General features: G+C 62.8%; 209 protein-coding genes, 2 tRNA genes, 1 pseudogene and 1 riboswitch (2 of these 213 cut by a window edge). Of the genes and pseudogenes, 99 read left to right on the top strand and 113 right to left on the bottom strand.

Going from position 1 to position 227,497, the window contains the following annotated elements; all coding sequences use genetic code 11:
* Window positions 1-622, top strand: the 3' portion of a protein-coding gene (locus BJN45_RS14840; protein ID WP_076096590.1) for an alpha/beta hydrolase. Its footprint begins 179 nt before the window's first position; only the last 622 of its 801 coding nucleotides appear in the window; the start codon falls outside the window, past its left edge; the stop codon is at window positions 620-622.
* Window positions 623-654: 32 nt separating this feature from the next.
* Here the strand turns inward: BJN45_RS14840 and BJN45_RS14835 are convergent, their stop codons facing one another.
* Window positions 655-1,203, bottom strand: coding sequence for a lipocalin family protein (locus BJN45_RS14835; RefSeq protein WP_083651336.1), 549 nt, complete (start codon window positions 1,201-1,203; stop codon window positions 655-657).
* A gap of 141 nt (window positions 1,204-1,344) precedes the next feature.
* Between BJN45_RS14835 and BJN45_RS14830 the strand changes: the two genes are divergently transcribed.
* The 3 genes from BJN45_RS14830 to BJN45_RS17795 all read left to right on the top strand — a co-directional run bounded on the left by BJN45_RS14830 (window position 1,345) and on the right by BJN45_RS17795 (window position 2,557).
* On the top strand, window positions 1,345-1,692 hold the full coding sequence (locus tag BJN45_RS14830) for a hypothetical protein (protein ID WP_076096586.1): 348 nt from the start codon (window positions 1,345-1,347) through the stop codon (window positions 1,690-1,692).
* Between the two features lie 131 nt (window positions 1,693-1,823).
* A complete protein-coding gene (locus BJN45_RS14825; protein ID WP_076096584.1) occupies window positions 1,824-2,372 on the top strand; it encodes a YkgJ family cysteine cluster protein in 549 nt (182 codons plus the stop codon).
* 41 nt (window positions 2,373-2,413) lie between these two features.
* Window positions 2,414-2,557: a hypothetical protein gene (locus BJN45_RS17795; RefSeq protein WP_170873104.1), complete on the top strand. Its 144-nt coding sequence runs from the start codon at window positions 2,414-2,416 to the stop codon at window positions 2,555-2,557.
* Here the strand turns inward: BJN45_RS17795 and BJN45_RS14820 are convergent.
* The 18 genes from BJN45_RS14820 to nosZ (BJN45_RS14735) form a co-directional block, all read right to left on the bottom strand.
* Window positions 2,546-4,921: a PAS domain-containing hybrid sensor histidine kinase/response regulator gene (locus BJN45_RS14820; RefSeq protein WP_076096582.1), complete on the bottom strand. Its 2,376-nt coding sequence runs from the start codon at window positions 4,919-4,921 to the stop codon at window positions 2,546-2,548. The genes BJN45_RS17795 and BJN45_RS14820 overlap by 12 nt on opposite strands.
* A 20-nt stretch (window positions 4,922-4,941) precedes the next feature.
* Window positions 4,942-7,191, bottom strand: coding sequence for a sensor domain-containing protein (locus BJN45_RS18190; RefSeq protein WP_076096580.1), 2,250 nt, complete (start codon window positions 7,189-7,191; stop codon window positions 4,942-4,944).
* Between the two features lie 94 nt (window positions 7,192-7,285).
* Entirely contained in the window at window positions 7,286-8,173 is an 888-nt protein-coding gene (locus BJN45_RS14810; protein WP_076096578.1) for a bile acid:sodium symporter family protein, read from the bottom strand.
* A gap of 39 nt (window positions 8,174-8,212) precedes the next feature.
* Window positions 8,213-8,707, bottom strand: coding sequence for a TlpA family protein disulfide reductase (locus BJN45_RS14805; RefSeq protein WP_240494589.1), 495 nt, complete (start codon window positions 8,705-8,707; stop codon window positions 8,213-8,215).
* Window positions 8,704-9,531 carry an ABC transporter permease gene (locus BJN45_RS14800; protein ID WP_076096576.1) on the bottom strand — a complete coding sequence of 276 codons (828 nt, stop codon included), beginning with the start codon at window positions 9,529-9,531 and terminating at the stop codon, window positions 8,704-8,706. The genes BJN45_RS14805 and BJN45_RS14800 overlap by 4 nt, the downstream gene beginning before the upstream one ends.
* A gap of 1 nt (window position 9,532) precedes the next feature.
* Entirely contained in the window at window positions 9,533-10,042 is a 510-nt protein-coding gene (locus BJN45_RS14795; RefSeq protein ID WP_076096574.1) for a nitrous oxide reductase accessory protein NosL, read from the bottom strand.
* Between the two features lies 1 nt (window position 10,043).
* Window positions 10,044-10,895: an ABC transporter ATP-binding protein gene (locus tag BJN45_RS14790; protein ID WP_076096572.1), complete on the bottom strand. Its 852-nt coding sequence runs from the start codon at window positions 10,893-10,895 to the stop codon at window positions 10,044-10,046.
* Between the two features lie 53 nt (window positions 10,896-10,948).
* Window positions 10,949-11,914, bottom strand: a complete 966-nt coding sequence (locus BJN45_RS14785; protein ID WP_076096570.1) for a NapH/MauN family ferredoxin-type protein — start codon at window positions 11,912-11,914, stop codon at window positions 10,949-10,951.
* Entirely contained in the window at window positions 11,911-12,771 is an 861-nt protein-coding gene (locus BJN45_RS14780; RefSeq protein WP_076096568.1) for a 4Fe-4S dicluster domain-containing protein, read from the bottom strand. The genes BJN45_RS14785 and BJN45_RS14780 overlap by 4 nt, the downstream gene beginning before the upstream one ends.
* Complete coding sequence (nosD, locus tag BJN45_RS14775) at window positions 12,768-14,126, bottom strand: nitrous oxide reductase family maturation protein NosD (RefSeq protein ID WP_240494588.1); 1,359 nt, start codon at window positions 14,124-14,126, stop codon at window positions 12,768-12,770. The genes BJN45_RS14780 and nosD (BJN45_RS14775) overlap by 4 nt, the downstream gene beginning before the upstream one ends.
* Before the next feature lie 4 nt (window positions 14,127-14,130).
* Window positions 14,131-15,111, bottom strand: coding sequence for a hypothetical protein (locus BJN45_RS14770; RefSeq protein ID WP_076096564.1), 981 nt, complete (start codon window positions 15,109-15,111; stop codon window positions 14,131-14,133).
* A 120-nt stretch (window positions 15,112-15,231) separates the two neighbouring features.
* Entirely contained in the window at window positions 15,232-15,963 is a 732-nt protein-coding gene (locus BJN45_RS14765) for a c-type cytochrome (RefSeq protein ID WP_076096561.1), read from the bottom strand.
* 32 nt (window positions 15,964-15,995) lie between these two features.
* Window positions 15,996-16,304 (bottom strand): c-type cytochrome, encoded by a 309-nt coding sequence (locus BJN45_RS14760; protein WP_076096558.1) that lies wholly within the window; start codon window positions 16,302-16,304, stop codon window positions 15,996-15,998.
* 78 nt (window positions 16,305-16,382) lie between these two features.
* A complete protein-coding gene (nosZ, locus tag BJN45_RS14755) occupies window positions 16,383-18,677 on the bottom strand; it encodes a Sec-dependent nitrous-oxide reductase (protein WP_076096556.1) in 2,295 nt (764 codons plus the stop codon).
* A 188-nt stretch (window positions 18,678-18,865) separates the two neighbouring features.
* A complete protein-coding gene (locus BJN45_RS14750; protein ID WP_076096554.1) occupies window positions 18,866-19,522 on the bottom strand; it encodes a response regulator in 657 nt (218 codons plus the stop codon).
* Window positions 19,519-20,673: an ATP-binding response regulator gene (locus BJN45_RS14745; RefSeq protein ID WP_083651334.1), complete on the bottom strand. Its 1,155-nt coding sequence runs from the start codon at window positions 20,671-20,673 to the stop codon at window positions 19,519-19,521. The genes BJN45_RS14750 and BJN45_RS14745 overlap by 4 nt, the downstream gene beginning before the upstream one ends.
* On the bottom strand, window positions 20,670-23,252 hold the full coding sequence (locus BJN45_RS14740; protein ID WP_240494587.1) for an ATP-binding protein: 2,583 nt from the start codon (window positions 23,250-23,252) through the stop codon (window positions 20,670-20,672). The genes BJN45_RS14745 and BJN45_RS14740 overlap by 4 nt, the downstream gene beginning before the upstream one ends.
* 78 nt (window positions 23,253-23,330) lie before the next feature.
* Window positions 23,331-25,628 carry a Sec-dependent nitrous-oxide reductase gene (gene nosZ / locus BJN45_RS14735; protein WP_240494586.1) on the bottom strand — a complete coding sequence of 766 codons (2,298 nt, stop codon included), beginning with the start codon at window positions 25,626-25,628 and terminating at the stop codon, window positions 23,331-23,333.
* Between the two features lie 422 nt (window positions 25,629-26,050).
* Here nosZ (BJN45_RS14735) and BJN45_RS14730 point away from each other — a divergent pair, with 422 nt between their 5' ends.
* The 13 genes from BJN45_RS14730 to BJN45_RS14670 all read left to right on the top strand — a co-directional run bounded on the left by BJN45_RS14730 (window position 26,051) and on the right by BJN45_RS14670 (window position 36,598).
* Window positions 26,051-26,656 (top strand): SCO family protein, encoded by a 606-nt coding sequence (locus BJN45_RS14730; RefSeq protein WP_076096550.1) that lies wholly within the window; start codon window positions 26,051-26,053, stop codon window positions 26,654-26,656.
* A complete protein-coding gene (locus tag BJN45_RS14725) occupies window positions 26,653-27,312 on the top strand; it encodes a hypothetical protein (protein WP_076096548.1) in 660 nt (219 codons plus the stop codon). The genes BJN45_RS14730 and BJN45_RS14725 overlap by 4 nt, the downstream gene beginning before the upstream one ends.
* Window positions 27,312-27,656, top strand: coding sequence for a hypothetical protein (locus tag BJN45_RS14720; RefSeq protein WP_139326363.1), 345 nt, complete (start codon window positions 27,312-27,314; stop codon window positions 27,654-27,656). Before BJN45_RS14725 ends, BJN45_RS14720 begins: the two co-directional genes overlap by 1 nt.
* Window positions 27,653-28,252, top strand: coding sequence for an SCO family protein (locus BJN45_RS14715; RefSeq protein WP_076096544.1), 600 nt, complete (start codon window positions 27,653-27,655; stop codon window positions 28,250-28,252). The genes BJN45_RS14720 and BJN45_RS14715 overlap by 4 nt, the downstream gene beginning before the upstream one ends.
* A 22-nt stretch (window positions 28,253-28,274) precedes the next feature.
* Window positions 28,275-28,907, top strand: coding sequence for a hypothetical protein (locus tag BJN45_RS14710; RefSeq protein WP_076096542.1), 633 nt, complete (start codon window positions 28,275-28,277; stop codon window positions 28,905-28,907).
* Window positions 28,908-29,010: 103 nt separating this feature from the next.
* A complete protein-coding gene (locus BJN45_RS14705) occupies window positions 29,011-29,436 on the top strand; it encodes a c-type cytochrome (RefSeq protein WP_076096540.1) in 426 nt (141 codons plus the stop codon).
* 45 nt (window positions 29,437-29,481) lie between these two features.
* On the top strand, window positions 29,482-30,861 hold the full coding sequence (locus tag BJN45_RS14700; RefSeq protein WP_076096538.1) for a cbb3-type cytochrome c oxidase subunit I: 1,380 nt from the start codon (window positions 29,482-29,484) through the stop codon (window positions 30,859-30,861).
* A 191-nt stretch (window positions 30,862-31,052) separates the two neighbouring features.
* On the top strand, window positions 31,053-33,674 hold the full coding sequence (locus BJN45_RS14695) for a PhnD/SsuA/transferrin family substrate-binding protein (protein ID WP_076096534.1): 2,622 nt from the start codon (window positions 31,053-31,055) through the stop codon (window positions 33,672-33,674).
* 52 nt (window positions 33,675-33,726) lie between these two features.
* Window positions 33,727-34,317, top strand: a complete 591-nt coding sequence (locus tag BJN45_RS14690; RefSeq protein ID WP_076096533.1) for a cytochrome c oxidase subunit 3 — start codon at window positions 33,727-33,729, stop codon at window positions 34,315-34,317.
* Window positions 34,304-34,600, top strand: a complete 297-nt coding sequence (locus tag BJN45_RS14685) for a cytochrome C oxidase subunit IV family protein (RefSeq protein ID WP_076096532.1) — start codon at window positions 34,304-34,306, stop codon at window positions 34,598-34,600. The genes BJN45_RS14690 and BJN45_RS14685 overlap by 14 nt, the downstream gene beginning before the upstream one ends.
* A complete protein-coding gene (locus BJN45_RS14680) occupies window positions 34,597-35,409 on the top strand; it encodes a CbbQ/NirQ/NorQ/GpvN family protein (RefSeq protein WP_076096530.1) in 813 nt (270 codons plus the stop codon). The genes BJN45_RS14685 and BJN45_RS14680 overlap by 4 nt, the downstream gene beginning before the upstream one ends.
* Before the next feature lie 13 nt (window positions 35,410-35,422).
* On the top strand, window positions 35,423-36,154 hold the full coding sequence (locus BJN45_RS14675; RefSeq protein WP_083651332.1) for a Crp/Fnr family transcriptional regulator: 732 nt from the start codon (window positions 35,423-35,425) through the stop codon (window positions 36,152-36,154).
* Between the two features lie 87 nt (window positions 36,155-36,241).
* Window positions 36,242-36,598, top strand: coding sequence for a DUF1304 domain-containing protein (locus BJN45_RS14670; protein ID WP_076096773.1), 357 nt, complete (start codon window positions 36,242-36,244; stop codon window positions 36,596-36,598).
* A gap of 64 nt (window positions 36,599-36,662) precedes the next feature.
* Here the strand turns inward: BJN45_RS14670 and cobA are convergent, their stop codons facing one another.
* The 10 genes from cobA to BJN45_RS14620 all read right to left on the bottom strand — a co-directional run bounded on the left by cobA (window position 36,663) and on the right by BJN45_RS14620 (window position 46,290).
* Window positions 36,663-37,499 (bottom strand): uroporphyrinogen-III C-methyltransferase, encoded by an 837-nt coding sequence (cobA, locus tag BJN45_RS14665; protein WP_240494585.1) that lies wholly within the window; start codon window positions 37,497-37,499, stop codon window positions 36,663-36,665.
* Between the two features lie 38 nt (window positions 37,500-37,537).
* A complete protein-coding gene (locus BJN45_RS14660) occupies window positions 37,538-39,106 on the bottom strand; it encodes a nitrite reductase (protein WP_076096526.1) in 1,569 nt (522 codons plus the stop codon).
* Window positions 39,107-39,111: 5 nt separating this feature from the next.
* Complete coding sequence (nirJ, locus tag BJN45_RS14655) at window positions 39,112-40,251, bottom strand: heme d1 biosynthesis radical SAM protein NirJ (RefSeq protein ID WP_076096524.1); 1,140 nt, start codon at window positions 40,249-40,251, stop codon at window positions 39,112-39,114.
* Between the two features lie 12 nt (window positions 40,252-40,263).
* Complete coding sequence (locus BJN45_RS14650) at window positions 40,264-40,737, bottom strand: siroheme decarboxylase subunit beta (protein WP_076096522.1); 474 nt, start codon at window positions 40,735-40,737, stop codon at window positions 40,264-40,266.
* Complete coding sequence (locus BJN45_RS14645; protein ID WP_088179088.1) at window positions 40,730-41,209, bottom strand: Lrp/AsnC family transcriptional regulator; 480 nt, start codon at window positions 41,207-41,209, stop codon at window positions 40,730-40,732. The genes BJN45_RS14650 and BJN45_RS14645 overlap by 8 nt, the downstream gene beginning before the upstream one ends.
* The gene (locus BJN45_RS14640) at window positions 41,202-42,167 is read right to left on the bottom strand and encodes a siroheme decarboxylase subunit beta (protein WP_076096517.1); all 966 of its coding nucleotides are present in this window, start codon (window positions 42,165-42,167) and stop codon (window positions 41,202-41,204) included. The genes BJN45_RS14645 and BJN45_RS14640 overlap by 8 nt, the downstream gene beginning before the upstream one ends.
* Window positions 42,168-43,334 (bottom strand): cytochrome D1 domain-containing protein, encoded by a 1,167-nt coding sequence (locus BJN45_RS14635; protein ID WP_076096515.1) that lies wholly within the window; start codon window positions 43,332-43,334, stop codon window positions 42,168-42,170. It lies immediately after the preceding gene.
* Window positions 43,335-43,342: 8 nt separating this feature from the next.
* On the bottom strand, window positions 43,343-43,624 hold the full coding sequence (locus BJN45_RS14630; RefSeq protein ID WP_076096513.1) for a c-type cytochrome: 282 nt from the start codon (window positions 43,622-43,624) through the stop codon (window positions 43,343-43,345).
* A 73-nt stretch (window positions 43,625-43,697) separates the two neighbouring features.
* A complete protein-coding gene (locus BJN45_RS14625) occupies window positions 43,698-44,510 on the bottom strand; it encodes an ethylbenzene dehydrogenase-related protein (protein ID WP_076096511.1) in 813 nt (270 codons plus the stop codon).
* A gap of 97 nt (window positions 44,511-44,607) precedes the next feature.
* Entirely contained in the window at window positions 44,608-46,290 is a 1,683-nt protein-coding gene (locus tag BJN45_RS14620; RefSeq protein WP_076096509.1) for a cytochrome D1 domain-containing protein, read from the bottom strand.
* A gap of 334 nt (window positions 46,291-46,624) precedes the next feature.
* Between BJN45_RS14620 and BJN45_RS14615 the strand changes: the two genes are divergently transcribed.
* From BJN45_RS14615 to BJN45_RS14595, 5 genes are all read left to right on the top strand, one after another.
* A complete protein-coding gene (locus tag BJN45_RS14615) occupies window positions 46,625-47,050 on the top strand; it encodes a c-type cytochrome (RefSeq protein ID WP_076096508.1) in 426 nt (141 codons plus the stop codon).
* A 45-nt stretch (window positions 47,051-47,095) separates the two neighbouring features.
* Window positions 47,096-48,475 carry a cbb3-type cytochrome c oxidase subunit I gene (locus BJN45_RS14610; RefSeq protein ID WP_076096506.1) on the top strand — a complete coding sequence of 460 codons (1,380 nt, stop codon included), beginning with the start codon at window positions 47,096-47,098 and terminating at the stop codon, window positions 48,473-48,475.
* Window positions 48,476-48,611: 136 nt separating this feature from the next.
* Window positions 48,612-49,016 carry a hypothetical protein gene (locus tag BJN45_RS14605; RefSeq protein ID WP_076096504.1) on the top strand — a complete coding sequence of 135 codons (405 nt, stop codon included), beginning with the start codon at window positions 48,612-48,614 and terminating at the stop codon, window positions 49,014-49,016.
* Entirely contained in the window at window positions 49,013-49,963 is a 951-nt protein-coding gene (locus BJN45_RS14600) for a 4Fe-4S binding protein (RefSeq protein ID WP_083651331.1), read from the top strand. The genes BJN45_RS14605 and BJN45_RS14600 overlap by 4 nt, the downstream gene beginning before the upstream one ends.
* 1 nt (window position 49,964) lies before the next feature.
* The gene (locus BJN45_RS14595; RefSeq protein WP_076096502.1) at window positions 49,965-51,818 is read left to right on the top strand and encodes a nitric oxide reductase activation protein NorD; all 1,854 of its coding nucleotides are present in this window, start codon (window positions 49,965-49,967) and stop codon (window positions 51,816-51,818) included.
* Window positions 51,819-51,945: 127 nt separating this feature from the next.
* Here the strand turns inward: BJN45_RS14595 and BJN45_RS14590 are convergent, their stop codons facing one another.
* Together BJN45_RS14590 and BJN45_RS14585 are read right to left on the bottom strand one after the other, a co-directional pair.
* Window positions 51,946-52,347: an FKBP-type peptidyl-prolyl cis-trans isomerase gene (locus BJN45_RS14590; RefSeq protein ID WP_076096769.1), complete on the bottom strand. Its 402-nt coding sequence runs from the start codon at window positions 52,345-52,347 to the stop codon at window positions 51,946-51,948.
* A gap of 214 nt (window positions 52,348-52,561) precedes the next feature.
* A tRNA-Ser gene (locus tag BJN45_RS14585) sits at window positions 52,562-52,649 on the bottom strand.
* A 27-nt stretch (window positions 52,650-52,676) separates the two neighbouring features.
* Here BJN45_RS14585 and mltF point away from each other — a divergent pair.
* A complete protein-coding gene (gene mltF, locus BJN45_RS14580; RefSeq protein WP_076096500.1) occupies window positions 52,677-54,080 on the top strand; it encodes a membrane-bound lytic murein transglycosylase MltF in 1,404 nt (467 codons plus the stop codon).
* Here the strand turns inward: mltF and serS are convergent.
* Window positions 54,070-55,350, bottom strand: coding sequence for a serine--tRNA ligase (gene serS / locus BJN45_RS14575; RefSeq protein WP_076096498.1), 1,281 nt, complete (start codon window positions 55,348-55,350; stop codon window positions 54,070-54,072). The two genes, mltF and serS, sit on opposite strands and share 11 nt — an antisense overlap.
* A gap of 147 nt (window positions 55,351-55,497) precedes the next feature.
* On the opposite strand from serS, the gene BJN45_RS14570 reads away from it, so the two are divergent.
* Entirely contained in the window at window positions 55,498-56,436 is a 939-nt protein-coding gene (locus BJN45_RS14570) for a M14 family zinc carboxypeptidase (protein ID WP_076096496.1), read from the top strand.
* A gap of 7 nt (window positions 56,437-56,443) precedes the next feature.
* On the opposite strand, the gene BJN45_RS14565 is transcribed toward BJN45_RS14570, so the two are convergent.
* A complete protein-coding gene (locus BJN45_RS14565) occupies window positions 56,444-57,757 on the bottom strand; it encodes a replication-associated recombination protein A (protein ID WP_076096494.1) in 1,314 nt (437 codons plus the stop codon).
* A 43-nt stretch (window positions 57,758-57,800) separates the two neighbouring features.
* Window positions 57,801-58,802, bottom strand: coding sequence for an integron integrase (locus tag BJN45_RS14560; protein WP_076096492.1), 1,002 nt, complete (start codon window positions 58,800-58,802; stop codon window positions 57,801-57,803).
* A gap of 143 nt (window positions 58,803-58,945) precedes the next feature.
* Between BJN45_RS14560 and BJN45_RS14555 the strand changes: the two genes are divergently transcribed.
* The 15 genes and pseudogenes from BJN45_RS14555 to BJN45_RS14490 all read left to right on the top strand — a co-directional run bounded on the left by BJN45_RS14555 (window position 58,946) and on the right by BJN45_RS14490 (window position 68,536).
* Window positions 58,946-59,671, top strand: a complete 726-nt coding sequence (locus tag BJN45_RS14555; RefSeq protein WP_076096490.1) for a hypothetical protein — start codon at window positions 58,946-58,948, stop codon at window positions 59,669-59,671.
* 785 nt (window positions 59,672-60,456) lie between these two features.
* The gene (locus BJN45_RS14545) at window positions 60,457-61,095 is read left to right on the top strand and encodes a hypothetical protein (protein WP_076096486.1); all 639 of its coding nucleotides are present in this window, start codon (window positions 60,457-60,459) and stop codon (window positions 61,093-61,095) included.
* Between the two features lie 75 nt (window positions 61,096-61,170).
* Window positions 61,171-61,614, top strand: a complete 444-nt coding sequence (locus tag BJN45_RS17695) for a hypothetical protein (protein WP_139326362.1) — start codon at window positions 61,171-61,173, stop codon at window positions 61,612-61,614.
* 468 nt (window positions 61,615-62,082) lie between these two features.
* Window positions 62,083-62,493: a hypothetical protein gene (locus BJN45_RS14540; RefSeq protein ID WP_139326361.1), complete on the top strand. Its 411-nt coding sequence runs from the start codon at window positions 62,083-62,085 to the stop codon at window positions 62,491-62,493.
* Window positions 62,494-62,579: 86 nt separating this feature from the next.
* Window positions 62,580-62,903 (top strand): hypothetical protein, encoded by a 324-nt coding sequence (locus BJN45_RS14535; RefSeq protein WP_139326360.1) that lies wholly within the window; start codon window positions 62,580-62,582, stop codon window positions 62,901-62,903.
* 90 nt (window positions 62,904-62,993) lie between these two features.
* The gene (locus BJN45_RS14530) at window positions 62,994-63,413 is read left to right on the top strand and encodes a hypothetical protein (RefSeq protein ID WP_139326359.1); all 420 of its coding nucleotides are present in this window, start codon (window positions 62,994-62,996) and stop codon (window positions 63,411-63,413) included.
* A 90-nt stretch (window positions 63,414-63,503) separates the two neighbouring features.
* The gene (locus tag BJN45_RS14525; protein WP_205750603.1) at window positions 63,504-64,094 is read left to right on the top strand and encodes a hypothetical protein; all 591 of its coding nucleotides are present in this window, start codon (window positions 63,504-63,506) and stop codon (window positions 64,092-64,094) included.
* 101 nt (window positions 64,095-64,195) lie between these two features.
* Window positions 64,196-64,558 (top strand): DUF1493 family protein, encoded by a 363-nt coding sequence (locus BJN45_RS14520; protein ID WP_076096478.1) that lies wholly within the window; start codon window positions 64,196-64,198, stop codon window positions 64,556-64,558.
* Window positions 64,559-64,616: 58 nt separating this feature from the next.
* Entirely contained in the window at window positions 64,617-65,309 is a 693-nt protein-coding gene (locus BJN45_RS14515) for a penicillin-insensitive murein endopeptidase (protein ID WP_076096476.1), read from the top strand.
* 66 nt (window positions 65,310-65,375) lie between these two features.
* The gene (locus BJN45_RS14510; RefSeq protein WP_076096474.1) at window positions 65,376-65,903 is read left to right on the top strand and encodes a ClbS/DfsB family four-helix bundle protein; all 528 of its coding nucleotides are present in this window, start codon (window positions 65,376-65,378) and stop codon (window positions 65,901-65,903) included.
* Window positions 65,848-67,074, top strand: a complete 1,227-nt coding sequence (locus BJN45_RS14505) for an IS256 family transposase (protein ID WP_076096472.1) — start codon at window positions 65,848-65,850, stop codon at window positions 67,072-67,074. Before BJN45_RS14510 ends, BJN45_RS14505 begins: the two co-directional genes overlap by 56 nt.
* Before the next feature lie 49 nt (window positions 67,075-67,123).
* Window positions 67,124-67,255, top strand: a pseudogene (locus BJN45_RS18275) (ClbS/DfsB family four-helix bundle protein); the annotation flags it as partial.
* 24 nt (window positions 67,256-67,279) lie between these two features.
* Window positions 67,280-67,786, top strand: coding sequence for a DUF7079 family protein (locus BJN45_RS17690; RefSeq protein ID WP_139326358.1), 507 nt, complete (start codon window positions 67,280-67,282; stop codon window positions 67,784-67,786).
* On the top strand, window positions 67,773-68,051 hold the full coding sequence (locus BJN45_RS14495; RefSeq protein WP_076096766.1) for a hypothetical protein: 279 nt from the start codon (window positions 67,773-67,775) through the stop codon (window positions 68,049-68,051). The genes BJN45_RS17690 and BJN45_RS14495 overlap by 14 nt, the downstream gene beginning before the upstream one ends.
* On the top strand, window positions 68,048-68,536 hold the full coding sequence (locus BJN45_RS14490) for a DUF3592 domain-containing protein (RefSeq protein ID WP_076096470.1): 489 nt from the start codon (window positions 68,048-68,050) through the stop codon (window positions 68,534-68,536). The genes BJN45_RS14495 and BJN45_RS14490 overlap by 4 nt, the downstream gene beginning before the upstream one ends.
* A 48-nt stretch (window positions 68,537-68,584) precedes the next feature.
* Here BJN45_RS14490 and BJN45_RS14485 read toward each other — a convergent pair whose 3' ends face one another.
* The 23 genes from BJN45_RS14485 to acnB all read right to left on the bottom strand — a co-directional run bounded on the left by BJN45_RS14485 (window position 68,585) and on the right by acnB (window position 99,642).
* Window positions 68,585-68,944, bottom strand: a complete 360-nt coding sequence (locus BJN45_RS14485) for a hypothetical protein (RefSeq protein WP_076096764.1) — start codon at window positions 68,942-68,944, stop codon at window positions 68,585-68,587.
* A gap of 109 nt (window positions 68,945-69,053) precedes the next feature.
* Window positions 69,054-69,875, bottom strand: coding sequence for a crotonase/enoyl-CoA hydratase family protein (locus BJN45_RS14480; RefSeq protein WP_076096762.1), 822 nt, complete (start codon window positions 69,873-69,875; stop codon window positions 69,054-69,056).
* A 73-nt stretch (window positions 69,876-69,948) separates the two neighbouring features.
* Window positions 69,949-71,748: an acyl-CoA dehydrogenase C-terminal domain-containing protein gene (locus BJN45_RS14475; protein WP_076096468.1), complete on the bottom strand. Its 1,800-nt coding sequence runs from the start codon at window positions 71,746-71,748 to the stop codon at window positions 69,949-69,951.
* Between the two features lie 22 nt (window positions 71,749-71,770).
* On the bottom strand, window positions 71,771-72,718 hold the full coding sequence (locus BJN45_RS14470) for an NAD(P)H-dependent flavin oxidoreductase (protein WP_076096466.1): 948 nt from the start codon (window positions 72,716-72,718) through the stop codon (window positions 71,771-71,773).
* 1 nt (window position 72,719) lies between these two features.
* Window positions 72,720-74,378: a long-chain-fatty-acid--CoA ligase gene (locus BJN45_RS14465; protein ID WP_076096464.1), complete on the bottom strand. Its 1,659-nt coding sequence runs from the start codon at window positions 74,376-74,378 to the stop codon at window positions 72,720-72,722.
* Window positions 74,356-74,886, bottom strand: a complete 531-nt coding sequence (locus BJN45_RS14460) for a DUF4442 domain-containing protein (RefSeq protein WP_076096462.1) — start codon at window positions 74,884-74,886, stop codon at window positions 74,356-74,358. Before BJN45_RS14460 ends, BJN45_RS14465 begins: the two co-directional genes overlap by 23 nt.
* Window positions 74,887-74,915: 29 nt before the next feature.
* On the bottom strand, window positions 74,916-76,115 hold the full coding sequence (locus BJN45_RS14455; RefSeq protein ID WP_076096460.1) for an acetyl-CoA C-acyltransferase: 1,200 nt from the start codon (window positions 76,113-76,115) through the stop codon (window positions 74,916-74,918).
* A gap of 22 nt (window positions 76,116-76,137) precedes the next feature.
* Window positions 76,138-78,537 carry a 3-hydroxyacyl-CoA dehydrogenase/enoyl-CoA hydratase family protein gene (locus BJN45_RS14450; protein WP_076096458.1) on the bottom strand — a complete coding sequence of 800 codons (2,400 nt, stop codon included), beginning with the start codon at window positions 78,535-78,537 and terminating at the stop codon, window positions 76,138-76,140.
* 103 nt (window positions 78,538-78,640) lie between these two features.
* Window positions 78,641-80,989 (bottom strand): efflux RND transporter permease subunit, encoded by a 2,349-nt coding sequence (locus tag BJN45_RS14445; protein ID WP_076096456.1) that lies wholly within the window; start codon window positions 80,987-80,989, stop codon window positions 78,641-78,643.
* On the bottom strand, window positions 80,986-81,945 hold the full coding sequence (locus tag BJN45_RS14440; protein WP_076096454.1) for a WD40/YVTN/BNR-like repeat-containing protein: 960 nt from the start codon (window positions 81,943-81,945) through the stop codon (window positions 80,986-80,988). The genes BJN45_RS14445 and BJN45_RS14440 overlap by 4 nt, the downstream gene beginning before the upstream one ends.
* A 78-nt stretch (window positions 81,946-82,023) precedes the next feature.
* On the bottom strand, window positions 82,024-83,385 hold the full coding sequence (locus BJN45_RS14435; protein ID WP_076096452.1) for a DUF1329 domain-containing protein: 1,362 nt from the start codon (window positions 83,383-83,385) through the stop codon (window positions 82,024-82,026).
* Window positions 83,386-83,416: 31 nt separating this feature from the next.
* Window positions 83,417-85,300, bottom strand: coding sequence for a DUF1302 domain-containing protein (locus tag BJN45_RS14430; protein WP_076096450.1), 1,884 nt, complete (start codon window positions 85,298-85,300; stop codon window positions 83,417-83,419).
* A 255-nt stretch (window positions 85,301-85,555) separates the two neighbouring features.
* Window positions 85,556-87,475, bottom strand: coding sequence for a 3-hydroxyacyl-CoA dehydrogenase NAD-binding domain-containing protein (locus BJN45_RS14425; RefSeq protein ID WP_076096448.1), 1,920 nt, complete (start codon window positions 87,473-87,475; stop codon window positions 85,556-85,558).
* 2 nt (window positions 87,476-87,477) lie between these two features.
* Entirely contained in the window at window positions 87,478-88,758 is a 1,281-nt protein-coding gene (locus BJN45_RS14420) for an acetyl-CoA C-acetyltransferase (RefSeq protein ID WP_076096446.1), read from the bottom strand.
* Window positions 88,758-91,112, bottom strand: coding sequence for an acyl-CoA dehydrogenase (locus BJN45_RS14415; RefSeq protein ID WP_076096444.1), 2,355 nt, complete (start codon window positions 91,110-91,112; stop codon window positions 88,758-88,760). Before BJN45_RS14415 ends, BJN45_RS14420 begins: the two co-directional genes overlap by 1 nt.
* A gap of 34 nt (window positions 91,113-91,146) precedes the next feature.
* Complete coding sequence (locus BJN45_RS14410) at window positions 91,147-91,833, bottom strand: TetR/AcrR family transcriptional regulator (protein ID WP_076096442.1); 687 nt, start codon at window positions 91,831-91,833, stop codon at window positions 91,147-91,149.
* A 93-nt stretch (window positions 91,834-91,926) separates the two neighbouring features.
* Window positions 91,927-94,170, bottom strand: coding sequence for a putative bifunctional diguanylate cyclase/phosphodiesterase (locus tag BJN45_RS14405; protein ID WP_076096440.1), 2,244 nt, complete (start codon window positions 94,168-94,170; stop codon window positions 91,927-91,929).
* A gap of 68 nt (window positions 94,171-94,238) precedes the next feature.
* Window positions 94,239-94,748 carry a dihydrofolate reductase gene (locus tag BJN45_RS14400; RefSeq protein ID WP_170873103.1) on the bottom strand — a complete coding sequence of 170 codons (510 nt, stop codon included), beginning with the start codon at window positions 94,746-94,748 and terminating at the stop codon, window positions 94,239-94,241.
* Window positions 94,745-95,128: a dihydroneopterin aldolase gene (locus BJN45_RS14395; RefSeq protein ID WP_076096436.1), complete on the bottom strand. Its 384-nt coding sequence runs from the start codon at window positions 95,126-95,128 to the stop codon at window positions 94,745-94,747. Before BJN45_RS14395 ends, BJN45_RS14400 begins: the two co-directional genes overlap by 4 nt.
* A gap of 106 nt (window positions 95,129-95,234) precedes the next feature.
* A complete protein-coding gene (locus tag BJN45_RS14390) occupies window positions 95,235-95,618 on the bottom strand; it encodes a hypothetical protein (RefSeq protein ID WP_139326357.1) in 384 nt (127 codons plus the stop codon).
* 43 nt (window positions 95,619-95,661) lie between these two features.
* Window positions 95,662-95,874, bottom strand: coding sequence for a hypothetical protein (locus tag BJN45_RS14385; RefSeq protein ID WP_076096432.1), 213 nt, complete (start codon window positions 95,872-95,874; stop codon window positions 95,662-95,664).
* Window positions 95,875-96,084: 210 nt separating this feature from the next.
* Window positions 96,085-96,825, bottom strand: coding sequence for a Crp/Fnr family transcriptional regulator (locus BJN45_RS14380; RefSeq protein WP_076096431.1), 741 nt, complete (start codon window positions 96,823-96,825; stop codon window positions 96,085-96,087).
* Between the two features lie 228 nt (window positions 96,826-97,053).
* The gene (acnB, locus tag BJN45_RS14375; RefSeq protein ID WP_076096429.1) at window positions 97,054-99,642 is read right to left on the bottom strand and encodes a bifunctional aconitate hydratase 2/2-methylisocitrate dehydratase; all 2,589 of its coding nucleotides are present in this window, start codon (window positions 99,640-99,642) and stop codon (window positions 97,054-97,056) included.
* Window positions 99,643-99,993: 351 nt separating this feature from the next.
* On the opposite strand from acnB, the gene tal reads away from it, so the two are divergent.
* A complete protein-coding gene (gene tal / locus BJN45_RS14370; protein ID WP_076096427.1) occupies window positions 99,994-101,031 on the top strand; it encodes a transaldolase in 1,038 nt (345 codons plus the stop codon).
* A 17-nt stretch (window positions 101,032-101,048) separates the two neighbouring features.
* Here tal and BJN45_RS14365 read toward each other — a convergent pair whose 3' ends face one another.
* The 4 genes from BJN45_RS14365 to BJN45_RS14350 form a co-directional block, all read right to left on the bottom strand.
* The gene (locus tag BJN45_RS14365; RefSeq protein ID WP_076096425.1) at window positions 101,049-101,894 is read right to left on the bottom strand and encodes an HDOD domain-containing protein; all 846 of its coding nucleotides are present in this window, start codon (window positions 101,892-101,894) and stop codon (window positions 101,049-101,051) included.
* An 80-nt stretch (window positions 101,895-101,974) separates the two neighbouring features.
* A complete protein-coding gene (locus BJN45_RS14360; RefSeq protein ID WP_076096423.1) occupies window positions 101,975-102,289 on the bottom strand; it encodes a YkgJ family cysteine cluster protein in 315 nt (104 codons plus the stop codon).
* Window positions 102,286-102,951, bottom strand: coding sequence for a tRNA (guanine(46)-N(7))-methyltransferase TrmB (gene trmB / locus BJN45_RS14355; protein WP_076096421.1), 666 nt, complete (start codon window positions 102,949-102,951; stop codon window positions 102,286-102,288). The genes BJN45_RS14360 and trmB overlap by 4 nt, the downstream gene beginning before the upstream one ends.
* Window positions 102,948-103,907, bottom strand: a complete 960-nt coding sequence (locus BJN45_RS14350; RefSeq protein WP_076096419.1) for a tRNA dihydrouridine synthase — start codon at window positions 103,905-103,907, stop codon at window positions 102,948-102,950. Before BJN45_RS14350 ends, trmB begins: the two co-directional genes overlap by 4 nt.
* A 51-nt stretch (window positions 103,908-103,958) precedes the next feature.
* Here BJN45_RS14350 and BJN45_RS14345 point away from each other — a divergent pair, with 51 nt between their 5' ends.
* The 3 genes from BJN45_RS14345 to BJN45_RS14335 all read left to right on the top strand — a co-directional run bounded on the left by BJN45_RS14345 (window position 103,959) and on the right by BJN45_RS14335 (window position 105,556).
* Complete coding sequence (locus BJN45_RS14345; RefSeq protein ID WP_076096417.1) at window positions 103,959-104,396, top strand: putative toxin-antitoxin system toxin component, PIN family; 438 nt, start codon at window positions 103,959-103,961, stop codon at window positions 104,394-104,396.
* Window positions 104,397-104,487: 91 nt separating this feature from the next.
* The gene (locus BJN45_RS14340; RefSeq protein ID WP_076096415.1) at window positions 104,488-104,982 is read left to right on the top strand and encodes a Dps family protein; all 495 of its coding nucleotides are present in this window, start codon (window positions 104,488-104,490) and stop codon (window positions 104,980-104,982) included.
* Window positions 104,983-105,070: 88 nt separating this feature from the next.
* Window positions 105,071-105,556 carry an acyl-CoA thioesterase gene (locus tag BJN45_RS14335; RefSeq protein WP_076096411.1) on the top strand — a complete coding sequence of 162 codons (486 nt, stop codon included), beginning with the start codon at window positions 105,071-105,073 and terminating at the stop codon, window positions 105,554-105,556.
* 21 nt (window positions 105,557-105,577) lie between these two features.
* Here the strand turns inward: BJN45_RS14335 and BJN45_RS14330 are convergent, their stop codons facing one another.
* Window positions 105,578-107,266: an inverse autotransporter beta domain-containing protein gene (locus tag BJN45_RS14330; protein WP_083651321.1), complete on the bottom strand. Its 1,689-nt coding sequence runs from the start codon at window positions 107,264-107,266 to the stop codon at window positions 105,578-105,580.
* Between the two features lie 145 nt (window positions 107,267-107,411).
* On the opposite strand from BJN45_RS14330, the gene BJN45_RS14325 reads away from it, so the two are divergent.
* Both BJN45_RS14325 and BJN45_RS14320 read left to right on the top strand, forming a co-directional pair.
* Complete coding sequence (locus BJN45_RS14325) at window positions 107,412-108,104, top strand: response regulator transcription factor (protein ID WP_076096407.1); 693 nt, start codon at window positions 107,412-107,414, stop codon at window positions 108,102-108,104.
* Entirely contained in the window at window positions 108,101-109,990 is a 1,890-nt protein-coding gene (locus BJN45_RS14320; RefSeq protein ID WP_076096405.1) for a sensor histidine kinase, read from the top strand. Before BJN45_RS14325 ends, BJN45_RS14320 begins: the two co-directional genes overlap by 4 nt.
* Window positions 109,991-110,055: 65 nt before the next feature.
* On the opposite strand, the gene yaaA is transcribed toward BJN45_RS14320, so the two are convergent.
* Window positions 110,056-110,829, bottom strand: coding sequence for a peroxide stress protein YaaA (gene yaaA / locus BJN45_RS14315; RefSeq protein WP_076096403.1), 774 nt, complete (start codon window positions 110,827-110,829; stop codon window positions 110,056-110,058).
* A 78-nt stretch (window positions 110,830-110,907) separates the two neighbouring features.
* On the opposite strand from yaaA, the gene BJN45_RS14310 reads away from it, so the two are divergent.
* The 7 genes from BJN45_RS14310 to bioD are packed head-to-tail and all read left to right on the top strand — an operon-like array spanning window position 110,908 to window position 117,073.
* Window positions 110,908-112,080, top strand: coding sequence for a DUF2863 family protein (locus BJN45_RS14310; protein WP_076096401.1), 1,173 nt, complete (start codon window positions 110,908-110,910; stop codon window positions 112,078-112,080).
* The gene (gene bioA / locus BJN45_RS14305; protein WP_076096399.1) at window positions 112,080-113,426 is read left to right on the top strand and encodes an adenosylmethionine--8-amino-7-oxononanoate transaminase; all 1,347 of its coding nucleotides are present in this window, start codon (window positions 112,080-112,082) and stop codon (window positions 113,424-113,426) included. Before BJN45_RS14310 ends, bioA begins: the two co-directional genes overlap by 1 nt.
* Window positions 113,423-113,773, top strand: coding sequence for a GlpM family protein (locus tag BJN45_RS14300; RefSeq protein ID WP_076096397.1), 351 nt, complete (start codon window positions 113,423-113,425; stop codon window positions 113,771-113,773). Before bioA ends, BJN45_RS14300 begins: the two co-directional genes overlap by 4 nt.
* A 7-nt stretch (window positions 113,774-113,780) precedes the next feature.
* A complete protein-coding gene (bioF, locus tag BJN45_RS14295; RefSeq protein ID WP_076096395.1) occupies window positions 113,781-114,947 on the top strand; it encodes an 8-amino-7-oxononanoate synthase in 1,167 nt (388 codons plus the stop codon).
* The gene (locus BJN45_RS14290) at window positions 114,944-115,657 is read left to right on the top strand and encodes an alpha/beta fold hydrolase (RefSeq protein WP_076096393.1); all 714 of its coding nucleotides are present in this window, start codon (window positions 114,944-114,946) and stop codon (window positions 115,655-115,657) included. Before bioF ends, BJN45_RS14290 begins: the two co-directional genes overlap by 4 nt.
* The gene (gene bioC, locus BJN45_RS14285; RefSeq protein WP_083651320.1) at window positions 115,650-116,414 is read left to right on the top strand and encodes a malonyl-ACP O-methyltransferase BioC; all 765 of its coding nucleotides are present in this window, start codon (window positions 115,650-115,652) and stop codon (window positions 116,412-116,414) included. Before BJN45_RS14290 ends, bioC begins: the two co-directional genes overlap by 8 nt.
* Window positions 116,411-117,073 (top strand): dethiobiotin synthase, encoded by a 663-nt coding sequence (gene bioD / locus BJN45_RS14280; protein WP_076096391.1) that lies wholly within the window; start codon window positions 116,411-116,413, stop codon window positions 117,071-117,073. Before bioC ends, bioD begins: the two co-directional genes overlap by 4 nt.
* Here the strand turns inward: bioD and BJN45_RS14275 are convergent.
* A complete protein-coding gene (locus BJN45_RS14275) occupies window positions 117,062-117,409 on the bottom strand; it encodes an Hpt domain-containing protein (RefSeq protein WP_076096390.1) in 348 nt (115 codons plus the stop codon). The genes bioD and BJN45_RS14275 overlap by 12 nt on opposite strands.
* Before the next feature lie 23 nt (window positions 117,410-117,432).
* Window positions 117,433-118,485 (bottom strand): HD domain-containing phosphohydrolase, encoded by a 1,053-nt coding sequence (locus BJN45_RS14270; RefSeq protein WP_076096388.1) that lies wholly within the window; start codon window positions 118,483-118,485, stop codon window positions 117,433-117,435.
* 49 nt (window positions 118,486-118,534) lie between these two features.
* Between BJN45_RS14270 and BJN45_RS14265 the strand changes: the two genes are divergently transcribed.
* From BJN45_RS14265 to nosD (BJN45_RS14230), 8 genes are all read left to right on the top strand, one after another.
* Entirely contained in the window at window positions 118,535-119,143 is a 609-nt protein-coding gene (locus tag BJN45_RS14265; protein ID WP_076096386.1) for a septation protein A, read from the top strand.
* Window positions 119,143-119,445: a YciI family protein gene (locus tag BJN45_RS14260; protein WP_076096758.1), complete on the top strand. Its 303-nt coding sequence runs from the start codon at window positions 119,143-119,145 to the stop codon at window positions 119,443-119,445. The genes BJN45_RS14265 and BJN45_RS14260 overlap by 1 nt, the downstream gene beginning before the upstream one ends.
* The gene (locus BJN45_RS14255) at window positions 119,445-119,711 is read left to right on the top strand and encodes a BolA family protein (RefSeq protein WP_076096384.1); all 267 of its coding nucleotides are present in this window, start codon (window positions 119,445-119,447) and stop codon (window positions 119,709-119,711) included. The genes BJN45_RS14260 and BJN45_RS14255 overlap by 1 nt, the downstream gene beginning before the upstream one ends.
* 31 nt (window positions 119,712-119,742) lie before the next feature.
* The gene (locus BJN45_RS14250; protein ID WP_076096382.1) at window positions 119,743-120,528 is read left to right on the top strand and encodes a peptidylprolyl isomerase; all 786 of its coding nucleotides are present in this window, start codon (window positions 119,743-119,745) and stop codon (window positions 120,526-120,528) included.
* 66 nt (window positions 120,529-120,594) lie between these two features.
* Window positions 120,595-122,436 (top strand): adenylate/guanylate cyclase domain-containing protein, encoded by a 1,842-nt coding sequence (locus BJN45_RS14245; protein ID WP_170873102.1) that lies wholly within the window; start codon window positions 120,595-120,597, stop codon window positions 122,434-122,436.
* On the top strand, window positions 122,433-122,933 hold the full coding sequence (locus BJN45_RS14240; RefSeq protein WP_076096378.1) for an SH3 domain-containing protein: 501 nt from the start codon (window positions 122,433-122,435) through the stop codon (window positions 122,931-122,933). The genes BJN45_RS14245 and BJN45_RS14240 overlap by 4 nt, the downstream gene beginning before the upstream one ends.
* A gap of 17 nt (window positions 122,934-122,950) precedes the next feature.
* Complete coding sequence (locus BJN45_RS14235) at window positions 122,951-123,829, top strand: M48 family metalloprotease (RefSeq protein WP_076096376.1); 879 nt, start codon at window positions 122,951-122,953, stop codon at window positions 123,827-123,829.
* Window positions 123,830-123,923: 94 nt separating this feature from the next.
* Entirely contained in the window at window positions 123,924-125,156 is a 1,233-nt protein-coding gene (nosD, locus tag BJN45_RS14230; protein ID WP_076096374.1) for a nitrous oxide reductase family maturation protein NosD, read from the top strand.
* Between the two features lies 1 nt (window position 125,157).
* Here nosD (BJN45_RS14230) and BJN45_RS14225 read toward each other — a convergent pair whose 3' ends face one another.
* Window positions 125,158-126,099: a CysB family HTH-type transcriptional regulator gene (locus BJN45_RS14225; protein ID WP_076096372.1), complete on the bottom strand. Its 942-nt coding sequence runs from the start codon at window positions 126,097-126,099 to the stop codon at window positions 125,158-125,160.
* A gap of 123 nt (window positions 126,100-126,222) precedes the next feature.
* Here BJN45_RS14225 and BJN45_RS14220 point away from each other — a divergent pair, with 123 nt between their 5' ends.
* Genes BJN45_RS14220 through BJN45_RS14210 form a run of 3 tightly spaced genes read left to right on the top strand, consistent with a single transcriptional unit; the run spans window position 126,223 to window position 129,150 of the window.
* Entirely contained in the window at window positions 126,223-127,914 is a 1,692-nt protein-coding gene (locus BJN45_RS14220; RefSeq protein ID WP_076096370.1) for a nitrite/sulfite reductase, read from the top strand.
* The gene (locus tag BJN45_RS14215; protein ID WP_076096368.1) at window positions 127,914-128,423 is read left to right on the top strand and encodes a DUF934 domain-containing protein; all 510 of its coding nucleotides are present in this window, start codon (window positions 127,914-127,916) and stop codon (window positions 128,421-128,423) included. The genes BJN45_RS14220 and BJN45_RS14215 overlap by 1 nt, the downstream gene beginning before the upstream one ends.
* Window positions 128,424-128,430: 7 nt before the next feature.
* Window positions 128,431-129,150, top strand: a complete 720-nt coding sequence (locus BJN45_RS14210) for a phosphoadenylyl-sulfate reductase (protein ID WP_170873101.1) — start codon at window positions 128,431-128,433, stop codon at window positions 129,148-129,150.
* A gap of 16 nt (window positions 129,151-129,166) precedes the next feature.
* Here the strand turns inward: BJN45_RS14210 and BJN45_RS14205 are convergent, their stop codons facing one another.
* From BJN45_RS14205 to gcvA, 10 genes are all read right to left on the bottom strand, one after another.
* Window positions 129,167-129,925 carry a metal ABC transporter permease gene (locus BJN45_RS14205; RefSeq protein WP_076096363.1) on the bottom strand — a complete coding sequence of 253 codons (759 nt, stop codon included), beginning with the start codon at window positions 129,923-129,925 and terminating at the stop codon, window positions 129,167-129,169.
* A complete protein-coding gene (locus BJN45_RS14200; protein ID WP_076096361.1) occupies window positions 129,915-130,496 on the bottom strand; it encodes an ATP-binding cassette domain-containing protein in 582 nt (193 codons plus the stop codon). Before BJN45_RS14200 ends, BJN45_RS14205 begins: the two co-directional genes overlap by 11 nt.
* Entirely contained in the window at window positions 130,493-131,389 is an 897-nt protein-coding gene (locus tag BJN45_RS14195; protein ID WP_076096359.1) for a metal ABC transporter substrate-binding protein, read from the bottom strand. Before BJN45_RS14195 ends, BJN45_RS14200 begins: the two co-directional genes overlap by 4 nt.
* A gap of 8 nt (window positions 131,390-131,397) precedes the next feature.
* On the bottom strand, window positions 131,398-132,804 hold the full coding sequence (locus tag BJN45_RS14190; RefSeq protein WP_240494584.1) for a TonB-dependent receptor: 1,407 nt from the start codon (window positions 132,802-132,804) through the stop codon (window positions 131,398-131,400).
* A 73-nt stretch (window positions 132,805-132,877) separates the two neighbouring features.
* The gene (locus BJN45_RS14185) at window positions 132,878-133,114 is read right to left on the bottom strand and encodes a hypothetical protein (RefSeq protein ID WP_076096357.1); all 237 of its coding nucleotides are present in this window, start codon (window positions 133,112-133,114) and stop codon (window positions 132,878-132,880) included.
* Between the two features lie 211 nt (window positions 133,115-133,325).
* The gene (cobN, locus tag BJN45_RS14180; RefSeq protein ID WP_083651318.1) at window positions 133,326-137,378 is read right to left on the bottom strand and encodes a cobaltochelatase subunit CobN; all 4,053 of its coding nucleotides are present in this window, start codon (window positions 137,376-137,378) and stop codon (window positions 133,326-133,328) included.
* Between the two features lie 5 nt (window positions 137,379-137,383).
* Window positions 137,384-137,710, bottom strand: a complete 327-nt coding sequence (locus tag BJN45_RS14175; RefSeq protein WP_076096355.1) for a DUF2149 domain-containing protein — start codon at window positions 137,708-137,710, stop codon at window positions 137,384-137,386.
* Complete coding sequence (locus BJN45_RS14170) at window positions 137,707-138,171, bottom strand: hypothetical protein (protein ID WP_076096353.1); 465 nt, start codon at window positions 138,169-138,171, stop codon at window positions 137,707-137,709. Before BJN45_RS14170 ends, BJN45_RS14175 begins: the two co-directional genes overlap by 4 nt.
* 12 nt (window positions 138,172-138,183) lie before the next feature.
* A complete protein-coding gene (locus BJN45_RS14165; RefSeq protein ID WP_170873100.1) occupies window positions 138,184-138,720 on the bottom strand; it encodes a ZrgA family zinc uptake protein in 537 nt (178 codons plus the stop codon).
* Window positions 138,721-138,788: 68 nt separating this feature from the next.
* A riboswitch (cobalamin riboswitch) is annotated at window positions 138,789-139,043 on the bottom strand.
* Between the two features lie 49 nt (window positions 139,044-139,092).
* On the bottom strand, window positions 139,093-140,034 hold the full coding sequence (gene gcvA / locus BJN45_RS14160) for a transcriptional regulator GcvA (protein ID WP_076096349.1): 942 nt from the start codon (window positions 140,032-140,034) through the stop codon (window positions 139,093-139,095).
* A gap of 288 nt (window positions 140,035-140,322) precedes the next feature.
* On the opposite strand from gcvA, the gene BJN45_RS14155 reads away from it, so the two are divergent.
* The 5 genes from BJN45_RS14155 to BJN45_RS14135 all read left to right on the top strand — a co-directional run bounded on the left by BJN45_RS14155 (window position 140,323) and on the right by BJN45_RS14135 (window position 149,223).
* Entirely contained in the window at window positions 140,323-141,843 is a 1,521-nt protein-coding gene (locus BJN45_RS14155; RefSeq protein ID WP_076096346.1) for an acetyl-CoA hydrolase/transferase family protein, read from the top strand.
* Between the two features lie 3 nt (window positions 141,844-141,846).
* Complete coding sequence (locus tag BJN45_RS14150) at window positions 141,847-142,758, top strand: bestrophin family protein (protein ID WP_076096344.1); 912 nt, start codon at window positions 141,847-141,849, stop codon at window positions 142,756-142,758.
* Window positions 142,759-142,886: 128 nt separating this feature from the next.
* Window positions 142,887-145,208 carry an acetate/propionate family kinase gene (locus BJN45_RS14145; RefSeq protein ID WP_076096342.1) on the top strand — a complete coding sequence of 774 codons (2,322 nt, stop codon included), beginning with the start codon at window positions 142,887-142,889 and terminating at the stop codon, window positions 145,206-145,208.
* 98 nt (window positions 145,209-145,306) lie between these two features.
* Complete coding sequence (locus tag BJN45_RS14140) at window positions 145,307-146,179, top strand: PhnD/SsuA/transferrin family substrate-binding protein (protein ID WP_083651317.1); 873 nt, start codon at window positions 145,307-145,309, stop codon at window positions 146,177-146,179.
* Between the two features lie 2 nt (window positions 146,180-146,181).
* On the top strand, window positions 146,182-149,223 hold the full coding sequence (locus BJN45_RS14135; protein ID WP_076096340.1) for an ATP-binding protein: 3,042 nt from the start codon (window positions 146,182-146,184) through the stop codon (window positions 149,221-149,223).
* Here BJN45_RS14135 and BJN45_RS14130 read toward each other — a convergent pair.
* Window positions 149,215-153,345 (bottom strand): CBS domain-containing protein, encoded by a 4,131-nt coding sequence (locus BJN45_RS14130; protein ID WP_076096337.1) that lies wholly within the window; start codon window positions 153,343-153,345, stop codon window positions 149,215-149,217. The two genes, BJN45_RS14135 and BJN45_RS14130, sit on opposite strands and share 9 nt — an antisense overlap.
* 316 nt (window positions 153,346-153,661) lie before the next feature.
* Between BJN45_RS14130 and BJN45_RS14125 the strand changes: the two genes are divergently transcribed.
* Genes BJN45_RS14125 through BJN45_RS14115 form a run of 3 tightly spaced genes read left to right on the top strand, consistent with a single transcriptional unit; the run spans window position 153,662 to window position 156,158 of the window.
* On the top strand, window positions 153,662-154,147 hold the full coding sequence (locus BJN45_RS14125; protein ID WP_076096334.1) for a hypothetical protein: 486 nt from the start codon (window positions 153,662-153,664) through the stop codon (window positions 154,145-154,147).
* Between the two features lie 43 nt (window positions 154,148-154,190).
* On the top strand, window positions 154,191-155,915 hold the full coding sequence (gene ycaO / locus BJN45_RS14120; protein ID WP_076096332.1) for a 30S ribosomal protein S12 methylthiotransferase accessory factor YcaO: 1,725 nt from the start codon (window positions 154,191-154,193) through the stop codon (window positions 155,913-155,915).
* 12 nt (window positions 155,916-155,927) lie between these two features.
* Window positions 155,928-156,158: a VF530 family DNA-binding protein gene (locus BJN45_RS14115; protein ID WP_076096330.1), complete on the top strand. Its 231-nt coding sequence runs from the start codon at window positions 155,928-155,930 to the stop codon at window positions 156,156-156,158.
* Here BJN45_RS14115 and BJN45_RS14110 read toward each other — a convergent pair.
* Window positions 156,155-157,408 carry an MFS transporter gene (locus BJN45_RS14110; protein WP_276205217.1) on the bottom strand — a complete coding sequence of 418 codons (1,254 nt, stop codon included), beginning with the start codon at window positions 157,406-157,408 and terminating at the stop codon, window positions 156,155-156,157. The genes BJN45_RS14115 and BJN45_RS14110 overlap by 4 nt on opposite strands.
* 46 nt (window positions 157,409-157,454) lie before the next feature.
* On the opposite strand from BJN45_RS14110, the gene trmA reads away from it, so the two are divergent.
* Complete coding sequence (trmA, locus tag BJN45_RS14105; protein WP_076096326.1) at window positions 157,455-158,543, top strand: tRNA (uridine(54)-C5)-methyltransferase TrmA; 1,089 nt, start codon at window positions 157,455-157,457, stop codon at window positions 158,541-158,543.
* Here trmA and trkA read toward each other — a convergent pair.
* From trkA to BJN45_RS14085, 4 genes are read right to left on the bottom strand one after another with little or no spacing between them, the layout of a single operon-like run.
* A complete protein-coding gene (trkA, locus tag BJN45_RS14100; RefSeq protein WP_076096324.1) occupies window positions 158,540-159,922 on the bottom strand; it encodes a Trk system potassium transporter TrkA in 1,383 nt (460 codons plus the stop codon). The genes trmA and trkA overlap by 4 nt on opposite strands.
* Before the next feature lie 16 nt (window positions 159,923-159,938).
* Window positions 159,939-161,393, bottom strand: a complete 1,455-nt coding sequence (locus tag BJN45_RS14095; protein WP_076096322.1) for a TrkH family potassium uptake protein — start codon at window positions 161,391-161,393, stop codon at window positions 159,939-159,941.
* Window positions 161,390-162,088: a response regulator gene (locus BJN45_RS14090; protein ID WP_076096320.1), complete on the bottom strand. Its 699-nt coding sequence runs from the start codon at window positions 162,086-162,088 to the stop codon at window positions 161,390-161,392. The genes BJN45_RS14095 and BJN45_RS14090 overlap by 4 nt, the downstream gene beginning before the upstream one ends.
* Window positions 162,085-163,581 (bottom strand): DUF4118 domain-containing protein, encoded by a 1,497-nt coding sequence (locus BJN45_RS14085; RefSeq protein ID WP_076096318.1) that lies wholly within the window; start codon window positions 163,579-163,581, stop codon window positions 162,085-162,087. Before BJN45_RS14085 ends, BJN45_RS14090 begins: the two co-directional genes overlap by 4 nt.
* A 122-nt stretch (window positions 163,582-163,703) precedes the next feature.
* On the opposite strand from BJN45_RS14085, the gene BJN45_RS14080 reads away from it, so the two are divergent.
* From BJN45_RS14080 to BJN45_RS14045, 8 genes are all read left to right on the top strand, one after another.
* On the top strand, window positions 163,704-166,583 hold the full coding sequence (locus tag BJN45_RS14080; protein ID WP_076096317.1) for a monovalent cation/H+ antiporter subunit A: 2,880 nt from the start codon (window positions 163,704-163,706) through the stop codon (window positions 166,581-166,583).
* Window position 166,584: 1 nt separating this feature from the next.
* Window positions 166,585-166,932, top strand: a complete 348-nt coding sequence (locus BJN45_RS14075; protein WP_076096315.1) for a Na+/H+ antiporter subunit C — start codon at window positions 166,585-166,587, stop codon at window positions 166,930-166,932.
* Complete coding sequence (locus BJN45_RS14070) at window positions 166,929-168,551, top strand: monovalent cation/H+ antiporter subunit D (protein ID WP_076096313.1); 1,623 nt, start codon at window positions 166,929-166,931, stop codon at window positions 168,549-168,551. Before BJN45_RS14075 ends, BJN45_RS14070 begins: the two co-directional genes overlap by 4 nt.
* Complete coding sequence (locus tag BJN45_RS14065) at window positions 168,548-169,027, top strand: Na+/H+ antiporter subunit E (protein ID WP_076096311.1); 480 nt, start codon at window positions 168,548-168,550, stop codon at window positions 169,025-169,027. The genes BJN45_RS14070 and BJN45_RS14065 overlap by 4 nt, the downstream gene beginning before the upstream one ends.
* Window positions 169,024-169,305: a K+/H+ antiporter subunit F gene (locus BJN45_RS14060; protein ID WP_076096309.1), complete on the top strand. Its 282-nt coding sequence runs from the start codon at window positions 169,024-169,026 to the stop codon at window positions 169,303-169,305. Before BJN45_RS14065 ends, BJN45_RS14060 begins: the two co-directional genes overlap by 4 nt.
* The gene (gene mnhG, locus BJN45_RS14055) at window positions 169,302-169,640 is read left to right on the top strand and encodes a monovalent cation/H(+) antiporter subunit G (RefSeq protein WP_076096307.1); all 339 of its coding nucleotides are present in this window, start codon (window positions 169,302-169,304) and stop codon (window positions 169,638-169,640) included. The genes BJN45_RS14060 and mnhG overlap by 4 nt, the downstream gene beginning before the upstream one ends.
* Window positions 169,637-170,518 (top strand): universal stress protein, encoded by an 882-nt coding sequence (locus BJN45_RS14050; RefSeq protein WP_076096305.1) that lies wholly within the window; start codon window positions 169,637-169,639, stop codon window positions 170,516-170,518. The genes mnhG and BJN45_RS14050 overlap by 4 nt, the downstream gene beginning before the upstream one ends.
* 101 nt (window positions 170,519-170,619) lie before the next feature.
* Complete coding sequence (locus tag BJN45_RS14045; protein WP_076096751.1) at window positions 170,620-172,269, top strand: methyl-accepting chemotaxis protein; 1,650 nt, start codon at window positions 170,620-170,622, stop codon at window positions 172,267-172,269.
* Between the two features lie 20 nt (window positions 172,270-172,289).
* Here the strand turns inward: BJN45_RS14045 and BJN45_RS14040 are convergent, their stop codons facing one another.
* Window positions 172,290-174,041, bottom strand: coding sequence for a potassium/proton antiporter (locus BJN45_RS14040; protein ID WP_076096303.1), 1,752 nt, complete (start codon window positions 174,039-174,041; stop codon window positions 172,290-172,292).
* A gap of 168 nt (window positions 174,042-174,209) precedes the next feature.
* On the opposite strand from BJN45_RS14040, the gene cysD reads away from it, so the two are divergent.
* From cysD to BJN45_RS14000, 8 genes are all read left to right on the top strand, one after another.
* Window positions 174,210-175,139, top strand: a complete 930-nt coding sequence (gene cysD / locus BJN45_RS14035; protein WP_076096301.1) for a sulfate adenylyltransferase subunit CysD — start codon at window positions 174,210-174,212, stop codon at window positions 175,137-175,139.
* The gene (gene cysN, locus BJN45_RS14030) at window positions 175,139-176,413 is read left to right on the top strand and encodes a sulfate adenylyltransferase subunit CysN (protein WP_076096299.1); all 1,275 of its coding nucleotides are present in this window, start codon (window positions 175,139-175,141) and stop codon (window positions 176,411-176,413) included. The genes cysD and cysN overlap by 1 nt, the downstream gene beginning before the upstream one ends.
* 153 nt (window positions 176,414-176,566) lie before the next feature.
* The gene (locus BJN45_RS14025; RefSeq protein WP_076096296.1) at window positions 176,567-177,358 is read left to right on the top strand and encodes a response regulator; all 792 of its coding nucleotides are present in this window, start codon (window positions 176,567-176,569) and stop codon (window positions 177,356-177,358) included.
* A 25-nt stretch (window positions 177,359-177,383) separates the two neighbouring features.
* Window positions 177,384-178,247 (top strand): HDOD domain-containing protein, encoded by an 864-nt coding sequence (locus BJN45_RS14020; RefSeq protein WP_083651313.1) that lies wholly within the window; start codon window positions 177,384-177,386, stop codon window positions 178,245-178,247.
* A gap of 100 nt (window positions 178,248-178,347) precedes the next feature.
* Window positions 178,348-179,151, top strand: a complete 804-nt coding sequence (locus BJN45_RS14015) for an ABC transporter substrate-binding protein (protein ID WP_076096747.1) — start codon at window positions 178,348-178,350, stop codon at window positions 179,149-179,151.
* Window positions 179,152-179,169: 18 nt separating this feature from the next.
* On the top strand, window positions 179,170-181,233 hold the full coding sequence (locus tag BJN45_RS14010) for an ATP-binding protein (protein WP_076096294.1): 2,064 nt from the start codon (window positions 179,170-179,172) through the stop codon (window positions 181,231-181,233).
* Window positions 181,234-181,256: 23 nt separating this feature from the next.
* Entirely contained in the window at window positions 181,257-186,938 is a 5,682-nt protein-coding gene (locus BJN45_RS14005) for an alpha-2-macroglobulin family protein (protein WP_083651311.1), read from the top strand.
* A 171-nt stretch (window positions 186,939-187,109) separates the two neighbouring features.
* Window positions 187,110-187,490, top strand: a complete 381-nt coding sequence (locus tag BJN45_RS14000; RefSeq protein ID WP_076096293.1) for a hypothetical protein — start codon at window positions 187,110-187,112, stop codon at window positions 187,488-187,490.
* Window positions 187,491-187,542: 52 nt separating this feature from the next.
* Here the strand turns inward: BJN45_RS14000 and BJN45_RS13995 are convergent, their stop codons facing one another.
* The 5 genes from BJN45_RS13995 to BJN45_RS13975 form a co-directional block, all read right to left on the bottom strand.
* Entirely contained in the window at window positions 187,543-188,391 is an 849-nt protein-coding gene (locus BJN45_RS13995) for an OmpA family protein (RefSeq protein WP_076096743.1), read from the bottom strand.
* A 44-nt stretch (window positions 188,392-188,435) separates the two neighbouring features.
* On the bottom strand, window positions 188,436-188,765 hold the full coding sequence (locus BJN45_RS13990; RefSeq protein ID WP_240494583.1) for a DUF4398 domain-containing protein: 330 nt from the start codon (window positions 188,763-188,765) through the stop codon (window positions 188,436-188,438).
* A gap of 177 nt (window positions 188,766-188,942) precedes the next feature.
* Window positions 188,943-189,326, bottom strand: a complete 384-nt coding sequence (locus BJN45_RS13985; protein ID WP_076096289.1) for a DUF302 domain-containing protein — start codon at window positions 189,324-189,326, stop codon at window positions 188,943-188,945.
* Between the two features lie 64 nt (window positions 189,327-189,390).
* Window positions 189,391-190,023 carry a glutathione S-transferase family protein gene (locus tag BJN45_RS13980; protein ID WP_076096288.1) on the bottom strand — a complete coding sequence of 211 codons (633 nt, stop codon included), beginning with the start codon at window positions 190,021-190,023 and terminating at the stop codon, window positions 189,391-189,393.
* Complete coding sequence (locus tag BJN45_RS13975) at window positions 190,020-190,343, bottom strand: thiosulfate sulfurtransferase GlpE (protein ID WP_076096286.1); 324 nt, start codon at window positions 190,341-190,343, stop codon at window positions 190,020-190,022. Before BJN45_RS13975 ends, BJN45_RS13980 begins: the two co-directional genes overlap by 4 nt.
* A gap of 170 nt (window positions 190,344-190,513) precedes the next feature.
* On the opposite strand from BJN45_RS13975, the gene BJN45_RS17900 reads away from it, so the two are divergent.
* Both BJN45_RS17900 and pbpC read left to right on the top strand, forming a co-directional pair.
* On the top strand, window positions 190,514-191,083 hold the full coding sequence (locus BJN45_RS17900; RefSeq protein ID WP_076096741.1) for a DUF1415 domain-containing protein: 570 nt from the start codon (window positions 190,514-190,516) through the stop codon (window positions 191,081-191,083).
* A 50-nt stretch (window positions 191,084-191,133) separates the two neighbouring features.
* Entirely contained in the window at window positions 191,134-193,266 is a 2,133-nt protein-coding gene (gene pbpC, locus BJN45_RS13965) for a penicillin-binding protein 1C (protein ID WP_240494582.1), read from the top strand.
* A 28-nt stretch (window positions 193,267-193,294) separates the two neighbouring features.
* On the opposite strand, the gene BJN45_RS13960 is transcribed toward pbpC, so the two are convergent.
* Window positions 193,295-193,720 (bottom strand): hypothetical protein, encoded by a 426-nt coding sequence (locus BJN45_RS13960; protein WP_139326356.1) that lies wholly within the window; start codon window positions 193,718-193,720, stop codon window positions 193,295-193,297.
* A 123-nt stretch (window positions 193,721-193,843) separates the two neighbouring features.
* Here BJN45_RS13960 and BJN45_RS13955 point away from each other — a divergent pair, with 123 nt between their 5' ends.
* From BJN45_RS13955 to rarD, 4 genes are read left to right on the top strand one after another with little or no spacing between them, the layout of a single operon-like run.
* Window positions 193,844-194,692: a PhnD/SsuA/transferrin family substrate-binding protein gene (locus BJN45_RS13955; RefSeq protein ID WP_076096284.1), complete on the top strand. Its 849-nt coding sequence runs from the start codon at window positions 193,844-193,846 to the stop codon at window positions 194,690-194,692.
* Entirely contained in the window at window positions 194,689-196,578 is a 1,890-nt protein-coding gene (locus BJN45_RS13950; RefSeq protein ID WP_076096282.1) for an ATP-binding protein, read from the top strand. The genes BJN45_RS13955 and BJN45_RS13950 overlap by 4 nt, the downstream gene beginning before the upstream one ends.
* Window positions 196,579-196,615: 37 nt before the next feature.
* Complete coding sequence (locus tag BJN45_RS13945) at window positions 196,616-197,308, top strand: DUF599 domain-containing protein (RefSeq protein ID WP_076096280.1); 693 nt, start codon at window positions 196,616-196,618, stop codon at window positions 197,306-197,308.
* Window positions 197,309-197,312: 4 nt separating this feature from the next.
* Complete coding sequence (gene rarD / locus BJN45_RS13940; RefSeq protein WP_076096278.1) at window positions 197,313-198,191, top strand: EamA family transporter RarD; 879 nt, start codon at window positions 197,313-197,315, stop codon at window positions 198,189-198,191.
* On the opposite strand, the gene BJN45_RS13935 is transcribed toward rarD, so the two are convergent.
* Window positions 198,188-198,802 carry a TetR family transcriptional regulator gene (locus BJN45_RS13935; RefSeq protein WP_076096275.1) on the bottom strand — a complete coding sequence of 205 codons (615 nt, stop codon included), beginning with the start codon at window positions 198,800-198,802 and terminating at the stop codon, window positions 198,188-198,190. The two genes, rarD and BJN45_RS13935, sit on opposite strands and share 4 nt — an antisense overlap.
* A gap of 134 nt (window positions 198,803-198,936) precedes the next feature.
* On the opposite strand from BJN45_RS13935, the gene BJN45_RS13930 reads away from it, so the two are divergent.
* From BJN45_RS13930 to BJN45_RS13920, 3 genes are read left to right on the top strand one after another with little or no spacing between them, the layout of a single operon-like run.
* Window positions 198,937-200,052, top strand: coding sequence for an efflux RND transporter periplasmic adaptor subunit (locus tag BJN45_RS13930; RefSeq protein WP_076096273.1), 1,116 nt, complete (start codon window positions 198,937-198,939; stop codon window positions 200,050-200,052).
* A 9-nt stretch (window positions 200,053-200,061) separates the two neighbouring features.
* Window positions 200,062-203,181 carry an efflux RND transporter permease subunit gene (locus BJN45_RS13925; RefSeq protein ID WP_076096271.1) on the top strand — a complete coding sequence of 1,040 codons (3,120 nt, stop codon included), beginning with the start codon at window positions 200,062-200,064 and terminating at the stop codon, window positions 203,179-203,181.
* Window positions 203,178-204,608, top strand: coding sequence for an efflux transporter outer membrane subunit (locus BJN45_RS13920; protein WP_076096269.1), 1,431 nt, complete (start codon window positions 203,178-203,180; stop codon window positions 204,606-204,608). The genes BJN45_RS13925 and BJN45_RS13920 overlap by 4 nt, the downstream gene beginning before the upstream one ends.
* A 3-nt stretch (window positions 204,609-204,611) precedes the next feature.
* On the opposite strand, the gene BJN45_RS13915 is transcribed toward BJN45_RS13920, so the two are convergent.
* The 4 genes from BJN45_RS13915 to rnr all read right to left on the bottom strand — a co-directional run bounded on the left by BJN45_RS13915 (window position 204,612) and on the right by rnr (window position 209,274).
* Window positions 204,612-205,514 (bottom strand): DMT family transporter, encoded by a 903-nt coding sequence (locus BJN45_RS13915; RefSeq protein ID WP_240494581.1) that lies wholly within the window; start codon window positions 205,512-205,514, stop codon window positions 204,612-204,614.
* A gap of 2 nt (window positions 205,515-205,516) precedes the next feature.
* Window positions 205,517-206,248, bottom strand: coding sequence for a 23S rRNA (guanosine(2251)-2'-O)-methyltransferase RlmB (gene rlmB / locus BJN45_RS13910; RefSeq protein WP_076096268.1), 732 nt, complete (start codon window positions 206,246-206,248; stop codon window positions 205,517-205,519).
* A 66-nt stretch (window positions 206,249-206,314) separates the two neighbouring features.
* Complete coding sequence (locus BJN45_RS13905) at window positions 206,315-206,875, bottom strand: bacteriohemerythrin (RefSeq protein ID WP_170873099.1); 561 nt, start codon at window positions 206,873-206,875, stop codon at window positions 206,315-206,317.
* A gap of 122 nt (window positions 206,876-206,997) precedes the next feature.
* Window positions 206,998-209,274, bottom strand: coding sequence for a ribonuclease R (gene rnr, locus BJN45_RS13900; protein WP_076096263.1), 2,277 nt, complete (start codon window positions 209,272-209,274; stop codon window positions 206,998-207,000).
* Between the two features lie 40 nt (window positions 209,275-209,314).
* Between rnr and BJN45_RS13895 the strand changes: the two genes are divergently transcribed.
* Together BJN45_RS13895 and BJN45_RS13890 are read left to right on the top strand one after the other, a co-directional pair.
* Window positions 209,315-209,399, top strand: a tRNA-Leu gene (locus tag BJN45_RS13895).
* 184 nt (window positions 209,400-209,583) lie between these two features.
* On the top strand, window positions 209,584-209,958 hold the full coding sequence (locus BJN45_RS13890; RefSeq protein ID WP_076096262.1) for a hypothetical protein: 375 nt from the start codon (window positions 209,584-209,586) through the stop codon (window positions 209,956-209,958).
* 48 nt (window positions 209,959-210,006) lie between these two features.
* Here the strand turns inward: BJN45_RS13890 and BJN45_RS13885 are convergent, their stop codons facing one another.
* From BJN45_RS13885 to BJN45_RS13795, 19 genes are all read right to left on the bottom strand, one after another.
* Window positions 210,007-211,314: an adenylosuccinate synthase gene (locus tag BJN45_RS13885; RefSeq protein WP_076096259.1), complete on the bottom strand. Its 1,308-nt coding sequence runs from the start codon at window positions 211,312-211,314 to the stop codon at window positions 210,007-210,009.
* Window positions 211,315-211,317: 3 nt separating this feature from the next.
* On the bottom strand, window positions 211,318-212,472 hold the full coding sequence (locus BJN45_RS13880; RefSeq protein WP_076096257.1) for an ATP phosphoribosyltransferase regulatory subunit: 1,155 nt from the start codon (window positions 212,470-212,472) through the stop codon (window positions 211,318-211,320).
* Window positions 212,469-212,654, bottom strand: a complete 186-nt coding sequence (locus BJN45_RS13875; protein ID WP_076096255.1) for a DUF2065 domain-containing protein — start codon at window positions 212,652-212,654, stop codon at window positions 212,469-212,471. Before BJN45_RS13875 ends, BJN45_RS13880 begins: the two co-directional genes overlap by 4 nt.
* A 10-nt stretch (window positions 212,655-212,664) precedes the next feature.
* Entirely contained in the window at window positions 212,665-213,534 is an 870-nt protein-coding gene (hflC, locus tag BJN45_RS13870) for a protease modulator HflC (RefSeq protein WP_076096253.1), read from the bottom strand.
* The gene (gene hflK / locus BJN45_RS13865; protein ID WP_076096251.1) at window positions 213,534-214,847 is read right to left on the bottom strand and encodes an FtsH protease activity modulator HflK; all 1,314 of its coding nucleotides are present in this window, start codon (window positions 214,845-214,847) and stop codon (window positions 213,534-213,536) included. Before hflK ends, hflC begins: the two co-directional genes overlap by 1 nt.
* 37 nt (window positions 214,848-214,884) lie before the next feature.
* Window positions 214,885-216,039, bottom strand: a complete 1,155-nt coding sequence (gene hflX / locus BJN45_RS13860) for a GTPase HflX (protein ID WP_076096250.1) — start codon at window positions 216,037-216,039, stop codon at window positions 214,885-214,887.
* 60 nt (window positions 216,040-216,099) lie between these two features.
* Window positions 216,100-216,336: an RNA chaperone Hfq gene (gene hfq, locus BJN45_RS13855; protein ID WP_011288708.1), complete on the bottom strand. Its 237-nt coding sequence runs from the start codon at window positions 216,334-216,336 to the stop codon at window positions 216,100-216,102.
* A gap of 88 nt (window positions 216,337-216,424) precedes the next feature.
* The gene (gene der, locus BJN45_RS13850; RefSeq protein WP_076096248.1) at window positions 216,425-217,756 is read right to left on the bottom strand and encodes a ribosome biogenesis GTPase Der; all 1,332 of its coding nucleotides are present in this window, start codon (window positions 217,754-217,756) and stop codon (window positions 216,425-216,427) included.
* Window positions 217,753-218,916 (bottom strand): outer membrane protein assembly factor BamB, encoded by a 1,164-nt coding sequence (bamB, locus tag BJN45_RS13845; protein ID WP_076096734.1) that lies wholly within the window; start codon window positions 218,914-218,916, stop codon window positions 217,753-217,755. The genes der and bamB overlap by 4 nt, the downstream gene beginning before the upstream one ends.
* On the bottom strand, window positions 218,916-219,557 hold the full coding sequence (locus tag BJN45_RS13840) for a YfgM family protein (protein ID WP_076096247.1): 642 nt from the start codon (window positions 219,555-219,557) through the stop codon (window positions 218,916-218,918). The genes bamB and BJN45_RS13840 overlap by 1 nt, the downstream gene beginning before the upstream one ends.
* 5 nt (window positions 219,558-219,562) lie before the next feature.
* On the bottom strand, window positions 219,563-220,852 hold the full coding sequence (gene hisS / locus BJN45_RS13835) for a histidine--tRNA ligase (protein ID WP_076096245.1): 1,290 nt from the start codon (window positions 220,850-220,852) through the stop codon (window positions 219,563-219,565).
* Window positions 220,849-222,078 carry a flavodoxin-dependent (E)-4-hydroxy-3-methylbut-2-enyl-diphosphate synthase gene (gene ispG, locus BJN45_RS13830; RefSeq protein ID WP_076096243.1) on the bottom strand — a complete coding sequence of 410 codons (1,230 nt, stop codon included), beginning with the start codon at window positions 222,076-222,078 and terminating at the stop codon, window positions 220,849-220,851. The genes hisS and ispG overlap by 4 nt, the downstream gene beginning before the upstream one ends.
* A gap of 3 nt (window positions 222,079-222,081) precedes the next feature.
* On the bottom strand, window positions 222,082-222,963 hold the full coding sequence (locus BJN45_RS13825; protein ID WP_076096242.1) for a helix-turn-helix domain-containing protein: 882 nt from the start codon (window positions 222,961-222,963) through the stop codon (window positions 222,082-222,084).
* Window positions 222,960-223,775 (bottom strand): type IV pilus biogenesis/stability protein PilW, encoded by an 816-nt coding sequence (gene pilW / locus BJN45_RS13820; RefSeq protein WP_240494580.1) that lies wholly within the window; start codon window positions 223,773-223,775, stop codon window positions 222,960-222,962. The genes BJN45_RS13825 and pilW overlap by 4 nt, the downstream gene beginning before the upstream one ends.
* Entirely contained in the window at window positions 223,772-224,863 is a 1,092-nt protein-coding gene (gene rlmN / locus BJN45_RS13815; protein ID WP_076096729.1) for a 23S rRNA (adenine(2503)-C(2))-methyltransferase RlmN, read from the bottom strand. The genes pilW and rlmN overlap by 4 nt, the downstream gene beginning before the upstream one ends.
* A gap of 54 nt (window positions 224,864-224,917) precedes the next feature.
* Window positions 224,918-225,346, bottom strand: coding sequence for a nucleoside-diphosphate kinase (gene ndk, locus BJN45_RS13810; protein WP_076096240.1), 429 nt, complete (start codon window positions 225,344-225,346; stop codon window positions 224,918-224,920).
* Between the two features lie 72 nt (window positions 225,347-225,418).
* Complete coding sequence (locus BJN45_RS13805) at window positions 225,419-226,093, bottom strand: hypothetical protein (RefSeq protein ID WP_076096238.1); 675 nt, start codon at window positions 226,091-226,093, stop codon at window positions 225,419-225,421.
* A 112-nt stretch (window positions 226,094-226,205) separates the two neighbouring features.
* The gene (locus BJN45_RS13800) at window positions 226,206-227,489 is read right to left on the bottom strand and encodes a TRAP transporter large permease (protein WP_076096237.1); all 1,284 of its coding nucleotides are present in this window, start codon (window positions 227,487-227,489) and stop codon (window positions 226,206-226,208) included.
* A 3-nt stretch (window positions 227,490-227,492) separates the two neighbouring features.
* Window positions 227,493-227,497 carry the 3' end of a TRAP transporter small permease gene (locus tag BJN45_RS13795; protein WP_076096235.1) on the bottom strand. Its footprint extends 712 nt past the window's final position, so 5 of the gene's 717 nt are visible here — the last part of the coding sequence; its start codon lies off the right edge, out of view — the gene reads right to left on this strand; its stop codon occupies window positions 227,493-227,495.

Below are 227,497 nucleotides of genomic sequence, written 5' to 3'. Positions count from 1 at the left end.
CCACCCGGCAGATCGGGCGCACCTCGACGATTTCGGCATCGACGATTACATCGCCGATCTGGCTGCTGCCGTCACCAGCCTGCCCGTGATGCCTGTGCTCATTGCCCATTCGATGGGTTGCCTCGTCAGCCAGCGTTTTCTCGAACAGGGAACGGCGCACGCCGTCGCCTTCCTGGCGCCGGTACCGCCCACCGGAACGGGGGGCACGGCCAGCCGCTTCGCGCTGACCATGCCGGATTTCTTTGCCGAGTTGCCTAATGCGGTCAACGGCACGGCCAGCGAAAAAACCATGCGCACGATGGCCCGTGTTTATTTTTCGCCAAGCATGGCGGCGGAAGAAACCATCCAGTACCTGCCGCTGATCCAGCCGGAATCAGAAAAGGCCGTGGCCGAAATGCTCACTGCGCCCTTTCGCATCGCCCGCAGCCGGGCGCGCATTCCGGCACTGGTCATGGGCGGCTCGGCCGACCAGGTGTTCCCGGCGTCGATGCTGTTCTTCACCGCTGCCTCGTGGCATGCCAGAACGCAGATCATCGACGGAGCCGGCCACATGCTGATGCTCGACCCGCAATGGCCGGACGCTGCCGGAAAATTGCTGGAATGGCTGGAAAGCCTGGCCTGACTGGCCAAATGATTTCCTTGGCCGTACCGGGATCATTCCCGAGGGTCGATCCGCTGGTGATCGACCCAGATCAGTTTTTCGGTGGCAAAGCCAAGCACCCGCGCCTGGCCGAGCAACTGCTCGCGGATATCGGCTGACAGCGTCTTGTCGCGGGCAAGAATCCACAAGTAGTCGCGATCCGGACCGGCCACAAGCGACCATCGATAGTTCTCCTGATCAAGCGCGATCACGTGATAGCCGCCATAGAATGGCCCGAAGAATGACACCTTCAGCGAGCCGGTATGCCGGTCGCCGACGAACAATGCGCGGCCAATGGCTTCCTTCCACGCTTGACGCCCGGTGTCGTAACCCCGATTGATGACCTTGACGCTACCGTCGTCGTCCAGTTGGTAGGTGGCATTGACGTCGCTCATGCCACGCTCGAACGAATGATCGAGCCGGGCAATTTCATACCACTGACCAAGGTAGCGATCGAGATCGAATGAGGTCACCGGGCGCAGACCTTCGGGAGGCGCCGTCGAACAACCGAGCAAGGTCACGGTGACCAGCAGAACGAGGATGATGGAGCGAAGCGAGGGCATGAGCGGGCTTTCGGGAAAATTCCGGCGAACAGGAGGCATGAAACGACTATTTATTTTGTCCTGGACAATTTAACAAATCAATCCTAATAATAAGCCAATGAACAAATTTTGTTCAGAACAAAGCAACCAGGAGATCACACCATGAATCTGTTCAATCGTTTGCCCGGTTTTCCCCGCACGCCAGCCGGCAAGGAGCGTGACGTTCTGCGTTTGCTCCCCCGGACCTTCCTGCTCGGCACGTTGCTGATCGCCATCCCGTCGCTGCTGGCACGGCTGATCGTCAGCCCGGATGACGCTCGGGTAATCACTACCACCGACATCTATGTCATCAGCCTGATCATCCTGCACTGGACGGTTTTGTTTACCGCAGGCATTGCCGCTTTCATCGTCATGATGATGAAAGGGCCGGCCTACGTCGCCGATGCCTATCCGCTGCTGGAGGCGGAGACACTGGATGCCTCGCCTGGATCGCCACGGCACGGCCGATGAACCGGTAAGGAAAACAACCCGGGCATTTCCGCATCACGATAATTCTGGCGTGATTCATGCCGCTGATCGTGATATTAATTGCCCATGATCTTGATTCCTCAAACCACCTTCCTTCACCCGGCTGTCCCGCAATGAGCTCCCGCAACACCCACCGTCGCCTCGATGACGAACTCGCGGCAGCCGCCGCCGCCTACCAGGCCAGCACCATCATCCCGCATTGCCCGCAATGCTCGAATTCCTGCTGCCGGCTTGATCCGCTGGTGCTTGAACTGGAGTGGAAGCAAGTCCGGACCCTGTGGCGGATCGAAGAAGCGCGGGCAGCCTTCGACCGGCGACTGGCCAGCGGCAACGGACCGCAGGAAATCCGGGCCGGCAACGGCCTTTACTACGCTCATGGTAAGCCCTGCCCCGCCTTCAACGAAGCAGGCGGCTCGTGCAGCGTCTACGGGGAACCGGTCAAACCAGCAGGCTGCTCGGACTTCCCGGTGTACGAGGATGGCGGCAGCATCGTCGCCGATCTGCGCTGCGAAGCCGTGGACCGCGAGGCCTTGGTGGCCTGGATCGGTCAGGCTGTCGGACAAGGGTTTCGCGTCGTCTCGCACGCCGACGAGGAATTCCCCTTCCTCGTCACACTGTCGCTCAAGAAAGCAAAGGTACGGGAAATTCGCAACCGGGCCTGACAGACCGCTTTCTTTAAAACATCAAGCCACAGGATTCACGAATGTTCTTTGTAATCATTTTCCTGAGCCTGGCCGCCTTGGGCAGCTATCTTTTCCCGGAATGGTCGTGGGCGATGATTCTGGGCGCTGCCTTCGCTTGCGTCGTTGCGCTGCGACTGGTGCTGTCGGTCACGTCAAAGGATTGATGCCCGGGAATCAGCGGCAGACAGCGCTTTCAGCAGTACCGAGTAAAAAATCTCGGGTTTGACAGGTTTGGCGATGAAGTCGACCATGCCGGCTTCCAGGCAGCGAACCCTGTCTTCGGCGAAGGCATTTGCCGTCATTGCCAGGATCGGGGTATCAGCTTGACGGTCAAGCCGGCGAATGTGCCGGGTTGCTTCGAGGCCGTCCATACGGGGCATCTGCATATCCATCAGGATCAGCGCGTAATCGTTGGTGGCAGCCTTTTCCACCGCCGCCATACCGTCTTCGGCGGTATCGGCAAGCAGGCCGGCATCCTCCAGCAGCAACAAGGTGATCTCGCAGTTGATCGGTTCATCCTCAGCCAGCAATACGCGGGCACCGCAGAACTTCCGTTTGATCGCATTGGCCGCGTCGTCCGCTGTCGCCGCCGGCATTTCCGTTTCGTCACCTACGCACCGACGCAGACGGGCGGAAAACCAGAAAGTGCTACCGATGCCTGGCGTACTGTCCACTCCGGCCTCACCGCCCATCATGCAAGCCAGCTTCCTGGCAATGGCGAGACCCAGGCCGGTGCCACCGTACAGACGGGTCGTCGTGTTGTCGGCTTGCTCGAACGCGGTAAAGAGCCGCTCAACGGCTTCCGGCGCGATGCCGATACCGGTATCGCGGACCGAGAAACGGAGAAGCACATTGTCATCGCCGTTTTCCAGCATTTCGACCTGCAGCACGACTTCGCCGTGCTCAGTGAATTTGATGGCATTCGACAAGTAATTGAGCAGCGTCTGCTGCAGCCGGGTTGGATCACCCAGCAGTCGTGCCGGTAACTGGCACAGTTCGGTGCGCAGTTTCAAACCCTTGGCGTCGGCACGATTCTGCATGATCGAGACGACGCCGCCGACCACGCCAGCAACGGAAACTCCGGTCTCCTCAAGCAGGTATTTGCCGGCTTCGATCTTCGATAGCTCGAGCACTGCATTGATGATTTCCAGAAGATGCTCGCCCGCCGACTCCAGCTTGCCCAACTGGTCGATCTGCAGGGGGGACAACCCGCCTTTGCGGATCAGGTGCGCCATGCCGGTGATGGCATTGAGTGGCGTCCGGATTTCATGACTCATGTTGGCCAGAAAGGCACTTTTTGAAAAGCTTGCGGCTTCGGCTGCATCCTTGGCCTTGCTCAGTTCCAGCGTGCGCTCTTCGACCAGCGTTTCGAGGTTATGCCGGTAGTGAGCCAGTTCCGCGTCGAGCTGCTTGCGTTCGGTAATATCCTGGATCGTCCCGAGCATCCAGCACGGCTGGCCGTCGTCATCAAAACGCAACTGACCGAGACCGAGCACCCAGCGCATTTCGCCATCCGAACGACGCAGGATGCGATATTCCTTGTTGAAGGGTTCGCGATTCTTCAGTACGTTGCTGGTGAAGTAGTCCTGCATCATCTGCCGGTCGTCGGGATGCACGGCTTCCAGCCAACCTTGCAGCGTGCGCGGATAGTCCGGCCCGATGCCGAATATCTGTTCCATGACCTCGGACGATGTCCAGCAGTCGTAGCAAATGTCGAACTTGTAGGAACCGATGTTTGCCGCGCGCTGCGAATCGCGGAAAAAATACTCGCTTTCCTTGAGCCGGTTTTCCGCGTGGATACGTTCGGTGATGTCGCGGGCAACACCAAACAGTCCGATGATCTCTCCAGCTTCGTCGTGAATCGGGAACTTCCGATTGTCGACCCAGCCATTCAGCTGGCCGTCCTTGCTCAGGAACTCCTGGATCTCCTGAGCAGCGGCAACGCCGGAAAACACCTGTTTCTCGAGCCGGTAATACAGATCGGCATAGGGTTCCGGAAAGACATCGTAGTCAGTCAGCCCGAGCAGATCGGTCCATTGCTCGGCCGGATGGCACAGGGAAACCAGTGTCTGGCTGGCACCGGTGAACACGTGATTGCGATCCTTGAAATAGACGAAATCATTGGTGTTCTCCATCATGGCGCGAAAATTGGCCGTATTTGCCGCGTCATCCATCGTGCGTGGCAGGCTTTTCGCATCCTGAAGACGCAACGTCAGTTCGACGACACCATCGTCACGCTGCCGCTTGGCATAAATGGCCTTGACACACCGGATGCGGCCACTGGCCTGACGCAGCCGCAGGTTGTCGACTTGTTCCCCGCGAGGGATATCTGGACCAAACAACGCTTCGGCAATATCGGCATCGTCGCCATGAATGCGCTCTGGCAGGCTGACCTCACCCTGCACCAGTGCGACAGCAGGATAGCCCAGCAGGGTGCCGACATCGCCCGTCGCCGCGATGACCGAAACCGATTCGGCAAGTGCAACAAGAAACGATGCTTCGACAACGCTGCAAGCTACGACGGGCATCTTGATGTCTTGTGGGTGAGTTACTGGATGGTAGCAGAAGGCAAAGGCATCTGTTTGGCATTCCCGGAAACGGCGCCGCCGGGTCCATCCTGCCCACCGAAGAACGACCGCACAGCGCTGGCATTCATCGGCCGGCCGAACAGGTAACCCTGCAACTCCTGGCAGCCTTGTGCCATCAGGAAATCACGTTGGGCTTCGGTTTCGACACCTTCGGCGATGGTCACCAGCCCCATCGAGCGGGCCATCGAGATGATTGCTGACACGATGGCCGCGTCGTTCGGGTCGCTGACGATATCGCGCACGAAGGAGCGGTCGATCTTCAGCTTGTTGACCGGAAAGGCCTTGAGATAGGCCAGCGAGGAGTAACCGGTGCCGAAATCGTCGATGGCGATGGTGACGCCAAGTTGTTTCAGTCGCTGGAGGATTTCCGCGGTGAGGTCGGCGTCTTCCATCAGCACGCTTTCGGTGATTTCCAGTTCCAGACGCCCCGGCGCCAGGCCGGTCGCCGCCAGGATCGCCTCGATGCGTTCACCGAGCGCCTGCTGGGTGAATTGTCGCGCCGAGAGATTGATGGCGATGCGGTAACTGCCCAGGCCTTCCTGCTCCCAGTCACGGATTTCCCGGCAGGCGGTTTCCAGCACCCAGTCACCCAGCGGAACGATCAACCCGGTCTCTTCGGCAATGGGAATGAACTTGTCCGGCGGAACCAGGCCGCGTTGCGGGTGCTGCCAGCGCACCAGCGCCTCCCAGCCGAACAGGCAATCATTGGTCAGATCCCATTGCGGCTGGTAATGCAGCACGAACTCGCCACGCGCCAGCGCCAGCCGGAGGTCGCGCTCCAGCACGATACGCTCCTGCACCTCGTCGTTCATGCGTGGCGCATAGAACGACCAGCCGTTACGACCCTTGGCCTTGACCTGGTACATCGCGGTATCGGCATGGCGCATCAGCGTCACGATATCGGCTCCATCATCCGGGTAAAGTGCCACGCCGATCGATGGTGGGGCGTGGATGACTGCCTCTTCGATCCGGTAGGGCTGCTCCAGCCGTTCGTGCAGATGGACAAGCAGTTGCGCACAACGGTTCTGGTCGCCGACATTTTCCAGAACGACGAGGAATTCGTCGCCCCCAAGGCGTGCGACGGTGTCGGAAACCCGAACGCCGGAACGCAGGCGCTGTGCCGTCTGGATCAGCAACTGATCGCCGAAAAAATGACCGAGCGAATCGTTGATGTTCTTGAACCGGTCGAGATCGATGAAGACCAGCGCCAGCCGGTTGCTGTTCCGCTCCGCCCGGGCCAGCGCGTGCTGCATGCGCTCATGAAACATCAGGCGGTTCGGCAGCCCGGTAAGATGGTCGTGACGCGCCAGGTAGTTGATGCGTTCCTCGTGTTCCTTGCGTTCGGAGATGTCGGAGAACAGCGCAACATAATGGGTGGTCACGCCGTTTTCGCGAACGGCGTTGATCACGGTCCATTTCGGATAGATCGACCCGTCCTTGCGCCGGTCCCAGACTTCACCGGCCCACTGACCATCGGTCAGCAGGTTCTGCCACATCGCCTCGTAAAAATTCCGGTCATGCTTGCCGGAACTCAGGATACTTGGCGTCTTGCCGATCACTTCGTCGGCGCGGTATCCGGTCAGGCCGGTGAATGCCGGGTTGACGTTGATGATGCGCGAGTCGGCGTCAGTCACCATGATGGCTTCCGAACTGTATTCGAACACCTTGTTCGACAGGCGCAGGCGCTGCTCGTACTGCCCGACTTCGCGTGCCTGGGCTGCGGCGATGGCCTGTTCGAGGCGCTTGCGTTCGGTGATATCGACCGCGATGCCGAGATAGCCCAGAATCGTGTGGTCCGGCCGGCGCAGTGCCGTCACCGACAACAGCACCGGCAGACGCGAGCCATCCTTGCGCAGGTAGGTCCATTCGCGCTCTTCGGCAATGCCCAGGTTCGCCTTGGTCACGAACGTAGCGTAGCCGGGAGCAACAACGGTACCCAGTTCTTCAGACAGTTCCCGGGCGCGATCAGCGAGTTCTTCCGGGTCGTGCAACACGCCCGGCGTCATCTTGCCGATCATCTCGTCCGCCGAATAGCCGAGCATGCGCTCGGCTGCCGGGTTGAAGCTGACGATCACCCCGTTCTCATCGGTGGCGATGATGGAGAAATTTGCCCCCTGAAGGATGGCTTGCTGCCAGGCGGTCAACGACTGCAGCAGATCGGTTTGATCCGGCGCAGTTTCCCCTCCAGTGCTCTCTGGTGAATCAGTCATTTTTTTACTACGCCCCCTGAAGCTTCATTAGGGAACAATAATGCTTCAGCGTCAACACTTCCGTCGCATGAAACAGCCGCCGAAGCAGGCTGCATCAAGGCACGGCGACCCAGCCCGCCGAGCGCCGGCTACGGACAACAAGCAGGAAGGCGATGGCGCCAATGTTCATCGTCAATGCATAAACCACGCTGGGAATGGCGAGTTCGGGGCGTTCGAACAAGGACAGCGCGACAAAGATGCCGAGACCTGCGTTCTGCAGGCCGCATTCGAGCGCGATGGCGATGGTTTCGCGGCGGTGCAGGTTGGCGGCCCAGGCGAGCAGTGCCCCGCCAAGCATGGTCAGCACATTGAGCAGGACGGTGGCGGTACCGACCTGGGGCAGGCCGTTGAGGATGGTTTCACGGTGCGAAACGAAGGTGACGATGACGATGGCGACGAAGAAGCCGGTGGCGATCTTGCTGATGACGCGCTCACCACGTTCGCCGACCAGTTGCAGCTTGAGGCGCAGGAACATGCCGAGCAGGATCGGCAGCGTCGTCACCAGCAGCACGCCGCCGAGCAGTTTGCCAAGCGGCAGGTCGGTCGGCTGGAACATTGCGTCCGCCGGCACGCCGCCGGTCTGCCAGGCCATGACGGCGTTAATGATGAAAGGCAGCGTCAGCAATGCGAGCAGGCTGCTGATCACCGTCATGATCAACGACAGCGCCGTGTCGCCGCGGGCCAGATGCGTGATGAAGGCGGAACTGACACCACCCGGACAGGCGGCGATGATCAGCAGGCCGAGCAGCATCGGCTCGGACAAGCCAAGACCGAGGCCGATCATGGCCGCAATCAGCGGCACCAGGAAAATCTGGCCGAACAGCCCGATACCCAGCCCGCGCCACTTGCCGAGCACGGCGCGAAAATCGTCCACGCGCAGCGCCAGGCCGAGCGAAAACATGATGAAGGCCAGAGCCAGCGGGAGAAAGAGGGTATCGATCATGGTCAGCGGCCGATTATACGGGTGCCACGCCGGCCACGGTCACTTCAGCAGCGCCTCGGCGGCAGCGTCGAAATCGGCGCGGGTAAACAGCCCCATCTTGCGCAGCACGATATTGCCCCGGCGATCGATCAGCAGCGTGAATGGCAGCCCGGCCTGGCTGTTGCCAAGGTTCTGCATCAGCCAGATGCCTTTTTTCTTGTCGACGACCATCGGGTAATTGACGTCGTAGGCGTTGGCGAACTCCTGCACCGCAGCGCCATCTTCTTCGATGGCGATGCCGAGCACCGTCAGCCCGCGCCCGGCAAACTCGGTCTGCAGCTTTGCCAGTTCCGGGATTTCCTTGCGGCACGGCGGACACCAGCGGGCCCAGAAATTGACGATCAGCGGTTTGCCGCGAAACTTCTCCAGCGCCACCGGCTGGCCGTCGGTAGCGTTCATCGTGCTACTGAACAGCCCGGCCGTGTCAGCAGCGAATGCCCCCGCTGACAGCAGCAAGCCGGCGGCCAGCAGCAGCGCCCTGCCCCGGGCGATCACAACAAATCTCCGCGGCGGAACAGGAAGTAACCGAGCGCCGCCGAACCGATGCCGAGCGCCGCCGGGTAGGCCAGCGCGAAGAGGCGGAAGCCGTCGGCGCCAAACAGGTCGAGGATGACGTAGGCCGACGGGCCGAGCACGATCAGTTGCGGGTCAAACATCGCCAGCGCGGCGGTGCGGAAGACCTGCAGCGGATTGACCAGTGCCAGCGTGACGGCGATTTCCGGATCGACGCGGCCCTGGATCATCACGCCGAGCAGGATCAGGTCAAGGAAGAGCAGCAGCACCAGCCAGATCATGAAGGCGGCGCCCTGTGCCATGTCGGTGCTGCGCGCCACCGCCGAGATGAGCATGCCGATGCCGAGGAAGCACAGCGCCATCACCGCCAGCAGGCCGGTGTAATAGGCGAACATGTTCCACGGCACTTCGATGTCGACGATGCTGGCCCAGATCACCGCACCGAGCATGGCCAGGAAGACCGGCGCGAAGACGACGATGTAGCGGCCGAGGAACTTGCCCCAGAACCAGGCCTGCAACGCTACCGGCAACGACAGCAGGTATTCGAAGACGCCGGCCTCGCGGTCGCCGGCAACCGAGCGGACGGTGGTGATCAGCACGAAGATCGGCAGGATCGCCATGGTCAGCTGGATGTAGGTGACCAGCAGGCGCGACAGGCCGATGAAGCCGAGCACGCGCGATTCGGTCAGGCCGAAGACGAAGAGCAGCGCAACGATGCCGCCGAAAACCAGCGTGTAAATCTGGAACCAGCGCGCACGCAGCGATTCGACGATATCGAGTTTTGCGGTCAACCACAGTTGATTCATGTTATTTGCCCTTGGCCAGTACGTGCTGGCGGGTATCGGTGAAGTCCAGCGCGCCGGCCAGCGGCGCCGAAACGGCGGCGAAGTTGTAGCCCATCGGCGAACTGCGGGTAACGAAATAAGCGCGCTTCGGGTCGAGCCAGCGCATCTCCTCGCGGCTCTTGCTGTCGTAGTCGGCGAGCCAGATGCGGGTGGCGGCGTCGGCCAGCCACGGGTACTTGTTGGCCTTTTCCTTCTGCCAGAAGATCAGGCAGCCGACGTCGTCGAACTTGAAGACGGTGTCGTTCGGGCCGCCGCGCATCTGGGCGGCGAAGCGGCGGTCGGAGATGACCATGTTGCAGCGCACGCAGGTATCGCGGTCCCACTTGATCTCGGCCATGCCCTCGGGCCAGTTGCCCTTCTTGCCGCAGCCGGCGATCAGCGCCGCCAGCGGCGTCAGCAGCAGGCCGCCGGCGCCGAGGCGGCTGATGAAATTTCGCCGATTATTGCGGTCGACCGCAGGATTGCCGCACATTTCAGGCCTCGCGCAGCGACAAGTCGCTGACCAGCGCCGTGTAGCGCGACACGATGCCGAGGAAACGCAGGCGATCCGGGCCGGCGATGCCGCCCTGCCAGACCAGCTGCTCGGCGTCGGGCACCAGCTGCCAGCCTTCGACGGCCCTGGCGAACGCCGGCTCGAAGCGCTTGAGGACGATGCGGCAGGCGAGCACGTCGGTCAGCGTCGCGTCGTCGGCAACCTTGTCGTCGATGACGACCTTGCCCATGTCCATCTCGATGACCCGGTTGACCAGCGACGAGACCTCGTCGAGGCGGTGGCTGGAAATGATCATCGTCGCGTCGTTCAGGCGTTCGGCCAGCAGGTCGAAGAATATCTTGCGCGCTTCCGGATCGAGGTTGGCGGCCGGCTCGTCCATGATCAGCAGGCGGGCGTCGCGGCCGAGCGCGATGGCGATCAGCAGCTTCTGCTTCATGCCGCCGGACAGGCGCACGAACTGCCGCGCCAGGATGCCGTCAACATCAAGCCCGAGCCGCTTGCCGATGGCGTGGATGCGCGCCGGATCGGTCTTGCACAGGGCCGCCGAGAAATCGATCAACTGGCCGACCGGCATCTTCAGCGGCGGCGGCAGCTGCGGCACGAAGCCGATCTTGCCAAGCACCGCAGTTCGGTTGGCACGCGGGTCGAGGCCGTCGATGCGGACTTCGCCCTGATGGTCGTATTCGCCGAGCAGGCAGCGGATCAACGTGGTCTTGCCGGCGCCGTTCGAGCCGATCAGTGCGACACGCTCGCCGATGCCGATCTCGAGATCGATGCCGTTGAGGACGCTGGCGCGGCGGAAGGACTTGCTGAGGTTCTTGAACTGGATCATGGGTTCGATTTTAGGCGGGACGTTTGCGGTCCACTTTGAATCTGGATCAAAAATCACAAGAGTTTCGACAAACCCTTGACCTCGTAGCGCAGCGCGCCGGTCGGGCAGATATCGACGCACAGGCCACAGCGCGTGCAGTCCGGTCCCAGGCCGAGCGTTTCCTCGGCAGCACGGCCCTTGACCGTCACGTCGAGAACATGCGGAACGAGGCAGACCTTGCGGCAATCGCCCTCGTGGAAGCAGTGCTCGACGTGGTAGGTGATCTGCAGCGGCGACAGCGCGCCGACCGCACCGTAGGTCAGGCCGATCGGGCAGACATAGCGGCACCAGGCACGGCGCGACCAGAAGACTTCGAACAGCAGCAGCAGGAAAATCCAGCCCAGCGCCAGCCCCGGCCCGTAGATCAGCGCCCGCGACAGGATGCCGGTCGGCGAGATGGTCTCGAAGATGGTGTAGCCGGTGACCACCGACAGCAGCGCGAAGAGCAGCCAGAACACCGTACGCGTGCCGCGATGGAATTCGTGGTCGGTGACGATCTTGCGGTCGACCAGCCACAAATGCAGTTTTTCCGTCCATTCGGCGAGCAGGTGGTAAGGGCAGACCCAGGAACAGAAACTGCGCCCGCCGAGCAGCACCCACAGCAGGAAGACCGTGAAGGTACCGATGAACAGGTTCACGATGATGTGCTTGTGGGCGAGCATCACGTGCAGCGCCGAGTTCAGGTCGATCAGGTGGAAACCGACGAAGCGCGACGCAGTCAGCGCGCCTTCGAGGATCTGGATATCAAGCCAGAAACTGAAGACGAACAGCAGGTTGGTCGCGATCAGCACCGCCCAGCGGCGGTTCCGCCACTTGTGGCTGACGATGTGATGGTCGCGCGCGTGCAGTTTTTCCTTGATGTAGCGATCCTTGTCCTCGTACTTGAGGAACATGATCTTCTGCACTTTTTCCGACACTTTTTCCGGCCGCTTCGGCGCGGCGCCGAGCATGCCCTTGAGCAGATCGAGGTAGCGGCTCATCGCGCGGCCCCCTTCCAGACGGCCTGGGCATCGACGACGATGGCTGCCGGCTCGACCGGGCAGATCATCTCGCAGACGCCGCAGCCGACGCATTGTTCCTGGACGACCGGCATGAAACGCTGGTCACCGGCTTCGTTGACGAAAGGCTGCAGCGAAATGGCATCCTTGATCGGGCATTCAGTGACGCAGAGATCGCAGATGTCGCGCTCATACGGGTGGTCGCGCACGGGGATCGGTGCCCAGCGGTCGACGTCGACGTAGCGCATCTCGCCTTTGAACGCCGGGCCGCGCGCCTGTCCCTTGAAGCCCTTGCCCTGCACAGCCAGACAGGATTCCGGCCGGGCCAACCGGGCGACGCCGAAGCGTTCCTTCAGGTTCAGGCTGGGTTCGGCATCGTTTTCCTTGGCCTTCAGGATCGGCGCATGCGCCAGCGGCGCACCGGCGCGGACGCCGAGGAAATCGGGCTTGTGGTAAGTCAGCGAGCCGGTCGGACAGGCCAGGATGCACTGCACCGCATCGCAGGAAAAATCGCAGGCCTGGTCGCGGGCGGCGATGTAGGGCACGCCGAGGCCGAAGCCATCATCGATGTCGCCAAGCTTGATCGCCGCCACCGGGCAGACCTGCACGCACTGGCCGCACTTGATGCAGGATGAGAGGAAATCGGCTTCGTCGAGCGCGCCGGGCGGGCGCAGGCGCGTTGTGCGGGCGCTGGTCACCGGGATGTAACCGAGCAGCGAGATGCCGACGATACCTGCGGTCAAGCCCACCGATTGCAGGAATTTGCGCCGTGCCTTCTGCGCCTTCTCGATCGACATTGCCGGCTTGTGCGCCGCCGGCCTGGGTTCGTTTTCGCTCATGACAGAGCCCTCCGTTCCGGCTTGAAGAACAGCGGCTTTTCATCGCGCAGGATCAGGTCAGGCGCCGAGAACGGCGCCAGGCGTTCGAGGAAATCGAGCAGTTCGAGTACCGGCGAGCTGCGGAAGAAACGCGCCATCGGCAGTTCGATCCAGATCTGGTCGGCCCACGAATACAACTCGTGCGTGCCGTCGCCGACACCGTCGCCGTTGCGGTCGAAACCCTGGTAGTCGTCCCAGTAATTGCCTTCCCAGTAATTCTTCGCCTGGTTGTCGCTGCGACCGCCGTAAGCCACCTGCGTCAGATTGCCCTCGAAGACGTTGCTGCGCATGTTGTTGCCGCCGGTTTCGCTGTTGAACTGGATGCCGATGCCGTTGTAGGCCAGGCGGTTGTTGCGCACCTCGATCGTGCTGTCGGGCTGGAACGGCGACAGGTCGGAACCGATGCCGATGCCGCAGTAGATGATCTCGTTGTTCTCGATCAACGTGCCCGAAGCTTCCTTGAAGCCGATGCCCATGCCGGTGGCGCCGGTGGCGTGCGAGATGATGTTGTTGGTCGCTGCGCCGCCTTCGGTGTACATGAAGTAGACGCCGACGGCGTTGTCGTAAAAACGGTTGCGGTCGACGATGTTGTCGTTGGCAAACATGAAATGGATCGAGTAGCGGCTGCGCCGGCCGAGGTTGTCGACGAAACGGTTGCGATGCGAATACCAGGCCACCATGTCGCGCGAGTCGATGATCTCGTTGCCCTCGATCAGGTTGTCGTGGCTGTACCACAGGCGCAGGCCGTCGCCGCGCACGCCGAGTTCGAGATCCTTGGAGCTGATCTTGTTCCGGCGCACGGTGCTGTTGCTGACCTGCTTCAGGTCGATGCCGAACAGGCAGTTGTCGGCAACGATGTCCTCGACCAGGTTGTCGTGGCCACGGACGTCGAGACAGGAATCGTCGGTGTCGTGCGAATCGCCCGAGCCGGTCAGGTGCAAACCGCGCAATACCGAATTGGCGGCATTGAGGATCATCACCGTGCCCTTGTCGCCGGCGTCGATGGTGACCTGGCCGCCGCCATCGATGGTCAGCGGCTTGTCGATCGTCACCGGCCCGGCATAGACGCCGGGCGGCGGCTTCAGCACACTGCCCGGCTCAGCCTTGTCGACCAGATCCTGGAAGGGCTTCAGGCCATGGATGCGCTTGTCGCGCTGCATCAGCATGAAGGTCGGCTTCGGCCGGTCGATGGTCACCCGCGGCGCCGTGCTCAGGTCGGCGTTGGCGGCAAATTCCTGCTCGCTCTGGCCAAGCGTGGCCGTCCCCAGCAGAGTCAGCGCCAGCGCCGTCCGCATCAGTCTCGACGTGGTTTTCACGGGCTTACTCCTGTTCCGGATTCTCCCGCAATTGCTTGCGGCGGATCAGCAGGGCCAGCATCATGCAGACGAAGATCGCTACCAGCAGACCGTAACCCCAGTACGGGTACGAGTAGGTGGAGAACTGCGCGACCTTGCCTTCACCGAAGACCGTCGGCATGAAGGGTTTGACCGTGAAGGCGCCCCAGGGATGCATGTTGTGGCCGAAGAACCACAGCCAGGCCGAGTAGGTGATGACGAAGAACACCGGCAGCAGCGCCGGCACCAGCGCCATCAGCAACTGGAAACTGCGCAGCCTGGCCACGCCGGCGATGACGATGCCCATCACCGCGATCAGGCCGAAGATGACGATCTGCGACGCCAGGTGCACGTTGTCGCCCCAGGCCTTGATCTTGTCCGGCTCGTTGAAGAAGGTCGCGGTCTCGGTCATGTAGTGGGCGACGTGAGCGGCGAGCTTGCCCATGACGAACTGGTCGACCAGCATCCACGCGGCAACTGCAGCAAATCCTGCGGTCAACACCGCCAGACGCGGCTTTTTGCGCGGCACGGCAAAGGCCAGTAGCATGACGCCGAAGAAACCGAAGAAGAACTTGGCCAGTGGCTTCTCCACCGGCGCACCGGAGGCGATCGGGAACATCCCGACATAATGGTTGATGGTGTTCATTTCATGGACGCAGTCGAGGCCTTCGGCCTTCATGTCCAGATTCTGCTTCTGCGGATCGAGGATGGGATTCCAGCGCTCGTCCTCGTGCGAAAGATCCTTCTGGATCACTTCGGCAGCCATCCGGGTGCCCTTGCCGGCCGCCTTGCAGCCGTTATAGACACCATCGAAATGGAAATGGATGCGGATGCCATCGGGGAAGGCATCCTCGGGATAATTCGGTGCCGTCAGCGACACCCACCAGATCGGGGCAAAATAGGCAGCGATCAGGCAGATCAGCGAAATGAGGCTGAGGCCGGCGACGATGCGGTTCTGTTTCTCCATGTGACTACCCTTCTTCTCTCTTCTGGCCCGCGCCAATCGGGCAGATACCGCCTGCCACAGGCAGGCGGCTTCGCAACAGGCTGATTCTTCAGCTTCTTGTCTGCGTGGTTTTACAGCGGCTTACTTCTTGGCCTTCGGCTTGCACATCGCGCCCGGCATCTTCAAGCTGGACTGATAGGCAGAAATCGCCACCAGTTGCTCGTTGGTGTAGGGCTTGATGACCTTGACCATGTCCGGATTCGCATTGCGGCGATGGCCGTCGCGGATTTCGGTCATCTGGCGCAGCAGGTACTTGTAGTGCTGGCCGGCGATCACCGGGTAGAACTTTTCCTTCTTGCCCTCGCCGTTCTTGCCGTGGCACTCGACGCACTGCTTCTCGTAGAGGTCCTTGCCCTTGGCGATCTGGGCGGCGGCGTCGGCGCCTTCGTACTGGCCATGGTCGGTCGGGATACACAACTTCTCGATGTAGGCGGCGACGTTCGCGAGTTCCTGCGGATCGACCAGTTCCTTGGCGAACGGGTACATCGTCGGGTTGTCGCGCAGGCCCATGCGGATGTCGGCCATCTGCTTGATCAGCACGGTAGTGTGCTGGCCGGCCAGCTGCGGGAAGGTGCCGTCAGGACGACCGGCGCCGCTCGGCAGGTGGCAGGCGCCGCAGATTTCGTAACCTTCTTCGCCGTCTTTGGCGGTGCCCTTGGCATCCAGCGCGGCCTTGAGTTCACCTTCCATCTTCGCCCACTGGTAGTCCTTCGACTCGATGCCAGAAGCCTTCGGGGCGGGCGGCCCGGCAAAGGCGATGGTACTTGGCAGCAGCACGGCGGTCAGGACCAGTGCGATTGCTTTCTTGATCATGGTTTTCCCTCTCTCTATTCTGAATATGCGGCTTACTTCATCGACGCCAGGTGCTCGGCCAGGATCTTGATCTCGGCATCGCTGACCAGATGCATGACACCCTTCATCGCGGCAGCCTGGCCATTGGCGCGGGCACCGCTCTTGATGTCCTTCATCTGTTGTTCGGCGTAAGCGGCGTTCTGACCGGCGATCTTCGGATACTGCGGGGTCAGCGTCTTCTTGCCGTCCTTGCCGTGGCAGGCAACACAGGTCTTCTCGGCATACAGCTTGGCGCCCTCTTCGGAAGCGAAGGCACCGCTGGCGGCAATGACGCCGGCGATCAATACGAGGATTTTTTTCATGGAACTTCCTTTGGATGTGATGGGGGCAGTTTCCGGCCGCCCCCCTTGCTTGGCCTTAAGGCAGATCAAAACGGTGGATTACTTGACCTTCTTGGCGCCGTTCTGCTCGAGGTAGGTCTTGGCGCGCAGGCCGATGTCGGCTGCCTTGACCTGGTACTGCCAGACCTGCTCAGCCCACAGATTGGCCTGTTCCCAGTCCTTCTGTGCCGCAGCCGCTTCATGCTTCTGCTTGGCGTCCTTGATCTTGTTCAGCTGGTCCGTCGCATCCTCGACCATCGCCACCACGTCCGGGAAGTCCTTGAAGTTCGTGCTCGTGATGTAACCCACCACCGAATCAATGACCGCCTGCGTGTCCACAACCTTCTTCAACGTCGCCTTGTAATCGGTTTCCGTGTAGTTGCCCTTGGCCATCGTCGTCTTCGTCGGCTTCCAGCCCTTCGGCTTCACCAGCAGGTAACCCTGCATCTCAAGGTGCAGCGCCGAGCAGAATTCCGTGCAGTAGTACGGATACACGCCTTCCTTGTCAGCCTTGAACTTCACCGTCACCGTCTTGCCCGGCTCGACCGAGGCGTGCGTGTTGTACGTAGACACCGTGAAGCCGTGGGTCTCGTCCTGCGCCCGCTCAAGATTGGTCAGGTGGATCGTCACTTCGTCGCCAACATCGGCTTCGATCGTTTCCGGCGTGATGTGCGAACGGATCAAGGTGCCATACACCGTGATCTTGTTGCCCTTCTTCTCGATCCGTTCTTCACCTGCACGAACGGCACCCGGATGCGGCTTGTCGGTGCGGCTGTCGGTGCCGACCTTGTAGCGCACGCCCGGCTTCAGCTTCGAGGCTTCGATCGCGACCACGTAGTGCGGCTCACCCAGCGGCAGCGGCATGTCGTACAAGAGCTGCATCTTGTCGTTGGCGATGTCGATCAACTGGTGGTTCTGCGGGTGCAGCGGGCCAACCGGGTTGAAACGGTCGATCGACAGCTTGTTCAGCGCCACCAGGTAGCGGCCCTTCGGCGCCATCGTGTCGCCTTCCATCGTCATCAGGTGACCGATGTTGTAGTGCACCGAGATCTTGTCCAGCACCTTGCCTTCGCAGAAGTTCCACTTCGCCACTTGCGAGTCGACGTACAGCGACGTGTAGGCGACGCAGGTCTTCGAGTCGAACTGCGTGTGCAAGGGGCCCAGGCCCAGTTGCACCTGCGTGTGCAGCGCGTCCTTCATGCCGATGACCGGAATGCCGTACGGGTCCTTCGATTCGAACTTGCCAGCCTTGATCGCTGCCTGGATTTTCTCGAAGCTATACACCGACACGTGCGTGTCGAGCTTGCCCGAGACGACGATGAACTTGCCGTCCGGCGTCACGTCGGCGCCGTGCGGCGATTTCGGTTCCGGAATCAGGAACAGGATGCCTTCCTTGACTGCCGTGTCGATCGACAGCACGTCGTGGCCGTTGATCTTCTTTGCCTTGCCGGCCGCAACCAGTTCGGCGGCCTTCTTCCAGTTGATCACGTGCAGGTAGTCGGTGTCCTTCGCCGAGCAGCCGGCTTCGTACGGCGGACGCCCCTTCTCGATGCCGCCAACGTAGCGTTCGGTACAGAACGAGTTGGTGAACGACCAGCCGTCCGACGGGCCTTTACCGGCGTCAGACAAGTCCTGCGAGTACGGCGGCAGTTCGACCGAGAACGATTTCTTCGGGTCGATCCGGCCGGCCTTGCGGTCAAACTTCCAGTACGTCACACCACCGCGGTACTTCTCGTTGAATTCTTCCAGCGGGTAGAACTTCTTGTTCTCCAGCGGACTGGCGTATTGCGCGGCTTCGATCACGTAGTCGCTGTTCGGCGTCACGAAGGCGCCGCCGTGTTCGGACTTGTAGATCGGATTGACCACGATCTGCTTGGTTTCGAAGTCGCGCAGGTCGATCACTGCCAGGCGCGGGTTGGCCTTGTCGTTGATGAACAGGAACTGGCCGTCGTACTGGCCATTGGTTTCCGAGATCGCCGGGTGGTGCGTGTCGCCCCAGGTGATTTCCTTGCCGTCGATCCAGCCTTGCTTCAGCACCGCCTTCGAGTTCTCGTCGAAGCCGTAGCCTTGCCAGGGTTCCGGCGTGAACACGCCGATGTACTTCAGGATGCGCATCGACGGAATGCCGTAGACGATTACCTGACCCGACTGACCGCCCGAACTGAACGCCAGGAATTCATCCCGCTTGCCCGTCGGTACGTAGGTCTTTGCCGCCGCCAGCAGATCCTGCTGACTCAGCCCGCGACGCTTCAGCACGTCCTGCAGCGACTCCGCCGAAAAGGCCGAGCCCGCCGCTCCAAGACCAAGACCCGCCGCCAACAGCAGCACGCCCGACTTGATCGCTAATGTCCTCATCTCTCTTCTCCCATAAAATTCGGTTCCTGCCCCCAATCGCCCTACCCCCCCTTCCAAGGGAGGACTGCGGCAATTTGTCGCAATTCTGCGCGGATCAGGAGTTCGTCATAACGTGACGAATGCCGATAAAGCCCATGGGAGAAGCGACTACGCCGGATCGGAATATTCCTAGGCGAAGTAGCCGGGCTCTAACCGGGATGCGGCGTGGCGCCTTCGACGAGATGGTTTTCGACGGCGTAGCGCACCAGCTCGGCGGTGTTGGCCAGATCCATCTTGGCCTGGATGCTGGCCTTGTGCGTGCTCACCGTCTTGACGCTGAGATTGAGGTGGCGGCCGATTTCCGAAACGCCCATGCCCTGGACGATGAGCAGGAAGATCTGGTGCTCGCGGTCGGTCAGCCGGTTATGCGGCAGTTCGGCATGGCGTCCCTGCAGGATGTCCATGGTCAGGCGCTCGGCGACGCTGCGGTTGATGAACAGGCCGCCGGCATGCACCTTGCGGATGGCCTCGGCGAGGAAGGCCTCGGCGTTGTCCTTGCACAGGTAGCCGGCAGCGCCGGCCTTCAGCGCGCGCACCGCGTAGATGTCTTCCTTGTGCATGCTGAGGATCAGGATCGGCAGGCGCGGAAACTCGCTGCGCACCTGCTTGATCAGTTCGATGCCGTTTCTCCCCGGCATCGTCAGGTCCAGCACCAGCGTATCCCAGTGCTCCTTGCGCAGCATCGACACGGCTTCGATGCCGTTGGTTGCCTCGCCGCCGACGACGATGTCCGGCGAGTCGGCAAGGATGTGGCGCAGACCGGCGCGCAGGATGTCGTGGTCGTCGGCAATCAGGATGCGGATCATGCTGTTTCTCCCGTGTTCATTGGCAGGCTGACGACAACTTGTGTTCCGTTGTTGCCGTCGATGGTGATTTCGCCGCCCAGCATCAGCACGCGCTCGCGCATGCCGAGCAGGCCGAAGCCCTGGCGCGGCAATTCGGTGTCGAAGCCGCTGCCGTCGTCGCGCACGCTGATGCGCAAGCGGCCGCCGGCACAGCCGAGGTCAATCCAGACACGGCTTGCGCCGGCATGGCGGGCGACGTTGGTCAAGGCTTCCTGGACAACCCGGAAGGCAGTGATGGCACCGTTTTCCGGCAGCGCATATTCGTCGCGGTCGGCGGCAAATTCGCAGGCGATGCCCGAACGCTCGGCAAACTGGCCGGCGAGATGTTCGAGCGCGGCGCACAGGCCGAGCACGTCGAGCATGCCCGGACGCAAGCCTTCGGAAATGCGGCGCAGCGAATCGACGGTGTGCTCGACCAGCGCGTAGGCCGAATCGGCACGCTCGACAACCGTGCTGCCGAGCACGCCGCAGTGCTTGCGCAACCAGCCGATGTCGATGCGCAGCGCGGTCAGCGCCTGGCCGAGCTCATCATGCAATTCACGTGCGATGCTGGTCCGTTCGTCCTCGCGCACGCTCTGCAGGAAAGCCGTCAGTTCCTGCAGGCGGCGGCGCGATTCGCGCAACTGCCGGGCGGAAACGCGCAACTGCCCGGAACGCAATTCGACCTGTTCTTCCAGCCGGGTCTGCAGCCGGTACAGTTCGACGTGGGTTTTCACCCGGGCCAGCACCTCTTCGGGCTGAAACGGCTTGCCGATGTAGTCGACCGCACCCAGCGTGAAGCCGCGCACCTTGTCGCCGGTTTCGCGCAGCGCCGACAGGAAGATCACCGGGATGTCGCGGGTCGCGGCGTCGCCCTTCAGCCGCTGACAGAGTTCGTAGCCATCCATGCCGGGCATCCGCACGTCGAGCAGGATCAGTTCTGGCGGCCGGGCCTTGGCTGAATGCAGCGCCATCCGCGCCTCGCTGGCGACGCGGACGACATAGCCGGCGCCGGTGAGCAGGTCGTTGAGCAACTGCAACGAGCCCGGCGTGTCGTCGACGATCAGGATTTCGGCCGGCCGGACGCTATCGCTGGCCGGTTTGTCCGGCAGTTTTTCGGTGATTTCGCTCATGTTTCACTCCCGGTGATTTCCAGCCAGTCCCACAGCGCCTGGTATTGCCGGGCGCGGGCCAGCGTGCTCAGCGTCGCTGCCAGTTCCGGCAGGCGCTGGCCGATCTGGCCGATGGCCCGGTCGATTTCCGACGGGCTGAGGGCAATCGCTGCCTGTTCAAGGGCCAGCCGTTCGGCTGGCGTCAATTCGTCGCGTGCTGCGGTCGACAGCCGGATTTCGCCAAAAACCGCCGGCCGGCGGGACTGCTCGACCAGCGGCAGATCGAGCAGGCGGGCCAGCAGGTGATAGAGATCGCCATCGGCCAGCGGCTTGCTGAGGAAACCGTCGGCACCGGCGACCAGCGCCGCGTTGCGGGTTTCCGCCAGGGCATTGGCGGTCAGCATGATGACCGCAGGGCCACCGGCAGCGCCCTTGATTTCGCCGAGCAAGGCGATGCCCTCGCCGTCCGGCAGGTACCAGTCGAGCACGACGACATCGACCGGCGCCGCGGCCAGCGCCGCCCGCGCCGCCCCCAGGCTGCCAGCCTCGCGGATGACGAAACCCAGCGGTTCGAGCATGCTGCGCAACAACAGGCGACCATCGCGACTGTCGTCGACCAGCAGCACCTGACGCGCTGTCTGCAGCGGCGCCAGCTGCACCGGCCGGATCTTGCCCACGCCATCGGGCACGGCGATCACCGGCACCGGCATGGCGAAGTGGAAATCGGCGCCCTCGCCCGGCGCCGAACGCACCGCCAGTTCACCGCCCATCAGCTGCACGTAGCGCCGGCTGATGGTCAGGCCGAGGCCGGTGCCGCCGTGATGCGCCGGGCCGACCTGCTCGAACGAGGAAAAGATGCGCGCCTGGTCTTCGAGCCCGATGCCGATGCCGCTGTCGCGGACGCTGAATTCGAGGCGCACCGTCGCCGCATCGATCGGCTGCGCGCTGACGCGGACGACGACCTCGCCGGCCGGGGTGAACTTGACGGCATTCGACAGCAGGTTGAGCAATACCTGGCGCAGCATGCCGGGGTCGAGCAGGACCAACGTCGGCAAATGCACGGTTTCCAGGCGCAGGTCGAGCCCGCCTTCGTCGGCGCGCAGGCTCATCATGTCGACAACCTGACCGAGGAGTTCCGGCAGGTCGACTTCCTCCGGTCGCATTTCCATCTTGCCGGACTCGATCTTCGAGAGTTCCAGCACGTCATTGATCAGCGTCAGCAGATGCTCGCCCGAATGACTGATGATCTGCAGGTTGTCCTGGCGCGCCGGCGACAGGCTGGGATCGCCGGCCATCAGCTTGGAGAAGCCGATCACCGCATTCAGCGGCGTGCGCAGTTCGTGGCTCATGTTGGCGAGGAACAGCGACTTGCTGCGGTTCGCCGCCTCGGCCGCATCGCGCGCCACCGTCAGTTCCTCGGTCCGCTGGCGCACCAGTTCCTCCAGCTGTTCGCGATAGGCCGCCAGTTCGTCTTCGCTTTTCTTGCGCTGGGTGATGTCGGAAAAGATCGAGATGTAGCGGCGGATCCGGCCATCCGGTCCACGCAGCGCCTGCATCGAGATTTCTTCCGGAAACACTTCGCCACTCTTGCGCCGGTTCCAGATTTCGCCGCGCCAGTGGCCGGCTGTCTTCAGTTGCTGCCACAGCCGGGTATAAAAATCCTTGTCATGGACGCCGGACTTGAGCAGGCGGGGATTGCGCCCGATCACTTCGCTCCGCTCGTAGCCGGAAATCCGGCAAAAAGCATCGTTGACCCAGAGAATGTCGCCGTCGGCGTCGGTGATCACCGCGCCCTCGGCCATCGCCGCAAAGGCTGCCTCGTTTTCCCGGCGCATCTGGTCCTGGCGTTGCTGCTCGGCGCTACGCCGGACAAAAACCCGGTGCAGCAGCAGGATGGTGGCCAGCCCGAGCAGCCAGATACCGGCATGCCAGTACTGGATCGTCCGCCAGGTCGGTTCCTGGGCGGTACGGTAGGTATTCAGGTCGATCGAAACGGTGGCACCGCCGCGCAGGCCGCCGACGGGAATCAGCGTGTCGCGATGGCACTCCAGGCATTCCTTTTCCATCTGCATCGGGATCATTGCCCGCATCAGCCCGTGCCCGCCCTTTTTCGGCAGCGACTGGGTGACGATCGTGGCCCCGCGTCCAAGTTGCTCAAGTGCCTTTTTTTCCCATTCGTCGGGCGCGTTGTCGGGATTGCGCAGCTGCTTCGACGTCAGCCGCTCGCGCGAACCAAATTCCTGGTTGGTCATGCCCTGGATGGCCAGCAGCAGGTGCATCGGCGTCACCGTGACCAGCGTGAATTGTTCGCCGGTGTAACGCACGGCGGTAACGCGCTCTTCCTGTTCCAGTGAGTTGACCGGCGGCAAGCGCTTTTCGCGGATGAACACGCCTTCGACCGTGGACGCCCACTTGCGGATCGCCATGTCCTTCTTCAGGTTGGCGACGGCATCGATGCGTGCCAGTTCGGCGGCGGTACGATTGAGTTGTTCGCGCTGCGTCAGCAGCGACAGCGTGACCAGCACCGACCACACCACCAGCGCCAGCAAGGTGCCGGTCCAGCCGGTGAAGGGGAGGAAATCGCGCTGGAAGCGTTTCATGGTTTGGCGGTCATGGCGGTTAAAGGCAAAAAAGGGGCAAGATTTCTCCTGCCCCTTGTGCCTTGCCGTTCAGGTCGCTTACTTGACCTTCTTGGCGCCGTTCTGCTCAAGGTAGGTCTTGGCGCGCAAGCCGATGTCGGCCGCCTTGACCTGGTACTGCCAGACCTGTTCAGCCCACAGATTGGCCTGTTCCCAGTCCTTCTGTGCCGCAGCCGCTTCATGCTTCTGCTTGGCGTCCTTGATCTTGTTCAGCTGGTCCGTCGCATCCTCGACCATCGCCACCACGTCCGGGAAGTCCTTGAAATTCGTGCTCGTGATGTAACCCACCACCGAATCAATGACCGCCTGCGTGTCCACAACCTTCTTCAACGTCGCCTTGTAATCGGTTTCCGTGTAGTTGCCCTTGGCCATCGTCGTCTTCGTCGGCTTCCAGCCCTTCGGCTTCACCAGCAGGTAACCCTGCATCTCAAGGTGCAGCGCCGAGCAGAATTCCGTGCAGTAGTACGGATACACGCCTTCCTTGTCAGCCTTGAACTTCACCGTCACCGTCTTGCCCGGCTCGACCGAGGCGTGCACGTTGTACGTAGACACCGTGAAACCGTGGGTCTCGTCCTGCGCACGTTCGAGGTTGGTCAGGTGGATCGTCACTTCGTCGCCAACATCGGCTTCGATCGTTTCCGGCGTGATGTGCGAACGGATCAAGGTGCCATAGACCGTGATCTTGTTGCCCTTCTTCTCGATCCGCTCTTCACCTGCACGAACGGCACCCGGATGCGGCTTGTCGGTGCGGCTGTCGGTGCCGACCTTGTAGCGCACGCCCGGCTTCAGCTTCGAGGCTTCGATCGCGACCACGTAGTGCGGCTCACCCAGCGGCAGCGGCATGTCGTACAAGAGCTGCATCTTGTCGTTGGCGATGTCGATCAACTGGTGGTTCTGCGGGTGCAGCGGGCCAACCGGGTTGAAACGGTCGATCGACAGCTTGTTCAGCGCCACCAGGTAGCGGCCCTTCGGCGCCATCGTGTCGCCTTCCATCGTCATCAGGTGACCGATGTTGTAGTGCACCGAGATCTTGTCCAGCACCTTGCCTTCGCAGAAGTTCCACTTCGCCACTTGCGAGTCGACGTACAGCGACGTGTAGGCGACGCAGGTCTTCGAGTCGAACTGCGTGTGCAAGGGGCCCAGGCCCAGTTGCACCTGCGTGTGCAGCGCGTCCTTCATGCCGATGACCGGAATGCCGTACGGGTCCTTCGATTCGAACTTGCCAGCCTTGATCGCTGCCTGGATTTTCTCGAAGCTATACACCGACACGTGCGTGTCGAGCTTGCCCGAGACGACGATGAACTTGCCGTCCGGCGTCACGTCGGCGCCGTGCGGCGACTTCGGTTCCGGAATCAGGAACAGGATGCCTTCCTTGACTGCCGTGTCGATCGACAGCACGTCGTGGCCGTTGATCTTCTTTGCCTTGCCGGCCGCAACCAGCTCGGCGGCCTTCTTCCAGTTGATCACGTGCAGGTAGTCGGTGTCCTTCGCCGAGCAGCCGGCTTCGTACGGCGGACGGCCCTTCTCGATGCCGCCAACGTAGCGTTCGGTACAGAACGAGTTGGTGAACGACCAGCCATCCGACGGGCCTTTACCGGCGTCAGACAAGTCCTGCGAGTACGGCGGCAGTTCGACCGAGAACGATTTCTTCGGGTCGATCCGGCCGGCCTTGCGGTCAAACTTCCAGTACGTCACACCACCGCGGTACTTCTCGTTGAATTCTTCCAGCGGGTAGAACTTCTTGTTCTCCAGCGGACTGGCGTATTGCGCGGCTTCGATCACGTAGTCGCTGTTCGGCGTCACGAAGGCGCCGCCGTGTTCGGACTTGTAGATCGGATTGACCACGATCTGCTTGGTTTCGAAGTCGCGCAGGTCGATCACTGCCAGGCGCGGGTTGGCCTTGTCGTTGATGAACAGGAACTGGCCGTCGTACTGGCCGTTGGTTTCCGAGATCGCCGGGTGGTGCGTGTCGCCCCAGGTGATTTCCTTGCCGTCGATCCAGCCTTGCTTCAGCACCGCCTTCGAGTTCTCGTCGAAGCCGTAGCCTTGCCAGGGTTCCGGCGTGAACACGCCGATGTATTTCAGGATGCGCATCGACGGAATGCCGTAGACGATCACCTGACCCGACTGGCCGCCCGAACTGAACGCCAGGAATTCATCCCGCTTGCCCGTCGGTACGTAGGTCTTTGCCGCCGCCAGCAGATCCTGCTGACTCAGCCCGCGACGCTTCAGCACGTCCTGCAGCGATTCCGCCGAAAAGGCCGAGCCCGCCGCTCCAAGACCAAGACCCGCCGCCAACAGCAGCACGCCCGACTTGATCGCAAATCCTCTCATCATCGTTCTCCCAGAATTATTCAGGTTTACCCCCAATCGCCTTGACCCCAATTTCCGTAGGGGATGCGGCAATTTGTCGCACTGTATGCCGCAGCCCCGGTAAAAAAATTGATCGATCCTAAATCTGTCGGGTTTTTCCGAGAATCGTCCGCACAATCCCCGGCGTCCATTAGTCATCGTCCTGATTTTTCTCGGATTATTCCGATGACCACCCGGATTTTTCGGGTCTTGCCAATCAGTTCTCGCAGGCTTGGACAGGCGGTCGGGCCGGCGCACAATCACGTCGAGCCGTACCGTCGCCGGCCGGTAAACCCTGGAAATTTGATGGCGATTAAATTTATTTGCCAACGCTTGACCAACAATCCGGGCATCCCGCCGCACTGCCGCTCTCCCGGCCGGCGCCATCGAAAGTGAATCGTCGAACCATGCAGGAAAGAATCCTCGCCGTCATTGCCTTGCTGCTGGCGCTCTCCGTCGCCGCCGTCGCGCTGTGGTGGCACCCCGAACCGCCGGTACGCGAAGTGCCGCGCCCCGGCCTGCCAGCCGGCGGCGATTTCGTTCTCGAGACGGCGAGCGGCAAGGTCGCGCTCACCGATTTCCGCGGCCGGCTGCTGGTCCTGTCCTTCGGCTACACCGCCTGCCCGGACATCTGCCCGACGACGCTGGCCGGCATCGCCGATGCCTTCGCCCAGCTGGAGCCCGACGAGTTGAAGCGGAGCGCCAGCCTGTTCGTTTCGGTCGACCCACAGCGCGACACGCCGCAGCACCTGCAGCAGTACGTCCAGTTCTTCAATCCGGCCTTCATCGGCGCCACCGGCAAGCCGGCAGTGCTGGCCGAGATCGCCCGCCGCTACGGCGTCTTCTACAACCGCCCCGATACTGGCGGCAGCGACGACCACTACGCCATCGACCACACCGCGGATATTTTCCTGATCGACGGCAACGGCCGGATCACTGACAAAATTGCCCATGGCACGACGTCGACCGCAATCGCCCAGGCAATCCGCAAGCAACTGCAGGCCACGCCATGACCCACCGCCTTGCCGCACTCCTTTGTCTCTGCCTGAGCGCTTCGGTCGCAGCCGATGCCGGCCCGGTGCTGTATCAGCGCTTCACTGCGCAGGCGGCAGCCGGCGAGTGCTTCGAGGTGGACATCGACTTGGCACACGGCGAGGAAGCCGAGCAGGAGGCAGGCGAACTGCGCTATCCGATGCGCGGCAAGGATATCGCCGAGGGCTGGAGCTGGCCCGACGACACGCCACCGACCGCCGACTACTTCCGTTACAAGTATCTGCCGCTGGCGTCGGAAACCGAAGACCGCCGCCAGTACGAAGCCGAGGACATGATCGGCGAGCGCCAGACGATGACCGAGCGCTGGCGTTTCGATTATTTCCTCGCCTTCAGCAATGTCGACGGCTTCGTCAATCCGGACGACGAAACCGCTGCGCTGGTCTTTCGGCTGACGCCGGACAGCGTCCCGACCGCACTGGCATTGCGCGCCGAAGCCTGCCTGACGCTGCCGGCGACCCGCGAAAGCACCACTTTCTGGAAAGCCACGCACGCCAGGCCAGTCGATCTGACACTGAAAAAACGCTACCTGATCGGCGAACTGAAAGCCGTGCACGCCGTCGACCCGCGCGACGGGCGACGCGTGGCCACGTTGTACCCCACGACAAGGAGTAAATGATGATGCGCAAACTTCCCTGGCTCACCGCCCTCTTCATCGCCAGTCTCGCCGGCAGTGTGCAGGCAGGCGACGACGGCCTGCAGCAGGCCGTCAGCGAACTCGGCTCGCTCAACGGCGTCGCCCTGGCCTGCAAGCAGAACGCCCTCGCCGCCCGCATGCGCGAGATCATGGTCGACACCGTGCCGAAGGAGCGCAGCGTCGGCGAACAGTTCGAACAGGCCACCAACGCCAGCTTCCTTGCCTTCGGCAGCACCGGCCAGCCCTGCCCGGATGGAAAAGCGCTCGCCGAACAGGTCGACCGCGCACGCGACAAGTTGCGTCAGCAAGCCGGCAAGGCCTCATGAATCGCCGCCACTTCTGCCTGCTGCCACTGCTCGCCGGCCTGTCGATGGCGGCAGGGGCAGCCCAGCCGGTATCGCCGCACGGCCTCTTTGATCTCGAACCCCGCGATATCAGACCGCGCTACATGTTGATCGGACCGCAAGGTTCGGCCGTATCGAACGAGGATTTCCGCGGCCGTTTTCAGCTGATCGCCTTCGGTTACACCTACTGCCCGGACATCTGCCCGACCACGCTGGTCGAGATCGCCGACATCCTCAAACTGCTCGGCGACGATGCGCAGCACCTGCAGGGCATCTTCATCTCGGTCGATCCGGAGCGCGACACGCCGCAATCGCTGGCCACCTATACCCGCTTCTTCGATCCACGGATCATCGGGCTGACCGGCTCGCCGGCGCTGGTTCAGGCTGCCGCCCGCAACTTCAAGGTGCGCTACGAAAAGGTCGTCAAGGACGCCAGCGAACCGAAGCTGTATGCGGTCGACCACTCGGCAGGCACCTATCTGCTCGGCCCGGAAGGTGCCTTCATCAAGAAATACGGCTACGGCACCCCGCCGCAAACCATTGCCGACGAGCTGCGCGGATTCATGCGCGCCCGCTGAACGAAAAACGAAAGAACCTGACATGCACAAGACACTCATCGCCAGCGCCCTGCTCGCCATACTCGGCACTGCCCATGCCGACAGCGCCACACCGCCGGCCCCGGAAAAAGTTGCCCGCGGCCTGATGCTGTACAGCCAGGACCGAATGATCTTTTCCCCCTGCCGCGACCGCAGCTACACCTCGGTCGAGGACAGTTCGAGCAACGGCGAACTGAGCGCCACGCTGAAACAGTTCGGCCTGGCCGATGGCAAGCCGCTCTACGTCGAAGTATTCGGCGAAGCCCAGTCCGGCATGCTGCGTATGCACGCGCTGAACATGGCCCAGCAGGACGCCCGCTGTTACGCCCCGCGCCGCAGCACCGGCGAATGGCGCGCCGCCGGCGGCAAACCGGCCTGGGCGCTGACCTTGTTCGAAGGCGAAGCAACGCTACAGCGCGCCGACGACAAGGATCTCACCGGCAAGTACGAAGAAACCCGGAGCACCCCGACGGAAGCGGAAATCCGCATCGCTGGCGGGTCGACCGCAACAATCCGCATGAAGCGCCAGAATTGCCGCGAAACGGCGGCCGACGGCGGCAAGGAACGCATCTACGCGTGGACCGCCGAGATCGACATCGCCGGCCAGAAGCTGCAAGGCTGTGCCTGGCGCCAGTAGGCCGCGCTCGCCATGACAGTGTTTTCCGCTTCTTGACGCAAATCATGGATCGGATGGGTGGGTAAATTCGAGAATGCGCGCACCGTCAACAAGGAGCGCACAAATGAGCGGCATCTTCACAAAATCCATGGCACGGAACATCTTCTACGGGGGGACGGTGTTCTTCTTTCTGCTTTTTCTTGCCCTCACTTTCGACACCAACAAGGAATTCCCCAAGCGGGACAACAGCCAAAACCTGACCCCGGAAGTCATCGCCGGTAAAAAAATCTGGGAAACACGCAACTGCATCGGTTGCCACACCCTCATCGGCGAGGGCGCCTACTTCGCCCCTGAACTCGGCAACGTCTATCAGCGTCGCGGTCCGGACTTCATCAAGGCATGGATGCAGGCCCAACCCACCGGCGCACCCGGACGGCGTCAGATGCCCCAGTTCCATCTGACCGATACGGAACTCGACCAGATCGTCGCTTTCCTCAAATACACCTCCGAAATCGATACCGCCAAATGGCCGCCCAACATCGAAGGCTAAGCGCCAGCTTCACGGTTCAGATTCATCTTTCAGGAGTTCATTGCGATGCAATATAAAAGCCAGGCAGTCGCCAAGCCCTATTTCATAGCGGCTATCGGCCTCTTCATCGGCCAGATCATCTTTGGCCTGATCATGGGCATGCAGTACGTCGTCGGGGATTTCCTCTTCCCCGAGATTCCATTCAACGTGGCCCGCATGGTCCACACCAACCTCCTCATCGTCTGGTTGCTCTTCGGTTTCATGGGCGCTGCCTACTACATGGTGCCCGAGGAGTCCGAGACCGAGCTCTACAGCCCGAAACTGGCGATCGCCCTGTTCTGGGTCTTTCTCGCTGCCGGTGCGCTGACCATCCTCGGCTACCTGTTCGTGCCTTACGCCACGCTCGCCCAGATGACCGGTAACGATCTGCTGGCGACCATGGGCCGCGAGTTCCTCGAACAGCCCTTGCCAACCAAGCTCGGCATCGTCGTCGTCGCGCTGGCTTTCCTGTTCAACATCACGATGACCGTGCTGAAGGGCCGCAAGACCGCCATCTCGACCGTGCTGCTGCTCGGCTTGTGGGGCCTCGCCATCTTCTTCCTGTTCTCCTTCTACAACCCGCACAACCTGGTCAAGGACAAGTACTACTGGTGGTGGGTCGTGCACCTCTGGGTCGAAGGCGTCTGGGAACTGATCCTCGGTGCGCTGCTGGCTTTCGTCCTGATCAAGGTCACCGGGGTCGACCGCGAAGTGATCGAGAAGTGGCTGTACGTGATCATCACCCTGACGCTGGTCACCGGCATCATCGGGACCGGTCACCATTACTACTGGATCGGTGCGCCGGATTACTGGCAGTGGTGGGGTTCGATCTTCTCCGCGCTGGAGCCGATTCCCTTCTTCGCCATGACCGTCTTTGCCTTCAACATGGTCAACCGTCGTCGTCGTGAGCATCCGAACAAGGCCGCCGTGCTGTGGGCACTCGGTACCGGTGTCATGGCCTTCCTCGGCGCCGGTGTCTGGGGCTTCCTGCATACGCTGGCTCCGGTGAATTACTACACCCACGGTTCGCAGATCACTGCCGCTCACGGTCACATGGCTTTCTACGGTGCCTACGTGATGGTCGTGCTGACGCTGATCTCCTACGCCATGCCGATCCTCCGCGGTCGGGCAGCCAATTCCAACAAGGCACAGGTCTTCGAGATGTGGTCGTTCTGGCTGATGACCGTCGCCATGGTCTTCATCACGCTGTTCCTCACCGCCGCCGGCATCCTCCAGGTCTGGCTGCAACGTGTCTCCGACACCCCCATGTCCTTCATGGCTACCCAGGACCAGGTCGCGCTCTTCTACTGGATGCGCGAATGGGCCGGCGTCATGTTCTTCATCGGCCTCGTCGTCTATGTCATCTCCTTCTTCATCAAGGGAGAAACCCGAGCAGTAACTCAGTGACGTCTCCTCCAGTCTGTCAGTGAGTGAGAGGCGGCTTCGGCCGCCTCTTTTCATTTCCGCTGTTGTTTTTCCAGAAACGCCAAGCTTCCCCCGGGTTTCAGCGTAACGAAGGACAGGACGCGCGCCGGCAATGAAACTAAAATAGCAATATCATTTTTGACTGCCTCCATCCGGCGAATGCCGGTACCTTGATGAAACGCTGGTTGCTGCTCCTGCTGTCGCTTGTTCCCGTCTTCGCCATTGCCCAGGAGACACTGACGCTGGGCATCTTTGCCTACCGCCCGAAGCCGGTGATGGCACAGAAATTCGACATGCTGGGCGTTTACCTGACCGGCGCCATTCCCGGGCACAGCATCCGGATCGAATATCTCGACCATGCCGAGATGAATACCGCACTGGCCGAACAGCGGCTTGACCTGATCTTCACCAACCCATCCCATTACGTCCAGCTGCGCCACGGCAACCGCCTGTCCGGGGCACTGGCAACGTTGCAGACGCTGGAAAACGGCCAGGCCACGGCCTTGCTCGGTGGCGTGATCATCGCCCGCCCGGACAGCCCGCTGCATACCCTGCAGGACATCCGCGGCCAGCGCCTGGCCATCCCCGGAGCCGGCGCGATGTTCCTTGGCGGCTACCAGACGCAGGCCTTCGAACTGCAACAGGTCGGCATCAATCTCCCCGACGATGCAAAAATCACCGATGCCCGCAGCCACGACAAGGTGGTCGAGGCGGTGATCAGCGGCGCGGCCGATGTCGGCTTCATCCGTACCGGCGTCATCGAAGCGCTGCAACGGGAAGGCAAGCTGGCGCCGGGTGCGCTGAAGGTGATCAACCCGCAGCAGCACCAAAACTTCCCCTTTGCCGTGTCCACGCGCCTCTATCCGGAATGGGCCTTCGCCGCGCTGCCCTCGGTGCCCGAGGAGATCGTCAAACGGATCAATCGTGCCCTGCTCTTCATCACGCCGGACATGGCCGTTGCCGAAGCCGCCGGCATTCATGGCTTCACGATTCCCGGCGACTACCAGATGGTCGATCAACTGACCCGCGCGCTGCGGCTGCCCCCTTACCAGGAGGTCGACATCCGGGCCAGCGACGTCTGGAAGCGCTACGACTGGCTGATTTTTTCGGCGCTGCTGGCGCTCGGCATCATCATCGCCCTGGCCTTCCGGCTGTGGCGCACCCGCCTGGCCCGGACGCGCGAGGCCGAACGCCTGCAGACGATCACCGACACCATCGCCGACGGCATCTACGTGCTCGACGCCGACGGCCGGCTCACCCTGGTCAACCCGGCTTTCTGCGAAATCCTCGGTTATCCGGAAAGCGACGTGCTCGGCCGGATCGGCCACGAGATATTCCATCATCATGATGGCAACCAGCTGCCACTCGAGCAATGCCAGCTCTTCACCACGGTGCGCAGCGGTGGCGCCTATCACGGTGAAGAGCGTTTCCGTTGCCGGGACGGCCGTCTGATCGACGTCGAAATCGCCGCCCGCCCCATCCTCGACACCCACGGGAACCCGACCGGCAGTTCGGTCAATGCCTTCCACGACATCACCGGCCGCAAGCGTACCGAGGCCGAGCTCGAACAGCACCGGCACAACCTCGAAGCGCTGGTCGAGGAACGCACGACGGCGCTGTCGATCGCCAAGGAAGCCGCCGAAGCGGCAAACCGGGCCAAGAGCACCTTCCTCGCCAACATGAGCCACGAACTGCGTACGCCGATGAACGCGATCATGGGCATGACCGGCATGGTCCTGCGTCAGACCGGCGACACACGTCTGCGCGAGCAGCTGGGCAAGGTCGAGACTGCCTCGAAGCACCTGCTGCATGTCATCAACGACATCCTCGACATTTCCAAGATCGAAGCCGAGCGCATGAAACTCGAGCAGGTGGACTTCCTGCTCGGCAGCATCCTGGAAAACCTGCGCAGCCTGGCCGGCCACCGCGCCAGCGAAAAGGGCCTGCAACTGCACATCGAACTGCCGGCCGAACTGGCCACGCTGTCACTGGTCGGCGACCCGTTGCGCCTGGGTCAGATCCTGCTCAACCTGACCGGCAACGCCATCAAGTTCACCCGCCACGGCAGCGTCACCGTCCGTGCCCGGCTGGTCGAGATCGCCGGCAACGCCGTCAGCCTGTGCTTCGAGGTCGCCGATACCGGCATCGGCATTGCTCCGGAAGCCCGCGAAAGGCTGTTCACGGCGTTCGAGCAGGCGGACAACTCGATGACCCGCAAATACGGCGGCACCGGCCTCGGCCTGGCCATCAGCAAACGCCTGGTGCACCTGATGGACGGCGAGATCGGCGTCGACAGCACGCCGGATGAAGGCACGACCTTCTGGTTCACCGTCCGCCTGCGCCGCACCGAGCGCAGCGTTGCACCGACCGTCACCCGCGATAGTGCCGAACACGAAATCCGCCACGAACATGCCGCCGCACGCATCCTGCTGGCGGAAGACGAGCCGATCAACCGCGAAGTCTCGCTGTGCCTGCTGGAAGACTGCGGCCTCTGCGTCGATACCGCCGAAGACGGACAGCAGGCCGTGGACCGTGCGCGCAGCGAACGCTACGCGCTGATCCTGATGGACATGCAGATGCCGGTCATGAACGGCGTCGAAGCGACGCAGGCGATCCGCGCCGACTCGCTGAACCGTCACACCCCGATCATCGCGATGACCGCCAACGCCTTCGCCGAAGACCGGGCGCACTGCTTGGCCGCCGGCATGAACGACCATCTGGGCAAACCGGTCGATCCCGAGCACCTGTTCTCGACGCTGCTCAAATGGCTGCGCAAGGGCGACAATAATTCGTAAAACTTAGCGCGGATCAAGGTTGCCGGCAGCATGGCTTTCTAGACTCGCCGGCATGACAAGTCATGCGCTGACCGTACCGAATTCCACCGGACCCCGACTGGCCGGCGACCTCGCCATCTGGTTCTTCATCATGGCCGAGCTGCTCGCATTCGCCGTCTTTTTCGCGGCCTACGCCTTCACCCGCGCCGCCCATGTCGAGGAATTCAACCTTGCCCAGCAGGCGCTGAACCGCAATGCCGGCGCGATCAACACGCTGTTGCTGCTGACCGGCAGCGCCTTCGTCGTCCGCGCCGTGCAGGGTGCGCTGGCCGGCGAATCGCGGCGGGCGGCGCCGTGGATGCTTGCCGCCATCGCCAGCGGCGTGGCCTTCCTCGTCGTCAAGATGGTCGAATATTCCGCCGCCTTCGACCACGGCGTCAGCCTGTCGAGCAGCACTTTCGACATGTTCTACCTGTCGCTGACCTTCTTCCATTTCATGCACGTCATCCTCGGCCTGGTCATCCTGGGCGCGCTGTGGCTCGGCCTGCGCGCCGGCCGCTACGGGCCGCACAACATGAACGGTCTGGAAAGCGGTGCCGCCTACTGGCACATGGTCGACCTGCTCTGGCTCATCCTTTTTCCGCTCGTCTATGTCATTCACTGAAAACGTCGCAGCCGGCAGTCACGGCACCCCTGCCGGCACCTTCCGCCTGTGGCTGGTGCTGATCGTCGCCACCATCCTCACCTGGCAACTCGGCGAAAGTCGCGGCGGCGGGCTGTTGACCGCAATCATCCTCGGCATTGCCATGATCAAGGGCGCCGTCATCGCCTTCGATTTCATGGCCCTCCGCCATGCTCCCCTGCTCTGGCGCTGCCTGCTCGGCGGCTGGCTGGTGCTGGTCTGTTCCCTGATCGGGCTGGCTTACTGGAAAGGCATCACCCCATGAACGCACGCGACACCCTGCAGGACAGTACGCTGGACCTGCCTTACTACGCCCCCTTCGGCCACGAAGAGGCGATCTTCGAATCAGCCTGGCGCAACCGTCTGCCGCTGCTGATCAAGGGCCCGACCGGCTGCGGCAAGACCCGCTTCGTCGCCCACATGGCCGCCCGTCTCGGCCTGCCGCTGTACACCGTGGCCTGCCACGACGATCTGACCGCCGCCGACCTGGTCGGCCGCCACCTGATCGCCGACGGCGACACCCGCTGGAGCGACGGCCCGCTCACCCGCGCCGTCCGCGAAGGCGGCATCTGCTACCTCGACGAGGTCGTCGAGGCGCGCAAGGACACCACCGTCGTCCTGCATCCGCTGGCCGACGACCGGCGCATCCTGCCGATCGACCGCACCGGCGAACTGCTCGAAGCGCCCCCCAATTTCATGCTGGTCGTCTCCTACAATCCGGGCTACCAGAACCTGCTCAAGGGGATGAAGCCATCGACCCGGCAACGCTTCGTCAGCCTGCGTTTCGATTTCCCCGACGCCAACCGCGAAGCCGCCATCCTGCTGCGCGAAACCAACTGCGCGGCCGACCTCGCGCAACGCCTCGTCGGCATCGCCCAGTCGCTGCGCCAGCTCAAGGATCAGGACCTCGAAGAAGCCGTCAGCACCCGCCTGCTGATCTACGCCGCATTGCTCGTGCGCGACGGCATGGACCCGGTCGTCGCCTGCCGCTCGGCCATCGTCGAAAGCCTGACCGACGATCCCGAAGTGGCCGAAGCGCTGATGGAAGTCATCAGCGCCACCTTCGGCCGTTGAAGAGGCAAAGGCCATGCGGGCAACACTGCAAACCGGCAAAGCGGACACACTCCCGAACAGCGCCGCCGACATCCTGACGCGGACGCCGCTGTTCTCCGACCTGCCCGGCGACGACCTGCAGCGGCTGGCCCAGGGCTGCCGGGTCGAGCACTACGACCGCGGCAACATCCTGTTCCACAAGGGCGATCCCTGCCACGGCTTCCATCTCGTCCTCGACGGCCAGATCAAGCTCGCCTTCGTCTCCGCCGCCGGCAACCAGAAGGTCGTCGAGATCATCCGTCCCGGCCAGAGCTTCGGCGAGGCGGTGATGTTCATGCAGAAACCCTACGTGCTGATGGCCCAGGCGCTGACCGACTGCCAACTGCTGTTCATCGCCAAGGACGTCATCTTCCAGGAAATCCGCAAGGACCCCGACTTCTGCCTGCGCCTGATCGCCGGCCTGTCGCTGCGCCTGCACCACCTGATCAAGGACCTGGAAATCTACTCGCTGTGTTCCGGCCGCGAACGCATCGTCGGCTATCTGCTCGGCGAAATGGCCGACGACGAGGAAACCCCGCTGGCTGGCCGCGTCGAAGTCTGCCTGCCAACGCACAAGGGCACCATCGCCTCGCGCCTGAACCTGACCCAGGAACACTTCTCCCGCGTCCTCCACGAACTCGCCGACGACGGCCTGATCAAGGTCGAAGGCCGGCGCATCATCATCCCCGACGTCGCCAACCTGCGCTCCAGCCTCTGTCTGCCCTGATTATTGCGGTCGACCTACGGAAACGGCCAATTTTCGGTATAAATGGGGCATTGCCACCGGCGGCCGCTGCCGCCCAAGGAGACCCCAATGCACACCGCCGCAATCATCGCCACCGCATTGGTCGCGCTGCTCCACCTCTACATCCTTTACCTGGAAATGTTCCTGTGGAACACGCCGAAGGGCCGCAAGGCCTTCGGGCTGACACCGGAATTCGCCGCTGCTTCGAAGGTGCTGGCGGCCAATCAGGGGCTCTATAACGGTTTCCTCGCTGCCGGCCTGCTCTGGGGACTGTGGCTGGGGCCGGCCGGCGACCCGGTGAAGATCTTCTTCCTCGGCTGCGTCATCGTCGCCGGCGTCTTCGGCGCGGCAACGGCCAAGCGCAGCATTTTGTTCATTCAGGCGCTGCCCGGCGCCGTCGCGCTGGCGCTGGTGCTGCTGGCCTGAGGCAACCCGATTTTCGGAGAATCCTGCGGTCGACCGCAGGATTCATCGAAAAACCGGGTACCGGTCAGGCCGCGACGGCAGCCCGGACGCGCGGTGCGGCGACTTGCGGACGCGCGGTTTTTGCCGTTTTCTCCGCGTCGACCGCAGCAAAACGCGCAGCCAGCAACGCCGCTTCGCGCTGCGCCGAATAGCCGCCGGCGACGGCACCGATGACGATCAACGCCGGCGAGCGCAGGCCGGCTTCCGCGACCTTGCCGGCGAGTTCGGCGAGCGGCGCGGCGACGCTGCGCTGGGCGCGGGTGGTCGCCGACTGCACAACCATCCCCGGCGTGTCGGCCGGCAGGCCGTGCGCGATCAGCTCGGCGCAGACTTGCGGCAGCGCCGCCAGGCCCATGTACACGACCAGCGTCTGGCGGTCACGGGCGAGCACCTGCCAGTCAAGGTCGAGTGTGCCGTCCTTGAGGTGGCCGGTGGTCAGGATCAGGCTGCAGGCGTGCGCCCGGTGCGTCAGCGGCACGCCGGTGTAGGCGCCGACCGCCGAGGCGGTAGTGACGCCGGGAACGATCTCGAACGGCACACCGGCGGCTTCCAGCGCGTCCATCTCCTCGCCCCCGCGACCGAAGATGAACGGGTCGCCGCCCTTCAGGCGGACCACCTCAAGGCCTTCGCCGGCGAGATCGACGAGCAGCTGATTGATCTCTTCCTGCGGTAGCGCGTGCCGGCCGGATTCCTTGCCGGCATAGACGCGCCGGGCGCTCGCCGGGATCAGCGCGATCACTTCGTCGCCGACCAGATGGTCATAAACCACCGCCTGCGCCTGCGTGATCAGGCGGTAAGCGCGCAGCGTGAGCAATTCCGGATCGCCGGAACCGGCGCCGACCAGACTGACTTTCCCCATCATGACCATTCCCCCATGCCTTTCGTTGTGTTGCCGGCCGCTCAGTGGCTGGTGCCTTCCGAGCGGGTGATCTTGTTGTGCAGGTTGTACTTGCCGACCGGCTTGTCCATCGGGATGCGCTTGACCTCCTGCAGTGTCTGCGCGTCGTAGACGATCAGCGCGCCGCCGGCGGCCTTGCGTTCCCACAGGCTGGCCAGCACGTAGCGGCCGTCACGGGTGAATTCGACATGGGCCAGCGTCTTGCCGGGCATCGGCCGCAACTGGGCGACGACCTCAAGCTTTTCCTTGTCGATCACCTGCAATGTGTCGCGGTGCTCGCGGCTCATCATCGAATCGGTCCAGGCGTAGCGGCTGTTCTCGTGGCTGCGCATGAAGAAGCCGGGGCCGAGCGTCGGAATGCTGCGCACGTTCTCCCAGGTTGCGGTATCGATGACGCTGACCACGCCCTCGTTCAGGTTCGGCGTCGCCATCACCGTCCGCCCCTGCCACGCCCAGGTGATGCCGGAGCCGAGGTGCGGCATGCCGGGCAGCCGCAGTTCGGCGACCTGGCGGCGGGCATCGAGGTTGATCACCTGCCCGCGTCCGGCCTCGCGCGAGGCGCCCATCAGGTCGTTGTAGTCCTGGGTGAAGAAGAAATCGTCGAGATAGTCATCGACGCTGGTGCGCTGCGGATTGAGGAAGCCCGGGATGAAGGCGCCTTCCTTGTACTGGAAATCGTGGATCATGCCGACGGGGATGTCCGGCTGCTTCGGGTCGTAGGAAATCTCCCAGACTTCCTTGACGTCCTTCAGCGCGGCGACGAAGCTTTTTCTCGGGGCAGCGTCGTAGACCGCAGAAACGCGCGAGGTTTTCTTGCCGTCCTTGTCGGCCACCGGCAGGATGCGCACCGGTTTCAGATCGCTGTCGAGGATGACCAGCGAGTGCGGCAGGTAGTTGGCGATGGCGACGTACTTGCCGTCGGACGACACCGCCGCGTTGCGGGTGTTGATGCCGGCGCGGACTTCGGCGACCGGCGTCAGGTTCCAGATGTCGTACTTGGTGACCCAGCCGTCGCGCGAGGCGAAATAGACGAAGCGGCCGTCCGGCGAAAACTTCGGCCCACCGTGCAGGGCGAAGCGCGAGGCGAAGCGGTGGATCGGTTCGAGCTTGTCGCCATCAAGGATCGAGACATGGTGATCGCCGCTCTCGACGACGATGAACAGGTTCATCGGATCGGCGGCAAACGACGGTTTGTGCGGCAGCTTGCGCACATCGGCGTGCTCGATCCGCGACGCCTCGATCGCCGCCAGGTCCCAGCGCGGGCTGACCGCCGGCGGCGCGTAGATGTAAGCCTGCAGAGCTTCGATCTCGGCCGCCGACAACTGGCTGGCGAAGGCTGGCATCTGCGTCGCCGGCCGACCGTCGGCGATGACCTTGCCGGCCTCGCCTTTACGCAGCCGGCCGAGGTTCTCCGGCAGCAGCGCCGGCCCCATCGCGCCCAGCCGTTCGCTGCCGTGGCAGACGGCGCAATGCTTCTGGTACAGCGCTTCGGTGTCGGCGGCGAGCGCTGGCAGAGCCGGTAACAGCCCGGTGAGAAGCAGCAGGACGGCGGGCTTGATGCGCATGTTCATATCCTTCAGGCGGCGATTTCTTCGTCGGTCAGGTAGCAGCCCGGGTCTTCGGCCCAGACGTTGCCGGTCAGCTGCTGGGCGCGGACGCGGGTGTTGCCGTTGCAGATGGCGAGATGGCGGCAACTGGCGCAGCGGCCTTCAACCGGGCGCGGGCGCTGCTTCAGCCCGGCCATCAGCGGGTCGGACAGGTCGGCCCAGATGTCGGCGAAACGGCGCTCGCGGACGCTGGCCAGCGGGTAATGCCACCACATCGTGTCGGGATGGACGATGCCGCGGTTGTCGATGTTGGCGACATTGACGCCGGAGGCATTGCCGCCCCACTGCGCCAGCTTGGCGGCGATGTGCGCGGCGCGCTCGGGAAAGCGGCGGCGCACCCAGTGCAGGAAGAAGGCACCGTCGGCGTCGTTGTTGCCGGTGGTGAATTCCTTGGCGATGCCACGGCGGCGATAGTCGAGGCAGGTCTCGAACAACTGCTCCATGGCCTCGCGGGTCAGCCGGTGTTGCGCGTCCTCGGCGCGGTTCTTGTTGCCGCGCCCGGCGTAGTTCAGGTGCGAGAAATAGAAGCGGTCGATCTGCTCGCGTTCGACCAGCTCAAGCAACCCCGCCAGATCGCCGGCGTTGTCGCGGGTCATCGTGTAGCGGACGCCGACCTTGAGCGCGCGTTCTCGGCACAGGCGGATGGCGTGCAGCGAAGCGTCAAAAGCGCCTTCGAGGCGGCGGAAACGGTCGTGCACCGCGCCCAGACCGTCGAGCGAGATACCGACGTAGTCGAAATCGCAGGCGGCGATCTCGGCGATGTTGTTTTCGTCAATCAGCGTGCCGTTCGACGACAGCGCGACGTAAAAGCCCATCGCCTTGGCGCGCCGGGCAATCGTGAAGATGTCCGGGTGCAGCAGCGGTTCACCGCCGGACAGGATCAGCACCGGCACCCGCGCCGCCTTCAGATCTTCGAGCACGACGTAAATCTCCGGCGTGCTCAGTTCGCCGGCAAAGTTGGTGTCGGTCGACACCGAGTAACAATGGCGGCAGGTCAGGTTGCAGCGGCGCAGCAGGTTCCAGATGACGACCGGGCCGGGTGGATCGCGGTGCGGGCCGACCGGCGTCGGCTGGTCGATTTCGGCAATGAACTGGCTGATGCGGAACATGCGTTCTCCTGGTCAGGCGGCGAGCCGCAGCCCGGTTTTCTTGAGGATGGCGGTCGAGAACAGCACGTCGTCGGCGCGGCAGGCGTCGCCCAGCAGGCTGCGGACGACGGCGATGCGCGCCATGACTTCGTCGCGGCTGTCGCCGTGAAGCATCGCGAACAGGTTGTACGGCCAGCCCGGCAAATGCCGCGGTCGACGGTAGCAATGGGTAACAAACGGCAAACGGCCGATGCGCTCGCCGAGTTCGTCGACATGCTCGTCGGCGACGTCCCAGACGCTCATGCCGTTGGCCGTGTAGCCAATCGCGTAGTGATTGGGCACGGCGCCGATGCGGCGGATGACGCCACGCGCCAGCATGTCGTCGAAGCGGCGCATGACGGTGGCCGCATCGCAGCCGAGTTCGGCGGCCAGCGCCTCGTAGGGCTGGGCGCACAGCGGCAGGCCGCGCTGGGTGGCGAGGATCAGCCGGCGGTCGAGTTCATCCATGGCGGCGCTCCCGGGTGGCCAGTTTCATTTCGACGAAGTACTCGCGCTCCTTCGGGAAGGCGTGCACGGTCAACCCGGTGTCAGCCTCGATTTTGGCGATCGCCGCGGCGATGCCTTCGGGCTTTTCGGTGGCCAGCACGAACCACATGTTGAAGCGGTGTTCGCGGCGGTAGTTGTGCGCCACTTCGGGCAGCGCGTTGACCGCGGCATTGACGCGTTCCCAGTCGGCTTCTGGCACTTCCAGCGCAGCCAGGACGAAGGCACCGCCAACCCGCTCGATCTGGAACAGCGGCCCGAAACGCGTCAGCACACCACGCGCCAGCAGGCCCTGCAGGCGTTCGATCAACTCGGCCTCGGCCAGCCCGAGCGTTGCCGCCGCTGCCGCGTAAGGCCGGTCGCAGACGGGAAAGCCGCCCTGCAATTGATCGACGATCTTGCGGTCGACCGCATCAAGCAACGAAAAATCAGACATAGCGCGCTCCGGTCTGCTTGAAACAGCGTTGCGAGAACAACACCGCATGCGGCACGCCGGCCAGCGCGTGGCGTTCGCGCAGGCGGCCGATGGTGCCGGCGACGCTGTCGCGGCACTGACCGTGGATCATGCAGAACAGGTTGTAAGGCCAGTGCGGCAGGTGGCGCGGCCGGCGGTAGCACAGCGTCACCGCGTCCTCGCCGGCGAGCCCTGCGGCGACGCGGTCGACGTCGGCATCGGGGATGTCGTGCACCAGCATCGCGTTGGCCGAAAAGCCGAGTTCGCGGTGGCGGACGACGATGCCGAAACGGCTGATCGCGCCACTTTCCAGCCAGCGGGCGATGCCCTGGATGACCGCGCCCTCGGTCGTCGCACAATCACGTGCCATGCTCAGGTACGGCTGCGCGGTCAGCGGCAGACCGTCCTGCAGGCGGGCCAGCAGGCAGCGCTGGCGGGAATCGAGCGTCATTGCGGCAGCCGGTGCGGCGTTATGGCTGCGCGCCGTGCGGCTGCCGTCGAGCGGGAAACCAAGGTCGATGTGGTACGCCTTTTCCATCGGCAGCGACAGTGCCGGCACGCCGGCCAGCGCCTCGATGCCGGCCAGGATGCGTGCCAGCGCCGAAGCATCGGCGGCAGTCAGGACGAACCACAGGTTGTAGCGGTGTTCGCGCTGGTAGTTGTGATTGACCCCGGGAAAGGCGTTGACCGCCAGCGCCACCTCGGCCATCCGTGCTTCCGGCACGGCCATCGCGACCAGCGTCGAGACGCCGAAACAGCCCGGCCGCAACACCGCACCGATGCGTGAAACCCGCTCGTCGGCGTGCATCCGGCGCAGGCTGTCGATCACATCGTCTTCCGTGCTGCCGAGTTGTTCCGCCAGTTGTGCATAGGGCCGGCTGCACAGCGGGAAATCACGCTGGAAGTCGTTGAGCAGGCAGAAATCGAGATGTGGGTCCATTTAAAAACCGATGCGTTGGGCCCGACTGGAGAAGAATATCCCCGAGGGCGCGTCGGCCGTAATTTCCCCTATCCGGGTAAGGTTTTCCGTGTTGTAGATCAAAATTTTGTGATCATCGCGTGCCGACAGCCAGACGTTCTCGCCGCGCGGCGTGAATTCCATGTGCAGGATGCCCTTGCCGGGTTCCAGCTGATGCGCGACCTGCCCCTTCAAGGTATCGATGACATCGACCTTGCCGTAGTCGGGGAAGGCGAAATTGACCCACACCTGGCGCCCGTCCGGCCGCGCCATGACGAACACCGGCTGGCCGCGCACCGGAATCCGGCCGACTTCCTTCCAGGTCGCGACATCGACGACCAGCACCTCGTGCCGGCCGATCGCCGGCAGGTAGGCCTTGCCCTGCGCCACCGACCAGCCGCGCAGGTGCGGCATCTTGTACACCGGCAGCTTCTCCTCGCCGCGGCCGTACTTCTCGAGGATCTTGCGACTACCCTTTTCCGGCTGCCACAGGTCGAGCAGCGCGACGCCGTCCTCGCCGAACAGGCCGGCCAGGAAATGCCGGCCATCCGGCGTGACCAGGCCGTCGTACGGGTTCTGCCCGGCGGGAAAACGCTGCGTCACCGGCCGGCGCGGATCGGAAAAATCGCTGACCCAGATCTCGCCGGCGTCGAACAGTGCATAAACGAACTTGTTGCCCGGCGAATCGGCCAGGCCGACGACCTTGGAAAATTGCCCGGGCGCGTATTCGGCCGGGACTTCGGCGAGCAGTTCCAGCGTCTCGGCGTCGAAGGCCTTGATGCCGCCCGGCTTGTAGTTCTGCGCGACGACGATGCGCCCATCCTGCGAGATCGAGCCGCCGATCGCGTTGCCGCTCTGAACGATGCGTTTGACCATGCGGCCTTCGAGCATGTCGATCTTGCTCAGCGCACCATCGCGGCCGAAGACGTAGGCGTAGCGACCGTCACGCGAATAGACGGCGGAGGCGTGCGAGAGATCGCCAAGGCCGCCGATGCGCGCATACGGCTGGCGCGTGCTGGTATTGGCCAGCGTCACATGCCCGCTGGCACGCTCGATGATCAGCGCCAGATCGCCGGTACCGCGCAGCGGCGGCGTGCCGGCGCAGGCACTGAGGAAGGCGACGAGAAGGACGGAGAACAGGATACGCATCGCAGGACTCACTCGGGAAAGCCCGACAGCAGGCGGTCGACGACCCAGGCCGCCTCGGCCTCGGTCAGGAAGCGTTGCCACGGCGGCATGGCGGTGCCCGGCCGGCCGTGGTAGATGGTTGCAGCCAGCCCTTCGGCCGGCTTGTCGCGCAGGTCGGCCGGCAACAGCGCGGGGCCGAGCCCGCCCTGCAGGCTCATGCCGTGGCAGGAACCGCACTCCTGACGCACCATGTGCGCCAGTTCCTGCTGCCGTTGCGGCGGCGGCTCGCTGGCCAGCGCCGAACTGAGCATCAGGCCGACACCCGCCAGCGCCAGGCAGGACTGGATCGCCCAGCGCCAGCAGGAGCGACGGCGCAGCGCCGCCCTAGAACTTCTGTGCCTTGACATCGCCGTCGCCGCCAAGACCGATGGTATGGCCGAAGGAAACATGGTGGAAACGCCCGCCGGCATGGTCGGCATGCACCGCCAGACCGAAATGCACCGTCGGCGTTGCCGGCAGCTTGCGGCTGAAGGTCACCGTCCAGCTGTCGCCGTTCTTGCCGCCTTCGGCCTTGACGCCGGCCTGGCCGCCATCCATCCGGCGCTGATCGGTGACGCTGCCATCGGCGACCTTGCCCGAACTCGACCACTGCATCAGTTCGTAGGCACCGGCGCTGACGTACTTGGTCTTGTCCTTGCCGTCAGGCATCGTCTTCGCATCCTGGTGACAGGTTGCCCAGCAGCCGACCTGTTCGGCCATCGGTACCTGGGCGCTCGGGAACATCACCGTCGCCTTGACCGCGTTATCCTTGTCCGACTTGTCGAAGCCGCCGTCGGGTGCCTTGAAGCTCAGGCGCACGTAAAGCTGGCCGGCGTCGTAGGCGGCCTGGACGGTGACCGGGAAGCTCATCGTCTTCGGTGCGCCCTTGGGTTCGAGTTCCGAACCGAGCCGGGACAGATCGACGTTGATCTCGCCACCCTCGACATGGCAGCCGGCGCAGGTTTCGCCGCGCGTCAGGCCACGGCTGCCGCCGTGCTTGCCCTTGCTTTCGATCCATTCCCACGGCGTTGCGCCGGGATGGAAGACATGAATCGTCGTGCCGGCCACCTTGTTCCAGTCCGGCGCCGCCTGGGCCCACGGCGAAACCGTCAGGGCACCGAGCAGCAATAAGGTCGTACAGCGCAATTGTGCTTTCATTGACTCACCTCGTGGAAAAGCCGCGTTCTGACGTACCAGAGATTACGGGGGCTCGCGCCCCCGTAACCTTGTGTCACATCAAAAACGCGAAATACGATCAGTAGATGTCGTGCTGGGTGTTGTAGACGTTGAACTTGCCGGTCGGCGTGATCATCTTCGGATCGGTGATCACCTTCTTGACCTTCAAGGTCGCATCGTCATAAACAACAATCGCCGACTGGTCGGTCTTGCCGCCCCACAGCGAGATCCACACTTCCTTCCCGTCAGCCGAGTATTCCGGATGGACAGCGCGCTTGACCGCCTTGGTCGGTGGCAGGCCGGAGTCCTTGGCGACGTTGAGCACGGCCTTCGGCTTCGACAGATCCTTCAGATCCCAGACGGCGACCGATTCAGCCAGGTCCTTGTCCGGATTCTGCGGTGCGTCGGCCCAGAAGTGCTTGGAGGCCGGGTGCGTCTTGACGAACAGGTTGCCCGGCATGTGCTTGATTTCCTGCACGACCTTCCAGTTGTGCTGCTTGTACTGGGCGAACTTCGGATCATCCGACGGGGTCGAGATCAGCGTCACGACATCGGCACCAAGGTGACCGGTGGCCCACACCGGACCGAACTGCGGATGGACGAAGTTGGCACCACGACCCGGGTGCGGAATCTTGGCGACATCGACCAGGGCGGCCAGCTTGCCGGTCTTGGTATCAACGGCAGCGATCTTGTTCGAGGCATTGGCCGCGACCAGGAAGTAGCGCTTGGACGCATCCCAGCCACCGTCATGCAGGAACTTGGCCGAACCGATGGTGGTCGTCTTCAGGTTCTCGATATCGGTGTAATCGACCAGCAGGATCTGGCCGGTTTCCTTGATATTGACCACCCATTCCGGCTTGATGAAGGACGAAACGATGGAAGCGACACGCGGTTCCGGATGGTATTCGCCATCAACGGTAATGCCCCGGGTAGACACGACCTTGAGCGGCTTTAGCGTATCGCCGTCCATGATGGTGTATTGCGGCGGCCAGTAGCCACCGGCAATCGCGTACTTGTCTTCAAAGCCCTTGAACTTGGAGGTATCGATCGAGCGCGCATCGAAGGCGATCTTGACTTCAGCGACGACGGCCGGTTTTTCCAGCCAGAGGTCGATCAGCGAGACGCGACCATCGCGTCCAATCACGTAAACATAGCGGCCGGATGCTGAAATGCGGGAAATATGGACAGCGTAGCCGGTCTTGACGATGTTGACGATCTTCTTCGTATCGCCATCAACCAGCGCCACTTCACCGGTATCGCGCAGGGTGACCGAGAAGATGTTGTTCAGGTTCAGCTTGTTCATCTGCTTGGTCGGACGATCCTTGACCGCCACGATGACCTTCCAGCTATCCAGCTGATCCTTGAGCGAGAACTCCGGCGGTACATCCGGCGGGTTCTGGATGTACTTCGACATCAGGCTGATTTCTTCCTTGGTCAGGATGTCGTCGAAGTTCACCATGCCGCCATCGGTACCATAACCGATGATCTTTTCCAGACGGCTCTGGCCGAGCTTCAGCGTACCGCCTTCGGTCACCTTGCCGCTGGCGTCCTTCTTCGACCAGTGCGGCTCAAGGTTCTTGCCGGTGGCGCCCTTGCGCAGCACGCCGTGACAGCCGGCACAACGCTCGAAGTAAATCTTCTTGGCCTGTTCCTTTTCCTCGGCGCTCATTGCCGGTCCGGCATTCTGCGCAAAAGCGGAACCCATCGCGGCGGCGATGACCGTCAAACCAAAAGCAACTGCCCCAATTGACGAAACTTTCATCTCTACTCTCCTAAAGTGGACATTGCACCTGAACCCCCAGAGCAATGGCCGGAAGAGTGATCTTCGAAACCGGTCGAGTCTTTGATGATTGCTAAATCACACACCCCGAGCGGGGGATTTATCGAAAAAACCCGGATTTTTTCCGGGGTTTTTGTCATTTTTGCGGTCAACACATGATTTACATCAAATTTCCGCCGCCAGCTCCCGAAAAACCCGTCAGAAAAACCACCATAGAAAGTATTTACCCCGCCCGGAGGCCGTTCTTGACGCAAATCATGGATCGGATGGGTGGGTAAATTCGAGAATGCGCGCACCGTCAACAAGGAGCGCACAAATGAGCGGCATCTTCACGAAATCCATGGCACGGAACATCTTCTACGGGGGGACGGTGTTCTTCTTTCTGCTTTTTCTTGCCCTCACTTTCGACACCAACAAGGAATTCCCCAAGCGGGACAACAGCCACAACCTGACCCCAGAGGTCATCGCCGGTAAAAAAATCTGGGAAACACGCAACTGCATCGGTTGCCACACCCTCATCGGCGAGGGCGCCTACTTCGCCCCTGAACTCGGCAACGTCTATCCGCGTCGCGGCCCGGACTTCATCAAGGCATGGATGCAGGCCCAACCCACCGGCGCACCCGGACGCCGCCAGATGCCGCAGTTCCATCTGACCGATACGGAACTCGACCAGATCGTCGCCTTCCTCAAATACACCTCCGAAATCGATACCGCCAAATGGCCGCCCAACATCGAAGGCTAAGCGCCAGCTTCACGGTTCAGATTCATCTTTCAGGAGTTCATTGCGATGCAATATAAAAGCCAGGCAGTCGCCAAGCCCTATTTCATAGCGGCTATCGGCCTCTTCATCGGCCAGATCATCTTTGGCCTGATCATGGGCATGCAGTACGTCGTCGGGGATTTCCTCTTCCCCGAGATCCCATTCAACGTGGCCCGCATGGTCCACACCAACCTCCTCATCGTCTGGTTGCTCTTCGGTTTCATGGGCGCTGCCTACTACATGGTGCCCGAGGAGTCCGAGACCGAGCTCTACAGCCCGAAACTGGCGATCGCCCTGTTCTGGGTGTTCCTGATCGCCGGGGCACTGACCGTGCTCGGCTACCTGTTCGTGCCTTACGCCACGCTCGCCCAGATGACCGGTAACGATCTGCTGGCGACCATGGGCCGCGAGTTCCTCGAACAGCCGTTGCCGACCAAGCTCGGCATCGTCGTCGTCGCGCTGGCTTTCCTGTTCAACATCACGATGACCGTGCTGAAGGGTCGCAAGACCGCCATCTCGACCGTGCTGCTGCTCGGCTTGTGGGGCCTCGCCATCTTCTTCCTGTTCTCGTTCTACAACCCGCACAACCTGGTCAAGGACAAGTACTACTGGTGGTGGGTCGTGCACCTCTGGGTTGAAGGCGTCTGGGAACTGATCCTCGGTGCGCTGCTGGCTTTCGTGCTGATCAAGGTGACCGGTGTCGACCGCGAAGTGATCGAGAAGTGGCTGTACGTGATCATCACCCTGACGCTGGTCACCGGCATCATCGGTACCGGTCACCATTACTACTGGATCGGTGCGCCGGATTACTGGCAGTGGTGGGGTTCGATCTTCTCCGCGCTGGAGCCGATTCCCTTCTTCGCCATGACCGTCTTTGCCTTCAACATGGTCAACCGTCGTCGTCGTGAGCATCCGAACAAGGCCGCCGTGCTGTGGGCACTCGGTACCGGTGTCATGGCCTTCCTCGGCGCCGGTGTCTGGGGCTTCCTGCATACGCTGGCTCCGGTGAATTACTACACCCACGGTTCGCAGATCACTGCCGCTCACGGTCACATGGCTTTCTACGGTGCTTACGTGATGGTCGTGCTGACGCTGATCTCCTACGCCATGCCTATCCTCCGCGGTCGGGCCGCCAATTCCAACAAGGCACAGGTCTTCGAGATGTGGTCGTTCTGGCTGATGACCGTCGCCATGGTCTTCATCACGCTGTTCCTCACCGCCGCCGGCATCCTCCAGGTCTGGCTGCAACGTGTCTCCGACACCCCCATGTCCTTCATGGCTACCCAGGACCAGGTCGCGCTCTTCTACTGGATGCGCGAATGGGCCGGCGTCATGTTCTTCATCGGCCTCGTCGTCTATGTCATCTCCTTCTTCATCAAGGGAGAAACCAAGGCTACAACTCAGTGAAACACACCCTTCCTCACTGAGTTTTCGGGCGGCGCAAGCCGCCCTTTTTTATTTACCGGTGTTTCTTAGCGCGCATCAAGGCCACGCCGGGCGTGGCTTCCTAGACTGCCTCCACCCCTTGCTCCCAGGAAAACCATTGACCATTGAACGCCCCGATCCACTGAGCCATGTCATGCCCGGCCCGCCGCTGGCGATTGCTGCCGGCGTACTATTCCTGGCCAACCTGATGATTCTGCCGGGCATCGCCTTCGTCGCCCTCGTCTGGCTGTGGTGGAAACACCGCGAGCATACCGATCCGCTGGTGCGCAACCATCTGCAGCAGAACGTCGTCGCCTGCCTGTGGGGCGGTGCCGTACTGGTCGGTGTCAGCGTCGCCATCCTGTTGCTCGGCGGCTTCAACAATCCGTGGACCTGGCTGGTCGGCATCCTGTATTTCGTGCTGTTTCATGCCGGCCTGATCTATCTCGGCGTAATGGGCCTGATCCGGGCGATGAACGGCCACACCTGGCGCTTCCCGCTGATCGGTCCGCCACTGCCATGAAAGACGCACTGCAACGCAAGCGACTGGCGTTCCAGGCCGGTTTCTTCGTCCTCTTCCTGCTGGCCCCGGTGTTCAACCTGTTCCGCTACGACCTCAACGCCGGGCATGCGTGGATACTCGGGCTGGAATGGCGACTCGGCCTCGACGATTTCCTGGTCGGGAACATCGGCGCCGGCGAAGCTGCGGCCAACGTGCTGCTGCGCCTGTTCCTGCCACTGCTCGGCGGCGCGGCCGTCTTTCTGCTGGTCGCCCGGCGCTGGGGCCGGCTCTACTGCGGCTGGCTGTGCCCGCATTTTTCCGTCGTCGAGGCGATCAACGGCCTGATGCTGCGCGCCAGCGGCAAGCCCAGCCTGTGGGAGAAGGAAATCCTGCCACCGTGGCTGCCCGACGGCCAGCCGCGCCGCCACGACTGGCGCTGGTGGCTGCTGGTGGTACCGGCGGCGGTCGGCTTCGCCTTCTGCTGGGCCGTCGCCTTCCTGACCTACCTGCTGCCGCCGGCCGAAATCTACGGCAACCTGTGGCAGGCCAGCCTGACGCGCAACCAGACAATCTTCATTACTGCTGGCACCATCGCGCTGAGCATCGAATTCCTGTTCGCCCGCCATCTGTTCTGCCGTTACGCCTGCGCCGTCGGCCTGTTCCAGTCGCTGGTGTGGATGGGCAACCGCGACGGCATGGTCGTCGGCTTCGAGCGCAAGCGCGGTGCCGCCTGCACGCAATGCCTGCCGGAACGGGCATCGGCCTGCGACATGGTCTGCCCGATGCGGCTGAACCCGCGCAACATCAAGCGCCACATGTTCACCTGCACGCAGTGCGGGCAATGCCTGAGCGCCTGCGCCGAAACCCAGGCCGAAACACCGGATGGCGCACTGCTGCACTGGGTCAGGGATGCCCAGGCACGCAGCAACGAAGCCGGTTTCCGCCCCGGCAAAGAGGAGATACGCTGAAATGGAAGAATGGGTCGGCAAGGTCTGGCATCGCTGGATCACCCGCGCCGCCGGCGGCAGTCATCCGCAGGCGGCAGTCGAACTGAAAACCATGGAGCGCCCGCTCGGTATCTTTTTCCGCGCCCTCGGCGGTGATCCCGGCTTGCGCGTCGCCGCCGCCACCGCCGACGTGCACGGCAGTCGCCGGCGCTGGCTGGCGCGCGTCGCCGGCAGCGGCGAACGGATCGCGCAGGCCCGCCGCGACAGCAGCACGCTGCGCCTGCCGCCGCAGATCGACGCCTTCGCCGAACCGGCGCTGAACCGCGATCTCTATTACTGGCTGGCCGCACTTGCCGCCTGCCTGGACAAACTGCCAGCCGCTGGCGACAGCGATGATTTCTGGCGCAACCAGCAGGCTACGCAACTCGCCCTCGCCAGCTGGCCGGGACTGGCCAGTCGCTATCGCCGGCTGCTCGCCGCCTACCTGCCGACCCGCCTGCCGCTGGAAAAACTGCCACCAGAAGAGGTCGACCGCGAACGCGCGATCCGCCAAGCCCTGGAAAACCCCGGCAGCGTCGCCACCCTGCCGGCGGTACCGACAACAGCGCCGCCCTACCAGCCGGTGCTGCTATGGCTGCAATGGCGCGACGACATCGCGCTGGCCACTGCCCGGGCAGGTGACGGCGGCGGTGGCGAAAGCGCTGGCGGCGACGTCAAGGACGCAAGCAAGAATGCCCACCGCGCCGAACGCGTCGAGGCGCCGCAGGACAAGAACGGCATCCTGATGTTCTTCCGCGCCGAAAGCCTGCTCTCGGTCGCTGAATTCCTGCGCGTCAATCGCAGCGTCGACGACGACCCCGACCAGAACGCCGAGGATGCCGCCCGCGAGATGGAACACCTGTCGGTCGCCACGCCCGACGACGGCGAACGCATCGCCTCGCGCATCCGCTTCGATCTCGACCTGCCATCGGCAGCCGAGGACGACATCCCGATGGGCGAAGGCATCGCGCTGCCGGAATGGGATTACCGCAAGGAACGCATGCAGGAAGACCATGTCCGCCTGCAGGAAATGGCCTCGCGCCACGCCACGCCGATGCCGCTGCCACCCCGCCTGGCGCGCACCGCGCGCCGGCTGCACCAGCAGTTCGCCGCCCTGCAGCCCGGCCGGCGCTGGCTGAAGGCGCAGCCGGACGGCAGTGAACTCGATCTCGACGCCGTCGTCCGTGCCTCGACCGACCGACGCTGCGGCCTGCACCCCACCGAACAACTGCACCTCTCGCTGGAAAAGCGCGAACGCGATCTCGCCTGCCTGGTCCTCGCCGATCTCTCGCTCTCGACCGACACCTGGGTCTCGAGCGAGGCCCGCGTCATCGACGTCATCCGCGACGCCCTGCTGCTGTTCGGCGAAACGCTGCGGTCGACCGGCGACCGCTTCGCCATTTGCGGCTTTTCATCGGTACGCCGCAACCAGGTCCGCTTCCATCGCCTGAAAGAATTCGCCGAACCGTTCAACGACACCGTGCGCGGCCGCGTGCTGGCCATCCGCCCCGGCTACTACACGCGCATGGGCGCCGCCATCCGCCGGGCGACGCAGATGCTGGCCGGCGAAACCGCCAGCCGGCGCATCCTGATCATGCTCTCCGACGGCAAGCCGAACGACCTCGACATTTACGACAGCCGCTACGGCATCGAAGACACCCGCGCCGCCGTGCACGAAGCACGCCGCATGGGCCTGGTCCCGTTTTGCCTGACCATCGACCGCGAAGGCGGCGGCTACCTGCCGCACCTGTTCGGCGCCACCGGCTATGCAGTGCTGCGCAGCCCGGAAGAACTGCCACTGCGCCTGCCACTGTTTTATGCCCAATTGACGCGTTGACCGCAACACGCGACTTATCCCCGCCTTCTGTGGATAAGTCTGTGAATCCGGACTGGACCTGTGCCGCAAGCGACTGAGACAACAGGCTTTTACCCGCCCTGCCCGGAAAACAGGCAGGGCCGGGCGTTTACTTGCTGTCGAGCAACTGGATTTCGAAATTCAGCACGCTGTTCGGCGGAATCACGCCGAGATCCCGCGCGCCGTAAGCGGTGTCGGCCGGGCAGGTCAGTTTCGCCGTACCGCCAACCTTCATCTTCTGCACGCCCTGCGTCCAGCACGGAATGACCTGATGCAGACCGAAACTCGCCGGCTGGTTGCGCTTGTAGGAGCTGTCGAACTCCTTGCCGTCGAGCAGCGTGCCGCGATAGTGCACGGTCACCATGCTGGTCGGTCCCGGCGTCGCGCCCTTGCCGACCGTGACGTGCTCGACGCGAACGCCCGAAGGCAGGGTGTCGACCGTCGGCGCGGCGTGCACGGAAAAACTGGCAGCCAGCGCGGCGGCGGAAACGAATTTGGCAATCCCTTGCATATGCTTGTCCTGTCTTGCGTGGAGCGGGCCCATCGCCCGCCAGACAGCACTTTACATTTCTTGAGGAAGCCTTGCACTTGCCGTCTGTTCATCAGACCGACGGCACGTTAGAGTGTCGGCAGTTCCGGTATCATTGCGGCGCACCGAAAAATGACGGAGAAATATATGGGAACAACAAAAAAGCGCCCCGAAAGGCGCTTGAATGTATTGGTGCTGGCGGAGAGGGTGGGATTCGAACCCACGGTACCTTGCAGTACGCCTGATTTCGAGTCAGGTACATTCGACCACTCTGCCACCTCTCCGCAGCGGCCGAGATAATAGCACAGGATATGCCCCGTTTTAACAGCCTGTTCGCGCTTTTGCTCATTCTTTTGCTCACCGGGTGCGGTGAGGGATGGCGCACGCCCCTGCCCTTTCCGACGCCGGGCAAGCAGGATCTGGTCGTACTGACGCGGCCCGGTCCGCTGACCTACTCGGCTGACGAAGCAGGAACGATCAGCGGTCTCGAATACGATCTGGTAACGCTGCTGGCCGAGGAACTGGGCGTCCGCACCGAATTCGTCGTGCTGCCCCCCGGAGAACTGAACAGCCAGTTGCTGGAAGGCCGCTACCACATCGCCGCCGCCTGGCTGTCACCGAGCAGCCACACCGACATGCAGGGCAGCCCGCCAATCTTCAGTACGCGCGATGTGCTCGCCCAGCACGAAGGCTCGCTGCCGCTGACTTCGCTCGAGCAACTGGCCGGCAAGACGGTGCATGCGCTGGCCGGCTCCCGGCAGGCGGCAACGATCCGCCGGCTGGCGGCGGAAATCCAGGATCTGACGCTGGTCGAAGTCGGCCAGGGCGACATCCTCGACCTGCTCGACTCGATGGGCGATCACAAGGTCAGCTACGTGGCGATGGATGGGCGGCTGGAAGACCTGGCCAACCAGCACATCCCGACGCTGCGCACGACGCTGACGCTGAGCGATACCGCGCCGATCACCTGGTGGCTGGGCAAGTCGCCGAATCCGGAAGTCAAGGCGCGGGTCGACGCCTTTATCGAACGGGTGCGCAAGGACGGCACGCTGGCGCGGCTGGAGGAACGCTATTTCGGCCACGTCCGGCGACTGAAGCAGATCGATATCGAGAAGTTCTTCGGCCAGATCGAAACGACGCTGCCCAAGCTGCGCAAGCATTTCCAGGATGCCGAACGGATCACCGGCATCGACTGGCGGCTGATCGCCGCGCTGGCTTACCAGGAATCCCACTGGGACCCGTTCGCCACCAGCTACACCAACGTCCGCGGCATGATGATGCTGACCGAGGAAACGGCCGACCGGCTGGGTGTCAGCAACCGGCTGGATGCCCGCGAAAGCATCATCGGCGGCGCCCGTTACCTGAACATCCTGAAGGACACATTGCCGGCGGACGTGGAAGAACCCGACCGCACCTGGCTGGCGCTGGCCGGCTACAACATCGGCCCCGGCCACCTGAACGCGGCGCGGACCATCGGCCGGCAATTGAAGGCCAACCCGAACGCCTGGTACGACATGAAGCGCGTCCTGCCGCTGCTCGCAAAACCGCAGTACTACAACCGGCTGAAATCCGGCCGGGCCCGCGGTGGCGAGGCGGTGATCCTGGTCGAGAACATCCGCAGCTACTACGACATCCTGACGCGCAACGAAGCGCCGCTGCCGATGCTCGACCTGTCGGCGCCCGGCGAACAGCCCGGGCTCAAGCTCAGGCGCTGAGTTTTTCCAGGCCGCCCATGTACGGGCGCAGCACGGCCGGAATGGTCACGCTGCCGTCGGCCTGCTGGTAGTTTTCCAGGATCGCGACCAGCGTCCGGCCAACGGCCAGGCCGGAACCGTTCAGCGTGTGACAGAGTTCCGGCTTGTTCTTGTCGTTGCGGAAACGCGCCTGCATCCGGCGAGCCTGGAAGGCGCCGAAGTTGGAACACGACGAAATCTCGCGATAGGTGTCCTGCGCCGGCAGCCAGACTTCGAGGTCGTAGGTCTTGGCGGCAGAGAAACCCATGTCGCCGGTGCACAGCGCCATGCGGCGATACGGCAGTTCCAGCTTCTCAAGGATGATTTCGGCCTGACGCGTCAGCTCCTCGTGCGCTTCCGCCGACTTTTCCGGATGAACGATCTGCACCAGCTCGACCTTGTCGAACTGATGCTGGCGGATCATGCCGCGCACGTCGCGACCGCCGCTACCGGCTTCGGAACGGAAGCACGGCGTGTGGCAGACGAACTTCAGCGGCAGCGCGGAAGCTTCGAGAATTTCATCGCGGACGATGTTGGTCACCGGCACTTCGGCAGTCGGGATCAGGTACAGCGGGTCCTGGTCGCCGCGCAGCACCTTGAACAGGTCTTCCTCGAACTTCGGCAACTGGCCGGTGCCGTGCAGGCTGGCGGCATTGACCAGGTAGGGCGCGTACAGTTCGGTGTAGCCATGCTGTTCGCTGTGCGTGTCGAGCATGAACTGGGCGAGCGCGCGGTGCATGCGGGCCAGGCCGCCCTTGAGCAGCGAGAAGCGCGCGCCGGAAATCTTGGCGGCGGTGGCGAAATCGAGCTGGCCGATGGCCTCGCCGACATCGGTGTGATCCTTGATCGGGAAATCGAAAACGCGCGGCGTGCCCCAGCGCTTGATCTCGACATTGCCGTTCTCGTCGCTGCCGACCGGCACCGATTCGTCCGGGATGTTGGGCAACGCGGCCAGGATGGCGGTAAAGCGCTCCAGCAACTCGCCGAGGCGCACCTCGGAAGCCTTCAACTCGTCGCCCAGCGCGCCGACCTGCGCCATCACCGCCGACGCATCCTCGCCCTTGCCCTTCAACATGCCGATCTGCTTGGACAGGCTGTTGCGCTGCGCCTGCAGATCCTGCGTACGCGTCTGCAGCGTCTTGCGCTCGGCTTCGAGTGCAGAGAATTCGGTGAAGTCGATCGGCTTGCCGCGCTTGGCCAGGCCTTCGGCCACGGCATCGAGGTTGGAACGGAGTTGTTGGATGTCGAGCATGATTTTTCCTGTTTTCCTGCGGTCGACCGCAATATCTGGCAAAAAATGCGGCTTTTCGGTAAGCGCCGCATTATACGCGAGGCCGGAATGCTCGGTAGCCGGCGCCCGGGCGGTTATCATTGCGTTTTGCCTGCGCCCGATTCACCCATGTTCCGTCATCTGATCCGCCCCGCCTGCGGCCTTGTTGCCGCCTTCATCCTCACCCTGCCCGCCGTGGCCAGCGAACGTGCGCTGACCGATGCCTGGTGCGACGATCTCGGCCGCCGTCTGCACAGCGTCGATGCCGAACAATGCCGCAAGCAGCCTTTCGTCACCGGCAGCGAACGCACCGCCGGCGGCCGGGTACTGGTCTGGCGCGACATCGCTGCCGCCAGCAAACGCCCGGACAAGGCGCCGCGCGCGCTGGTCATCGGCGGCATCCACGGCGACGAACTGACCTCGGTTTCCATCGTCTTCCGCTGGCTCGAATGGATCGGCGAGGAAGCCGGGAAAAAATACCACTGGCGAGTGATCCCGGCGTCCAACCCGGACGGCCTGCTGATCCGCCCGTCGACCCGCGTCAACAGCAAGGGCGTCGATCTCAACCGCAATTTCCCGACCCCGGACTGGGACAGCGACGCCCACAAATACTGGATCGAGCGCACCGGCCGCGACCCGCGGCGCTTTCCCGGCGACACGCCGGGCTCGGAAATCGAAACGCGCTGGCTGGAAAAGCAGATCGCCGACTACAAGCCCGACGTCATCATCAGCATCCACGCCCCCTACAACCTGCTCGACTACGACGGCCCGGCGCCGCAACCGCTGCGCTTCGGCCGGCTGGCACTCAACCGCCTGGGCGTCTATCCCGGTTCGATGGGCAACTACGGTGGTCTCTACAAGAACGTGCCGGTAGTCACCATCGAACTGCCGAACGCGACGATGATGCCGCCGCTGCGCGACCAGCGGGCGATGTGGGTGGACATGCTGAAATGGATGGACCGCAACATCAAGGCCGGCAACGGCGCAGCCAAAGCGGAAGCAAAGCGCCCGGAAAAATACGGCGAACCGGTGTTCAAGGGCAACATCGATCACAAGAAGATCGACTGAACGCCCCCTACTTCTTGCCCGCCTTGCGATCCAGATCGCGCAGGTGGGCAAGCTTCTCGCCGATCTTGCCCTCCAGCCCGCGCGGCGTCGGTGCGTACCAGCCGGGTTCGGGCAGACCGTCCGGCAGGTAACTCTCGCCGGCGGCGTAGGCTTCCGGCTCGTCGTGCGCGTAGCGGTAAGCCTTGCCGTGACCGAGTTCCTTCATCAGCTTGGTCGGCGCGTTGCGCAGATGCACCGGCACCGGCCGGGAGCCGTCCTGCTTAACGAAGGCGCGCGCGGCGTTGTAGGCGTTGTAGCCGGCGTTCGACTTGGCGGCGACCGCCAGGTAAGTCACCGCCTGCGCCAGCGCCAGTTCGCCTTCCGGTGAGCCAAGCCGCTCGTAGGTTTCGGCCGCGTCGTTGGCGATCTGCATCGCCCGCGGATCGGCCAGGCCGATGTCTTCCCAGGCCATGCGGATGATCCGCCGCGCCAGATAGCGCGGATCGGCGCCACCGTCGAGCATGCGGCAGAACCAGTAGAGCGCGCCATCCGGGCTGGAACCGCGCACCGACTTGTGCAGCGCCGAAATCTGGTCGTAGAAGGCGTCCCCGCCCTTGTCGAAACGGCGCAGGCTCTGCGCCATGGTTTCTTCGATGAAAGCACCGTCGACCGCAACAATGCCCGCCGTGTGCGCCGCTGTCCGCACCTGTTCGAGCAGGTTGAGCAAGCGCCGCGCATCGCCATCGGCCAGCCCGATCAGGCGCGTCCTGGCCTCGCCGGCAAAGGCCAGATCAGCCAGCGCCCGGGCGCTGGCGCGGTCGAACAGCTGCCCCATCTCGGCCTCGTCGAGCGACTTCAGCACATAGACCGAAGCCCGCGACAGCAGCGCCGAATTCAGCTCGAACGACGGATTTTCCGTCGTCGCGCCGATGAAAGTCAGCAGCCCGCTTTCGACAAAAGGCAGAAAACCGTCCTGCTGCGCCTTGTTGAAACGGTGGATTTCATCGACGAACAGGATCGTCCGCCGCCCCTGCGTCTTCCACATCTCAGCCTGCGCCACCGCCTCGCGCACCTCCTTGATCCCGGAAAACACCGCCGACAGCGCAATGAACTCGCACTGGAACTGCGTCGCCATCATCCGCGCCAGCGTGGTCTTGCCCACACCCGGCGGCCCCCACAGGATCATCGAATGCGGCTGCCCGGACGCAAACGCCAGACGCAACGGCTTGCCCGGCCCGAGCAGATGCTGCTGGCCGATCACCTCGTCCGGCGTCTGCGGGCGCAACTGTTCGGCCAGCGGGGCGGAACGGTCGACTTCGGTAGAAGAAAACAAATCGCTCAAGGTTCACCATCCAAGTTTTGCCGGAGAGTATTGCCAACGCCGGCTACTGTAAAGCACGCACCGCATCCAGCGGCGACACCACCCCCCGCCCGCCCCGATTGAGCACATGAGTGTAGATCATCGTCGTCGACACATCCGAGTGGCCCAGCAGTTCCTGCACGGTACGGATGTCGTAACCCGATTCCAGCAAGTGGGTGGCGAAAGAATGGCGCAGCGTATGCACCGACACCGGCTTGCTCAACCCTGCCAGCCCGGCCGCCAGTTTCATTGCCCGCTGCAGGGATTTTTCATGCGCATGATGGCGCCGCTCGATGTCGCTACGCGGATCAACCGACAATCCAGCAGCCGGAAACACCCAGAACCAGCCCCAACTTGCACCGGCACCCGGATATTTGCGCTCCAGCGCATGCGGCAAATACACCCCTGGCAGCCCTGCTTCCCGGTCGCGCTCGAACAAGACACGTGCCGCCTTCAACTGCCGTTGCAAAGATTCGATCAGTGACAAGGGCAGGACCGTCACCCTGTCCTTACCGCCCTTGCCATCGCGGACCAGAATTTCCCGGCGCAAAAAATCAACGTCCTTGATCCGCAGACGCAAGCACTCCATCAAACGCATCCCCGTACCATAGAGCAAACGCCCCATCAGTGCGTGCTCTGGCCGGATCGCATCAAGTAGACGCGCCCCTTCATCGACGTGAAGCACCGTCGGCAGACGTGCCGGTTTCTTCGGACGAACGAGATCATCCAACCACGGCAACTCGATTTCCAGAACCTGTTTGTACAGGAACAGCAAAGCCGAAAGCGCCTGTTGCTGGGTTGCCGCCGCAACATCGCGCTCGCTCGCCAGGTATGAAAGACAGGCAGAAACCTCACGCGCGCCCAGCTCACGCGGATGCCTCATTCCGCAATGACGAATGAAACGAACAACCCAATGGACATATGCCTGCTCGGTACGTAAACTGTAGTGCCGAACGCGTATTGCAGCCCGAACCTGATCGAGCAGACGCGAAGGCGACACATCGGAATTGAGACTGTCCGGTTTCATGGGAGAACAAATACTGTATGGATAAACAGTTATACATCCGGAACCCGGAAATGACAAGGGCAAAACCATGTCCGGTCCGCCAGCTTATCGGACAGAGGTCCAGCTTATTGGACACTTCTGTCGTCTACTACTAGTTAGCTCTTATGCTCAAGCTCTTCCTCAACATCGTCCAGATTTTTATTGGTGTCTATTGGGCTGGCGAAGTTGCACGCCAGAATCCAAAGATAGATAGCTTTGTTGCCCAGCTTGAAAGCGGCTACGAAAAATTCAATCTAAGCCTCAAGGACACAAAAATCGTGGAGGGGCTTGCCGCTCTGCGAAGGGTTTATGGATGGCTTGCAGTTGCAACGATAATTTTCTTTTTTGCGTTCAGCCGCTTCTTTGCGAGCAGCCCGAGACTTGGCTATCTCTGGTCCCTTTCTTTTATCGTTTGCCTTTTCGGCTGGTTCTCAATCAAGTGGTGCATGGATCACAAAAAAACAGTCTCTGAATTCGGCCCTCAAATCGCCCTCATAGTTTTCGGCCCATTGTTGATCGGCGTATTCGATCTCCTCATGGGAACCCCCTTTACGCAAATTCTTTCTGCGCCTTTCCAGGCAATGTCTAATCCGTGGGGTTATCAGCTTTCGTTACCATCCAGTCCGATTGGCTTTGGCGCTGTGTTATCTCTCGTGCTGGCATTATTTTTCGCCATCTACTACGCAGTCACTTGGCTCCTAACCGCGCCAGCTGCATTCGGCTCCGCATTACTAATCGCCATTCCGGTTTTCCTTGCTCGGTTTGTTCAAGCCATATGGCCACGAAAACCTTTTTTCGGTTTTACAGTTCTGCTATTCGCAGGGGCATCTCTGTGGCAACTATGGCTATAACCGAGCTAACAATTCGTTCCAGCGGACCGTCAAAAGCTACGCTTTTGCCGTCCGCTGAACTCAAACGTTCGGCGTCGCAATTTCGCGCACTTGCAGCACCCAGTATCCCGGCGAGTAGCAGTCATCCCACTGCGGGTCGTCGGCGTCCATTTCGTAGCCAAGCGGGCAGTCGGATATGTAGCAGCAACCAGGGTGTTCCTTGTCCTTGCTTTTGCTTCGGCAGCCGTAGCCATTGTTCAACTCGGTCTGGATTGTGAAAAGTCCACACTTAGCGGTGAGCGTGTCGATATAAACAGCCTGTGGCTCAATGTTCCGGTATCCAATTTCTCAACCTCCAGCGCCGAACCCGGCGCTCAAAGCGGACGGTGCTGACGCACCGCCCTTTAGCTCAGCGTTAGAAGGTTCAGTCCATTATGGTGCTCAAGCTTCTCCCGCCTATTTTTAGCTGCGCGCTGGTTTCACCAGTCCGGCTCGGCGTGGGTTGCTTCCGGCGGGCTGTTTCCGGGTTTTACGTGCCCGGCCCCGCCGCTGTCTCGTTTGCTACGGTCAACCGGAAATTTCAGCCAAAAACAAAACCCTCGGGTTTGGGGGCTTTCCCGGCTAACAAGCATTTTCCGTTTGCCGCCAGCGGTCGCGGCTTCAAGCAATTCGCTTGGGCCACAGTTTTCCCGGCAAACCCTTCTAACACTGCGGTCAAGGCCGCTCCCTCCGGTCGCTGGACGCTGCGCGATAAAGCTTCGCGCAGCGCCCCTTACCTTCAACGTTAGCCCCCACATAGAGGCGCCATGGCAATTTCCATAAGCCCATCCTTCCGAGACTCCAAGCTGGATTCTCCATCCATCGATGACGCCATTGACGTCTACGACGACCGTGTTAGGAACTGGCTTCTGGCCCCCGCGAAAGTCGTTCTCGAGCAGGAGCACGGCGGGCCTGCGGCATTCTGCATCCTTCTCACCTATTTTGAAGGGGCTTGGAGCTATGCAATGTGCCAATCCTCCAAAAACCGATCAAAGGAGTTCTTCTCCCAAGGCTTCGTGGATGTATTTAAGTCCTCGAACGTCCCGGAAACGCTTCTCTCGAGAGTGGGGGAACTTCTTTACTCTGACGCTCGCTGCGGATTCTTTCATGATGGAATGTTCCGCGAGCGTATCTATTTCGCAGAGATGAATCGCGACATCGTGGTCACTCTCCCGAAGAAGGATGGGGTTCTTGATCTCCAAGGAGAGATAGCGTCCGTGCTGATCGACGTTCGGCGCTGTTACTCCGCCGTTCTTCGCCACTTCGATGCCGTAATCACGCGTCTTCGCGACCCGCAGAGCGTTCCCGAGCGTGATGGATTCTTTGCGTTCTTCAAAAGTCAATGTGACTGGGAGACGCCAGGACCCGTGATTGGACTCAAAGATCCAACTGCACAAAATGGCTAACAAGCGCTTGCAGCGGACCGTCAAAATACTGCGCATTTTGCCGTCCGCTGAAGGCATACGTTAGAGGGCAACTGCGTGTTTTCCACTGACGACTTTGAGAAAATTCAATGGCACGATAATGCCATCCACGCATTCCGCATTATTGAGGGCGAACTCTGTGGTGATCTCGCTCTCGATATCGACTTCATCGTTGAGTGGCTGCCACCAATCGAAGGCGCATATCGTTTCAGGGTTGCACCCTCAGATCTTACGTTTCACGAAGTCTCGGATCTGGTCGTTTCAATCAACTATGCAGTTGCGAGCGCGGCGGTGGGGCCAATGACCATCCATGAAATTCATCGTGAGTCAGTCACTTATCCAAACGGCTATTCATCGTTGCCTTGGAAAATTGAGCTCAACTGGCCGCCTAATAGTTTTATTTCGTTCTGCTCCGACAGCTTTACTCAGTCTCAACGTATAGAGCCTATTACAACAGGTGCCCAATATTTATCGCCCGAGGAAAGAAAAATTGCCCTCTAACACTGCGGTCAAGGCCGCTCCCTTCGGTCGCTGGACGCTGCGCGATAAAGCGCCGCTCAGCGCCCCTTACCTACAACGTTAGGGGGCTCCTTGATAGCCATCCTCACCATTAGCCCGACACTCATTGCACTTACGCTAATGTGGGGTTCCGCTCTTGCAGGGCGGCCAATAAGTCTTGATCGTGTCGGCTGGTTACTGACGTATGCACAAATCGTCTTTCTTGCAGTTGGAGCCGCTGCCACAATGCTCGCAAAACGCTCTGCACAACCAATCGCCGAATGGCGTGTTACAGCAAATAAATGGTTAGGGAGAGCAATGGCATTTTTTTGTTTGTTCTATGCAATCGCTTTTGCAGTGGTCGCATACCATGCCCCCTAACACTGCGGTCAAGGCCGCTCCCTCCGGTCGCTGGACGCTGCGCGATAAAGCTCCGCGCAGCGCCCCTTACCTCCAACGTTAGAAAACACCATGCACTACCTACTACTCATTGGCGCGATGTTATGGTTTTCTTTCCTTGTTCCGCTAAAGGTAACGTTGGCTACGGCCATTTCTCTCGCAGTCATAACAGCCCTTATTCGTCATATTGCCCACTCCATGAGTGGTGTCGCCGTGTCCTTTGGCGATGCCGTCAAAGCTATTGGAAACTCTTTCATTTTTCTGGTGGTTGCTGCTTTCACCCTGTTGAGCTTCTTAAAGGGGTCTGGAGTAACCCATATTTCCGGGTTGCCGGGCTTGGCAGTCTTTGGGGCTTTTTTGGCTGCCTATGTTCTCGGTTTTCAAGTAAGTCTGCGTCTTTCGTTTGGCACCAGTTCGGTTATCGCGCTGGCTTCAACAGCAGCCTCCACAGGCGCATTTTTTCTCTCGCGCAGCATCCTGTGATATTCCATCCAATTTCTAACAATGCGCTCAACCCGACCGCCCTGACGGGCGTCGGGTTAGCTACACGTTAGGCGGTACCAAAAGCCATGACCCCACTTTCACCGCCCATCCAATCAAAAATGTGGCAATTGGCCTGTGCTCACGATATTGAGCGCACCGCGCTACACAAAATTATGGGCGCACCGCATTTCACTGAATTAAATTCCTTTGCCACTTATGGAGGCGAGGAAGACTGGTGGGGCTATCAACTTCAAAACGGCCAACTGGCTGTTTTATGCCTTCGTGTCCCTTACCGTGACGCCATCGTTTGCTCCGATCAGCAGCAAATTTCCAACGAAATTCTGGCGGCATTTCGTAACGTTATTGCACTCGGCACCCTTGAGGTTTATCCACATGCCTATGCCGCCTAACACTGCGGTCAAGGCCGCTCCCTCCGGTCGCTGGACGCTGCGCGATAAAGCGCCGCGCAGCGCCCCTTACCTACAACGTTAGGTATCACCGTGCTGACAGAACGTCGCTTCCTTCAGTTAAGCCTTGTTTTGCCACTTGCCGTACCACTAGCCATAGGATTGATGGCGCAATTGACTTCGAGTGAAGTAGTTGATGGCGTCGCTGCGATTTTCCTTCTCTCATTAGCGCTCGGCGGTCTCCCTTATCTACTTTTCATTACAGCCATCTTATTCTGGTCCCGCAACAAATCTGTTCGCGCTATTCGCCGTCTGTCTTATTTTGCCCCGGTTTTATTCGTGCTTGTCACCGCCGCACTTAGTCTCGCTGCCATCCCATTTGGCATCGCGTTGCGAGAAGTTTTTCTGTTTGTCGTCATTTTCTCCGTTTATGCTCTACTCTTCGGTTATCTATACGTTTTTGTCATCAATTACCTATATGAAATTTTCTTTGGTAAGCGCTCAAATACCTAACATTGTGGTCAAGGCGCGGCCTTCGGCCGCTCGGACGTCCCGCAAGCGGGCCGCCCCTTACCTTGAACGTTATGCGCTGCGAGTTAAACCATGACAGTCGTTGATGGGAAGATCTGGGCACCGTTCGAAACGTTTTACATTCAAGCAATGTTGTTCAATTGCCAATCAGCGCTTCGATCTATGGTGCGAGTTTCTTCGGTGTTCGAGAAACTGCCGCAAGATGTAACAGAAGAGCACCTCCTGAATCTTCCTGTGCACGCAATCCTCAACGAGCTTCAGAATGTAGTTATTCAGGGGGGCGCGTTGTCTCGTTATTTCTGGCCGGTTCGGAAAGGGCACGAAGATCGAGGCCGTCAGCTTCGCCAAGCTCTAGCCGTTGGAGACGACAGTCCACTTCACAATAGGGATTTGAGAAATGCTATCGAGCATTTCGATGAGAAACTCGATGTTTATCTTTCCTCTGGCTTATCGGGTTACATATTTCCTGAGTTTGTTGCCCCAAGGCCACGGGAAGATGGGGTGCCAGGCCACTTTTTCAGAGCCTACTTTATTGATTGCGGTGTCTTTCGACTGCTCGATGGTGAGTATGAAATCGAGCCAATTGCTTTAGAGATTCAGCGCATCAGTGCGGCTTTAGAAGAGGCGGATGAAAATGGTAGTCGGCTGCCACCAATCGCATAACAATTCCGTCGAGAGGGACCGCCTGCAAGCTGAGCTTGCCGGTTCCCTTCGCGGCTTCGCCGCTCCGGCGGCCCCTCACGTCAAACGTTAGGCAGCAATCTATGAGTCGGTTCACATTCGAAGATATCCGCGCATTTGCGGTTGCTGAACTGTGGGACTTGCGCGCAGCGATCACCGAACGCACAGCGCTTGCGCACGACTTCCAGATCGCTGGACTAGACGGGCAAGAATTCATGGCGGCATACGCGCAGAAGTTCGACGTCAACATGAAGGACTTCGACTGGATCGAGTATTTCGGTCCGGAGGCTGGTGGGAATCCGCTCGGTCTACCTCTGTATCTGTGGCAACGCTACATTCGAGGCATTCCGGCGCGAGACCTTTTGGATCTTCCGGAACTCACCCTTGGGCATCTTGTGGAGTGTGCCAATGAAGGTAAATGGAAGAGGCCCGCGCAACACGCCTAACAGGTCGTTCGTGTGGGACGGCTTCGCCGCCCCGCAAATTAAACGTTAGCCACCATTCATGCGTGCGTTCCATCCACTTCTCGCAGTAGCGCTGGCCAGCGTTTCAGTTGCTGTGCTCGGTGCAGATAGCCAGTGCTTCGGCACAGTGAGCAATGGTCGGATCGAAGGTAGTGTGAAACTACCTAATAGCGGGTCCAATTTCTCTGCATACAGTACGGTGGCCACCTCCGTAGGGCGCACCTATGTTCACTCCAAAGTCGCTGAAATCGTCATTGCTGCCTTTTCAGAGATTCAAAAGTACGCACCGTCCACGACCTACGTCTATGGCGAAACAGGATGGGCGTCAGGCGGGCGTTTTCGGCCCCACCGGACCCATCAAAACGGTCTGTCGGTCGATTTCTTTGTTCCCGTGAAGAACGCGGACGGCAAATCCGTACCGCTGCCGACTAACATGACAAGTCGTTTTGGCTACGACATCGAGTTCGATGCGAATGCCAAGTACGACGAATACTCCATCGACTTCCCCGCTCTCGCCGAACACCTATATCAGTTGCACGTTGCGGCAAAAAAGCGAGGCCTCGGCATCGCGCAGGTCATCTTCGAAACTCCATACCTGCCCAGGCTGTTTGCTACGCAGCGAGGGGCTTACTTGCGGCAGAACGTACCGTTTATGAAAGGCAAGCCCTGGGTTCGCCATGATGAGCATTACCACATCGACTTCGCCATTCCCTGTAAGCCAAATGCAGGCTAACCCGGCGCTCAAGCCGACACCGCTTCGCGGCTCGGCTTAATTCAAGCGTTCGATTTCAATAACCAGATGCCTCTGCCAACCAACAAACACCAACTCCTGAGTAGCTTGCAGGCTGCATACTCGAAACTGATCGAGGAGGCTGCCGAGGTTCCCTCAGAGCTGGAGCGTAATCCGGAGCTTGAAGGTGGTATTTCACCGTGTGACCTTATCGCTTACCAAATTGGCTGGGGACGGCTTCTCCTATCTTGGGACGACCTTGAGACCAATGGGCAAACAGTCGAAATGCCAGCACCTGGGTTCAAGTGGAATCAACTCGGGTTGCTGGCAAAATCCTTTTACCAAGAACAGAACGAACAAACCCTCAAGCAGTTGCTCGCCCAGTTTGAGACGCTGGAGGAAAGAATGCGGCTTTTCATTGAATCAAGTAGCGAAGATACAATATTTAGCATCGGTAAGCGTCATTGGGCAGGACGAGCGTGTAAGAATTTTTGTGTAAACGGTCACCCGGCAGGAAACTGCCACATTGCCAGGAGCGATGATGACCGTAGGAAAGAAAGCAGTACCGAAGGAGTTGCTGGACAGCCTGTTGGCTGACTACCGCAAGCCGGAAGACCTGATTGGCGAGAATGGGTTGCTCAAGCAACTGACCAAGCTGCTGGTCGAGAAGGCGTTGGAAGCGGAGATGGCTGACCACCTCGGCCACGGGAAGAATGAACCGGTAGAGAATCTTGCCGGGAATACCCGCAACGGCAAGAGCAAGAAGACCTTGAAGGGCGAGTTCGGCGAACTGCCGATTGAGATTCCCCGTGACCGCCACGGCACGTTCGAGCCGCAGCTGATTCCGAAGCACCAGACCCGCTGGAGCGGCTTTGACGACAAGATTCTGTCGCTCTACGCCCGAGGAATGACGGTTCGCGAGATACAGGCCCATCTTGAAGAAATGTATGGCACCGAGGTTTCGCCGACACTGATTTCCTCGGTAACCGACGCTGTGATCGAAGAGGTCAAGGCTTGGCAGTCCCGGCCTCTGGACAGTATTTACCCCATCGTCTATCTCGATTGCATCCACGTGAAGGTCAGGGATGGCAGTGTGCGGGTCAAGGCCGTCTATCTGGCCATCGGCCTCAACATGGCCGGTGAGAAGGAGGTGCTGGGCCTGTGGATCGCACAGACCGAGGGGGCCAAGTTCTGGTTACAGGTCATCACCGAGTTGAAGAACCGTGGGGTGCAGGATGTCTTTATTGCCTGCGTGGATGGCCTCAAGGGATTCCCGGAAGCCATCGAAGCTGTGTATCCCCATGCCGCCGTCCAGCTTTGCATCGTCCATCTGGTGCGCCATAGCCTGAATTACGTCTCGTGGAAGATGCGGCCTGAGGTCGCTGCCGACCTGAAGCGGATTTACACCTGCGCCACGGCGGACGAGGCTGAGCAGATGCTCGGTGAATTCGAGGACAAATGGGACGAGGCCTACCTGCCGATCAGTCAGTCCTGGCGTCGGAACTGGCCGAGGATCATCCCGTTCTTCGACTACCCGCCAGAGATTCGCAAGGTCATTTACACGACCAATGCGATCGAATCGGTGAACATGAGTCTGCGCAAAATCACCAAGAACCGCGGCTCGTTTCCGAGCGATGAAGCACTGCTGAAACTATTCTACCTGGCGCTGCGCAATATCAGCCGGAAATGGACCATGCCGATTCGGGATTGGAAGGCGGCGCTGACTCGCTTTACTATCCAGTTCGAGGACCGGATGAACAACCTTTAACCCAAACCCCGTTTACACAAAATTCCGGACACGCTCGGCAGGACAGAAGTGGCCTCTCGCCAAGTGGATTCAAGTAAACACCATCGCTCCGTACGAGAGTGCCAGAGCCAAGTTGCGCAAGTGGAAGAAATCGAACCCATCATTCCAGCGGACCTGTGCGAAAAACCGCGCAGTCCGGTGAATTCAAACATTGGGCGTTACAACCATGACCACCACTCTGTCCCCCCTGGAACTCCAATCACGTATGCCCGTGTGGGAGGCGCTTTCGGAGTTCTGGCTAGACACAGAGCTTGCTGATTACCAGTTGGACTACATAGCTCGCGTTATCGCTGCCTCTCCCTATTCCGTTGAGGAGGTACGCGCTATTCATGACTACGAAGTTGCTCCTGCGGTGTCAGCCAATCTTATGAGTGTGGCGGGCGAGTGGGCGGGCTTTGACAGTGAATGGTTGAACGCAAAGTGCCATCGTTGCGCTGCACGTCGTCATTTGCATTGGTACCGCGCCAGGATTTGGCTACAGCGTCCGCTGTTTCGCTTCTTTACTGAACACTATTGGTTGCAGGTTGTTCCGCGCGTTCGCTCGCTACTTGGTGCCAGAGGGCAAGATACCCGAGATCAGAGTGCATATGCAGCCACTGGCACCTCAGGCAGTCAGGCCGCAGGTTCAGAAATATATTCACAACACGAGGAGAAAACAGATGCAGGAGCTTGAAATCACCTGGCAGAGGGTCATCCGTATCTGGTGGGCGTGGCTCTGGCGGGCGCTCGCGCTTTCGGTTGTCGCGGGCGGCGTGCTTGGTTTTGCCATTGGTTTCGTCGGGGCTATCCTCGGCTTCCGTGACATCGCCCCACTGACGACGCTCGTCGGCCTGACTGTCGGCGTTGTCGCAGGCATTGCCATGCTGGTCATCGCCTTGAAGAAAAGCTACCCGGGCTTCCGGGTTGCGTTCATCGCGGATGATGCGCCCTTGAAATGATCGAATATCTGCGAAGCATGATCGATCTGGCGCTGCGCAAGGAGCTGCAGGGCATTCATTTCTGGGCCAGCGTCTATGTGCTGATCGTACTCGCTGGTTCCTTGTGGCATGTACTCCGGGTACGTCGCTGGCCGAGCACCGAAGGCCGGTTGCTGCGACTCGGCGTTCGCCAGTTCGGGGCGACCGGGTTCAACCCGGCTGATCAGCAGTATGTGCCCGACGCACTCTACAGTTACCGCGTGCATGGGCAGTCTTACCAGGGGCGGGAAATCTCGGTGTGGAAGATGTCGGCTTCGGGCTTACTGAAGAACACTTCGGCATTTTTACCGAGTCGGGTCAAGGCGGATGCGGCCGGCAATGTGCGCGTCTACTACCACCCGAAACGGCCGGACAAGAGTCTGCTGCTCCGCCCCGGCCACGCCACCCTGCTTTTTCTGTGGGCCCTCATCGCCCTGGTTGCCGGTTTCTACATCTGGCGCTGGTGAGCCGGACAAACCCCGGCCAGATGCGCAAGGGTGCTGCCCCATGAACGGTCAGCGCAACCAAGCAGCGACAGCAATGCCGGCGACGCCGACGGTGAACATCGCCAGCCACAGCAGGCGGCGGCGTGTTTTTTCGACGCGGGCGATCAGTTGCGCGTTCTGCTCGGCGAGTGAGCGGACGACTTCGCTGGCGGTCAGCATCTGAGCGTGCAGTTCGTCGACGCGCGCCTGCAGGTTGGCGATGCGGTCTTCCGGCGTGGCCGCTTCGGCGACTGGAACATTGCTTGCGGTCGACGTCTTGCCACCGACCTTTTTCCAGAGCTTCTTGGCGCCATCGGCGACGGCCGGGGCGTTCTTGATCACGTCCGTCCAGGGGACGTTGGAGAGTATCGTCAACCAGCCGATGGCCATGGGGTTTCCTTTGCGTTGTTTGTCGGGGCCAAGCATAGCAAGCCTGACCCCGATGGAAATTCCCTTTTTCGGGAGGTCGACCGCAGGATTTCCGGAACTGCCGCCGTAGTCAGTCGGCGAAGCTTGGCGGGCGACGTTCCCGCCCGGCCTGCATGGCTTCGCGCAGGTCGGCCGAGAGCAGCATGGCGGCGTTCCAGGTGGCGACGTGGTTGAGGCCGTCGGCGACGCTGTGGTCGCGGCTGTAGTTGAGGATTTCCTTGCTGCCGCGGATAGCCAGCGGTGATTTGCCGGCAATCCGACGGGCGATGGCGAGAACGCCGTCGCGCAGCGCTTCGGCATCGGGCCATAGCTGGTTGACCAGGCCGCTGCGCAGCGCTTCATCGGCGCCGAGGTCGCGGCCGGTATAGGCCAGTTCGCGCGCCAGGCCGGGGGCGATCAGGCCAGGCAGGCGCTGCAGCGAGCCGACGTCGGCAACCATGCCGATATCGATTTCGCGCACCGAAAACACCGCGTCGGTGCTGGCGTAGCGCATGTCGCAGCAGCAGGCGAGATCGAGCCCGCCACCAAGGCAAGCGCCCTGGATGGCAGCGAGTACCGGCTTGCGGCAGCGTTCGATGGCGCTGAGGCAATCCTGCAGGTCGAGGATCAGCCGGCGTAAGGCTTCGCGGCTGCGCGCCTCGTCCGGATTGGCAATGCGCGCCATGATGCCGCCGAGCATGGCAAGGTCGATGCCGGCGCAGAAATGCTTGCCGGCGCCGGACAGTACGACGACGCGTACCGCCGGCGTGGCGTCGGCCCAGTCGAAGGCGGTGCGCAGTTCCTGCCACAGCGCGTCGTCGAGGGCGTTGGATTTGTCGGGGCGGTTCAGGCGCAGTTCAAGGACGCCGTCGGTGCAGCTGGGTTCAATGACTGTCAGTTCCGGGAAGTGCATGGCGAACTCCAAAAAAAACACCCCCGACCAGCGGGGGTGAAACGCAAGGCTGGAGAAAGGACTGCCAAAAAAATCAGGCGTCGAACAGTTCGCTGCCGAGCCCGGCAATCGCCGCATCGCCGGCCATCACGGTGGCGGCGTAGGCGTTGGCCTGGGGCAGCATCTGGTCGGCGTAGAAACGCGCGGTGGCGATCTTGTTGCGGTAAAAGGCCTGATCGCCTTCCTCCTTGTCAAGATAGCCGGCGGCAGCCAGCGCCGCCTTGCCCATGAACCAGCCGCCGCAGACGGTAACGGCCAGGTGCAGGTAAGGCACTGCTGCGGTCAACACGCCGCCGAGGCCGGTTTTGGCGTTGGCCGCCAGCCATTCGGTGGCTTCGGTCCAGGCCTTGAGGGCGACGCCAAGCCGCTGGCCGATGGCCTGCAGTTCGGGCTTGCCGGAGGCACCCAGCGCCTTGGCGGTGGCGTAGACTTCGCCGAAAACGATCTTGGCGGTGGCGCCCTGGTCGCGCATCAGCTTGCGGAACAGCAGGTCGTTGGCCTGGATGCCGGTAGTGCCTTCGTAGATGGTGGTGATGCGCGAATCGCGCCAGTGCTGCGCGGCGCCGGTTTCCTCGATGAAGCCCATGCCGCCGTAGATCTGGACGCCGAGCGAGGTCACTTCGATGCCCATTTCGGTGCCGCCGCCCTTGACGATGGGAATCATGAATTCGGCCAGGTACAACGCCTTCTTGCGCTCCTCGGCGTCGGCCAGCACATGCGCACGGTCGAGCAGGCCGGAGGTGTAATAGGCCATGGCGCGGCAGGCTTCGACGCGCGACTTCATCAGCATCAGCATGCGCCGGATGTCCGGGTGCTTGTCGATGGTGACCAGCGCTTCGCCGGTGACGGCATCGCGGCCCTGCTTGCGATCCCGGGCGTAGCCGAGCGCCTGCTGGTAGGCGCGCTCGCCGAGGGCGATGCCCTGCAGGCCGACGCCGAGGCGGGCTTCGTTCATCATGATGAACATGTATTCGAGGCCGCGGTTCGGCTCGCCGAGCAGGTAGCCGATGGCGCCGCCGTTGTCGCCGTAGGCCATGACGCAGGTCGGGCTGGCGTGGATGCCGAGCTTGTGTTCGATCGACACGCAATAGGCGTCGTTACGGGCGCCGAGCGAGCCGTCGCCATTGACCATGAACTTGGGCACCAGGAACATCGAGATGCCCTTGACGCCAGCCGGCGCGTCCGGCAGACGGGCAAGCACGAGATGGACGATGTTCTCGGTCATGTCGTGGTCACCGTAGGTGATGAAGATCTTCTGGCCGAACACCTTGTAGCTGCCATCGGCCTGCGGCTCAGCGCGCGAGCGGATCAGCGCCAGATCGGAGCCGGCGTGCGGCTCGGTCAGGTTCATTGTTCCGGTCCACTCGCCGGAAATCATCTTTTCCAGGTAGATGGCCTTGAGTTCGTCGCTGGCGCAGGTCAGCAGCGCTTCGACGGCGCCAGTGGTGAGCAAGGGGCCGAGGCTGAAGGCCATGTTGGCCGAGCAGAGCATTTCCTTGACGGCGATGCCGAGCGTGTCGGGCAGGCCCTGGCCGCCGAATTCGGCCGGCGAGGTCATGCCGTTCCAGCCGGCGTCACGGTACTGGGCGTAGGCTTCCTTCCAGCCGTTCGGCGTGGTGACGCCGCTGGCGGTCAGCTTGCAGCCTTCCTTGTCGCCGGTACGGTTGAGCGGGGCCAGCACTTCGCCGGAAAAGCGGGCGGATTCTTCCAGGATGGCGTCGGCCATGTCGACCGTAGCTTCCTCGAAACCGGGAAAGCTGCTCAGCTCCTTGAAGCCGGCCAGTTCGTCCATGACGAAACGCATATCCTTCACGGGGGCGCGATATTCACTCATTGCTTGTCTCCAATTGTTGTTTTCAGAACGGATTGCTGCACAGCGCCGCTTTGGCGCTGCGGTATTCCTGCTGCAGGCGGGCGACCAGTTCGGCCGTCGGCAGCACCTGATCGATCGTGCCGACGCCCTGCCCGGCGCCCCAGATGTCCTTCCAGGCCTTGGCGTCGCGGGCGCCGCCGAAGCTCATGGCGCTCTTGTCCTTGACCGGCAGGTCGTCCGGATCGAGGCCGGCGGCGACGATGCTCTTCTTCAGGTAGTTGCCATGGACGCCGGTGAAGTACGGGGTATAGACGACGTCCTTGGCCGCGGAATCGAGGATCGCCTGCTTGTAGCCCTCGACGGCGTTGGCTTCCGGCGTGGCGATGAAGCGCGTGCCGATGTAGGCGAAATCGGCGCCCATGGCCTGCGCGGAGAGGATGGCGCTGCCGTTGGTGATGGCACCGGAAAGCGCAATCGGACCGTCGTAGAACTTGCGGATCTCGCCGACCAGCGCGAACGGGCTGAGCGTGCCGGCATGGCCGCCGGCCCCGGCGCAGACCAGGATCAGGCCGTCGACACCGGCTTCCAGCGCCTTCTCGGCGTGGCGCACGCTGATCACGTCGTGGAAGACCTTGCCGCCGTAGGCATGCACATGCGGCACGATCTGCGTCGGCGCCGACAGGCTGGTGATGATCAGCGGCACCTCGTGCTTCACGCACAACGCCATGTCGTCTTCCAGGCGCTCGTTCGACGGGTGGATGATCTGGTTGACCGCAAACGGCGCGGCTTTCGGATCGGCGGCCAGTTCGCGCTTGATGCGCCCCAGCCAGTCGTCGAGCACGGCCTGCGGACGGGCGTTGAGCGCCGGGAACGAGCCGATGACGCCGCTCCGACACTGGGCGATGACCAGATCCGGGTTGGAGATGATGAACATCGGCGCGCAGATGACCGGCAGCGTCAGGTTGTGGTTCAGTGATGCGGGAATGGACAAGTCAGGCTCCTTCTTTGAGGGCGCGGCGCAGGATCTTGCCGACGTTGGTACGCGGCAGGTCGTCGCGGAATTCGATGTGTTTGGGAATCTTGTAGCCGGTGAGCACGGTGCGGCAGTGCTCGATCAGGTCCTTCTCGGTGACGCGCGGGTCCTTGCGTACGACGAAGATCTTCACCGCCTCGCCGGAATGCTCGTCGGGCACGCCGATGGCGGCGACGTCGATGATCCCCGGATGCATGACGACCGCTTCCTCGACCTCGTTCGGATAGACGTTGAAACCGGACACCAGGATCATGTCCTTCTTGCGGTCGACCAGGAAAACGAAGCCTTTTTGATCGATGTAGCCGACGTCACCGGTACGCAGGTAGCCGTCCGGGTGGAAGACGTTGGCGGTTTCGTCGGGACGGTTCCAGTAACCCTTCATCACCTGCGGCCCGCGGATGCAGATTTCGCCGACCTGGTTGACCGGCACTTCGGCGCCGCTGTCGTCGCGAATCGACACTTCGGTCGAGGAAATCGGCAGACCGATGGCGCCGTTGAACTCGTGCATGTTCAACGGATTGATCGTTGCCGCCGGCGAGGTTTCGGTCAGCCCGTAAGCCTGCAGCAACGGCACGCCGACGGTTTTCAGCCAGCGTTCGGCGACCGGCGCCTGGACCGCCATGCCACCGCCGAGCGTGACGCGCATGGTGGAGAAATCGAGCTTGGCGAATTCAGGACTGTTGAGCAAGGCATTGAACAAGGTGTTGACGCCGGTAACGACCGTCACCGGATACTTCGCCCATTCCTTGACGAAGCCCGGAATATCCCGCGGATTGGCGATCAGCAGGTTCTTCGAGCCGATCATCAGGAAGGTCAGGCAGTTCGCCGTCAGCGCGAAGATGTGATACAGCGGCAAGGCGGTGATGATGAATTCCTTGCCCTCGCGCACCGCCGGCATGATCCAGTTGTAGGCCTGGGTGACGTTGGACGCGATGTTGGCATGGGTCAGCATCGCCCCCTTGGAAACGCCGGTGGTGCCGCCGGTGTATTGCAGGAAGGCGATGTCGTCGTGATCCAGCGCCACCGGCTGCCAGCCGTGCTGGCGACCGGCAGCAAGCGCGCTGTTGAAGGCGATCGATCCCGGCAACTTCCAGGCCGGCACCAGCTTCTTCACATGGCGCACGACGAAATTGACGAGATGGCCCTTGAGACCGAGCAACTCGCCCATCGGCGTGACCACGACATGGCGGATCGCCGTCCGGGCGATCACCTGTTCCAGCGTATGGGCGAAGTTCTCGACGATGACGATGGCCGTCGCCCCGGAATCCTTCAACTGGTGTTCCAGTTCGCGCGGCGTGTACAGGGGATTGCAATTGACGACGACGCAACCGGCACGCAGCGTGCCGAACAGCGCCACCGGATACTGCAACAGGTTGGGCATCATCAGCGCCACCCGTTCGCCCTTCTTCAGGCCCAGCGACTGCAGCCAGCCGGCGAAGTGCTTCGATTCCTCATCGAGTTGCCGGTAGGTCATTTCCTTGCCCATGCTGATGTAGGCAACCTGATCGCCAAACTTTGCGCAGGCATCTTCGAACAGGACCACCAGTGACGGAATGTGGTCGATGTCGATCTCGTGCGGTACCCCTTCCGGGTAACTATTGCGCCAGATTTTTTCCATGTTTGTCTCCTCCGCTTTTTGTCCGGTAGTGGTTTTTTTCAGCAATATAGACCGTCCGCTCGACCACGGTGTGCACCGTGCCGTGCTGGTCCTTGAGTTCGACCGTATAGGTGCGCTCAAGCTCCGGATAAATTCCCAATGCGTCGCGAATCGCCAGGACCTCCTCGTCCGGCAACACAAAATCGGCGTACAGCGTGGTGTAACCCGGCTTGCGGTAACGGATGCTGGCCGCCTTGTCCCAGACGATGTAGGCATCGCCCAGCGCCGCCATCAGCATCATCGGATGCGCGCCATCGGTGATCGCGAACAGCGAGCCACCGTAGATCGAGCCGACGATGTTTTTCGTTTTCCAGGTCAGCGGCAGGCGGATGCGGATGTGGCGCAAGTCCCTGGCCACATGCTCGACCCGCCCGCCGGTGCCACGGAAGGCCGGATGAAAATTGAAGCCGAGGCGCACCATGCGCGCCCGCCAGCTGGGCGAAAGCTTGGCCAGCCAGGCGGGTTTCATGGTTTTTCCCTGTTTTGCACGGTCGACCGTCAGAGACGTTCGATAATGCCGGCCGCACCCATGCCGGTGCCGATACACATGGTGACCATGCCGTAACGACCACCGGTACGCTGCAAGCCGTGCGTCACGGTAGCAATGCGGATCGCACCGGTGGCGCCGAGCGGATGGCCGAGTGCGATGGCGCCGCCGAGCGGATTGACCTTGTCCGGATTGATGCCCAGTTCCTGCATCACCGCCAGCGACTGCGCGGCGAAGGCTTCGTTGAGCTCGATCCAGTCAAGGTCGTCCTGGGAAATGCCGACTTGCGCCAGTACCTTGGGGATCGCCGCGACCGGGCCGATGCCCATGATTTCCGGCGCGACGCCGCCGACGGCATAGCCGGCGAAACGGGCAAGCGGTGTCAGGTTGTATTCCTTCAGGACCTTCTCCGAAACCAGCATCACCGCACCGGCACCATCCGACATCTGCGAGGAGTTACCGGCAGTGACCGAACCGCGCGCATGAAACACCGGCTTCAGCTTGCCGAGGCGCTCCAGCGAGGCATCGGCACGCGGGCCTTCGTCGGTATCGGCGAGGCGCTGACGCAACTTGATGTTGCCGGACGCCAGATCGGGCAGGCTTTCGCTGATCGCGTACGGGGTCGTCTCGGCCTTGAAGTGACCAGCAGCAATCGCTGCACAGGCCTTCTGGTTCGAGGCTAGGGCGAAGGCATCCTGGGCGTCGCGGGAAATCTTCCACTGGTTCGCCACCTTCTCGGCGGTCAAACCCATGCCGAAGGCGATGCCGAGGTTTTCTTCCTTGGCGAAGATGGCCGGGTTCATCGACATCTTGTTGCCCATGATCTGCGGCATCACCGACATCGACTCGGTACCGGCGGCGATCATCACATCGGCCAGGCCGAGGCGGATCTGGTTGGCGGCATCGGCCACCGCCTGCACCCCGGAGGAGCAGAAGCGATTGATCGTGATGCCCGGCACGGTGATCGGCAGGCCGGCGAGCAGCGCACCGATGCGGGCGACGTTCATGCCCTGCTCGGCTTCCGGCATCGCACAGCCGACGATGACGTCGCCGATGCGCGCCGGATCGATGCCCGGCACCTGCGCGACCACCGCCTTGATGACCGCGGCCAGCATGTCGTCCGGCCGCACGTTCCTGAACATGCCGTTACGCTTGGCAACCGGCAGGCGGGTCGCGGCGACGATGTAGGCGTCTTGAATCTGTTTGCTCATTTTTGTTTGTCTCCTGACCCGATTAATTACGCAAAGGTTTGCCGGTTTCCAGCATGTGCTTGATCCGGGCCTGGGTTTCGGGGGTTTTCAGCAATTCGACGAAGAGGCGGCGTTCGACGGTGATCAGCCATTCCTCGTCGACCAGGCTGCCGGTTTCGACTTCGCCGCCGCACAGTGCGATGGCGGCCGATTTGGCGACCTTGTAGTCGTGCGCGGAAATCATGCCGCCTTCCTTCATGTTCACCAGCATCATTTCCAGCGTCGCGATGCCGTTCTTGCCGGCGACCGGGATACCGCGCGCCATCGGCGGCGGCGCGTAACCGGCATCGGCCATGGCACGTGCTTCCTTGATGGCGACGAAGAGCAGCTCGTTGGCGTTGAACAGGATGGTGTCGGAGGGCTTGGCAAAGCCCATCTCGACAACTTCGACCGCACTCTTGGCAACCTTAGCCATGGCGATGGTCTGGAATACCGGTTGCAGGAAGTTGAACACTTCACCCGGCGTGGCCGACTGGGCAGCCCATTCGGCGGCGCGCACGGCGAATTCCTTGCAGCCGCCACCGGCCGGAATCAGGCCGACGCCGGCTTCGACCAGGCCGACATAGCTTTCCAGCGCCATGACACGCTTGCCGGCATGCATGACGAACTCGCAACCGCCGCCCAGGGCCATGCCCTGCACCGCGGCGACGGTCGGCACTTGCGCATATTTGAGGGTCTGCGAGGCGCGCTGGAATTTCTCGACGGTTTCTTCCAGCTTGTCGAACTGGCCGGCGGCACAGGCTTCGCCGACCTGCTGCAGATTGGCACCAACGGCGAACGGTGCTTCGTGCCAGACAACGACGCCGTCCAGCGTCGTTTCGGCGTGGCGGACGGCAGCAATCAGGCCGTCGAGCACTTCGTCGCCGATGGTGTGCATCTTGGACTTGAAGGAAATGATGCCGATCTTGCGGTCGACCGCCGGCAGGCACCATAAACGCACGCCGTCGTTCTCGAACAGCGTCTCGCCGGTTTTTTCCGGGTTGAGTGCCGTTTCACCCAGCACGCGCTCGGGGAAGAGCTGGCGCTGATAGACCGGCAGCGTCGAGCGCGGCACGTAGGCATTCTTGCTCGCCGAGTAGGAACCTTCGGCAGTATGTACGCCAGTGCGGCCGGATTCCAGCGCCCAGGCCGGCAGCGCGACCCTGCTCATGGACTTGCCGGCGGCGATGTCGGCGGCGACGGCTTGCGCGATATCACTCCAGCCGGCAGCTTGCCAGGTTTCGAACGGACCCTGCGCCCAGCCGAAGCCCCAGCGCATCGCGAAATCGAGATCGCGCGCATTGTCGGCAACGCTTTCAAGCTGCACAGCGGCGTAGTGGAAGATGTCGCGGAAGATGGCCCACAGGAACTGTGCCTGCGGATGCGGGCAGGCACGCAAGGCGGCGAACTTGTCGGCCGGGTTGCGCATTTTCAGGATGGCGTCGACGTCGGCAGCGATTTCGCCAGCCGACTTGCGGTAATCCTGCGCCGCCAGGTCGAGCACCTGGATTTCCTTGCCTTGCTTCCTGAAGATGCCGCAACGGGTCTTCTGGCCGAGCGCGCCCTGCCCGATCAGCGCCTGCAACCAGGCCGGTGTCGTGAAGTAGGCGTGCCACGGATCGTTGGGCAGCGTGTCCTGCATGGTCTTGACCACATGCGCCAGGGTATCGAGGCCGACCACGTCGGCGGTGCGATAGGTGGCGCTCTTCGGACGACCGATCTTCGGGCCGGTCAGCGCATCGACTTCGTCGAAACCGAGGCCGAAGGCCTGGGTGTGGTGCATGACGGCGAGAATCGAAAAGACGCCGATGCGGTTGGCGACGAAGTTCGGGGTATCCAGCGCGCGGATGACGCCCTTGCCGAGGCGCGAGCTCAGCCAGGTTTCGAGCGCATCGAGGGTACCGGCATCAGTGCTTTGCGTGCCGATGATTTCAACCAGGTGCATGTAGCGCGGCGGGTTGAAGAAATGGATGCCGCAGAAACGCGGCCGGATGGCTTCCGGCAGGCCCTGGGCCAGCGCATTCATCGACAGGCCGGAGGTATTGGAAGCAACAATCGCGTCGGCACCGATGTGCGGTGCGATCTTCGCGTAGAGATCGTTCTTCCAGTCCATGCGCTCGGCGATGGCCTCGATGATGAGGTCGCACTCGGCGAGCAGCGGCAGGTGTTCGTCGTAATTGGCGGCGTCGATGAATTTCAGCTTGCCCTTGCTGGCGAGCGGCGCCGGATCGAGCTTCTTCAGGCCGTCGAGAGCCTTCTTGACGATACCGTTCTTGTCGCCTTCTTTCGCCGGCAGGTCGAACAACACCACAGGCACGTTGGCGTTGGCGAGGTGGGCGGCAATCTGCGCCCCCATCACGCCGGCACCCAGTACCGCTGCTTTCTTAACAATCAGCTTGTTCAAGCTTGTCTCCTTTGTTGGTCTGGTCTGGCTTCGTTAAAAATAAAACGAACGTTTGAATTATAGACAGTGCGTACTTCCGGTCAAGCCATTTTTCATTGCTTTATCAGTGGCTGGCGGGCTTGCTGCCGGCTTTCCCGGGCGTTACCACCAGGAAAGCGGCCAATGCCGGCAGCAGCAGGATCGCGCCGAGCATGTTCACGACGAACATGAAGGCCAGCAGGATGCCCATGTCGGCCTGGAACTTGAGCGCCGAGAAGGCCCAGGTACCGACGCCGATGGCCATCGTTGCAGCCGTGAAGCCGATCGCCGTACCGCGTTGACGCAGGGCTTCGAGGAAGGCTGCCGGCAGGCTGACGCCCTTCTGCAATTCATGCGCCATGCGTTCGTAGAGGTAGATGCCGTAATCAACGCCGACCCCGACACCGAGCGCAATCACCGGCAACGTGGACACCTTGAGGCCGATGCCGAGCACCGCCATCAGCGCGTTGCACAGTACGGCAACGATGGCCAGCGGCAGGATGATGCACAGCGTCGCCCGCCAGGAGCGGAACTCGAGCAGGCACAGCAGGCCGATCGAACCGAACAGCAGCAACAACATGGTCACTTCGGCGGCATCGACGGCTTCGTTGGTCGCCACCATCACGCCAACGTTGCCCGAGGCCAGCTTCAGCTCCAGGTTTTCCGAGGGATTGGCGGCAATGAACTTCTTCACTTCATTGACCACGTGGGCAATCGTCGAGCCCTGATGGTCGCGGGTGAAGATCATGATCTGCATCGTGTTGCAGTCGGTATCGAGCAGGCCGGTGCTGGTATCGATCGGCGTCACCGACTGGGCGAGGATGCTCGGGTCGCGCGACAGCACGCGCCAGCGCGGATTGCCTTCGTTCCAGCCGGCATTGACGGTCTTGGCCATGCCCGGCAACGAAAGCACACCCTGGACACCATGGACGTTGCGCATCGTGGACTCGAAGCGGTCGAGCGTGTCCATGATCGTGAAATCGGTACAGGCGCCATCGACGTTGTGCGACTGGGCGATTACCGACAACACATCGACACCGATCGAGAAGCTGTCGACGATGGCCGCCGTATCGCGGTTGTAGCGCGAATCGTCGTGCAGTTCGGGAATGCCCTTGCCGAGATCGCCGGTGCGCAGATCGCGCGATTGCCAGGTACCGATGGCGAGCAGTACAGCGGCGGCAACCAGGATCACCAGCGCCGGCCGCGGCGCGGCGGCACGCTTGAGCCACACCCACAGCCAGTCGCCACTGTTCTTGCGGCCGGCCGAACGCTGCCGCTCGCTGGGCGACAGATTCATCCACGACAGCAGGATGGTCAGCAGCATCTTGTTGGTCACGATCATCAAGGCCACGCCGAGGCTGGCGGTGATCGCCAGTTCGCGGACCATGTCGATCTCGATGTAGAGGATGACCATGAAGCCGAGCGCATTGGCGAGCAAGGCCATCGCCCCCGGCATGAACAGCTTGAGGAAGGATTTGTGCGCGGCGGTCAGGCCGTCGGCGCCGCCGATGACTTCCAGTTGCCAGGCATTGGTCATCTGCACCGCATGGCTGACGCCGATCGAGAAAATCAGGAAAGGCACCAGGATCGACATCGGGTCGATGCCGTAGCCGAGCAGCGGCAGCAGGCCGAGCAGCCAGATCACCGGAATCATCGCGCAGATCAGCGCGACCGCAGTCAGCTTGGCCGAACCCGAATAGAAATAGAGCAGTACCGCCGTGATGACGAAGGCCACGGCAAAGAACAGCAGGACCGCGCGTGCCCCCTCGGTGATGTCGCCGACTGCCTTGGCGAACCCGATGATGTGCACGGTGACGCCATCCTTCTGGTGGCGGCTGCGGATTTCCTCAAGCTTGCCGGCGACCGCCGCGTAATCGAGGCGTGTTCCGGTCGACGGGTCGATTTCGAGCAATTCCGCACTGACCAGCGCGCCCTTGAAATCGTTCGACACCAGGCGACCAACGCGTCCCGACTTGAGCACGTTGGCACGGACTTCTTCAAGGTCTTCCGGTGTGCCGGCAAAGTCGGCGGGAATGACGTTGCCACCGGCAAAGCCGTCTTCGACAACCTCGATGAAACGGACATTGGGGGTAAACAGCGAAGTCACCGAGGCGCGTTCGACACCGGGCAGGAAAAAAACCTCGTCGGTCACCGCCTTGAGCTTGGCGAAAAACTCAGGCGTGTAGATGTCGCCTTCCTCGATACGCAGCGCCAGCAGCACACGGTTGGCGCCGCCGAAGGTCTTCTGGTACTCGGTGAAGGTCTGCATGTACTCATGCTTGAGCGGGATCATCTTCTGGAAACCCGCATCGACACGCAACTGGGTCGCCGACCAGCTCAATGCCAGCGTGATCAGCACAAACAGCGCCAGGAAGCTGCGCCGCCAGCCGAACAGAAGCTGGCCAATGGCGGTTACGACGGAATTCGTTTTCATTGTTTTTCTCCCTCTGCCGCATCGATGCGGGCAAAGGCACCTTCACCGAAAATCATTGCCTCACCGGCCACCGGCGCGGCCACCGCGGCCATCCACAGGCGGCTGCCCTGCACCGGCAGACGCTTGAACGACGTACCGCCGTCCCGGCTGCCGAGCACGGTACCGTTCTGGCCGACCAGCACGACGCTGCCATCGGTCGTCATCGTGCTGCCGAACAGCGAACCGGCGCCTTCGCTGGCCAGTGTCTGCCAGCTATCGCCACGGTCATCGCTGCGCAGTACCGTACCGCGCATGCCATAGACCAGCACGCCGCCCTGGGCCAGCGGCTGGATGCCGAAATACGAGCCGGCGTAGGCCGGCGGCAGAACTTCCCAGTTGGCCCCGCCATCGTTCGAGCGCAGCAGCGTACCGGCCTCGCCGGCAATCATCAGGGTGCCGTCGGCCAGACGGGCCAGCGCATTGAAGTGACGGTCGCCGTCGACGATCTGCCGTTCGTTCCAGTTCAGGCCACCATCGGTGCTTTCAAAGAAGGCACCATAGGCACCGACGGCCAGCACGTGCTGCGGGCTGACGAAGGTGACATCGAGCAAGGGACGCAACTGGTCCGGCGCGCTGAAAACCGCCTTCCACGTCAGACCGCCATCCTCGCTGCGCAGGATCGCTGCATCGTGACCGACGGCGATGCCGAGCAGATCGGCGAAAGCGACTGCGTTCAGCGTCGATTCGATGCCGCTGGGCACCCGGCGCCAGGCGGCGCCTTCGTTGTCGGAAACGAAGATATATCCGCGCTCGCCAACCGCGACCAGACGCTGGCCGGCGCGTTGCGTATCGAGCAGCAGCGCATTGTTTACGGTGATTTCGGTGGCTGGTAGCGGCGCCCCGTGGCGTGCCGAAAAGGCATAGCTGACGGCCAGCGCAACGAAAATAGCGAAGATCAAACCAATGCTTTTATTCATGAAAATTCCCGGAAGTTGGCGTGCAGGCTGTCCTGCGGGGCAAACATCGCCCCGCAGGCAGCTGCCGCCTGTCTTCGCTTAGCGCGTTCCGATGCCGCGCAGGCCAGCCGGCGTGAAGTCCGCCGAGCTGCGCTTGGTCTTTTCCCAGACCTTGGGTTCGTCGTTGCGCAGGCCCATCGCCAGGTAACGGCCGGACTGCAGGTCATGGTGCACTTCGATGGTGCCGTAGAACATCGGCACGTCGTAGAAGTTGATCGCATGCTGTTCCGAAACACGCCACAACTCGCCGCGCGCGTCGTACTTGTCGGAAACCATGATCATCCAGCTGTCTTCGTCGATGAAGAAGGTGCGCTTCTTGTAGACGTGGCTGGTGCCTTCCTTCAGCGTGGCTTCGACGACCCAGACGCGATGCAGCTCATAGCGCGCATGATCCGGGTTGATGTGGCCCGGACGCAGGACGTCGGCCATCTTCACCTGGCTGCCGGACAACTTGTAGGAGTTGTACGGAACGAACAGTTCCTGCTTGCCGACCAGTTTCCAGTTGTAACGATCGGTGGCGCCGTTGAACATGCCGAAATCGTCATTGGTGCGCAGACCGTCGGCAGCCGTACCCGGATTGTCGTAGGCGACATTCGGGGCAAGACGGACGCGGCGCTGACCCGGGTTGTAGGTCCAAGCGGTACGCGGTTCCTTCAACTGGTCCACCGTTTCGTGCACCAGCAGGATCTGGCCTGCCAGGCGCGCCGGCGCGGTCACCGTCTGCAGGAAGTTGAGCAGCTTGTTCGGCTCGCGATCCTTCTCGGCCTTCGACAGATTGCCATAGGAGAAGTCGTACTCGTACTCGAAACGCACCGGCGTGTAGGCACCATCGCGCGTTACCGCAGCCTGGCTCCAGTTCATCGCATAGGTGTCGCCCTTGTAGCGCATCACCGTATTCCAGATCGCCTCCAGCCCATCCTTGGGGATCGGGAAGGGAACGCCACCGGAAGTGCCGGTGACACCGGCGCCGCCGGTCACCAGCTTGGCGCGGGTGGCGTTGGCGACCGTCTCGTCGAGACTGGCTTTCGGGAAAGTCGCGCTGCGCTGGGTCGGATAGACATTCATTTTCCAGGTCGGATACTTCTTGAGCATCGCGATCTGGCCCGGCGTCAGTTGGGCCTTGTACTTGTCGGCATTGCTGGCGTCGATGGTGAACAGCGGCTTGTCAGCTGCGTAGGGGTCGGGATAGTGACCGCCGGCGACGTGACCAGCCACCGGCTTGGTCAGCCCACCGGTCCAGGCCGGGATCGTGCCCGCTGCGTTGGCCGCTGCCTCGGCGCCCAAGGGCGTCAGGCTCTTGCCCAGCTTGGCTGCATCAGCCGCCGATACTTGCGCTTGTGCAGCCGTCCCGGCAAATGCCAGAACAACAGCCGTGCTCAGAATTGATAAGGCTTTTTTCATGTTTTATGTCTCCTGGTGTCTTCGCTGCTGATCAGAACGAGTAACTGAGGCTGATCGACAGGAAATCGCGGTCAACCATCGGGTTGGTATGACTGGAATAGGTTTGGGCTTGACCTGCCGGAGCAGCAACCGGATCAGTACCGGAAATCTTCTTGCCACCGAAGAAGGCAGTGTAGGCAATATCGGCCTGCCAGTTCTGGCGATAGTTGAAGCCGAAGCCCAAGGTCAGCGCCTTTGCACCCTCGTTGAAAGTCGGGCTGCGGCCATCCACGTCATGCGAGAAGGCCAGTCGCGGCGAGACAGTAACGGAGCCGATCGCATTCGGATAATCCAGGCGACCGACCAGGCGATAACCCCAGGAGTTTTCCGTAGCGAAACAACCGGCCGAGGTGCTGCCGTTGGAAGTCGACGTCGACGAACCAACCTGCGGCAAATGGCAGCCGGACGCAGCAAACTTCAGGTTGGACGGCAGTTCGAGCCGGGTGTAACCAACTTCACCAACGACCACCAGTTGCTCGGCGCCGAAGGTCGGGCCAAAGGTCTTGGTGCCGGTCATCTGCACCTGGTGCATCTTGACCCGGCGATAGCCGCTGATCTCGGTGCCATACGCAACGCCTGCGGCAGCGGTAGCGTTGGTGCTGGTCAACTGGTTGCCAAGACCGACCGCTGCCAGCAGAAGGTCTGCGGACGGCAGCTGGATCGGCTGATTCGGGCGATAAGAGTACTCGCCCTGCAACGCGATACCCGCCGGACCGGTGGTATTGAAGCTCAAGCCCCAAAGTTTGATGTCTTCCGGATACTCGACGAAATAGGTACCGGCACGCCCTGCAGCCGCTGTACAGGCTGCCGCAACACCAGCCACGCCAGCAGTCGGAACATCAAGCACGGTACACCCTGGAACCGGGCTCGCAGCCACTGTCACGCCACCACGATAACCGGAAATAAACGGCGTCCGGCTATGGTAATTGGCGTGATAGAAACCGAATTCCGTGTTGTTCAGCTCCGGTGCAAAGTAGCGAAAGGCAATGCCGTACTGGCCGTCGTTGTCAGCTTCACGGTCCTTCGAGCGTGGCGCCCAGACTGCGGCATTGGCGTTGAGACCAAACGTGCCGGCAATGCCATTGAGGTCATTGCGCCGGCCAAATCCGGTAAATGCGCGGTCTCCGCCCTCGGCGACGAAATCATTGGTACTGAAGAAAGAACCGGCCGGATCGATCTTGGTTTTTTTCCACTCGGTCAGCAAGGCCACCTCGACCGACAGGTTGTCGGTCAGTTCCTGCGAGGCGTAGGCCATCATTGTCGGAATGAAGCCTTCTTTCAGCTCCGAACCGGGCGCACGCAGACGGCTGACATTGACCGGGTTGAGAACATTGATGCCGTTCTGGATGAAGGTGCTCTCGCCCCAACTGACAACCTGCTTGCCCAGACGCAGGTTGAGATTGCGATCACCGATCTTGAACGTACCACGCACGTAGGCGTCGAGAATCTCTGCGTCGGAACCGAGAACATCGCGGGCATCGCGGTTCAGGCTGTCCTTGTGGCGTATCGCCGGATCGTAAAAATACGAGCCACGAACGAAAGCGCCGAAATTGTGATATTTCAGCTCAAGGTCATGCGTTGCCTTCAGTGTCGTGGACACGAGTTCGTGCCGATCGTATCTGAGATTGCCATCATCCGAATTCGGATCACGGGAAGTCCCGCCGTTGGCGATGCTGATCAGCGAGTTCTCACGCCCCTCCATTCGCCAGAGCGCCCCCAGCGAAACCGTCGTATCGAAACTGCCGGTCAACTCGCCCGACTTGAATTCGAACGCCATCACCGACGTCGAACCCGCCGTCAAGGCAATCGCCACTGCGGTCCCGAGCGTGGTGCGCCGGAACCGGGGGTGACACGAACTTCCTGTTTTTTGTCTCATCCTAATCTCCTCCTGTTTATGAAACCGGATCAACCAGTCATGCCTGCTACGAGCTTTGACTACACTTTTCCGGACTTGCGGAAACGCGCGCACCGATCTGACGCCGGTATCGCACTGCTACTACCACCCTGATTGCTACTCACTGCTGACTACAAAATCCCTCGATCAATTGGTCATCGCGAGAAGCAATGTGGCGATCCGGCATTGCCCTGCACTGGATTGCCGCGCTGCGCTCGCAATGACGGTCATATCGAATCAAGCAGCCGCTCCCTGGATGCCTGAATCACGCGAATATTTGATTGGCCCGCCGGCAAAAGGTGCAAACCCGGTACCGAATATTACGCCCGCATCAGCCAGATCGGTATCAGCGATAACCCCTTCGCTCACCAACGCTTGCGTGCGGTCGACCAGCGGTTTGACCAGTTTTTCGGCCAGCCCCGCCGGCACAGCGGCAGCTGCGGCCTTGACCGCCTTGCCGTCGGTCCAGGTATAAAAGCCCTGGCCGGATTTCTTGCCCAGTTGCTGTTTTTCGACCCTCGCCTGCAGACAGCGCGGCGCTTCGGCCCCGCCTGCCAGCTGCTGGCCGGCGGCCATCGCGATGTCAAGGCCGACGGTGTCGATCAGTTCGATCGGTCCCATCGGCATGCCGAAAGCGAGCATGGCTGCGTCCACCGTTTCCGGCGAAATGCCGTCGTCGACCGCACGCATCGCCGCCAGCATGTAAGGCGCGAGCACGGCGTTGACCAGGAAGCCCGGCGCGCTGTTCACCGGCAGCGGCAGCTTGTCGATCTGTTTGACGAAGGCGCAGGCGGCGCGAAGCATGGCCGGGTCGGCGCCTTCGGCTTCGACCACCTCGACCAGCGGCATCATCGCCACCGGGTTGAAGAAGTGGATGCCGACCAGGCGCTCCGGCCGGACCAGCACCGTGCGCAGGTCTTCCAGCTTCAGGCTGGAAGTGTTGCTGGCCAGCACCGCCGTCGGCTTGAGCCTGGGCTCGATGGCACGGAACAACGCGTGCTTCGCCTCGACGTTCTCGAAAATCGCTTCGATGACCACGTCGGCGCGGGCCACACCGTTACCTGCCGGGTCGGGAATCAGGCGGTCGAAAGCGGCGCGGGCACGCAGCGGGTCGCGCAGTTTCTTCTTGAACAGCGCGTGCGCCCGCTTGATCGCCGGTGCGATGCGTTCGACCGACTGGTCCTGCAGCGTCACCGTCAGGCCGCGCAGCGCGCACCAGGCAGCAATGTCGCCACCCATGACGCCGGCACCGACGACATGCACGTGTTTCGCGACGAAATCGCCATCCTTGCCAAAGCTCTTGAGGCGTTCCTGCAGATGGAAGACGCGCAGCAGGTTCTTCGCCGTCGGCGACTGGATGATGCGGTCGACGACTGCCGGTGCAGCCAGCGCGTTGCCGTCGTGTTTCTGCCACAGGTCGATGATCGCGTACGGCGCCGGGTAGTGTTCCGGACGCGCCTTCTTCGCCACCTGCTTGCGCGCGCCGTTGGCGACGACCGATTTCAGCGGACCGGCCAGCAGCTTCTGCACGAAGGGCAGCGGGCGACGCGGACGGTTCGACAGCAGCAGCTTGTGCGCTGCCATCTCCATGACGCGCGGTGGCACGCATTCGTCGGCCAGGCCCATGTTGCGCGCCCGTTTGGCGTCGAGCGACTTGCCGGTCAACATCATGTCCAGCGCCGCCGCCGGGCCGACCCGCTGCGGCAGGCGCAGCATGCCGCCCCAGCCGGGGAAGATGCCGAGCATGACTTCCGGCAGCGCCAGCTTGGTGCCCGGCTCATCGACCGCCAGGATGTAGCGGCAGGCCAGCGCCAGTTCGAGGCCGCCACCGAGGCAATGACCGCGCACCAGCGCCAGCGTCGGATACTTGACCGCCGCCAGCCGGTTGAACAGGTCCCAGCCGCGGGCAACCAGTGCCCGGCCCTTTTCCGGTGTGTCCAGTTGCGAGAATTCGTTGATATCGGCACCGGCGACGAAGCCGGCTGCCTTGCCCGAGCGGATGATCAGGCCCTTGGGCGGATACAGGTCGAGCTGGTCAAGGACTTGCGCCAATTCAGCCATCACTTCCGCCGACAGCGCATTGGTGCTTTCGCCCGCACGGTCGAGCACGGCGACGACAACCCCGCCCTCTTCCTTGTTCAGTTTCCAGTGTTTCATGATCAGCAGGCCTCCACGAGCATGGCGCCGCCGAGGCCGCCACCGATGCAGATGGTCGCCACGCCACGTTTGGCCTTGTTGCGGCGTAGAACATGCAACAGGTGCAGCACGATGCGCGCGCCCGAGGCGCCGACCGGATGGCCGATGGACACTGCACCGCCATCGACGTTGAGGCGATCGTCGGGGATTTCGCCGAAGGCGCCGGGCAGATCCAGCTGTTCGCGACAGTAGGCATCATCCTGCCATGCCGCCTGGCAGCCAAGCACCTGCGCGGCGAAGGCTTCGTTGAGCTCCCAGTAATCGATGTCGGCCAGCGTCAGGCCGTGGCGCTGCAGGATCGGCGTGGATGCATGCACCGGGCCGAGACCCATCTGCTCAGGTTCCAATCCAGCCCACTGGCTGTCGATGATCTTGCCGATCGGCTGCAGGCCCCATTTCTGTACCGCTTCTTTCGAAGCGAGCAGCACCCAGGCGGCGCCGTCGGTGATCTGCGAGCTGTTGGCGGCGGTGATGTTGCCGTATTTCTTGTCGAAGAACGGGCTCGGCTTGGCCATGCCGGCCAGCGTCGCATCGGCACGCACGCCGTCGTCCTCGGCGTAAACCTTGCCGTTGCCGTCAACCAGCGGCACGATTTCTTCGAGATGCCCGGCCTGACGCGCGGCCAGCGAACGTAGATGGCTGCGCACGGCGAATTCGTCCATCTGCCGGCGCGAGATACCGAACTTCCAGGCGATGTTTTCGGCGGTCTGGCCCATCAACAAGCCAACGACCGGATCGGTCAGGCCCTTCATCAGGCCGATCACCGGCGTCAGCAAGGCGGCCGGGCGCAGTTTGAGGAAATGACCGAGTTTCTGCCCCATCGTGCGCATGCCCATCATGCCGGCAAACCAGCGCACCATCGTGTCCGAATAAAGCAGCGGCGCCCGCGACAGGGCATCAACGCCGCCGGCCAGGACCAGCTCAGAACGGCCGCACAGGATGTTCGCGATGGCCGAATCGATGGCCTGCATGCCGGACGCGCAATTGCGCATCACCGTCCAGCCTGGCACCTTCTTGCCGCAACCGAGACGCAGCGCGACCATACGGCCGATGTTGGTCTCGTCCGGCGACGGTGCGGCGCAGCCGAGGATGACCTCGTCGAGATCGGACGGCAGGAAGGGCTGGCGCAGCAGCAGCGCACGGCCGGCCTGGGTCGCCAGGTCGGAGGCGGCGAACGGCCCGGGGCCCTTCTGCGCTTTCAAAAACGGCGAGCGGGCGCCGTCGACCACATAAATCGTCTTCATCAGGCAGCCATCCGGTCGTTGGCCGGCTTGTTGGCCGTGGCCACGCCGTAGTCGAAGGGGAAATCATCGACATGGACGACGATGTCGCGCAGGTGATTGCGTCGCTTCATCACCTCGTATTCGGCGGCGTTGATGACCCCGGTTTCGAAAGCAACGATGGCGATGTCGCGGACGTTGGCCTGCGGATTGTTGTCGAATCGGCCGTCCTTCTCGGCGGCACGGATCTTCGCCTCGATCTGCTCGGCTTCCAGCGTCGCCTTCAGTGCCAGTTCGATGGCGCCGACCGGCTCGTTCTCGCTCAGCGGCAGGTAGCACTCGGCGGTCAGCCGGTCGCGGCTGGCCGACGGCGCGATCAGCAGCTTCGCCACCTGGTGGCCGACAGCGTCAGACGGCACGACATACGGATGGCCCCACGGGAAGATGATGCGATTGACCACAGCGGCAATGAAGCGCACCGGGAAGTTGGCGATGACGCCGTCGAAGGCTTCCTGGGTCTTGTACATTGCGTCCCAGATCGCCCAGTGGGCGAGCGGTGCATCTGCAGCCTGGCGGCCTTCTTCCTCGTAGCGTTTCAGCGTGCAGGAAATCAGGTACATCTGTGCCAGGATGTCGCCGAGGCGGGCCGACAGCTTTTCACGGCGCTTGACGCTGCCGCCAAGCACCAGCAGCGAGACGTCGGAAAGGAAGGCAAAGGCCGCCGAGAAGCGCGTCAGTTGCTGGTAGTAGCGCTTCATTTCCGGTGCCACATCGGTGTTGACCGCAGAAAAATGCGAACCGGTGATACCCAGCCACAACGCGCGCAGGCTGTTGCGGATGGTGAAGCCGATGTGGCCGAACAAGGCCTGGTCGAAATCAACCAGACCCTGGCGTGCATCCGGATTCTGCGCCGCACGCATTTCCGGCAGCAAGTACGGATGGCAGCGAATCGCGCCCTGGCCGAAGATGATCAGCGAGCGAGTCAGGATGTTTGCGCCTTCGACGGTGATCGCCACCGGAATCTGCTGGTAGGCGCGGCCAAGGAAATTCGACGGGCCAAGACAGATGCCCTTGCCGCCGATCACGTCCATGCCGTCATTGACGACGACGCGGGCGCGCTCGGTGACGTGGTACTTGGCGATGGCCGAAACCACCGATGGCTTCTCACCGAGATCGACGGCACCGGCGGTCATCTTGCGCACCGCATCCATCATGTAGGTGTAGGCGCCGATGCGGGTCAGCGCTTCCTCGACGCCCTCGAACTTGCCGACCGCCATTTTGAACTGCGAGCGGACGCGGGCATAACCGCCGACGGCACGCGCCGTCATCTGCGCCATGCCGGTGTTCGACGACGGCAGCGAGATCGAGCGCCCTGCCGCCAGGCACTCCATCAGCATGCGCCAGCCCTGCCCGGCCATCGCCGGCCCACCGATGATGAAATCGAGCGGCATGAAGACTTCCTTGCCGCGCGTCGGGCCGTTCATGAACATGGCGTTGAGCGGGAAGTGACGCCGCCCGGTATCGACGCCCGGGTGATCGTAAGGCACCAGCGCGCAGGTGATGCCGATATGCTTCTTGTCACCGATCAGGCCGTCCGGATCATACAGATGGAAGGCCAGGCCGAACACCGTGCACACCGGCGCCAGCGTGATGTAGCGCTTGTCCCAGGAGACGCGCATGCCGAGCACTTCCTTGCCCTGATAGATGCCCTTGCAGACAACGCCGGAATCCGGGATAGACGCCGCATCGGAACCGGCCCACGGGCTGGTCAGCGCGAAGGCCGGCACCTCGATGCCCTTGGCCAGGCGCGGCAGGTAATGGTTCTTCTGTTCCTCGGTGCCGTAATGCAGCAGCAGTTCGGCCGGGCCGAGCGAGTTCGGCACCATCACCGATACCGACAAGGCGGAGGAGCGGGTCGACAACTTGGTCACCACTTGCGAGTGGGCATAGGCCGAGAACTCCAGGCCGCCGTACTTCTTCGGGATGATCATGCCGAGGAAGCCTTTATCCTTGATGTAGCGCCAGGCTTCGTTCGGCAGGTCGTAGAGTTCGTGGGTGACTTTCCAGTCGTCGACCAGGCGGCAGGCTTCTTCACATTCCTTGTCGAGGAAGGATTGTTCCTCAGTCGTCAGCTTCGGCTGCGGATAGGCATGCAGCTTCTGCCAGTCCGGTTTGCCGCGAAACAGCTCGCCCTCCCACCAGACGGTGCCGGCTTCGAGTGCGTCGCGTTCGGTATCGGACATCTGCGGCAGTACCTTGCGGTAGGCGGAAAAAATGGACCGGGTGATCACGGCCCGGCGCACAGGCCGGACCAGGATCAACCCGGCCAAAACCACCAGGGCAAATACCCCGAGCAGAGGGATGAGGTTATTGGACATGCATGTCTCCGAATATTTTTTTGGTTTTTGACGATCAGCTGCGGTCGACCGCAACAGGTTCGAAATGGGGCAACGGGGCGCGCAGGCCACCGATCAGGAAGGACATCAGACGCGGCACCAGACGGTCAAGACGATCGACCGAGTCTTCTTCTTCGATCTGCCAGTCGGTGACCAGACGCAGCGCGTCGGTACCGGCAATGGCGTACGAGGTGGCACCGAGCATGAAATGGAAGCGCCAGACGATCTCGGCTTTCGGCACTTCGGGCAAGGCACGGAACAACGCTTCCTTGAAGCGATCCATGACGACCTTGTACTCATGCGCCAGAAAGGCACGGATGAACTCGGAAGGTTCGGTCAGCGTGCGACCAAGCAGGCGCAGGAAGGTCATGCCGCCGCGGGCTTCGTCTTCAGCCATGCGCAGCAGCGTGCCAAAGAAGGCATCGACAATCAGCGACGGCTTGACCGGCTGGCCTCCGGCATCAGCTTCCAGCCGATCGAGCACGCGCATGCGCTCTTCGTTCAGCCAGTCCAGACGCCGCCGGAAAACCTCCTGAATCAGCGCTTCCTTGGAGCCGAAGTGATAATTGACCGCGGCCAGATTGACCGCTGCCTCACCGGTGATCTGACGCATCGACGTCCCGTCGTAGCCGTGCGTCATGAACAGGCGCTCGGCCGAATCCAGGATGCGCTCACGGGTATCTACATTACGAATTTCAGCCATCGTGCTCTTTCATGATTCATACGTTTGTTTGAATCATAAGAAAAGCACAGTGCCTTTGCAAGCTCTTTCTCGCTGGGGGAAAACCACGCAACGCTACTGCGGGAAGTTGCGTTCGCGAATGAAGGCGATGACCTCGTCAGCCGGGACCGGCCGGCTGAACAGGTAACCCTGGATCAGATTGCAGCCGCGGGCCTTCAGGTAAGCCAGTTGCTCCTCGGTCTCGACCCCTTCGGCGACCACTTCCAGGCCGAGATTGTGGGCCAGTCCGATGGTGGCATCGCAGATCACCTGACCATCGATATCCTGGCCGATATCCTCGACAAAGGAACGATCGAGCTTGAGTTTGTCGAGGGCAAACATGCGCAGATAGCTGAGCGATGAATAGCCGGTACCGAAATCATCCAGCGCCAGTTCCACGCCCATGTCGTGCAGGATATCGAGGACACGCACGGTCTCATCCGGATGTTCCATCGCCACCGATTCGGTGATCTCGAAAACCAGATCGCCTGGAACCAGGGAATAGGCTTCAATGATGCCGCGCGCCAGCACCGAAAGATCGCTGTTGCGCATCTGGATGGCAGAGATATTGATCGCCATCTTGACACCGGCAATACCGGCCGCGCGAAAATCAGCGAGTTGCCGGCAGGCTGCCCAGATGACCCAGTCGCCGATCGGCTGGATCAAGCCGGTTTCCTCGGCCACGCCGATGAACAGGCCGGGTGGCAGCAAACCACGCGTCGGATGCTGCCAGCGGATCAGCGCCTCGACGCTGGAAACCCGCCCCGTACGCACATCGATCACCGGCTGATAATGCAACCTGAATTCGTCCCGACCCAGCGCCTGACGCAGGGCATGCTCGATACCGAGACGCTCCAGCGCCGCCTCGTTCATCTTTGCATCGAAAAACTGGAAATTGTTCCGACCGGCCGACTTGGCGTGATACATCGCCGCATCGGCATTTTTCATCAGCGTTTCACTGTCGTTGCCATCCATCGGGTAAATGGCAATGCCGATGCTGGGTGTGGTGTAGAGCGTATGCGCGCCGACCGGGTAAGGTTCGGCCACGCTTGCCACCAGCTTTTCTGCAACCATCGCCACCGAACTGGAGTGCTCGACACCGCTCAGCATCACCACGAATTCGTCGCCACCGAGCCGGGCCACCATGTCGCTTTCGCGAACGCACTGGCGCAGCCGGCGGCTGACATGGATGAGCAGTTCATCGCCGACGTGATGCCCCAGAGTATCGTTGATCACCTTGAAACGATCGAGGTCGATGAACAGCAACGCAACCCGGCTCGACTCGCGCCGGGCCAGCGCCAGGGCATGCTCCAGCCTGTCCTTCAGGCTGAAACGGTTGTGCAGCCCGGTCAGCATGTCGTGATGCGCCATGTGATGCAACCGGGCCTCGGTCGCACGCTCGGCCGAAACATCGGTGAAATGCGCGATGTAATAGCGAATGCTGCCTTCGTCGTCGCGCATCACCGAGATCGACAGCCACTTCGGATAAACCCCACCGTCCTTGCGCCGATCCCAGACCTCACCCTGCCAGTAGCCCTTCTGGACGATTGCCGTCCACATTTTTTCGTAATCGGCCGCCTCCGTCCTCCCGGCCGACAACATGCTGGGGTTCCGGCCAATGACTTCCTGCTGCGAATAACCGGTCAGGGTCGTGAATGCCGGATTCACGGTGACGATCCGGTTGTCGTGATCAGTGATCATGATGGCTTCGCCACTATGATGGAAGGCGGTGCCCAGCAACTGCATCTGCGATTCCATGCGCCGGATGTCGGTAATGTCCTGTGCGGTCCCGATCGAACGCAAGGGTTTGCCATCCTCATCATAGGAACTCTCGCCACGCTCACGAATCTGCCGGACATGCCCGTCGGCCGTGATCATCCGGTGTTCGACCTCGTAGGGTTCACGGTTCCTGAGCGCATTGCGGTAAGCCTGATCGACACGCTCCCGGTCTTCCGGATGCACGATCTGCAAGAAGCGCTTGTAATCTCCCGGACCGTCTTTCGGGTCCATTTCGAAGATCCGGTACAACTCTTCGGACCAGAACAGGCGATTGCCCGCGATATCCAGTTCCCAACTGCCAATCTGCGCCAGACGCTGTGCCTCGCGCAATTGCTGCCGGCTGCGCTGCAACTCGGCGATCACCTGCTTGCTGCGCTGCAGTTGCAGCCACCCCAACCAGGCGACGAGTGCCATGCCGGCAAAAATGGCGAGCCAGATCAGGCCGTAGCCGGCGTACGCAGCCCCAAGGCCGCTACCGACCAGCGCCAGAACAAGCAGTACCTGGCTAATACCCAGCTTGGCTATCCGACAGGAATTCATCAAATGGAGTGCCCCGAAATGGCATTGACTTCATTGTGCGCACTCAAGGCGCAAACATCAATCACGTGTCACGGAACACGCGGATTCGCCTGTTCGTACTGGATGAACCGACACGCCACCGGCGCACCGGACTTTCTCTCCAGGTAAGACTCAACCCGCTCGGACAGCACCGACCAGTCGGCCAGCGGGATCACGTCCGGAAACAAGGTATCGCCAGCAAATTCGCGTTCGATACGGGTCAGGTAAAAGCGCTGGCAATACGGCCAGGCAGCGGCATAAACCGAAGCCCCGCCAATGACGAACACCGGCTTTCCGGTCGCCAGCGCCTGGCGCAGCCCCTCCTCCACCGAGACGACACGATGACAACCCGACTTCAGGCGCAGATCCGGCTGGCGCGAAACCACGAAGGAATCCGGCGGCACGACATCCATCGACTCGTAGGTCGCCCGGCCGACAACCAGCGCCGCCCCTTCGACGGTACGCTCGAAATAGGCCAGTTCCTCCGGAATATCCCAGGGCAGCCAGTTGTCCAGTCCGAGCACGCCATTGGCGGCAACAGCACCGATCGCTGCAATCATGGACGCTTCTTCTGCCATTGCTCGCGCGTCATCGTCAGCGAAATCGCCGGCGTGCCCTGTCCGTTGTAAACATGGGGCTTGTGCATGGAAACGAAGGCGGAGGAAACCACCGGGATCGAGAATATCGCGTCCATGACTTCGAGGATGCTCGACTCCAGACATTCGCAATGGGGGTTAGCCTCCAGACGGCGGATTGCCAGGAAGATCACCTCGTAGTCGACAACCTGCCGGATGTCGTGGGGATCGGCAATGGCATCCATCGGCGCCCACGCATCGGCATGCACGATGACCGCCTGCGGACCATGCTTTTCCAGGGGATTGCAACCGGTCCGCAACTGTATCGTCGCATCGACCGAAGCACACCAGTGATTGGTCTGCACTTTCGAACTCCTGAGAACTGTGGGAAAAGACAGCAACATACCAGAGCACGCTCGAGCGCGCACAAAAAAGGCGCCGAAGCGCCTGTTGACCGCAACATCGGCCAGATCAGGCCGTCACGTTGATCAGCGTACCTGTCGCCTGACCTTCCGCATTGGTGTAGGCTGCCGGCGCCTCTGTCTCCGCTGCCGGGGGAGCGAGCACATTGGCGATCTGCTCGCGCAGGGCGCCCAACTGCGTATTGACTTCGCCAACTGACTGCAACGTGGAGACATTTCGCCGGGCACTGTCGGCATCGCCACGCGCCTGAACCGAACTGGTCTGCAGTTCCCGGGCATTACTCTGGGCCTGTACGGCCTCCTGCTGCGCAGCCCGTGCCTGGGTCTGCAAGGCCCGGGCACGCTGCTCGGCCTGCTCGGCATTGCGCTGAGCCTGTTGCATCTGCAACTGACCCAATGCCGCTGAACTGCTGCCTTGTGCTCCGGAAATCATCGTTGCCACCTCAACCCATCAAACCGCGCCACGCGCGGCGCGCTCAAGCCGTGGTGTTGATCAACGTGCCGGTCTGCTGCCCCTGGGCATTGGTGACCGGACGCGATGCTTCCTCGGTCTGCTGAACCTGCTGGTCCGGACGCAATTGCTGCGCACGACTTTCCACCTGCTGCTGCTCCTGCGCAGGCTGCGGACGGGCCGACTGAACGCTGGTACTGGCATATGCACCGGATGCGCCTACAGATGCGATTTCCATTTTGATCTCCTGAAAGGCTACTGCTACGCCCTTACTCTACACCATTCCGAAAAATCTTCCAGCCCGGAAGCCAATTCCCCTTTAAAAACATAACTCCAAGCATAGCGAACCACCGGCACCGCTGTGCCACATAACCAAGCCTATCTCGAGCACGGGCAACAGACTCAGGCAGCGATTGGCGAAAACTGCCCACTGCTACGCCGGCGGGTTTTACATCGCCGGCAGCTTTGTCCAGACGCCACCGGTGAGCGGCTGACCTGATAGACAAGCCGCCAGGGCCGACATCTCCGGGATGACGACGCGCCGCCCCTTGAGGACGATCGTGCCCAACTGGTGCAGTTCGCGCAAGACCCGGGAAAAATGCTCCTGAGTCAGGTTCAGTTGTGAGGCGATCAGGCCCTTGGCGACATCGAGATCGATCACCGCGCCATCACACAGCCGGCCGGAAGACGCCAGTTCGGCGAACAGGTAACGGACAGTGCGCTCGGTAGCGCTGTACAGCCGGATCGTCTTGTGCTCTATCAGCAGCCGATGGTAGCCACTGGCAACACCGGCCAGAAAGTGGCGCATCAGGCCCGGATTGCCTGCCATCACCTCGAGCATGCAGCTCTTGGTCAGGTGAACTAATGCCAAGTCGCAGAGTGCCTGCGAAAAGAACGCGTAAGGCTGATCGACGAAAAGCATCGCCTCGCAGAACACCTGCCCCGGCCGCACGACCTGAATCACCTTTTCGTGGCCCTGCGACGAGATGAAGGCGAGCTTCACCTGACCGTCGAGGACAATGAACATGCCTTGGCAGAGATCGCCCTGCCGGACCAGCATCTGGCCCCGGGTTGCGAAGATGTGAGTGGCGCCAGCGGCGAGCGTGGCGAGCTCGGCCGGTGAAAGCGCCGAGAATTGAGGCAGACTGCCGAGCAGCACGGCCACGTCGATTGCCTGGTGTTTGCACATCGATCCGCTCCGGTCATGGCTTTGTTGGTGACCGGATGAAATTATCATCGCCCTCGAGGATTTGATATTGGTCAAATTCCGAGATCACCCCCTCCACGAATCCTGCCCATCAGGACACACCGCGCTCAGGCAGTCAGTTGATCCTACGAAAAAGCCCCCGCCGGTTTCCCGGCGGGGGCTTTTTCAGATTGCTGCGGTCGACCGGCAAAACCGGCCGATTTTCGCAACTTACATCTCTACAGTCGCAGCCTGCTCGACAAACTCCGGAATCTGATCGAAGTTCATGTAGCGATAGACTTCACCGGCCTTGGCGTTCACAAGCTTGATCTGCTCCATGTACTCCGGCACCGTGACGATGCGACCGGCCAGGGCGCACATGGCGGCCAGTTCGGCGGAACTCAGATAAACTTGGGTGTCGATACCGAGGCGGTTCGGGAAGTTGCGGGTGGAGGTGGAGATCGCCGTCGAACCCTTGCGGATCTGCGCCTGGTTACCCATGCACAGCGAGCAGCCCGGCATTTCCATGCGCGCGCCGGACTTGCCGAGGACGCCGTAGTAGCCTTCTTCGGTCAGGATCAGCGCGTCCATCTTGGTCGGCGGGGCGATCCACAGACGGGTCGGGATGTCGGACTTGCCTTCGAGGACCTTGGCGGCAGCACGGAAGTGGCCGATGTTGGTCATGCACGAGCCGATGAAAACTTCGTCAATCTTGGCGCCGGCGACTTCGGAGAGGATCTTGACGTCGTCCGGATCGTTCGGGCAGGCCAGGATCGGCTCGGTGACTTCGGCCAGGTCGATTTCGATGACCGCGGCGTACTGAGCGTTGGCATCGGCCTTGAGCAGCGTGCCGTTGGCGATCCAGTCTTCCATGGCGGCGATGCGGCGCTTCAGCGTGCGGGCGTCCTGGTAGCCTTCAGCGATCATCCACTTCATCAGCGTGATGTTCGAGGTCATGTACTCGACGATCGGTTCCTTGTTCAGGGCGATCGCGCAGGCAGCGGCGGAACGCTCGGCGGCGGCGTCGGACAGTTCGAACGCTTGCTCAACCTTCAGATCCGGCAGGCCTTCGATTTCCAGGATGCGGCCGGAGAAGACGTTCTTCTTGCCCTTCTTCTCTACGGTCAGCAGGCCGGCCTTGATGGCGTACAGCGGAATGGCGTTGACCAGGTCGCGCAGGGTAATGCCATCCTGCATCTTGCCCTTGAAGCGGACCAGCACCGATTCCGGCATATCCAGCGGCATGACGCCGGTGGCGGCGGCAAAGGCGACCAGACCGGAACCGGCCGGGAAGGAGATGCCGATCGGGAAGCGGGTGTGCGAGTCACCGCCGGTACCAACGGTATCCGGCAACAGCAGGCGGTTCAGCCAGGAGTGGATGACGCCGTCGCCCGGACGCAGCGAGACGCCACCACGGGTCGAGATGAAGGACGGGAGTTCGCGGTGCATCTTGACGTCGACCAGCTTCGGATAAGCGGCGGTGTGGCAGAAGGACTGCATGACGAGGTCGGCGGAGAAGCCGAGGCAGGCCAGGTCTTTCAGTTCGTCGCGGGTCATCGGGCCGGTGGTATCTTGCGAACCGACGGTGGTCATCTTCGGCTCGCAGTAGGTACCCGGCAGGATGCCGGTCACGCCGCAGGCCTTGCCAACCATCTTCTGGGCCAGCGAGTAACCCTTGCCGTCGTCAGCCGGGTTTTGCGGCAGACGGAACAGCGTCGATTGCGGCAGGCCGAGGAATTCGCGCGCCTTGGTGGTCAGGCCACGGCCGATGATCAGCGGAATACGACCGCCGGCACGGACTTCGTCGAGGATGACCAGGGTCTTCAGTTGCGATTCGGCAATCACGGCGCCATTCTTCAGCGCGGTGACCTTGCCGGTAGCTTGGTCGACCTTCAACTCGATCTCGTCGCCCATGTCCATCTGACCGGCATCGATTTCGATCGGCAGGGCGCCGGCATCTTCCATGGTGTTGAAGAAGATCGGAGCGATCTTGGAACCCAGGCAGAAACCGCCGAAACGCTTGTTCGGGACGAACGGGATGTCTTCGCCGGTGAACCACAGCACCGAGTTGGTGGCGGACTTGCGCGAAGAACCGGTACCAACCACGTCACCGACGTAGGCGATCAGGTTACCCTTGGCGGCCAGCGCTTCGAGTTGCTTGATCGGGCCACGGGCACCAGGTTCGTCAGGGTTGATACCCGGACGGGCGTTCTTCAGCATGGCCAGCGCGTGCAGCGGGATGTCAGGACGCGACCAGGCATCCGGAGCCGGCGACAGGTCGTCGGTGTTGGTTTCGCCGGTGACCTTGAAGACGGTCAGCTTCTGCGAAGCCGGGACTTCCGGACGCGAGGTGAACCACTCGGCGTCGGCCCACGACTGCATCACGCCCTTGGCGTTGGCGTTGCCGGCCTTGGCCAGTTCGGCGACATCGTGGAAGAAGTCGAACACCAGCAGGGTCTTCTTCAGGCCTTCGGCGGCGACGGCGCCGCAGGTCGGACAGGCGAGCAGGTCGATCAGCGGCTTGACGTTGTAACCGCCGAGCATGGTGCCAAGCAGTTCGGTGGCTTTTTCCTTGGAAATCAGCGCACAGGCTTCTTCGCCCTTGGCGACCTTGGCCAGGAACTCGGCCTTGACCTTGGCGGCATCATCGACACCAGCCGGCACGCGGTAGGTGATCAGCTCGACCAGGGCTGCTTCTTCGCCAGCCGGCGGATTCTTCAGCAGGGCGACCAGTTCAGTGGTCTGTTGCTTGGACAGGGGCAGCGGCGGGATACCGAGGGCTGCACGCTCTGCTACGTGGGCGCGATAGGCTTCAAGCACGGCGACTTCCTTTCGTAAAGGGTTGCTCTAGGGAAACGAATATTTTACGACAACGGCGACGGCTTGATGGTTCGCAAAACTGCATTCCCAGGCCGGCACCCGCAGGTCTTATATATTTTATATGTTAGTTCACCTGCGCGCCATATCCTGAACCACAACAGGCTCATTTACCGGGAAGACCAGGCGACGAATTGCCCAAAAATCAGGCACCGACCCCAAACCCCTTATCCCTCAATGGATTGGCGCATCTTTCCCGAGCTTATCCACAGCCTTGTCCGACCCGAAGGGGGATAAATGCCCTTTATGCACACAGACTGCTAGACTTGCGTTTTTGTTTACGGACGACCCGCCATGTCCCGCATTGCAGCGATTTCCCGACTCGGCCAGCAGATCTGGCTCGACAACCTTTCCCGCCAACTGCTGGAGTCCGGCGAACTGGCCCGCTGGATCGCCGACGATGCCATCGCCGGCGTCACATCCAATCCAGCCATTTTCTACAACGCCATCCGTACCGATGCCGGCTACCAGGCAGCCACGGCGGCACTGAAAAATACTGCGGTCGACGCCGAAAAACGCTTCGAAACGCTGGTCCTGCCGGATGTGCGCAAGGCTTGCGACCTGTTCCTGGCGCACCACGAACAGAATGCCGGTGCCGCCGGCTTCGTCAGCTTCGAGGTTTCGCCGACGCTGGCCGATGATGCTGCCGGCACGCTGGCCGCCGCCCGTCGCCTGTGGGCGGAAATCGACCGGCCGAACGCGATGATCAAGATTCCGGCAACCCAGGCCGGCCTGACGGCGATTGCCGACGCCATTGCCGACGGCATCAACATCAACGTCACGCTGATCTTCTCATCCGGCCAACTGGCCGATGTCCAGGCCGCCTACCGGGCCGGCATCGAACGCCGTTTTGCCGCCGGTTTGCCGGTCGACCGCATCGCGTCGGTAGCCAGCGTCTTCATCAGCCGTCTGGACAGCCTGCTCGATCCGAAACTGCCCGCCGAACTCCAGGGCAAGACGGCCATCGCCATGGCCCGCCAGGCTTACGCCGACTGGCAGCAGGCTCCGGCCCTGCCCGGCAACGCCCGCCAGCAGATGTTGCTGTGGGCATCGACGTCGAGCAAGAACGCCAATTACCGCGATGTGATTTATGTCGAGCAACTGATCGGCGCCGGTACCGTCAACACCGTGCCTGACGCGACGCTGGCCGCCTTCCGCGATCATGGCGAAGCAGCCGCCACACTGGGCAGCGATGCCGCAGGTGCCGCGCATCAACTGGCAGCAGTTACCGCACTTGGCATCGATCTCGATGCCGTCGGCGAGGAATTGCAGGTCGCCGGCCTGAAGCAGTTCGACGAAGCCTTCGCCAAACTGCTCGACCTGGTACGCTGACCGCTGACTGGCGGGGCCTAGCCCAGCCAGTCGCGCAGATCCTCGATCAGATCGTCAATGGCGACAAGCGATAGATTGAAGAAGGCGCAGGCAGCGGGGCCGGCCTTGGCCCATTCGTGCTCGCCATCGCCCTGGGTATGCAGGCGGATGATGTGTTCGGCCAGCACGCTGACCGCTATCTGTGCCTGAACAACCTGTGAAAATTCCTGCGGCCGGACCAGAACAGTGTAGTCGTGGTGGCGCATGATTGCGTCCGCCACCTCGCTCGGCAAACGCCAGCGACGTGCGAGAAAATAACCGACCACCGCATGATTGGTCCCCAAGCGCATGTCCTCGACCTGCGTGAAACTCGCGTCCTCGGCAGCATTGGCTTCGGCCAGCACTTCCTTTGTCTGGGGAAAACGGCGCATCAGCAGCGGAATGCCACAATCGTGAAACAAGCCGAAGGTATAAGCAATATCCGGGCGGACGCAGCGCAGCCGACGGGCAATTTCGGCTGACAGGCGCGCGGTCTGTGCCGAACTTTCCCAGAAACGCTCCAGCCCGGCGTCGGTCTTGCCCGACATCGCCACCTTCAGCAATTGCGAAACCACCAGATTGAAAACCTGGCGCGTACCCAGCACGTTCAGCGCCTGGGTGATCGACGACAACTTGTGCCCGGTGGAAAACGCCGGCGAATTGGCAATCTGCATGACGTGCCCGGAGAGCGCCACGTCCTTGGTGATCAGGCGCGCCAACTCACGCTGATCGGGTTCATCCTTCTTCAATTCGGCGTCAAGCTCGACCAGCACGGCGGGGCAAGGCGGGATGTCCACGCCATTGAGCATGGTCTGCAACTGTTTTTCTTCTGAGACGGCGTTCATTTTTTTTTGATCTCCAGAGTCGCCCGAGAGATTAACGTTTTACGGCGCGGGAAGAAATATAACGAAAGTAATAGACACACCTAAATCGACATCCCATGGCGTTGCCTGGCACGCAGGCAAGCCGCGTGCTCAACGTCGAACTCCCGGCACGGCGAAGGCCTTTCGTCGTAAATCGTGCACCTGACCGCCTGACCGATCTCTCCGGCCAGCGCCACGCAGCGCGGCGCGGCGTCATCGGTGCCGCACATGCGCACGACGGCCGGCGTCACCGGCACCGTCATCGCCGATGGCACGCCCTGCCCCCAGGCAAAAGCACCACCGGCCAGCTCTGCCGGGTGAAAATCGACGCGGAAGCTGGCGCAGCAGGCGCCGCAGGACTGGCAGATGCTGCTCATCCCAGATCCACCCGGCAACGCCACAGGCCATGGCCGGAGGCGAGGTATTTCTTCTCGAACGGCGTCATCGGATCGTCGGTCGCATAAGTCTCGGCCAGGACCGGCTCGCCGCTCAACAGGCTAAGCGCCTGCGCCATTTCCTCGATATAGATGGCCCAGTTGCTGCGGCATTCGACGATGCCGCCCAGTTCGCGCCATACCGGGAAAACCGCGTGCCCGTGCCAGCGCCGGGCCAGGTGGCCGATCTTCGGCCACGGGTTCGGGTACAGGTTGTAGTGCCGCGCCAGCCGGATACCGTTATCTGCCAGCAGACGCCAGAAGTCGACCAGGTCGGCGCGCACCAGCGTGGCGTTGGCCGGCAAGGGCAGCGGCTTGCCGCGATTGATGCGGTCGACCGACTGATCAACGCCAAAAACGAAATGATCGGGAAAATCGGCAGCGATGCGCAGCGTACTCCAACCGACGCCGCAACCGGCATCGACAATCAGCGGCGCCTGCGGATTCCAGGCGTCGCGTACCGCCAGCGCAGCGGCGAAGGCTTCACGGTTGTAATCGGCCAGCGGCTTGCGGAAGGGATGCGCCAGATGGCGGCGCAACAGATCGTCGAGATCGCCATGCGGTCCGGACTGGGCGCTGCTGATGAAACGAGAATTCCCGCTCATGCGACGAGCGGCCTTTCGCGCAGGATGCCCTCGGCGAGCAGCAGCGCATCGATATCGTCCGCCTCCTTGACCGGGCGCAGCCGGTCGTGCAGCAGGCCGGCTTCCGGGTAGTTGCGGCGTACCAGCGCCAGCCACTGCTTGATGCGCCCGCCCGCGTGCTCGGGCAACACCTTGCACCGCACGCCCTGCCAGTAGGCGGCGACGCACGGCACCACCGCCGCCCAGCCGCCCAGGTCATGACCACGGATGCGCTGCGCCAGCAGCGGATCGGCAACGGCACCACGGCCGAGCATGATGTCGGCACAGGCCGTCGCCGCGCGACAGGCGTTGTAGTCATCAACCGTCCACACCTCGCCGTTGGCGATGATCGGAATGTCGATATTCTCGCGGATGCGCGCGATCCACTCCCAGCGCGCCGGCGGCCGGTAACCATCGACCCGGGTGCGCGCATGCACGATCAGTTCGTCGATGCCGCCAGCCTGCAGCGCCTGCGCGCAGGCGACGGCCAGGCTGGTGTCGTCGATACCGAGACGCATCTTGGCGGTGAATGGGATGTGTACCGGCACCTCGGCGCGAACTGCGGCGACGATGCGCTGCAGCAGTTCCGGTTCACCGAGCAGCGCCGAACCGCCGCGATGGCGGACGACCGTCGGCGCCGGGCAGCCGAAGTTGATGTCGACGCCGGCCGGGTCAAGCGTCACCAGGCGGCGCGCATTGGCCGCCATCAATTCGGGATCGGAACCGAGCAGTTGCACGCGCATCGGTGTCCCCGATTCGGTCCGGCTGCCGTTGAGCAATTCCGGACAAATCCGTTGGAAGGTTTTCTCCGGCAGCACATTGTTCGACACCCGTACGAATTCGCAGATCCCCCAGTCGTAACCGCCGACCGCCGTCAGCACGTTCCGCAATAGCGGATCGGCGAGGCCCTCCAGCGGGGCGAGGAGAATTCGGGACATCGGCAAACTTTCGGCAAATGCTTGAAAAGGCGCGCATTATAATCCCGCCCCATGTTACGCATCGTCCTCGACACCAACGTTGTTCTTGACCTCTTCCACTGGGCCAATGTGGATGCGGTGCCAATCATGGCCGCGCTGGAAGCCGGGCGCATCGAATGCCTGGTCGACGAAAGCACGCTCGACGAGTTGCGCCGCGTCCTGACCTACCCGCAACTGAAGCTGACGCCGGACATGATCGCCGAGCGCTACGCGCGCTACAGCGCATTGGTCACCGTCATTCCCGCCGGCGAAGCGGCTCCCCTGCCCCGCTGCAAGGACCGCGACGACCAGAAATTCCTCGAACTGGCCGAGCGCAGCGGCGCCGACCTACTGGTCAGCAAGGACAAGGCGCTGCTGAAGCTGCGCGGGCGTACCAAGCTGGCATTCCGCATCATGAAACCGAAGGATGCTTCGCTGCTGCTCAATGAGCCTGGGCAATCTCTCCGATAGTCTTGTTCCATTGGCATGCCCGGCGGGATATGCGCTATATTTGGTCAAGACAGCCTCAGCAAACCCGCAGCATGAATTCAGGAGAACCGTCATGAGCACCAAGAAAACCAAAGCCCCGAGCATCGACATCGGCATTTCCGACGCCGACCGCAAGAAGATTGTCGCCGGCCTCTCCGGCCTGCTCGCCGACAGCTACACGCTGTACCTGATGACCCACAACTTCCACTGGAACGTCAAAGGCCCGCAGTTCAACAGCCTGCACGTGATGTTCATGGGCCAGTACACCGAACAGTGGAACGCGCTTGACCTAATCGCCGAGCGCATCCGCGCGCTGGGTTTCCCGGCACCGGGCACCTACAAGGAATTCGTCAAGTTGGCGACGATCAAGGAAGTCGAAGGCGTGCCAAGCGCCGACGACATGGTCCGTCATCTGGTAGCCGCCCAGGAAGCCACTGCCCGCACCGCACGCAAACTCTTCCCGGTGGTTGCCGAAGCCGACGACCAGCCGACTGCCGACCTGCTGACGCAGCGTCTGGAAGTCCATGAAAAGACCGCGTGGATGCTGCGCAGCCTGCTCGAAGACTGAGGATTTTTGCCGGATTCTTCCGGTCGACCGCAGCAAGGGCAGGATTTTCATCCTGCCCTTTTTTCATCCGCAGCACGAAAGCCCGACGATGCACCTGCCCCAGCACCAACTCGCGATGACCGTCCTGATGACGCCGGACATGGCCAATTTCTCCGGCAATGTTCACGGCGGCACCATCCTCAAACTGCTTGACCAGGTCGCCTACGCCTGCGCCGCCCGCTACGCCAGCGAATACGTGGTGACCCTGTCGGTCGACCAGGTGATGTTCCGCCAGGCCATCCACGTCGGCGAACTGGTGACCTTCCTTGCCTCGGTCAATTACACCGGCAACACCTCGATGGAAATCGGCGTCAAGGTGCTGACCGAGGACATCCGCGCCAAGGTCATCCGCCACGCCAATTCCTGCTTCTTCACGATGGTCGCCGTCGACGCCGACGGCAAGCCGACGCCGATCCCGCCGCTTACACCAAGCACGCCCGAGGAAACCCGCCGCTACCAGGCAGCGCAGGTACGCCGCGAACTGCGCAAGGAGTTCGAAGGACGGATGCGGGCGCTGATGCCGCAAACCACCTGAAGGCGGCCGGGCAAAAAGCATTTACGGGCAGTGCGTAGCGTCGGTGAAAACGACGCTGCCGGATAGGCTGGTGCCGTTGCAAGTGCCGCTGCCGCGGATGTTACCGGTTGAGTCGGCGGTGATGGTTGTATTGGCGCCGGACCACACCAGATAATTGGCGGTGCCGCCGCTGGCGCTTAGTGAGTTGCCGCTGACAGTAACCGTACTGGCGTTGGTGCTGGCGATTGCCATCATGTTCGTGGCGCCACCACTACCAGTGGCGCTGATGGTGTTGCCGCTGATCGTGGCAGTTGTGTTCAGGCCAATAGTGATACCTGTAGCGGCATTGGCCCCGCTCTGGGTGACAGAAATGACGTTGCCGGTGATATGTACGCCGGTCGAGCCATCAGCAACCAGAACTGCACGGCCGCCGCCGCCGCTGTACGCATTGCTGATGCTCAGGCCGGACAATTTGCCGCCGGCGTTGAGTTGAATGGTCGAGGTCGCGTTAACGCCGTTGATGGCCGCGCCGGTATTGACAGTTGCGGTATGGCCGGAAGCGGTGCGCACACTCAGCGTACCGGTCAGCGTTTGGCCGATTTGCGTCGAGACCAGCGTGTTGCCGGTGTTGAAAACGCCAGATAGCAGCACCGTCGAGTCGTTGCCGGCCGCGCTCACTGCCGCGCCCAGCGCGGCGCCGGTCGGCGCTGCATCACTGGTGACGAGGGTAAAGGCTTGGCCGTTGGCGGTGGTCGTGGCGGTTTCGACCTGGCGGGAGGCAACGTGGCTTTGCGTCACCACATCCACGTCGCGGACGATGGGCGCGGTCATGCGGCGTGCCTGGGCTGACAGCGTGCTGCGCGACTGAGCGACCTTGCCAAGCGGAATGCGCAAACGCATCGAGAGGAACTGCTGGTCACCACGCGCGCTGTCATGCTGCGCCTCGGCACCGAGGAACAGGGCTGAGCCGCGCCCGAACCAGGGCAGGTCATCGAAAGCCAGCTCAACGCGGGCGCGCGGGCCTTCGACCTTGATGCCGGCATCGCTGAAACGGTAGCCGCCAAAATAGACGCGCAGTTGTCGTCCGGCTTCTGAATCGAAGATGGGCAGGCGCCAGCCGGCTTCCACGTCGAAGCCCTGCAACGAGCGCTCCTCGTAGTCCAGTGTGGTGATTTGCACAGTGCTGCCAGCGACGGCGGCCATACTGGTGCTGCCCAGTTTGTGGCCACGCGTACCAACAGGCACGTAGGCATTGGCGCGCAGATCGAAATCACGGCCCAGAGCCTCCAGACCGACGGTGGCCTGGTTATAGTAAAAATTGGTTGCCGACGAGCGACGGCGGTCGAAATAGCCGTAAGCGCCGATATTCCAGCCATTCTCCAGCATGTGCCGGACACCCAGACCAAAGTTACCCTCACGGCTGCCTTGGTCATCGACCCGCGTACGCACGTTGGCAAAGTAAAGCACACGGGCGCCCTGAGCGAGCGGCAGAAATAGATCTGCCTCGCCAAGATGGCGGCGGTTGCCGGCCTTGGCCTCAACGTCGAGATGAGCACCCCAGGTGTCGCCGTCTGCCCACGTGGGCAGGGTGAAACCGACAGAGAGAAGCAGAAGTAGGTATTTGAACGAGTTAGTGATGGACATGGTGTTTTTTTGCATATTTTGACAGTCGACCGTCAAATCCTGCTGCGCCGCTCCGGCGACTGATGCGCCTGGCCGGTCGGTAGACATGACGTTTCAGCTTGAGAACGGGTGATTCTAAGGAATCTGTTATGTCTTTTGGCTGATTAGTTTCTGTCAAATCCTGTCAAACCCTGTCATTCCACAAGAACCCAACTACACTGCGTCGATCGTTTCGCTCTTTTTCGGCATACGCATGCGCCCCCCCTATCTCGTCGCTGTTGTGGAAGACAACCCCGGCCTACTTGCCGATTTGGTCGAATTCCTGATCATGCGTGGCTTCGCGGCGCAAGGTTTCGACAGCGCTGAAGCTTTCTTCCATATCTGGCCAGCGACGACTTTCGATTTACTGCTGCTCGATGTGGCGCTGCCTGGCGCCAGTGGGCTGGAGATCGCACAGCGCGTGCGGGTAAAGGACGCTGTGGGGATCGTCATGCTGACGGCACTGGATGCCAACGACGATCATGTACTGGGGTTGGGTGCCGGTGCTGATGTCTATCTATCCAAACGCAGTTCCCTTGAGGTGATCGAGGCGGCCTGCCACAGCGTGCTGCGCCGGGTAGATCGGCCCGAGCCGCCAGCCGGCGCCTGGCGTCTAAATGCCCGGCAGTGGCGCCTGGAAGCACCGAACGGCACCCAGCTCGAACTGACGCATGCCGAGGTGGGGCTGCTCTCAACACTTTTCGAACGGCCGGGCCTGGCCATCGGGCGCGAGGAATTGTTAACTTGTCTGGGCAAGCCGGAAACCCTGTCCAACCTGCGCAACCTCGACAATACGGCCAGTCGCCTGCGACGCAAGGTACAGGCGGCCTGCGGCCTGGAACTGCCGGTGCGGCCAAGCTACGGCAAGGGCTACACCTTCATCGGAGGCTGCGAGGTGATGGAATGAAGCGCCGGATTGCCTGTTTTTTCGTTGCGCTAACGATCTGGCTGCTGGCCGGTCCGGCTGTCGCGACCACGCTGTCGCTGACTGCCGAGACACCACGCGTGTCGCTTGAGGGCCGCCTGGAACATTTTGCGGATGCCGGCCAAAACTTCTCCTTCGAAGCCGTCCAAGCACAGCCATTTTCCCCGCTGCCCGATTTTCGCAGCCTGGGTTACGGTACCGATGCCCACTGGTTCCGCGTCAAGCTTGATCGCGCCACCGGCGCCCCGCCCCACTGGGTCTTATCCATTGGCATGCCGGAACTGGAGGAGGTAGATATCTGGGTGGAATTACCGCAGGGCAGCTTCCAGCACCATGCACTGGGCTATCACCGACCCTACGACGAGCGACCGTTGCAGACTCGGCTGTTTGCCGTACCCTTCGAACTAGCAGAGCACACGACCATCTATTTTCGTGTGCGCACGACCAACGCCATCCTCGTCATGGCCGAACTATGGCAGCCCAGCGCCTTCGTCGCCAACGAGACCGAAGTCAATTTCCATCGCGGCATCTACTTCGGCATCCTGCTGGTTGCCATACTGCTCTACGCCATTCTCGGCGCCCGACTACACGACGTGACCATGGCCGCCTATGCCGGCTACGTGGCCTCGCAAACCCTGTTTCACCTTGGCACCAATGGCTACCTGCCAGTGCTTTTTTCCTCACACCTACCCTGGTTTACCGATGCATTGCCGCGTATCGGCTGGCTGGGCGGGGCGATTTCCATCGTACTGATGTGGGACCGCCTACTCAATCTACGCACACATTTCCCGCACATCCATCGCCTGTATCAGTTCACCATCTTCCTCAACCTGGCCCTGCTGCCCTTTGCACTGATGCCTTTCCTAGTGCGAGCGGAAGTGCTCTACGTGGTCAAACTGGCAAATTACCTGAACATCCTGAACTTCTTCATCAGCATGGGTCTGCTGCTGATTTTCTGGTGGCGCAAGCGGCGAATCGAACTGGTGCTCTATTTCATCGCCTTCGTCATCCCGGCACTGGGCACACTGGTCAACACCGCCGCCAATCAGGGCTATCTGTCACAGAACGCGATCACATCGAATCTCTACCTGATCGCGCCGCTGGTGCACGTGTTAGTGATGAGTTTCGGCCTGGCGCTACGCCTGCGCCAGTTGCAGCACGACAAGGCGACAGCCGAGCAAGAGGCTGCCGTGACGTCTCAGCGCGCCGAGGAGCAGCGGCGCTTCGTCGCCATGCTCTCGCACGAATTTCGCAATCCGCTGGCGGCCATCGACCGAGCCACGCAGATGCTGCAGATCAAGATGCCTGTGTTGCCGCCCCCAGAAAAGCAACGCCTGACGCAGATTCGCGCCAACGTGGCGACGCTGTCCGGCTTCGTCGACAATTTCCTGATGACCGAGGCTCTCGATCGTGGCAGCCTGCCCATGACGCGCGAAGTTTGCCCCCTGCTCCCCTTGCTGCAGCAAAACATCCATCAGTTGGGAGAGAGTGCGACGGAGCGGGTAGTCCTGCAGGTACTGCCGGAAACGGCAAGCTTTTCCCTCGATCCGACGCTGATTGGCGTAGCCATCAGCAATCTGCTGAACAATGCGTTGCGTTATTCACCTGAGGGCAGTCCAGTCAAACTGCTGGCCCATCTGAAGGAGGATGTCCTTTATCTGACGATAAGCGATACCGGGCCCGGCCTGAGCGATGAAGAACTGATCAAACTCGGCTCGCCCTATTTTCGGGCTGCGAGTTCGCTGGGCAAGAAAGGCAGTGGCCTAGGCCACCACTTTGCCCGGCGTATCATCGAAGCGCACGGCGGCTCCTTGAGGACTGAATCGCCACCCAGCGGGGGACTGCGCGTAGAGATACGGGTGCCTTGACTGAGGCCCGGTTTTTGACCGAATACTGCGGTCGACTGCGAAAAACCGCCGATATTCCGCCCGCTTCACTCCTGCCGCCGCCTGAACACCCAGTTCCTGTCGTCCGAGGCTTCCGGCGCGAAGGCGTAGCCGTCGCTGTCGAAGTCCTTCAGTCCTTCCGGCGTTTGCAGGCGGTTGACCACCGCGTAGCGCGTCATCAGCCCGCGTGCGCGCTTGGCAAAGAAGCTGATGATCTTGTACTTGCCGTTCTTCCAGTCCTCGAACACCGGCTGGATCAGTTCGCCCTTGAACTTGCGGCCGACGGCGGCCTTGAAATATTCCTCGGACGCGAGGTTGACCGCAACAGGCCGCGACAGCGTGTCGAGTTCGGCGTTGATCGCGTCGAGCAGCGTCTCGCCCCAGAAGGCGTAGAGGTCCTTGCCGGCTTCGTTGCGGAACTTCGTCCCCATTTCCAGCCGGTAGGGCTGCATCAGGTCGAGCGGCTTGAGGATGCCGTAGAGGCCGGACAGGATGCGGACGTGCTGCTGGGCGAAGTCGAGATCGGCGGCGGACAGCGTCTTCGCCGACAGGCCATCATAGACATCGCCATCAAACGCGAGCACGGCCTGCTTGGCGTTTTCGGGCGTAAACGGCAGCGACCAGTCGGCGTAGCGGTTGAAATTGAGCAGCGCCAGCGGGTCGGACAGGTCCATCAGATTGGCGATGTCGGCCGGCGACAGCGCGCGCAACTGGCGGATCAGCGCCTGCGAGCGGTCGGGGAAAGCCGGCTGCGTGTGCGTTGCAACATGCGGCGGCGTCTTGAAATCCAGCGATTTTGCCGGGGAAAGGAAGAGCAGCATTTTCGACTTCCATGAGGTTTGTGCTGTGCGTCATTTTACCGGCTGGTAAAATCTCTCCTTTGAATTTTTGGAATCTCCATGAAACGTACCCGTTTCGGCGCGCGCGACCGTCTTTCGCGCGACGCGGCAGAACTGCAACGACTGGCCGCCGGCCTGTCGGAATCCGGCGGCAAGCTGGAAGATGCCTACTGGGAGAGCCAGCTGGCCGAAACTGTCGACGGCCTGCTGAAGAACGGCGCCGAGGATGACATCAATATCGCGCTCGACCGCCTGTTCGAGGCCAATCCGCGCGCCCACGACGAACTCGCCGACATGGTCGAGTCGCGTGCCGAAACCAATCGCCTCGACGCCGCTGGCCAGGCCTGGGACATTCAGCTGTTCGCGGCGCCCATCCTGGCCTGGTCGCGTTTCTCGATTGCCGCCAGCGCGTTGCCGAAGAGCACGCTGCAGGCGCTCGCCGTGCAGCTTGGCGCGCATGTCTTCGGCAGCGACGCCAAACTCGCCGTTGCCGACTTCCTGTTCAGCCCGGATCAGTTGCCGCGCAGTTTCTGCGACACCTGGCAACTGACCCGCGAACTCGGTGAAGCTGCGCTGGCCGGCAAGCATCTTGCGGTCGACGCCTCGCAAATGGCCGAAACCAACCGTTTCCTGTCGGACGTCCGCTACCTCATCGGCGCCATCGCCGTGCCGCGCGGCGGCGCGCTGTTCCGCTGGAACGAGAAGGACGGCAGCAAGGAAGAAGCGCTCAAGGAATGGCTCAAGCAGGGCAGCCCCAGCCTCGAGCCGCTGCTCACCGGCTGCGCCTGGCAGCCGCTGCTGCCGGATTCATACCACGCCGGCTGCCGCAACGCCGACCGCGCCTCGCGCCCGTACTCGGTCAAGGCGTCGATCGCCTTCCTGCAGACCACGCTCGGCCTGATGCCCGACGCCATCCGCGCCGTCATCGGCCCGTGCTACGACCGGCGGATGGAGGAATACCGCGTCGGCCTCGGCCCGAATGACAGCGACACCGTCTATCACGGCATCGTCTGGCCGCTGCTCGGCGGCGAGGACGAAAGCACCGATGCCGCCGGCGAGATCGAAGCCGCACTGCGCGAAGCCGGGGTCAAGGAAGTGCGCTTCCTCGACCACCATTTCCCGATGGAATTCTGCGACGACTGCGGCGCGCCGATGTTCCCCAACATCGACGGCGAACTGGTGCATGCCGAAATGCCGGAGCAGGCATCGACCACCTCGCCGCACCTGCATTGATGCGCGGAGCGGGCAACGCCGACTGGCTGGCGCGCAGCCAGGCTGCCGTCTGGCACCCGTGCACGCAGATGCGCCACCACGCCGACACGGCGTCGCCGGCGCATCTGCCGCTGATCCCGATCGCCCGTGGCGAAGGCGCCTGGCTTTACGATTTCGACGGCCGGCGCTACCTCGACGGCATCAGTTCGTGGTGGACCAACCTGTTCGGCCACGCCAACCCGCGCATCAACGCCGCCCTGACGGAACAGCTGGCAACGCTCGAACACGTGATGCTCGCCGGCTTCACGCACCAGCCGGTGGTCGAGCTTTCCGAACGTTTGTCGGCGTTGACCGCAGGATCGCTCGGCCACGCCTTCTACGCCTCCGACGGCGCTTCGGCGACCGAAATCGCGCTGAAGATGAGCTTTCATTACTGGCGCAACGTCGGCCGCCCTGAGAAGGCGGAGTTCCTCTGCCTCGCCGGCAGCTACCACGGCGAGACGGTCGGCGCGCTGGCGGTCACCGATGTGGCGATTTTCAAGGACGCCTACGCGCCGCTGGTCCGCCACGCGGCGCATGTCCTGCCATCGCCCGATTTCCGTCTGGCCGAAGCAGGTGAAACGCCGGCCGACGTCGCCCGCCGTGCCGCCGCCGGCCTTGCCGACTGGCTGGAGAAAAACGGCGCACGCACCGCCGCGCTGATCGTCGAACCGCTGGTGCAAGGCGCCGCCGGCATGGCGATGTACGACCCGGAATACCTGCGCCTGGCCCGCCAGTTGTGCGACCGGCACGAGGTGCATCTGATCTGCGACGAAATTGCTGTTGGTTTTGGCCGCACCGGCACTTTCTTCGCCCATGAGCAGGCCGACATCCGGCCCGACCTGATGTGCCTGTCGAAAGGCATTTCCGGCGGTTACCTGCCGCTGTCGGTCGTCCTGAGCAGCGACAGCATCTACGCCGCCTTCCTCGACGATTCGGTCGCCCGCGCCTTCCTGCACTCGCATTCCTACACCGGCAACGCGCTCGCCTGCCGCGCCGCGCTGGCGACGCTGGACATTTTTGCGCAGGACGACGTTATTGCGGTCAACCGGCAAAAATCGGTAAAAATCGGTGCCGCGCTGGCGCCGCTGGCCGACCATCCGCACGTAAAGCACCTGCGTCAGCATGGCATGATCGCCGCCTTCGACGTCGCCACCGACGACCCGCACTTCTCGCGCAAGTTCTACCGCGCCGCACTGGACAACGAAGCGCTGATCCGGCCGATCGGCAACACCGTTTACCTGATGCCACCCTACATCGTCAGCGATGACGAAATCACCCGCCTCGGCGCTGCCGTCGCCAACGCACTGGAGAGCGCACTGGCATGACCGGCCTGTTCCTCAAATCGCTGCTCGGCGCGCTGGCCGTACTGCTGATCGCGCTGCTGTCGCGCACCAAGAGCTTCTACATCGCCGGCCTGGTGCCGCTGTTTCCAACCTTCGCGCTGATCGCCCATTTCATCGTCGGCAGCGAACGCGGCACCGACGACCTGCGCGCCACGGCGCTGTTCGGCCTGTGGTCGCTGATTCCGTACGCCGTCTACCTGCTGGCCGTGTACTGGCTCAGCGTGCGCCTGTCGCTGACCCTGACGCTGGTCTCGGCGACCCTCGCCTGGCTGGCGGCGGCTGCGGTATTGCTGCTGCTGTGGGCCCGGCTCAACCCGCCACTGGCTTGAGGAAAGCATGTCCCTTGACGACCGCCTGAGCACAGAACTCGCCGAAATCGCCGCCGCCGGCCTGAGCCGCCGCCGGCGCGTGCTGGCCTCGCCCTGCGGCCGCATTGCTGCGGTCGACGGCCGGGAAATGCTCAATTTCGCCAGCAACGATTACCTCGGTCTGGCCGGCGATCCCGGGCTGGCCCGGGCAATGGCCGACGGCGCACTGGCCTGGGGCGCCGGCAGCGGTGCGGCGCATCTGGTCAGCGGCCATCTCGAACCGCATGAGGCGCTGGAGCAGGAACTCGCCGCCTTCACCGGCTTCCCGCGCACGCTGACGTTTTCCACCGGTTACCTGGCCAACCTGGCGGTCACGCCGACGCTGGCCGGGCGCGGCGATGCAGTCTTCGCCGACAAACTGAACCACGCCTCGCTGATCGACGCGATGCAACTGGCCAAGGCCAACGGCGCCGATGTCCAGCGCTATCCGCACAACGATGTCGGCGCGCTGAAACGCCTGCTCGCCGCCAGCACGGCGCGCAACAAACTGATCGTCACCGACGCGGTGTTCAGCATGGACGGCGACCTCGCGCCGCTGCCGGCGCTGCTGGCGCTGGCCGAGCGTTTCGACGCCTGGCTGGTGATCGACGATGCGCACGGCTTCGGCGTGCTCGGTGCGCAAGGCCGTGGCAGCCTGGCTCACTTCAACCTGCCGACGTCGCCACGCATCCTGCTGATGGGCACGCTGGGCAAGGCCGCCGGCGTCGGCGGTGCCTTCGTCGCCGGCTCGGCCACGGCCATCGATTACCTGCTCAACAAGGCCCGCAGCTACATCTTCACCACCGCCGCGCCGCCAGCCGTCGCCTGTGCGCTGCGCGCCAGCTTGCAGCGCATTGCCGGCGGCGAGGCGCTGCGCCGGCAGCTGTTCGCCAACGTTGCCCGTCTGCGCAGCGGCGTCGCCACCTTGCCGTGGACGCTGCCGGCATCGATAACGGCGATCCAGCCGCTGATCGTCGGCGACAACCAGGCCACGCTCGATCTGGCCCAGGCCCTGTGGTCACGCGGCCTGTGGGTGCCAGCCATCCGCCCGCCGACGGTGCCCCGGGGCACCGCCCGCCTGCGCATCTGCCTGTCGGCGGCCCATACACCGGACGACATCGACCGACTGGTCGCCACCTTGAAGGAACTCGCATGAACGCACCCCTGTTTTTCATCCCCGGCTGGTGTCTCGGCCGTGGCCCGCTGAATACTGCGGTCGACGCCCTGAATGGCCAGTTTTTCGACCTGCCGGGCTACCGCGAAACACCGCTGATCGACGATTTCACCGCCGCCACCGACGCCATCGCCAGCGCCCTGCCGGCGGGTGCAACGCTGGCCGGCTGGTCGATCGGCGCGCAACTGGCGCTGGCCGTCGCCGCCCGTCACCCGGAAAAGGTCGGCAAGCTGGTGCTGGTCGCCGGCACGGCGTCCTTCGTCCAGCGCGACGGCTGGCCCCATGCCATGCCGCAAGCCACGCTGGCTGAATTCACCACCGCCGTTGCCGCCGATGCGGCGGGCATGCTGCCGCGTTTCGTCGGCGGCTTCAACCGTGGCGACAGCCGGGCCAAGGACGTGACCCGCGAACTGCTGGCACTGGCCGACCCGCTGCCTGACGACGCAGTGCTGGCCAGCGGCCTGCGCTGGCTGCGCGACGTCGATCTGCGCGACGCCGCCGGTCAGGTCAAGGTGCCGACCCTGCTGCTCCACGGCGGCGCCGATCCGCTGATGCCGCCCGCCGCCGCGCAGGCGCTGACAGCGTTGATCCCGGGTGCCTGGCTGGAGATTTTCGCCGACTGCGCCCATGCGCCCTTCCTGTCGCGCCCGGACGAATTCATCACCAGCGTGCGCAATTTCCTGCATGACTAGACCGCCCCGGGCGCGCGTGCGCCAGTCGTTCGAACGCGCAGCCGCCACCTATGATGCGGCCGCCGGCGTTCAGCGCCTGATCTGCGACCGGCTGGCCGCAGCGCTGCCGGCCTGCGCGCCGGGCGGGCGCATTCTCGATGCCGGCTGCGGCACCGGCTATGCCCGAGGCTTGCTGCAACAACGTTTTCCGACCGGCGAAATCATCGCCCTCGACCTGTCGACCGCAATGTTGCAACGCATAGCCGCCCCCTGCCGACGCCTGGCCGGTGATCTCGAACAACTGCCGCTGACCGGTAATTGCATCGACCTCTACTGGTCCAGCCTGGCCGTGCAATGGTGCAACCTCGCGCAGGCGCTGGGCGAAGCCCGGCGGGTATTGCGCGGTGACGGTCATCTCGCGCTGGCCAGCCTGGGACCGGCGACCTTCCACGAATTGCGCACGGCCTTTGACGGCGTCGACGCACACCGCCACACCCTGAGCTTCCACAGTACCGACGAAGTCGCCACGCTGGCCAGGGCCGCCGGGTTTTCTGCGGTCAACATCGAAAATCACCGGGAAACCGCGTTCTATCCCGATCTGCGCAGCCTGCTGCTGGCGGTCAAGGCAGTTGGCGCCAACCAGCTCGGCGCCGGACGGCGCACCGGCCTGATGAGCCGTTCCGCGCTGGCCCGCGTCGAAGCCGCCTACGAAAACCTGCGCCAGCCCGCCGGTCTGCCGCTAAGCTACGACATCATTCACCTGCACGCCCAGCCATGACTACAGCCTTTTTCCTGACCGGTACCGACACCGATGTCGGCAAGACCCACGTTGCCTGTGCCCTGCTGCATCGCGCCCGCCGCGCCGGACGCACGGCCGTCGGCCTGAAACCGGTTGCCGCCGGCACCGACGAACGCGGCGACAACGACGATGTGCTGCGCCTGCGCGCCGCCAGCAGCCTGCAACTGCCAGCGGACATCGTCAATCCCTATTGTTTTGCGCCGGCCATCGCACCGCATATCGCGGCGGCCGAAGACGGCGTCGAAATCGATTTCGACCGCATCGCGGAAACCGTGCGCAGCGCCCGCCAGCAGGCGGATTTCGTCATCGTCGAAGGGGCTGGCGGCTTCTGCGTGCCGTTCGGCATCGACCGCAACGGCGCCGATCTCGCCGCCCAGTTGCAACTGCCGGTGATCCTGGTCGTCGGCATGCGCCTCGGCTGCCTGAATCATGCGTTGCTGACGGCGGAAGCGATTGCCGCCCGCGGGCTGATCATCGCCGGCTGGGTCGCCAACTGCGTGACGCCGGACATGCTGCGTTTCGACGAAAATCTGGCAACACTCGAGGAATTGCTGCTCGCGCCGCTGCTCGGCGTCGTTCCCTACCAGCCCGGTGCCGACCCGGAAGCTGCTTCCGACTTCCTGGAACTACCCGCCTGACTGCCCGCGCAAGACACCGGCAACTTCGCCGATACGGGCGACAACCGCGGTAACCAGGCTTGCCGCCTCGGCCTGTCTGCCGGCCCTGGCCTGCTGTTCCAGCGTGAAAGCCACAGCCGCGCCGGCATCGTCGGAAAAGGTGGCGAGCAGCCCCTTGACGGTATGCGCTTCGCGCTGCAACAGCGCCTGATCACCGGATGCGGCGGCTGCCTGCAAGGCCGCACAGTTGTTGTCGACATCCTGCAGGAACATGTCGAGCATCATTGAATAAATTTCCTCGTCACCGCCCAGCCTTTCCAGGATGACGGACTTGTCGAGAATGAAAGGTTTGATCATGCGTGGCTCCGGTCAGCGTCTGTTCAGATCGCAGGGGCTTCGTCATCGCGGAAACGCTGATGAATTTCAAGTGCCTCATCCCAGCCAGCCAGGAAGGCTTCGATACAGAGCGGGTCAAAATGCTTCCCCCGCCCCTCTTCCAGGAAACGCCGGGCGTCGTCCAGTGCCCAGGCCTTCTTGTACGGCCGCTCGGACGTCAACGCGTCGAATACGTCGGCAACCGCGACAATCCGCCCGAACAGCGGAATGGCCTGGCCCTTGAGGCCTTTCGGATAACCGCTGCCATCGTATTTCTCGTGATGGGCCAGCGCAATTTCCGCCCCGGCCTGCATGATTTCCGAACCGCTGTCCTTGAGCAGTTCGTGCCCGAGTTCGGCATGACGTTTCATGATCTCGAATTCCTGCGGCGTCAGCCGACCCGGCTTGAGCAGGATGTAATCGCGGATGCCGATCTTGCCGACATCGTGCATCGGTGCCGCCTGCAGGATCAGCCGGCAGGTTGCGGCATCGAGATCCAGACCGCGGGCAATGATCTCGGAATAATGCGCCATGCGCTGGATATGGGCGCCGGTTTCCGGGTCGCGGAACTCCGCCGCACGCGATATCCGGAAGATCAGCTCGCGCTCGCGCTCGCGAATCTCGCGTGTCCGTTCGTCAACCTTGTCCGCCAGGAAGGCGGCGCGGTCGGCGAGGAATTTCTGGCCGGTGCGCAAGGCCAGCATGTTGCGCACCCGCGCCGAGAACTCGACGCGGTCGATCGGTTTGGTCAGGAAATCGTTGGCGCCACCGAGCAAGGCTTCATAGCGCACGTCCTTCTGGTCGTTGGCGGTGATCATCAGCACCGGGATCTCGGTCCGTCCGTGCAATCCACGGAAGGCCGCGATGAAACGCAAGCCATCCATCTCCGGCATCATGTAATCGACGATCACCAGGTCCGGCACATTTTCGCGGCACCATTCGAGCGCCTTCATCGGCTGCTCGAACATGATCGGCTCGCATTCCCCGAGTTTCAGAACCAGCGCCCTGATCAGCGTCAGATTGATGTCGCTGTCGTCAATGATCAAAACCTTGTGCATTTCCCTGTCCGAGCGTTGCCTTCCGGGACGCAGTATATAATGCGCCGCCATGAAACTACTCTTCGACCTCTTCCCCGTCATCCTGTTTTTCGCCGCCTTCAAGTACGCCGGTAGCCACCCGGACGCTGCCGCCGACTGGGTCGGCACGCTGCTCGGCGGTGCTGCGGTCAACACGGCCCAGGCACCAATTCTGCTGGCGACCGTCGTCGTCATCCTGGCGACGATGGCCCAGATCGCCTGGGTCCATTTCCGCCACGGCAAGGTGGACAAGATGCTCTGGGTCAGTCTCGGCCTCGTCGTCGTCTTCGGCGGCATGACGCTCGCCTTCCAGAACGAGGCCTTCATCAAATGGAAGCCGACCATCCTCTACTGGGTGTTCGCTGGCAGCATGGGCTTCGCCACGCTGTTCATGAAGAAAAACGCGATCAAGACCATGCTTGGTGAACAACTGAAGCTGCCCGAGACGATCTGGCAGCGGCTCAATCTGGCCTGGATCGCCTTCTTTGTTGTCATGGGCGTGCTCAATCTGGTGATCGCCTTCAATTTTCCGACCGATACCTGGGTCAATTTCAAACTCTTCGGTGGCATGGGCCTGATGTTCGTTTTCATCCTGGCCCAGGGCGCCATGCTGTCGAAATACGTCGAGGAAGACAAATGATGCTCTACGCCATCATCGGTGAAGATCGTGCCGGCACGCTGGAACAACGCATGGCCGCCCGCCCGGCTCATGTCGAACGCCTGCTGGCACTGCAACAGGAAGCCCGCCTGATCCTGGCCGGCCCCTGCCCCGCCATCGACTCGCCCGATCCGGGTGTCGCCGGCTTCTCCGGCAGCATCATCATTGCCGAGTTCGCCTCGCTGGCAGCCGCCCGCGCCTGGGCCGATGCCGACCCCTACGTGGCTGCCGGTGTCTACGAAAAAGTCACCGTCAAGCCGTTCAAGAAAGTGCTGCCCGCCTGATGCACGCGGCAACCATTGACCTGCTGCGCGAGCGTCTGGCCGTACTGTCACCGCTGGCCCTGACCATCGAGGATGAATCGCACCGCCACGCCGGGCACGCCGGCGCGCGCGATGGCGGCCACTTCAAGCTGGACATCGTGGCAACGGCATTTGCCGGAAAAAGCACACTCGCCCGTCATCGTCTGGTGTACGATGCAGCGGGCGACCTGATGCGCGGCCGGATACATGCACTGGCGATTCGCGCCCAGGCGCCCGAAGAAATCTGATTTTTTGTTCAAACCACCCCAGGACTCATTCATGTTCAAACTTACCTCCCTGGCTGCACTGCTGGTTGCCGGCAGCCTGATCTCCGCACCCGCACTGGCCCAGGGCAAGGCTTTCGCCACCGTTAACGGCCAGGCCATTTCCCAGTCGGTGTACAACGCCTTCATGGCAGAACAGAAATCGCAAGGCGCCCAGGAATCCGACGAGCTGAAGAACGCCATCAAGGAAGAACTGATCCGCCGCGAACTGCTCGCTCAAGAAGCGAAAAAGAAGGGCCTCGACAAGAAGCCCGAAGTTCAGGGCCAGATGGATCTCGCCCGCCAGGCCGTGCTGATCCGCGTTTTCCTCGCCGATCACGTGCGCGCCAACCCGATCAGCGATGCCCAGCTGAAGGCTGAATACGACCTGATCAAGAACTCGCTCGGCAACACGGAATACAAGGCGCGCCACATCCTGGTCGAAAAGGAAGAGGACGCCAAGGCGATCATCGCCAAGCTTGAGAAGGGCGAGAAATTTGCCGCCCTGGCCAAGCAGTCCCTCGACCCCGGTTCCAAGGACAAGGGCGGCGAACTCGACTGGAGCGCTCCGACCAGCTACGTCAAGCCGTTCGCCGAAACCCTGCCGAAGCTGAAGAAGGGTGAATACACCAAGGTACCGGTGAAGACCGACTTCGGTTTCCACGTGATCCAGGTTGATGACAGCCGTCCGCTGACACCGCCGAGCTTCGATCAGGTCAAGCCGCAACTGCAGCAGCGCGCCGGCCAGATGCAGGTCGAGAAGCTGATCAAGGACCTGCGCGACAAGGCCAAGGTCAACTAAGCCTGCATACAGCATGCGACAATGCCCGCCCTTCCGGTGGGCATTTTTCGTTTGGGGGACAGTACCTTGTTCGAGCGTCTGAAAAAAACCTTCGCCGGCCGCCCGGGCCGCTGGCCGACACGGCTCCTGTTCTGCCTGCTGCTCGCCGGTTTTGCTGCCGGCAATCATTTTTCCGTCTTCGCCGATCTTGACGCCCGGGCCGGCGACATCCTGCTGCGCTGGCATGTCAGCGAGCGGGTGCCACCGGCGGAAATCGTCCTGATCGACATCGACCAAGCCAGCCTCGACGATCCGCAAATGCTCGAACTGGCGGGAAACTGGCCGTGGCCGCGGGCAATCCATGGCGAACTGCTCGACTTCATCGCCGCCAGCCGCCCGGCAGCCATCGCCTTCGACCTGATCTTCAGCGAACCCGACGTTTTCCGCCCCGGCAGCGACGCCGTCCTGACCCGGGCCATCGGCGCCACCAGTGCGCTGCTGCCGGTCGTCCTGGCGGCTGACGGGGAAGCTACGCCGCTGCGCCAGCTGCCCCCGGTCATGTCCATCCGCCCGGGACCACAGGCCGACCCGGATGCCGGCCTGCCCTTGATCGCGCCGAAGGCCATCGATCCCGCGTTCTGGCGTACCGGACTGATCAACTTCCTGGCCGACGACGACCGTGTCGGTCGCCGTTACTGGATCGACTATCCATACCGCGGCTGGACACTGCCGTCGCTCCCCCGGCGCATTGCCGAACAGGCCGGGTGGGCGGTACCGGCACGCGACGCCATCACGCTGCACTGGTACGGCCAGCCGTTCCGGAAATACTCCTACCGCGAACTCTTTCTCAGCGCCCAGAGCCGCACGCCGCAACTGCCTGACCTCGCCGGCAAGGTCGTCATCATCGGGGCCGCGGCACCCGGGCTGCACGACCTGCGCCCGACACCACTGGGCGCTACCACGCCCGGCCCGGAGATCCTGGCCACCGCCGTGGCCAACCTGCGCGACAACGACTGGCTGCGCCCGGTTGCCCCGCACTGGAATTTGTTGCTCGGGCTGTTCGGCATGACGGCCGTTGCCCTGGCCTTCACCCGCCGCCCCAATCCACTGGCGATTGCCGCGCTGCTGGCAGCCGGCAGCCTGGCCATCAACCTGGCGGCCTTCCTGCTGCTGGCGCGCAACATCCAGTGGACGCCGTTCAGCGCCCTGCTCGCCACCTGGCTGACCTTCGCCCTGGCGGCAACCGCTTCCTACCTGCGCGAACGCCGGCAACGCGACCAGGCCGTGCAGATGTTCGCCCGCTTCCTCGATCCGAATGTCGTCCGTTCCCTCACCGACGAAGGCCAGCTGGCCCGCGCCGAAGCCAGTGCCAGCCGTGAAATCACCGTGCTCTTCTCGGACATCCGCGGCTTCACGACCATCTCGGAAAGCCGCTCGCCGGAAGAAGTCGTGACCCTGCTCAATCGCTATTTTGACCTCCAGGTGGCAGCCATCTTCGAACAGGCCGGCACCCTCGACAAATTCATCGGTGATGCGATCATGGCCTTCTGGAATGCGCCGCTCGATGTTCCCGACCACGCCGTCAAGGCAGTACGCGCCGCGCTGGCGATGAGCCGCGCCTTGGAGGTCTTCCAGCAGGAACTCGGCGAATTCGGCGAGCATTTCGACATCGGCATCGGCATCCACACCGGCCCGGCCGTGGTCGGCTTTCTCGGTGCCAGCCAGCGACTGGATTACACCGCCATCGGCGACACGGTCAACCTGTCGAGTCGCATCGAAGGCCAGACCAAGGGCGTTGCCCGGATTCTCGTCTCGGAAGCAACCCGCGATGCCTGTGGTAATGTATTCGAGTTCATCGATCACGGCGAAGTCACCGTCAAGGGACGCCATCGCCCCGTCCGACTTTTCGAGCCCAGGGAGCACGCATGACCCTCAAACCAACCTTCCGCAAGCTGCTGGCGGCTTTGCTCTGCCTGGGCGCCATCGGCAGCCTCCAGGCCACACCCGCCACCCTGATCCGGGCCGGCGACCTGAAAGCCGAGGCCTTCATCGATGCCACCAATGTCACCAGCCTGCCGGCCGATACCGCGTTGACCGTACTGGAAAGCAAGGGCGGCTGGTCCAGGGTCAGGACAGCCGACGGCAAGACCGGCTGGGTGCGTCTGCTCAATGTTCGTGTTGCCGCGGCCGCCAGTCCGGCTGGTAGCACACTGGCCGCCATCGGCGGCGTCGTTCGCACCGGCACCACCAAGGGCGCGGCGACGACCGGTGTCAAGGGACTGTCCAAGGAAGACATCGCGCGGTCACAGCCAAATCCACGCGAAGTCGCAAGGCTTGATACGTTCCGCAGCAAGCCGGCACAGATCAACAAATTTGCTTCCGCGCGCAAGCTGAAAGCCCGCGACGTGCCTGAACAGAACCCCTGAGACGTGGAGAACCGACCATGAAAAAAATCATTCTCGCCACTGCGCTCGTCGTTCTTGCCAGCGGATGCACCGAACAGTTGCGCCGTGCCGGCATCACCGACGAAAACATCAACGCCGTCGCCTCGGTTGCCGGCACGCTGAACAAACCGGACACGACCCCGGCCGAGGAGGCCCGGATCGGACATGCCGCAGCCTCGATGCTGCTGGGTGCTGCGCCGCTGGTGAATGATCAGGAAATGATGCAGTACATCAACCAGCTCGGTGGCTGGCTGGCGCGGCACACCGGTCGCAACGACATCAACTGGCGCTTCGGCGTCATCAACAGCAGCAACGTCAACGCCTTCGCGGCGCCGGACGGCTATGTCTTCGTCACCAAGGGCCTGTTGCGCGAGCTTGGCAACGAATCCGAACTGGCAGGTGTCGTGGCCCATGAAATGGCACATGTGATCAAGCGCCATTACGTCATCGCCATGCGCAAGAAGGACACCAGTGGCGCCTTTGCCAACCTGGCGGCGACATCGGCCAGGAGCGCCGGCGTCAAGGGTGCCGACCTGGCGGCGGAACCGCTCGCCAACCTGGCCCAGAACATGTATTCGTCCGGCCTCGACAAGGGCGATGAATACGATGCCGACCGCCTCGGCGTCATCTACGCCACCCGCGCCGGCTACGACCCCTACGGCCTGCCGCGGGTGATCAACCTGTACGCCAGCAAGGCCGGCAGCAGCGGCTTCGAATTGCTGTTCTCGACCCACCCGTCACCGCAGGATCGTCTGCAGCAGCTCGACAAGGTCATGGGCGAGCGCTTCGCTGCCTACGAGGCCAATAGCGTCATCGATAACGCCGCTTTCAAACGCATCCAGACGCGGGCGATCAAGCTGGCCGATCCCAAACGCTGACCATGCCGCCCACCCGGCCTGTTTGCGCCGGGTGCGGCAAAACTTGATCCAGATTCAGGCGCAAGCCAGGCACCGGTGCTGAAATAGGCACCGGATGCGCACCCGAATTCTCCTCGCCCTTCATCTGCTCTGCTGCGTCATGCCGGCAGCCGCCAGCGGCGCCCTGCAGACCTGGATCGACCTGGCCCGGCCGGGCAGCGTGCTGCGCCTGCCGCCCGGCACCTACACCGGGCCGGCGGTGATCGACCGGCCGTTGACGCTGGAAGGCAACGGCCAGGTGATCATTGATGGCGGCGGCAAGGGCAGCGTACTCACCATCAAGGCCGACCGGGTCACGCTGCGCGGCCTGCACCTGCGCCACAGCGGCGATTCGCACGACGCCATCGACGGCGCGATCATGGCCGAAGGCCGCGAGCTGCTGATCGAGGACAACCGCATCGACGACGTGCTTTTCGGCATCTCGCTGCACCGCGGCGGCGACAGCATCGTCCGCCGCAACCGCATCCGCTCGCGCGGTGCCGATTCCGCCGACCGTGGCGACGGACTGCGCATCTGGTACAGCACCGGCAACCGGATCGAGGACAACGACATCCGCCAGATCCGCGACATCACCGTCAGCAACTCACCGGACAACCGCTTCACCGGCAACCGCATCAGCGACAGCCGGCGCGCCTTCAATTTCCTTTTTTCGCATCGCAGCGTCGTCGACCGCAATCATCTGGAAAACAACTCGACCGGCATCATCGCGCTCAATTCCGAGGAACTGCTGATCCGCGGCAACCGCATCCTGCACGCGATGGACGCTTCCGGCACCGGCATCGCGCTCAAGGAGACTTCGGCGGCGATCGTCGTCGACAACGAGATCGTCCATTGCGCCCACGGCATCATGGCCGACTCGCCGATGGACCCGTACAACCGCATCGTGCTGGTCAACAACCTGATCGCCCACAATCTCACCGGCATCTATTTCTACGGCGCACTCGGCGGCCACGTCGCGGTCGCCAACACCTTCCGCAACAATCTGTGGCCGGTCAGCGTCGTCGGCGACGGCGACCCGATGGACGACCGCTGGTGGGGCAACTACTGGGATGACTATCAGGGCTTCGACCGCAACGGCGACGGCTACGGCGACTGGCACCACGACCTGCTGGCCTTCGCCGACCGGATCTGGCTGGAAATCCCGGCGACGAAATTCTTCCGCAACGCGATCGTCCTCGAACTGCTCGACTTCCTCGAACGCCTGGCGCCGTTCTCGTCGCCGATGCTGATCCTGCGCGACGAGGCGCCGCGCATGCAGCCGTGGCGCGATTACGCCGGGCGCCGCTGAACTACAGTTGCCAGGCCTCGCCGCCACCCAGCAGCGTCATTTCGATGACGCGCTTGTTCAGGTGCGGCGCGAACAGTTCGATGAAATCGTAATCGAAGCGGCGCAGGTAGCTGCCGCGGCGCACCGCCAGCCGCGTCGTGTTCGATTCGAACAGGTGAGCGGCGTCGATCGCCACCAGGCCGGCGTCGCGCTGGGCGTCGAAAGCCAGCTTGGCGATGATGCCGAGGCCGAGGCCAAGGCTGACGTAGGTCTTGATCACGTCGGCATCGAGTGCGGTCAACGCGATGTTCGGGGTAATTTCCAGGCGCTCGAAGGCGCGATTGATCCGCGAGCGGCCGGTGAATGCCGCGTCGTAGGTGATCAGCGGCCAGCGCGCCAGTTCCTGCAGCGACAGCGGCTGGCTGGCGAGGATCGGATGGCCGGCCGGGGCGATCACGCAATGCGACCACTGCTGCACCGGGAAGGACACCAGTTGCGCGTGCTGATCGAGCGATTCGGTGGCGATGCCGACATCGGCGTCGCCGGACGCCACCCAGTCGGCGATCTGGACCGGGTTGCCCTGGTGCATCTCGAGCTTGACGTTCGGGTGGCGGGCGACGAAATCGCGGACCACCGTCGGCAGCGCGTAGCGTGCCTGCGTGTGCGTCGCCGCCAGCACCAGCTTGCCGGAATCGCCGCTGGAGAATTCGGCGCTCGCCCGCTTCAGGTTTTCCGCCTCGCGCAGGATGCGCGCCGCGATCTCCAGCACCACCTTGCCCGGCTCGGTAATGCCGGTGAAGCGCTTGCCGCTGCGCTCGAAAATGGCGATGCCGAGCTCGTCCTCAAGCAAGCGGATCTGTTTGGACACGCCCGGCTGCGAGGTGTACAGCACCTCTGCCGCCTCCGAGACATTGAGTCCCTGGCGTTCGATTTCGACGATGTAGCGCAGCTGCTGGAGTTTCATGAATGGCTTAATAACAAAATACGATAACAATCTAACGCAATATTCTTTTTGATTCAATCATCGCCCGTTACGATGCATCCCTCAAGCTATTGCCGTGCCTATGCGCGGCCACCGAGGAAACGCATGTACCGCTACGACGCCATCGACCGCCAGCTCATCAATGAACGTGTTGATCAATTCCGCGACCAGGTCCGCCGCTGGCAGGCCGGCGAACTGACCGACGACGAGTTCCGCCCGCTGCGCCTGCAGAACGGCCTGTACATCCAGCGCCATGCCCCGATGTTCCGCATCGCCGTGCCGTACGGAATGATGAATGCGGCCCAGCTGCGCCAGCTGGCCCAGGTCGCGCGCAAGTACGACCGCGGCTACGGCCATTTCACGACGCGCCACAATCTGCAGTTGAACTGGCCGAAGGTCACCGACGTGCCCGACATCCTCGCCGAACTGGCCGAGGTCGACATGCACGCGATCCAGACCTCGGGCAACTGCCTGCGCAACATCACCACCGACCAGTTCGCCGGCGTCGCTGCCGACGAGATCATCGACCCGCGCCCGCTGGCCGAGATCCTCCGCCAGTGGACCACCTTCCACCCGGAATTCGCCTTCCTGCCGCGCAAGTTCAAGATCGCCATTTCCGGCACCAAGGAAGACCGCGCGGTCACCTGGTTCCACGACATCGGCCTGCACCTGAAGGTCGTTGACGGCGTCGTCGGTTTCACCGTCATCGTCGGCGGCGGCCTCGGCCGGACCCCGATCCGTGGTCAGGTGGTGCGCGACTTCCTGCCCTGGCAGCACATCCTCGGTTACTGCGAGGCGATCCTCCGCGTCTATAACCGCTTCGGCCGCCGCGACAACGCCTACAAGGCACGCATCAAGATCCTCGTGCAGGCGCTTGGCGTCGAGGAATTCAGCAAGCTGGTCGAAGCCGAATGGGCGCATCTGAAGGACGGCCCGGCGACCATCACGCAAGCCGAATACGACCGCGTCGCCGCGCATTTCACCGCCCCGGCCTACACGCCGGATGCTGCGGTCGGCGCCGGTTTCACAGCAAAAATGGCCGCCGAAAAAGCCTTCGCCCGCTGGGTCGACCGCAACACGCATGCGCACAAGGTGCCGGGCTACGCCGCCGTGACGCTGTCGCTGAAGCAGCACGGCATCGCCCCGGGTGACATCACCTCCGACCAGATGGACAGCGTTGCCGACCTGGCCGACCGCTACAGCTTCGGCGAGCTGCGCATCAGCCACGAACAGAACATCATCCTGGCCGACGTCCGCCAGTCCGACCTGTACGAAGTCTGGCAGCAGGCCAAAGCCGCCGGCCTGGCGACGCCGAACATCGGTCTGCTGACCGGCATCATCTGCTGCCCAGGCGGTGATTTCTGCGACCTCGCCAACGCCAAGTCGATCCCCATCGCCAACGCCATCCAGCAGCGTTTCGACGACCTCGACTACCTGTTCGACATCGGCGAGATCGACCTCAACATCTCCGGCTGCATGAACGCCTGCGGCCACCACCACGTCGGCCACATCGGCGTGCTCGGCGTCGACAAGAACAACGACGAGTTCTACCAGGTGACGCTCGGCGGCCGCCAGGGCAACGAAGCAAAACTCGGCAAGGTCATCGGCCCGTCGTTCTCGGCCGGCGAAATGCCGGACGTGGTCGAGAAGATCATCCAGGTCTACCTGGAAAACCGCCATCCCGACGAACGCTTCCTCGACACCCTCGACCGCATCGGCATCGACCCGTTCAAGAACCGCGTTTACGAAGGCCGCGCCCACGGCAAGGCCAAGACTGCAGCCAAGGAGGCCGCGTAATGTCCCAATTGATCAAGCAGGCCGCTATTACGGTCGACACCTGGAAAACCCTGGAAACCGGCCCGGAAGAAGCAGCGGAAACCATCGCCCTGCCGGCCGGTGACGTGATCTTCCCGCTTGCCGTCTGGCTCGCCCGCAAGAACGAGATCATCTCCTGCCACAAGCGCATCGGCCTGTTGCTGCAACCCGACGAACGCGTCGAAGACGTGGCCGACGACCTCGACTACTTCGTCGTCATCGCCGTCAATTTCCCCAAGTTCGTCGACGGACGCGGCTACACCACCGCCAGCCTGCTGCGCCAGCGCTACCACTACCAGGGCGAGCTGCGCGCGGTCGGGGATATCCTGCACGACCAGTTGTACTATCTGAAGCGCGTCGGCTTCGACGCCTGGGCGCTGAAGGACGGCAAGAACCCGGACTACGCCGTCAGCGCAGGTTTCACCACCTTCAGCGACGCCTACCAGGCCTCGACCGACCAGCCCGAACCCTATTTCCGCCGCCGCGCCTGAGATCGCCATGACCCCAGCCCTGCTCAACATCACGCCCGAACTCGCCGCCAGCACCGCCGCCAAGGCTGAAACGGCACGGGCCCTGCTCGCCGACATCGCCGGCAACTGGTCACCCGCCGCCTTCGCCAACAGCCTCGGCGCCGAGGACATGGTGTTGACCGACCTGATCGTCAAGGCCGGCCTGCCGATCGAGATCTTCAGTCTGGACACCGGCCGTCTGCCGCTCGAAACCTACGACCTGATGGCTGCGGTCGACAGCCATTACGGCCTGAAATTGAAGATCTATTTCCCGCAGGCCGAGGAAGTCGAAAGCTACGTGCGCAACCACGGCATCAACGCCTTCTACGAATCGGTGACGCTGCGCAAGGCCTGCTGCTACGCGCGCAAGGTCGAACCGCTGAAGCGCGCACTGGCCGGCAAGCGCGCCTGGATCACCGGCATGCGCGCCGAGCAGGCCGCCACCCGCGGCAACCTCGCTACCCGCGAATACGACGAAGGCAACGGCCTGGAAAAATTCAACCCGCTCGCCGCCTGGAGCGAGAAGGAAGTCTGGACCTACATCAAGCAGCACGGCGTGCCCTACAACGCGCTGCACGACAAGTTCTACCCCAGCATCGGCTGCGCCCCCTGCACCCGCGCCATCTCGCTTGGCGAGGACGTTCGTTCCGGGCGCTGGTGGTGGGAGAATCCGGAATCCAAGGAGTGCGGGCTGCACGTCAAGGGCTGAGCACCTGGCGGGTTCTTCAGGACAAGCCGAACAGCACCATCAGCAAGCCAAGTACCGGCCCGAACGGCTGGTCCAGCCAGAGCGCCAGCGCGAACGCCGCAATGTAGCCGCCGACGCCGATGGCAACGGCCAGCGACAAGGCCCGGCGCCAGCTCCGGGCACGGCGGAAGGCCAGCCAGGGCGGCACGAAGACCAGCGCGAAGGTGGCCATGACGCCGAGCGTCGTCGTCGCCAAAGCGAGCGCAAGCGCGGCCAGCAAGTCGAAACCACCATGCACCGGCCAGACACGTTCGCCGCGCAGGCGAAAATGGTCAGGGTAGAGCTGGCTGAGCAGCAAGCTGGCAGAAAGACGACGCAACACCAGCAAACAGATCGCACTGCCGGCGAACAGCCAGAGCAACTGGCGACCATCGGCAAAATACAACTGGCCATCGAACAACGCGCTACCGACACGTTCGGCCAGCGGATGATTGACAGCGACCAGCATGCTGCAGGCCCAGCCGGCCAGCAGCAGCAGCGGGAACAGCGCGCCACCGGGCAAACGTCCCAGCAGGGCCTGCTTGCCGAACCCGGCAGCAGCAGCGGCAAGCAGACCACCGGCCTGCGGCGGCAAGCCGGCGAGCATCGCCAGCAGCGCACCACCAGCGGCGACATGTGAATAGGCCAGCGCCGCCAGCCATTCGTCACGCAGGCGCAGGTAGCAGCCAACCAGCGGCAGCAGCACCGCCAGGCACAGGCCGGCGAGGAAGGGCGTCAGAAACAGTTCAGACCACATCGGGGGCCTCCACGACGATCACTTCGTCACAGACGCCATTGACGAATCCGGCGTCGTGACTGACCAGCAGGATGCCGCAGCCGGCATCGGCCCGGGTTCGCAAGGCCTGCGCCAGATGGCGGACGCCTTGCGCATCAAGGTTGTTGGTCGGTTCGTCGAGCAACAGCAGTTCGGCCGGCGCCTGCAAAACAGCCCACAAGGCCAGGTAATGCCGCTGACCACCGGACAGGCGGTCAAGCCGGCGATCCAGACAATCGGCCAGCCACGGCGGCAAACCGTCGGCACTGGCAGCGGTGAGCGCCAGCACGTCACGACCGGATAGCGGCAGTCCGGACAGCGGCGGCACATCCTGCGTCTGCAGGCCGATGCGCAAATCCGGCTTTTTCTCCAGTTGACCGCAGAAAACCCGCGCCCGACCGGCGATCGCTGCCAGCAACGTACTTTTGCCGGCACCGTTGGCACCAGTCAGACCGACGATCCGGCCAGCCGCAACCATCAGATCGACTGGCCTGGTCGCCGGCACCTGCCAGCCAGCGACCAGACCCGTGAGGCACAGCAGCGGCTGAGTCAACGCAGCCCCTTCAGCAAGCGGTCGATGCTGTCATCGAACAGGCCGAACAGGTCTTTCGCCTGCGCCGAACCTCCGACCGTGAACGGCAGCATCAAGGCCGGAATGCCGGCCTTGGCCGCGAACCAGTTGCTCGGACCATCCTGCTGGTAGGCGGTACGCAGCACCAGGCGTGCCGGCCGTGTCTGCTGGCTTTGCAGCAGCGCGGTCAACTGACCGCTGCTCGGCTCGATGCCGGGTTTCGGTTCCAGCGCGCCGACCTCCTGCATGCCGAGCCAGTGCGTCAGGTAGGCGAAGGACTGGTGATGCACCACCACCGCCACGCCGCGCAATGGTGCCGCCGCCGTTTCCCAGCGCCCGATCGCCGCCTGCCAGCGGCCGCTGAAGGCAGCGAGATTGGCCTGATAGATCCCGGCGTTATCCGGATCGACCCGGGCCAGACGCTGCGCCAGTGCCTGACCGACCTTGAGTACGTTGCGCGGATCAAGATGGACATGCGGATTCCCAGCCGCATGCACGTCGCCCTGTGCCCGATCGAGGACGCTCGGCACGTCCAGGCGGACGACCTGCGCTGCCGCTTCGAAATAGCCGTCGTGCCCCGGCTGGATCAAGGCATTGCCGGATTCGCGCAGGACCACCGGCAGCCAGCCGGTTTCCAGTTCGGCGCCGTTGGCCACCACCAGTTGCGCCCGTCGCGCCCGTGCCAGCAACGACGGTCGGGCGTCGATCCGGTGCGGATCCTGGAAGGCGGTGGTCGCGATGTAGACGTTCACCTTGTCGCCACCGATTTCCCGGGTCAGCGCGCCCCACTCCGGCACTGTCGCGAAAACTTCGACGGCGGCCCAGGCACGCAGGCAAACCATCCCGAGCACAGCAAAAGAGATCAATTTACGCATCGCCGGCCTCAGAATTTGTGCGCACCATGAGCGCCGAGGCTCATGATGTACTGGACGGTCACCTGGTTGTCGGTAATGCCGGCCATCGACCTGTCGCGGGCGTACTGCAGACGGACACGCGAGAACTCGCTCCAGCCGTAATCGACCATCAGCGAGGCCCGGCTTGGGCGGAAATCCTTGAACATCGCGTTCTCGTTGCCGATTTCGGCCAGCGCGTTGGCACCGATTTTCGTGCTGCCGGAATTCAGGCGGTCGTAGCGAACGCCAGCGCGCCAGTTCGGCGTGAACTGATATACCGCCTGGGCATACCAGCCCGACTGCCGGCTGCGATAAAGATCACGGACACCGCTGCAAGCCGCGCCGGCCTCGTCGGATTCACAACCAATGTCACCGGATTCGCGCCGGTTGAAGTATTCGCCCTGGAACTTGAAGTTGCGATATTTGGGATTGCCGTCCGGCGCCCATTTCCAGACAAAATCGGCCAGCCAGGTCTTGCTCTCGCCGGAGAACAAAGCTTCGCCATGAACATCGTTGGCGTCATGCACCTCGGCCTCGCGCCCACGGGCCCGTGTCCGCTGGTACGAGAGGCCAGCACGCCAGCTGTGAGCGACGCCGACATCGTCGCCGATGTGCGCAAAGATGGCGCTGGCACCAATGCCATTGCCGTTGCGGTCGGTGCCGGGGAAATTGGCACCACGGCCGACTTCCGCACCGAACTCGAGCATCATCGATGTCGGCGCCAGCCATTTCAACTGGACGCCATCCTGGGCGTAACTGCCGTGCTCGCCGAACAGCGCGCTGTACATCAGCGGCGCATCGGCAAAGTCCCAGGCATGTGGATGCTGCTCATTGAGATAACCGATACCGGAAAGATAACGGCCGGCCTTGAGCCCGACGCCATGACCAATCGCCAGCGACTGGACCCAGGCTTCCTCGACTTCGACCTCGCCGTCGGCCATCGCGAGGATGGCCTGACCACGCCAGTACGGGTCGACGTTGGCCGACAGCATCAGTTCGGTATGATCGACCGAGAAGCCGCGCTTCGAAATCCCCTTGATGCCACCATCTTCATGCGCATGCCCACCGGCCGGAACAAAACCGGTGATGCCGCGCTCGGCAACATCCTTCATCGACTTGTAGCGCCCCTGCAGGATCAGCGATACCTCGGGATTGAACCCGCTGGCCTTTCCCGGAACCGGTTGATCGGCAACTGCCGGCTTGTCCGAACGATTCACCGCCGAACCCGCCTGGGTCCTGGCCAGCTTCTCCTCAAGGCTGGCAATCCGCTGCTCGTAGCTCTTCTTCAATTCTTCAATCTGGCTGCGGATGACCGCCAGATCAGCATCATCTGCTGCCTGCACGGCGCAGGAAAGCACCGCCAGCACAGCCATGGCAATAGGTTTCTTCAACATCATGATTCTCCTGAAACACCGAAAGGCTTGAACGCAGCAGAAAATGCTGCGGTCAACACGCTGAAAACGGGGAATTTCAGGACACAGGCGGACCGCGCTGCGTCGGGATCGGCGAGAGCAGCGCCAGACGACCTGTCGGCAACTTCTGCGCAACCAAGAAATGCCGTAGCGGCACGATCGGCACTACTACCAGCGTTGGCAGCACCGCCCCCAATGAGCCGCCGGCCAAGCATTGCTCGCAGCGCTCGACAACATTTGCCGGTTCGTCGTACGCGTGTGAGCAGGCATGCTCGAGCGCAATCCACTGAGCCATGCAAAAACACAGGACGAGAAACAGGTAACGCGAATGAATCACGGATCGATGCCGATGAGAACCAGAGCGGAAGGCTCAGCAAATTGCAATGTTATAACATTGCACAAGCCTGATCCAGCCCGGTATGAATCCGACCCGGTTCTGCGCATCCTTCCCCGCCTGTTTCTTCGGGCTGGGCACCGCCTGCAGTTGCCACCACCAATGAGCGCGGTCAGCGCCGGCGGCCGCGCTCCCATTGCTGTACGGCCCCGCCAGTGACCGCCAGCAGGATCAGCAACAGACCAAGCCAGGTCATGACTTCCTGCCCGGTCTGGCGCTCGACCCGGCTCAGGACTTGTCCGCGGACCGGTACATAGGCGTTTGCCGGCGTTGCGGCATTCGCCGGCGCCGGGCTGCTCACCGGCAGGATTGCGCTGCCGTTGGCCAGCACCACGCCGGTGGTGTTTCCCTTTTCGGTTTGCCGCACCGGGCGCGACTTGTCGAGCACCTTGTCAACCCACTGGCGGACGCCAGCGAGTTCCTGCGCCAGCGGCGCCTGCTTGGTCAGTTCGTCGTACAGGCCGGCCAGTTGTTGGCGCGTCGCCAGGTCCGGCGACCAGTGGCCCTGACGTTGCGCCTGGATCAAGCGCTCCAGCGTCTGGGCATAGGCCTGCGGATGGCTGCGCAACCAGGCCGGCACATCGAGACCGTGACTGTCGCGGACATAGACATCGTAGAAACCCTGCCAGTGGTCCTCGCGCACCATGCCGTCGGTGACGCTCTGCCAGCCCCAGCTGTTCTGCACCGCCTTCAGTACCTGCAAAGTACCGGCGTAGCCCTCTTTCTTCAAGGCCTCGACCCAGCCGGGATGCAGGTAACGCGCCTGCATTTCCAGCGCCAGGCTTTGCTGCGCGCTCTGGGTGAAGGGTTCATCGGCGTTCTGCAACTGGTTCACGTACAGCGGCAGCGCTTCCTGACGCCCGGCACTGCGCGCGGCGGCGGCCAGGCCGCCGAGATACTGGAACGGGTCGTCCGAACTGGCCATGCCGTACAGGTTGGAGGTCCGCGACAGCAAGGCCGCGTCGGTCCGGCGCAAGCCGGCGGCCAGCGAGCGGGCAGCCACCGCCGTGCTGACGCCGTCGACCGGCACGCCACCGAGATAAGGCTGGCTCATCCGCTGCAGGAACAATTCGCCCAGGCGCGCATCGCGCACCCGCAAACCGTCGTCCTGCACGGCGGCGTCGATGCCGGTCCCGTAGTCGCCGACGGGATTGCCGAAAACGCGGGCCTGCCCGATCAGTCCGGCCAGCTTGGCCGGTACGCCCTGAACAGCCAGTTCGCGGGCAACGTCCCGGCTGTGGCTGGCCACCGCACCTGCCGGCTCGGCATGGCTGACCTCGGCGATGGCTGTGTCGACCAGCGCCATCAGTGCCGGAAACTGGTCGCGGTAGGAGCCGGTGACGCTGAGCAGCACATCGACGCGCGGTCGACCGAGTTCGGCCAGCGGAATTACCGTCACGCCACGCGGCCGGCCGGCATTGTCCCAGACCGGGCGAACGCCCAGTGCGACCAGCGCCTGCGCTTCCATGATGCCCTGATGGCGGAGGGTTTCGCCGGCCCATAATGACAGCGCCAGGCGCTCGGGATATTTGCCGCCATGTTCGCTGCGCCAGGTCTGCAGCCAGTTGTCAAACATCAGTTCGGCCACGGTGTATGCCTGCCGGGTCGGCAGCCGGCTCGGGTCGAGACCGGTCAGGTTGCGCCCGGTCGGCAGGCTTTCCGGATTACGCACCGGGTCGCCGCCATATGCCGCCGGCAGGAAGCGCCCCTCCAGCGCCGCCAGCAATCCCGGCATTTCGTTCTCTGTCGCCAGCAGGCGGTCCAGTTCCTGCGCCCGCTCGGCCAGCGCCAGCAGTGCCTCGCGGTCGATCCGGTGTACTGCGGCGCGGTTCGGCACCGCGTTCTCCGCCTGCTGCGGACGCAGATCGAGCTGGCTGGCGGCTTCCGCGTCCTGCAAGGCGAGCTTCAGCCACTGCATCGGGCGCGATTCGGCGATCCGCCGGTGATCCATCAGGAAGGTTTCGTCCACGTCCTCGCCCAGCGCGTCGAGCAGCGGTGTGCGCAGCGACTGGAGTATGGTCTGCCGCCGCAGTTCTTCGCCAGGCGCCCGGCCGAACACCGCGAGGCCCTGCGGCTGGCTGCCGTGGGCCAGTTGGTCGAGCCAGGGATGCAGCAGTTCGAGAAAGGGATCGAGTTCGGCGCGCACCCGTTCAGCCGACCATTTCAGGTCGTGGTGCAGGCGGCTGTCGACAATCAGGGTCGTCAGCCGGTCGCCGATGGCCTCGCGCGTCGGCCCCTGGTCGGCGATGGCCCACTCGTGCATCAGTTCATGCAGTTGCGCCATCCCGCCCGCCAGACCGGTGGTGGCGAAGACCGGCGTGCGATGGCTGACCAGCACGGCACGGCCGCGTCGCTTCGCGGTCAGCGCCTCGCCCAGGTTGTCGACGATGTAGGGATAGACCACCGGCACATCGCCGAGCGGCAGCAACGCATCGTCGAGCACATCGAGACCGCGCGATTTGCCGGTGGCCCATTCCTGCGTTCCGTGCGTGCCGAAATGAATCAGGGCATCGGCCTGGCGGGCCCACAGGTAAACCGCCAGGTAGTGATGCGACAGCGGCTGACGGCTACGGTGCATGAAGGGATTCTGGCCGCGATGCAGGGTTTCCTCGCGCGGCGGTTGCGGCAGCACGGCAAGATTGCCGAACTGCAGGCGGGGAATGACGAAAACCGGTTCGCCCTGCCATTCGACCAGATAGCGGCTGCGCGTCGGCACGCCCCAGACACTTTCGATCCGGCGCCGCTGCGCTGCTGGCAAGGCCTGCCACCAGGCCAGGTAATCGCGCAGCGGCAGGGCCGCCGCCTGATCGTTGGCCAGCAAGGCGCGCAAATCGCCATCCGGGTAATAGGCGCCGAGCAGTTGCTGCAGCGACTTGATCCAGGTCGCCTCGGCAACCTGCTGCGTGGTGTAGCCGGCTTGCGCCAGCGCGCCGCTGACGACTTCCAGGCTGCGCGGGACATTGAGGAAGGAGGCGCCGAAATTGCTGCCGCCGGGCGGATAGTTGTAGACCATCGCCACCAGCTTTCTCTTCGCTGGCGGCGTATCGCGCAGCTGGATCAGGCGTCTGGCCTTGGCGGCCACGGCCTCGGCCTGGCGCGGGATCAATTGCGTCTGCCGGCCACCGTCGGCATGTGCGGTGACCACCAGCGGATCGACAGCGCCGGCGGCTTCCGGTTGCACCAGGTAGAACGGCGTATCGGACAGTTTCAGGCCGGCGGGATCGGCTTCCCAGGCAGCGATGTCGCCATGCCGGTAAGGCTGGGTGGCGAGCACCGGCACGCCCCATTGATCGAACAGCGCCTGCAGTGCGCTCGATTGCGAGGCCAGCTGGTGCAGCACCAGCGCCCGCGGATGCGCCGCGCCATCGGGGAGTGCGAGCAATTCGGCCAGTCCGCGACTGTCGAGCTGCTGGCCGAACACTGCATAGGCAAACATGCCGCGCGCTGCGAACAGGCGCAGCCACTGTTCCAGCCAGCCGGTTTCGGCATTGACGAAATGATGACGATGGACGAGCAGCGCAACGGCCGGCAAGTCGCGCAAATGCGGCTGGCGCGCCTGCCATGCGGTCAACTGCCCGATATCGGCAAAAAAGCTGCCAGCGTCCGGGTGGTACAGGCCGCGTTGCGGCCATGCCCGGGCCGGCGGCAGGCCGGGCAGGAGTCCGGCCACCGGGGTTTGCGGCTGTTGCTGCCAGGCGCTGGCAAGCATGAAGGCATGGCGGATGTTGTCTTCACCGCCAAAACGCAGGTAGCCGGCAACACGGCCGGCCAGGTCAGCCACCGCCGGATCGCCGCCGGCTTCGGCGCCAATCCACACCAGCCGTTGCGGCTGGCGTGCCGCGTATGCGGTCAACTGCTCGCCGAACAGCTTTTCCAGGCGGCTTCTCGCCGTCGCATGTGGCGCATCGACCCAGACCATGTCGGCACCGGGCAGCGCCTGTGCCAGAGCGGCACGCTGCTCGCCGGTCAGCGCCGGCGTGTCGTTCAACGGATGATCAAGGTGCCGCAGTTGCCAGCCCTGTTCCGCCGCCATCCGCTCGACAACGGCCGTCCGCGCCGCTGGCGTGATGTCGGCAGTCAGCCACAGCAGTTGCCGGGCCTGCGCCACGGCCGCCCAGCAGCACAGGGCGGCGATGGCCAGCGCCCGGAAAAAACGATGAACCATGCGGATCAATCCGCGGCAGGCGGCGAGGCTTCGCCTTCGGGCACGTAGATGATGCTGCCGTCGCGCAGCCGGTAGGCGACGCCGGCGCGTACGCCGTCGCCTTCGCCGCTGCTGCCGGTACCTTTGTAACGGATTTCCTGGCCATTCTCGCGAATGACCATTTCCACCGGCGATTTTGCCGTGTTTGCCGCGGCGTTTTCCGGCTTCGTCGACAGGTTGACCGCAGCCATCAGCGCCACGACCAGCACCAGGAAGACGTCGACCAGGTTGATCGACGACAGCATCGGATCATCGTCGTCTTCCTCGAAAATGCTGAAGTGTTTCAGGCTCATTGCCCCGCTCCCAGGCGCTTGCGGATGACCAGCAGTTCGGCCAGCAACCAGCGTCGGCGCAGCGAGTAGAGAACCAGCCCGATGGCTGCTGCCGCCAGCGCCAGGACGACGCCGGCAAAGGCGTTGCTGAACACCGACAGGGCGGCGTTGCCCTGGCCGCTGGCCACACCCTGCAAGGCCGGGCCGAGCGGAATCATCGTGGCGATCAGACCGAGCATCGGCGTCACCCGGCTGAGCAGGCGCAGCGGTTCGAGCCGGCGCAGGGCGAACAGTTCAAGCTCCTCGAAATCCATGCCGGGCGCCAGATGCAGGCTGGAAAACGCCGGGTTGGCGCGGCGTTGCCAGGCTTCCATCGCCACCATCCCGGCCATCCAGAGTGCGTAAATGAAGGCTGCAGCAAGCAGCACGAGAATGGGCGTCAGCAACCACTGCGCCAACTGCAGGAAACCGGCTTCAAGCATGGGCGATGATCCTCAGAGCGTGATGGCCGGGAAGCGCGGGCGCACCGTGACCGTCTTGCGCTGGCCATTCAACTGCATCTGCACGCGCAGTTGCTTCAGGCCCGGATGATCGCGGAAAGCATGCAGCGAGAAGGACTTCAGCGCCGCCGGCTGCTCGCAATGAAACTTCACGGCGAGGACCACGTTGCTGATATCGACCGCCGGCGTTGCCTTGCCGATATCGGGTGTCGTGCTCGCTGCCGTCACCGTGCACCGCGCCTCGGCGGCCGGTTCGATGAAATTCAGCGGATTGCCGACGCGGGCCGCGAAGGCATCCCACACTTGCTGCTGCGCTTCACCGTGCGGCGGATAGTCGTAGCCGAGATAACTTTCGAGCGGAACATCGATACTGACCTCGACGACCGGCCCGTCGACCGTCAGGCGCGCCGTCCCGTGGCCGTGAGTATGCGTGCCGTGGGCGTGCGCGTTGAAGGAAATGCAGGTGCCGGCGGCGAAAGCGCAGGCGAGCAGGCGCGCAGCGGGGGCGACGCCAGAAAAGGAAGGAAACATGTCGAATACCAAAAAAATCGCCGTCGTCGACATCCCCGTCGACCTGTTGGCACTACAGACCGGTTGTTCACTGGTCCACCTCGTTGGCCGGTATCCGGGCTGGTGGAGACAACCTTCGTCGCCTTCCCAATGATGCGCGAACACATCACCAGTGGCTCAAGAGACGAAAGCAGGGTGGAACCGAAAGGCCCGACCCGTCCACTTACCGTTGCGGGGGCAGCGCTGGTTAGAAGAATCGGTCCTGCAGGACTTTCTTCCCCCAGCTTCCCGTTGAACCGCGGCAAAGGAATCATGCCGCGAGCACCAACGCCGGCGATGTTAACACATCGCATTCGCAGCAACCAAACGGAATGAAACGCCGGACTGCTGCGGTCAACGCCCGCCTTCGGCCAGAATCCAGGCGCTGAAGGCAGCGACGGCGGGCCGTTCGGCCATCGCTTCCGGTATCACCAGGTAATAGGCATACGGTGACGGCATGCTCAGCGCGAACGGCTGGTACAGACGACCGGCGGCGATATCGGCCTCGACCAGCGGCAAGGGCACCAGCGCGACACCCTGGCCGTCGAGGGCAGCTTCAACGGCCATGATCGCGTTGGAAAAACGCAGGCCACGACGGGCGTCGATGCCGCCGATACCGGCCAGCGCCAGCCATTGCGTCCACCCCGGCTGCAGTCCCTGGTCGGCGATGGTTTCGTCGTGGATCAGCACATGCCCGGCCAGGTCGGCCGGCATCGCCAGTGGCCGGGCAGGCGTCGGCAGGCGCGGGCTGCATACCGTCACGTAATCCGGCACGAACATCTTCTCCACCCGCTGCCCGGGATAGTTGCCGGTACCGTAACGGATCGCCAGTTCGCTGGCGGCGCTGCGCGGATCGACCCGGCGCAGGTCGAGCAACGCCGTTTCGCCCTGGCGGTCGACGTTGTCGGCAACGCTCGACAGGCGCAGTGCGATGCCCGGATGCAGCGCGCCGAAGCGCGGCAGGCGCGGCACCAGCCAGCGCGAAGCAAAGGACGGCGGGGCATGGATGGTCAACGGGCCATCGCCACCCTGGCGGGTTCGGTCAACGGCAAGCGCCAGACAGTCGAAACCCTCGCGCAATTTCGGCAACATCGCCGCCCCCTGCGGCGTCAGCTCGACCGCCCGGGTCAGCCGGCGGAACAAGGGCAGGCCGAGATAATCCTCAAGCTGACGGATCTGCTGGCTGATCGCCGCCGGCGTCACGTGCAGTTCCTCCGCCGCCTGCTTGAAACTGAGGTGGCGGGCAGCGGCCTCGAAGGCACGCAATGCTGGTAACGGGGGAAGTCGATAGGCCATTTTACGATTAAGTTTTACTTTCCTGTCGCATCATAAAGTGTCGTTTGTCGGCCGGCAATGGAGCCCTTATCGTTGCGCCCCAGCGAATCCCGCAACTTCACGAAAACCGGAACACGATGCTACCCGCCTTCAAGGCTCCGCTTTTCCAGTCCTGTCGCCCTACCCGGCGCCCCGGCGGGATTCCCCCCTTGTCTCAGTCTCCTCTGAGCATCACGCGCCCTTGAGTTGTGGGCTTTTGAGGCCCGCTTCGTGCGGGCCTTTTTTTCTTCCCCAGGATCGATAACCACCATGCAGAACCCCAGCGGATCCTCACGCATCCAGTGCGCCAAGCTGCGCAACAAGATCATGTCGGCCGAGGAAGCGGCCAGCCTGATTCCATCCGGCGTCAACGTCGGCATGAGCGGCTTCACCGGCTCGGGTTATCCGAAGGCGGTGCCGTCGGCGCTGGCCAAGCGGATCATGGACGCCAACATCTACGGCAAGAAATTCAAGATCGGCGTGTGGACCGGCGCCTCGACCGCGCCCGACCTCGACGGTGCGCTGGCGATGGTCGACGGCGTCGAGATGCGCCTGCCCTACCAGTCCGACCCGACCTGCCGCAAGCGGATCAACGCCGGCGAGATGGAGTACATCGACATCCACCTGTCGCACGTCGCCCAGTTCGTCTGGTCCGGCTTCCTCGGCAAGCTCGACATCGCCGTCGTCGAAGTCACCGGCATCCTCGAAGACGGCCGCCTGATCCCGTCGTCGTCGGTCGGCAACAACAAGACCTGGCTGGACCAGGCCGACAAGGTCATCCTCGAGGTCAATTCCTGGCAGAACCCCGAACTCGAGGGCATGCACGACATCTACTACGGCACCCAATTGCCGCCGAACCGCAAGCCGATTCCGCTGCTGCGCACCCAGGACCGGATCGGCGAGGCCTACCTGCGCTGCGACCCGGCCAAGGTCATCGCCGTCGTCGAGACGCACAGCCCCGACCGCAACTCGGCGTTCTCGGCGCCGGACGAAAATTCGCGCAAGATCGCCGGGCACATCCTCGAATTCCTCGAACACGAGGTCAAGAAGGGCCGCCTGCCGGCCAATCTGCTGCCGCTGCAGTCGGGCGTCGGCAACATCGCCAACGCGGTGATGGCCGGCCTCAACCAGGGCCCGTTCGAGAATCTGACCGCCTATACCGAAGTCCTCCAGGACGGCATGCTCGAGATGATCAAGTCGGGCAAGCTGACCTGCGCCTCGGCCACCGCCTTCTCGCTCAGTTCCGGCGCGCTGGCCGAGCTCAACGCCGACCTCGGCCGCTACAAGAACAACATCATCCTGCGCCCGCAGGAAATCTCGAACCACCCGGAAATCATCCGCCGCCTCGGCGTCATCGCCATGAACGGGATGATCGAGGCCGACATCTACGGCAACGTCAATTCGACGCACGTGATGGGTACCAAGATCATGAACGGCATCGGCGGCTCCGGCGATTTCGCCCGCAACGCCTTCCTGTCGATCTTCATGACCCCGTCGCAGGCACGCGGCGGCGAGATTTCCTGCATCGTGCCGATGGCCTCGCACGTCGACCACACCGAGCACGACGTGCAGATCCTGGTCACCGAGCAGGGCCTCGCCGACCTGCGCGGCCTGTCGCCGAAGCAGCGTGCGCGGGCGGTCATCGACAACTGCGCGCATCCGCACTTCAAGCCGGCGCTGAGCGACTACTACAAGCGCGCGCTCGACCACTCCCCGGGCAAGCAGACGCCGCACCTGCTCGAAGAAGCGTTGAGCTGGCACCTGCGCTACCTGCGCCAGGGAGCGATGTAAGCGATGATCGTCCGTCCGCGGCCGCACTGGCTGTACCTGCTTTTCGTCCGGCGCGGTTCGCTGGTGCATCTGATCCTGCAGCAGCAGCTGTTCGTCTTCGCCGTCGCCTGCGCTGTGGTCGCGGCACACGGCCAGTTGTTTCACTGGAAGGTGCCGCTCAACGCCAGTCCGTTCTCGCTGATCGGCATCGCCCTGGCGATTTTCTTCGGCTTTCGCATCAACGCCAGCTACGACCGTTACTGGGAAGCGCGCAAGCTGTGGGGCAGCATCCTTGTCGACAGCCGCAACCTGGCCCGCAAGGCCTCGACCTGCGTGGCGCCGGGCAGCAATGTCCGGCCTTTCATTCTCGGCATCGCCGCCTTCGCCGCCGCACTGCGCAACCAGTTGCGCGGCGACCCAGCCCAGCGGGGGCTGGAGGGTCTGCTGCCGGACGAGGTGACGGCCAGGCTCGCGCCGGCGCGCAACCCGGCCAACCTGATCCTGCTCTGGCTGGCGCAGGGGCTCCGGGAAAAGCGCGCAGTCGGGCGGCTCGACCCCATCCTCGCCCACAGCATGGAACAGAACCTGGACGAACTGTCGCTGGCGATGGGCGGTTGCGAGCGCATCCTCAATACACCGCTGCCCTTCACCTACTCGGTGATCCTGCACCGCTCGTCCTACCTCTACTGCGTGCTGCTGCCGTTCGGCCTGGTCGACGCAATCGGGCTGATGACGCCGCTGATCGTCTGCTTCGTTTCCTACACTTTCTTCGCGCTGGAAGCCCTCAGCGACGAGATCGAGGACCCGTTCGGCCGCGCCCCCAACGACCTGGCGCTCGATGCCATCGTCGCCGGCATCGAGGCCAGCCTGCGCGAGATGCTGGGCGAGACCCCGGCGCCACCACCGCGCCCCGATGAAAACTACGTGCTGAGCTGACCCGGGACACGACGATATCGGGCGTCATTGCGGATTTCACTTAGTCCACTGCCAACAGTCTTTGCTGCACCGCAACAAAATGGTAGTCTTGCGAGCATAAAATACTGCCTGACAGCACGGAGCACAGCATGAGCGAAATCGATCTGAAACGTTTCTTCCTCGAACAGGTCCCCCTGTTTGCCAGTTTCCCGGCCGACAAGGTCGAGGAAATCGTCATCAAGTCACGCCTGGCCACCTTTGAAGGTAACGAGGCCATGCTCGAAACCGGCGACGAAGGCCATGGTATCGGCGTCATGATCAGCGGCCACGCCGAAATCTCGACCTCGGACAACACCGGCACCCGCACGGTGATCGCCCAACTGGGCACCGGCGACGTCTTCGGCATCATGTCGGTGCTGACCGGCGACCGCATCGTCGCCGACGTCATCGCCGGCAACCGCTGCTTCGTGCTGATGATCCCGCAGGACGTGTTCACCAGCCACGTGCTCGGCAATCCCAAGGCCATCGTTTACCTGTCGCGCCTGCTGGCCGACCGCACCCGCGCGATGAGCGCCGACAATCATGCGGTCAACGGCGCCGGCATGGCAAAATCCGACGACCCCTACGCACTGTCGCTGACCACCAACCGGCCGGGCAAGGTCGTCGCGCTCAATGTCGGCATCAGCCAGATCCATTTCGGCATCTACGACACCGAGGAGAGCGGTGCCGACATCCACGGCATCATCGACAACGCCGACAAGCAGCACGCCCGCATCACGGTGATGGTCGGTCCGCAGCGTCAGACCATGGAGCACGCGCCGTTCAAGCTCTCCGACCTGTTCAAGGTGATGAGCGAAGCCACCGCGCTGCTCGGCCCGGCTTTCACCTTCCATCCGGAAGACGTCACCGCCATCGGCCACCGCGTCGTCCATGGCGGCAACAAGTTCTCCAGCTCGGTCGTCATCACCCCGTCGGTGATTGCCGACATCGAGGAACTGGCCGTCTTCGCGCCGCTGCACAATCCGGTCAACGTCGCCGGCATCCGCGTCGCGCTCAAGCATTTCCCGAACGTGCCGCAAGTCGCCGTCTTCGACACTGCCTTCCACCAGACGCTGGCGCCCTACGCCTACCTCTACGGCCTGCCCTACGACCTGTACAAGCAGCACGGCATCCGCCGCTACGGCTTCCACGGCACCTCGCACCGCTACGTCTCGCTGAAGTCGGCGGAAGTACTCAAGCGCCCGCTCGGCGAGCTGGAAATCGTCTCCTGCCACCTCGGCATCGGTGCCTCGATGTGCGCCATCGACCACGGCCGTTCGGTCGACACGACGATGGGCATGACGCCGTCCGACGGCCTGATCATGCCCAGCCGTGCCGGCAGCATCGACCCGGCGGTGATGATCCATTTGGTGGAACAGCACAAGATGACGCCGGAACAGCTGTCGACGCTGATCAACAGCGAAAGCGGCCTGAAGGGCATCTCCGGCATTTCCAGCGACATCCACGAAATCGAGGCCGCCGCCGCCGAAGGCCATCACCGCGCGCTGCTGGCGCACAAGGCCTTCTGCTATCAGGTGCGCAAGAACATCGGCGCCTACACGGCGGCAATGGGTGGCATCGACGTGCTGGCCTTCACCGGCGACATCGGCGAAACCAGCGCGACGGTGCGCAGCCTGGCCTGTCAGGGCCTCGGCTACATGGGCATCAAGCTCGACGAGGACAAGAACCGCCACCTCGGCAAGTTCGATTCACATGCCGTCATTTCCGCCGACGATTCGCCGGTGAAGATCCTCGTCGTTGCCAATGACGACGAACGCCTGGTCGCCTGGGAGGCGCTGCGCGCCATCGAGCGCAACGAATTGCTGCTGGAAGCCAAGGCCGACGCGGCACCGGCGATCCCGGTCGAGATTTCGGCGCACCACGTCCATCTGTCGCAGGCCGACGTCGAGGCGCTGTTCGGGCCCGGCCATCAGCTGACGCCAATGCACGAACTGTCGCAACCGGGCCAGTACGCCTGCGAAGAGCAGGTACATCTGGTCGGCCCGAAGGGGCGGATCGCCAAGGTCCGCGTACTTGGTCCGACGCGCAAGGAAACCCAGGTCGAGATTGCGATGACCGAGCAGTTCAAGCTCGGCGTGCAGCCGCCGATCCGCCAGTCCGGCGACCTCGCCGGCACCCCCGGGGTGACGCTCGAAGGTCCGTACGGCAGCACCACCATCGAACGCGGCGTGATCTGCGCCCAGCGTCACATCCACATGGCGCCGGAAGACGCGCTGCGCTTCCGTGTGCGCGACAACTATGTCGTCCGCGTCCGCGTCGAGGGCGAGCGCGAGCTGATCTTCGGCGACGTCGTCGTCCGCGTGAATCCGGCTTTCCGGCTGGCCATGCACATCGACACCGACGAAGGCAATGCCGGCAACATCCGTACCGGCATGCTCGGCTACATCGAGGAAATCCAGAGCCGCGCCTGAGTCGCCGCTGCCTGCAGACATCCGGGCTTGCTCCTGCAAAGGGTCAAGCCCGTTTTTTCGGGCTAGAATATGCTCTTCAAGATGTTGCGGGAATTGCAATGCACGCCCCACTGCAATGGTTCGGCCGCCCTGCCTGCCGACTGTTTCTGTCCCTGGCCTGCCTGTTCACGGCCATTTCCGGCGCACAGGCGGAAACGCTGTACTTTTCGCCACTGCCGATGGAACAGCCGGAAGAAGTCGTCAAGCAGTTCAAGCCCATGCTCAATTTTCTCGAAAAGCAGCTGGGCGCAAAAATAGAAATCCGCTACTCGACCTCCTACGCCGAAATCCTGGAACACTTCCGCACCGGTCAGATCGATCTCGCCTACCTTGGCCCCCTACCCTACATCAGCCTGCGCGATAGCCATCCACAGGCGGAACCGCTGGTCCACTTCCTGGAAAAGAACGGCGAAGCCACCTATTCCTGCGCCCTGATCAGCGCCGGCACGCCTTTGCCCAGGCCGGCCCGCAAGAAGACATTTGCCCTTACCCAGCCGCTGTCCACCTGCGGCTATCTGGCCATCGATGCGCAACTGCGCAAACAGGGCGACCGCCTCGACCAGCAGTTGTTCCGCTATCTGGACAAGCACGACGAGGTCGTCCTCGCCGTCGCCCGGGGCGATTACGAGTACGGCGGTGCCAAAACCGCGATTGCCCGGAACTATGCCCATCTGGGCGTCACCATCCTGGCCGAGACGCCGCCGCTGCCGTCTTTCGCCCTGGTTGCCAGCAGCCGGCGCCTGTCCGCCGAACGCATCGCGCAGCTGCGCAAGGTGCTGACCGGACTGGATCCGCAGACGCGGGACAAGACGCTGATGAGCGAATGGGGAATCCAGTTGCGGAACGGGGCGATTCCCGCTGCCGACCGTGACTATGACGTGGTTCGCCAGTTGCGCGGCAAGATGAAGATTCCCGAACAGGGCAATTTCTGACCATGGCCGCCAGCGAGGCCACCGCAAGCAGCCGCCTCTACCGGCGCTGGGCCCTGGCGGCCTTTCTCGTCCTGCCGGTTGTCGGCACCTGGCTGCTGCACAGCAGCCAGCAGGAAAAGCAGGCGCTGCACGAACAGCAGCATACGCAGGAACTGACGACGATTTACCAGGCCAGCCTGCAGACCTACGGCAAGGCGACCAGCATCCTGTTTTCCGAACGTATCCGGCAGCGTGAAATCCTGACGCTGATGGATGCCGCTTCACAACTGCAGGGAGACGCCCAGATTCCCTACCGGGCCCGTCTCTACCAGATGCTCTCGCCAACCTACCGCAATCTCCGCGAACTGGGCATCCGGCAACTGCACTTCCAGACCACCGACGGCAACAGTTTTCTGCGCTTCCACGAACCGCAGAAATATGGCGACAACCTGCTCAACATCCGGCCGTCGATCCGCCAGGTTCTGGAAACCGGCCAGCCCATCCAGGGTTTCGAGGCCGGCCGGGTGAAGTCCGGCTTCCGCTTCGTCTATCCCTTGCTTGATGGCGAACGTCTGCTCGGCAGCGTCGAGACCAGCATCGGTTTTCGCGCCATCCGCGACGCAATGCACCAGCTCGAACCCTCGCGGGAATTCCATTTCGTGCTGGCACGTGCCCAGACCCTGCCCATCCTGTTCGAATCCGAACGCTGGCTGTACGGCCCCTCGGGCATCCATCCGGAATTCCTCGTTGAAGACCCGCAGGTCACCCTGCCTGACAGCCCGGCGCCACCGACAGCCCAGGTCGTTGCCGTCAACCTCAAGCTGGCAGCGCTGCCGGCGGTACAGCTGGGCATGAGTGAATTTCGCGCCTTCTCGCTGACCGTCGAACTCGAAGACGCCCCCTGGGTGGCCAGTTTCCTGCCGGTCCAGGATGTGTCCGGCAATGCCAGCGCCTATATCATTTCCTACACGCCGGCCCCGTTCATCGCTGTCCTGCGTAGCGAATTCTGGACCCAGTTCAGCCTGATGCTGCTGACCCTGGGCGTCCTGCTTTTCCTGCTGCTGCGCCTGCTCAGATCCCGCGAGCGCCTGCAGCAGGAGCAGCGCAACCTGATCGCCGTCACCGAAACCATGGGCGACGGTCTCTATGTCCTTGACGAGCAGGGCAAGGTCGTCCTGGTCAATGCAGCCGCCCTGGAACTGCTTGGTTTCGAGCGCGAGGCCCTGATCGGCCGGATCGGCCACTACCTGTTCCACCGGCACGGCCTGGACGGTTGCGGTCCACTCGAAGAATGTCCGATTTTCCAGGCGGTCCACACTGGACGGCACTTCTTCGGCGAGGAACGCTTCTCGCGTGCCGATGGCAGCAGCCTGCCGGTCGAAGTCAGCAGCACGCCGCTCTACAACGGCAAGAAGATCGCCGGCTCGGTCACGGCCTTCCGCGACATCACCCGGCGCAAGGAAGACGAGCTTCGCTTGCGGCAGGCCATGGCCAGTGCCGAAGCGGCAAACGAGGCGAAGAGCGTCTTCGTCGCCAACATGAGTCATGAAGTGCGGACGCCGATGAACGGCATCCTCGGACTGACCGCGCTGACACTGGACACCGAACTGGACGCCACGCAGCGCCAGTATCTCGAACTGGTTCGCCAGTCCGCCGAATCGCTGATGATCATCCTCAACGACATCCTCGATTTCTCGAAGATGGAAGCCGGGCGCATGCGCCTGGAGACGATGCCTTTCCGGCTGCACGAACTTGCCCTCGGCACCGCACGGGTGCTGTCGGCGCGGGCCGCAGAGAAGGGGCTGGAAGTGCTGATCGACATCGATCCGGAAATTCCGGATGGCGTGATCGGCGACCCCGGCCGGCTGCGCCAGGTGTTGCTCAACCTGATCGGCAACGCCATCAAGTTCACGGAAAACGGCGAAGTCATCCTGCGCATCAGCCGCGCCGGTTCGGAAGACGGCAGGTGCCGGATGCGGGTGGCCGTCATCGACAGCGGCATCGGTATCGCACCGGACAAGCAGGCGGCGATCTTCGAAGCCTTCGGCCAGGCCGATGCCAGCGTCACCCGGCGTTTCGGCGGCACCGGCCTGGGGCTGACCATCAGCCGCGAAATCGTCCGCCTGATGGGTAGCGAACTCTGTGTCGACAGCATGCCCGGCCAGGGCAGCAACTTTCATTTCGAGCTCGATCTGCCGGTTGACCGCAACTTTTCCGCCAGCCCGCCGGCGGCGCCATCGGAGGCTGACGGCCTGTGGCTGCTGGCCATCCATAACCCGCGGCTGCGCAAGCTCCTTGCCGCCGGCTTGCGCAGACTGGGCCGCCAGGTACAGCTATGCGCAAGCAGTACGGAACTGCGCGAGAAACTCCTGCAATCGAGCGATCACGAAGAAACGAAACGTTACGACGTACTGGTTGCCGAGCAGGACTGGCTACCGGCGAGTTTCGCCGAGATGCCGCTGTATCGTGGTGGCTTGCGGACCGGTGCCGTGGTCCTCGCGCTCAGCCCGATGAACGTCTCCGCCCCGTCGGCAACGCGCAGTTTCGCCTCACGCGAACTGCCCAAGCCGCTGATGGCCGAGGATCTGGTTGCCGCCGAGAGGGAAGTCCGGGACACGGCCCGCCGGCCGGACAAGCGCCGCGCCTGGAGCAACGATGCCGAGCGCGCTGCAGACGACGACGGCGAACCGCTGCACATCCTGGTTGTCGAGGACAACCCGATCAACCAGCGCCTGACCTGTGCCTTGCTGCAGAAGCAGGGCCATCGTTCCAGCCTCGCCCAACACGGACAGGAAGCCCTGGAGATGCTGGCGACGAGTCGCTTCGACATGGTACTGATGGATGTCCAGATGCCGGTCATGGACGGCATCGAAGCCACCCGCCAGTGGCGCAGCCGGGAGACCGCCGAAGGGCGCACGCCAGTGCCGATCATCGCGATGACCGCCAATGCCATGGCCGGCGACCGCGATGCCTGCCTGGCGGCCGGCATGAACGGCTATGTTTCCAAACCGGTCAATGTGGCAATCCTGAACGCCGAAATCGACCGGCTGCGTCGGTCAGCCTGAAGGCAGGGAGTCTATCCCGGCACAAACCCGTCCCAGTTCGCTTTCGAGTTCGGTGATGTCATCGGCAATGTCATCGACCAATCGCGCCGGATCACTTCCCGTCCGTAACGCCTCGTTGATCCGGGTTGCCAGCACATGCGTCACCACCAGCGACAAGGTACCGGATGCGCCCTTCAGCGCATGCACCACCTGCTCGGCCGCCTGCCGGTCGCCGATCGCCAGCTGGCTGCGCAACTGATCGACATCACCGCGATGCCGTTCGGCAAACATGCGCAACAACTGGGCCGCCTTCTCCACCCGGCCGCGCATGACCGGCAACAACGCGCCGGCGTCGAGTCCGGGCAAGCAATTCAGGGCCGCCGCCAGACTCTCCGGCGCCGGCGGAGTCGTGCCCGCTGCGGGTGGTTCCGGTACGGCGGCAGCCATGCCGGGCTTCGGCAGCCAGCGCAGCAACGCCTCGTACAAGGCATCGGGATCGACCGGCTTGGCTACGAAATCGTTCATGCCGGCATCGAGGCAGGACTTGCGATCCTCGGCAAAAGCATTCGCCGTCATCGCCAGAATCGGCAACTGCGCCTTTCCCGGCAATCCCCGGATCCGGCGTGTCGCCTGCAAGCCGTCCATGACCGGCATCTGAACATCCATCAGCACCAGATCGAAAGGCTCGCTCGCCACCAGCGCAACCCCGGCACTGCCGTTGTCGGCCAGATGCACGTCCAGCCCCAGATCGCACAACAGGGTCCGCGCCACTTCCTGATTGACCGGGTTGTCCTCGCACAGCAGGATGCGGGCGCCGCAATGATCGCGCGTCAGGCAGGTCTCCGCCGATTCACCGGGAAGAGCCGGCAGGCGCGTGGCCTGGCTGCCCACGGCCGGTTTCAGCACGACCGAGAACCAGAAACGGCTGCCCTTGCCCGGCTCGCTGTCGCAACCTGCAATCCCGCCCATCAATTCGGCAAGCTGGCGCGTGATGACCAGCCCGAGACCACTGCCGCCGTGCAGGCGGGTGGTCGAGTTGTCGGCCTGCTCGAAGGGATTGAACAGACGTGCCAGCGTTTCCGGCTCGATGCCGATACCGGTATCGCACACCTCGAAGCGCAGGCAAACCGATGCCCCGTCATTGCCTTGCACACGGCCACGCAAGGCGATTGAACCCTGCTCGGTAAATTTGATGGCATTGCTCAGGTAATTGAGCAGCGCCTGCGACAATCGGGTGGGATCGCCATGCACCAGCAGCGGCATCTCCGGTGCATCGAGATGCAGTTGCAGTCCCTTGGCCTGCGCCCTTTCGCGGACCAGGCCAAGGGTCCGTTCAAGCAGTTCCGGCAGGTTGAAGTCGGTCTGGGCCAGTTCGAGCTTGCCGGCCTCGATGCGCGACAAGTCGAGAATGTCGTTGATCACCGACAACAGGTGATCGGCCGAGGCCTTGATCATCGCCAGATGCGCCTTCTGTTCGCTCTCGGCCGTCTGCTTCAGCAGGCGGTGGGCAAGGCCGACGATGGCATTCATCGGCGTGCGGATTTCGTGGCTCATGTTGGCAAGGAAGGCCGACTTCGCCCGGTTCGCCACTTCGGCTGCAGCCATTGCTGTTTCCAGTTCGGCCGTACGCTGACTGACCAGTTCTTCCAGATGATGGCGGTGCCGGTCGAGTTCCTCGCCGATCCGCTTGCGCTCGGTAATATCCTGCTTGACCGCCAGGTAATGGGTGACCCGCCCGTCGGACTGGCGAATGGGCGAAATCACCGCGTATTCGTAGTAGATCTCGCCCTGCTTGTTCTTGTTGGTCAGTTGCCCCAGCCAGTTTTCGCCTTTCTGCAGCGTTGACCACATCACTTCGTATTGGGTTTTCGGCGTCAACCCGCTCTGCAACAGCCTCGGATTCTGTCCAAGCAACTCTTCTGCCGGATAGCCACTGACATTGACGAAAGCCTGGTTGACGTACTCGATGCGCGCCTCCAGGTCGGTAATGACCACGGCAACCGGGCTCTGTTCCACCGCCTGCGACAGTTTGCGCAATTGCGCTTCGGTCTGCCGCTGGTCTTCCAGCATGGCGAGCATGACCGCTTCCCGTTGCGCGCTTTCGATGGCGATCGCCGCCAGCGTCGTTGCCGCTTCGACATGGTGCCGGGCGATCTGGCTGACTTCCGGACGCGGCGCCAGCCAGTAGATGCCGAAGGTGCCGAGCACCTTGCCTTCGGTCGACACGATGGGCGACGACCAGCAGGCAGCCAGCCCGTGCGCCAGTGCCAGATTCTTGTAGTTCGCCCACAAGGGATCGCTGGCGATATCGGCAACGAACACTTCCTTGCCGAGGTAGGCGGCAGTCCCGCAGGAGCCGGCGGCCGGACCGATCGGCACGCCGTCCACCAGTGCGTTGTATGCCGGCGGCAAGCTCGGGGCGACGCCGCCGTGCAGATGCTCGCCCGCCTCATCGAGCAGCAGGATGGAGCAGCGCATGGCCGGATCGCGATCCTCGATCTCGCGGCAGATGTACTCGAGCACCTCGGCCTGCGGCGCACCGGTCGATATGTGGTGCAGGATGGCATTGCCGAATTCGAGCAATTGCTGCTGCTCGCGCTGCTCGGTGACATCGATGAAGGTCACCAGGCAATCCGCTTCCAGCATCACGCCGGCAATCTCGACAATGCCGACGCGCCCGTTGCGGCAGGTGACATTGCACTCGATCGGCGCAATCGCGGTCTGGGTCACCTGGGCGTTTTTCACTGCATCGGACCACAAGGTGCCCACCGTCTCCCGGTAAACCGGGTCCGGATAGGCCTGGGTGGACCAGGTCCGGAGATCCGGCACATCGTCACGCGTATAGCCGAATAGTTCGGTGAAGCGCCGGTTGATGAACACGACCTCGCGCCGGGCATTGATGTAACCCATCGGCAGCGGGGCGTTTTCGAGCAGGCTGCGAAAGCGTGCCTCGCTGCGCTGCAGCTCCGCTTCGTGGACCTTCTGCGCATTGATGTCGATGGCGACGCCGGCCGAACTGATCGGCCAGCCGTGGGCATTGCGCTCGATGACCCGACCGCGCGAACTGAACCAGCGGATCCGTCCCTCGCCATCGCGCACCCGGTAGTCGATCGCGAATTGCCCGTCTTCCTCGTTCAACTGCTCATGAAAGGCCCGGCGCACTTTTTCCCGGTCCTCTGCCTCGATCCGCAACAGGACATCATCGAAGGACTCGAAAACATTGCCGCGATCAAACTGGAGAACGCTGTTCAGGGTGGCGCTGCGAATCATCAGGTCGCGCCGGTGGTCGTACTCCCAGGTACCGACGCCGGTGGCCTCCAGCACGACTTCAAGCTGGCTGGCCAGACGGCTGCGCCCGTTCTCCATCAGCACCACACTCAGCCGTTCGAGCAGGCGATGCTGGCTGACCACGCCGAGCATCCGGCCATCACCGCCGATGACGACCAGATGCCGCAAATGCAAGGCTTCCATTTGCCGCGCCGCTTCGGCCACCGAGATGTTTTCATCGACGGTATGCAATGGCGACGACATGATGCAGCCGGCGGTGATTTTCCGGATGTCAGCCTTCGCCGCCATCAGGCGCGGCAGGTCGCGTTCGGTGATGATGCCCTCGGCCACCCCGTCACGGCCAACCAGCATGTGGTCGAGATGGTGGTCAGCCATCAGGTTGAGCACTTCGAGCAAGGGGCGATCCGGCGCCAGCATCGGCTCGCCGCGCTCGATGATCGCGTTCAGGTTGCGGATGGCCTCGAACAGGTCATGGTTGAGCTGGCGACGGAAATCGCTCTCGCTGGCCAGGCCGCGCAAGTCGCCGTTGCCATCGACCAGCACCAGGTGGCGGATGCCGTGGCTCGACATCATCAGCTGGGCGGCGGCAAAATCGATTTCCGGGCGCGTCGTCACCAGCGGCGCACTCATCACCTTGCGCACCGGGATATCCTCGGCAAAGCCCTGGCGCAGCAGGCGCAGCAAATCCCACTCGGTCAGAATGCCGACCGGCTTGCCGGCATCAACCACCACCAGCGACGACACGTATTTTTCGGCGAGATGTGCGATCGCTGTTCCCAGCGGCGTTGCAACATCAACCGTCAGCACCTCGGTGCTGGCAATGTCGCAAAGCCGTAGCGCAGAAACGGAACTCATGGCGGCTGGTACATCCTTGTTGCATCGGCTGGCGCCGGAATATCGATGGTCGACCGGGAGAACGGTCCGGTAGTGGATTCTATCCCTATCCGAAGCGCTTTTCCCGGGCGAAAGCGGGAGGATTTTTCGGCATTTTTGCGGTCGACCGCAGAAAATCATGATAATTGATGCATTCTTCCCTGCAATCGAGGCGCGCAAGCCTTACACTGCTCGATTCGCCAGACCAGCCCCCGGCGGCAGCATCACGAAGCTCCACTCTCGCTGCCCATCACGCCCGCGGCCCCGGCACATCCCAGAATTCCAGAACAGGTCAGCCATGCATCCCATCCACGACGTCGACGTCCTTCTCCTCCTCGCCACCGCCATGGCCGCCAAGCGCCGCCCGGCCGAAGCCATCGAAATCATGGCTGCCATCGACCTGGTCCAGGGCAACATCCCGTCCGAAGACAAGCTCAGCGAAGCCTTCGTCCGCCTCGGCAACGCCGGCCTGCTGGTCGCCGACGGCGAGCGCGTCGGCCTGACGCCGGTGGCCGAAGGCCTGATCCGCATCCTGCCGCGCAAGGCCGAATACGAGCAGCGCCTGTTCGAACTGCGCGGCCTGCTCGGCGCCCACCAGCCGAAAGAAGAAGCTCCGGCCGTCGTCATCGCCGCGCCAACGCTGCGCGCCGCCATGCTCGCCCATCGCGCTTCGGCCGCCGGCACCGGCAAGAACCTGCTGATGCCCAAGCCAAAACCGGAACTCCCGCAGGCCCGTCCCGGCCAGCGCCAGCGCAAGCCGCTGCCAAAATCACGCAAGCACTGAACCCGCCGATCGCCACCGCTCACCCCCAACGTAAAGAGACCGAATGCAAACTGAACACTTCATACCGGGCAAGGACGCCTCGCTCGAACACTCCATCGCCACCATGCAGGGCAAGCTCGCTGCGTTGGGCTTCGACGTCGAGGAGTGCTCCTGGCTGAACCCGGTAGACAGCGTGTGGTCGGTGCATGTCCGCAACCGTGCCTGCCCGCTGATGTTCACCAATGGCAAGGGCGCCAGCGAACTGGCGGCACGGGCCAGCGCCCTCGGCGAATTCTTCGAGCGTCTATCGTGCAATTATTTCTGGAATCACTACTACCTCGGCGAGACCATCGCCAATCGTGACTTCACCCACTATCCGCGCGAACGCTGGTTTCCTGCGGTCGACGACGCCTGGCCGGCAGAATTGCTGACGCCCGAACTGCAGGCCTTCTACAACCCGGAAGGCAGCATCCCGGCCGGTGCGCTGGTGGACATGAACAGCGGCAACTACGAGCGTGGCATCTGCGCCATTCCCTACGTCCGCCAGAGCGATGGCCTGTCCGTTTACTTCCCGGTCAACATCATCAGCAACCTTTACGTCAGCAACGGCATGTCGGCCGGCAACACCCCGGCCGAAGCACGCGCCCAGGCGCTGGCCGAAATCCTCGAACGCCACGTCAAGTTCAAGGTCATTTCCGAAGGTCTGTGCCTGCCGGACGTACCGGAAGAAGTCATCGCCCGCTACCCGGGCATCGCCGCCGGCATTGCCGGGCTGCGCGCTGCCGGTTTCGGCATCCTGGTCAAGGATGCCTCGCTCGGCGGCCGTTACCCGGTGCTCTGCGTGACCATGCTCAACCCGCGCGACCAGGGCGTCTTTGCCAGCTTCGGCGCGCACCCGCGCTTCGAGATCGCGCTCGAACGCGCCCTCACCGAACTGCTGCAGGGTCGCGCCCTTGAGGCACTCGACGGCTTCCCGCCGCCGGGATTCGATCTCGAGGAAGTCGCCAGCGCGCCGAACATCGAAATCCACTTCGTGGATTCGAGCGGCATCGTGCACTGGAATTTCCTCAGCGAAACCGCCAACTTCGACTTTGCCGACTGGAACTTCAGCAGCAGCACCGCCGACGACTACGCCTGGCTGTGCGAGCGCATCCACGCCGACGGCCACAACATCTACGTCGCCGAATTCGACCACCTCGGCGTTTACGCCTGCCGCATCCTGGTCCCCGGCATGTCCGAGATCTACCCGGTCGACGACCTGGAATGGGAAAACAACAGCAACGGCGCCGTCATCCGCCCGGCCATCCTGCACCTGGCCGACCTCGACGACGACGAAGCCGGCGAACTGCTCGACGTCATCAACGACATGAACCTGGTCGACGAAAAGCCGGTCGCCGCACTGATCGGTCTGGCACCGGATGCCGGTTCGCTGTGGGCCGACCTGCGCATCGGCGAATTGAAGACGCTGCTCGGCCTGGCCGCCGGCGACATGGACGCGGTGCGCGAAGGCTGCGAGTGGATCCGCCAGTTCGACCAGCTCGACGCCCAGCGCCGCCGCACCTACCAGTGCATCGCCACGCTGCTCGAAATGGAAGACCCGAACGTCTACGAAGACGCGCTGGTCGCGCTTTACGGTGAGGAAACGCTGGATCTGGCGACCGACCTGATCGACGGCGAAGTCCGCTTCTTCGACCTCGCCTCGCCCGGCCTGGAACTCGCCGGCTGCGCACTGCACCAGAGCCTTCTGGCAGAATACGCCAAGGCCCATCCTGTTGCGGTCAACACCTGATTTGAAGGAAAAATGACGTCAGCCCAACCGAACAACCCACTGCACGGCATCACGCTGGAGGCCATCCTCCAGCAACTGGTCGAGCATTACGGCTGGGCTGAGCTCGGCCGGCAGATCGACATCCGCTGCTTCAACGTCGATCCGAGCATCGCTTCCAGCCTGAAATTCCTGCGCCGCACGCCCTGGGCGCGGGAACGGGTGGAGTCGCTGTACGTTTACATGCTGCGCCGCCGCGCCGACTAAGAGGCAGGCCGCCGCCACAAGGGCCACAACCCGAGCAGGCCGAGCAACGGACCGGGCAGCAGGAACCACGCGACGAGGCTGCCCCAGTCGCCGATCCAGCGCGTACCCAGCTGGATCGACACCAGCGTGATGGCGAACCCGATTGCATTCTGGAATGCCAGCGCACTGCCGACAATTTCCGGCGGACAGGCACGCGCCGACAGCGCCGAGAAATGCGGCGAGTCGGCGACGACGCTGAATCCCCAGCACAGCAGCAAGGCCAGCGTCAGCCAGGCCGGCCAGCCGGCGCTCAGCGGAAACAGCAGGCAGCACAAGGCCGAACCGGCCAATGCGCTGGCCGCGACGCGCGCGCTGCCGATGCGCCGGCTCCAGTAGCCGCCGAGCACGCAGCCGAGCGAACCGATGCCGACAACGACAAACGACCAGCCGGCCAGTTGCAAACTGCCCGCCGGTGCCACACCGCTGCCGGCGAGCAGCACCGGAACCAGCGTCCAGAACGCGTACAACTCCCACTGATGGCCAAAATAACCGAGCGCCGAAGCCCGGAACGCCGGGATCGAAAAGGCATGCAGCACCCGCCCCAAACGCAGTGGCGGCGCACCGTGCCGGCGCTGCAGGTGCGGCCCGTCGCCAAGGCGCAGGATCATCGCCGCAGCGACCACCGCCAGCGCTGACGAACACAGCATCGTCATCGGCCAGGACAGGCCGCCACCCAGGAAACGGATGCCATGCGGCAGCGCCGTCCCCAGCGTCAGCATGCCGACCAGCCAGGCCAGCGCTGCACCAGCCCGTTCCGGCACCCAGGTCACCACCAGCTTCATGCCCAGCGGGTAGACGCCGGCCAGGCAGAGCCCGACCAGGAAACGCAGCGGCACGGCAGCCTGCAGGTCGGTCGCCCACAGTGCGAACGCCGCGTTGGCGCCGGCGCCAAGCAGCGCGCAGACGGCAAATATCCGGCTGGCGGCAAAACGGTCGGCCAGACCGGTCAGCGCGAAACCCAGGGTGCCGATGATGAAGCCCAGTTGCACGGCATTGGTCAGCGTACCGATATCGGCAGCGCCGATGCCCCAGGCGAGCACCAGCGCGTCGGCGGCGCTGTTGGCGGAGAACCACAGCGAAGTACCGAAGAGCTGGGCGAGAACGATGACGAAGACAGGATTCATGGCAGACCAGGCGTTTTTTGCGCAAGCATAGCTGAAGCAGCCGGAAACCGTGGCCAGGCGGCATCTGCTTCTGCATTGTGCCGGCACGCGTTATAGTCCGCCCCTTCCGTATTTCTGCCGCCCCGCCAGCACCATGCCCCTGCCCGTTCTCGACCCCGCCCTCTACCCCGCGCAACTGGCGGAAAAAATCGCCCGTTTCAAGGACGATTTCGCCGCCTTCGATGTACCCGAACCGGCGGTGTTCGAATCGGCGCCGCTGCACTACCGGCTGCGTGTCGAATTCCGTGTCTGGCACCATGGCGATGCGTGGGATTACGCCATGTTCAACCCGGAGAATCCGCGCGAACCGGTGCTGATGCAGGAATTCGCGGCCGCCGACGCGGCCATCTGCACGCTGATGCCGCGCCTGCGCGCCGCCATCCTGCAACGCCCGGCGCTGAACAACCGGCTGTTTTCCGTCGACTTCCTGGCCACGCTCAGCGGCGAAATGCTGGTCACGCTGATCTACCACCGCAAGCTCGACGCAAGCTGGGAAGCGGCAGCCCGCGAACTGGCCGAGACATTGCAGATCGGCGTCATCGGCCGCAGCAAGGGACAGAAACTCGTCATCGACCGCGACTGGGTACTCGAATCCTTTGCGCTGAACGACCGTCAGCTGCATTACCAGCAGTTCGAAGGCAGCTTCAGCCAGCCCAATGGCAACGTGAACCGGCAGATGCTTGGCTGGGCCTGCGCCCAGGCTGCGCCGCTCGGTGGCGACCTGCTTGAACTCTATTGCGGCAACGGCAATTTCACCATCGCACTGGCACCGCTGTTCGGCAAGGTGCTGGCCACCGAGGTGAGCAAGTCATCGGTCAAGGCCGCGCTGTACAACCTGGAAGCCAACGCGGTCGGCAACACCGCCATCGTGCGCATGTCGAGCGAGGAAATCAGCGCCGCGCTCAGCGGTCGCGAGACTTTCCAGCGCATGCAGGGCATCGACCTCGCCGCCCACGCTTTCTCGACCATCTTCCTCGATCCGCCGCGCAGCGGGCTGGACCCGGCGACGCTGGAACTGGCCGCCGGTTTTGACAACATCCTGTACATCTCGTGCAATCCGCAGACGCTGCGCGACAATGTCGCCGCGCTGCAGGCCACGCATCGCATCGCCGCGTCGGCAGTGTTCGACCAGTTTCCCTACACCCACCACCTGGAATGTGGCCTGCTGTTGCAGCGCCGCTAGGCGAACGAAAACAGCGAGTTGACCGGCCGGAACAGCTTCTCCACCGCCGCGATATGGCGCTTGCGCGTACAGAAGACGACAACGTGATCGCCAGCCTCGATCATCGTGTCGTGATGGGGAATGATCACCAGACCGGCCCGTACGACGGCGGCGATGCTGGCACCACGGATTTCCGGCAGTTCATCGATCCGCCGTCCGACCACGCGCGAACTGCGGCGGTCGCCGCGCACCACCAGCTCCAGCGCCTCGGCGGCACCGCGACGCAGGCTGTGCACGCGTGCCACGTCGGCCTGGCGGACGTGCGTCAGCAGGCTGCCGATCGACACCTGGGCGGGTGACAGACCAATATCGATCGGTCCGCCCTGGACCATGTCGGCATAGGCTTCGCGATTGATCAGCGCGAGCACGCGCCGACAACCCAGGCGCTTGGCCAGCGACGCGGCCATGATGTTGTTTTCGTCATCGTTGGTCAGCGCCAGGAACATGTCCATGCCGGCAATGTCCTCGCGTTGCAGCAGGGTCTCATCGGTCGCCTCGCCGGCCAGCACGACGGCGTGATCGAGCCAGCCAGCCACCAGCGAGGCCCGCTGCGCCCGGCTCTCGACAACCTTGACCTCGTAGCTGTTTTCCAGACGGCGGGCGACGCGGGAACCGACATTGCCGGCACCGGCGATCATCAGCCGGCGCACCGGTTTCTGCATCCGCCGCAGTTCCTTCAGGACGGTACGGATATGGTCGCTGGCAGCGAGCAGGAATACCTCGTCACCTGCCCGGATCACCGTATCGCCATCCGGATCGATGGCCCGCGTATCGCGGAAAATCGCCGCGATACGGGCGTCGACCCCGGCCGGCAAATGCTCGCGCATGGCGCGGATCGGCTTGCCGACCAGCAGCCCACCGTCGTAGGCCCGTACGCCGACCATCGTCACCCGGCCATCGGCAAATTCGACAACCTGCAGCGCCTCGGGATATTCGATCAGCTTGGCGATGTAATCGCTGATTTCCTGCTCGGGACACAGCGCAAAATCGACGGCGAAATTGTCGGTCGACAACAGCACCGGATCGAGAAAATCCGGCGAGCGCAAACGGGCAATCCGTGTCGGCACACCGAACTGGCTGTGCGCCACCTTGCAGGCCACTAGGTTCGACTGATCGGACTGGGTCACCGCCACCAGCAGATCCGCCGACTCGATGCCGGCATCGCGCAGGACCGAAGGAAAAGCGGCGTTGCCAACGACCGTGCGTACATCGAGCCGGTCGGCCAGCTGACCGAGCGGTTCCGGATTCATGTCGATCAGCGTGATGTCGTTGGCTTCGGACACCAGCGCTTCGGCCAGACTGGCGCCGACCTGTCCGGCACCGAGGATGAGGATGTTCATATACGGCTTTCTTCGCTCAGCGTCGCCAGAATGCCGGGGTCAACACCACCAGCAGGGTAAAAATCTCCAGGCGTCCGAGCAACATGGCAAAAATGCAGACCCAGGTCTGAAAGTCCTCGAGGACGGCAAAGGTGGTAGACGGCCCGACTTCCCCGAGACCCGGACCGGTGTTGTTGACCGACGCGACGATGGCGGTAAAGGCCGTCACCACGTCAAGGCCGGTGAATACCATGAGCAGCGTCAGCGAGACAATGCTGACCATGTACATGAAACCGAAGGCCAACACAGCGAACAGGATGCCCTGCGGCGCCACCTGACCGCCCATGCGTACACTGTAAACGGCATTCGGATGCATTGCCCGGACGATTTCGCGATGGACCTGCTTGTACAGCAACAGCGCCCGCGCCATCTTGATGCCACCGCCGGTCGATCCGGCACTGGTGGCAAAACTGCACAGGAAGAGCATCCATAACGGCGCGAACATCGGCCACAGGGCAAAGTCGACACTGGCGTATCCAGTGGTCGTGGCGATCGACACGACATTGAACGCAGCATGGCGCAAGGCCAGCCCCATGTCCGGATAAACGCCCTGAACCCGGAGGAAGATGGCGATCAGCAAGACCGAGAATACGCAAACGCCGATGAACCAGCGCGCTTCCGGATCATGCAGGTAAGGCCGGGCGGAACGACGGCTGACGGCAAGGAAAAGCGTGCCGAAGTTCATCCCGGCGATGAGCATGAAGACAATGGCGACGGCCTCGATCGCCGGTGAATTGAAATAGCCGTAGCTGGCATCATGGGTCGAAAAACCACCGAGACCCATCGTCGAGAAGCCGTGGCAGACGGCATCGAACCAGCTCATGCCGGTCAGCCGGTAAGCAACGATGCACAGCACGCTGACGCCGACATAGACGCCCCACAGGCCTTTTGCGGTCGACGCGATGCGCGGGGTCAATTTCGCATCCTTCATCGGCCCCGGCGTCTCGGCCTTGAACATCTGCCGGCCGCCGATGCCGAGCAGCGGCAGGATGGCGATCGCCAGCACGATCAGGCCCATGCCGCCGACCCACACCAGCTGGTGACGCCACAGGTTGATCGACAGCGGCAGCGTGTCGAGACCCGACAGCACCGTCGCACCGGTCGTCGTCAGCCCGGACATCGCCTCGAAATAGGCATCGGTGTGGCTGATCCCCAACTGCAGCATGAACGGCAACGCGGCAAATGCCGGCAGCACCGTCCATACCAGCACGACCATCAGGAAACCGTCGCGTACATTCATTTCGCGCCGCACATTGCGATAGCGGTACCACAGGTACAGGCCGCACAGCAGGGTCAGCGCGAAGACTTCGTCGTAGGCAGCCTGGGCACCGTCGTCCACCATATAGGACAGGATCAGCGGTGGCAGCAGGGTCAGCGCAAAGAGCATGATGATCATGCCCAGCGCGCGCAGAACTGGCGCGTAGCGGTTCATGTTCCGGTCTGGAAACGGTAGCCGACACCGGTTTCGGTCAGGAAATGTCGGGGTTGCGCCGGGTCGTCCTCAAGCTTCTGGCGCAGGTGGCCGACATAGACGCGCAGGTAATGGCTGCTCTCGATATAGGACGCCCCCCAGATTTCGGCGAGCAATCGACGCTGCGTCAGCACCTGGCCGGGATGGCTGACCATCATCGCCAGCAGCCGGTATTCGATCGGTGTCAGATGCACTGCTTCGCCCTTGCGCCAGACCTGGCGCTTGGCCAGATCGACGACGATGTCGCCGAACTCGAGCAACGGCGACACCTCGCCGCCCGCTCGCTGCCGGCGCCGCATCAGGGCCCGCACGCGGGCCCGCAACTCACCGACGCCGAACGGCTTGGTCAGGTAGTCGTCGGCACCGGCGTCGAGCGCGTCGATCTTGTGCCGCTCTTCGGTCCGCGCCGACAGGATCAGCACCGGGCCATCCGACCAGCCGCGGTAGGCGCGGATGAAATCGATACCGTCCCCATCCGGCAGACCGAGATCGAGCACCACCAGATCGATGGCACCCGCGCCGGCAATCAGCAAGCCATCGGCCAGACGCCCGGCCTCCTGCACGACGCAGCCATCAGCTTCCAGGGCCAGACGGACGAAATGGCGGATCTGCGCCTCGTCCTCGACAATCAGCACCTGCGACCGGGTTTCGCTCATGCGACCTCCGCTTCAACGACCGGCGGAACGCCACGGGGCAGCGAAACCACGATGCGCCCCCCTCCCGAAGGCGGACTTTCAACCCGCATCCGGCCACCATGCGCATCGACGATCGCCCGACAGATGGCCAGGCCGAGGCCGGTTCCCGGTGTCGCCGATTCGCTGTGGCCACGTACGAACATCTCGAACAGCTGACCGCTCTCGGGCACCGGAAAACCGGCGCCCTCATCGCTCACCGCCAGGTCGACGAAGGCGCCGGCGAGCGCCGCCGAGATGCGGATTTCACCGTCTGCCGGCGAATACTTGGCGGCGTTTTCCACCAGATTGCACAGTACGCGCTCGATCAGCACCGCATCAAAACGCAGCAGCGGCAGATCGCGCGGCAGTTCAACCCGCAAGCGGTGGCGCCCGAGGGCATCGCCAACCAGCTTGAGACTGCTGCCGACAACTTCTTCCAGTGGCTGCCATTCCTGGCGCAAGGTCACCGAGCCGGCAGTGAGCCGGGCCATTTCCAGCAGATTGGCGACCAGTCCGGCCAGCCGGGTGGCCTGGTCGCGCAAGGCCCGGGCGTTTTCCAGCGCTGGCTCGGGCAGGCTGGGCCGGATCAGGAAGATCGAATCGGCCAGGCCGACCAGGACGGTCAGCGGCGTGCGCAAGTCATGCGATAGCGCCGACAGGATGGAGCTGCGCAAACGCTCGGTCGCCATCTCGACCTCGCTGTGCTGGGCGACTTCGACATAATGCAGGCGCTCAACGGCAATCGCCACCAACGAAGCCAGCGCATCGAGCAAGGCCAGATCACCCTCGAGCAGTGCGGCTTCTTCGCCAGGCTGGACGACAAGCACGCCACGCACACGCATCGGTGCCTTCAGCGGCAGGTAAACCACCTGCCCTTCTTCGCGGCTGATCTGGCGTTGCCCGCTTTCCAGCACCCACCGGGCAAGCTCGCCGGCGTACCAGGCGTTGTCGGCAGACACTTCGGTGGCAACTTCGCCAAGCAGCAGCCGACAACGACCGCCGAATTCGCTGCGGACGAACTGGCTGACGATTTCATCGACCTGCCCGTCGTTGAGCGCGCCGGCCAGCCGGCTGGCGATCTCGTAAAGGGCGTGCGTACGCTGCTCGCGCCGCTCGGCATCGGCGGCCTGTTCCTTCAGCGTTGCGGTCAGATGGCCGGTGATCAGTGCTGTCGCCAGCATCACGGCGAAGGTGACCAGGTATTGCAGGTTGCTGACCGCCAGCGAGAAATGCGGTGGCACGAAAAAGACGTCGAACAGCAGCACGCTGAGCACCGCTGCCAGCACGGCCGGGTTACGGCCGAGACTGACGGCGACGACCAGCACGGTGAGCAGGAACAGCATGACGATGTTGGCCGGATCGAGCACACCGCGCAGCGGTGAGGCGACGATGGCGGCGAAGACGCAGGCGAGCACGCTCAGCACCATTTTCTGGCGCGACGACATCCTGTCGGCAAAAGCACTGCGAGCGAACATCAACAGTCCTGAAGAAAAAGAAAAAGCACGCGCGCATTCTGGCGACTTCCGTGTAAAAAAGTCGTAAACAATTCCCGGCGCAAGCTGAATATTTCCCGATAGCGTCGGTTAAACTCGGGTGCATGGCCCTGCTCCTGATCGTTTTGCTTCCCTTCATCGGCAGTCTGTGCGCAGCATTCCTCCCGACCAACGCCCGTAACGCCGAGGCCTGGCTCGCCGGAATCGTCGCGCTGACGGTCACCCTCCTGACCGCCGCCCAGTACCCGCAACTGGTCGCCGAAGGCGTCCTGCGCCTGACGATCCCGTGGTCGGCCACGCTCGGCATCGATTTCCAGCTGCGCATGGACGGCTTCGCCTGGCTGTTTGCCATGCTCATCGCGCTGATCGGCACGCTGGTCGTCATCTACGCCCGCTACTACATGTCGCCGGCCGACCCGGTGCCGCGCTTCTTCTCGTTCTTCCTCGCCTTCATGGGCACGATGATGGGCGTCGTGCTCTCCGGCAACCTGCTGCAGATGGCGATGTTCTGGGAACTGACCAGCCTCGCCTCGTTCATGCTGATTGCTTACTGGCACCACCGCAGCGACGCCCGCACCGGCGCCCGGATGGCGCTGACGGTGACTGGTGCCGGCGGCCTGGCGATGCTCGGCGGCGTCCTGCTGATCGGCCACATCGTCGGCAGCTACGACCTCGACGCGGTGCTCGCCGCCGCCGAAACGATCAAGGCGCACGCCTGGTATCCGGCGATCGTCGGCCTGATCGCCGTCGGCGCGCTGTCGAAAAGCGCCCAGTTCCCCTTCCATTTCTGGCTGCCGCACGCGATGGCGGCGCCGACGCCGGTGTCGGCCTACCTGCACTCGGCGACCATGGTAAAAGCCGGCGTCTTCCTGCTCGCCCGGCTGTGGCCGGTGCTCGCCGGCAGCGACCTGTGGTTCTGGCTGATCGGTGGCGCCGGCCTGTGCACACTGCTGATCGGTGGCTACCTGGCGCTGTTCCAGAGCGACCTGAAAGGCGTGCTCGCCTACTCGACGATCAGCCATCTCGGCCTGATCACCCTGCTGCTCGGCATGAACAGCGAGCTGGCGCTGGTCGCCGCGGTCTTCCACATGGTCAACCACGCCACCTTCAAGGCCTCGCTGTTCATGGCCGCCGGCATCGTCGACCACGAGACCGGCACCCGCGACATCAACCGCCTCTCCGGCCTCTACCGGGCGATGCCGATCACCGCCACGCTGGCCATGGTCGCCGCCGCGGCAATGGCCGGCGTGCCGCTGCTCAACGGTTTCCTGTCGAAGGAAATGTTCTTCGCCGAAACCGTCTTCCTCGAACGCCCCGACTGGCAGCGCCTGCTGCTGCCGGTGGCGGCGACGCTGGCCGGCATGCTCAGCGTCGCCTACTCGCTGCGCTTCGTCCATCGCGTCTTCTTCGGTGCCCCGGCCGGCGACCTGCCACACCAGCCGCACGAACCGACGCGCTGGATGCTGCTGCCGAGCGCGCTGCTGGTCGCCGTCTGCCTGCTCGTCGGCATCCTGCCGGCACAGACCGTCGGCCCCTACCTGCGCACCGCCACCGACGCGCTGCTCGGCGCCAACGCGCCGCTCTACAGCCTGGCGGTCTGGCACGGCCTCAACCTGCCGCTGTACATGAGCCTGGTCGCGCTGTTCGGCGGCATCATGCTCTACCTGCCGTGCATCGGCCGGCGCAGCGAACGGATTCCGCTGCTCGAGCGGATCGACGGCAAAAATGCCTTCAACGGGCTGTTGACCGTGGTCAATGACTATTCGTCCCGGGCCGTCGGCTGGCTCACCTCGCCCCGCCTGCAGGCACAGATGCTGATGATCGTCCTGGTCGTGATCGGCGGTGCCCTGCTGCCCTTCGTCGACGGCCCGCTGCGCCTGGGCGAACGCCTGCCTGCCGAGATCGATCCGGCCTTCGCGCTGCTGTGGGCGGTCGGCGCCACCTGCGCCGTCGCCGCCGCCTGGCAGGCCAAGCTGCACCGGCTGGCGGCGCTGATCCTGGCCGGCGGCGCCGGCCTGGCGACGAGCCTGACCTTCGTCTGGTTCTCGGCCCCCGACCTGGCGCTGACCCAGCTCGCCGTCGAGGTCGTCACCGCCGTGCTGATCCTCCTCGGCCTGCGCTGGCTGCCGCGGCGCGACAAGCGCTTCAGCGCTGGCAAGCCGGAATCGGCGCGCAGCCGCCTGCGCCGCCTGCGCGACCTGATCATCGCCAGCGCCGGCGGTGCCGGCATCGCCGCGCTGACCTACGCGATCCTGACGCGACCGCCGGTGGACGGCATCGCCCCCTTCTTCGTCGAACAGTCGCTGCCGCAGGGCGGCGGCCTCAACGTGGTCAACGTCATTCTGGTCGATTTCCGCGGCTTCGACACCTTTGGCGAGATCACCGTGGTCGCCATCGTCGCGCTCACCGTCTTTGCGCTGCTGCGCCGCTTCCGGCCGGCCCCGGAGAGCGTCGCCCTGCCCGCCCAGCAGCTCGAGCAGGATCATCCCGAATCCCGCCCCGACCCCGAGGCAGCGCTGCCGGCCGGCTACCTGATGTTGCCGGCGGTACTCGTCCGCCTGCTCCTGCCGATGGCCATGCTGGTCTCGCTGTTCTTCCTGCTGCGCGGCCACAACGCGCCCGGCGGCGGCTTCGTCGGCGGCCTCGTCTTCGCCACCGCGATCATCCTCCAGTACATCGTCGGCGGCACGCTGTGGGTCGAATCGCGGCTGCGCATCCACCCGCTCTACTGGATCGCCGTCGGCCTGCTCTGCGCCGCCGCCGCCGGCATCGTCGCCGGCCTGGCCGGCGAACCCTTCCTCGCCAGCCAGGCCTGGCACGCCAACCTGCCGCTGCTCGGCGAGATCCACCTGTCGACGGTGCTGCTCTTCGACCTCGGCGTCTACCTGCTGGTGGTCGGCGCCACCGTGCTGATGCTGGTCGCCATCGCCCACCAGTCGCTGCGCAGCCAGGCGCGCAAGGCACAAACCGAAGGAGGCCACTGAGATGGAAGCGATCTTCGCCCTCGCCGTCGGCATCATGGCCGGCGCCGGCATCTACCTGATCCTTCGCCCGCGCACCTTCCAGGTGATCATCGGCCTGTCGTTGCTGGCCTACGCCGTCAACCTCTTCATCTTCGCCATGGGCCGCCTGCGCCACGGCGCGCCGCCGGTGATCGATCCGCGCCTCGGCAGCGACCCGGCGCTGTACACCGATCCACTGCCGCAGGCGCTGGTGCTGACGGCGATCGTCATCGGCTTCGCGACGACGGCGCTGTTCCTGGTCGTGCTGCTCGCCTCGCGCGGCCTCAACGGCACCGACCACGTCGACGGCCGCGAGCCGGAGGACGAATGAGCGACTGGCTGCAACACCTGCCCATCCTGCCGATCCTGATGCCGATGCTGACCGGCACCCTGCTGCTGCTGTCGAGCGACAGCCGGCACGCGCCGCGCATCGCGCTGTCGCTGCTCGCCGTGCTGTTCCAGCTGGCGGTGGCGCTGGCCCTGCTGGCCCAGGCCGACGGCCAGCTGACCAGCGCCTGGCCGACCTCGATCGGCGTCTATGCGCTGGGCGGCTGGGCGGCGCCCTTCGGCATCGTCCTCGTCGTCGACCGGCTGGCGGCGGCGATGCTGCTGCTCACGGCGATCCTCGGCCTGGCCGCGCTGGTCTATTCGATCGCTCGCTGGGAGAAGGCCGGCGTCCATTACCTGCCGCTCTTCCAGTTCCTGCTGATGGGGCTCAACGGCACCTTCCTGACCGGCGACCTGTTCAACCTTTTCGTCTTCTTCGAAGTCATGCTCGCCGCCTCATACGGGCTGGCGCTGCACGGCTCGGGCGGGCCGCGGGTGCGCGCCGGGCTGCACTATGTTGCGGTCAACCTGCTCGCATCGCTGTTTTTCCTGATCGCCGCGGCGCTGATCTACGGCGTCACCGGCACCCTCAACCTGGCCGAACTGCCGCAGCGCGTCGCCGCGCTGAACATCGGCGACCGCCAGCTGTTCGACGTCGCCGCGGCGATCCTCGGCGTCGTCTTCCTGGTCAAGGCCGGCGCCTGGCCGCTCAACTTCTGGCTGCCCGCTGCCTACGGCAACACCGTGCCGCCGGTCGGTGCGATCTTCGCGATCCTGACCAAGGTCGGCGTCTATGCGCTGCTGCGCATCGGCGTCCTGCTCCAGGAAAGCGGCGTCGCCCCGGCGCCCTTCGGCGGCACCTGGCTGTTCTACTGCGGCCTGATCACGATGGCGATCGGCACCCTCGGCGTGCTCGCCGCGCAGAAGCTCGACCGCCTCGCCGCCTTCCTCGTCGTCGTTTCCTCGGGCACGCTGCTCACCGCCTTCGGCTTCACCGGCACGCTGCTCACCGGCCCGGCGATCTACTACCTGATCAGCTCGGTGCTTGGCAGCGGCGCCTTCTTCATGCTGGTCGAGATGGCCGAGCGCAACCGCCAGCAAGGCGCCGACCTGCTGGCGATCAGCTTCGAGGCCTTCGGCATGGAGAAGCGCCACGATTCCGAGCACCCCGACGAAATGGTCGGCGTCGCCATCCCCGCGGCGATGGCCTTCCTCGGCCTGTCCTTCGTTTCCTGCGTGCTGCTGCTCACCGGCCTGCCGCCGTTCTCCGGCTTCGTCGGCAAGTTCGCCCTGCTCGGCGCCTCGCTGGCCTCGCTGCCGCATGCGCCGCTGCTGCATGTCGGGCTGTTCATCGCCGGCCTGCTGCTGTCCGGGCTGGCGGGCCTGATTGCCTTGTCGCGCCTCGGTATCCGGGTGTTCTGGGACATGCAGCGGCAATCGCCGCACCTGCAATGGCTGGAAGCCGGCCCGGTCGCTGCCCTGCTCGTCGTCTGCCTGTGGCTGGCGCTGCTGCCGGAAGCGGCGATGGCCTATTGCGCCGCCGCCTCGCAATCGCTCTACGACATCGGCGCCTACATCGACTCGGTGGTACCGCAGCCACTGCCCCCGGAGATCCCCCAATGAGCCGCCGCCCGCTGCTCGAAGGCCTGCTGCTGGCGATGTGGCTGATCGTCAACGAATCGCTGGCGCTGCACCACTGGCTGCTCGGCACCGCCTTCGCGCTCGGCATCGCCGCGCTGGTACGGGCGCTGCGCCCGCAGATCGCCCATCCGCGCCGGCTTGGCGTCGCCCTGCGACTGTCTTGGCATGTCCTCTGCGACGTCGTCCGCTCGAACCTGGCGGTCGGCCGCATCATCCTCGGCACCTTGCGCCAGCAGCCGAAGATCGGCTTCCTGCAGATTCCGCTCGAGATGCGCGACCCGCACGGCCTGGCGATGCTGGCGGTGATCATCACGGCAACGCCGGGCACGGTCTGGGCCGGGCACGATCCGGCCGACAACGTGCTCACCCTGCACGTGCTCGACCTGCAGGACGAAGCGGCCTGGCTGCAGACCATCAAGCAACGCTACGAACGCCCCCTGATGGAGATCTTCGAATGAACGCCGTGCTCGACTGGGCGGTCCATTTCGCCCTCGCCTGCTTCGCCGCCGCGATGCTCTGCGCGCTGCTCCGCCTGCTGCGCGGACCGTCGGCGCAGGACCGCATCCTCGCCCTCGACACGCTCTACATCAACGGCATGCTGTCGATCCTGATGCTCGGCATCGGGCTCGGCTCGGCGATCTACTTCGACATCGCGCTGCTGGTCGCGCTGTTCGGTTTCGTCGGCTCGGCAGCGATGGCCAAGTTCCTGCTGCGCGGCGAGGTGATCGAGCCATGAGCGGCGCCGAACTCTCCCCGTGGATCGCCCTGCCGGCCGCCGCGCTGCTGATCGCCGGCGGCCTGCTGTCGCTGGTCGGCGCGCTTGGCCTGCTCCGCTTCAACCATTTCTTCGCCCGCATCCACGCGCCGACCATGGGCAACACGCTGGGCGCCGGCTGCGTGCTGATCGCCTCGATGCTGACCTCGTCGGCGGTGGCCGGCCGACCGGTGATCCACGAACTGCTGATCACCGTCTTCCTGCTGCTCACCTCGCCGGTGACGACGATGCTGCTGATGCGCGCCGCCGTCTTCCGCAGCGAAAGCGGCCGCGACCAACCAGGAGATACACCATGAAACGTCTGCTCACCGCTACCGATTTTTCAGCACCCTCACGCCATGCAGTGGATCGCGCCTACCGGCTGGCTGCCGAACGCGAGTGGCCTCTGCACCTGGTCCACGCCATCGCTCCCGGCATGTTTGACGAGTTGCAGTCGATGCTCGGCGGAGACACGCCATCGCTCAATGATGCTGCAATCACCGATGCCCGCACCCGCATGGCGGCCCTGAACGGCGATCCGAAACATGCCCGCGGCGTGGTGGCAGATTGCGAGGTGCTGCAAGGCAAACCCATCGACAGCATCGCCCGTCACGCCGATGAAATCGATGCCGGATTACTGGTCCTCGGCGCCCGAGGTGAAGGTTTCCTGCGCCAGTTGACGCTGGGTTCCACCGCCTCGCGCCTGCTGCGCAAGACCCGGCACCCGATGCTGGTGGTCAAGCAGGCGCCGCACGAAAGCTATCGGCGCGCACTGGTCACCATCGATTTCTCCCCCGCCTCGGTGGCTGCGCTGCACCTGGTCCGTCAAGTGGCCCCGGATGCCGCGCTGATCCTGCTGCACGCCGTGGAAATCCCGTTCGAGGGAAAAATGCAGTACGCCAATGTCGACCCGGGCATCATCCAGCAATACCGTATCCAGGCCCAACTGGAGGGCATGCGCAAGCTGCGCGACCTGGCCCGCCGGGAAGCCCTGCCCGATGCCGACACGCAACTGCTGGCCCTGCACGGCGACGCTCCGCGGCTGATCCTCGAACAGGAACAGGAGCAGGACTGCGACCTGATCGTCGTCGGCAAACGCGGCGTCAACATGCTGGAAGAACTGCTGCTCGGCAGCACCACAAAACATGTGCTGATGGAGTCGCAGGGCGACGTGCTGGTCAGCAGCGATCATTGAGGCGCAACAAACAATTATCATAATTTGTATTTCTGACAGAGTTTATATACAGTGGATTGACGCCGTTCACCCAGCCAGATCAAGTCAACAGGAGTCTCAACATGCATCTTCAAATCCAGCAGAAACTCCTGATTCTGGTTGCCGTCGCCGTCTTTTCCCTGATCGGCGTCGGTCTGTTTTCACTTGGGCAGGCAGCCAAACTGCACCAGGAACTGAACCAGTCGATCGAGCGCAGCAGTGCCATGATCAAGGCCATCGACGGCGCCCGCAGCGCCCAGGTCAGTTTCAAGATCATGGTTCAGGAATGGAAGAACACCCTGCTGCGCGGCAAGGACGTGGAAGCCTTCGACAAACATGTGAAGAGCTTCGACAGCGAAGGCAAGCAAGTCAGTGAGCAACTTGGAAAGGTTGGTCAGATCGCTGCCACGCTGGGTGTCGCAGACCGTCTCAAAATCGCCGATGTCATTGCAACCTTCGAGCAACTCGGACCAAAATACCACGAGGCACTCAAGCAGTACGACCGGGCCAGTGCCGATCCGGCAAGCACCGTGGACAAGCTGGTTCGCGGCATCGACCGGGCCCCGACCAAGGTCATTGACGACTTGGTGGGCGAAATGCAGAAAATTTCATCGGAACTGCAGACCGACGACAGTCGCCGCTCGGCCGAGGTATACGGCTCGGTCAAGCTTGGCCTGTCGGCATTCGCAGCTGCTGCCATCGTCGTTCTGCTGATCCTCGCGGTGGTATTCATCCGCTCGATCACCGGCCCGCTGGCCGGCCTCGAAACAACCATGACCTACATTGCCGGCAGCGGCGACCTGACCCGGCGCGCGGCCATCGTTAACCGGGATGAAATCGGGCGCATGTCCACGGCTTTCAACACCATGATGGAGCGTCTGGAAAACCTGATCAGGGAGATCAATGCTGCCAGCGCCCAGGTTGCGGAAGCTTCGGAACAACTGGCGCATACATCGCATTCGCTGGCCGAGGTTTCGGATCACCAGTCGAACGCGGTGAACGGCAGTGCGGCCGCGGTGGAAGAACTGACGGTTGCCATCAGTTCAGTCTCCGAAACCGCCCGCGACGTCAATCTGCAGGCAGAGGAAAGTGTCGAACGGACAGCGCAGGGATCGCAGAAGGTCTCCCACCTGGTTGGTGAAATCCATCACATCCAGGAAAACATCGGCGAAATATCGCGCACGGTTGCCGAATTCGTACGCAGCACCCAGGCGATTACCGGCATGACCCGGGAAGTTCGCGACATTGCCGACCAGACCAACCTGCTTGCCCTGAATGCGGCCATCGAAGCGGCCCGTGCCGGCGAAGCCGGACGCGGATTTGCCGTGGTTGCCGACGAAGTACGCAAGCTGGCAGAAAAATCCGGCAAATCCGCCGTCGAGATCGATCAGGTGACCCGTTCGATCATGTCGCAGTCAGCGGCGGTGCAATCCGCCATCGAAGCCGGAGAACAGTCGATACTTGCCAGCAACGAACTGGCTGGCGAGGTCGAATGCGTGCTGCAAAGTTCGGCCGATGGCGTCGAGCGCTCGCGTCAGGGCATCATGGAAATCAACGACTCGGTCGCCGAACAGAAAATCGCCTCGACCGAAATCGCCCAGAGCATGGAACGGATTTCCAACATGGTTGAAGAAAACAACGCGTCCACGCAGAGCATTCGTCAATCCACCAGCGACCTGCACCGATTGTCGGAAAAACTGACCGGCATCGTCGCCGGCTTCAAGGTTGGCTGACAAAAGGGAAAGCCCTCGCCTCAGCGCTTGTCAGGCGCGATGCCGACCAGCGGACATTTCAGCCCGACGCTGCCGATCCGGCCGGCCGCCCCCATTTCCCGGACAACAAGCACGAAGCCGCCGATCTGCACCCGATCGCCAACAACCGCCGGCCGGCCAAGCCGGGCGACCAGCACCTCGGCGAGCGGAAGAGTGACTTCGCCGGGCAACAGCGTAAAGCCGTAGGCAGTTGCCAGATCGCCGGCCAGACAATCCGGTGCAACAACGAACTCGCCGAAGAAACGGGTATTGCGACCGAGATCCAGCGTAGCACCGCCAAAAATGCGCGCCAGCGGTTCCGCCGCCGATTCGGGCGCGATGAACCAGGCTGAATCACCGGGACGCAGGCGCAGATCGGCCTTCATCTCCAGCAGCTTGCCACTACGCACCAGCGCAATGCAGCGGACTTCGGCATGGATGAACTCACTGGCCAGATCGTCCGGATGCCGGCCTTCGGCAGCCGATCCGGCAGTCACTCGATACTCGAACATTGGCAGCGCCGCTTCCTCGCCAACCCAGACTTCGCGCCGGTCTCGCGGTTCATCGGTCGGCGGCAGCTCGACCTTGAGCAAGCGCGCTGCGGCGGGAATGGTTGCGCCCTGCACCAGCAAGGACAGCAGGACCACGGAAAAAGCCACGTCGAACAGCAATTGCGAATTCGGCACACCCATCACCACCGGGAAGATCGCCAAGACGACCGGCACCGCACCGCGCAACCCGACCCAGCTGACGAAGGCGACTTCGTTGCGCGTGTAGCGGAAAGGCCACAAACCGATGGCAACGGCGACCGGCCGCGCCACCAGCATCAGGAAGAGCGCCATGGCCAGGGCCTCCCAGGTGTATTCGGCGAGGTGCGACGGCGTTACCAGCAGGCCGAGGACAACGAACATGCCAGCCTGGGCCAGCCAGGCGAGGCCGTCCATCACCCGCAACACGTGCTCGGTGGCGTGGCTGCGCCGATTGCCAACGACGATACCCGCCACATAAACCGCCAGAAAGCCGCTACCGTCGAGCAAGTTCGCTGCCCCGAAAACAAGCAGACCGCCAGACAGGATCAGCAAGGCGTAGAGCCCCTCCGCCAGATTCATTCGCCGCAGCAACTGCGCCATGACCCAACCGCCGGCGAAGCCGAAAGCCAGCCCCAGCCCGGCCTGCTTGAGCAGCAGCCAGGCAAAGCCACCGGCGCTGGCGCGCTCGGGAAAAAGCAGGATTTCAACCATCACCGTGACCAGCAGGATGGCCATCGGATCGTTGGCGCCGGACTCGATTTCCAGCGTGCTCTTGACCCGCTCGTTGAGCCGCACACCGCTGTTGCGCAACAGCGCGAACACGGCCGCCGCATCGGTCGAGCCGACGATGGCAGCGAGCAGCAGACCGAGCCGCCAATCCACATCCAGTGCCCAGGTGGCAAACACACCGAGCAACGCGGCCGTGCCGATGACCCCCCAGGTCGCCAGTACGGCGGCCGGTTTCAGCGCAACGCGAAAATTTTCGGTGCGTGTACGCAAGCCGCCATCGAGCAGGATCACCGCCAGCGCCAGTTGGCCGATCAAGTTGGCGGTGAAGAAATCGCTGAACATGATGCCGCCCGGCCCCTCTTCGCCAGCAAGCATGCCGACAATCAGGAAGAGCAGCAGCAGGGGCAGTCCCAGGCGCGCGGAAACGGTGCTGGCCAGGACGCTGATGAAGAGCAGCAGGCCCGCCAGCAGGAAGAGTGTGCTGATCGTGGTCATGCCTCGAATCTATCACAGCATGGTGATAGGCCGCATTCTGCTGCGGTCGACTGACATTTTATTCAAAAAACGAATAACAAGATGCACTCATGTTCTTAATTGAATATTAAGCACTTGCTACAATGCGCTCCATTCGAAACATTCGACCATCCCTGCGGATCACCTGCAATGACCCAACGCTCCACGCTCTCCCATCTCGACTGGCTCGAAGCCGAAGCCATCCACATCATGCGCGAAGTCGCCGGCCAGTGCGCCAACCCGGTGCTGCTGTTCTCCGGCGGCAAGGACTCGATCTGCATGTTGCGCATCGCCGAAAAAGCCTTCCGCCCGGGCAAGTTCCCCTTCCCGCTGATGCATATCGATACCGGCCACAATTACCGGGAAGTCGTCGCCTTCCGCGACAAGCGCGCCGCCGAACTGGGCGAGCGCCTGATCGTCCGCTCCGTTGAAGACTCGATGAAGCGCGGCACGGTCGTCCTCAAGCATGAAGGCGAATCGCGCAACAAGCACCAGTCGGTGACGCTGCTCGAAGCCATCGAGGAATTCGGCTTCGACGCCTGCATCGGCGGCGCCCGCCGCGACGAGGAAAAAGCCCGCGCCAAGGAACGCATCTTCAGTTTCCGCGACGAATTCGGCCAGTGGGACCCGAAGAACCAGCGTCCGGAACTGTGGAGCCTGTACAACGCCCGCAGCCACAAAGGTGAGAATATCCGCGCCTTCCCGATCTCGAACTGGACGGAAATGGACGTTTGGCAATACATCGAGCGCGAAAAGCTCGAACTGCCGAGCATCTACTTCGCCCACAAACGTCCGGTGGTACTGCGCCAGGGCTCCATCGTGCCGGTCAATGTACCGCTGATGAACGGCGAACTGACCAACCTGCCCAAGGCCGGCGAGGAAATCATCGACCTGCAGGTGCGCTTCCGCACCGTCGGCGACATCTCCTGCACGGCGCCGGTCGAGTCGGATGCCGACAACGTCGAGAAGATCGTTTTCGAAACCGCCACCACCACCATTACCGAACGCGGCGCCACGCGTCTGGATGACCAGACCAGCGAAGCCTCCATGGAACAACGCAAGAAAGAAGGGTATTTCTGATGTCCGCCCGCGAACAATTCGAAGATCACGGCCTGCTCCGCTTCCTCACCTGCGGCAGCGTCGATGACGGCAAGAGCACGCTGATTGGCCGCCTGCTGTTCGACACCAAGACCATCCTCGCCGACACCCTGTCGGCCATCGCCAAAACCTCCGAAAAGCGCGGCATGGGCGCGGTTGACTTGTCGCTACTCACCGACGGCCTGCAGGCCGAGCGCGAACAGGGCATCACCATCGACGTCGCCTACCGCTATTTCTCCACCGGCACGCGCAAGTACATCATCGCCGACGCCCCGGGCCACGAGCAGTACACGCGCAACATGGTCACCGCCGCGTCCACTGCCAACCTCGCCATCATCCTGATCGATGCGCGCAAGGGCATCCTCACGCAGACCCGCCGCCACTCCAAGCTGGCATCGCTGGTCGGCATTCCGCACCTGCTGGTGGCGGTCAACAAGATGGACCTGGTGGATTACTCGCAAGCCACCTACGAAAAGATCAAGGCCGACTACCTCGAATTCGCCGGCAAGCTGGGCATCGAGGACGTCCGCTTCATCCCGCTGTCGGCGCTCAATGGCGACATGATCGTCGACCGTGGCGACAAGCTGAACTGGTACGACGGCCCGACCTTGCTCGACATCCTGGAAGAAACACCGGCCGCCCACACCGAGCACACCGAGAAATTCCGCTTTCCGGTCCAATACGTGTGTCGACCGCAAGATTCCGCCAACCCGGACCTGCACGACTACCGCGGCTTCATGGGCCGCGTCGAGGCCGGCACGTTGAAGGTCGGCGACGCCGTCACCGTTTTGCCCTCCGGCCTGACGTCGACCGTAAAAGCCATCCAGATCGGCGGCGTCGATATCCCGGAAGCCATCACCGAACAATCCGTGACCATCCTGCTCGCCGACGAAATCGACACCTCGCGCGGCGACATGATCGTCAAATCCAGCGAAGTCCCGGCCGCCGTCAAGCAGATCGAAGCCACTGTCTGCTGGCTCGCCGAAACCCCGATGGACCGCAACCGCACCTACCTGATCCGCCACACCACGCGCGACTCGAAAGCCAAGCTGGCGGCCATCGACCATCGACTCGACGTGAACACGCTGGAAAAGGTCGCGGCGGAAAAGCTGGCGATGAACGACATCGCCCAGGTGACGTTCAAACTCGCCCAGCCGCTGTTCGCCGACCCTTACCTGGAAAACCGGGGAACCGGGGCCTTCATCATCATTGATGAGAGCAACAACAATACGGTTGGGGCGGGGATGATTCTCTGAGGCCTGTCCTGCCACACAGACGACAATGCCCCCGAAATGGGGCATTGTCGTTTTTGCCTGTCTGCGCCGGGCATTTCGCGGTTAACATAGGCGCTGACTGCAAGCTCGAATGCAGCTGAATGCCCATAAACCATAAGCCCCCGCAAAACATTCATGAAAGTTCTGATCGTCGAAGACAACGCCTCCATGCGCACCCTGCTTGCCACACTACTCGGCACCCAAGGTTACGTCGTGGTCGGCGCCCAGGAAAACGGGGACGGCATACAGGAGGCGATACGCAAGCTTTCGCCGACCACCGTCTGCCTCGATTACCAGTTGCCGGGACGTGATGGCCTGGAAATCCTGAAGGAAATCAACGGCGCCTTTCCTGAAATCGACGTGGTTTTCATGACCGGCTCGGAAGATGCCGATATCGAGAAACGGGCTGCCGATGCCGGTGCATCCGGCTTCCTGCGCAAACCCTTCGGACAAAAACAGGTGCTCGACGAACTGCGCCAGGTCAGTGAGGTCAGGCAGCAGGCAACACGTGCGGACCAGCCCAGCCAGTCCGCCCCTCCGCCACGCCAGACTGGCGCCCGCCCCCGGCCGACCGCCATCATTGTCGACGACAACAGCTCAATCCGCCTGTTGCTCAAAGGGGTGCTGAGCGAACTGGGGATGAACATCGTCGCCCAGGCCGCCAATGGCGAGGAAGCCATCCGCGCGGCGAAGGCACACCAGCCGAGTGTGCTTTTTCTGGACGTCAACATGCCGATCATGTCCGGGCTCGATGCCCTGCCGAGAATCCGTGAGATCAGCCCGAATACTGCGGTGGTCATGGTCACCGGCGATACCTCGCGGACACTGGTCCAGCAGGCAGCCGGTCTCGGTGCCAGCGGCTACATCGTCAAGCCGGTACGACCAGCCTATGTCGAGAGTTTCCTGAAGAAGTTGTTCAACCGATGAGCCAAGATCGCGGAGGGCTGCGCTGATGACCCTGATGATCGATTTTCCCTTCCCCGGTGCCAACGCCTGGGTCGAGCACTTCAAGGAGGTCGAGTTGCCGATCCTGCGGCTGACCGCGACCCGGCTGGCGGAATTGCGCGACAACGCGGAGACGATCAACACCCGGGCACTGGCCAACATCGTCGAACACGACCCGCTGATGACGCTGCGCGTTTTCCGCTACATGAAGGAAAACCGCTCACAGCGCCAGAATGCCGAGATCACGACGATCGAACGTTCGCTGGTGATGATCGGCACAATGAAGTTCTTCGACAGCTGCCAGGAACTGCCGATCATCGAGCATCAGTTGAAGGGCCACCCCAAGGCCATGCTCGGGCTGCTCAAGGTCATTGCCCGTTCCCGCCACGCCTCGACCTGGGCGCGCGACTGGGCATTGCTGCGGCAGAACACCCGCTACGAGGAAATCTCGCTGGCGGCACTGCTCCACGACTTTGTCGAAATCCTGATGTACTGCTTTGCCCCGGCGCTGGCGACACGCGCCCGCGAGCGCCTGAACGCCAATCCCGGATTGCGCACCCGCGCAGTCCAGGAAGAGGTATTCGGCGCCCCGCTGTCCGAAATCATGAACGAACTGGTCGAGCAGTGGGGGCTGCCGGAACTGCTGCTGTCACTGCTCAATCCGGCCGACGCCGAGTCGCTGAACGTGAAAAACGTCAACCTGGCGGTCAATCTTGCCCGGCATTCGGCCAATGGCTGGCACGATGCGGCCCTGCCCGATGATTTTCGGGCCATCGAGGAAATGCTGCATATCGGCCACAGCAACCTGCTCGAACGCCTCGGTGCTCCGGAAGAAATGATCCAGGCTGCCCGACAGGCAGAAGCGGAATAAGCCGGAAAGGCGCAGCCCGACGCCGAGCTGGCCGGCTCAGCATGACGCGGGACTAATTAGCAGTTACACTCGGTGCAATCATTTGCCGGACTCCATGTGCATGCACCGACTGTTGCGCCTTGCCCCCCTGCTGCTGGCGAGCCTGATCGCCATCTTCGCTGCGCCGCTGCAGGCGTTTGCCGCCGACCGTCTGGAACGCATTGCTGCCGACGGTACCCTGCGGGTCTGCATCTGGCCGGATTATTACGGCATTTCCTTTCGCAACCCGAAGACCGGACAGCTCTCCGGCATCGATGTCGACAATGCGCGCAATCTGGCCAGGCAGTTGGGCGTGCGTACCCAATTCGTCGACAGTTCCTTCGCCACGCTGATCGATGACATCGAGGCCGACCGCTGCGACATCGCCATGTTCGCCATCGGCATCACGCCAGCCCGCGAGGCGCATCTGCGCTTCACCCGCCCCTATCTGGCCAGCGACATCTACGCGATCACCACGCGCACCAATCCACGCATCAACGACTGGGAAGACATCGACAAACCCGGCATCGCGGTTGCCGTGGCCAAGGGCACCCTGCACGAACCCGTGATGAAGGAAAAGCTGCAACAGGCAGAACTGCGCGTCCTGGAAACCCCGCATGCACGTGAATACGAAGTCCAGAGCGGCCGTGCCGACGTTTTCATGACGGATTTTCCCTACAGCCGCCGCATGCTCGACAACAGCGACTGGGCCCGCCTCGTCTCGCCCCCCTCGCTTTATCACAGCACACGCTACGCCTGGGCGATGGCACCGGGAGACGACGCCTTCTTCCAGTATGTCGAGCGTTTTCTCGCCGCCATGAAGCGGGACGGCCGCCTGATGACCAATGCCGTCCGCCACCGCCTCGAACCGATCGTTTTCCGCTGATCAAACGAAACACCGGCCATGCCGACCATCCATCGCCGCAGTGCCCTGTTCATCGCCCTGATCGTGTTGATCACGGGCTGGCTGGCGGCCTACAGCTTCACGCTCTGGCAACTGCGCGATGCAGCGCTGAAAACCGGTCTGAATGAAGCCGCCACACATGCGCGGAATTTCGAGAAGCATCTGACGCAAACGCTGGAAATAATCGAACTCGTCGCTCTGGGACTGGCGCCGGGCCAGAGCGGTGCGCCGATCGACGAGCGCTTCACCGCCCAGATGAACGATGCCTTGCGCAAGGCTCCGTACCTGCGCTCGCTGTCGCTGACCGATGCCCAGGGGACGGTGCTGTTCAGTTCGAGCCCGGGCAATGTCGGCACCGAACTGACGATGCATGGCTTCTTTCCCGATCTTTCCGCCAGTTCGTCGATGATCCATATCGGCGCGCTCTGGCAGGGTCGCGACCTCGTCGATGGCGCGGCAAAGACCAGTGTGCCGACGGCAAGCAACAAACAGCCATCCTTCATCCCGGTCTTGCGGCGCATTGGTGGCAACAGCACCCCGTACTGGGTTGTCGCGGCGATCAATCCGGAATATTTCACGCTCCATTTTTCACAACTGCTGCCGGCAGGCGACGGGCATGTCCAGATCCTGCGCCTCGACGGCCTGCTGCTGCTTTCCTCGCGTGCCGGCGAGCAGCCCGGCCAGAGCAATGCCGCCGGCCGCGTGCACGAGTGGCTGATCCATCACGATGCTGGCCAGTTGGCGCAAACCCTGCCCGATGGCGCCAAGGTGCTCACCGCCTATCGCGGCTCCAGCCGTTTTCCGGCACTGGTTGCCGTACACATGGACCAGGAAGCCATCCTCGGACGGTGGCGCAGCGAAGCCCGGCGTCTGGCGCTGGTCGTTTTTCCGATTCTTTTCGCGTTGACCGCAGCTGCCATCCTGGTCTGGCGACGTCAGCAGCGCCTGGAACAAAAGGAACGCGAACTCTCCGAACAACGCCGGCTGGCCGCCAGCGTCTTCGAGGCGACCAACAACGCGGTCTTCCTGACCACGCCGGACGGCGACATTCTGGCCGCCAACCCGGCTTTTGAACGCATTTCCGGCTACAGCACCGCCGAGGTCATCGGCCGCAATCCCCGACTGCTCGCCTCCGGCCTGCACGATCAGGCCTATTACCAGAAAATGTGGCAAAGCGTTCTCACCAGCGGCCACTGGGACGGTGAAATCATCAACAAACGCAAGGATGGCCGGCTGTACACCGGTCTCCTGAACATCAACGCAGTACTCGACGACAACGGTCGGCTGACGCACTACGTCGGCGTCACCGCAGACATCACCGAACGCAAGCTGCACGAAGCGGAACTGCTCGCCGCCAAAGAAAATGCCGAAGCCGCCTCTCTGGCCAAGACAACCTTCCTCGCCACCATGAGCCACGAGTTGCGCACGCCGATGAACGGCGTGCTGGGCATGACCGATGTCCTGCTGCGCTCGACGCTCGACGAAAAACAGCAGCGCCAGATGAATATCGTGCGCAACTCGGCAACCTCCTTGCTGACCATCCTCGACCAGATTCTCGATTACTCGAAAATCGAATCGCACAGTCTGGTACTCGACCACGTGCCCTTCGATCCGGCCACGCTGATCCACGATCTTGCCGCGCTGTTCACCCCGGCGGCCGATGCCAAATCGCTGAAAATCCGGACGACGCTGGCGCCCGACCTGCCTGCCCAATTGATCGGAGATCCGGTCCGCCTGCGCCAGGCCCTGACCAGCCTGGTCAGCAATGCCGTCAAGTTCACCCGCGAGGGCGAGATCCTGATCAGTGCCTGGCATCAGCTGCCAGACATGCTGTGGATATCGGTCAGCGACACCGGCATCGGCATCGCACCGGAGAAACAGCAGCAGATCTTCGCCGCCTTCACCCAGGCCGACGGATCGCACGCCCGTGAATTCGGCGGCACCGGCCTGGGCCTGGCAATCAGCCGCCGACTGGCCGAAGCCATGGGTGGCAGCCTGCAAGTTGACAGCGAGCCAGGAAAAGGCAGCCACTTCACCCTGAACATCCGCGCCAGCCAGGCCTGAGCGTCACCTCCCGAAAGCCCGCCATGAGAATTTCCCGCCTGCTGCCCATCGCCGCCCTGTTCTTCGTCACCCAGTCCTTCGTCACCGGCGCCCACGCCGCCAGCGTCCGTCAGTTCCAGCCACAAGGCCCGGTCGGCAGCCTGTCCCAGGTCAGTGCACGTTTCAGCAGCGACATCGTCGCGCTCGGCGCCGCCGACGCACCGACACCGTTTGCCATCGACTGCGCCGGCATCAGCGGCGAAGGTCGCTGGCAGGACACGCAAACCTGGACCTGGCGCCCGAGCCGCTCGCTGCAGCCGGGCGAGCGCTGCATTTTTACGGTCAACGGCGGGTTGACCGCAAAAAACGGCGAAGCCATCAGCGGCAAGCAGCGTTTCGAATTCACCGGCGCCGCACCGCGCCCCTGGCGCATCCGGCCGAGTGCCGGCGCGCTGATCGAGGAAGACCAGGCCTTCGTCATCGACGGCGGCGGCCCGCTCGACCCGGCGTCGCTGGCGAACCACCTTTGGTGCGAAGCCGACGGCGTCGGCCAGCGCATCCCGGCACGGCCGGTGGCCGCTGCGGTGCGCCAGGAAGTCATCGGTCAGACCGACATGCCTGGCCATGCCATCGTCGTCGCCTGCAGCGAAAACCTGCCGGCCGGGCGCAAGATGAAACTGGTCTGGGGCAAAGGCATCAAGGCACACAACGGCACGCCGGCCGACAAGGAACAGGCCTTCGTCTACAGCGTGCGTGAGCCTTTCACCGCCAGCCTGTCGTGCGAACGCGAAAAGGCCGGCGCGCCGTGTTCGCCGCTGTCGGCAATCCGGCTGAACTTCAGTGCTGCGGTCGACGTGAAGTTTTTCGACAAAATCCGCCTGTCGACCGCAGCAGGCGCACGCCCGCCGCAGCCGCTGGACCGCGAGAATCCGCAGGCGGTATTCGACAGCATCAGCTTCCCCGGCCCGCTGCCGCAACACGCCGAACTGAAACTCGAACTGCCGGCTGGACTGAAGGATGAAGCCGGCCGCGTGCTGAGCAATGGCGCCAAGTTCCCGCTTGCCTTCCGCACCGGCGCGCTGCCGCCGCTGGCAAAGTTCCCCGGCGACTTCGGCATCGTCGAACTGAAGGAAGGCGGGCTGTTGCCGGTGACGCTGCGCAACGTCGAAGCCAGCCTGAAGACCGCCGGCCTGGCGCTGCCCGGCAGCCACCGCTTCAGCGACCAGCGGCTGACCGACGACGCCGACGTGATCGCGGCAATGCGCACGCTGGCAAAGTTCGAGCAACAGAGCAACAAATACAAGGTCATCGTCGACGGCAAGCCCGAGGAACGCTACGACCCTTACTACGCCCGCGAACTGTCCTTCCTCGCCAAACGCCCCGGCGTCACCCGCCAGGAACTGCCCAAGCCCGGCGGCAGCACCGAATTCGAGGTGATCGGCATCCCGCTGACCAAGCCCGGCTACCACATCGTCGAGATCGAGAGCCGGCTGCTCGGCAACGCGCTGCTGGCAACGCCCAAGCCGATGTACGTGCGCAGCGCCGCGCTGGTCACCAACCTCGCCGTACATCTGAAGATCGGCCAGGACAACGCGTTGGTCTGGGTCACCGCGCTCGATTCCGGCAAGCCGGTGGCCGACGCTGAGGTCCGCGTGTCGACCTGCGCCGGCAAGCAACTGTGGCAGGGCAAGACCGACGCGCTCGGCCGGGCGAAGATTGATCAGGCGCTCGACAATCCGTACTGCGACGGCGACCGTTTCCTGTTCGCCAGCGCCCGCAGCGGCGGCGATTTCAGCTTCGTGCGCTCGGACTGGAACGAAGGCATCGAGCCGTGGCGCTTCGGCGTCTATAGCTGGGGCGACAACAGTCCGCTGCGCATCCACGGCGTTCTTGACCGCAGCCTGTTCCGCCCCGGCCAGACGCTGTCGGTCAAGCACCTGGCGCGCAGCCGCGACAGCGGGGGCTTCTCGCTGCCGGCGGTGGACAAGTTGCCGAACAAACTGGTCCTGCGCCACAACGAGAGTGGCACCGAATTCACCCAGCCGATCACCTGGGACGCCCAGGCAAGCGCGGTCAACGCCTGGAAAGTGCCGGAGTCGGCCAAGCTCGGCACCTGGCAGATCGTCCTCCAGGGCGGCGCCGACGGCGAGATCTACAGCAGCGAATTCCGCGTCGCCGACTTCCGCCTGCCGGTGTTCACCGGCAGCGTCCAGGGCGTGCCGACGCGGCAGATCGCAGTCAGCAAGGTACCGCTGGCGCTCGGCCTGTCCTTCCTCAACGGAGGTGCAGCGAAGAACGCCGAGGTTGAAGTCTCGGCGACGCTACGCCCGCGCTGGGTGCACCACGCGCGCTACGGCGATTACCGCTTCAACGTCGGCTTCGACGACGAAGCACGCGCAGCTTTCGCGGTCGACGGCGAGCAGAACGAGGAAACGCTGGTCCTCGACAAGCAGCAACTCAAGCTCGACGCCAGCGGTGCCGGTCGTCTCGAAGTGCCGTTGCCGGCGAAGCCAAGCGGCCCGGCCGAGCTCTACGCCGAAATGAGTTTCGCCGACCCGAATGGCGAAATCCAGACCATCCGCGGCCTGGTCGACCTGCGCCCGGCGGCGCTGGAAATCGGCGTCAAGGTCGCCGACTGGGCCAGCGGCGGCAGCAGCAACCGGCTGCAGGCGGTGGTGCTCGACAATACCGGCAAACCGGTGGCCGGGCAGGCGGTCAAGGTCACCGCCAAGCGCCGCATCGACAGCAGCCACCGGCGGCGCATCGTCGGCGGCTTCTACGCCTACGAGAACACCCAGGACTACCGCGACCTCGGCGAGGTCTGCGCTGGCCAGACCGACAGCCGTGGCCTGCTGCTGTGCGAGCTCACCGTCGCCGATCCCGGCGCCATCTACCTGCTCGCCGAGACCCGCGACGTCAAGGGCAACGTCGCCCGCGCCGGCACCAGCTATTGGGTTTCCGGTGGCGGTGACCTGTGGTTCGCCGCCGGCAATCAGGACCGCATCGACGTGATTCCGGAGAAGAAGGCCTGGGCCGCCGGCGAAACCGCCCGCTTCCAGGTGCGCACGCCGTTCCGCGAAGCCACCGCGCTGATTTCGGTCGAAGCCGGCGGCATCCTCGAAAGCTTCGTCCAGCCGCTGTCGCGCTTCAAGCCGACGGTGGAAGTGCCGGTGCGCGGCGAATGGGGGCCGAACGCCTTCATCTCGGTGCTGGTCGTCCGTGGCCGGGTCGAGCCGCTGAAGTGGTACAGCCTGTTCCAGTGGGGCTGGCGCGAGCCGCTGGCCTGGTTCCGCGCCTGGTGGAACCCGGACCAGCCGACGGCCATGGTCGACCTGGCCAAGCCTTCGTACCGCATCGGCCTCGCCGAGATCGCCGTCGGCACCGAAGCCTTCCAGCTCAAGGTCGACGTCAGCAGCGACAGAGCCGACTACAAGCCGCGCGAGCAGGCAACGGTGAAAATCCGCGTCAGCACGCCCGACGGCAAGCCGCTGCCGGCCGGCAGCGAGGTCGCCTTCGCCGCCGTCGACCAGGCGCTGCTCGAACTGCGCCCGAACGACACCTGGAACCTGCTCGAAGCGATGCTGCCGACACGTGGCTATGCGGTCGAAACCGCGACCGCGCAAGGCATGGTCATCGGCAAGCGCCACTTCGGCAAGAAGGCGCTGCCGCCGGGCGGCGGTGGTGGCAAGGCACCGGCGCGCGAACTGTTCGACACGCTGCTGCTGTGGCAGCCCAAGGTGGTGCTCGATGCCGGCGGCAACGCGACCATCCGCGTACCGATCAACGACTCGCTCAGCGAGTTCAAGCTGGTCGCCATCGCCAGCGCCGGCAGCGCATTGTTCGGCACCGGCAGCGCGACGATCAGGACCAAACAGGATCTCCAGATCATCTCCGGCCTGCCGCCGCTGGTCCGCGAGGGCGACCGCTACACGGCGACACTGACGCTGCGCAACGGCACCGCCCAGGCGATGAATCTCACGGTCGACGGCAAGAGCGGGGCAAAAACGCTGGCTGCGCAGAAACTGACGCTGGCACCGGAAAGCGCCGGCGAACTGCGCTGGCCGATGCAGGCTGGAGAAGGCATCAGCGCGGAAACCTGGGAATTCGCCGCCCGCGAAGATGGCGGCAAGGCCAGCGACACGCTGCGCATCACCCAGCAGGTGGCGCCTGCCGTGCCGGTCACCGTCCAGCACGCCAGCTTCCTGCGTGTCGACGGCGACACCCGCCTGCCGGTAACGCAACCGACCGGCGCGCTGCCCGACAAGGGCGGCCTCGAGGTCGCGCTGTCGCCCAAGCTGGCGACACCGCCGCCCGGCCTGCTGCGCTTCTTCGCCGATTACCCCTACGCCTGCCTGGAACAGAAAACCTCGGTCGCGGTCGGCCTGCACGACCCGGCGCGCTGGCAGCAGATCGCCGACACCCTGCCCGGCTACCTCGACAACAACGGCCTGGCCGCCTACTTCCCCGGCCTGAGCGGCAGCCCGACGCTGACCGCCTACCTGCTCGACGTGGTCACGCTGGCCGGCTTCACGCTGCCAGAAGACAGCCGCCGGCGCATGCTGCAGGGCCTGAACGCCTTCGTCGACGGGCGCCTGAAGCGCGACGAATGGGCGCCCGGCTTTGCCGGCGACGTGCGCCTGCACCGCCGGCTCAACGCCATGCAGGCGCTGGTCCGCCAGGGCGAGAAGCCGCAGCGCGCGGCAGCAGCGCTCGACATCGACCCGCTGTTGCTGCCAACCGCGGCGCTGATCGACTGGACGCTGGTGCTCAAGGCGCTGCCCGAGCTGCCGCAGCGCGACGCCAGATACGCCGCCGCCCGCCAGGAACTGCGCAACCGCCTCGGCTACGCCGGCAGCCGGCTGGTCTTCGCCAATGAGCGTGCCGACTACGGCTGGTGGATGATGGCCAGCGCCGACGCCAACGCTTTCCGCCTGATCGAGGCGATGTTCGACGACGCCGACTGGCAGGCCGACCTGCCGCGCCTGCTGCAGGGCGCGCTCGAACGCCAGCAGCGCGGCCGCTGGCTGACGACCACGGCCAACGCCTGGGCGCGAGTGACGCTCGACCGCTTCGCGCAGAAGTTCGAGCGCGAGGCGGTGACCGGCGTCACCAAGGCAACGCTGGCCCCGGCCAGCGCCGAATTCGACTGGAAGACCGCCGACGGTAAGCCACTCGCGCTGCCCTGGCCGGCCAAACCCGGCAAGGACGACGCGCTGTCGCTCAGCCACGCCGGCAGCGGCAAGCCCTGGGCCAACGCCCAGGTGTTGGCGGCGATCCCCGACGGCCCACCGCGTTACGCCGGTTACCGCATCAACCGGCAACTGACACCGCTGCAACAGAAGACGCCGGGCAAGTTCAGCCGTGGCGACCTGTGGCGGGTGACGCTGAGCATCGACGCCGAGCACGACATGAGCTGGGTGGCGATCAGCGACCCGATCCCGGCTGGCGCGCGCATCCTCGGCGACGGCGACGGCCGCGACTCGGCCATCGCCACGCAGGGCGAAAGCGACGCCCGCGAAGGCCGCTGGCCCAGCTTCATTGAACGCAGTTTCAGCGCCTGGCGTGGCTACTACGAAGTGCTGCCGCGCGGCCGCACGCAGATCGCCTACACCGTGCGCCTGAACAACGCTGGCGACTTCGCCATGCCGCCGACGCGGGTCGAGGCGATGTACGCGCCGGATGTCTACGGAGAATTGCCGAACCAGCGGATGACAGTCGCCGATTGAAATCCTTGTGTCATATGTCATTGTCAACTACCATGGCGCCAGTTCTGCTGTTGCCCGGTGATCGGCGCGCGCCTTCCATTCGATCGGCGCATGTGCCGCCAGACAACACCTCATCGGGGCAACGGCAGATTCCAATCACGCACGCACGGGCGTGCGGACGCCGGAGTCACAATGAAAGAAAACATCCATGTTCGCCAGATTCCTGGCGAAAAAAAGCGCCGCTGGTTTCATTCCCGGGAATTCGACCTGATCGTCTGGCTGGAAGATGACGAAACCCCAGCCGGTTTCGAGCTCTGCTACGACAAGCCACGCCAGCAACGCTCCCTGCGCTGGCTGCCGCAGAGCGGCTTTTCCCATACGACGGTAGACGACGGTGAGGGACGCCCGCTCAGGCACAAGGGCTCGCCGATCCTGCAACAGGAAGCGCGTGTCGATGTGGCAGGACTGCATGCCGCCTTCGCCGGGGAATCCGCCCTGTTGCCCAGGGAAATTGCCGATTACGTCTTGCGCACACTGGCACAACACCCACATTACGAAATGACGCCCTGCTGACAGGGCATCAGCAGGGCGTCATCCATCGCGACACGCGGATCGCAGTTTTCCTTCAGCGCGGCTTGACCCTGCCACCATCTTCGGAAAGCACGATTTCGACACGCCGGTTCAACTGGCGGTCAGTCGTCGTGGCATTCGAAGCCACCGGATATTCCTGGCCATAACCACGCGTCTCGATGCGTTTGCGGGCGATGCCATGATCGATCAGGCTACGTGCAACGGCACCGGCTCGACGCTCGGACAATCGCTGGTTATGGCGAATACCGCCGGTGCTGTCTGTGACCCCCTCGATCAGCACGCTGCGCGCAGGGTGCTGCAGAAGGAATTGCGACAATTTCCGGATCGTGACCATACCTTGCTCGTTCAACTGGTGCTGGTCGGTTGCGAACAGCACATCGCCAAGGGTGATGACCATTCCGCGCTCGGTCTTCTTCGCTGCCAGATCGGCCAGTTGCGCCTCCAGCCTGGCAACCCGGACGTTGGCTTCGGCCGTGTCACGGCGCGCCGCATCGGCTGTCAGATGTGCGCGATCCGCTTCGTTGGTGCGTTGCGCCAGGCGCATTTCATCGCGCATTTTTCCCGACTTGGCAACATCGCTTTCGGCGGCCTTGCGCTTGCCTACTTCCTGGGCAAGCGCAACTTTCTGCCGGGCCAGATAGGCCAGTTGATCGACGCGCTCCGCACTGTCGCGATTGGCAGCGGCAGTATCGGCAAGCGCCAGCGCCTCACCGGCCTGTTTCAATTCCAGCGTTGCATGACTGCCGACATCAGCATTATTTTGCGCCGCCCGATACTCGACATGCGTCTGGTCCAGCAGGCTGGTCGTTCGCGGCATGGACGTACAGGCGCCAAGCAGGGCGGCAATTGCCAGCATGGCTGGCATGACAATACGATTTTTCATGGATTTTTCCTTCATGACTTCTGGCACAAAAAGTGTGCTGCGGCTTAATTGCGGATGCGTTGCAGTTCTTCATCAAGAACCCGGATATCGGATTCGAGCGCGGTGGCTGCCGCCTGGGCCTTGGCTGAATTGGCCTTGCCTTGCGCCAGCCTGGCATCGGCTCGGGCTTCGTTGGCCAGTTGGGAAGCCAGCTGGTAATCCTTGTCAGCCAGCGCCTTGTTGGCCAGCGCGAGCTTTTCCCGGGCCAGACGCATCTCGACCGGAGCGTATTCCGCGCCATCGGCACCAGCTGCGTTATCCACAGCGGCCTTCGATACCGCGACATCGGCAGTAGCCGGCGTTTTCAGGCTGCTGCAGCCATAAGCGCCAAACATGGTGGCTGCGCATAACATCGTTAGCGCAACCCATGGTCTGAAATTCAGGTTCATTGTTCTTCTCCGTTAAGCCCTGTCCCGAAATGGACAGGCAGCGATGCTGCTGGACGGAGTTATAGAACAGGTGACGAAGACAATCGGTGCGACACCGCACCTAAGGGCATCGAGTCGAAAAAGCTAGCGCGCTTCGTCGACGATCTGCACCATTTTTTCTTCCATCTCGGCCGCCAGACGGGCCAGTACCGGGTCGCTCCCGGGCGGGGCCAGCAGGGTCTCGGGACGCAACAACGCCAGACGGGTGACACCGTTCTCGGTAAAAACCGAAATCCGCCAGGGCAACAGCGCCGAAAGTCGCAGCCCGCAGGCCAGCAAGCGTTCCAGATGGCGGTAGTTGGCAATATCGAACACCATGCATTCCTCGTCGATACCGATCTCGCGGCGATAGAGGATTTCCGCCAAATCGTGACGATGCAGAACGACGAAACCGAGGCGCTGAACCACCGGCTCCAGATCGAAGACGACTTCCTGGAACGACTTGCTGCTTTCGACGACGTAGAACACGGGCGCTTCCTTGCTGGGGGATCGCCGCGCAATTTAACGGATTGCGGCCGTCCGCGCCAATCCTTCAGCGCAGCGCCGAGGCGTAGCCCTCTTCGGCCAGCACCTGGCGTACCGCCGGCCGCGTCAGCATGCGCCGGTAGTGGGCGGCGCAATGTTCGGGCAGCGGGATGTCGGTGCGCACTGCCCAGAACTCGACGTAGAACAGCGCTGCGTCGGCAATGCCGAAATCGTCGGCCAGCCAGTTGCGGCCGGCAAGTTCGCGATTGATCAAGGCAAATCCCTGGTCGATGATCTGGCGGCCTTGTGCCTGCACCGATTCATGGTCGCAGGAACTCGGCGCAAAACGCTCGGTCGTGAAAATGCGGGCAAAACCTTGCGTGTGCAGCGTATGGACGATGTAGTTGAGCCAGCCGAGCACGCGCACCTCACCGGCAATGTCGGCCGGCAGCAGCTTGCGCTTCGGGTAGCTACGCGCCAGCCACCAGGCAATCGCCGAAAATTCGGTCAGCGCCGTGCCATCGTCGAGCACCAGCGCCGGAATCGTGCCCTTGGGATTGATCGCCTGATAATCCTTCTTGTACTGGTCACCGGCCAGCAGATTGATGATCCAGGCCTCGAACACCAGACCGCATTCTTCGAGCAGAATATGGATGCCGGTCGAGCACGAACCGGGCGTCATGTAGAACTTCTTGGTCATGCCAGCGCCGCCACCAGCTTTTCGTAACCGCCGTCGACGCTGAACACGCGCTGGAAACGGAAATCGCTGAACATCTGCGCATAGGTCTGGCTGGCGTTACCGTGGTAACAGTAGATCAGCAACGGCTGCTCTTTCGGCAGACGCTTGATCCAGGCCAGCACGCGCTCCTCGGAAAGCTGGGCGGCACCCTCAATGTGGCCCTGGCGGTAACTGACCAGATCGCGCACGTCGAAAATGGTCAGACTGACTTCCTGGCGCAGCAGTTCGACAGCCTGTACGGGAGAAATGCACTGGTAGGGGATACGGTCACTGGCGTTCATGATCGGAACTCGGGTTGGCGGATGCAGCAGCGATGCAAGAGCAATGCCAGCCCGGCATCTGGCCGGAACGCCCTGTTACCGTGGCATCCGCTGGCAAGCCGGTGTTGCATGTACGACATCCGCCAGCCGGCGGGCTAGAATACGGTGCATCTCCGCCAAGGTACCTGCGCATGTATCCGTTGCTCCACCCCTACACCGAATCCGATGCCGAACACATCGTCGCAGACACGCAATCCTGGCTGGAACGCGCAGTCATCGGCTTGAACCTGTGTCCGTTCGCAAAGAGCGTCTTCGTCAAAAAGCAGGTCCGTTACGCGTTGACCGCAGCCAGCACGGCCGACGAACTGCTCGCCGAACTGGACGCCGAATTTGCGCTGCTCGCAGCCACGCCCCCGGCGCAACTCGACACGACGCTGCTGATCCACCCGCGGGCGATGACCAATTTCCTCGACTACCATTTCTTCCTCGCCGAAGCCAACGCGCTGCTGCGCAACCTCGACCTGGAAGGCGTCTTCCAGATCGCCAGCCTGCACCCGCAATACGAATTCGCCGGCTGCGAGCCGGACGACATCGCCAACTTCACCAACCGCTCGCCCTACCCGACGCTGCACCTGCTCCGCGAAAGCAGCATCGACCGTGCGGTGGCCGCCTTCCCCGAGGCCGAATCGATCTTCGAGCGCAACATCGAGACCATGCAGCGCCTTGGTCACGACGGCTGGAAAAAACTCTGGGCCAGCTGATCCGCCGCGTCTTCCTGCTGTTATGCACGCTGCTGGCACCGTTGCCGGCAGTGGCGCTGCCATCGTTCGCTGAGGTCCGCAGCGCCTACCGGCCGTCGGAAGCCACCTTGCTCGCCCGCGACGGCCGGCCGCTGCACAGCCTGCGCGTCGACATGCAGGTCCGCCGGCTGGCGTGGACGCCGCTCGCCGATATCTCGCCGGCACTGCTGCGGGCAGTGATCGCGGCCGAGGACAAGCGCTTCATGGAGCATGGCGGCGTCGACTGGCTGGCCGCCGGCAGTGCCGCCTGGAACAACCTGCGCGGCAGCCGCACGCGTGGCGCCAGCACGCTGACCATGCAACTGGCCGGGCTGATCGAGGAAGACGGACAACGGCGCGGTCAACGCAGCTTTTTTGCCAAAATCGGCCAGTCGACCGCAGCATTGCGCCTCGAACGCAGCTGGAGCAAAGGCCGCATCGTCGAAGCCTATCTCAACCTCGTCGCCTTTCGCGGCGAGTTGCAGGGCGTCGCCGCGATGAGCCGCTCGTTGTTCGGCAAATGGCCGCACGGCCTCGACGACCGCGAATCGGCGATCGCCGCAGTGCTGCTGCGCGCGCCCAACGTGCCGCCGGAAACCGTCGCCCGCCGCGCCTGTTCGCTGCTCACCGAACTGCAGCGGGCCGACGAATGCCGTGGTCTGGAAGCCTTCACCTTCCAGGCGCTCAACAACAACCTGCGCGACCTGCGCCCGGAAGCGCCGCAACTGGCACCGCACCTCGCCCGCAAGCTGCTCGCCGAACCTGGCCGCGACCGGCGCAGCAGTCTCGATGCCGACCTCCAGGCTTTCGCACGCGACGCGCTGCGTCGTCACCTGTCGGCGCTGAGCCGGCAGAACGCCGAGGACGGCGCGGTCCTGGTCATCGACAACGCCAGCGGCGAAATTCTCGCCTGGGTCGGCTCCAGCGGCGATCTCTCCGGCGCCGCCGAGGTCGACGGCGCGACGGCGTTGCGCCAGGCCGGATCGACGCTGAAGCCCTTCCTCTACGCGCAGGCTTTCGAACGGCGCCTGCTGACGCCGGCCTCGCTGATCGACGACGCGCCGCTGTCGCTGGATACCGGCAACGGCCTGTACACGCCACAGAACTACGACCCGGAATATCGTGGCTGGGTCTCCGCCCGGCATGCGCTGGCCGGTTCGCTGAACGTGCCGGCAGTGAAAACGCTGGTCCGCGTCGGCGCCAACGCCTTCCAGGACAGGCTCAAGGCCCACGGTTTCGCCAGCCTGAAGGAAGATGGCGACTGGTACGGCTACAGCCTGGCCCTCGGCTCAGCCGACATCTCGCTGCTGATGCTGGCCAACGCCTACCGGACGCTGGCCAATGGCGGCCGGTGGACGCCGCTGCGCGCCGTGCCGGCCCGTGACGCGACTGTTCCGCCATGCCGCCAGGGCGGCTGCGAGGGCGTTTTCGCCGGCCAGCCGCGTGCGGTCGACACCCCGGCAGCGGCATTTCTCGTTGCCGACATCCTCGCCGACCGCGCCGCCCGCGCCGGCACCTTCGGCCTCGAATCCTGGCTGACGACGCCGTACTGGTCGGCGGTCAAGACCGGCACCAGCAAGGACATGCGCGACAACTGGTGTGCCGGTTTCTCGCGTCGCTACACGGTCGCCGTCTGGGTCGGCAACGCCTCGGGCAGCCCGATGCACGACGTTTCCGGCATCTCCGGCGCGGCGCCGGTGTGGCGTGAAGTGATGGACCGGCTGCAGCGCGCCGGCACTGCCAGCAGCACGGCGCCAACGGCACCGCCGGCGGTTGTCGGACGCGACATCCGTTTCGAACCGGCAGTCGAGGCGGCTCGCCGCGAATGGTTCCTCAAGGGGACCGAAATGGGCGTCATCCGCGCCGCCCGTGCCGACACGCTGGCGCGCATCACCTACCCGACCGACGGCACGGTGATCGCGCTCGACCCGGACATTCCGCCGGACCGCCAGAGAATTCCGCTACGCCTGTCCGCCCCGGCACAACGCGGCTGGCAATGGCAAATCGATGGCAAGGTGCTGGCTCGGGCCAGCAATCCGGCCAGCTGGCTGCCGCAACCAGGGCGCCATCAGCTGAGCCTGCACGACGCACGCGGCAAAATGCTCGACAGCGTCGATTTCGAGATCCGGGCGATGCGCGGCAAAGCCCGTCAGACCTCCAGATAGCGGGCAGATCGCTCCGCCCGCAGGCACATCATTCGAATACGATCGGCGTATCCAGGTCCTCGCAAAAGTCCATCTTGCTGACATCACTGGTCGAACCATCGGCAAACACCGCGCGCACCCATTGTTCGCATTCTTCGTCATTGGCGCTGGAATCCCAGGTCAATTTGACTTTCTTGCCGGGCGAAATGCCCTTGCCGATATCAAAATAGCCCCATGTCTTCTTGTCTTCGGAAACCTGCAGTTTGGTGATGCGGGAATCCGTCTTGTTCTGGACGTAGAAGTAATATTCATCTGCTGCCTGTGCCGGCGCGAAGGCCAGAGAAACCAGAAGTGCCGAGGCGGCAACCAGGAAGCGGCCGGCTGCGTTGAGTGTTGTCATGAAATGCTCCAATAAGTTATCGAGAATGGATCGAGCAGCCTGATATTGCACGAGATACCCGGCAGCATCAATCACATCACATACGCCACGACTGTCATGAAAATAGCAATTTTGCTAAACTCGCAAGCAACAGCCGCAAAGTATGGGTATTGACCAGATCTGGCACCTGACCAACCGGCGTTCTGGAGTATTGCCATAATGACGCTTGATCGGCGTGAATTCCTCAAGCTTGCCACCTTGCTGAGCAGCGGCTACGCCACGCTGGCCGGCGCCTCGGTCACGCCCCTGCGCTTCGGCGTCGTTCCCTATCTGACGGCCCGGCGTCTGGCCACGCTCTATGAACCGGTACGGTTCTTTTTCGAGCGCGAACTGGGCAGGCCCGTTCACTTTTCATCCGCTCCGGACTACGCGGCGCACCTCGAACGCCTGCGCGCCCATCAGTACGACCTGGTCGCCGACTCGCTGCCACTGGCGCGTCTGGCACAACGTGAACTCGGCTATGTGCCGCTGGCACGCACCCGGGCAGCGCTACAGCCGGTACTTGCCATTGCCAGGAACAGCCCGATCGGCAGGCTGGAAGACCTGCGCGGCAAGAGCATCGTGGTTTCCGACCGCATTGCGGCACTCACCGTGGTGGGCCTGCGCTTCCTGCGCGACAACGGACTGCAGCCGAACAAGGACATCAACGTCCAGGTTGCCGGCAGCCATGCCAACGCGATCCAGCGCATTCTCTCCGGCGAGGCTGCTGCCGCGGTGGTTTCACGAACCACGCTGAAGCAGATCGAACCGGCACTGGCATCACAGGTAAAGGTCATGCTCGACCTGCCGCCGGCATTATCAGCCGTGGTTTACACCGCATCGCCGGCACTGGCGGCGCTGAGCAACGGGATTGCAGGAAAGCTGATCGAATTTGCCAATACCGACAGCACCGGCCAGGCCTTCATTGAATCGCTCGGACACCAGGCGCTGCTGCCGGTTGGTCGGGAAATGCTTCAGGTGGACCCGCTGGTGGTCGAGTTCTATCGTCAGTTCAATCTGGCCGAATGAACATCCTCCGGCGCTTTCCCTCGCTGCGCCGTTCGTTTGGTGCGCAACTGGCGGCGCTGGCCATCGTTGCCGTCGTCGCCTCGAACCTGCTGCTGGTATTCGGCATGGGTCTGGCATTCATTCTCGATGCCGAACGCAGTCAGCAGGCGGAAGCGGAATCGTCGGCGCGACTGGTGGCGACCGCCCTCGTAGCCCCGATGCTGGAAGCCGATCATGCCGAAGTCAGGGATGTGGTCCGCGAAACCATCTCGCTCGACGTCATCGGTTTCATCCGCGTCCTGCGCAGCGACGACAGCACGCTGACCGAACTCGGTGAAGCACGAACCGGACGTTGGGCGCCACCGCCACACAAGGCGACAATCTCCTTCGGCAAGAACCATCTGGGTGAAGTCAGTGTGCAGATGGCCTCTTCGCCCTGGGAAAAATCGCTGTCCGGCATGCTGGTGGCGCTGGCCGCGTCGCTGTTGCTGTCGCTGGGACTGGCGCATGTGCTGTTTCGCAGTTTCATCCGCCGCACTGAATCACGCATTGCTGCACTGAAGAAAGCCGCCGAGTCTTTCGGTCACGGCGATACGCAAGCCCGCGCCGGCATCGATGGCGAAGACGAGCTGGCAGACTTCGGCCGTGCCTTCGATCAGGCCATGCAGTCGATCGGCGAAACCCAGGGCAACCTCAAGGAAGCGATGCTGGCCGCCGAAGCTGCAAACATTGCCAAAAGCCGCTTTCTGGCCACCATGAGTCATGAAATCCGGACACCGCTCAATGGCGTCCTCGGCATGGCACAACTGCTGCAGATGTCGGATCTGGGGCGCCAGGAAGACCAGGCTTACGTGCGTACCATTCTCGACTCGGGTAACACCCTGCTGACACTGCTCAACGACATTCTCGACCTGTCGAAGATCGAAGCCGGAAAACTCGATCTCGTTGCCAGCGACTTCTCGCCCGCGCAATTGCTCCAGGAAATCACCGCGTTGCTGGCCGGCAACGCTGCCGGCAAAGGGCTGACGCTGAGCGCAAGCTGGCTCGGGGAAGCGGAGCGCCGCTTCCGGGGCGACGCAACGCGCATCCGGCAGATGCTGAGCAACCTGCTCGGCAACGCCGTGAAATTCACCGACCATGGCCAGATCACCGTCGAAGCCTGCGAACTGCCGCAACAAACCGCCGACGGCCGGGTCCGCCTTCGCTTCAGCGTCCGCGACACCGGCATCGGCATCGCGGAAAACAAGCAGGGGATCCTGTTCCAGCCATTTTCGCAACTCGACTCATCGGATACCCGGCGCTTCGGCGGTACCGGCCTGGGCCTCTCCATCGTCCGCTCACTGGCAGAACGGATGGATGGCTCGGTCGGCGTCGAGAGTACGCCGGGAAAAGGCTCATTGTTCTGGTTCGACATTCTGGTCGAGGCGATGGACGTACAGGGCGCGCAACGCTCGCCCGGCCGGGCGCCCCCGTCTCTCCCACCGCCCGCCGCCAACGAACCGGACCGGCGCATCCTGCTGGTCGAGGACAACCCGACCAATCGTTTCGTCGTCGAAAGACTGCTGCAAAAAGCCGGTTTCAACATCGTCTGCGCCGCTGACGGCCGTCAGGCTGTCGACACCTTCACCGAAGCGGCCGGGCACTTCGACCTGGTCCTGATGGACATGCAGATGCCGGTCATGGACGGGCTGGAGGCAACGCGACTGATCCGTGCATGGGAAAGCAGCCGGCAACCGGCACGACGCACACCGATCATCGCCCTGACCGCCAACGCCTTCGCCGCCGACCGGGAATCCTGCCTGGCCGCCGGCATGGACGACTACCTGCCCAAGCCGATCAACGCAGCGCAACTGATGATCACCACCGAACGCTGGCTCACCGGCGCCCTGGCTACGGATAAACCCTAGGTCTGCCGGCAGTGCTCTTTGTGGCAAACTGGCGTCCATGCATGCCCTGCCCCATCTTGCTGCGGTCGACTGGCTTTCACTGGCGATTTTCTTCGTCTGCTGGGCCGGTTACGCCTGGTTTTCCGAGCACAGCCAGCGCGGTGCCGGCGGCTTGATCCGGACCAGCCAGGCCTATCGACTGGCCTGGGCCAGCCGGATGGTCGAACGCGAAGTCCGGATCACCGACTCGACGCTGATCGGCAACCTGATGAGCAGCGTCTCCTTCTATGCCAACACGACCATCTACATCATCGCCGGCCTGGTCGCCGCCCTCGGTGCCGCTGACCAGTTGCTCGGCATCGCCGCGGACCTGCCGTTTGCCGGGCCGGGTAACCGGGAATTGCTCGAAATCAAGCTGATGCTGGTGCTTGGCAGCTTCGTCTTCGCCTACTTCAAATTCACGTGGTCGCTGCGCCAGTTCAACCTGCTGTCGATCCTCGTCGGCGCAGCGCCAGCCGGAACCGCCGGCACCCCGGAAATCGACGCCTTCATCCGACGTATTGCCGGCACCAACAACCTGGCCGGCGACGACTTCAACCGTGGCATCCGCGCCTATTATTTCGGCCTTGCCGCCGCCGCCTGGCTGCTCCACCCGCTGCTGCTGGCGCTGGTCGCAATCAGCGTGACGGTCGTTCTCTACCGGCGCGACTACCGCTCGCCGGCGCTAGCCATCCTCAACGACGAGCACTGAACGCATGGCTTCCAACCGCCCGCTGGCCGGCATCGGCTTCGGCCTGCTCGCCTATGGCATCTGGGGATTCTTCCCGCTCTACTTCCACCAGTTGTCGCATATCGCGCCAATGGACATCCTGGCCAACCGGGCACTCTGGGCCTGCATTTTCGTCGGCGTGCTGCTTTCGGCCACGCAGCAGTGGGGAAAAGTCCGCGCCATCCTCGGTCGACCGCGACAACTCGCCATGCTGGCGCTGGCGGCACTGCTGGTCGGCAGCAACTGGCTGGTGTTTCTGTGGGCGGTCGCCCATCAGCAGGTGGTCGAATCCAGCCTGGGTTATTTCCTGACGCCACTGGTCAACGTGCTGCTTGGCCTGCTCGTGCTCAAGGAGCGCCTCAACGGCAAGGAATGGCTGGCCATCGCGCTGGCGATAGCCGGACTCGGCAACGAAATCATCAGCCTTGGTGGGCTGCCCTGGGTCTCGTTGTTCCTGGCTGCGACCTTCGGTACCTACGGCCTGGTGCGCAAGCAGATACCGGTCGATGCCTTGTCCGGCCTGTGGCTGGAAACCCTGGTGATGCTGCCGGTGTGTCTGCTCTATGCGCTGTGGCAGGCACAGCAGGGACACACGGTTTTTGTCTTCAGCGAGTGGTCCACCGCAAGCTGGCTGATCGGCGCCGGCATTCTCACGGCGCTGCCACTGATTGCCTTCGCTGCCGCCACCCAGCGCCTCAACCTGGCGACGGTCGGCATGCTGATGTACATCAATCCGACCATGCAGTTCCTGACTGCAGTTTACGTTTTCAACGAACCCCTGGACCTGGGCAAGCTCGTCACCTTTGGATTGATCTGGCTTGGCCTGCTGGTCTTCAGCTGGAGCGCCTGGCAGAAATATCGCTAGCGACGCAGCGCCATGTGGGCGGCGATCATGTCGGGAATCTCCTTCTCCAGGCCGCTGCCCTTGCGACACCCCAGCGTAAGATGCAGCAACCCGCTGGTGAAAGCCCAGGTATCGCGGGCTGCAGCATCCGGGGTCAGGCCCGCGCGCAGGTAACCCTTTTCGGCAGCCAGACGGTACATGCGCTCGATTTTTTCGAGAAACTCCTGCGCCGGGCGACCGACTTCCTGTTCGACACTGGCGAATTCATCAACGTATTCGCAACGCGAGATCATGATCTCGAACACTTCGCGAAAATTCGGGCAGTGCTCAAGTACGCGGAAGAATTCCTTGATCGACCCTTCGATGGCATCCAGCGGATTGACATGCGCCGGATCGTAGAGAATTGCATCGGTACAGCCCAGCATCGGCGCGAAAACAGCGTCGCGCATCGCGAAAAAAACCTCGGCCTTGTCCTCGAAATGCCAATAAACTGCACCACGTGTCACGCCGGCGGCCTTGGCAATCTTGTCCAGCGACGAACGGCTGACGCCACATTCGTGAAACACGCGTCGGGCAGCATCAATGATGTCCTTGCGCGTCTGCTCGGCTTCTTCCTTGGTTTTTCTGACCATTTCTCTCTCCCGGCGTTCTCTGTCTGCATGCGCGGCGGGGAATGTTAATCGAGTCCCCGGGCGGAACGAAGATATTTACATACATTCGTGTTTGTATATAATAGCGCAAACATCCCCGCTGGAGAACCCACCCCATGAATTCCGGAAAACTGTCCCTTATCGCCCTCATGATCGGCAGCCTGACTCTTGCTGCCTGCTCTGACGGTGGCGCGCCCGCAGCCCCCACCATGGGACCGATGCCGGTTACCGTGCTCGAAATGCAGCCGCAAAAAGTACCGACCTCGATTGAAGTCATGGCCCAGACCGAGGGTGCACGTGAAACCGAAGTCCGAGCCCGGGTCGGCGGCATCCTGCTCAAGCGCCTGTATCAGGAAGGCGATGTCGTGAAGGCAGGCCAGCCGCTGTTCCAGATCGACCGTGCCCCGTACGAAATCGCACTAGCCGAAACCCGTGCCCGCGCCGATCAGACTGCCCGCGAAATGAACCGCCTGAAGGGTCTCGCCGAGGCCAAGGCGATCAGCCAGAAAGACTACGACGACGCCGTGTCGGCCAACGCCATGGCCCAGGCCGCACTGCGCCAGGCCGAACTGAACCTGTCCTGGACGACGGTTACCGCGCCGGTTTCCGGCACCAGCGGACGCGCCGTACGCTCGGAAGGCAACCTCGTCTCCGCCGGCAGCGACAGCCTGCTGACCTCGATCTACCAGACCAATCCGATGTGGGTTCGCTTCTCGCTGGGCGAAAGCGACCTGGCCAAGCTTCCGGGCGGTCGCCTCAACGAACAGCAGATCAGCGGTGTCGAACTGGAAATGGCCAACGGCCAGATCTATGGTCAGTCGGGCAAGCTGAATTTCGTCGCATCCAACATCGACACCACGCTCGGGACCCAGGCATTGCGTGCTGAATTCGCCAATCCCGAACAGCAGTTGCTGCCTGGCCAGTTCGTCCGTGTCCGCCTGCTCACCGGCGAACGCGACGGCATCTTCCTGGTACCGCAATCCGCCGTCATCCAGACGGAACAGGGCACCATCGTGATGACCGCCGACGGCGAAAACAAGGTTGCACCGCGACCGGTCAAGGCCGGCGAATGGCGTGGCAAGGACTGGGTCATCCTCAGTGGCCTGCAGGCAGGCGACAAGGTCATCATCGACAACCTGATGAAGCTGCGTCCGGGTGCTCCGGTCGCACCGAATCCGCCGCCGGCTGCAGGTCAGCCGTCCGGCAAGCCGGCCGACGCCGCGCAAAAGTAAGGGGCAAACATGTCCAGATTTTTCATCAACCGACCGATTTTCGCGTCGGTACTCTCCATCGTCATCGTCATCGCCGGTCTGGTCGCCGCGCAGGTACTGCCCATCGCGCAGTATCCGCAGATCGCCCCGCCCACGGTGATGATCAGCGCAACCTATCCGGGCGCTTCGGCCGAAACACTGGCCAAAACCGTTGCCGCGCCGATCGAGGAACAGCTGAACGGGGTCGAGAACCTCGCCTACTTCACCTCGTCCGCCTCGGCCAACGGCAGTGTCAGCATCACCGCAACCTTCAACGTCGGCACTGATGTCGACACCGCCGCGGTCAACGTAAACAACCGCATCAAGGCCGCCGAAGCGCGTCTGCCGGAAGAAGTCCGACGCAATGGCGTGACCGTGCAGAAGCGCTCGAACGACATCCTGCAGGTCATCGCCCTCGATTCGGAGGCGGGAAAGTACAACACCCTGTTCCTGTCCAACTACGCCAGCCTGAACATCGTGGACGAGTTGAAACGGGTGCCTGGTGTTGGCGACGTGACCATTTTCGGCGCTCAGGACTACTCCATGCGCGTCTGGCTGAAGCCTGATCGCATGGCTCAACTCGGGCTGACCACGGCCGACGTATCGAATGCCATCAAGGCGCAGAACGCGCAGAATGCCGCCGGCAAGATCGGCCAGGAACCCGCACCGTCCGAACAGCAACTGGTCTATACGGTAACCGCCAAGGGACGCCTGCTGACGCCGGAGGAGTTCGGCAACATCGTCATTCGTGCTAGCGGCCCGGGTGGCGTGCTGCAGTTGAAGGATATCGCCCGCATCGAACTCGGCGCCTACAGCTATGACCAGCAGGTCACGCTGGATGGCCAGCCGACCATTGCCATGGGCGTTTTCCTGCAGACCGGGGCCAATGCACTGGATGTGGCGAAAAGAGTCACTGCCCGCATGGAGGATCTGAAGCAGAAGTTCCCGGAAGGCATGGGCTATGTCATTCCCTTCGACACTACCCGTTTCGTCTCCGCCTCGATCAACGAAGTGGTCAAGACGCTGATCGAAGCAGCATTGCTGGTCATCGCCGTCGTCTATCTGTTCCTGCAGAGCTGGCGGGCAACGCTGATCCCGATGGTGGCCGTGCCGATCTCGCTGATCGGCACCTTCGCTGGCCTGTGGCTGTTCGGCTTCTCGATCAACACGCTGACGCTGTTCGCGATGGTGCTGGCGATCGGTATCGTCGTCGATGATGCGATCGTCGTGCTGGAGAACGTCGAACGGCTGATGGCGGAAGAAAAACTGTCGCCGAAACAGGCGGCGATCAAGGCCATGCACCAGGTCTCCGGGGCGCTGATCGCGATCGTGCTGGTGCTGTGTGCGGTGTTCATCCCGGTCGCCTTCCTTGGCGGCATCGCCGGCCAGCTGTACAAGCAATTCGCCGTTACCGTGGCCGTGGCCGTCGTCATTTCCGGCATTGTCGCGCTGACGCTGACACCGGCGCTGTGCGCCCTGCTGCTCAAAGCCCAGCACACGGAAAACAAGCTGTTCGCACCGTTCAACCGGATGTTCGACCGCCTGACCAACAGCTACGTCCGCACCGTTGGCTTCACGCTAAAACACGGCATCGTCGGCACCTTGATTTTTGTCCTGGTGATCGGGTTGACCGCACTATTCTTCCGCATCATTCCCGGCAGCTTCGTCCCGTCGGAAGACCAGGGTTACCTGATTTCGGCGCTGATGCTGCCGGATGGCGCAACCTTGAAGCGCACCCAGGCGACCGGCGAAAACATGCGCTCGATGATCAGCCAGGATCCGGCCGTGCGACATACCTTTGTCGTCTCCGGCTTCGACCTGATCGGCGGCGGCAACAAGCCGAACGCCGGCACCATGTTCATTCCGCTGAAGGACTGGTCCGAGCGCGATGCCAAGGCACAGGACCTGGCCGGCAAGTTCATGGGTATCGGCATGATGCAGGCGGACGGCATGGGCCTGGTGTTCAACCCGCCCCCGATCATGGGCCTGGGTAGTGCCGGCGGCTTCGAAGTCTATGTCCAGAATCGCGTGGACGGCGACGCCAAGAAACTGCACGAGGTCGTCCAGAGCTTCATGGGCGAACTGCAGAAACACCCGGAATTCACCCGCATCTCGACCTTCTTCCGCCCGACCGTGCCGCAACTGTTCGTCGAGGTCGACGAACCGAAGGCGCTGGCGCTGGGCATCCCGCTTGCCGACGTCTATTCGACGCTGCAGAGCACGATGGGCGCGCTCTACGTCAATGACTTCAACAAGTCCGGCCGGGTCTACCGCGTCCAGTTGCAGGCCGAAGCCAACTACCGGATGAAGCCGGACGACATCGGCAAGGTCTACGTGAAAAGCACGACCAGCGGCTCGATGATCCCGCTGTCGGCAATCAGTACCGTGAAGAACGTGGTCGGCCCGGAACAGGTCGAGCGCTTCAATGGCTTCGTCGCCGCCAAGGTGATGGGCGATTCGAAACCCGGCATCAGTTCCGGCGACGCCATCCGCATCGTCGAGGAAGTCGCTGCGGCGACGCTCCCCGATGGCTACGGCATCGCCTGGACCGGCCAGGCCTACCAGGAAAAGCAGACCTCCGGCTCGTCGCTGCAGGCCTTCGCCTTCGCCATCGTCATGGTCTTCCTGATCCTCGCCGCCCAGTACGAGAAGTGGTCGCTGCCGGTCGCCGTGGTGATGGCCGTTCCCTTCGCGCTGATGGGTGCGCTGACGGCCATCTGGCTGCGCGGCATGCCCAACGACATCTACTTCCAGATCGGTCTGGTGGTTCTGATCGGTCTGGCGTCGAAGAACGCCATCCTGATCGTCGAGTTTGCCGCCCAGAAATACGCCGAAGGCATGAGCGTCACGGAAGCGGCGCTGGCCGCCGCCCGCCTGCGTCTGCGCCCGATCATCATGACCTCGCTGGCCTTCGTGCTCGGCGTCTTCCCGCTGGTCAAGGCCACCGGTGCCGGCGCCGCCGCCCGGCAGTCGATGGGTACCGGCGTGTTCGGCGGGATGATCGCGGCCACCTTCATCGCCACCATTTTCGTCCCGCTCTTCTTCAAATGGCTGGAGCGCGGCAAACAAATCGATCCGACGCAACTTGACGTCGAGGAGGACAAGGCATGAGTTTCGCCCATTCATCGCACCGGCTTTTCCGGCTGAGCCCGCTGGCATTCGCCATCCTGCTGTCCGGCTGCGCCGTCGGCCCTGACTACCTGCGCCCGGCCAACTGGCTACCATCGGCTTTCCGCGAAGCGCCAACGGCCGAAGCTCGGGCCGAGAATCCTGCGGTAGACAACCGCTGGTGGGCTCTTTTCAACGACAGCACGCTGAACGCACTGATCGATCAGGCACTGCTCGGCAACGCCGACCTGCGTACCGCCATCGCCCGCGTCGAACAGGCCGATGCCGCCGCCCGCGAAGCCGGCGCATCGTTGTTCCCGAACATCAACGGCCAGGCCAATGGCAGCAATACGCATCTCAGCGAGAAAACCGCCACCTGGTCGCCCAGCTCACCGGAAATCCTGCGCGCCCGCAGCGCCGCCTTCAGCCTGTCGTACGAGCTTGATGTCTGGGGCCGCGTCCGCCGCAGCAACGAAGCCGCCCGCGCCAGCCTGCTCGCCAGCCGCTACTCGCGCGACGCCATCCGGCTGTCGGTATCCGGTCTGGTCGCCAGCAATTACCTGAGCCTGCGTGCGCTCGACGCCCAACTGGCGGTCACCGCCGAATCGCTGAAGAGCCGCGAGGAAAGTGCCCGACTGGTGAAGACCCGTGTCGACGCCGGCCTCGTCTCGCCGCTCGACCAGTACCAGGCCGATGGCGCACTGGCCGCGCTGAAAGCCCAGCAGGCCGACCTGCGCCGCGCCCGGGCGCTGGCCGAACACCAGATTGCGCTGCTCACCGGCAAGCCGGACCTGCAGATCGCCGCTGGCGACCTGCGCCAGCTGCCGCTGCCGCCGCTGCCACCGGCCGGCCTGCCGGCCAACCTGATCGAAGCCCGGCCCGACGTGCGCGAAGCCGAGCAGCGACTGGTTGCCGCCAACGCCAACATCGGTGTCGCCAAGGCCGCCTACTACCCGCAATTCTCGCTGACCGGCAGCGTCGGCAGCGAAAGCAAGGCACTTTCCGATCTGTTCAGCGGCGGCGCCGGTACCTGGTCGATGGGTCTCGGGCTGCTCATGCCCATTCTCGATTTCGGCCGCACTACGGCGCGCGTCGACCAGGCCAAGGCACTCAACGAGCAATCGCTGATCGCCTGGCAGAAATCGCTGGAAACCGCCTACAAGGAAGTGCGCGATGCGCTGGTCAACCTGCGCGAGAACGGCGAGGCCGAAACGGCACAGAACCAGCGGGTGGATAACGCGCAGAAGGCGCTCGACCTGGCCAAACTGCGTTACGACGCCGGTTACTCCGGTTTCCTCGAAGTACTCGACGCCCAGCGCAGTGCCAACGAGGCCCTGCTGGCCATGATCAGCACCCGGCAGGCCCGTCTGGCGGCCTCCGTCGAACTGTTCAAGGCGCTGGGCGGCGGCTGGCAGGCTGCGGAATCCTGAGACTCAGACGGACCCGGCAGCGGCAACGCCGCTTGCCGGGCGCCGGCGCAGTGCCAGCCCCTCGTTGAACACCAGCGCCAGCAGCACCAGCGAACCACCGAGCAAGACACTGGCGGACGGCTGCTCGTTCGCCCACAGCCACGCCCAGGCGACGCCGAAAATAACCTCCAGCAGCGCCAGCAGCGCGATCTCTGGCGCCGGCAGAACCCGCGTCAGCGTCACGACCAGAAGACAGGGAATGGCCAGTTGCACGACGCCAAGCAGCGCCAGCAAGCCGAGATCGTGACCCGTCGCCTGCAACGGCCAGGCCAGCGGCAAGGTACAGAGCGCCGACAGCAAGGCCCCGATCAGCACCGCCGGCAGCATGTCCGGCCCGGCTTCAAGTGCCTGCCCGGTTTTCTGCAATAAAGTCCAGTTGACCGCAGCAGCCAGCGGTACGGCGCAAGCGACCAGGGAACCGAGCAGTTGTCCGCCTGCCGGCATGTCGCTGCCGAACATCCAGGCGATCCCCAGACCAGCGACGAAAATCGCCACCCAGGTCCGCAACGGCAATCGCTGACCGAGGAAAAAACGGGAAAACAACGCGGTAACCATCGGCCCGAGCGCCATCGTCACCAGCACCATGGCGACGCTGGTCATCGTGATCGCCAGCATGAAGGCGGTGAACATCACCGCCCAGCACAGACCTGAAATCCAGACGATGCGCGGAGCCCGCAGCAAACCGGACCACAGGCCGGGGCCGCGCAGCACGGTCAGACCAATACCGAGCGCCAGCGCGTTGAAGGCACTGCGCCAGAAATTGACTTCGAAACCGGCTGCGGCTTCGAGGTGACGCGCGACCACGCCGGCAATGCTCCACAGAAGCGTTACCAGTACCATCAGCGCGACGGCACGGCGATGCGTCAAGCTCAGCTCCGCCGGCGACGTGCCTCGAACAGGCAAACGCCTGCTGCCACCGAGACATTCAGGCTTTCGACGCTGCCGTGCATGGGAATGCTGACCAACTGGTCGCAAGTCTCACGGGTCAGCCGGCGCATGCCTTCGCCCTCGGCGCCCATGACCCAGGCAGTGGCTTGCGGCCATTCGGCGGCGTAGAGATCCTTGTCGGCCTCGCCGGCGGTGCCGACCACCCAGATTTCGCGCTCCTTCAACTCACGCAGCGTCCGCGCCAGGTTGGTGACCATCACGTAAGGCACCGTTTCGGCCGCGCCACAGGCCGTCTTGACGGCGACATCGTTGAGTCCGGCGGCCTTGTCCTTGGGCGCGATCACCGCATGGACGCCGGCCGCGTCGGCCACACGCAGGCAGGCGCCCAGATTGCGCGGATCGGTGACGCCGTCGAGGACAAGCAGGAAAGCCGGTTCTTCCAGCGTATCCAGCACGTCATCGAGATGCGCCAGCTTGCGCGCGCCTTCGATGCGCGCGACCACGCCCTGGTGACGTCCGCCGCCGGCCAGATCGTCGAGGCGCTTGCTGTCGGCGAAAATCAGCTTCACCCCCTGCAGTTCGGCGTGCTTCAGCAATTCGCGGGCACGGGCATCCTGGCGATCGGCATCGACCAGGATCTCCTTGAGCGATTCCGGATCCTGGCGAAGCTTGGCGGTGATGGCATGAAAACCATAGATCAGACGCGATGACATAGGAAAACCCCGGATGTAAGGAGGCGAATTCTACCGCGCCGCGCCCCGACGGCGCGCAGCAAAACCTCAGGCAAGCCTGGATTCGAGCCGGGCTCCGTCTTCGCTGTTCAACCAGCGCACCAGCATCAGGTCATGCAGACCGATGTGATTTTCGATCCAGCGCGCCAGCAGATCGTCGAGCTCGCGAATGCGCTCGACCGTGTGCTCGGTATCGAGACGGGAAACGATTTCCTGGACCTTCTGGGCAATGGCGGCATGGTCTTCGACATGGGCTTCGCACAGGTCATGGTCGGTCAGCAGCATCATCGAGTCGCGCATGATGCGCTCCTCGGTGGAGAAATGATCAAGGATGAAGGAAAACAAATCACCCAGCATGCCGACAAGGTCACGCTCGCAAACCGCCTGGCGCGTTGTCGGGCAGGTAAGGCAATCAGAAAACCGTGCCGGGTCCAGGCAAATGCTGCGCACGTTGCGCATCACCGAGAGCAACAGCCGATGTTCGTCATCGATTAGCGCATTTCCGGTATCCAGCGCTGGCGGCAGATCAGCCAGCGTTGCCCGATAGCTCCCGACTTCCCCTGCGCCTGCTGACTCGGTCACCACCGGGCCGTGCCCTTCGTGCTTCATCCCGCCCTCTTGCCACATCACTCAAACGTTCATTCTATCGCTTTAGTCATAAGCAAACTCACTTCACATACCGTAAAGCCGAGTACCGGACGGGATTTTTGCGCCACTGCAACAGCTGCCTCCTACGGTCGACGCTTCGCTGCGGGCTTTTTCCTCTCCGCCGTGCGACTTGCCGGCTTGGCCGCTGACTTGCCGCCGCCCCCCCGTTTTGGCACAGCAACATCCTCGCGCACCAAGACGAAGTCGATCTTGTTCGACTCCAGATCAGCCCGGACCAGCTTGACGCGGACCCGGTCGCCGAGACGGAAACGCTCGCCGGTCCGTTCGCCCAGCATCTGATGCTTGATGTTGTCGAACTGGAAATAGTCCTGGCCAAGCTCGGAAACGTGCACCAGTCCCTCGACATAAACCTGGTCCAGCGCGACGAAAATACCGAAGGCGGTCACAGCGGAAATGGTGCCGTCGAAAACTTCGCCGATGCGCTCCTTCATGAAGAAGGTCTTCAGCCAGTTCTCGACATCGCGGGTCGCCTCGTCGGCACGCCGCTCGGTTGCCGAACACTGCAGGCCGATATCGTCCCACTCCCGCGTCGGCACGTACTTCTCGCCGGCCAGCACAGCCTTGATCGCACGATGCACCAGCAAATCGGGATAACGCCGGATCGGCGAGGTGAAGTGTGTGTAATGCTCGTAGGCCAGCCCGAAGTGACCAACATTGTCCGGGCTATACATGGCCTGGCGCAGCGAGCGCAACATGACGGTCTGCAGCAGCTGGAAATCCGGCCGCGGCTTGATCTTCTCGAGCAGGATGGCGTAGTCCTTGGCCCGCGGATCCTCGCCGCCACCGAGCGCCATGCCGAACTCACCGAGGAAGGCACGCAGGTTCCTCAGTTTCTCTTCCGACGGTGCCGCGTGGATGCGATACAGGCAGGTCTGCTTGTGCTCGGCGAGGAAATCGGATGCGCAGACGTTGGCTGCCAGCATGCATTCCTCGATGATCCGGTGCGCATCGTTACGCACCACCGGCACGATGTTCTCGATCTTGCCCTGTTCGTTGAACAGCATCTGCGTTTCGGTGGTCTCGAAATCGATCGCACCGCGCTGACCGCGCGCCTTGTGCAGGGCAGCGTACAACTTGTAGAGATTCTGTACATGCGGCAGAACATTGCGGTCAACGTCGGTTTCCGGCACTTTTTCACCGGACAGCCACGACCAGACCTTGTTGTAGGTCAGTCGTGCATGCGAGCGGAAAACCGCCGGATAGAAGCGATATTTGCCGATCTTGCCGGCGGCGCTGATCGACATGTCGCAAACCATCGCCAGGCGTTCGACATCGGGATTCAGCGAACAGATGCCGTTGGACAGCTTTTCCGGCAGCATCGGGATGACCCGGCGCGGAAAATACACCGAGTTGCCGCGCTCCAGCGCTTCCTTGTCGAGCGCCATGCCTGGCTTCACGTAGTGCGAAACATCGGCAATCGCCACCACCAGTCGCCAGCCACGCCCCTGCTTTTCGCAGAACACCGCGTCGTCGAAATCGCGCGCCGTCTCGCCGTCGATCGTGACCAGCGGCAATTCGCGCAGGTCCTCACGCCCCTTGTGGTCAAGTTTGCGCACCTTGTCCGGCATCGCCTTGTTTTCATCGAGTGCCGCCTTCGAGAATTCGAAAGGCAAGTCGTGCTTGCGCAGCGCAATCTCGATCTCCATGCCCGGATCGGCGTAGTTGCCCAGCACCTCGATGATGCGGCCGATCGGCTGCGAGAACTTGCTCGGCTGCTCGATGATCTCGACCATCACCACCTGTCCGGACTCAGCCTTCAGCTTGCCCTTCTTTTCCGGCGGCACCAAGATGTCCTGCGAAATCCGCTTGTTTTCCGGGGCGACAATGACCACCCCGTGCTCGACGAATACCCGACCGACCAGCCGGGTATTCACCCGCTCGATCACCTCGACGATGCTGCCCTCCGGCCGCCCTTTGCGGTCAAGGCCGATAAGCCGGACCAGCGCCCGGTCACCATGCAGGACCTTGCCCATCTGGCGTTGATCGAGAAAGATGTCGGCACTGCCGTCATCCGGGACCAGGAAACCATAGCCGTCCTGATGCCCCTGGATGCGGCCCGGCGTCAGACTAGCGCGCTCAGGCAGAATGTAGTCACCCTTGCGATTGCGCAGCAACTGGCCTTCACGCTCCATCGCTCCCAACCGGCGCTGGAACATTTCACGCTCGCTATCGGCAATATCCAGCAACTCGACCAGGTTGGCAAAGGTCAGCGGCCGCCCTTCGTCAGTCAGAATCTGCGAAACATACTCGCGGGAAGGCAGGGGAAACTCGTAGCGCTTGGTCTCGCGCTCAAAAAACGGATCAGCACGACGGATCTTCGACAACTTTTTTCTTGACATCAGTTCTTCTTTCTCTATAATGGCGGCTCTTCGCACCTGTGCCCAGGTGGCGGAATTGGTAGACGCACTAGTTTCAGGTACTAGCGCTGCAAGGCGTGGGGGTTCGAGTCCCTTCCTGGGCACCAGCGATTTTGATAAAGGTCTTGCTTTGGCAAGGCCTTTTTTCATTTGCGGCGCCGTACGTCAATAGGCCAGATTGTCTCACAGCAATAACCTCCCCGGTCTTAACAATTGCTAACACTTGCTTGCAGCAGTGCTTCCGGCAACTGGCTATCCTGAACTCGCAACAACACACCTGCGAGGTTCATCATGAAAAACATCACCAATGCCCTGCTCGTCACAACACTGAGCATTGGTCTGGTCGGCTATGCCAATGCCGGGCCCGACCATCGCCACTGGCGCGACGATCACCGTCCGCGACATGTCCAGAAACACCACCACTACCATGCCCCGCCGCGGATCGAAAGGCGGCACCGGCATCACTGGGCGGCACCGGCGGCCGTTCTCACGCTGGGCGGTCTGGCCATCGGGGCGTCAATCTACCACAGCCCGCCGCCTGCGGTAATCTACAACACGGCACCACCGCCACCGTCCGGCAACTGGTATTACTGCCGTTCGTCCGGACAGTACTATCCCTATACCAATGCCTGCCCTGAAGGCTGGCAAGCGGTTTCACCGCGCTAGCGAAAACGGGCCCCGAGGGCCCGTTGAACACACGACGTCCAGCAGACCTTACTTGAAGGGATGCTGACGAAGGATGGTTTCGTCGCGTTCCGGGCCGGTCGAGATGATGGCAATCGGCACCTCGCACAACGCTTCCAGACGATTCAGATAAGCCTGGGCATTGACCGGCAGATCCTCCCAGCGCTTGACGCGGAAGGTCGTCCCTTCCCAGCCCGGCATGGTTTCGTAGATCGGTTCGCAGCGTGCAACATCGTCAGCACCAACCGGCAGCAGATCGACGACCTTGCCATCCAGTCGGTAACCGGTGCAGATCAGGATTTCCTTCAGACCATCAAGGACATCAAGCTTGGTGATGCACAGGCCGGTAAGGCCGTTGATACGCGCCGAGCGACGCAGCAGCGCGGCATCGAACCAGCCACAACGGCGCTTGCGCCCGGTGACCGTGCCAAACTCCTTGCCGACGCTGAACATCTGGTGCCCCGGCGTGCCTTCGGTATCGATATCCAGTTCGCTCGGGAACGGACCACCGCCAACACGCGTGCAGTAGGCCTTGGTAATGCCCAGCACGTAATGCAGCATGCCCGGACCGACACCAGCGCCGGCAGCCGCCTGACCGGAAACGCAGTTCGACGAGGTGACGAAGGGGTAGGTACCGTGGTCGATATCGAGCAGGGTACCCTGGGCGCCCTCGAACAGCATGTTCTGGCCAGCCTTGTTGGCTTCGTACAGTGCGGCCGAAACATCGACAACCATCGGCCGGATCACTTCGGCATCAGCCATCGCCTGGTCGTACACAGTCTGGAAATCGACTGCCGGCGCCTTGAAGTATTGCGTCAGCACGAAGTTGTGATACTCCAGCACTTCCTTGAGCTTTTCGGCGAAACGTTCCGGATGGAACAGATCGTAGACGCGCAGGCCGCGGCGGGAAACCTTGTCCTCGTAGGTCGGCCCGATACCCTTGCCGGTCGTGCCGATCTTCTTGTCACCGGCCTTCGCGGCTTCGCGCGCCTGGTCGATGGCCGAATGGTACGGCAGGATCAACGGGCATCCCGGGCTGATCTTCAGACGCGAGCGGACATCAATGCCGCCCTTCTCGAGTTCGGCGATTTCGGAAATCAGGTGATGGATGTCCAGCACGACACCGTTGCCAATGTAGCAATCAACGCCGGCACGAACGATACCGGACGGCACCAGGTTGAGCTTGTACACCTGCTCGCCGACGACCAGCGTATGCCCGGCATTGTGACCGCCCTGAAAGCGGACGACACCCTGCGCATGATCGGTCAGCCAGTCGACAATCTTCCCTTTCCCTTCGTCGCCCCACTGGGTCCCCACGACGATGACATTCTTGGCCATTTCTTAATCCTCTTGTATTGCTTCAATAATCCAGTGTCCGCCGACCTGCACCAGCTTGCGATCGCAGAACGGCCCTTCGCAGGCCGTCTCACCCGGCAGCAGCTCGACAACGACTTCGCCCCGCTCGCGCAAGGCGGCGATATGCGCTGCCAGTTCCTTGTCGGTACCAGCATAGGGAGCAAGTATTCCAGACAGCAGCCTGGTTGCCGGGGCAAGTTGCGCAACTTCGCGCAGATCCATCGAAAACCCCGTCGCCGGTCGCGCCCGACCGAAAGCCTTGCCGGCACCATCGTAGCGCCCGCCCAGCGCGATTGCCGCCGGGTAACCGGGACAATAGGCGGCAAAAACGATGCCATTGTGATAGTGGTAACCGCGCAAATCCGCCAGGTCAATCGAAAACGGCAGTTCCGGTGCAGATGAAATCAGATGGCGCAGCTGCTCCAGCGCCGCAGTCACCTCCGGCAATCCAGGCAACGCTGCTACCGCCTTCTCCAATACCTCCGGGCCGCCATAAAGCGTCGGCAGCGAGAGCAGTGCTTCGCGATACGGCGAAGGCAAGTCGACGGTCGACTCGGCCAGACCGGGCACATCCTTGTCGCGCAGCAGAGCAAGCAGTTCAGCCTCGGCTTCTGCCGGCAGGCCAGCGGCTGCAACGAGTGCGCGAAAAATGCCGACATGACCAAGATCAATGCGTGCCAGCGGCAGCTTGATGCGCTCGAAAGCCGTCGCCATCAGGCGAACGATTTCAAGATCCCCCTCGACGCCGGCATAACCATAGAGCTCCGCGCCAACCTGAACCTGCTCGCGACCAGCCGAAACATTGGCCGGCAGCGTATGCAGCACGTTACCGCAATAGCACAGACGGGTAACGCCCTGATGGTTGAGCAGGTGGGCATCGATGCGGGCCGCCTGAGGGGTCATGTCGGCGCGCACGCCCATGGTTCGCCCGGACAGCTGATCAACAAGTTTGAAGGTACGCAGGTTCAGATCCTGACCGGCGCCGGTCAGCAGCGATTCAAGATATTCCAGCAGCGGCGGCATGACGTATTCGAAGCCACGACCACGAAAGTGGTCGAGCAGCGTGCGCCGCAGGGTTTCAATGCGTGCCGCCTCGGGCGGCAGGGCATCGGCAATGTATTCGGGAAGCAACCAGTTCATGAGAGGAAAATCAGCAGTATGAGACCAATCAGCATCGAGGTCAGTCCGATGAAACGGATCTGACCATCCGACAACTGGATCAGGCGACGAAAGGTTTCACGCCAGGCGGCAGGCGCAATGAACGGCATTGCGCCTTCGAGCACCAGCATCAGCGCAAACGCCAGCAGTAGGGTCGAAGTCATCGGCAGCAGGTCAGCGACCGATGTTCTTCATGTACTTGAAGAAATCAGAACTCGGTTCCACCACCAGCACGTCGCTCTTGTTGGCGAAGCTCGTGCGGTAGGCTTCCAGGCTGCGATAGAAGGCGTAGAACTCAGGACTTCTGCCGAATGCTTCCGCGTAGGTCGCAGCCGCCTTGGCATCGCCTTCACCCTTGATTTTCTGGGCATCGCGATAAGCTTCGGCAACGATGACTTCACGCTGGCGATCTGCATCGGCGCGAATCTTTTCCGCCTCGGCGGCACCTTCGGAACGCAGTTCGTTGGCCACACGCTTGCGTTCAGCTTCCATCCGGCTGTAGACCGCACCGCTGACTTCGTCCGGCAGTTCGACACGCTTCAGCCGCACGTCAACGATCTGGACACCGATACGACGGGCGTCGATATCTGCCTTCTCGCGCATCTGCTCCATGATCTTGTCGCGCTCGCCGGAGATGACATCATGCACCAGACGCTTGCCGAATTCTTCGCGCAGGCCAGCGTTTACCGTCTGGCTCAGACGGGTGCGGGCGCGCATTTCATCGCCGCCAACCGAGATGTAATAAAGGTTGGGATCAACGATGCGCCACTTGATGTAGGAATCGACCAGAACGTTCTTTTTTTCGGAGGTGATGAAACGCTCCGGATCCGCGCTGTCCAGCGTCAGGATGCGGCGATCGAAAAAGCGCACATTCTGGATCATCGGTATCTTGAAATTCAAGCCAGGCTCGATGATCGTACGCTTGACTTCACCCAACTGGAAAACCAGGGCGTACTGACGCTGATCCACGGTAAAGATGGACATTGACAGCACAACCAGAACCAGAGCGGCAATACCGCCCAATACATTGAGACGCGAACTCATCAGCGAGCCTCCCGATCACGCGAACCGAGCGAACCGGCACTCGTGTTGGCATTAAAGTTTTTGCCACCGACCGCCGGCGAACGCTCGGATTGCGGCGGAACCTCTCCGGCGAACGTTGCCGTCTGGCGCGTTGCGGCTGCTCCCTGCGTTGCGCCGTCAATCAGCCCCTGCGGCGCCACGGCAGCCCCTGCTGCGGCATTCATCAGCTTGTCGAGCGGCAGATAGAGCAGATTACCCTGTCCCTTGGCATCGATCATGACCTTGGTGGTGTTGGCGTAAATCTGCTGCATGGTTTCCAGATACATGCGCTGACGGGTCACTTCCGGCGCCTTCGCATACTCGGTGTAAACCTGGCGGAAGCGCGATGCATCCCCTTCAGCCGAAGAGATGACACGCTGCTTGTAGCCTTCGGCCTCTTCCATCAGGCGGGCCGCCGTACCACGGGCGCGTGGAATGACGTCATTGGCGTAAGCCTGACCCTCGTTCTTCTGACGCTCGCGGTCCTGACCGGCCTTCACGGCATCGTCAAAGGCAGACTGCACCTGCTCCGGCGGCTGTGCATTCTGCATCGTCACCTTGGAGATCAATATCCCGCCCTGATAGCGGTCCATGATGGCCTGCATCAACTGTGCCGCATCGCTGGCAATCTGTTCGCGACCTTCATAGAGCACGAAATCCATCTTGCTCTTGCCGACGATCTCGCGCACCGCGGTTTCGGCGGCCCCGACAACAGCTTCATCCGGATGGCGATTGTTGAACAGATATTCGACCGGATCCTTGAGTATGTATTGAACGGCAAACTGGATGTTCACGATGTTTTCGTCATCGGTCAGCATCAGTGCTTCCTTCAGCACCTTGTTGCGCTCGGTCCCGCGATAGCCGATTTCGACGGTGCGCACGCCGGTCAGATTGACCAGTTCGTGCGACTGGATCGGATACGGAAGGCGCCAGCGCAAGCCCGGCTCGGTCGTTTCGGTGAGCTTGCCGAACTGAAGGACAACGCCACGCTGCGAGGCATCGACGATATAGAAGCCTGAAGCCAGCCAGACAACGGCAACCAGGCCGGCCAGAATACCCAGGCCACCACTGAGAAATTTCGGATTGAAGTCGACCGGCGGCATGCGCGGACCATCGCCGCCATTGTTGCCACCGCCGCCGCCCTTCTTGCCCATCATGCCGGTCAGCTTGCGATTGAAATCGCGCCAGAGCTCTTCAAGATCAGGGGGCCCGTCGTTCGGGCGACGCGGCCCGTTATTGCTTGGCTTGTCGTCATCGCCACCGCGATTGCCCCACTGCGGGTCGTTGATCGACATGAGAATACCTAGGGTAGGGATCATGGGTCTCGGGGATTCAATTATAAAAATCGGTTTGTGCCAGACGGGCAGCTTCGTCTAGCGCCTTGCGGCGCGATTCGGCTTTGGCCCGGGCATATTCGGCCAGGGTTTCACGCAATAGTTCAAGACCTTCGCCGGTGCGCGAACTGATACGAACGCGGACGATATTACCATATTCATCGCGCTCGGCTCCCGGCGCAGCCTCCGTCAGATCGATCTTGTTCCAGACAAGCAGTTGCGGCACATCGCGGGCATCGATTTCCTCCAGCACCTTGTCAACTTCCGCCATCTGCTCATCGCGTGCATTACTGGCACTGTCGACAACATGCAGCAACAGGTCGGCATCTACTGCCGCTTCAAGCGTCGCATGGAAGGCATCGACCAGGGAATGAGGCAGATCGCGGATAAAACCGACGGTGTCGGAAATGACGATATTACCGGCGCCTTCAATCCACAATTTGCGCGAGGTGGTATCGAGCGTGGCAAACAACTGATCCGCAGCATAAACTCCGGCATGTGTCAGTGTATTGAAGAGCGTAGACTTGCCCGCATTGGTGTACCCGACCAGCGAAACATTGAGTACATCGCCCCGACGCCTCGCCTTGCGCTGCACACCGCGCTGACGGGAAAGCCTGCGCAGACGCTCCTTGAGCAGCTTGACCCGGTTGCCAAGCAGACGCCTGTCGGTTTCGAGCTGAGTTTCGCCCGGGCCGCGCATGCCGATACCGCCCCGCTGGCGCTCCAAGTGGGTCCAACCTCGGACCAGGCGTGTCGATAGATGTTCCAGTTGGGCAAGCTCCACCTGCAGTTTGCCCTCGGCGCTGGCTGCACGCAGTGCAAAGATATCGAGAATGAGGCTGTTGCGATCGACCACGCGGCATTTGAGATCGCGTTCGAGATTCCGTTGCTGAACGGGCGACAGCGCGTGATTGAAGATCACCAGTTGGGCATCGCTGCTGGCTATCATCGCGGCGACTTCGTCGACCTTGCCCTTGCCGGCGAAAGTTTTGGGATCCGGGCTGTGCCGGCGCCCGCTGACCTCACCAACGACCATGCCGCCAGCGGATTCGGTCAGCAATCGAACTTCCTCAAGCTGATCGGCAATATCCGGTTGCCCGAAATCAAGTTGCACGATGACTGCACGCTCACCGGAAGCGGGCCGCTCAAGCATGGAATGGTCCTGCGGGAGAAAACACTGCCCCAGGTGAACGGGGCAGCTGGTTGAAGCGTCTTATTCTGCGGCCTGCTCTTGCTGAAGATTGACCGGACGGGCAGGCACGACGGTGGAAATGGCGTGCTTGTAGACCATCTGGGTTACGGTGTTCTTGAGCAGAACGACGTACTGGTCGAAAGACTCGACCTGACCCTGGAGCTTGATGCCGTTAACCAGATAGATGGAAACGGGAACATGCTCGCGGCGCAGGGCGTTGAGGAAGGGGTCTTGTAAGAGTTGCCCTTTGTTGCTCATGGTGTGGACTCCATGTGTGTTGTTATGAGGGTCCTAATGTACCCAAAATAGAAATTTGTTGTTAGAAATTTTGTGGTTAATTTGTGACTCAGCGGCGCTCCTTGTCAGCAAAAGGGTTCTTGCCGGCCACGAACTGGATGCGCAGCGGCGTTCCCTGCAGATGAAACACTTCCCGGAACGTATGCTCGAGATAACGACGATAACTGTCGGCGATCTGGTCCACGGCATTGCCATGAACCACGATGATCGGCGGATTCGATCCGCCCTGGTGCGCGTAACGCGGCTTCGGCCGGAACAGGCCGTGCTTGGGCGGCGCCTGGCGAGCGACGGCATCGGCCAGAACACGTGTCAGACGCGGTGTCGAGAGCTTGGTCATCGCTGCCGAGTAGGCAGCATCGACGGAACGGAACATATTGGCCAGGCCGACATTTTCGAGTGCCGAAATGAAATGGAACTTGGCGAAATCGAGGAATTTCAGCTTGCGCTGCAGCGTCTGACGGGTTTGCTCACGGACGTAAGCCTCAAGGCCATCCCATTTGTTGACCGCAACCACCAGCGCCCGTCCGGACTGGACGATGAAATCGGCAATGTGAGCATCCTGGTCGGAAACATCGGCCTGGGCGTCGACCATCAGGATGACCACATTGGCATCCTCGATCGATTGCAATGTCTTCACCACCGAGAACTTCTCGATCGCTTCAAAAACCTTGCCCCGCTTGCGCATGCCGGCAGTGTCGACGAGCACGTACTTGCGACCGTCGCGTTCGAAATCGATCTCGATCGAATCGCGCGTCGTCCCCGGCGCATCGAAAGCGATGACGCGCTCTTCGCCCAGTAGCGTATTGATCAGCGTGGACTTGCCGACATTCGGCCGACCAACGATGGCGACGCGAATGGCGTCGGAGTGCCATTCATCGTCCTCGGGCTCCGGAAAACCGTCCAGCGCCAGATCGATGAGACCGCGCACACCTTCGCCGTGCGCGGCAGAAATGGCATTCGGCTCGCCCAGTCCCAGTTCATGGAAATCAGCCTCGACCATGCCGGAATTCAGGCCTTCAGCCTTGTTGACCGCAACAAACACCGGTCGGTCGATGCGCCGGAGCTTGTTGGCGATTTCCTTGTCGTGCGGCGTCAGACCGGTACGGCCGTCAACCACGAAAATGACGGCATCGGCTTCGGCAATGGCCTGCTCTGTCTGGCGCGCCATTTCATGCAGGATGCCGTCCTTGACCAGAGGCTCGAAGCCACCGGTATCAACGACCAGGAAGGGCTTCTTGCCCAGCCGGCCATGGCCGTAGTGACGGTCGCGGGTCAGGCCGGGAACATCGGCAACGATGGCATCCCGGGACTTGGTGAGACGATTGAACAGCGTGGACTTGCCGACATTGGGTCGACCGACCAGTACGATAGTAGGTTTCATTGGATCTCGATTGCCCTGACATCACCCCCGGAGGATTGCGTCAGGAATGCGCCGCGCAGAACTTGCGGCGGTACTCGCACAGGCGTGCCATCGGTTTTCTGACGACCGACAAAGGCACCCTCCTCGCGGGAAAGAAAATGCACGTAGCCTTCGCCATCGGCAACGGCCACCACACCTGTACGGACTACAGGTGCCGAAACAGCACGATTCTTGAGCTTGTCCTGTTTCCAGAGGCTGCCGCCGGACAGCCGGTCAAGTCCGTAGACCACGCCATCGTCCGCCGTGACGAACAGGTAACGACCATCCAGCACCATGCCGCGTGCCGAGGAAATATCGCGGGACCAGATCATGGCGCCGCCCTGGCCCATGTCAAAACATGCAACGCGTCCCTGGAAAGCGACGGCACATATCTGCGTGCCATCGACCACCGGTGGAGCAACGATGTCGGCCACGCGATCAAGTTCCGTGGCACCTTTCGGCTGGGCAACCGTGCCTTCCCAGACCGGCGCACCATTCTGCAAGGCAAGTGCCACCAGTTTGCCGCCCGGGAAGCCGGCAAACAGATACCGGTCGGCAAACACGGGCGACCCCGTCGAGCGAATCGACAGCGGAGGCATCGGACGCTGATAGACCCATTTCCGGGCGCCATCGCGCGGATCCAGCAGGAATACCCGGTTGTCGCCGCTGCGCACGGCAACACCTTCATCGCCCACAGCAGGTGCTGCCAGCACTTCACTGGTTACCTGGGCCTGCCAGAGAGCCTTGCCATTGTCCGCATCAAAGGCCAGTACGCCGCCTTTCGCGGTGCCGACAACCACCATGCTGGCATTCGCGCCCACGCCTGACGACAATGGCTGGCCGGCATCGATCTTCCAGATGACCCTGCCCGAATCAAGCCGGTAAACCATGCCTTTTTGATCCGCCACGTACACCGCATCGCCGACAATGGCCGGCGAGAAGACATATTCGCCGGCTTTGCCGACGCTGGCTGACCAAGCCGTTCTGACTGATTCGTTAACGGCCCCGAGTTCCGGCAAAGGCGCCATTTTCGGCCCGGAAGACGAGAACGGATTGATTGCGTCGAAGGTATTCGACAAAGTCGAACAGCCACCCAGCAGGATGCCGGCAGCCAGGCCGAGAGGCATCAGGTGGCGGCGCATCATGCGTTCTCTCCCAGGCTATCCAGCTTCTGCTGAAGCAGTTCCCGACCAGGACCAACGGCCTTGTCAGAGGCCTTGTCGAGCGCCGAGCGATAAGCGGTTCTGGCTTCGGCGGGCTTGCCCTGAGCACTCAGGACATCGCCCTTCAATTCAAGGAAACGGGCCGCAAATGCGTCTGCCGGCGTTGCCTCAAGCTGCTTCAGGGCTTCATCGTAAGCCTGTTCATCGAGCAACACTGCACCGAGGCGCAAACGGGCGATATCGCGCAGTTCATCCTTGGCATTTTCGGCAACCCAGCCCAGCTGGGCCTTGGCCGTTTTCAGATCACCGGCATCGAAGGAATGCTTGGCGGCGAGCAAGGCACCGAGCCCGGCGTAACCACTGCGGCCGTATTTTTCCGTCAGTTCACCGGCAGTCGATTTGATGCGCTGCGCATCGCCAGCCTGGACAGCCTGCTCCAGCACGGCAAACACACCGGCTGCCTTGGCCGTTTCGTTGCCCTGATACCAGTTCCAGCCCTGCCAGCCGACAACCGCCAGCGCCGCAGCGGTCACCAGCGAGGTCACCAGGTTGCCATACATCTGCCACCAGGTCTTGATGGAATCAATCTGTTCCTGCTCTTCGAGGTCGTAATGCGCCATGCTGCTTATTCCTCTTCGTCCGAATCAATCATGTAGTCGATGATGGCTTCCGCCAGTGCATCGACCTTCAGTTTACGTTGTTCCACGCCTTCTGCACGCAGGGCCTTCAGCTGCGCTTCTCCGGTCGACGCTTCGTCATCGCCAATAATCACGGCGAAGGCAGCGCCACTGCCATCGGCTTTCTTCATCTGCGACTTGAAGGAACCACCGCCACAATGCAGCAGCACGTCGATACCTTGGTCGCGCAAGCCTTCAGCCACACGGAAAGCCAGTCGGGCAGCCGCCTCGCCCTGGTGCACGACATAGACGTCGGGCACCGGCGCTGCCGGCTCACCGCCACTATCCTTGATCAGCGCAATCAGACGCTCGACCCCCATGGCAAAACCACAGGCCGGCGTCGGCTTGCCGCCGAGTTGCTCGACCAGGCCGTCGTAACGTCCGCCGGCACAGACAGTTCCCTGGGCACCGAGCTTGTCGGTCACCCATTCGAACACGGTCAGGTTGTAGTAATCGAGACCGCGGACCAGTCGCGGGTTGATCGTGAAGTGCACACCGGCATCGCGCAGGATCTGCTGTACACCGGCAAAATGTGCCAGCGAATCGGTGCCGAGATAATCTATCAGCTTCGGCGCAGCGGCACAGATGTCCTGCAGCGCGGGATTCTTGGTATCGAGAATGCGCAGCGGATTGGTGTACAAACGACGCTTTGCCTCTTCGTCGAGCATATCGACATGCTGCTCCAGGTAGGCGATCAGCGCGGCGCGGTGTTGTGCGCGCTCGGCTGGCTGACCCAGGCTGTTGATCTGCAGCGAAATGCCGTCGAGCCCCAGATCGTTCCACAGACGGGCGCCCATCAGGATCATTTCGGCATCGATGTCCGGCCCGGCAATGCCGAAGGACTCGACACCAACCTGGTGAAACTGCCGGTAACGACCCTTCTGTGGCCGCTCGTGGCGGAACATCTGGCCGATGTAATACAGGCGTTGCGTCTGCCGTGCCGCCAGGTTGTGCTCGATCACCGCGCGCACGCAGCCGGCCGTGCCTTCCGGACGCAACGTCAGCGCTTCGCCATTGAGACCATCGACGAAGGAGTACATTTCCTTCTCGACGATGTCGGTGACCTCGCCGATGGCGCGCTTGAACAGCGGCGTCGGTTCGACGATGGGCATGCGGATCGGCCGGTAGCCGTAGCTTTTCAGCCACGAACGAACGGTGTCCTCGAACAGTTCCCAGAACGCCGCTTCTTCCGGCAGGACGTCGTTCATCCCGCGCACGGCTTGCAATGTCTGACTCATGCTTGCAGTTTCTTCTTGTAGGTGCGCTGGACGTAGCGCTCGATGATGTCCTTGAATTCGCTGGCGATGTTGTCGCCCTTCAGCGTCACGGTCTTCTGCCCGTCCTCGTACACCGGCGCCGACGGCGCCTCACCGGTACCGGGTAGCGAGATGCCGATGTTGGCGTGTTTCGACTCGCCCGGGCCATTGACGATGCAGCCCATGACCGCCAGCGTCATGTTCTCGGCGCCGTCATACTGCAGCTTCCACTCCGGCATTTTGGCCCGGACGAAATCCTGCACTTCGCCCGCCAGTTCCTGGAAAAAGGTCGAGGTCGTCCGGCCGCAACCGGGGCAGGCCGCGACCATCGGCGTGAACGCACGCAGCCCCATGGTCTGCAGGATTTCCTGGGCGACGATGACTTCCTGGCTACGCGAACCGCCCGGCTCCGGCGTCAGCGACACGCGGATGGTGTCGCCAATGCCTTCCTGCAGCAGCACCGACAATGCTGCGGTCGACGCGACAATTCCCTTGGATCCCATGCCGGCTTCGGTCAGGCCGAGATGCAAAGCATAGTCGGCGCGCTGCGCCAATTCACGATAAATGGCGATCAGATCCTGAACACTGGAGACCTTGCACGACAGGATGATCTTCTCGCCAGCCAGCCCGACTTCCTCGGCTTTTGCTGCCGATTCGAGGGCCGACGTGACCATCGCGTGGCGCATCATTTCGTTGGCGTCGAGCGGCTGTGGTCGTTTCGAGTTCTCGTCCATGATCCGCGCCAGCAATTCCTGGTCGAGACTGCCCCAGTTGACGCCGATGCGTACCGGTTTGTCGTAGCGGCAGGCAAGTTCGACCATCTGCGCGAACTGCTCGTCCTTCTTTTTGCCGAAACCGACGTTGCCCGGGTTGATCCGGTACTTGGCCAGCGCTTCGGCACAGGCCGGATGGTCGGTCAGCAGACGATGGCCGTTGTAGTGAAAATCACCGATCAGCGGCACGTTGCAGTTCATCTTGTCGAGATGATCGCGAATCAGCGGCACGGCCGCTGCCGCTTCCGGCGAGTTGACGGTGATCCGTACCAGTTCTGAACCGGCACGTGCCAGTTCGGCACACTGGATGGCGGTGGCCAGGTAATCTGCGGTATCGGTGTTGGTCATCGACTGCACGACAACCGGTGCATCACCACCGATACGGACATGGGCAATCGCTGTGGCGCGCGTCAGGCGCTTGTTTACTGCACTCAAGACTTACTCCAGAACCAGACGGGCGACATCGCCCTTGGTGTGCGGTACAAGATTGACCACCTGATCACGCAGGAACAGGCTGACCCCCGGGGCATAACCGATGGTCACCGACAGCGGCCCTTTGCCGCCGACGAGCTGTTCGGTGCCGCCAGGCAAACGCTGCGAGAAGACAACCGTGTCATCGCGGTCACGAACTTCCAGCCAGGATTCCTTGGCCACGACAAAACGCAACTGCGGCTTTACCGCCGGTTCCGCCGGCGTTGCTGCAACCGGCTCAGTCGACGGTTCACCAACTGTGGCGACAGGGGCCACCTGCGGCGCAATCAGTTGCTGGGCAGAAACATTCGGCGGAAACAAGGCTTCCTGGGCCGGCGCAGGCTGTGCAGCCACTTCAACCGGCTTCTCATCGCCATCAATCAGCGCCTGAACACTCGCCCGCCAGGCATTGAGATCGCTCGGCAACAAAAAATAGGCCAACGCAGCAAGCAGCAAAAGCACGGCGCCAATACCGACAACCAGACCATCCCGGGACTTTGACGAATTACTGATGCGGGCCGGAACGGTATCGGGAACAGCCAGCGTATCGACCGGCTTCTCGAGCAGTGATTCGAGACGAGACATCAACGGCACGGCATCAACGCCAACCAGCCGGGCGTAATTGCGGACAAATCCACGAATGAACGTCGTACCCGGCAAACCGGACCAGTCATCGCGTTCCAGCGCCTCAACCTGACGCTGCCCAAGCTTCAGCGCCTGGGCGATGTCAGCCACCTGCAGCCCCCGCCCCTCCCGCGCCTCACGCAGCAGTTCGCCGACTGTTGGCAAGACCTCGGGCACTACATCCTGCACCTCGGCAGGCAGTTCGTTATCGATCTGCTCACTCATTCAAAATTGCCTTTGAGGAATTCCTGATATTCGTTGGATGTCGGATAGCGGCTACGCAGTTGCGATGCGAAACCGCCTTCAGCTGCCTTGTTGCCGAGCTTGCGCTCAACGCGCACAGCCAGCCAGAGGGCTTCTGCGGTGGGTGGCTCCATCATGCGCAGGGCGTCGCTCAAGTAATGGCGCGACTCGTCCAGATTGCCGCGCAGGTAAAAAACCTGCGCCAGTCCTATCCGTGCCTGGACCGCGCCATTGCGCGAGATACGGACGGCCTGCAGCAGGTAGGTCTGCGCCTGATCGAGATCACCGATCCGCAACAGACATGCTCCAGCGTTGGTATAGGCACGATCCGGCGTTTCGTAAAGCGGATCGCGCAGTGCCCGGTCGAAATACGCGATCGACTGGCGTTCCTTGCCGGTTTCGCAAAGGAACCAACCATAGTTGTTGTTCACTTCAGGATCGTTAGGCGCACGGGAAAGCGCGCGGGCAAAATCCGCTTCCGCCTTGGCGTGCTCACGCAATGAAGCATAGACCAGCCCACGCACGCTGTTGGCCTGATGGAATCCGGAATCGATTTCCAGCGCAGTTGCCAGGTGATCGAGTGCTGCCGCCGGATTTCCCGCCTGGAAGTAGAGAGCCCCCAGCTCGGTATGAATTTTTGCCCGGCTACGCGGGTCGGAGACTGACACAGTTCCACTATCCGCCGGCACAACCGGCTTCGGAGCAGCAAAGTCGTACTGGGCCGCTACCGGAACAGCCACGCATGCCGCACCAAACAGAAACACGTAGCGAATCATCCGGAAATACCGCTTCATGATCTCAACTCCTGTATGGGAATGACGCCACCGGCAGTGCGCCGGGTCTTGTCCCTGACCTGACCGGCCAGTTGACCGCAGGCCGCGTCGATATCGTCCCCGCGCGTCTTGCGCGTCGTCGTGACGATACCGGCCTGGATCAGGATTTCGCCGAAACGGCGGACGCGATCCGCCGGCGAGCGGCGGAACGGCGAGCCCGGGAAGGGATTGAAAGGAATCAGGTTGAACTTGCACGGGACGTGGCGAACCAGCGCCAGCAGTTCGCGGGCATGGGCATCGCTGTCGTTGATGCCGGCCATCATCGTGTATTCGAAGGTAATGAAATCGCGCGGCGCCTTTTCCAGATAACGCAGACAGGCAGCCATCAGCGACTTCAGGGGGTATTTCTGGTTGATCGGCACCAGTTCATCGCGCAGCGCATCGTTCGGCGCGTGCAGCGATACCGCCAGGGCGACCGGACAATCCTCGCGCAACCTGTCGATCGCCGGGACGATGCCGGAAGTCGATACCGTGACCCGGCGCCGCGACAGCCCGTAGGCATGGTCGTCGAGCATCAGGCGCAAGGCGGCGATGGTGTTGTCGTAATTGGCCAGCGGTTCGCCCATGCCCATCATGACGACGTTGGAAATGACCCGCTCGTCGCCGTGGACCGCGCCTAGCGCATTATTGGCCTGCCACAGCTGGCCGATGATTTCCGCCACCGTCAGGTTGCGGTTGAAACCCTGCTTGCCGGTCGAACAGAAGGCACAATCGAGCGCGCAACCGGCCTGCGTGGAAATGCACAGCGTACCGCGGTCATCCTCGGGGATGAACACCGTTTCGACGGCATTGCCACTACCAACGCCAATCAGGAACTTGCGCGCCCCGTCGTCCGACAGTTTGTCGGAAACCACTGTCGGCGGCGCCACGACCGCCCTCGCCTTGAGCTTCTCGCGAAGACTCTTGGCGATATCGGTCATGGCATCGAAATCCGCAACCCCGGAACGATGCATCCAGCGCAGCACCTGCCTGGCCCGGAAGGGCTTTTCGCCCTGCTCGGCAAACCAGGCGGTCAGTCCATCGGCATCGAAATCAAGTAGATTCTGCATCAGCATCCCGAGGCGTCGGGCCCGCCACAACGGCTGACCCGACGACAGGCAAAATTAACGACCGGCGTAGGTGTTCATGCCCGGGAAGAAGAAAGCCACTTCCACGGCAGCGGTTTCCGGTGCATCGGAACCGTGAACAGCGTTGGCATCGATGGATTCGGCGAAATCGGCGCGAATGGTGCCCTTGTCGGCCTTCTTCGGATCGGTGGCGCCCATCAGCTCACGGTTCTTGGCGATGGCGTTCTCGCCTTCCAGTGCCTGGATCATCACCGGGCCGGAGGTCATGAACGAGACCAGATCCTTGAAGAAGGGGCGTTCCTTGTGCACAGCGTAGAACTGGCCAGCTTCCTGCTCGGACAGCCAGGTCATGCGGGCAGCGATGACCTTCAGGCCGGCGCCTTCGAAACGGGAGTAGATCTGGCCGATGACGTTCTTGGCGACGGCGTCGGGTTTGATGATGGAAAGGGTACGTTCGATAGCCATGTGATTGCTCCGAAAAAGCTAGTCGGTTGAAAAACGGGGAATTTTAGCAGATAAGCGCGTCACTTACCCGCCTCACTGCCCGGCCGTTGCCTTCAGCAAGGGCTCCCGCAGCACGGCGAAATCACGCGGCGCGACGTATTGCAGCAATTCCTTGCCATCACCGTCAATCACGACATCCAGCCCCCGCTCGGGATAAAGCAGGTGCACGCGCTTGTCGGAAAGCGGCAGACGTTCGCTGGGCGCGCCAAAACGCTTGACTACCGTTTCTTCGTCGAGATTGACCGTGGGAATGACGCTGACTGCCTTGACCGGCAAGGCATCGGCAGCAGCCAGATCGTCGGGATGCAGCCGGATCTTGCGTGTCGTGCTTTCCATGTGCTCGGCCTTCAGCGCCCGTTCGCGCATGGCGATTATTGCCTCCGGCGCCAGGTCGACCGTAAGAATGACCTTGGCCAGCACGAAACCCAGCGGCAATTGTGCGTAATAAGCCTCCAGCGAGCCGACTTCATCCGGCGCGGCAATGATCGCCACCTCGGGTTCGCCGCCGAGAATTGAGCGCATCTGCCCCAGCGTCTGGAATCCGGGTTTGATGCCGAATACCTGGCTCCCTCCCTGCCCGTCGACTTCGATCTGCCACGGCAGATTGGCGTTCGGATCAACCCCTTCCTGCTTGCCTGTGCCGGGAATGAAGAAAGGAATGACCAGCGCGGCAACGATCAGCGCAATGAGGGAAAGGGCAAATTTCATGGATCGGCAACAATGATTCGGGACGACGATTGTGCCACAGACACTCCCTGCCCAAAGGAAAAAGGCCGCGCCCGGAACGGAAGCGCGGCCTGCTTGCAGCGGTTTCCCGCGCTTACAGCATACCTAGCGTTCTCGGCAACCAGAGCGAGATTTCCGGAACATAGGTAATCAGGATCAGGAACCCAAGCATCGCATACAACCAAGGCAGCACGGCAGTCGACATCTCGGTCAGGCCGGTGCGGGTGATGCCGCTGGCGACGAAGAGGTTGAGACCGACCGGCGGCGTGATCATGCCGATTTCCATATTCACCGTGATGATGATGCCGAAGTGCACCGGGTCGATCCCCAGGGCAACGGCAACCGGGAACAGGATCGGCGCGAGGATCAGGATGATCGACGACGGTTCCATGAAATTGCCGGCAATCAGCAGCAGGATATTGACGATGATCAGGAAGCCGACCGGGCCAAGACCCAGATGGACGATCCAGTCGGCAATCCCTTGCGGAATCTGCTCGGAAGTCAGGATGAACGAGAACAGGATGGCGCTGGCGATGATGAACAGCAGCATCGAGCTCATGTTGGCCGAATCGAGCAAGACCTTCGGAATCTGCTTGAAGGTCAGATCCTTGTACACGAAAACCGCGATGAAGAAGGCGTAGACCGCAGACATCGCTGCCGCTTCGGTCGGCGTGAACATGCCGGAATAGATCCCGCCCATGACCACGACGATCAGCATCAACCCCCAGAAAGCTTCGCGGAAGGTACGGAAACGCTCACCCCAGGACGCCTTCGGCAAACGCGGGTAACCGCCCTTGCGCGCCTGCCACCAGGTCGTTGCACCGAGCACCAGCGCCAGCAGCAAACCAGGAATGACGCCCGCCATGAACAAGGCACCGACCGACGAGTTGGTCGTCACGGCGTACATCACCATGACGATCGACGGCGGGATCAGGATACCGAGACCACCGGCCGAAGCAACGACACCGGCCGAAAAGCTCATCGGAAAACCCTGCTTGAGCATGGCCGGAATCAGGATCGAGCCAATAGCCACCACGGTGGCCGGCGACGAACCGGAAACCGCTGCGAACAGGGCACAGGCCAGCACCGCCGACATGCCGAGACCGCCGGTCAGGTGACCGACCATCGACGTGGCGAAATTGATCATGCGCCGGGCGACGCCGCCATGGGTCAGGAAGTTGCCGGCGAGGATGAAGAACGGGATCGCCATGATCTCGAACTTCTCGATACCGGTGAACATCTTCAGTGCCACCGAGGCGATCGGCGTCTCGGTAAAGGCGAACATGAAGCCGAGCACGGTGAGGCCAAGCGCCACACCGATCGGCATGCCAACCACCATCAGCGTGAGGAGGAGGCCAAAGATAATGAGAGCGCTCATGGCTTATT

Origin of the sequence: Azonexus hydrophilus (genome assembly GCF_001956855.1) — a bacterium.
Classification (GTDB): Bacteria; Pseudomonadota; Gammaproteobacteria; order Burkholderiales; family Rhodocyclaceae; genus Azonexus; species Azonexus hydrophilus_A.
Note: the sequence above shows the minus strand (reverse complement) of the source record. Positions and strands in the feature narration are given on the sequence as shown.

Excerpts from the sequence above, each read along its gene's own strand:
- BJN45_RS14640 (WP_076096517.1), bottom strand. The coding sequence starts at position 42,167 with ATGGACCCACATCTCGATTTCTGCCTGCTCAACGACTTCCAGCGTGAT.
- BJN45_RS13935 (WP_076096275.1), bottom strand. The coding sequence starts at position 198,802 with ATGGTCAGAAAAACCAAGGAAGAAGCCGAGCAGACGCGCAAGGACATC.
- tal (WP_076096427.1), top strand. The coding sequence starts at position 99,994 with ATGTCCCGCATTGCAGCGATTTCCCGACTCGGCCAGCAGATCTGGCTC.
- BJN45_RS14455 (WP_076096460.1), bottom strand. The coding sequence starts at position 76,115 with ATGAGCAAACAGATTCAAGACGCCTACATCGTCGCCGCGACCCGCCTG.
- BJN45_RS14380 (WP_076096431.1), bottom strand. The coding sequence starts at position 96,825 with ATGTGCAAACACCAGGCAATCGACGTGGCCGTGCTGCTCGGCAGTCTG.
- cobA (WP_240494585.1), bottom strand. The coding sequence starts at position 37,499 with ATGATGGGGAAAGTCAGTCTGGTCGGCGCCGGTTCCGGCGATCCGGAA.
- BJN45_RS14590 (WP_076096769.1), bottom strand. The coding sequence starts at position 52,347 with ATGCAAGGGATTGCCAAATTCGTTTCCGCCGCCGCGCTGGCTGCCAGT.
- BJN45_RS14620 (WP_076096509.1), bottom strand. The coding sequence starts at position 46,290 with ATGAAAGTTTCGTCAATTGGGGCAGTTGCTTTTGGTTTGACGGTCATC.
- BJN45_RS14685 (WP_076096532.1), top strand. The coding sequence starts at position 34,304 with ATGTCATTCACTGAAAACGTCGCAGCCGGCAGTCACGGCACCCCTGCC.
- BJN45_RS14205 (WP_076096363.1), bottom strand. The coding sequence starts at position 129,925 with ATGTGGTCTGAACTGTTTCTGACGCCCTTCCTCGCCGGCCTGTGCCTG.
- BJN45_RS14070 (WP_076096313.1), top strand. The coding sequence starts at position 166,929 with ATGAGCGACTGGCTGCAACACCTGCCCATCCTGCCGATCCTGATGCCG.
- trmA (WP_076096326.1), top strand. The coding sequence starts at position 157,455 with ATGCCCCTGCCCGTTCTCGACCCCGCCCTCTACCCCGCGCAACTGGCG.
- rlmB (WP_076096268.1), bottom strand. The coding sequence starts at position 206,248 with ATGTCATCGCGTCTGATCTATGGTTTTCATGCCATCACCGCCAAGCTT.
- BJN45_RS14650 (WP_076096522.1), bottom strand. The coding sequence starts at position 40,737 with ATGGATGAACTCGACCGCCGGCTGATCCTCGCCACCCAGCGCGGCCTG.
- BJN45_RS14745 (WP_083651334.1), bottom strand. The coding sequence starts at position 20,673 with ATGAGCGAAATCACCGAAAAACTGCCGGACAAACCGGCCAGCGATAGC.
- BJN45_RS18190 (WP_076096580.1), bottom strand. The coding sequence starts at position 7,191 with ATGACTGATTCACCAGAGAGCACTGGAGGGGAAACTGCGCCGGATCAA.
- BJN45_RS13905 (WP_170873099.1), bottom strand. The coding sequence starts at position 206,875 with ATGAAGCACGAAGGGCACGGCCCGGTGGTGACCGAGTCAGCAGGCGCA.
- bioC (WP_083651320.1), top strand. The coding sequence starts at position 115,650 with ATGACTAGACCGCCCCGGGCGCGCGTGCGCCAGTCGTTCGAACGCGCA.
- BJN45_RS14265 (WP_076096386.1), top strand. The coding sequence starts at position 118,535 with ATGAAACTACTCTTCGACCTCTTCCCCGTCATCCTGTTTTTCGCCGCC.
- BJN45_RS14475 (WP_076096468.1), bottom strand. The coding sequence starts at position 71,748 with ATGAGTGAATATCGCGCCCCCGTGAAGGATATGCGTTTCGTCATGGAC.
- rarD (WP_076096278.1), top strand. The coding sequence starts at position 197,313 with ATGGCTTCCAACCGCCCGCTGGCCGGCATCGGCTTCGGCCTGCTCGCC.
- BJN45_RS14385 (WP_076096432.1), bottom strand. The coding sequence starts at position 95,874 with ATGGAAATCGCATCTGTAGGCGCATCCGGTGCATATGCCAGTACCAGC.
- BJN45_RS13975 (WP_076096286.1), bottom strand. The coding sequence starts at position 190,343 with ATGAACGCCAGTGACCGTATCCCCTACCAGTGCATTTCTCCCGTACAG.
- trkA (WP_076096324.1), bottom strand. The coding sequence starts at position 159,922 with ATGAACATCCTCATCCTCGGTGCCGGACAGGTCGGCGCCAGTCTGGCC.
- BJN45_RS14740 (WP_240494587.1), bottom strand. The coding sequence starts at position 23,252 with ATGAAACGCTTCCAGCGCGATTTCCTCCCCTTCACCGGCTGGACCGGC.
- BJN45_RS14435 (WP_076096452.1), bottom strand. The coding sequence starts at position 83,385 with ATGAAAAAAGCCTTATCAATTCTGAGCACGGCTGTTGTTCTGGCATTT.
- BJN45_RS17690 (WP_139326358.1), top strand. The coding sequence starts at position 67,280 with ATGACCACCACTCTGTCCCCCCTGGAACTCCAATCACGTATGCCCGTG.
- BJN45_RS14420 (WP_076096446.1), bottom strand. The coding sequence starts at position 88,758 with ATGAAGACGATTTATGTGGTCGACGGCGCCCGCTCGCCGTTTTTGAAA.
- BJN45_RS14080 (WP_076096317.1), top strand. The coding sequence starts at position 163,704 with ATGGCCCTGCTCCTGATCGTTTTGCTTCCCTTCATCGGCAGTCTGTGC.
- BJN45_RS14545 (WP_076096486.1), top strand. The coding sequence starts at position 60,457 with ATGGCAATTTCCATAAGCCCATCCTTCCGAGACTCCAAGCTGGATTCT.
- BJN45_RS17900 (WP_076096741.1), top strand. The coding sequence starts at position 190,514 with ATGTATCCGTTGCTCCACCCCTACACCGAATCCGATGCCGAACACATC.
- mltF (WP_076096500.1), top strand. The coding sequence starts at position 52,677 with ATGCCCCGTTTTAACAGCCTGTTCGCGCTTTTGCTCATTCTTTTGCTC.
- BJN45_RS13800 (WP_076096237.1), bottom strand. The coding sequence starts at position 227,489 with ATGAGCGCTCTCATTATCTTTGGCCTCCTCCTCACGCTGATGGTGGTT.
- yaaA (WP_076096403.1), bottom strand. The coding sequence starts at position 110,829 with ATGCTGCTCTTCCTTTCCCCGGCAAAATCGCTGGATTTCAAGACGCCG.
- BJN45_RS14075 (WP_076096315.1), top strand. The coding sequence starts at position 166,585 with ATGGAAGCGATCTTCGCCCTCGCCGTCGGCATCATGGCCGGCGCCGGC.
- BJN45_RS13890 (WP_076096262.1), top strand. The coding sequence starts at position 209,584 with ATGAAAAACATCACCAATGCCCTGCTCGTCACAACACTGAGCATTGGT.
- BJN45_RS14125 (WP_076096334.1), top strand. The coding sequence starts at position 153,662 with ATGCATCCCATCCACGACGTCGACGTCCTTCTCCTCCTCGCCACCGCC.
- BJN45_RS14330 (WP_083651321.1), bottom strand. The coding sequence starts at position 107,266 with ATGTCTACCGACCGGCCAGGCGCATCAGTCGCCGGAGCGGCGCAGCAG.
- BJN45_RS14335 (WP_076096411.1), top strand. The coding sequence starts at position 105,071 with ATGCACCTGCCCCAGCACCAACTCGCGATGACCGTCCTGATGACGCCG.
- BJN45_RS14190 (WP_240494584.1), bottom strand. The coding sequence starts at position 132,804 with ATGATGTTGAAGAAACCTATTGCCATGGCTGTGCTGGCGGTGCTTTCC.
- BJN45_RS14795 (WP_076096574.1), bottom strand. The coding sequence starts at position 10,042 with ATGTGCGGCAATCCTGCGGTCGACCGCAATAATCGGCGAAATTTCATC.
- BJN45_RS13920 (WP_076096269.1), top strand. The coding sequence starts at position 203,178 with ATGAGTTTCGCCCATTCATCGCACCGGCTTTTCCGGCTGAGCCCGCTG.
- BJN45_RS14520 (WP_076096478.1), top strand. The coding sequence starts at position 64,196 with ATGAGTCGGTTCACATTCGAAGATATCCGCGCATTTGCGGTTGCTGAA.
- BJN45_RS14680 (WP_076096530.1), top strand. The coding sequence starts at position 34,597 with ATGAACGCACGCGACACCCTGCAGGACAGTACGCTGGACCTGCCTTAC.
- BJN45_RS14360 (WP_076096423.1), bottom strand. The coding sequence starts at position 102,289 with ATGAGCAGCATCTGCCAGTCCTGCGGCGCCTGCTGCGCCAGCTTCCGC.
- BJN45_RS13980 (WP_076096288.1), bottom strand. The coding sequence starts at position 190,023 with ATGACCAAGAAGTTCTACATGACGCCCGGTTCGTGCTCGACCGGCATC.
- BJN45_RS14780 (WP_076096568.1), bottom strand. The coding sequence starts at position 12,771 with ATGAGCGAAAACGAACCCAGGCCGGCGGCGCACAAGCCGGCAATGTCG.
- BJN45_RS14165 (WP_170873100.1), bottom strand. The coding sequence starts at position 138,720 with ATGTTTCCTTCCTTTTCTGGCGTCGCCCCCGCTGCGCGCCTGCTCGCC.
- BJN45_RS14210 (WP_170873101.1), top strand. The coding sequence starts at position 128,431 with ATGACCCCAGCCCTGCTCAACATCACGCCCGAACTCGCCGCCAGCACC.
- BJN45_RS14525 (WP_205750603.1), top strand. The coding sequence starts at position 63,504 with ATGACAGTCGTTGATGGGAAGATCTGGGCACCGTTCGAAACGTTTTAC.
- BJN45_RS14635 (WP_076096515.1), bottom strand. The coding sequence starts at position 43,334 with ATGCGTATCCTGTTCTCCGTCCTTCTCGTCGCCTTCCTCAGTGCCTGC.
- hfq (WP_011288708.1), bottom strand. The coding sequence starts at position 216,336 with ATGAGCAACAAAGGGCAACTCTTACAAGACCCCTTCCTCAACGCCCTG.
- BJN45_RS14725 (WP_076096548.1), top strand. The coding sequence starts at position 26,653 with ATGACCCACCGCCTTGCCGCACTCCTTTGTCTCTGCCTGAGCGCTTCG.
- BJN45_RS14830 (WP_076096586.1), top strand. The coding sequence starts at position 1,345 with ATGAATCTGTTCAATCGTTTGCCCGGTTTTCCCCGCACGCCAGCCGGC.
- BJN45_RS14615 (WP_076096508.1), top strand. The coding sequence starts at position 46,625 with ATGAGCGGCATCTTCACGAAATCCATGGCACGGAACATCTTCTACGGG.
- BJN45_RS14800 (WP_076096576.1), bottom strand. The coding sequence starts at position 9,531 with ATGAATCAACTGTGGTTGACCGCAAAACTCGATATCGTCGAATCGCTG.
- BJN45_RS14290 (WP_076096393.1), top strand. The coding sequence starts at position 114,944 with ATGAACGCACCCCTGTTTTTCATCCCCGGCTGGTGTCTCGGCCGTGGC.
- rnr (WP_076096263.1), bottom strand. The coding sequence starts at position 209,274 with ATGTCAAGAAAAAAGTTGTCGAAGATCCGTCGTGCTGATCCGTTTTTT.
- BJN45_RS14540 (WP_139326361.1), top strand. The coding sequence starts at position 62,083 with ATGCACTACCTACTACTCATTGGCGCGATGTTATGGTTTTCTTTCCTT.
- BJN45_RS14400 (WP_170873103.1), bottom strand. The coding sequence starts at position 94,748 with ATGATTGCAGCGATCGGTGCTGTTGCCGCCAATGGCGTGCTCGGACTG.
- BJN45_RS14215 (WP_076096368.1), top strand. The coding sequence starts at position 127,914 with ATGTCCCAATTGATCAAGCAGGCCGCTATTACGGTCGACACCTGGAAA.
- der (WP_076096248.1), bottom strand. The coding sequence starts at position 217,756 with ATGAAACCTACTATCGTACTGGTCGGTCGACCCAATGTCGGCAAGTCC.
- BJN45_RS14065 (WP_076096311.1), top strand. The coding sequence starts at position 168,548 with ATGAGCCGCCGCCCGCTGCTCGAAGGCCTGCTGCTGGCGATGTGGCTG.
- BJN45_RS14430 (WP_076096450.1), bottom strand. The coding sequence starts at position 85,300 with ATGAGACAAAAAACAGGAAGTTCGTGTCACCCCCGGTTCCGGCGCACC.
- BJN45_RS14320 (WP_076096405.1), top strand. The coding sequence starts at position 108,101 with ATGAAGCGCCGGATTGCCTGTTTTTTCGTTGCGCTAACGATCTGGCTG.
- BJN45_RS14340 (WP_076096415.1), top strand. The coding sequence starts at position 104,488 with ATGAGCACCAAGAAAACCAAAGCCCCGAGCATCGACATCGGCATTTCC.
- BJN45_RS17795 (WP_170873104.1), top strand. The coding sequence starts at position 2,414 with ATGTTCTTTGTAATCATTTTCCTGAGCCTGGCCGCCTTGGGCAGCTAT.
- BJN45_RS14175 (WP_076096355.1), bottom strand. The coding sequence starts at position 137,710 with ATGAGCCTGAAACACTTCAGCATTTTCGAGGAAGACGACGATGATCCG.
- BJN45_RS14405 (WP_076096440.1), bottom strand. The coding sequence starts at position 94,170 with ATGAATTCCTGTCGGATAGCCAAGCTGGGTATTAGCCAGGTACTGCTT.
- BJN45_RS14300 (WP_076096397.1), top strand. The coding sequence starts at position 113,423 with ATGACCGGCCTGTTCCTCAAATCGCTGCTCGGCGCGCTGGCCGTACTG.
- nosD (WP_076096374.1), top strand. The coding sequence starts at position 123,924 with ATGCGCACCCGAATTCTCCTCGCCCTTCATCTGCTCTGCTGCGTCATG.
- BJN45_RS14555 (WP_076096490.1), top strand. The coding sequence starts at position 58,946 with ATGCTCAAGCTCTTCCTCAACATCGTCCAGATTTTTATTGGTGTCTAT.
- BJN45_RS14150 (WP_076096344.1), top strand. The coding sequence starts at position 141,847 with ATGATCGTCCGTCCGCGGCCGCACTGGCTGTACCTGCTTTTCGTCCGG.
- serS (WP_076096498.1), bottom strand. The coding sequence starts at position 55,350 with ATGCTCGACATCCAACAACTCCGTTCCAACCTCGATGCCGTGGCCGAA.
- BJN45_RS14820 (WP_076096582.1), bottom strand. The coding sequence starts at position 4,921 with ATGCCCGTCGTAGCTTGCAGCGTTGTCGAAGCATCGTTTCTTGTTGCA.
- BJN45_RS14350 (WP_076096419.1), bottom strand. The coding sequence starts at position 103,907 with ATGTCCCGAATTCTCCTCGCCCCGCTGGAGGGCCTCGCCGATCCGCTA.
- BJN45_RS14710 (WP_076096542.1), top strand. The coding sequence starts at position 28,275 with ATGCACAAGACACTCATCGCCAGCGCCCTGCTCGCCATACTCGGCACT.
- BJN45_RS13875 (WP_076096255.1), bottom strand. The coding sequence starts at position 212,654 with ATGACTTCGACCCTACTGCTGGCGTTTGCGCTGATGCTGGTGCTCGAA.
- BJN45_RS14020 (WP_083651313.1), top strand. The coding sequence starts at position 177,384 with ATGACCCTGATGATCGATTTTCCCTTCCCCGGTGCCAACGCCTGGGTC.
- mnhG (WP_076096307.1), top strand. The coding sequence starts at position 169,302 with ATGAGCGGCGCCGAACTCTCCCCGTGGATCGCCCTGCCGGCCGCCGCG.
- BJN45_RS14440 (WP_076096454.1), bottom strand. The coding sequence starts at position 81,945 with ATGAATAAAAGCATTGGTTTGATCTTCGCTATTTTCGTTGCGCTGGCC.
- BJN45_RS14505 (WP_076096472.1), top strand. The coding sequence starts at position 65,848 with ATGACCGTAGGAAAGAAAGCAGTACCGAAGGAGTTGCTGGACAGCCTG.
- BJN45_RS14195 (WP_076096359.1), bottom strand. The coding sequence starts at position 131,389 with ATGCGTAAATTGATCTCTTTTGCTGTGCTCGGGATGGTTTGCCTGCGT.
- BJN45_RS14025 (WP_076096296.1), top strand. The coding sequence starts at position 176,567 with ATGAAAGTTCTGATCGTCGAAGACAACGCCTCCATGCGCACCCTGCTT.
- BJN45_RS14785 (WP_076096570.1), bottom strand. The coding sequence starts at position 11,914 with ATGAGCCGCTACCTCGATCTGCTCAAGGGCATGCTCGGCGCCGCGCCG.
- BJN45_RS14415 (WP_076096444.1), bottom strand. The coding sequence starts at position 91,112 with ATGTCCAATAACCTCATCCCTCTGCTCGGGGTATTTGCCCTGGTGGTT.
- BJN45_RS14670 (WP_076096773.1), top strand. The coding sequence starts at position 36,242 with ATGCACACCGCCGCAATCATCGCCACCGCATTGGTCGCGCTGCTCCAC.
- BJN45_RS13995 (WP_076096743.1), bottom strand. The coding sequence starts at position 188,391 with ATGAAAAATCGTATTGTCATGCCAGCCATGCTGGCAATTGCCGCCCTG.
- BJN45_RS14345 (WP_076096417.1), top strand. The coding sequence starts at position 103,959 with ATGTTACGCATCGTCCTCGACACCAACGTTGTTCTTGACCTCTTCCAC.
- BJN45_RS14260 (WP_076096758.1), top strand. The coding sequence starts at position 119,143 with ATGCTCTACGCCATCATCGGTGAAGATCGTGCCGGCACGCTGGAACAA.
- BJN45_RS14275 (WP_076096390.1), bottom strand. The coding sequence starts at position 117,409 with ATGATCAAACCTTTCATTCTCGACAAGTCCGTCATCCTGGAAAGGCTG.
- BJN45_RS14130 (WP_076096337.1), bottom strand. The coding sequence starts at position 153,345 with ATGAGTTCCGTTTCTGCGCTACGGCTTTGCGACATTGCCAGCACCGAG.
- BJN45_RS14005 (WP_083651311.1), top strand. The coding sequence starts at position 181,257 with ATGAGAATTTCCCGCCTGCTGCCCATCGCCGCCCTGTTCTTCGTCACC.
- BJN45_RS14480 (WP_076096762.1), bottom strand. The coding sequence starts at position 69,875 with ATGCACTTCCCGGAACTGACAGTCATTGAACCCAGCTGCACCGACGGC.
- BJN45_RS14000 (WP_076096293.1), top strand. The coding sequence starts at position 187,110 with ATGAAAGAAAACATCCATGTTCGCCAGATTCCTGGCGAAAAAAAGCGC.
- BJN45_RS14135 (WP_076096340.1), top strand. The coding sequence starts at position 146,182 with ATGGCCGCCAGCGAGGCCACCGCAAGCAGCCGCCTCTACCGGCGCTGG.
- BJN45_RS14765 (WP_076096561.1), bottom strand. The coding sequence starts at position 15,963 with ATGATCAAGAAAGCAATCGCACTGGTCCTGACCGCCGTGCTGCTGCCA.
- BJN45_RS14015 (WP_076096747.1), top strand. The coding sequence starts at position 178,348 with ATGCACCGACTGTTGCGCCTTGCCCCCCTGCTGCTGGCGAGCCTGATC.
- bioA (WP_076096399.1), top strand. The coding sequence starts at position 112,080 with ATGCGCGGAGCGGGCAACGCCGACTGGCTGGCGCGCAGCCAGGCTGCC.
- BJN45_RS14270 (WP_076096388.1), bottom strand. The coding sequence starts at position 118,485 with ATGCACAAGGTTTTGATCATTGACGACAGCGACATCAATCTGACGCTG.
- bioD (WP_076096391.1), top strand. The coding sequence starts at position 116,411 with ATGACTACAGCCTTTTTCCTGACCGGTACCGACACCGATGTCGGCAAG.
- BJN45_RS14625 (WP_076096511.1), bottom strand. The coding sequence starts at position 44,510 with ATGAAAGCACAATTGCGCTGTACGACCTTATTGCTGCTCGGTGCCCTG.
- BJN45_RS14170 (WP_076096353.1), bottom strand. The coding sequence starts at position 138,171 with ATGCTTGAAGCCGGTTTCCTGCAGTTGGCGCAGTGGTTGCTGACGCCC.
- BJN45_RS14695 (WP_076096534.1), top strand. The coding sequence starts at position 31,053 with ATGAAACGCTGGTTGCTGCTCCTGCTGTCGCTTGTTCCCGTCTTCGCC.
- BJN45_RS14085 (WP_076096318.1), bottom strand. The coding sequence starts at position 163,581 with ATGTTCGCTCGCAGTGCTTTTGCCGACAGGATGTCGTCGCGCCAGAAA.
- BJN45_RS14675 (WP_083651332.1), top strand. The coding sequence starts at position 35,423 with ATGCGGGCAACACTGCAAACCGGCAAAGCGGACACACTCCCGAACAGC.
- BJN45_RS14390 (WP_139326357.1), bottom strand. The coding sequence starts at position 95,618 with ATGATTTCCGGAGCACAAGGCAGCAGTTCAGCGGCATTGGGTCAGTTG.
- BJN45_RS14750 (WP_076096554.1), bottom strand. The coding sequence starts at position 19,522 with ATGATCCGCATCCTGATTGCCGACGACCACGACATCCTGCGCGCCGGT.
- BJN45_RS14220 (WP_076096370.1), top strand. The coding sequence starts at position 126,223 with ATGTACCGCTACGACGCCATCGACCGCCAGCTCATCAATGAACGTGTT.
- cysN (WP_076096299.1), top strand. The coding sequence starts at position 175,139 with ATGTCCGCCCGCGAACAATTCGAAGATCACGGCCTGCTCCGCTTCCTC.
- BJN45_RS14790 (WP_076096572.1), bottom strand. The coding sequence starts at position 10,895 with ATGATCCAGTTCAAGAACCTCAGCAAGTCCTTCCGCCGCGCCAGCGTC.
- BJN45_RS14720 (WP_139326363.1), top strand. The coding sequence starts at position 27,312 with ATGATGCGCAAACTTCCCTGGCTCACCGCCCTCTTCATCGCCAGTCTC.
- BJN45_RS14240 (WP_076096378.1), top strand. The coding sequence starts at position 122,433 with ATGACCCTCAAACCAACCTTCCGCAAGCTGCTGGCGGCTTTGCTCTGC.
- BJN45_RS14445 (WP_076096456.1), bottom strand. The coding sequence starts at position 80,989 with ATGAAAACGAATTCCGTCGTAACCGCCATTGGCCAGCTTCTGTTCGGC.
- bioF (WP_076096395.1), top strand. The coding sequence starts at position 113,781 with ATGTCCCTTGACGACCGCCTGAGCACAGAACTCGCCGAAATCGCCGCC.
- BJN45_RS14090 (WP_076096320.1), bottom strand. The coding sequence starts at position 162,088 with ATGAGCGAAACCCGGTCGCAGGTGCTGATTGTCGAGGACGAGGCGCAG.
- trmB (WP_076096421.1), bottom strand. The coding sequence starts at position 102,951 with ATGAGCGGGAATTCTCGTTTCATCAGCAGCGCCCAGTCCGGACCGCAT.
- BJN45_RS13945 (WP_076096280.1), top strand. The coding sequence starts at position 196,616 with ATGCATGCCCTGCCCCATCTTGCTGCGGTCGACTGGCTTTCACTGGCG.
- BJN45_RS14760 (WP_076096558.1), bottom strand. The coding sequence starts at position 16,304 with ATGAAAAAAATCCTCGTATTGATCGCCGGCGTCATTGCCGCCAGCGGT.
- BJN45_RS13825 (WP_076096242.1), bottom strand. The coding sequence starts at position 222,963 with ATGAGTGAGCAGATCGATAACGAACTGCCTGCCGAGGTGCAGGATGTA.
- BJN45_RS14185 (WP_076096357.1), bottom strand. The coding sequence starts at position 133,114 with ATGGCTCAGTGGATTGCGCTCGAGCATGCCTGCTCACACGCGTACGAC.
- BJN45_RS14700 (WP_076096538.1), top strand. The coding sequence starts at position 29,482 with ATGCAATATAAAAGCCAGGCAGTCGCCAAGCCCTATTTCATAGCGGCT.
- gcvA (WP_076096349.1), bottom strand. The coding sequence starts at position 140,034 with ATGGCCTATCGACTTCCCCCGTTACCAGCATTGCGTGCCTTCGAGGCC.
- BJN45_RS14495 (WP_076096766.1), top strand. The coding sequence starts at position 67,773 with ATGCAGGAGCTTGAAATCACCTGGCAGAGGGTCATCCGTATCTGGTGG.
- BJN45_RS14255 (WP_076096384.1), top strand. The coding sequence starts at position 119,445 with ATGCACGCGGCAACCATTGACCTGCTGCGCGAGCGTCTGGCCGTACTG.
- BJN45_RS14060 (WP_076096309.1), top strand. The coding sequence starts at position 169,024 with ATGAACGCCGTGCTCGACTGGGCGGTCCATTTCGCCCTCGCCTGCTTC.
- rlmN (WP_076096729.1), bottom strand. The coding sequence starts at position 224,863 with ATGCAGAATCTACTTGATTTCGATGCCGATGGACTGACCGCCTGGTTT.
- BJN45_RS14140 (WP_083651317.1), top strand. The coding sequence starts at position 145,307 with ATGCACGCCCCACTGCAATGGTTCGGCCGCCCTGCCTGCCGACTGTTT.
- cobN (WP_083651318.1), bottom strand. The coding sequence starts at position 137,378 with ATGGTTCATCGTTTTTTCCGGGCGCTGGCCATCGCCGCCCTGTGCTGC.
- BJN45_RS14010 (WP_076096294.1), top strand. The coding sequence starts at position 179,170 with ATGCCGACCATCCATCGCCGCAGTGCCCTGTTCATCGCCCTGATCGTG.
- hflC (WP_076096253.1), bottom strand. The coding sequence starts at position 213,534 with ATGAGTTCGCGTCTCAATGTATTGGGCGGTATTGCCGCTCTGGTTCTG.
- BJN45_RS13990 (WP_240494583.1), bottom strand. The coding sequence starts at position 188,765 with ATGTTTGGCGCTTATGGCTGCAGCAGCCTGAAAACGCCGGCTACTGCC.
- BJN45_RS13840 (WP_076096247.1), bottom strand. The coding sequence starts at position 219,557 with ATGGCGCATTACGACCTCGAAGAGCAGGAACAGATTGATTCCATCAAG.
- BJN45_RS14515 (WP_076096476.1), top strand. The coding sequence starts at position 64,617 with ATGCGTGCGTTCCATCCACTTCTCGCAGTAGCGCTGGCCAGCGTTTCA.
- BJN45_RS14045 (WP_076096751.1), top strand. The coding sequence starts at position 170,620 with ATGCATCTTCAAATCCAGCAGAAACTCCTGATTCTGGTTGCCGTCGCC.
- BJN45_RS14730 (WP_076096550.1), top strand. The coding sequence starts at position 26,051 with ATGCAGGAAAGAATCCTCGCCGTCATTGCCTTGCTGCTGGCGCTCTCC.
- nirJ (WP_076096524.1), bottom strand. The coding sequence starts at position 40,251 with ATGTTCCGCATCAGCCAGTTCATTGCCGAAATCGACCAGCCGACGCCG.
- BJN45_RS14835 (WP_083651336.1), bottom strand. The coding sequence starts at position 1,203 with ATGCCCTCGCTTCGCTCCATCATCCTCGTTCTGCTGGTCACCGTGACC.
- cysD (WP_076096301.1), top strand. The coding sequence starts at position 174,210 with ATGACCCAACGCTCCACGCTCTCCCATCTCGACTGGCTCGAAGCCGAA.
- BJN45_RS14715 (WP_076096544.1), top strand. The coding sequence starts at position 27,653 with ATGAATCGCCGCCACTTCTGCCTGCTGCCACTGCTCGCCGGCCTGTCG.
- BJN45_RS14645 (WP_088179088.1), bottom strand. The coding sequence starts at position 41,209 with ATGTCTGATTTTTCGTTGCTTGATGCGGTCGACCGCAAGATCGTCGAT.
- nosZ (WP_240494586.1), bottom strand. The coding sequence starts at position 25,628 with ATGATGAGAGGATTTGCGATCAAGTCGGGCGTGCTGCTGTTGGCGGCG.
- BJN45_RS14770 (WP_076096564.1), bottom strand. The coding sequence starts at position 15,111 with ATGGAGAAACAGAACCGCATCGTCGCCGGCCTCAGCCTCATTTCGCTG.
- BJN45_RS14490 (WP_076096470.1), top strand. The coding sequence starts at position 68,048 with ATGATCGAATATCTGCGAAGCATGATCGATCTGGCGCTGCGCAAGGAG.
- BJN45_RS14250 (WP_076096382.1), top strand. The coding sequence starts at position 119,743 with ATGTTCAAACTTACCTCCCTGGCTGCACTGCTGGTTGCCGGCAGCCTG.
- BJN45_RS14810 (WP_076096578.1), bottom strand. The coding sequence starts at position 8,173 with ATGATCGATACCCTCTTTCTCCCGCTGGCTCTGGCCTTCATCATGTTT.
- BJN45_RS14510 (WP_076096474.1), top strand. The coding sequence starts at position 65,376 with ATGCCTCTGCCAACCAACAAACACCAACTCCTGAGTAGCTTGCAGGCT.
- hflK (WP_076096251.1), bottom strand. The coding sequence starts at position 214,847 with ATGTCGATCAACGACCCGCAGTGGGGCAATCGCGGTGGCGATGACGAC.
- BJN45_RS14235 (WP_076096376.1), top strand. The coding sequence starts at position 122,951 with ATGAAAAAAATCATTCTCGCCACTGCGCTCGTCGTTCTTGCCAGCGGA.
- ndk (WP_076096240.1), bottom strand. The coding sequence starts at position 225,346 with ATGGCTATCGAACGTACCCTTTCCATCATCAAACCCGACGCCGTCGCC.
- BJN45_RS14690 (WP_076096533.1), top strand. The coding sequence starts at position 33,727 with ATGACAAGTCATGCGCTGACCGTACCGAATTCCACCGGACCCCGACTG.
- ycaO (WP_076096332.1), top strand. The coding sequence starts at position 154,191 with ATGCAAACTGAACACTTCATACCGGGCAAGGACGCCTCGCTCGAACAC.
- BJN45_RS14365 (WP_076096425.1), bottom strand. The coding sequence starts at position 101,894 with ATGAACGCCGTCTCAGAAGAAAAACAGTTGCAGACCATGCTCAATGGC.
- BJN45_RS14460 (WP_076096462.1), bottom strand. The coding sequence starts at position 74,886 with ATGAAACCCGCCTGGCTGGCCAAGCTTTCGCCCAGCTGGCGGGCGCGC.
- BJN45_RS14410 (WP_076096442.1), bottom strand. The coding sequence starts at position 91,833 with ATGGCTGAAATTCGTAATGTAGATACCCGTGAGCGCATCCTGGATTCG.
- BJN45_RS14040 (WP_076096303.1), bottom strand. The coding sequence starts at position 174,041 with ATGACCACGATCAGCACACTCTTCCTGCTGGCGGGCCTGCTGCTCTTC.
- BJN45_RS14095 (WP_076096322.1), bottom strand. The coding sequence starts at position 161,393 with ATGAACCGCTACGCGCCAGTTCTGCGCGCGCTGGGCATGATCATCATG.
- BJN45_RS14660 (WP_076096526.1), bottom strand. The coding sequence starts at position 39,106 with ATGAACATGCGCATCAAGCCCGCCGTCCTGCTGCTTCTCACCGGGCTG.
- BJN45_RS14425 (WP_076096448.1), bottom strand. The coding sequence starts at position 87,475 with ATGAAACACTGGAAACTGAACAAGGAAGAGGGCGGGGTTGTCGTCGCC.
- BJN45_RS14325 (WP_076096407.1), top strand. The coding sequence starts at position 107,412 with ATGCGCCCCCCCTATCTCGTCGCTGTTGTGGAAGACAACCCCGGCCTA.
- BJN45_RS14145 (WP_076096342.1), top strand. The coding sequence starts at position 142,887 with ATGAGCGAAATCGATCTGAAACGTTTCTTCCTCGAACAGGTCCCCCTG.
- BJN45_RS13925 (WP_076096271.1), top strand. The coding sequence starts at position 200,062 with ATGTCCAGATTTTTCATCAACCGACCGATTTTCGCGTCGGTACTCTCC.
- BJN45_RS13950 (WP_076096282.1), top strand. The coding sequence starts at position 194,689 with ATGAACATCCTCCGGCGCTTTCCCTCGCTGCGCCGTTCGTTTGGTGCG.
- BJN45_RS13880 (WP_076096257.1), bottom strand. The coding sequence starts at position 212,472 with ATGAACTGGTTGCTTCCCGAATACATTGCCGATGCCCTGCCGCCCGAG.
- BJN45_RS14600 (WP_083651331.1), top strand. The coding sequence starts at position 49,013 with ATGAAAGACGCACTGCAACGCAAGCGACTGGCGTTCCAGGCCGGTTTC.
- BJN45_RS14155 (WP_076096346.1), top strand. The coding sequence starts at position 140,323 with ATGCAGAACCCCAGCGGATCCTCACGCATCCAGTGCGCCAAGCTGCGC.
- BJN45_RS13930 (WP_076096273.1), top strand. The coding sequence starts at position 198,937 with ATGAATTCCGGAAAACTGTCCCTTATCGCCCTCATGATCGGCAGCCTG.
- BJN45_RS13885 (WP_076096259.1), bottom strand. The coding sequence starts at position 211,314 with ATGGCCAAGAATGTCATCGTCGTGGGGACCCAGTGGGGCGACGAAGGG.
- BJN45_RS14705 (WP_076096540.1), top strand. The coding sequence starts at position 29,011 with ATGAGCGGCATCTTCACAAAATCCATGGCACGGAACATCTTCTACGGG.
- BJN45_RS14630 (WP_076096513.1), bottom strand. The coding sequence starts at position 43,624 with ATGCTCAGTTCGGCGCTGGCCAGCGAGCCGCCGCCGCAACGGCAGCAG.
- bamB (WP_076096734.1), bottom strand. The coding sequence starts at position 218,916 with ATGCGCCGCCACCTGATGCCTCTCGGCCTGGCTGCCGGCATCCTGCTG.
- BJN45_RS14535 (WP_139326360.1), top strand. The coding sequence starts at position 62,580 with ATGACCCCACTTTCACCGCCCATCCAATCAAAAATGTGGCAATTGGCC.
- BJN45_RS13955 (WP_076096284.1), top strand. The coding sequence starts at position 193,844 with ATGACGCTTGATCGGCGTGAATTCCTCAAGCTTGCCACCTTGCTGAGC.
- BJN45_RS14225 (WP_076096372.1), bottom strand. The coding sequence starts at position 126,099 with ATGAAACTCCAGCAGCTGCGCTACATCGTCGAAATCGAACGCCAGGGA.
- BJN45_RS13805 (WP_076096238.1), bottom strand. The coding sequence starts at position 226,093 with ATGAAATTTGCCCTTTCCCTCATTGCGCTGATCGTTGCCGCGCTGGTC.
- hisS (WP_076096245.1), bottom strand. The coding sequence starts at position 220,852 with ATGAGTCAGACATTGCAAGCCGTGCGCGGGATGAACGACGTCCTGCCG.
- BJN45_RS14465 (WP_076096464.1), bottom strand. The coding sequence starts at position 74,378 with ATGGAAAAAATCTGGCGCAATAGTTACCCGGAAGGGGTACCGCACGAG.
- BJN45_RS14310 (WP_076096401.1), top strand. The coding sequence starts at position 110,908 with ATGAAACGTACCCGTTTCGGCGCGCGCGACCGTCTTTCGCGCGACGCG.
- BJN45_RS14610 (WP_076096506.1), top strand. The coding sequence starts at position 47,096 with ATGCAATATAAAAGCCAGGCAGTCGCCAAGCCCTATTTCATAGCGGCT.
- BJN45_RS14595 (WP_076096502.1), top strand. The coding sequence starts at position 49,965 with ATGGAAGAATGGGTCGGCAAGGTCTGGCATCGCTGGATCACCCGCGCC.
- hflX (WP_076096250.1), bottom strand. The coding sequence starts at position 216,039 with ATGCTTGAGCGGCCCGCTTCCGGTGAGCGTGCAGTCATCGTGCAACTT.
- BJN45_RS14485 (WP_076096764.1), bottom strand. The coding sequence starts at position 68,944 with ATGGCCATCGGCTGGTTGACGATACTCTCCAACGTCCCCTGGACGGAC.
- BJN45_RS14050 (WP_076096305.1), top strand. The coding sequence starts at position 169,637 with ATGAAACGTCTGCTCACCGCTACCGATTTTTCAGCACCCTCACGCCAT.
- BJN45_RS14570 (WP_076096496.1), top strand. The coding sequence starts at position 55,498 with ATGTTCCGTCATCTGATCCGCCCCGCCTGCGGCCTTGTTGCCGCCTTC.
- BJN45_RS14560 (WP_076096492.1), bottom strand. The coding sequence starts at position 58,802 with ATGAAACCGGACAGTCTCAATTCCGATGTGTCGCCTTCGCGTCTGCTC.
- BJN45_RS14825 (WP_076096584.1), top strand. The coding sequence starts at position 1,824 with ATGAGCTCCCGCAACACCCACCGTCGCCTCGATGACGAACTCGCGGCA.
- pilW (WP_240494580.1), bottom strand. The coding sequence starts at position 223,775 with ATGAAGCGGTATTTCCGGATGATTCGCTACGTGTTTCTGTTTGGTGCG.
- BJN45_RS14115 (WP_076096330.1), top strand. The coding sequence starts at position 155,928 with ATGACGTCAGCCCAACCGAACAACCCACTGCACGGCATCACGCTGGAG.
- nosZ (WP_076096556.1), bottom strand. The coding sequence starts at position 18,677 with ATGAGGACATTAGCGATCAAGTCGGGCGTGCTGCTGTTGGCGGCGGGT.